Origin of the sequence: Arthrobacter sp. SAFR-023, assembly GCF_051965295.1 — a bacterium.
In the GTDB taxonomy this organism is placed as follows: domain Bacteria; phylum Actinomycetota; class Actinomycetes; order Actinomycetales; family Micrococcaceae; genus Arthrobacter.
Window position 1 is genome coordinate 286624 of sequence record NZ_JBQCMF010000001.1, and the last position, 183707, is coordinate 470330.

Annotated in this window: 166 protein-coding genes, 3 tRNA genes, 1 pseudogene and 1 riboswitch (1 of these 171 running past the window's edge); of the genes and pseudogenes, 67 read left to right on the forward strand and 103 right to left on the reverse strand. The window is 67.0% G+C overall.

The window, feature by feature from the left end:
- The 5 genes from ACTHQX_RS01335 to mnmA form a co-directional block, all read right to left on the reverse strand.
- A protein-coding gene (locus tag ACTHQX_RS01335; protein ID WP_440155297.1) for an ABC transporter ATP-binding protein crosses the window boundary here: on the reverse strand, positions 1 to 1612 show its 5' portion. Its footprint begins 104 nt before the window's first position; the window shows 1612 of its 1716 coding nt (coding positions 1-1612); its start codon is at positions 1610 to 1612; the stop codon falls past the left edge of the window.
- Positions 1609 to 2631 carry an ABC transporter permease gene (locus tag ACTHQX_RS01340; RefSeq protein WP_440155298.1) on the reverse strand — a complete coding sequence of 341 codons (1023 nt, stop codon included), beginning with the start codon at positions 2629 to 2631 and terminating at the stop codon, positions 1609 to 1611. The genes ACTHQX_RS01335 and ACTHQX_RS01340 overlap by 4 nt, the downstream gene beginning before the upstream one ends.
- Position 2632: 1 nt before the next feature.
- Positions 2633 to 3724: an ABC transporter permease gene (locus tag ACTHQX_RS01345; protein ID WP_440155300.1), complete on the reverse strand. Its 1092-nt coding sequence runs from the start codon at positions 3722 to 3724 to the stop codon at positions 2633 to 2635.
- Positions 3725 to 3853: 129 nt separating this feature from the next.
- Entirely contained in the window at positions 3854 to 5488 is a 1635-nt protein-coding gene (locus ACTHQX_RS01350; RefSeq protein WP_440155302.1) for an ABC transporter substrate-binding protein, read from the reverse strand.
- Positions 5489 to 5734: 246 nt separating this feature from the next.
- Positions 5735 to 6874, reverse strand: a complete 1140-nt coding sequence (gene mnmA, locus ACTHQX_RS01355; RefSeq protein ID WP_440155304.1) for a tRNA 2-thiouridine(34) synthase MnmA — start codon at positions 6872 to 6874, stop codon at positions 5735 to 5737.
- A gap of 169 nt (positions 6875 to 7043) precedes the next feature.
- Between mnmA and ACTHQX_RS01360 the strand changes: the two genes are divergently transcribed.
- Positions 7044 to 8300 (forward strand): NAD(P)/FAD-dependent oxidoreductase, encoded by a 1257-nt coding sequence (locus tag ACTHQX_RS01360; protein ID WP_440155305.1) that lies wholly within the window; start codon positions 7044 to 7046, stop codon positions 8298 to 8300.
- A 9-nt stretch (positions 8301 to 8309) separates the two neighbouring features.
- Here ACTHQX_RS01360 and ACTHQX_RS01365 read toward each other — a convergent pair whose 3' ends face one another.
- Positions 8310 to 9539 (reverse strand): cysteine desulfurase family protein, encoded by a 1230-nt coding sequence (locus ACTHQX_RS01365; protein ID WP_440155306.1) that lies wholly within the window; start codon positions 9537 to 9539, stop codon positions 8310 to 8312.
- Between the two features lie 49 nt (positions 9540 to 9588).
- Positions 9589 to 10278: a helix-turn-helix transcriptional regulator gene (locus ACTHQX_RS01370; RefSeq protein WP_440155307.1), complete on the reverse strand. Its 690-nt coding sequence runs from the start codon at positions 10276 to 10278 to the stop codon at positions 9589 to 9591.
- A 92-nt stretch (positions 10279 to 10370) separates the two neighbouring features.
- Here ACTHQX_RS01370 and ACTHQX_RS01375 point away from each other — a divergent pair, with 92 nt between their 5' ends.
- Entirely contained in the window at positions 10371 to 10817 is a 447-nt protein-coding gene (locus tag ACTHQX_RS01375; protein ID WP_440155309.1) for a hypothetical protein, read from the forward strand.
- On the opposite strand, the gene ACTHQX_RS01380 is transcribed toward ACTHQX_RS01375, so the two are convergent.
- A complete protein-coding gene (locus ACTHQX_RS01380) occupies positions 10787 to 11482 on the reverse strand; it encodes a hypothetical protein (protein WP_440174519.1) in 696 nt (231 codons plus the stop codon). The two genes, ACTHQX_RS01375 and ACTHQX_RS01380, sit on opposite strands and share 31 nt — an antisense overlap.
- Positions 11483 to 11641: 159 nt before the next feature.
- Here ACTHQX_RS01380 and ACTHQX_RS01385 point away from each other — a divergent pair, with 159 nt between their 5' ends.
- The 5 genes from ACTHQX_RS01385 (at position 11642) to ACTHQX_RS01405 (ending at position 15634) form a co-directional block, all read left to right on the forward strand.
- Positions 11642 to 12586 (forward strand): J domain-containing protein, encoded by a 945-nt coding sequence (locus tag ACTHQX_RS01385; protein ID WP_440155312.1) that lies wholly within the window; start codon positions 11642 to 11644, stop codon positions 12584 to 12586.
- Positions 12587 to 12645: 59 nt separating this feature from the next.
- Complete coding sequence (locus ACTHQX_RS01390) at positions 12646 to 13113, forward strand: tRNA (cytidine(34)-2'-O)-methyltransferase (protein WP_440155314.1); 468 nt, start codon at positions 12646 to 12648, stop codon at positions 13111 to 13113.
- Positions 13114 to 13328: 215 nt separating this feature from the next.
- The gene (locus tag ACTHQX_RS01395; protein WP_440155315.1) at positions 13329 to 13934 is read left to right on the forward strand and encodes a sigma-70 family RNA polymerase sigma factor; all 606 of its coding nucleotides are present in this window, start codon (positions 13329 to 13331) and stop codon (positions 13932 to 13934) included.
- A gap of 2 nt (positions 13935 to 13936) precedes the next feature.
- Positions 13937 to 14785, forward strand: a complete 849-nt coding sequence (locus ACTHQX_RS01400; RefSeq protein WP_440155317.1) for an anti-sigma factor — start codon at positions 13937 to 13939, stop codon at positions 14783 to 14785.
- Between the two features lie 75 nt (positions 14786 to 14860).
- Positions 14861 to 15634 carry a MerR family transcriptional regulator gene (locus tag ACTHQX_RS01405; RefSeq protein ID WP_440155319.1) on the forward strand — a complete coding sequence of 258 codons (774 nt, stop codon included), beginning with the start codon at positions 14861 to 14863 and terminating at the stop codon, positions 15632 to 15634.
- Between the two features lie 19 nt (positions 15635 to 15653).
- On the opposite strand, the gene ACTHQX_RS01410 is transcribed toward ACTHQX_RS01405, so the two are convergent.
- From ACTHQX_RS01410 to ACTHQX_RS01425, 4 genes are all read right to left on the reverse strand, one after another.
- Complete coding sequence (locus ACTHQX_RS01410) at positions 15654 to 16433, reverse strand: PIG-L deacetylase family protein (RefSeq protein ID WP_440155321.1); 780 nt, start codon at positions 16431 to 16433, stop codon at positions 15654 to 15656.
- A gap of 4 nt (positions 16434 to 16437) precedes the next feature.
- Complete coding sequence (locus tag ACTHQX_RS01415; protein ID WP_440155323.1) at positions 16438 to 17391, reverse strand: electron transfer flavoprotein subunit alpha/FixB family protein; 954 nt, start codon at positions 17389 to 17391, stop codon at positions 16438 to 16440.
- 14 nt (positions 17392 to 17405) lie between these two features.
- Complete coding sequence (locus ACTHQX_RS01420) at positions 17406 to 18206, reverse strand: electron transfer flavoprotein subunit beta/FixA family protein (RefSeq protein ID WP_440155492.1); 801 nt, start codon at positions 18204 to 18206, stop codon at positions 17406 to 17408.
- Positions 18207 to 18473: 267 nt separating this feature from the next.
- Positions 18474 to 20054 carry a trypsin-like peptidase domain-containing protein gene (locus ACTHQX_RS01425; RefSeq protein ID WP_440155324.1) on the reverse strand — a complete coding sequence of 527 codons (1581 nt, stop codon included), beginning with the start codon at positions 20052 to 20054 and terminating at the stop codon, positions 18474 to 18476.
- A gap of 309 nt (positions 20055 to 20363) precedes the next feature.
- On the opposite strand from ACTHQX_RS01425, the gene ACTHQX_RS01430 reads away from it, so the two are divergent.
- The 3 genes from ACTHQX_RS01430 to ACTHQX_RS01440 all read left to right on the forward strand — a co-directional run bounded on the left by ACTHQX_RS01430 (position 20364) and on the right by ACTHQX_RS01440 (position 24849).
- Complete coding sequence (locus ACTHQX_RS01430) at positions 20364 to 22433, forward strand: TPM domain-containing protein (protein WP_440155325.1); 2070 nt, start codon at positions 20364 to 20366, stop codon at positions 22431 to 22433.
- A gap of 108 nt (positions 22434 to 22541) precedes the next feature.
- Positions 22542 to 23336: a PspA/IM30 family protein gene (locus ACTHQX_RS01435; protein WP_236804189.1), complete on the forward strand. Its 795-nt coding sequence runs from the start codon at positions 22542 to 22544 to the stop codon at positions 23334 to 23336.
- Between the two features lie 88 nt (positions 23337 to 23424).
- Positions 23425 to 24849, forward strand: a complete 1425-nt coding sequence (locus ACTHQX_RS01440) for a cryptochrome/photolyase family protein (RefSeq protein ID WP_440155327.1) — start codon at positions 23425 to 23427, stop codon at positions 24847 to 24849.
- A 41-nt stretch (positions 24850 to 24890) separates the two neighbouring features.
- Here the strand turns inward: ACTHQX_RS01440 and ACTHQX_RS01445 are convergent, their stop codons facing one another.
- The 5 genes from ACTHQX_RS01445 to ACTHQX_RS01465 form a co-directional block, all read right to left on the reverse strand.
- Positions 24891 to 25826: a cytochrome b/b6 domain-containing protein gene (locus ACTHQX_RS01445; protein ID WP_440155328.1), complete on the reverse strand. Its 936-nt coding sequence runs from the start codon at positions 25824 to 25826 to the stop codon at positions 24891 to 24893.
- A 162-nt stretch (positions 25827 to 25988) separates the two neighbouring features.
- Positions 25989 to 26065: transfer RNA gene (locus ACTHQX_RS01450), tRNA-Met, on the reverse strand.
- 216 nt (positions 26066 to 26281) lie between these two features.
- A tRNA-Met gene (locus ACTHQX_RS01455) sits at positions 26282 to 26355 on the reverse strand.
- 208 nt (positions 26356 to 26563) lie between these two features.
- Positions 26564 to 29551 carry a UPF0182 family membrane protein gene (locus ACTHQX_RS01460; protein WP_440155329.1) on the reverse strand — a complete coding sequence of 996 codons (2988 nt, stop codon included), beginning with the start codon at positions 29549 to 29551 and terminating at the stop codon, positions 26564 to 26566.
- Between the two features lie 130 nt (positions 29552 to 29681).
- Positions 29682 to 30842, reverse strand: coding sequence for a YlbL family protein (locus ACTHQX_RS01465; protein WP_440155330.1), 1161 nt, complete (start codon positions 30840 to 30842; stop codon positions 29682 to 29684).
- 222 nt (positions 30843 to 31064) lie between these two features.
- Here ACTHQX_RS01465 and ACTHQX_RS01470 point away from each other — a divergent pair, with 222 nt between their 5' ends.
- Positions 31065 to 32495: a zinc-dependent metalloprotease gene (locus tag ACTHQX_RS01470; protein WP_440155331.1), complete on the forward strand. Its 1431-nt coding sequence runs from the start codon at positions 31065 to 31067 to the stop codon at positions 32493 to 32495.
- Positions 32496 to 32511: 16 nt separating this feature from the next.
- Here ACTHQX_RS01470 and ACTHQX_RS01475 read toward each other — a convergent pair whose 3' ends face one another.
- From ACTHQX_RS01475 to nudC, 3 genes are all read right to left on the reverse strand, one after another.
- Positions 32512 to 33159: a M48 metallopeptidase family protein gene (locus tag ACTHQX_RS01475; protein ID WP_440155333.1), complete on the reverse strand. Its 648-nt coding sequence runs from the start codon at positions 33157 to 33159 to the stop codon at positions 32512 to 32514.
- Positions 33159 to 35291: an ATP-dependent DNA helicase UvrD2 gene (locus ACTHQX_RS01480; protein WP_440155334.1), complete on the reverse strand. Its 2133-nt coding sequence runs from the start codon at positions 35289 to 35291 to the stop codon at positions 33159 to 33161. Before ACTHQX_RS01480 ends, ACTHQX_RS01475 begins: the two co-directional genes overlap by 1 nt.
- Positions 35292 to 35377: 86 nt before the next feature.
- The gene (gene nudC, locus ACTHQX_RS01485; protein WP_440155336.1) at positions 35378 to 36430 is read right to left on the reverse strand and encodes an NAD(+) diphosphatase; all 1053 of its coding nucleotides are present in this window, start codon (positions 36428 to 36430) and stop codon (positions 35378 to 35380) included.
- Positions 36431 to 36594: 164 nt separating this feature from the next.
- On the opposite strand from nudC, the gene ACTHQX_RS01490 reads away from it, so the two are divergent.
- A complete protein-coding gene (locus ACTHQX_RS01490) occupies positions 36595 to 37959 on the forward strand; it encodes a phosphotransferase (protein WP_440155338.1) in 1365 nt (454 codons plus the stop codon).
- On the opposite strand, the gene ACTHQX_RS01495 is transcribed toward ACTHQX_RS01490, so the two are convergent.
- The 3 genes from ACTHQX_RS01495 to ACTHQX_RS01505 form a co-directional block, all read right to left on the reverse strand.
- Positions 37956 to 41423, reverse strand: a complete 3468-nt coding sequence (locus ACTHQX_RS01495; RefSeq protein WP_440155340.1) for an ATP-dependent helicase — start codon at positions 41421 to 41423, stop codon at positions 37956 to 37958. The genes ACTHQX_RS01490 and ACTHQX_RS01495 overlap by 4 nt on opposite strands.
- The gene (locus ACTHQX_RS01500) at positions 41420 to 44668 is read right to left on the reverse strand and encodes an ATP-dependent helicase (protein WP_440155493.1); all 3249 of its coding nucleotides are present in this window, start codon (positions 44666 to 44668) and stop codon (positions 41420 to 41422) included. Before ACTHQX_RS01500 ends, ACTHQX_RS01495 begins: the two co-directional genes overlap by 4 nt.
- A gap of 155 nt (positions 44669 to 44823) precedes the next feature.
- A complete protein-coding gene (locus tag ACTHQX_RS01505; protein ID WP_440155341.1) occupies positions 44824 to 45240 on the reverse strand; it encodes an MGMT family protein in 417 nt (138 codons plus the stop codon).
- 144 nt (positions 45241 to 45384) lie between these two features.
- Here ACTHQX_RS01505 and ACTHQX_RS01510 point away from each other — a divergent pair, with 144 nt between their 5' ends.
- The 4 genes from ACTHQX_RS01510 (at position 45385) to ACTHQX_RS01525 (ending at position 49073) form a co-directional block, all read left to right on the forward strand.
- Complete coding sequence (locus tag ACTHQX_RS01510; RefSeq protein ID WP_440155343.1) at positions 45385 to 46095, forward strand: 3'-5' exonuclease; 711 nt, start codon at positions 45385 to 45387, stop codon at positions 46093 to 46095.
- A gap of 296 nt (positions 46096 to 46391) precedes the next feature.
- The gene (locus ACTHQX_RS01515; RefSeq protein ID WP_440155345.1) at positions 46392 to 47462 is read left to right on the forward strand and encodes a methionine ABC transporter ATP-binding protein; all 1071 of its coding nucleotides are present in this window, start codon (positions 46392 to 46394) and stop codon (positions 47460 to 47462) included.
- Positions 47459 to 48130: a methionine ABC transporter permease gene (locus ACTHQX_RS01520; protein WP_236804214.1), complete on the forward strand. Its 672-nt coding sequence runs from the start codon at positions 47459 to 47461 to the stop codon at positions 48128 to 48130. The genes ACTHQX_RS01515 and ACTHQX_RS01520 overlap by 4 nt, the downstream gene beginning before the upstream one ends.
- 97 nt (positions 48131 to 48227) lie before the next feature.
- Positions 48228 to 49073 carry a MetQ/NlpA family ABC transporter substrate-binding protein gene (locus ACTHQX_RS01525; RefSeq protein ID WP_440155346.1) on the forward strand — a complete coding sequence of 282 codons (846 nt, stop codon included), beginning with the start codon at positions 48228 to 48230 and terminating at the stop codon, positions 49071 to 49073.
- A gap of 89 nt (positions 49074 to 49162) precedes the next feature.
- On the opposite strand, the gene hemL is transcribed toward ACTHQX_RS01525, so the two are convergent.
- The 7 genes from hemL to hemQ are packed head-to-tail and all read right to left on the reverse strand — an operon-like array spanning position 49163 to position 56483.
- Entirely contained in the window at positions 49163 to 50494 is a 1332-nt protein-coding gene (gene hemL / locus ACTHQX_RS01530) for a glutamate-1-semialdehyde 2,1-aminomutase (protein ID WP_236804218.1), read from the reverse strand.
- Between the two features lie 13 nt (positions 50495 to 50507).
- The gene (locus ACTHQX_RS01535) at positions 50508 to 51620 is read right to left on the reverse strand and encodes an LLM class flavin-dependent oxidoreductase (protein WP_440155348.1); all 1113 of its coding nucleotides are present in this window, start codon (positions 51618 to 51620) and stop codon (positions 50508 to 50510) included.
- The gene (hemB, locus tag ACTHQX_RS01540) at positions 51620 to 52600 is read right to left on the reverse strand and encodes a porphobilinogen synthase (protein WP_236804222.1); all 981 of its coding nucleotides are present in this window, start codon (positions 52598 to 52600) and stop codon (positions 51620 to 51622) included. Before hemB ends, ACTHQX_RS01535 begins: the two co-directional genes overlap by 1 nt.
- Before the next feature lie 10 nt (positions 52601 to 52610).
- Entirely contained in the window at positions 52611 to 53540 is a 930-nt protein-coding gene (locus ACTHQX_RS01545; protein WP_440155349.1) for a uroporphyrinogen-III synthase, read from the reverse strand.
- Between the two features lie 17 nt (positions 53541 to 53557).
- On the reverse strand, positions 53558 to 54556 hold the full coding sequence (hemC, locus tag ACTHQX_RS01550) for a hydroxymethylbilane synthase (protein WP_440155350.1): 999 nt from the start codon (positions 54554 to 54556) through the stop codon (positions 53558 to 53560).
- Complete coding sequence (locus ACTHQX_RS01555; protein ID WP_440155351.1) at positions 54553 to 55785, reverse strand: ferrochelatase; 1233 nt, start codon at positions 55783 to 55785, stop codon at positions 54553 to 54555. The genes hemC and ACTHQX_RS01555 overlap by 4 nt, the downstream gene beginning before the upstream one ends.
- Entirely contained in the window at positions 55782 to 56483 is a 702-nt protein-coding gene (hemQ, locus tag ACTHQX_RS01560) for a hydrogen peroxide-dependent heme synthase (protein ID WP_111905764.1), read from the reverse strand. The genes ACTHQX_RS01555 and hemQ overlap by 4 nt, the downstream gene beginning before the upstream one ends.
- 186 nt (positions 56484 to 56669) lie before the next feature.
- Here hemQ and ACTHQX_RS01565 point away from each other — a divergent pair, with 186 nt between their 5' ends.
- Complete coding sequence (locus ACTHQX_RS01565) at positions 56670 to 57443, forward strand: hypothetical protein (RefSeq protein WP_440155353.1); 774 nt, start codon at positions 56670 to 56672, stop codon at positions 57441 to 57443.
- A gap of 378 nt (positions 57444 to 57821) precedes the next feature.
- Here ACTHQX_RS01565 and hemG read toward each other — a convergent pair whose 3' ends face one another.
- Complete coding sequence (gene hemG, locus ACTHQX_RS01570) at positions 57822 to 59306, reverse strand: protoporphyrinogen oxidase (RefSeq protein ID WP_440155354.1); 1485 nt, start codon at positions 59304 to 59306, stop codon at positions 57822 to 57824.
- Between the two features lie 6 nt (positions 59307 to 59312).
- On the reverse strand, positions 59313 to 60407 hold the full coding sequence (gene hemE, locus ACTHQX_RS01575) for a uroporphyrinogen decarboxylase (protein WP_440155356.1): 1095 nt from the start codon (positions 60405 to 60407) through the stop codon (positions 59313 to 59315).
- 157 nt (positions 60408 to 60564) lie between these two features.
- Between hemE and ACTHQX_RS01580 the strand changes: the two genes are divergently transcribed.
- Entirely contained in the window at positions 60565 to 61956 is a 1392-nt protein-coding gene (locus ACTHQX_RS01580) for a glutamyl-tRNA reductase (protein WP_440155358.1), read from the forward strand.
- A gap of 96 nt (positions 61957 to 62052) precedes the next feature.
- Positions 62053 to 62739: a hypothetical protein gene (locus ACTHQX_RS01585; RefSeq protein ID WP_440155359.1), complete on the forward strand. Its 687-nt coding sequence runs from the start codon at positions 62053 to 62055 to the stop codon at positions 62737 to 62739.
- A gap of 67 nt (positions 62740 to 62806) precedes the next feature.
- Here the strand turns inward: ACTHQX_RS01585 and moeB are convergent, their stop codons facing one another.
- Entirely contained in the window at positions 62807 to 64006 is a 1200-nt protein-coding gene (gene moeB, locus ACTHQX_RS01590; protein ID WP_440155361.1) for a molybdopterin-synthase adenylyltransferase MoeB, read from the reverse strand.
- Between the two features lie 84 nt (positions 64007 to 64090).
- Here moeB and ACTHQX_RS01595 point away from each other — a divergent pair, with 84 nt between their 5' ends.
- From ACTHQX_RS01595 to ACTHQX_RS01620, 6 genes are all read left to right on the forward strand, one after another.
- Entirely contained in the window at positions 64091 to 64759 is a 669-nt protein-coding gene (locus ACTHQX_RS01595; protein WP_236804241.1) for a TetR/AcrR family transcriptional regulator, read from the forward strand.
- Positions 64760 to 64815: 56 nt separating this feature from the next.
- Positions 64816 to 65040 (forward strand): DUF3107 domain-containing protein, encoded by a 225-nt coding sequence (locus tag ACTHQX_RS01600; protein WP_003805104.1) that lies wholly within the window; start codon positions 64816 to 64818, stop codon positions 65038 to 65040.
- A gap of 8 nt (positions 65041 to 65048) precedes the next feature.
- Complete coding sequence (locus tag ACTHQX_RS01605) at positions 65049 to 65351, forward strand: hypothetical protein (RefSeq protein ID WP_236804243.1); 303 nt, start codon at positions 65049 to 65051, stop codon at positions 65349 to 65351.
- Positions 65352 to 65501: 150 nt separating this feature from the next.
- Positions 65502 to 65828 carry an ArsR/SmtB family transcription factor gene (locus ACTHQX_RS01610; protein WP_440155363.1) on the forward strand — a complete coding sequence of 109 codons (327 nt, stop codon included), beginning with the start codon at positions 65502 to 65504 and terminating at the stop codon, positions 65826 to 65828.
- A complete protein-coding gene (locus tag ACTHQX_RS01615) occupies positions 65825 to 66610 on the forward strand; it encodes a cation diffusion facilitator family transporter (protein WP_440155365.1) in 786 nt (261 codons plus the stop codon). The genes ACTHQX_RS01610 and ACTHQX_RS01615 overlap by 4 nt, the downstream gene beginning before the upstream one ends.
- A complete protein-coding gene (locus tag ACTHQX_RS01620; RefSeq protein WP_440155367.1) occupies positions 66610 to 67311 on the forward strand; it encodes a DsbA family protein in 702 nt (233 codons plus the stop codon). The genes ACTHQX_RS01615 and ACTHQX_RS01620 overlap by 1 nt, the downstream gene beginning before the upstream one ends.
- Here the strand turns inward: ACTHQX_RS01620 and ACTHQX_RS01625 are convergent.
- The 4 genes from ACTHQX_RS01625 to thiO all read right to left on the reverse strand — a co-directional run bounded on the left by ACTHQX_RS01625 (position 67304) and on the right by thiO (position 70390).
- Positions 67304 to 67990, reverse strand: a complete 687-nt coding sequence (locus ACTHQX_RS01625; RefSeq protein ID WP_440155368.1) for a 4a-hydroxytetrahydrobiopterin dehydratase — start codon at positions 67988 to 67990, stop codon at positions 67304 to 67306. The genes ACTHQX_RS01620 and ACTHQX_RS01625 overlap by 8 nt on opposite strands.
- 63 nt (positions 67991 to 68053) lie before the next feature.
- Positions 68054 to 68848 carry a thiazole synthase gene (locus tag ACTHQX_RS01630; RefSeq protein WP_440155369.1) on the reverse strand — a complete coding sequence of 265 codons (795 nt, stop codon included), beginning with the start codon at positions 68846 to 68848 and terminating at the stop codon, positions 68054 to 68056.
- Between the two features lie 5 nt (positions 68849 to 68853).
- Positions 68854 to 69090, reverse strand: coding sequence for a sulfur carrier protein ThiS (gene thiS / locus ACTHQX_RS01635; RefSeq protein ID WP_236804253.1), 237 nt, complete (start codon positions 69088 to 69090; stop codon positions 68854 to 68856).
- 34 nt (positions 69091 to 69124) lie between these two features.
- The gene (gene thiO / locus ACTHQX_RS01640; protein ID WP_440155371.1) at positions 69125 to 70390 is read right to left on the reverse strand and encodes a glycine oxidase ThiO; all 1266 of its coding nucleotides are present in this window, start codon (positions 70388 to 70390) and stop codon (positions 69125 to 69127) included.
- A riboswitch (TPP riboswitch) is annotated at positions 70382 to 70502 on the reverse strand. (Overlaps the previous gene by 9 nt.)
- A gap of 27 nt (positions 70503 to 70529) precedes the next feature.
- Here thiO and thiE point away from each other — a divergent pair.
- Positions 70530 to 71231 (forward strand): thiamine phosphate synthase, encoded by a 702-nt coding sequence (gene thiE, locus ACTHQX_RS01645; RefSeq protein WP_440155373.1) that lies wholly within the window; start codon positions 70530 to 70532, stop codon positions 71229 to 71231.
- A 39-nt stretch (positions 71232 to 71270) separates the two neighbouring features.
- Here thiE and ACTHQX_RS01650 read toward each other — a convergent pair whose 3' ends face one another.
- Positions 71271 to 71957, reverse strand: a complete 687-nt coding sequence (locus ACTHQX_RS01650) for a ferritin-like fold-containing protein (protein ID WP_440155374.1) — start codon at positions 71955 to 71957, stop codon at positions 71271 to 71273.
- 41 nt (positions 71958 to 71998) lie between these two features.
- Here ACTHQX_RS01650 and ACTHQX_RS01655 point away from each other — a divergent pair, with 41 nt between their 5' ends.
- The 3 genes from ACTHQX_RS01655 (at position 71999) to ACTHQX_RS01665 (ending at position 76411) form a co-directional block, all read left to right on the forward strand.
- A complete protein-coding gene (locus ACTHQX_RS01655; RefSeq protein ID WP_440155376.1) occupies positions 71999 to 73510 on the forward strand; it encodes an RNB domain-containing ribonuclease in 1512 nt (503 codons plus the stop codon).
- Positions 73511 to 73811: 301 nt separating this feature from the next.
- Positions 73812 to 75533: a DEAD/DEAH box helicase gene (locus ACTHQX_RS01660; protein ID WP_440174521.1), complete on the forward strand. Its 1722-nt coding sequence runs from the start codon at positions 73812 to 73814 to the stop codon at positions 75531 to 75533.
- A gap of 5 nt (positions 75534 to 75538) precedes the next feature.
- The gene (locus ACTHQX_RS01665) at positions 75539 to 76411 is read left to right on the forward strand and encodes a DNA-methyltransferase (protein WP_236804264.1); all 873 of its coding nucleotides are present in this window, start codon (positions 75539 to 75541) and stop codon (positions 76409 to 76411) included.
- Between the two features lie 58 nt (positions 76412 to 76469).
- Here the strand turns inward: ACTHQX_RS01665 and ACTHQX_RS01670 are convergent, their stop codons facing one another.
- The gene (locus ACTHQX_RS01670; RefSeq protein WP_440155379.1) at positions 76470 to 77315 is read right to left on the reverse strand and encodes a PHP domain-containing protein; all 846 of its coding nucleotides are present in this window, start codon (positions 77313 to 77315) and stop codon (positions 76470 to 76472) included.
- Between the two features lie 105 nt (positions 77316 to 77420).
- On the opposite strand from ACTHQX_RS01670, the gene ACTHQX_RS01675 reads away from it, so the two are divergent.
- Positions 77421 to 79010, forward strand: a complete 1590-nt coding sequence (locus tag ACTHQX_RS01675) for an aminopeptidase P family protein (RefSeq protein ID WP_440155380.1) — start codon at positions 77421 to 77423, stop codon at positions 79008 to 79010.
- Positions 79011 to 79094: 84 nt separating this feature from the next.
- Here the strand turns inward: ACTHQX_RS01675 and ACTHQX_RS01680 are convergent, their stop codons facing one another.
- The gene (locus tag ACTHQX_RS01680; protein WP_440155382.1) at positions 79095 to 80117 is read right to left on the reverse strand and encodes a general stress protein; all 1023 of its coding nucleotides are present in this window, start codon (positions 80115 to 80117) and stop codon (positions 79095 to 79097) included.
- 77 nt (positions 80118 to 80194) lie between these two features.
- Here ACTHQX_RS01680 and ACTHQX_RS01685 point away from each other — a divergent pair, with 77 nt between their 5' ends.
- The 3 genes from ACTHQX_RS01685 to ACTHQX_RS01695 are packed head-to-tail and all read left to right on the forward strand — an operon-like array spanning position 80195 to position 83316.
- Positions 80195 to 81478 carry a magnesium transporter MgtE N-terminal domain-containing protein gene (locus ACTHQX_RS01685; RefSeq protein ID WP_003805129.1) on the forward strand — a complete coding sequence of 428 codons (1284 nt, stop codon included), beginning with the start codon at positions 80195 to 80197 and terminating at the stop codon, positions 81476 to 81478.
- Positions 81462 to 82178, forward strand: a complete 717-nt coding sequence (locus ACTHQX_RS01690) for a DUF1003 domain-containing protein (protein ID WP_440155383.1) — start codon at positions 81462 to 81464, stop codon at positions 82176 to 82178. The genes ACTHQX_RS01685 and ACTHQX_RS01690 overlap by 17 nt, the downstream gene beginning before the upstream one ends.
- 10 nt (positions 82179 to 82188) lie before the next feature.
- Entirely contained in the window at positions 82189 to 83316 is a 1128-nt protein-coding gene (locus tag ACTHQX_RS01695; protein ID WP_440155385.1) for an Mrp/NBP35 family ATP-binding protein, read from the forward strand.
- A gap of 65 nt (positions 83317 to 83381) precedes the next feature.
- Here the strand turns inward: ACTHQX_RS01695 and ACTHQX_RS01700 are convergent, their stop codons facing one another.
- From ACTHQX_RS01700 to sigE, 3 genes are all read right to left on the reverse strand, one after another.
- Positions 83382 to 83780 (reverse strand): Sec-independent protein translocase TatB, encoded by a 399-nt coding sequence (locus ACTHQX_RS01700; protein WP_236804274.1) that lies wholly within the window; start codon positions 83778 to 83780, stop codon positions 83382 to 83384.
- Between the two features lie 90 nt (positions 83781 to 83870).
- The gene (locus ACTHQX_RS01705) at positions 83871 to 84803 is read right to left on the reverse strand and encodes an anti-sigma factor (RefSeq protein ID WP_440155387.1); all 933 of its coding nucleotides are present in this window, start codon (positions 84801 to 84803) and stop codon (positions 83871 to 83873) included.
- 8 nt (positions 84804 to 84811) lie between these two features.
- Complete coding sequence (gene sigE, locus ACTHQX_RS01710) at positions 84812 to 85429, reverse strand: RNA polymerase sigma factor SigE (RefSeq protein WP_236804278.1); 618 nt, start codon at positions 85427 to 85429, stop codon at positions 84812 to 84814.
- A 318-nt stretch (positions 85430 to 85747) separates the two neighbouring features.
- On the opposite strand from sigE, the gene ACTHQX_RS01715 reads away from it, so the two are divergent.
- Positions 85748 to 86380 carry an O-methyltransferase gene (locus ACTHQX_RS01715; RefSeq protein WP_102973821.1) on the forward strand — a complete coding sequence of 211 codons (633 nt, stop codon included), beginning with the start codon at positions 85748 to 85750 and terminating at the stop codon, positions 86378 to 86380.
- A 96-nt stretch (positions 86381 to 86476) separates the two neighbouring features.
- On the opposite strand, the gene ACTHQX_RS01720 is transcribed toward ACTHQX_RS01715, so the two are convergent.
- From ACTHQX_RS01720 to ACTHQX_RS01735, 4 genes are all read right to left on the reverse strand, one after another.
- Positions 86477 to 86644 (reverse strand): DUF3117 domain-containing protein, encoded by a 168-nt coding sequence (locus tag ACTHQX_RS01720; protein ID WP_102973820.1) that lies wholly within the window; start codon positions 86642 to 86644, stop codon positions 86477 to 86479.
- Between the two features lie 272 nt (positions 86645 to 86916).
- Complete coding sequence (locus ACTHQX_RS01725; RefSeq protein WP_440155495.1) at positions 86917 to 88128, reverse strand: hypothetical protein; 1212 nt, start codon at positions 88126 to 88128, stop codon at positions 86917 to 86919.
- A gap of 152 nt (positions 88129 to 88280) precedes the next feature.
- On the reverse strand, positions 88281 to 88733 hold the full coding sequence (locus ACTHQX_RS01730; protein WP_236804280.1) for a DivIVA domain-containing protein: 453 nt from the start codon (positions 88731 to 88733) through the stop codon (positions 88281 to 88283).
- A 91-nt stretch (positions 88734 to 88824) separates the two neighbouring features.
- Positions 88825 to 89610: a TIGR00730 family Rossman fold protein gene (locus ACTHQX_RS01735; RefSeq protein WP_236804282.1), complete on the reverse strand. Its 786-nt coding sequence runs from the start codon at positions 89608 to 89610 to the stop codon at positions 88825 to 88827.
- A 106-nt stretch (positions 89611 to 89716) separates the two neighbouring features.
- Between ACTHQX_RS01735 and ACTHQX_RS01740 the strand changes: the two genes are divergently transcribed.
- The 4 genes from ACTHQX_RS01740 to ACTHQX_RS01755 all read left to right on the forward strand — a co-directional run bounded on the left by ACTHQX_RS01740 (position 89717) and on the right by ACTHQX_RS01755 (position 93035).
- Complete coding sequence (locus ACTHQX_RS01740; RefSeq protein ID WP_190604848.1) at positions 89717 to 90472, forward strand: amino acid ABC transporter ATP-binding protein; 756 nt, start codon at positions 89717 to 89719, stop codon at positions 90470 to 90472.
- Between the two features lie 88 nt (positions 90473 to 90560).
- Positions 90561 to 91448 (forward strand): glutamate ABC transporter substrate-binding protein, encoded by an 888-nt coding sequence (locus tag ACTHQX_RS01745; RefSeq protein WP_440155390.1) that lies wholly within the window; start codon positions 90561 to 90563, stop codon positions 91446 to 91448.
- 100 nt (positions 91449 to 91548) lie between these two features.
- Positions 91549 to 92199 carry an amino acid ABC transporter permease gene (locus ACTHQX_RS01750; protein WP_236804286.1) on the forward strand — a complete coding sequence of 217 codons (651 nt, stop codon included), beginning with the start codon at positions 91549 to 91551 and terminating at the stop codon, positions 92197 to 92199.
- The gene (locus tag ACTHQX_RS01755; RefSeq protein ID WP_236804287.1) at positions 92196 to 93035 is read left to right on the forward strand and encodes an amino acid ABC transporter permease; all 840 of its coding nucleotides are present in this window, start codon (positions 92196 to 92198) and stop codon (positions 93033 to 93035) included. Before ACTHQX_RS01750 ends, ACTHQX_RS01755 begins: the two co-directional genes overlap by 4 nt.
- 71 nt (positions 93036 to 93106) lie before the next feature.
- Here ACTHQX_RS01755 and dapE read toward each other — a convergent pair whose 3' ends face one another.
- On the reverse strand, positions 93107 to 94228 hold the full coding sequence (gene dapE / locus ACTHQX_RS01760) for a succinyl-diaminopimelate desuccinylase (protein ID WP_440155391.1): 1122 nt from the start codon (positions 94226 to 94228) through the stop codon (positions 93107 to 93109).
- A 141-nt stretch (positions 94229 to 94369) separates the two neighbouring features.
- On the opposite strand from dapE, the gene dapD reads away from it, so the two are divergent.
- Both dapD and ACTHQX_RS01770 read left to right on the forward strand, forming a co-directional pair.
- Entirely contained in the window at positions 94370 to 95398 is a 1029-nt protein-coding gene (dapD, locus tag ACTHQX_RS01765) for a 2,3,4,5-tetrahydropyridine-2,6-dicarboxylate N-succinyltransferase (protein ID WP_440155392.1), read from the forward strand.
- Between the two features lie 78 nt (positions 95399 to 95476).
- Entirely contained in the window at positions 95477 to 96328 is an 852-nt protein-coding gene (locus tag ACTHQX_RS01770) for a hypothetical protein (protein WP_440155394.1), read from the forward strand.
- A 44-nt stretch (positions 96329 to 96372) separates the two neighbouring features.
- Here the strand turns inward: ACTHQX_RS01770 and ACTHQX_RS01775 are convergent, their stop codons facing one another.
- Together ACTHQX_RS01775 and ACTHQX_RS01780 are read right to left on the reverse strand one after the other, a co-directional pair.
- Entirely contained in the window at positions 96373 to 96984 is a 612-nt protein-coding gene (locus ACTHQX_RS01775; protein WP_102973809.1) for a hypothetical protein, read from the reverse strand.
- Between the two features lie 89 nt (positions 96985 to 97073).
- Positions 97074 to 97712 carry a TetR/AcrR family transcriptional regulator gene (locus ACTHQX_RS01780; RefSeq protein WP_440155395.1) on the reverse strand — a complete coding sequence of 213 codons (639 nt, stop codon included), beginning with the start codon at positions 97710 to 97712 and terminating at the stop codon, positions 97074 to 97076.
- Positions 97713 to 97782: 70 nt separating this feature from the next.
- On the opposite strand from ACTHQX_RS01780, the gene galE reads away from it, so the two are divergent.
- Positions 97783 to 98799 (forward strand): UDP-glucose 4-epimerase GalE, encoded by a 1017-nt coding sequence (gene galE, locus ACTHQX_RS01785; protein ID WP_440155397.1) that lies wholly within the window; start codon positions 97783 to 97785, stop codon positions 98797 to 98799.
- A 146-nt stretch (positions 98800 to 98945) separates the two neighbouring features.
- Here galE and ACTHQX_RS01790 read toward each other — a convergent pair whose 3' ends face one another.
- From ACTHQX_RS01790 to fdxA, 3 genes are all read right to left on the reverse strand, one after another.
- Positions 98946 to 100247, reverse strand: a complete 1302-nt coding sequence (locus ACTHQX_RS01790; protein WP_111905727.1) for a citrate synthase — start codon at positions 100245 to 100247, stop codon at positions 98946 to 98948.
- A gap of 241 nt (positions 100248 to 100488) precedes the next feature.
- Positions 100489 to 101628, reverse strand: a complete 1140-nt coding sequence (gene dapC / locus ACTHQX_RS01795) for a succinyldiaminopimelate transaminase (protein WP_440155399.1) — start codon at positions 101626 to 101628, stop codon at positions 100489 to 100491.
- A 13-nt stretch (positions 101629 to 101641) separates the two neighbouring features.
- Entirely contained in the window at positions 101642 to 101968 is a 327-nt protein-coding gene (fdxA, locus tag ACTHQX_RS01800) for a ferredoxin (RefSeq protein ID WP_102973806.1), read from the reverse strand.
- Between the two features lie 154 nt (positions 101969 to 102122).
- On the opposite strand from fdxA, the gene ACTHQX_RS01805 reads away from it, so the two are divergent.
- On the forward strand, positions 102123 to 102380 hold the full coding sequence (locus ACTHQX_RS01805; RefSeq protein ID WP_236804298.1) for a putative acetyltransferase: 258 nt from the start codon (positions 102123 to 102125) through the stop codon (positions 102378 to 102380).
- 82 nt (positions 102381 to 102462) lie between these two features.
- Positions 102463 to 102972: a helix-turn-helix domain-containing protein gene (locus tag ACTHQX_RS01810; RefSeq protein ID WP_440155402.1), complete on the forward strand. Its 510-nt coding sequence runs from the start codon at positions 102463 to 102465 to the stop codon at positions 102970 to 102972.
- Here ACTHQX_RS01810 and ACTHQX_RS01815 read toward each other — a convergent pair.
- Together ACTHQX_RS01815 and typA are read right to left on the reverse strand one after the other, a co-directional pair.
- The gene (locus ACTHQX_RS01815) at positions 102969 to 103364 is read right to left on the reverse strand and encodes a hypothetical protein (RefSeq protein WP_236804302.1); all 396 of its coding nucleotides are present in this window, start codon (positions 103362 to 103364) and stop codon (positions 102969 to 102971) included. The two genes, ACTHQX_RS01810 and ACTHQX_RS01815, sit on opposite strands and share 4 nt — an antisense overlap.
- A 27-nt stretch (positions 103365 to 103391) precedes the next feature.
- On the reverse strand, positions 103392 to 105320 hold the full coding sequence (gene typA / locus ACTHQX_RS01820) for a translational GTPase TypA (RefSeq protein ID WP_111905723.1): 1929 nt from the start codon (positions 105318 to 105320) through the stop codon (positions 103392 to 103394).
- 271 nt (positions 105321 to 105591) lie between these two features.
- On the opposite strand from typA, the gene ACTHQX_RS01825 reads away from it, so the two are divergent.
- Positions 105592 to 106443, forward strand: a complete 852-nt coding sequence (locus tag ACTHQX_RS01825) for an SGNH/GDSL hydrolase family protein (RefSeq protein ID WP_440155403.1) — start codon at positions 105592 to 105594, stop codon at positions 106441 to 106443.
- Between the two features lie 87 nt (positions 106444 to 106530).
- Here the strand turns inward: ACTHQX_RS01825 and ACTHQX_RS01830 are convergent, their stop codons facing one another.
- On the reverse strand, positions 106531 to 108405 hold the full coding sequence (locus ACTHQX_RS01830; protein ID WP_236804305.1) for an ABC transporter ATP-binding protein: 1875 nt from the start codon (positions 108403 to 108405) through the stop codon (positions 106531 to 106533).
- Positions 108406 to 108484: 79 nt separating this feature from the next.
- Between ACTHQX_RS01830 and ACTHQX_RS01835 the strand changes: the two genes are divergently transcribed.
- Positions 108485 to 109114, forward strand: a complete 630-nt coding sequence (locus ACTHQX_RS01835) for a PH domain-containing protein (RefSeq protein WP_236804307.1) — start codon at positions 108485 to 108487, stop codon at positions 109112 to 109114.
- Between the two features lie 43 nt (positions 109115 to 109157).
- Here the strand turns inward: ACTHQX_RS01835 and ACTHQX_RS01840 are convergent, their stop codons facing one another.
- The 4 genes from ACTHQX_RS01840 to ychF all read right to left on the reverse strand — a co-directional run bounded on the left by ACTHQX_RS01840 (position 109158) and on the right by ychF (position 115198).
- Positions 109158 to 110291 carry an ABC transporter permease gene (locus ACTHQX_RS01840; protein WP_440155406.1) on the reverse strand — a complete coding sequence of 378 codons (1134 nt, stop codon included), beginning with the start codon at positions 110289 to 110291 and terminating at the stop codon, positions 109158 to 109160.
- Entirely contained in the window at positions 110288 to 111829 is a 1542-nt protein-coding gene (locus ACTHQX_RS01845; RefSeq protein ID WP_440155407.1) for an ABC transporter permease, read from the reverse strand. The genes ACTHQX_RS01840 and ACTHQX_RS01845 overlap by 4 nt, the downstream gene beginning before the upstream one ends.
- Before the next feature lie 178 nt (positions 111830 to 112007).
- Entirely contained in the window at positions 112008 to 113786 is a 1779-nt protein-coding gene (locus ACTHQX_RS01850) for an ABC transporter family substrate-binding protein (RefSeq protein ID WP_236804311.1), read from the reverse strand.
- A gap of 326 nt (positions 113787 to 114112) precedes the next feature.
- Positions 114113 to 115198: a redox-regulated ATPase YchF gene (gene ychF / locus ACTHQX_RS01855; RefSeq protein WP_111905334.1), complete on the reverse strand. Its 1086-nt coding sequence runs from the start codon at positions 115196 to 115198 to the stop codon at positions 114113 to 114115.
- A gap of 90 nt (positions 115199 to 115288) precedes the next feature.
- Between ychF and ACTHQX_RS01860 the strand changes: the two genes are divergently transcribed.
- Positions 115289 to 116524 carry a DNA recombination protein RmuC gene (locus ACTHQX_RS01860; RefSeq protein WP_440155410.1) on the forward strand — a complete coding sequence of 412 codons (1236 nt, stop codon included), beginning with the start codon at positions 115289 to 115291 and terminating at the stop codon, positions 116522 to 116524.
- A 64-nt stretch (positions 116525 to 116588) separates the two neighbouring features.
- On the opposite strand, the gene ACTHQX_RS01865 is transcribed toward ACTHQX_RS01860, so the two are convergent.
- Both ACTHQX_RS01865 and ACTHQX_RS01870 read right to left on the reverse strand, forming a co-directional pair.
- The gene (locus ACTHQX_RS01865; protein ID WP_102973795.1) at positions 116589 to 117665 is read right to left on the reverse strand and encodes a 4-hydroxy-3-methylbut-2-enyl diphosphate reductase; all 1077 of its coding nucleotides are present in this window, start codon (positions 117663 to 117665) and stop codon (positions 116589 to 116591) included.
- 40 nt (positions 117666 to 117705) lie between these two features.
- On the reverse strand, positions 117706 to 118554 hold the full coding sequence (locus tag ACTHQX_RS01870) for a hypothetical protein (protein WP_440155411.1): 849 nt from the start codon (positions 118552 to 118554) through the stop codon (positions 117706 to 117708).
- Between the two features lie 301 nt (positions 118555 to 118855).
- On the opposite strand from ACTHQX_RS01870, the gene xseA reads away from it, so the two are divergent.
- Together xseA and ACTHQX_RS01880 are read left to right on the forward strand one after the other, a co-directional pair.
- A complete protein-coding gene (gene xseA / locus ACTHQX_RS01875; protein ID WP_440155412.1) occupies positions 118856 to 120157 on the forward strand; it encodes an exodeoxyribonuclease VII large subunit in 1302 nt (433 codons plus the stop codon).
- Positions 120158 to 120235: 78 nt separating this feature from the next.
- Positions 120236 to 120511, forward strand: a complete 276-nt coding sequence (locus ACTHQX_RS01880) for an exodeoxyribonuclease VII small subunit (RefSeq protein WP_236804319.1) — start codon at positions 120236 to 120238, stop codon at positions 120509 to 120511.
- A 54-nt stretch (positions 120512 to 120565) separates the two neighbouring features.
- On the opposite strand, the gene ACTHQX_RS01885 is transcribed toward ACTHQX_RS01880, so the two are convergent.
- The 8 genes from ACTHQX_RS01885 to ACTHQX_RS01920 form a co-directional block, all read right to left on the reverse strand.
- Positions 120566 to 121420 (reverse strand): PPK2 family polyphosphate kinase, encoded by an 855-nt coding sequence (locus tag ACTHQX_RS01885; protein WP_440155413.1) that lies wholly within the window; start codon positions 121418 to 121420, stop codon positions 120566 to 120568.
- A gap of 35 nt (positions 121421 to 121455) precedes the next feature.
- Entirely contained in the window at positions 121456 to 122676 is a 1221-nt protein-coding gene (locus tag ACTHQX_RS01890; protein ID WP_111905289.1) for a pyridoxal phosphate-dependent aminotransferase, read from the reverse strand.
- A 161-nt stretch (positions 122677 to 122837) separates the two neighbouring features.
- Positions 122838 to 123797, reverse strand: coding sequence for an ABC transporter substrate-binding protein (locus ACTHQX_RS01895; RefSeq protein WP_236804323.1), 960 nt, complete (start codon positions 123795 to 123797; stop codon positions 122838 to 122840).
- Positions 123794 to 124537 (reverse strand): ABC transporter permease, encoded by a 744-nt coding sequence (locus ACTHQX_RS01900; RefSeq protein WP_440155415.1) that lies wholly within the window; start codon positions 124535 to 124537, stop codon positions 123794 to 123796. The genes ACTHQX_RS01895 and ACTHQX_RS01900 overlap by 4 nt, the downstream gene beginning before the upstream one ends.
- On the reverse strand, positions 124534 to 125247 hold the full coding sequence (locus ACTHQX_RS01905; RefSeq protein ID WP_236804326.1) for an ABC transporter permease: 714 nt from the start codon (positions 125245 to 125247) through the stop codon (positions 124534 to 124536). The genes ACTHQX_RS01900 and ACTHQX_RS01905 overlap by 4 nt, the downstream gene beginning before the upstream one ends.
- Positions 125247 to 126335, reverse strand: coding sequence for an ABC transporter ATP-binding protein (locus ACTHQX_RS01910; protein WP_440155418.1), 1089 nt, complete (start codon positions 126333 to 126335; stop codon positions 125247 to 125249). Before ACTHQX_RS01910 ends, ACTHQX_RS01905 begins: the two co-directional genes overlap by 1 nt.
- Positions 126336 to 126600: 265 nt before the next feature.
- Positions 126601 to 127662, reverse strand: coding sequence for a ribosome small subunit-dependent GTPase A (gene rsgA, locus ACTHQX_RS01915; protein WP_440155496.1), 1062 nt, complete (start codon positions 127660 to 127662; stop codon positions 126601 to 126603).
- A gap of 398 nt (positions 127663 to 128060) precedes the next feature.
- Positions 128061 to 128522, reverse strand: coding sequence for an NUDIX hydrolase (locus ACTHQX_RS01920; RefSeq protein ID WP_440155420.1), 462 nt, complete (start codon positions 128520 to 128522; stop codon positions 128061 to 128063).
- Positions 128523 to 128578: 56 nt separating this feature from the next.
- Between ACTHQX_RS01920 and ACTHQX_RS01925 the strand changes: the two genes are divergently transcribed.
- On the forward strand, positions 128579 to 129607 hold the full coding sequence (locus ACTHQX_RS01925) for a pirin family protein (protein ID WP_440155422.1): 1029 nt from the start codon (positions 128579 to 128581) through the stop codon (positions 129605 to 129607).
- 38 nt (positions 129608 to 129645) lie between these two features.
- On the opposite strand, the gene ACTHQX_RS01930 is transcribed toward ACTHQX_RS01925, so the two are convergent.
- Positions 129646 to 130674 (reverse strand): N-acetylglucosamine kinase, encoded by a 1029-nt coding sequence (locus tag ACTHQX_RS01930; protein WP_440155424.1) that lies wholly within the window; start codon positions 130672 to 130674, stop codon positions 129646 to 129648.
- 36 nt (positions 130675 to 130710) lie between these two features.
- Here ACTHQX_RS01930 and ACTHQX_RS01935 point away from each other — a divergent pair, with 36 nt between their 5' ends.
- Positions 130711 to 131742, forward strand: a complete 1032-nt coding sequence (locus ACTHQX_RS01935) for a nitronate monooxygenase (protein ID WP_440155425.1) — start codon at positions 130711 to 130713, stop codon at positions 131740 to 131742.
- A 79-nt stretch (positions 131743 to 131821) separates the two neighbouring features.
- Here the strand turns inward: ACTHQX_RS01935 and ACTHQX_RS01940 are convergent, their stop codons facing one another.
- On the reverse strand, positions 131822 to 132808 hold the full coding sequence (locus ACTHQX_RS01940) for a LysR substrate-binding domain-containing protein (RefSeq protein ID WP_440155427.1): 987 nt from the start codon (positions 132806 to 132808) through the stop codon (positions 131822 to 131824).
- Positions 132809 to 132898: 90 nt separating this feature from the next.
- Between ACTHQX_RS01940 and ACTHQX_RS01945 the strand changes: the two genes are divergently transcribed.
- Both ACTHQX_RS01945 and ACTHQX_RS01950 read left to right on the forward strand, forming a co-directional pair.
- Complete coding sequence (locus tag ACTHQX_RS01945) at positions 132899 to 134170, forward strand: MFS transporter (protein ID WP_440155429.1); 1272 nt, start codon at positions 132899 to 132901, stop codon at positions 134168 to 134170.
- A gap of 118 nt (positions 134171 to 134288) precedes the next feature.
- Positions 134289 to 134798 carry an Lrp/AsnC family transcriptional regulator gene (locus ACTHQX_RS01950; protein ID WP_236804340.1) on the forward strand — a complete coding sequence of 170 codons (510 nt, stop codon included), beginning with the start codon at positions 134289 to 134291 and terminating at the stop codon, positions 134796 to 134798.
- Between the two features lie 65 nt (positions 134799 to 134863).
- Here the strand turns inward: ACTHQX_RS01950 and ACTHQX_RS01955 are convergent, their stop codons facing one another.
- The 3 genes from ACTHQX_RS01955 to ACTHQX_RS01965 form a co-directional block, all read right to left on the reverse strand.
- Positions 134864 to 135100 (reverse strand): 2-nitropropane dioxygenase, encoded by a 237-nt coding sequence (locus ACTHQX_RS01955; RefSeq protein WP_440155430.1) that lies wholly within the window; start codon positions 135098 to 135100, stop codon positions 134864 to 134866.
- Positions 135097 to 135828: an ArsR/SmtB family transcription factor gene (locus ACTHQX_RS01960; protein WP_440155431.1), complete on the reverse strand. Its 732-nt coding sequence runs from the start codon at positions 135826 to 135828 to the stop codon at positions 135097 to 135099. The genes ACTHQX_RS01955 and ACTHQX_RS01960 overlap by 4 nt, the downstream gene beginning before the upstream one ends.
- Positions 135829 to 135937: 109 nt before the next feature.
- Complete coding sequence (locus ACTHQX_RS01965; RefSeq protein WP_440155432.1) at positions 135938 to 137173, reverse strand: MFS transporter; 1236 nt, start codon at positions 137171 to 137173, stop codon at positions 135938 to 135940.
- A 156-nt stretch (positions 137174 to 137329) separates the two neighbouring features.
- Between ACTHQX_RS01965 and ACTHQX_RS01970 the strand changes: the two genes are divergently transcribed.
- The 6 genes from ACTHQX_RS01970 (at position 137330) to ACTHQX_RS01995 (ending at position 140891) form a co-directional block, all read left to right on the forward strand.
- Positions 137330 to 137836: an Lrp/AsnC family transcriptional regulator gene (locus ACTHQX_RS01970; protein WP_236804347.1), complete on the forward strand. Its 507-nt coding sequence runs from the start codon at positions 137330 to 137332 to the stop codon at positions 137834 to 137836.
- A 9-nt stretch (positions 137837 to 137845) separates the two neighbouring features.
- Positions 137846 to 138271 carry a DUF1761 domain-containing protein gene (locus ACTHQX_RS01975; protein WP_440155433.1) on the forward strand — a complete coding sequence of 142 codons (426 nt, stop codon included), beginning with the start codon at positions 137846 to 137848 and terminating at the stop codon, positions 138269 to 138271.
- Between the two features lie 25 nt (positions 138272 to 138296).
- Positions 138297 to 139292, forward strand: a complete 996-nt coding sequence (gene corA / locus ACTHQX_RS01980) for a magnesium/cobalt transporter CorA (RefSeq protein WP_440155435.1) — start codon at positions 138297 to 138299, stop codon at positions 139290 to 139292.
- Positions 139292 to 139798, forward strand: a complete 507-nt coding sequence (zapE, locus tag ACTHQX_RS01985; RefSeq protein WP_236804352.1) for an AFG1/ZapE family ATPase — start codon at positions 139292 to 139294, stop codon at positions 139796 to 139798. Before corA ends, zapE begins: the two co-directional genes overlap by 1 nt.
- Before the next feature lie 75 nt (positions 139799 to 139873).
- A complete protein-coding gene (locus ACTHQX_RS01990; protein ID WP_236804354.1) occupies positions 139874 to 140215 on the forward strand; it encodes a hypothetical protein in 342 nt (113 codons plus the stop codon).
- Positions 140216 to 140489: 274 nt separating this feature from the next.
- Positions 140490 to 140891 carry a hypothetical protein gene (locus ACTHQX_RS01995; RefSeq protein ID WP_440155436.1) on the forward strand — a complete coding sequence of 134 codons (402 nt, stop codon included), beginning with the start codon at positions 140490 to 140492 and terminating at the stop codon, positions 140889 to 140891.
- Between the two features lie 73 nt (positions 140892 to 140964).
- Here ACTHQX_RS01995 and ACTHQX_RS02000 read toward each other — a convergent pair.
- The 5 genes from ACTHQX_RS02000 to galU all read right to left on the reverse strand — a co-directional run bounded on the left by ACTHQX_RS02000 (position 140965) and on the right by galU (position 144564).
- A tRNA-Ala gene (locus ACTHQX_RS02000) sits at positions 140965 to 141037 on the reverse strand.
- A 43-nt stretch (positions 141038 to 141080) separates the two neighbouring features.
- Positions 141081 to 141881 carry an SDR family oxidoreductase gene (locus ACTHQX_RS02005; RefSeq protein WP_440155437.1) on the reverse strand — a complete coding sequence of 267 codons (801 nt, stop codon included), beginning with the start codon at positions 141879 to 141881 and terminating at the stop codon, positions 141081 to 141083.
- Between the two features lie 33 nt (positions 141882 to 141914).
- Positions 141915 to 142904, reverse strand: coding sequence for a hypothetical protein (locus tag ACTHQX_RS02010; protein ID WP_440155438.1), 990 nt, complete (start codon positions 142902 to 142904; stop codon positions 141915 to 141917).
- Between the two features lie 127 nt (positions 142905 to 143031).
- The gene (locus ACTHQX_RS02015; RefSeq protein WP_236804363.1) at positions 143032 to 143652 is read right to left on the reverse strand and encodes a GNAT family N-acetyltransferase; all 621 of its coding nucleotides are present in this window, start codon (positions 143650 to 143652) and stop codon (positions 143032 to 143034) included.
- Between the two features lie 6 nt (positions 143653 to 143658).
- Positions 143659 to 144564 (reverse strand): UTP--glucose-1-phosphate uridylyltransferase GalU, encoded by a 906-nt coding sequence (gene galU, locus ACTHQX_RS02020; protein WP_440155439.1) that lies wholly within the window; start codon positions 144562 to 144564, stop codon positions 143659 to 143661.
- Between the two features lie 88 nt (positions 144565 to 144652).
- Here galU and ACTHQX_RS02025 point away from each other — a divergent pair, with 88 nt between their 5' ends.
- The 3 genes from ACTHQX_RS02025 (at position 144653) to cpaB (ending at position 146651) form a co-directional block, all read left to right on the forward strand.
- Complete coding sequence (locus tag ACTHQX_RS02025; RefSeq protein ID WP_440155440.1) at positions 144653 to 145264, forward strand: 5-formyltetrahydrofolate cyclo-ligase; 612 nt, start codon at positions 144653 to 144655, stop codon at positions 145262 to 145264.
- A gap of 147 nt (positions 145265 to 145411) precedes the next feature.
- Entirely contained in the window at positions 145412 to 145699 is a 288-nt protein-coding gene (locus tag ACTHQX_RS02030; RefSeq protein WP_440155441.1) for an FmdB family zinc ribbon protein, read from the forward strand.
- A gap of 352 nt (positions 145700 to 146051) precedes the next feature.
- Positions 146052 to 146651 carry a Flp pilus assembly protein CpaB gene (cpaB, locus tag ACTHQX_RS02035; RefSeq protein ID WP_440155443.1) on the forward strand — a complete coding sequence of 200 codons (600 nt, stop codon included), beginning with the start codon at positions 146052 to 146054 and terminating at the stop codon, positions 146649 to 146651.
- Between the two features lie 72 nt (positions 146652 to 146723).
- On the opposite strand, the gene ACTHQX_RS02040 is transcribed toward cpaB, so the two are convergent.
- From ACTHQX_RS02040 to ACTHQX_RS02075, 8 genes are all read right to left on the reverse strand, one after another.
- On the reverse strand, positions 146724 to 146987 hold the full coding sequence (locus ACTHQX_RS02040) for a hypothetical protein (RefSeq protein ID WP_440155444.1): 264 nt from the start codon (positions 146985 to 146987) through the stop codon (positions 146724 to 146726).
- A complete protein-coding gene (locus ACTHQX_RS02045; protein ID WP_440155446.1) occupies positions 146984 to 151159 on the reverse strand; it encodes an AAA family ATPase in 4176 nt (1391 codons plus the stop codon). Before ACTHQX_RS02045 ends, ACTHQX_RS02040 begins: the two co-directional genes overlap by 4 nt.
- A gap of 158 nt (positions 151160 to 151317) precedes the next feature.
- Positions 151318 to 152907, reverse strand: a complete 1590-nt coding sequence (guaA, locus tag ACTHQX_RS02050; protein WP_440155448.1) for a glutamine-hydrolyzing GMP synthase — start codon at positions 152905 to 152907, stop codon at positions 151318 to 151320.
- 88 nt (positions 152908 to 152995) lie between these two features.
- Positions 152996 to 153496 carry a DUF3817 domain-containing protein gene (locus tag ACTHQX_RS02055; protein WP_440155449.1) on the reverse strand — a complete coding sequence of 167 codons (501 nt, stop codon included), beginning with the start codon at positions 153494 to 153496 and terminating at the stop codon, positions 152996 to 152998.
- Positions 153493 to 154353 carry an SURF1 family protein gene (locus ACTHQX_RS02060; RefSeq protein WP_440155451.1) on the reverse strand — a complete coding sequence of 287 codons (861 nt, stop codon included), beginning with the start codon at positions 154351 to 154353 and terminating at the stop codon, positions 153493 to 153495. Before ACTHQX_RS02060 ends, ACTHQX_RS02055 begins: the two co-directional genes overlap by 4 nt.
- Before the next feature lie 131 nt (positions 154354 to 154484).
- Complete coding sequence (locus tag ACTHQX_RS02065; protein WP_111905253.1) at positions 154485 to 154973, reverse strand: PTS sugar transporter subunit IIA; 489 nt, start codon at positions 154971 to 154973, stop codon at positions 154485 to 154487.
- Between the two features lie 50 nt (positions 154974 to 155023).
- Complete coding sequence (locus tag ACTHQX_RS02070) at positions 155024 to 156775, reverse strand: glycerol-3-phosphate dehydrogenase/oxidase (RefSeq protein ID WP_440155453.1); 1752 nt, start codon at positions 156773 to 156775, stop codon at positions 155024 to 155026.
- 97 nt (positions 156776 to 156872) lie between these two features.
- On the reverse strand, positions 156873 to 158009 hold the full coding sequence (locus tag ACTHQX_RS02075) for a GuaB3 family IMP dehydrogenase-related protein (protein WP_236804390.1): 1137 nt from the start codon (positions 158007 to 158009) through the stop codon (positions 156873 to 156875).
- 104 nt (positions 158010 to 158113) lie between these two features.
- Here ACTHQX_RS02075 and ACTHQX_RS02080 point away from each other — a divergent pair, with 104 nt between their 5' ends.
- Positions 158114 to 158797, forward strand: a complete 684-nt coding sequence (locus tag ACTHQX_RS02080) for a hypothetical protein (protein ID WP_440155454.1) — start codon at positions 158114 to 158116, stop codon at positions 158795 to 158797.
- Here the strand turns inward: ACTHQX_RS02080 and ACTHQX_RS02085 are convergent.
- The 7 genes from ACTHQX_RS02085 to ACTHQX_RS02115 all read right to left on the reverse strand — a co-directional run bounded on the left by ACTHQX_RS02085 (position 158715) and on the right by ACTHQX_RS02115 (position 167787).
- A complete protein-coding gene (locus ACTHQX_RS02085) occupies positions 158715 to 160628 on the reverse strand; it encodes an ABC transporter ATP-binding protein (protein ID WP_440155455.1) in 1914 nt (637 codons plus the stop codon). The genes ACTHQX_RS02080 and ACTHQX_RS02085 overlap by 83 nt on opposite strands.
- A 37-nt stretch (positions 160629 to 160665) precedes the next feature.
- Positions 160666 to 161040, reverse strand: a complete 375-nt coding sequence (locus ACTHQX_RS02090; protein ID WP_440155456.1) for a hypothetical protein — start codon at positions 161038 to 161040, stop codon at positions 160666 to 160668.
- 296 nt (positions 161041 to 161336) lie between these two features.
- Positions 161337 to 162848, reverse strand: coding sequence for an IMP dehydrogenase (guaB, locus tag ACTHQX_RS02095; protein ID WP_190604970.1), 1512 nt, complete (start codon positions 162846 to 162848; stop codon positions 161337 to 161339).
- Between the two features lie 168 nt (positions 162849 to 163016).
- Positions 163017 to 165077, reverse strand: coding sequence for an acyltransferase family protein (locus ACTHQX_RS02100; RefSeq protein ID WP_440155458.1), 2061 nt, complete (start codon positions 165075 to 165077; stop codon positions 163017 to 163019).
- A 183-nt stretch (positions 165078 to 165260) separates the two neighbouring features.
- Entirely contained in the window at positions 165261 to 166871 is a 1611-nt protein-coding gene (groL, locus tag ACTHQX_RS02105) for a chaperonin GroEL (protein WP_236804401.1), read from the reverse strand.
- Between the two features lie 84 nt (positions 166872 to 166955).
- On the reverse strand, positions 166956 to 167249 hold the full coding sequence (gene groES, locus ACTHQX_RS02110; protein ID WP_003805290.1) for a co-chaperone GroES: 294 nt from the start codon (positions 167247 to 167249) through the stop codon (positions 166956 to 166958).
- 229 nt (positions 167250 to 167478) lie between these two features.
- The gene (locus ACTHQX_RS02115) at positions 167479 to 167787 is read right to left on the reverse strand and encodes a hypothetical protein (RefSeq protein ID WP_440155460.1); all 309 of its coding nucleotides are present in this window, start codon (positions 167785 to 167787) and stop codon (positions 167479 to 167481) included.
- 180 nt (positions 167788 to 167967) lie between these two features.
- On the opposite strand from ACTHQX_RS02115, the gene ACTHQX_RS02120 reads away from it, so the two are divergent.
- On the forward strand, positions 167968 to 169209 hold the full coding sequence (locus ACTHQX_RS02120) for a THUMP-like domain-containing protein (RefSeq protein ID WP_440155461.1): 1242 nt from the start codon (positions 167968 to 167970) through the stop codon (positions 169207 to 169209).
- Positions 169210 to 169228: 19 nt separating this feature from the next.
- On the opposite strand, the gene ACTHQX_RS02125 is transcribed toward ACTHQX_RS02120, so the two are convergent.
- Together ACTHQX_RS02125 and ACTHQX_RS02130 are read right to left on the reverse strand one after the other, a co-directional pair.
- The gene (locus ACTHQX_RS02125; protein WP_440155463.1) at positions 169229 to 170056 is read right to left on the reverse strand and encodes a shikimate 5-dehydrogenase; all 828 of its coding nucleotides are present in this window, start codon (positions 170054 to 170056) and stop codon (positions 169229 to 169231) included.
- A gap of 46 nt (positions 170057 to 170102) precedes the next feature.
- Positions 170103 to 171914, reverse strand: a complete 1812-nt coding sequence (locus ACTHQX_RS02130; RefSeq protein WP_440155465.1) for a glycoside hydrolase family 3 N-terminal domain-containing protein — start codon at positions 171912 to 171914, stop codon at positions 170103 to 170105.
- 115 nt (positions 171915 to 172029) lie between these two features.
- Between ACTHQX_RS02130 and ACTHQX_RS02135 the strand changes: the two genes are divergently transcribed.
- Entirely contained in the window at positions 172030 to 173181 is a 1152-nt protein-coding gene (locus ACTHQX_RS02135) for a glutamate--cysteine ligase (protein ID WP_440155467.1), read from the forward strand.
- A gap of 83 nt (positions 173182 to 173264) precedes the next feature.
- On the opposite strand, the gene tsaD is transcribed toward ACTHQX_RS02135, so the two are convergent.
- The 6 genes and pseudogenes from tsaD to ACTHQX_RS02165 all read right to left on the reverse strand — a co-directional run bounded on the left by tsaD (position 173265) and on the right by ACTHQX_RS02165 (position 178742).
- On the reverse strand, positions 173265 to 174425 hold the full coding sequence (gene tsaD, locus ACTHQX_RS02140) for a tRNA (adenosine(37)-N6)-threonylcarbamoyltransferase complex transferase subunit TsaD (RefSeq protein ID WP_440155468.1): 1161 nt from the start codon (positions 174423 to 174425) through the stop codon (positions 173265 to 173267).
- A gap of 143 nt (positions 174426 to 174568) precedes the next feature.
- A pseudogene (rimI, locus tag ACTHQX_RS02145) lies at positions 174569 to 174988 on the reverse strand (ribosomal protein S18-alanine N-acetyltransferase); the annotation flags it as partial.
- A gap of 44 nt (positions 174989 to 175032) precedes the next feature.
- Positions 175033 to 175704, reverse strand: a complete 672-nt coding sequence (gene tsaB, locus ACTHQX_RS02150) for a tRNA (adenosine(37)-N6)-threonylcarbamoyltransferase complex dimerization subunit type 1 TsaB (protein WP_440155469.1) — start codon at positions 175702 to 175704, stop codon at positions 175033 to 175035.
- Positions 175704 to 176306 (reverse strand): tRNA (adenosine(37)-N6)-threonylcarbamoyltransferase complex ATPase subunit type 1 TsaE, encoded by a 603-nt coding sequence (tsaE, locus tag ACTHQX_RS02155; protein ID WP_440155470.1) that lies wholly within the window; start codon positions 176304 to 176306, stop codon positions 175704 to 175706. The genes tsaB and tsaE overlap by 1 nt, the downstream gene beginning before the upstream one ends.
- Complete coding sequence (gene alr, locus ACTHQX_RS02160; protein ID WP_440155471.1) at positions 176303 to 177586, reverse strand: alanine racemase; 1284 nt, start codon at positions 177584 to 177586, stop codon at positions 176303 to 176305. The genes tsaE and alr overlap by 4 nt, the downstream gene beginning before the upstream one ends.
- 64 nt (positions 177587 to 177650) lie before the next feature.
- A complete protein-coding gene (locus ACTHQX_RS02165) occupies positions 177651 to 178742 on the reverse strand; it encodes a carbohydrate kinase family protein (protein ID WP_440155472.1) in 1092 nt (363 codons plus the stop codon).
- Positions 178743 to 178867: 125 nt separating this feature from the next.
- Here ACTHQX_RS02165 and ACTHQX_RS02170 point away from each other — a divergent pair, with 125 nt between their 5' ends.
- From ACTHQX_RS02170 to ACTHQX_RS02180, 3 genes are all read left to right on the forward strand, one after another.
- Positions 178868 to 180319: a family 4 glycosyl hydrolase gene (locus tag ACTHQX_RS02170; protein WP_440155474.1), complete on the forward strand. Its 1452-nt coding sequence runs from the start codon at positions 178868 to 178870 to the stop codon at positions 180317 to 180319.
- Positions 180320 to 180517: 198 nt separating this feature from the next.
- A complete protein-coding gene (mshA, locus tag ACTHQX_RS02175) occupies positions 180518 to 181795 on the forward strand; it encodes a D-inositol-3-phosphate glycosyltransferase (protein ID WP_440155475.1) in 1278 nt (425 codons plus the stop codon).
- Positions 181796 to 181816: 21 nt separating this feature from the next.
- Positions 181817 to 183529, forward strand: coding sequence for a formate--tetrahydrofolate ligase (locus ACTHQX_RS02180; RefSeq protein ID WP_440155476.1), 1713 nt, complete (start codon positions 181817 to 181819; stop codon positions 183527 to 183529).
- Positions 183530 to 183707: the final 178 nt, after the last annotated feature.

Here is a 183707-nt window from a genome sequence, read left to right on the forward strand (position 1 = left end):
GAGAGCCCATGACGTGGTGGCCGATTCCCTGCTCGACGAGCTTGCCCTTGTACAGCACCCCGACCCAGTGCGACAGCATGTCCACCACCGCGAGGTCGTGGCTGATGAACAGCGCCGCGAACCCGAACTCCTGCTGGATCTCACGGAAGAGCTCCAGGACTTTCGCCTGCACCGAAACGTCCAGTGCGGACGTCGGCTCATCAGCGATGAGCAGTTTCGGGTTCAGGATCAGCGCGCGCGCCAGCGATGCGCGCTGGCGCTGCCCGCCGGAGAGCTCATGCGGGAAACGGTCGGCGTACGACGCCGGCAGCTGGACTGACTCCAGCAGCTCACCCACGCGCTTGCGCGCCTGCGCCGGTGAAGGGTTGGTGTGGATGACCAGCGGTTCGGCGACGCAGTCGCCGATGGTCAGCTGCGGGTTGAAGGACGCTGCCGGGTCCTGGAAGACGAACCCTATTTCCTTGCGGAGCGGCTTGAAGGTCCGTTCCTTGAAGTTCAGCATCTCGTAGCCCAGGACGTTCAGGCTTCCGCCAGTGGTCCGGTTAAGGCCTGCGATGGCCCGGCCGATGGTGGTCTTCCCGGAACCGGATTCGCCAACGAGTCCGAACACTTCGCCTTCGGATACCGTGAAGCTGACGCCGTCGACGGCCTTGAAGGCGGGGCTGCCCAGCCTGCCCGGGTACTCGATGGTGAGGCCTTTGGCTTCCACCAGCACCTGCCCGCCCTGGTGCGCCCGCTCCGTCATTCCTTCGGAGGCCGAGTGCCGGCCAAGGTGCGGGACGGCGGCCAGTAGCTTCCGGGTGTACTCCTGCCGCGGCTCGGCGAAGAGTGATTTCGCGCTGGCTTCCTCGACGACGTCCCCCCGGTACATCACCACGACGCGGTCCGCGAGGTCGGCTACAACGCCCATGTTGTGCGTGATCAGCACAATGGACGTCCCGTATTTGTCCCGCAGGTCCCGCAGGAGCTCCAGGATCTCCGCCTGCACGGTGACGTCCAGGGCGGTGGTGGGTTCGTCGGCAACGATCAGCCCCGGGTTCAGGGCGAGCGCAGCGGCGATGACCACGCGCTGCTTCTGGCCACCGGAGAACTGGTGGGGGTAGTAGTTGACGCGAGTTTCGGGGTCCGGGATGCCCACCTTGCGCAGCGCTTCGATGGCCCGGGCCTTCGCCTCTTTCGCGGTGACCCGTTTGCCGCCGTCCCGGCCCGCGTGGGCAAGGATCCCTTCGGCGATCTGCCAGCCGACGGTGAACACGGGATTCAGTGCCGTGGACGGCTCCTGAAAGACCATGGCCACGTCACGGCCCCGGATCTGGCGGAGCCTGCCCGGGGAGACGCTGATGACGTTGCTGCCGTTGATCACCACCGCGCCGGAGCTGATGGCGGTTTCCGGCAGCAGGCCCAGGATGGTCTTGGCAGTCACGGTCTTGCCAGAGCCGGACTCGCCGACGATGGCGAGCACTTCCCCCGCCTTCACTTCGAGGCTCACGTCCTTGACGGCGTGGACGTCCCCGGCGTCAGTGGCGAACGTGACCTTGAGATGGTCGATGTTCAGCACCGGTTCGGCGCCGGCGGCGTGCCGGTCAGAAACAGATCCGATATTGATGGTCATGAGCTTCTCACATCTGCAGAAATGGCTGCCTGGGCCGCCGCGGTCGAGTCCGGTCCGCCCTTGTTTCCGGCGCGCTTGCGCCCGCGGAGGCGCGGATCGTTGAGGTCGTTGATGCTCTCCCCCACAAGCGTGAGGCCAAGCACCGTCCAGACGATGGCGAGGCCCGGGAACACACCGGTCCACCAGATGCCCGAGGTGGTGTCCGCCAGCGCCTTGTTGAGGTCGAAGCCCCATTCGGCGGCGGACGAGGGTTCGATGCCGAATCCCAGGAAGCCCAGGCCTGCGAGCGTCAGGATCGCCTCGGAAGCATTCAGGGTGAAAATCAGCGGAAGCGTGCGGGTGGCATTCCGGTAGATGTGCCGGCCCATGATGCGGATGCTGGAGGCGCCCACCACTTTTGCCGATTCGACGAATGGTTCCGCCTTGAGCCTGATGGTCTCCGCCCTGATGACCCGGAAGTACTGCGGAATGAACACCACCGTGATGGAGATCGCCGCGGCGAGCACGCCGCCGAAGAGACTGGACTCGCCGCCGCTGATGACAATGGCCATGACGATGGCCACCAGCAGTGACGGAAATGCGTAGATGGCGTCTGCCACCACCACGAGGACCCGGTCGAGCCAGCCGCCGAGGTATCCGCTCACCAGGCCGAGGATGACGCCGGCGAAGATGGACAGCACCACGGCCACCACGATCACGAGGATGGCGGTCTGGGAGCCCCAGATGACCCGGGACAGGACATCATAGCCGCCCACAGTGGTGCCCAGCAGATGCTTTCCGCCGGGAGGCTGCTGCGTGGGAAAGCTACCGTCGGCGTCGGAAAGTTGCGCAAAACCGTAGGGGGCGAGGAGCGGGGCGAAAATGGCGGTCAGGAGGAACGTGCCGGTCAGGACGAGGCCGACGACGAGCATGCCCCGCTGGAGTCCGACGCTTTTTTTAAAGTGGGAGATCACAGGCAGCCGTTGGAGAAGCGGTGCCTTGTGGTGCATGGTGGCTTCCACTGGAGTGGGAGTGCTCATGTCAGTACCTCACACGGGGATCGATCAGCGCGGCCACAATGTCCACGATGAAGTTGGTGACGGCGACGATCACGGCCAAGAGCACCACGATGCCCTGGACCGCCACGAAGTCGCGGGCGGTCAGGTAGTTGGCCAGCTGGAAGCCCAGCCCCTTCCACTCGAAGGTGGTCTCGGTGAGGACGGCGCCGCCCAGCATCACGGCGATCTGCAGGCCCATCACGGTAATGATGGGGATCAGGGCAGGCTTGTAGGCGTGCTTGGTGACCAGCCGGAATTCGCTGACACCGCGCGAGCGTCCCGCCTCGATGTAGTCCCGGCCCAGGGTGCCGATGACGTTGGTGCGGACCAGCCGGAGGAAGATGCCGGCCGTCAGCAGGCCCAGGGCAAGGGCGGGCAGGACGGCATGCGCCATCACGTCACCCAAAGCGGCCATGTTGCCGCTTCGGAGCGCGTCGAGCCAATAGATCCCCGTCCGTGCCTGGAGTCCCGTGAGGGCTAGTTCGGTGGAGGTCTTCGCCCGGCCCGCCACGGGGAGCCAGCCCAGCCAGACGGAGAAGGTCAGCTTCAGCAGGAGCCCCGCAAAGAAGACGGGAGTGGCGTAGCAGAGGATGGCAAAGACGCGCAGCACGGCGTCCGGCAGTTGGTCACGCCGGTGCGCAGCGATCATCCCGAACGGAATGCCCACCAGCAGTGCAACGATCAGCGCATTGATGGTCAGTTCAAGGGTCGCCGAGCCGTAGGTGGTCAGCATCTCCGTGACCTGGCGGTTGTCGGACAGCGTGGTTCCGAAGTTGCCCGTGACAAGCTGCCCCAGGTATTCGAAGTACTGCACGGGAAGCGGGCGGTCATATCCGGCCGCGTGGATCCGTTCCTGCAGCTGCTCCGGGGGCAGCCGGCCGCCCAGCGCGGCCGTGATGGGATCGCCGGTGATCCTCATGAGGAAGAACACCATAGTGACCAGGATGAAGATCGTCGGAAAGATCAGGAGGAACCTGATCAGGAGGTATTGGCCCAGTCCCCCGCCGGACTTCTTTTTCTTTGTCGGCAAAAGGCCGTCGGCGTCGCTTGGCGGCGCCTCGATGAGAGTTGTCATTACTGCCTGATTCTGTGTTTCCGGATCCGTCGCCGGACCTGGAATCGGCTGTTCACTGGCCAGCAGGAAGGCGGGACGCCGGGAAGGCGTCCCGCCTCCTTGGCTGGTCAGGACCTGATGGGTGAAGCCCTACTTCGAGATCACTCCGAGGCGGGTCTTGAACGACGCGTCGAGGGTCTGGTCCACGCCCTTGATGTCGGCCCCCGCCACCATGAGCTGCGCGCCCTGCAGTAGCGGCAAGGTGGAGAGGTCCTTGGCGACGGCGGTCTGGGCATCACCCAGCACCTTCTCGCGTTCGGCCTTGTCCACCGTGGTGAGCTGCTTGGTCACCAGGTCGGTCACGGCCGAGTTCTCGTAGTGGTTCTTCAGGAAGTTGCCGGGGATGAAGAACGGCGTGAGGTAGTTGTCGGCGTCGGAGTAGTCCGGGAACCAGCCGAGCTGGTAGACCGGGTAGGCGTCGGCCGTACGGGCCTTCGAGTAGGTGACCCATTCGGTGGACTGGAGGTCCACCTTGAACAGGCCCGACTTTTCGAGCTGTTCCTTGATCATGGCGTACTCGTCGCCCGAGGACTTGCCGTAGTGGTCGGGATTGTACTGCAGCTTGATGTTGACGGTGCCGGTGATGCCGGCGTCGGCGAAGGCCTTCTTTGCCTTGTCCAGGCTGGGCTTGCCGTTGCCGTCGCCGTACATTTCCTTGAGCGGCTGGATGGCGCCGTTGAAGCCGTCGGGAACAACGGAGTAAGCGGGCAGGTAGGTGCCCTTGTAAACCTGGGTGGCGATAGCCTCGCGGTCCACAACGTTCGCCATCGCCTGGCGCACGGCGAGCGCCTTCTTGGCATCGGCGTCGGCCGTCTTTGCGCCGAACGGCATGGTGTCGAAGTTGAAGACGATGTAGCGGAGTTCGCCGCCGGGGCCCTTGTGCACCTTGACCTTCGAGTCCTTCTCAAGGTCTGCGGCGTCGGTGGCCGTCAGGCTGCGGCCGGCGACGTCGATGTTGCCCTGCTGGACGTCCAACTTCAGGTTGTTGGAATCTGCGTAGTACTTGATGTTGGCGCCGTCGTTGGCGGGCTTGCCCAGGAGCCCCTGATAGTCCGGGTTGGCCTTGAGGCTGACAAGCTCATTCTTCTTGTAGCTCTCGATGGTGTACGGCCCCGCGAACGGCTTGCCCTTGACGATCTCGTCGTCGCTCAGTACCTTGTCCGCCGGGAAGACCTCTTCGTCGACAATCGGTCCAGAGTTGGCGGCCAGAACGCCGGGGAAGACCTGGTCGTTGCCGGCCTTGAGGGTGAAGACCACGGTTGAGTCGTCCTTGGCCTGCACGGACTTCAGGTTCGACAGCAGCGCCGCCGGGCCGTTGGGGTCGGCAATCTTGACCACGCGGTCGATCGAGAACTTCACGTCGGAGGAGGTCAGGGCGTGGCCGTTGGCGAACTTGAGCCCCGGCTTGAGCTTGACCGTGTACTCGGTGGGCGTGGTGAAGGATGCCGATTCCGCGATGTCCGGGACAGAGTCAGCGCTGCCCGGCTTGGAGTTCATGAGGAACGGATAGACCTGGTTCATCACCATGAACGAGCCTGCGTCGTAGGAGCCAGCGGGGTCCAGGGTGACAACTTTGTCCGTGGTGCCGTAGGTGATGGTCCCTCCGCCGGCGTCGCCGGTGGACGTTCCCCCGCCTCCGGACGGGCCGGTGCAGGCTGTGAGTGCGAAAGCGGAAACGCCTGCCAGCGCGATAGCGCTCTTCAAGGCCCTCTGATTCATTGCCATCTGTGAACTTTCTGTTCGATGAGTACGCGCGGGGTGCCCGAACTGACTCGTGCGCGGGCAGCCCGCTGATGCCTCTGATTCAACCAGAAGGTTGCCCGGTGAAACATTGCATCGTGTGAGTTGAGACACAAAATTTACCAGAACGGTCGGCGGTCCGCTGACCGAACGGTCGGAAACCGGAAAAGGGCACAAAAAACGGCCGGCGGAAATCCGCCGGCCGTTGTCACTCCGGAGACCGGAGCACGGTCAAAGTTGTGCCCGCTGCAGGGACCGCGCAGCGTCGATGGTCGCCTGGCCGAGGACCCTGCTGCCCTGGTAGAGCACCACGGTCTGGCCCGGCGAAACACCGCGCAGCGGATCGGTCAGGGTCACCACGAGGCTGTCCCGCGCGATCCCGGCGTCGTCGGCAACCCGCTCAATGCGCGCAACGGCAGGAACGGGCTCGCCGTGTGCACGCACCTGCGCATGGCAGTCAAAGTCGGCTCCGGAGTCAACCTCGCCGATGGGCAGGCCGGCCCAGGAGACCTTGATGCCGCGGATCTCGTCGATGGCCAGCATGGCCTCGGGCCCCACCACCACCTTGTTTTCCTTCGGCCGGATCTCCAGCACGAACCGCGGCTTGCCGTCCGCGGCGGGCCGGCCAAGCTTCAGCCCCCGCCGCTGCCCGACGGTGAACGCGTTCGCTCCGGGGTGTTCGCCCACCTTGGCGCCGGTCTCGTCAACGATGTCGCCAGTGGTCATGTCGATCTTTTCCGCGAGCCACCCTGCGGTGTCACCGTCCGGGATGAAGCAGATGTCGTGGCTGTCCGGCTTGTTGGCCACTGACAGTCCGCGCCGCTCGGCCTCCGCGCGCACCTCAGCCTTCGACGGGGTGTCCGCGAGCGGGAACATGGAGTGCTTCAGCTGCTCATGGGTGAGCACGCCCAGGACGTAGCTCTGGTCCTTCGCCCAGTCGGCGGCACGGTGCAGCTCGCGGTTTCCGTCGGCGTCCTCGATGACCTTGGCGTAGTGGCCCGTGCACACGGCGTCGAACCCGAGGGCGATCGCCTTTTCGAGCAGGGCGGCAAACTTGATGCGCTCGTTGCAGCGCATGCAGGGGTTGGGGGTGCGGCCGGCGGCGTACTCGTCGATGAAGTCCTGGACCACATCCTCCTTGAACCGCTCCGAGAAGTCCCACACGTAGTAGGGAATCCCCAGGACGTCGCAGGCCCGCCAGGCATCGCGGGAATCCTCAATGGTGCAGCAGCCCCTGCTGCCGGTGCGCAGGGTGCCCGGCATCCTGGACAGGGCGAGGTGAACGCCAACGACGTCGTGCCCCGCCTCGACGGCGCGGGCGGCGGCAACGGCGGAGTCAACTCCGCCGCTCATGGCTGCTAGAACTCGCATTATGGCTTTCTGTTGGATTTGGACCCATGACGCACGGGTTGCCGGACTATTCTACTTGCTGCCGGAATCAGGGCCTAAATTTCCTTGACGGTTCCGGTCCGCCCTTCTAAAGTCACGAGTACCATTTTTAGAACGTGGGCCACTGGCCTGCCGGGCGAATCGAGTAGCCATGAATCCTGAAAGCATCATCATCGCCGGCGCAGGACTGGCCGGAGCGACGGCGGCCCGCACCCTGCGCGCCGAAGGGCACGCCGGGAACATCACCATCGCAGGAACCGAGCCGCACCCGCCCTATCTCCGGCCGCCGCTGTCCAAGGAATACCTGCTCGGCAAAGCCGGGGAGGACGCCGTCGAGGTCGCGCCGAAGGGCTGGTACGCGGACAACAACGTCAGCCTCAGGCTGGGCAACCCTGTGGCATCGGTCGATCCGGCGGCCCACACCGTCCGCTTCGCCGACGGGACGGTCCAGGAGTATGGGTCACTGCTGCTGGCACCCGGAGCCACGCCCCGGACGCTGCCCCTGAATGGTGCGGAACTGGACGGCGTCACCACCTTCCGTACGCTCGATGACAGCCGCCGCCTGCGGGAACAGCTGTCGTCAGGTGGACGGAGCCTTGTGCTCATTGGTTCCGGCTGGATCGGGATGGAACTGGCCGCGGCGGCCAGCACTTACGGCAACCAGGTCACACTGCTCGGGCTTGAGGACATCCCGCTTGCAGCGGCGATCGGCCCGGAGCTGGGCAGCTTTTTCCGTACCCTGCACGAGGACAACGGAGTCCGCTTCCGGCTACCCGCCTCCGCCAGGGAAATCACCGGACACGACGGACGGGTGACGGGCGTGCTGACCGACACCGGCGAACTCCTGCCCGCGGACATCGTGGTCATCGCCATTGGAGTGGTTCCGGAAACGGCACTGGCCGCCGAGGCCGGGCTGGCAGTCCGCAACGGTATTCTCACGGACGCTTCGCTGCGCACCAGCGCCCCGGATATTTTTGCCGCCGGCGACGCCGCCAATGCACTGCACCCATTCACCGGCGAGCACCACCGCAGCGAACACTGGTCCAACGCGCTCAACGGCGGCAAGGTGGCGGCCAAAGCCATGCTTGGCCAGGACGTTGCGCTGGACACGGTTCCCTACTTCTACACGGACCAGTTCGACGTCAGCATGGAGTACTCAGGTTTCCCGCTGCTGGCCGCGAAGGCGGCTCCGGTCATCCGAGGCTCGCTGGACAGCAAGGAATTCGTGGCGTTCTGGCAGCAGGACGGACGGGTCGTGGCCGGCATGAGCGTTAATTGGCCGAGGTCCGTCAAGCCAAGTGCCCAGAAGACCATCAAGACGCTCATCAGCGGCCGGATCGAGGTGCCTGCCGAGCGGCTGGCCGATGAGACTGTTCCGCTCGACAAACTGCTGCCGGAAGCCAGCTGACACCGGAAATCAGTTGATGCCCGACCCCTGCCGGGCTACCGTGGCGGCCGTCTGAATGGAGGATTCGTGTCCGGCCATTCCGGCCTGCCGCGCCCGGGCGTGGGCACCGGGCAGGGCCGCGAGGAGTGCGTCGACGTCCGCTTCCGTCGAAGGATGCCCCAGGGTGAAGCGCTGTGCACCGCGCGCCGCCTCCTCGTCCAGGCCCATGGCAAGAAGGACATGCGAGGGACGGGGAACACCTGCCGTGCACGCGGAGCCGGTGGATGATTCGACGCCGGCGAGGTCCAGGAGGAACAGCAGGGAGTCGCCCTCGCATCCGGGAAAGGTGAAGTGGGCGTTGCCGGGCAGGCGCCCCTCCCCCTCTGGCCCGCGCAGCACGGCCGCCGGAACTGCGTCACGGACTCCCGCGATCAGACGGTCGCGCAGCCGGGAAATCCTCCCTGCCTCGGCGTCGAGGTTCCTCGCCGCGGAGTCGGCTGCGGCGGCGAAGGCCGCTATGGACGCGGTGTCCAGTGTTCCCGAGCGGACATCGCGCTCCTGGCCGCCGCCGTGCTGCACCGGTGTGAGTTTCACCGACCTCCCCAGGATGAGCGCACCGACGCCAACCGGCCCGCCAATCTTGTGGCCTGAGATGGACATGGCATCCAGCCCGGAGGCCCGGTAATCCACGGGGACGGAGCCAAACGCCTGCACCGCGTCCGAATGCACCGGGACGCCGGCGGCGTGCGCAAGCTCCACCACCCGCTGGACGGGCTGGACGCTGCCCACTTCGTTGTTGGCCCACATGACCGTCACCAGGGCGATGGACGCGGGGTCACGCTCAAGTTCTGCCTGCAGCGCTTCGAGGTCCAGCACGCCGTCCTGGCTGACAGGAAGCCAGGACACTTCCGCACCTTCGTGGCGCTCCAGCCACTCCACGGTGTCCAGCACGGCGTGGTGCTCGACGGCGGAACACAGGATCCGGCGCCGGCGCGGGTCTTCCGCGAGCCGGGACCAGTACAGGCCCTTGACGGCCAGGTTGTCCGATTCGGTGCCGCCCGAGGTGAAGATGACCTCCGAGGGATGGGCGCCTGCCGCGGCGGCAAGGGTTTCCCGTGCGTCCTCCACGGAGCGTCTCGCCCGGCGTCCGGAACCGTGGAGGGACGAGGGGTTCCCGGTCCGGGACAGCTCACGCGTCAGTGCGGCCAGGGCTTCGGGGGCGATGGGCGTGGTGGCGGCATGGTCCAGGTAAACAGGCACGCTTAAATTCTAGACGCCGCTAGATTCCGACGCCGCGTTTCAGCCGCCCTTAGGGCCTGATCCGTGCGCAGCAGCGCCCGATCGTCCTGTCCTCCACCACTTTCTCCTCGGGCACCCCGCAGGCAGCAGCGGCACCACTCAAAAGCGCGCCGTTCATGGCACACACCACGTCAGTGTGTCCGTCAGCGAGCCGGTGGAAAGGACAGTTCATCAGGATGGTTCCGCCCTCGCTGTCCTGCTCCGGCATGTAGCCAATGCTGCCGAGCACTTCATCGAGGGATGCTCCGTTCCCACCCAGGGCGCGGCCCCGGGAATAGGAGGCGTCGGTCAATGCCTCGCGGACCCCTCCCCCGCCGGTCATGGAGGATTCAATCGCGGTGGCCATCAGCTCTCCGGCCAGGTCGTAGCTCCGGTCCGGTACCGACGCACCCACTTCTTCCAGCGCCGGACGGTAGAGCTTCGCCGGACGGCCCGACCCCGGGCCCGCCTTTTCGCCGAGCTTGCGGAACTCGACGGCGAGCACCCCGTCGCGGACCAGCCTGTCCAGGTGGAAGGACGCCGTAGACCTGGGCATGCCCAGCGCAGCAGCAGCGTCGTCCCGCCCCACCGCCGAGGGCTCCCCGGCGACGTACTCAAAAAGGCGCCGCCTGCTCATGTCACCCAGCGAGGCCAGGGCTGCCAGGCGGCCGGTCCACGAAAGAGCGGTCCTGGATTCGCGGTTCTCGGCTGTACTGCTCATAAATCCAGCGTAACTCTAAAATCAAGATCCGTTGCTAAAGAAGAGGTGATCGTTCTAAAATCAACTTATCAACTTTTAGAAAGGAGCTCGCCATGAAAACCACAGCCCTCAGAGAGTCCGGAGGCCAGCACACGCTCGCGTCGGATCCGGCACGCCAGGCGTTCCTGCTTCTGCGCACCGTGTTCACCGTCGCGCCCATCCTGTTCGGCCTGGACAAGTTCACCAACCTCCTGACCGACTGGACCGGCTACCTGGCACCGATGGTCCCGGATACCTTGCACCTGCCGGCGCAGACGGTGATGTACGCCGTCGGCGTCGTGGAGATAATCGCGGGAATCCTGGTAGCCGTGCGGCCGCGCATCGGGTCGGGCGTGGTGGCTGCCTGGCTCCTGGGGATCATCGTGAACCTGCTCGTCCTCGGGGCCTATTACGACGTCGCCCTGCGCGACTTCGGCCTGTTCGTGGGTGCGCTGGCCCTCAACCGGCTGGCCACCGCCGCAACGGCTCATCAGCCCGGCGGAACCACAGTCAGCCACTGAGCAATGTCTTCCCGGGCGGCGGCGAGCGCCGCCGCCGTCGGGCACGCTGCCGACACATACACTGACGAGCCGGCCGTACCGAAAACCCGGGCCAGCACCGCGGTGGCCCGGCCGGCTTTCTGATCTGCCGGCTTGGCGGCGCGTTCCAGAACCAGTACATCAACGGCCGGGCCCGGTTTGCCCCGCTCACCGCCCCACCGCAGCGATGCCGACGTCAAATAGGCGGGCAGGACAGTGGGGTCCAGATAGGCAAACAGCGCCGCCGTCGATGCCCTGTCATCAGCCGCCACGAGGGGCCACTGGTTCTGGCGCACCTCGGCCGCCACCTGGCAGCCGTCGGATTTTTGATAGCGGCTGGCACCACCCGCGTTACTGACCACCTGTTTCCATTGCGGCGCTTTGGCCAGGTCCTCCGACAGCCCGACGGGAACCCCATGGGCCAGCGTGGCCCCTGCCGCGAACGGCATGTCGCGGGCGGCCACGGCACCGGCGTCGTGTCCGGGGGTAATGGTCGGCGTGCCCGGTCCGCTGCTGACAGGCCGGTTACTCGTGGCAGCCGGATCCGGCACACCAACGCTGCAACCGCCGAGAAGGGCAGCGGCCGCGACGGCTGCCATCACCACGTGTATACGGCGGGCATCACCGCGACCTGTCCGAACTCCCATTCCGAAAAGTCTAGACGCCTCCGTTCCTCCAGCATTTCCACCGGCGGGAACCCGCAACCCTGCTGTGGCCGTTGTTCCAGAAGACCGTCAAGACCGGCTTATATGCTTGGCACACCGGACAGCGCATGAACGCCGGCAACAACGACTTAAGGACCATGCTTGACCAAGGGCAGCAGTTCCCACTACGAAGTGCTCCACGTGGCGGTGACCGCGACGGAGAGGGAGATCAAGGTGGCCTACCGCAAGGCTGCCCGCGCTTCGCATCCCGATCACGGAGGTGACGCCGCGACGTTCCGCCAGGTCACTCTTGCGTATGAAACGCTCATCGATCCCCAGCGGCGGGCCGCCTATGACCGCTCCTACGCGACCGGCCCGCGCAGGAGCCGCGCAGACGGCGACGAAGCGCACTTCGACGCCCCGGCCGCCGGCAGCCACGCCTCGGCGACCATTCACAAGCCGGGAACGCCCCGGAACACCTCCGGCGATGCCCCTGTCTACGTCCCGCCCTTCGACACGCCGGGCGCTGTTCCGCTCCTCCCGCCGGAGCTGGCCAGCCAGCAGGTTCACGGCATGCCCAGGAAGCGCGGCATCTTCGGCGCGGAAGCCCGGATCCAGCGCGAGCTGCGCACGGTACAGCTGATCAGCAGGCAGGTCCTGCCGGCGATCCCGGCGGCGCGCCTGATCAACGGTCTGCAGTCCCCGGCGGACAACAGCCACATTGATCACGCGCTGCTCTCGGGCTACCGGCTTGCGCTGATCGGCTCCATGCTGCTGCCCAAGGGGGCCTACGCCTGGGACGGAAACACGCTCAATCACGGCGGCAGGTCGGTCGCCCCGCCACAGCTGGCCCACGTGGTCTGGCAGATGCAGGACATTTTTCCCGAGCTGAACGTGACCGGGTGGACCGTGGTCCACAGCCCGGACGGCAACCTCCACGAACCCGTCATCGACCGCCACCGCCGTTCCCGCGGCGGCTCCGACGTCGTCCAGGTGGTCAACGCCGCCGGCCTGTCCCGCGGGCTCAAGGATTTCCTGGCCTCCGGTCCGGCGCCGAACACCGTCAATGTCCAGGTGCTCGCCCGGCTGCTCAGGGGCATGCACTAAAACCATGCACTCAGGTCCTGGCCGAGGAGTGCCGGATTTGCCGACGCTAGGATGGAACCGTGTTCCGCATCCTCTTCCACACGCCCGAAATTCCCGGCAATACGGGCAACGCAATCCGCCTCGCCGCCATCACCGGCGCCCAACTCCACCTCGTGGAGCCTTTGGGCTTCGACTTCTCCGATGCCAAGCTCCGCCGCGCCGGCCTGGACTACCACGACCTTGCCGTGGTTACCGTCCATCCCAGCATCGAGGCAGCCTGGGAGGCGCTGCGGCCGGAGCGCGTCTTTGCCTTCACCTCCGACGGCGAGGTGTCCTACACGGACATCGCCTACAGACCGGGCGATGTCCTGCTGTTCGGCCCGGAGTCGGTGGGCCTGCCGGATGCCGTCAAGCGCGATCCCCACGTCACGTCCCGGGTCCGCTTGCCCATGCTTCCGTCGCTGCGGTCGCTGAACCTGGCGAACGCGGCATCAATCGCCGTCTACGAGGCCTGGCGCCAGCAGGGTTTCACCGGCGCACAGCTCTGAGGGCAGCCCGCGGGCACGGGCACCCATCCAAAGCCGGTGCCGCGCCGAATCCCTCCTGAGCACGTCCAAGGGCGCGCACATCCACAGGGCGTAAGGAGCGGCAGGTGAAAACACTCCAACCGGGCAACGCGGCGTTCCGTTTTGCCCGGCACGATGCTGCCATAGCCCAAACCGGTGTGCAGCCCCCACCGGCAGGCAACCTATGCTTGAGAGTGATGGAAACTCCCAACGCGCCGAACTTCGACGCCCCCGCGCCGCCCGGCACCGCCGTCGACCTTAACCAGCAGCTGGCACAGCTGCTGGAGCGGATTGCGGATGGCGACAAGGCGTCCTTCGCCGAGTTCTACCGGCTGACGTCGCGGCGGGTGTTCGGCATGGCGCGCCGGGTGCTGATCGACCCGGAGCTCAGCGAGGACACCACGCAGGAGGTCTTCCTGCAGGTCTGGCAGAACGCCGGCAAGTTCGATCCGGCGAGCGGAAGTGCCCTGGCCTGGCTCATGACCATCTCGCACCGCAGGGCCGTGGACAGGGTCCGGTCCTCGCAGTCCGCGAGCGACCGTGAGGCCAGGTACGGCGCCAGCAGCCAGGACATCGACCACGACTCGGTGTCGGACGAGGTGGACAGCCGGCTGGAAGCCGAAGCCGTGGTGCGCTGCCTGGAGACCCTGACCGAGACGCAGCAGGAATCCGTTCGGCTCGCCTATTACGGCGGCCTCACCTACCGCGAAGTGGCTGAAAAGCTGAACGCGGCCATTCCGACCATAAAGTCCCGCATCCGCGATGGACTGATCCGACTCAAGACCTGCCTGGGGGTGAGCTGACAATGACCGAAATGAATGATTCCCGCGGACGCCAGCTGCCCAGGGCATTTGCCGCCGATATTTCCACCGACCTTGCGGCCGGCAGGGCAGTGGAACTCGCCGAAATATACGCTCTGGACGCCGTCAGCGACGCTGAGCGGGAGGCCATCGACGCCTACATCAGCGGCGCTCCCGAGGCTGAACGCGAGTCCTTCAACGACCGTGTCCGCCAAGCCAGGGAGACACTGGCATTGTCCTTTGCGGCCGAGGAGGAGCCTCCTGCGGACCTTTTCGCCCGGATTGTCGCGCAGCTTCCCGCTGCTGCACCGGCGGCGGAGCCGACCGCGGCACATGCCGCTGCCGCCGAGCCGGCCCCCGCTGCCGACGAACTTTCCGCTGCACGCCAGCGCCGTGAAGTTCGACGCCGGACGTCCGGGCTCCGTAACTGGCTGATCGGTGTTGCGGCTGCTGCCGTGATCGCGCTCGGCGGTGTTGGAGTCGGGGCCTACCTGGCCAACCAGAACGATCCCTTCAACCAGGTCATCGAGGCACAGGACGCGCGGCAGGCGACTGTCGACGTCAACGGCGGAGGCACGGCGACGGTTTCGATCTCGCAGTCGCATGATGCGCTGGTGGTGCGGATGAAGGATGTGCCGCCGCCGCCCGCGGGCAAGGTCTACCAGATGTGGCTGATTCCCAAGGACGGGTCCACCCCTGTCTCGCAGGGCCTGATGGACGCGGAGGCACTGTCGAAGCCGGCCCTGGTCAAGGGCATCGGCTCCGCGGCTGCGCTGGGCATCACGGTCGAGCCCGTGGGCGGGTCCGCTAGGCCGACGCTCCCCACCGTGGCTGCCGCCCCGCTGAACACCTGAGCCTGACCCACCTGGACCCAGAGCCACTTCGTGCAGGCTTGACGTTGACGTTGCGTCAACTTCTACGCTGGAGGCATGAAGCAGGAAGAACTCAGGAGCTGGTCGATCGCCGAACTGGCGAAGCTGGGCAGGGTCTCATCCAGGACCCTCCGGCATTACGACCAGGTGGGGTTGCTGCCGCCTGCCTACACCGGGCACAACGGCTACCGCTACTACACGCAGCCTGAACTGCTGCGTCTTCAGCGGATCCTGCTTCTCCGCGAACTTGGCCTTGGCCTGGAAACCATTGGCCAGGTTCTGGACGGCCAGGCAGACCAGTTGGATGCGCTGAATATGCACCGGAAGTGGCTGCTCGCCGAGCGCGACCGTCTGGACCGCATGGCCAGGACCGTCGGCGCCACCATATCGACACTGCAGCGAGGAGACGCCATGTCAGGCGAGGATATTTTCAAGGACTTTGACGCCAACCCCTACGAGGAAGAGGCCCGCCAGCGGTGGGGCGATAAGGCAGTCGAGGACAGCAAGGCGCGGCACGCCGCGCTCAGCGCTGCCGACAAGGAGGCCTTTCTGGCTGAGGCGGGTGCCATCAACGAGGAGCTGGCCGGGTGCCTGGACGCTGGCCTGCCGGCGGACGACGCCCGGGTGCAGGCCGCCGTCGAACGCCACTACCGGTGGGTCTGCGTCAGCTGGACCCCGGACGCGGACAGCTACGTTGGCCTGGGCCGGATGTACGTCGAAGATCCCCGGTTCAGCGCCTTCTACGACAAGAGCCGCGCAGGCCTCGCCCCGTACCTTCTGGAGGGGATCAAGGTCTACGCGGCGTCGCAGCTCAGTTCAGCCGGAGGCTGACAGCACCCCGGAAGTCAGCTTAGAAGCCGGCGATGGTCCCCGGCCCGTTGACCATGACCACGTGGAACGCCTCGGCGCTCCGGCCAGGGAAGAGCCCGGAGCGTTCGGCGTTCACCTGCATGCCGCGCCTGACAGTGGCCTCCATGGCTTCGGCGTCGGGATGCTGGCTGACGTGCACGTGGATCGCCTCGAGCTTGCTCTCCACATGGTCCGTGACGTCCACAAAGTGGTTCTCCCGCTCCTCCGGACCGGCGTAGAGCCACAGCCACGGAAGTTTGAAGGCCTCGAGGCCGGCCTCGGCGAGGTCCGGGTAAGCGAAGGGGTTTTCCACTGCCGGGTAGACGGCACGGGTCACCGCTTCCCCCACCGCCAGATGGTCCGGATGGCTCTTCTGGATGCGCTTCCAGTTGCGCTCCGGATGCATGGAAAGCACGACGTCGGGCCGGATTTCGCGGATCAGCTTCACGACTCCGCGCATCACCTCGTGGTTCGGTTCAAGGTACCCGTCCCGCTGGTGCAGGTAGTGGATGTCCGTGACGCCGACCAGGGCCGCGGCACGCTCCTGCTCGGCCGCTCTGAGGGCGATGATTTCCGCGCGCTGGGCAGGGTCGAAGCCGCCGGCGTCGCCGTCGGTCATGATGCAGTAGCTGACCTCGACGCCAGCCGCCGTCCACGCGGCGATGGTGCCGGCGGCGCCGAAATCGATGTCATCGGGATGGGCTGAGAAACAGAGCACCCGCTCAACCCGGTGCTGTTCCGGATCGAACGGGCTCTGCGCTGGTGCAGCGTTTGGGGTCAAGGATTCACGCCTTGCGCTTCTTGATTTCTTCAGTTGCCTGGGGCAGCACCTGGAAGAGATCGCCCACGATGCCGAAGTCCGCGATTTCAAATACCGGAGACTCGGCGTCCTTGTTCACGGCGACGATCACCTTCGCGGTCTGCATGCCCGCCTTCTGCTGGATGGCGCCGGAGATGCCGGCGGAAATGTACAGCTGCGGCGAAACGGTCTTGCCGGTCTGTCCGACCTGCGCGTCGTGGCTGATCCAACCGGCGTCAGTTGCCGCGCGGGAGGCGCCCACGGCCGCACCCAGTGCGTCGGCCAGTTCCTCGACGGGGCCGAAGTCGCCGTCGAGGCCGCGTCCGCCGGCCACCACGATGCGCGCATCGGTAAGATCCGGGCGGCCGCTGGCGACCTTCTGTTCCCGGGAGGTGATGCGGGCTGCCGCGGCAGTTGCCTCGGCGGGGACATCAACAGTGAGCGTCTCCGGTGCGCCGGGAGCCGCCGCGGGTTCTGGCTCGACGGTGTTGGCCTTCACGGACAGCACGGTGACCGGGGTGGTGGCCTTCGCCGTCGTGGTGTAGGAACCGGCCAGCACCGACTTGTGGGCGGTGCCGTCGGCGTCCACCGCGACGACGTCGGTGATGACGCCGGCGCTCAGCCGGATGCCAAGCCGGGCGGCGATTTCCTTGCCCTCAGGCGAGTTCTCGAGCAGCACGGTGGTGGCACCGGCCTTATCCGCTACGGCAGCGAGGAAGGCGGCCTTCGGCGCGACCAGGTAGTCGTCGAGGTCCGCTGCGGACGGCCGGAAGACGGCGGCCGCACCGTAGGCGCCCAGGGTGCCGGCGACGTCGTCGGACAGTTCACCGTTGACTGCCACGGCAGTTTCCCCGAGGGAGCGGGCGATGGTGAGGAGTTCCAGGCTGCTCTTCTTGAGAGCCTGCCCGGGGTTGTCAATGAATACCAGTACGTTTGCCATGTTGTGGGGTCCCCTTAGAGCAGCTTCTGGGCGGCCAGGAAGTCAACCAGCTGGATGCCGGCGTCGCCTTCGTCCGTGATGATGGTGCCGGCAGTGCGCGGCGGGCGTTCCTCAGCCGCCGTCACGCGGGTCCAGGATCCGGTGTGGCCCACCTGGGAAGAATCCACTCCGATGTCGGCCAGGGACAGGGTGGTGATGCTCTTGCGCTTGGCCGCGATGATGCCCTTGAAGTTCGGGTAGCGCGGCTCGTTGATCTGGTCGGTCACGGAAACCACTGCGGGCAGCGACGCCTCAACCGTTTCCGAGTGGGTATCCGCATCGCGGCGTGCCGTGACCCGTCCGCCGTCGACCTCCAGGGAGGAGGCGAACGTAACCTGCGGAAGCCCCAGACGCTCGGCGAGCTGTGCCGGCACCAGGGAGGTCTCGCCGTCGGTGGAGGCCATGCCGGTCAGTACGAGGTCCACGGGGGTGTCCGCGCCGAGATGGCGGACGGCGGCCGCGAGCGCCAGGGACGTGGCGGCCGCATCAGAGCCGGCGAGGGCCCCGTCGGTGAGGTGCACGCCTTCGGTGGCACCGATCTGCAGGGACTTCTTGATGGCGTTCACGGCGCCGGCCGGTCCCATGCTCAAAGCGATCACCTTGTTGCCGGCCTTGGCTCCGCCGCGGGCTTCGGCCAACTGCAGCGCGGCCTCCAGGGCGTACTCATCCAGTTCAGACAGGATGCTTTCGTCGCGGTCCGTGGTGTGGCCCTCGCCGCTGAGGTGCCGGTCGAACTGGGCGTCCGGCACATGCTTGACCAGGACGACGATCTTCAATGTCTCTTCCACTGTGTTTACAGCAGCCTTCCGTGCTTGTGGATAGCCAGCCGGGTGAGGTCGTGGCCGTGGAACGCCCGGGATACGGGTAGCTCCTAGCTAACCATATTGGGCCCGTCATATGACGTCCCGTTAACGCCTGTGTCAAAGGCCCGGGCCAAAGGCAGGGACGACGACGGCGGGCCGCACCCTTGGAACTCAAGGAGTGCGGCCCGCCGTCGTGCTGGGCGCAGTTACTGCTCTATGCCTACTGCTTTGTGCCTACTGCTACTGCTCTGCGGCTGCGCCGAGCGTCACGTCGATCTGCTGTTCGCGGCCGTTGCGCAGAACCGTGATCTTCACTGACGAGCCGGATGGCTGCTCGCGGACGGCTGCCGTCAGCTGGTTCGGGTCACTGATGGCCAGATCGTTGAAGCGCGTGACCACATCGCCCACCTTGATCCCGGCCTTGGCCGCCGCCGAGCCCTGCTCCACCGAAGCAACATCAGCACCTGTCGAGAACCCGGCGTCCGACGCCGACTTCGGCTGGACGCTCACGCCCAGCTGGCCGTGGGTGGCCTTGCCGTTGTTGATGATTTCCTGCGCCACCCGCCTTGCATTGTTGATCGGGATGCTGAAGCCCACGCCGATGTTGCCTGTTCCGCCCGCGGCGGAGCTGCCGCCGGCCGATGCGATCGCGACGTTGACGCCAATCACTTCACCCTTGCTGTTCACCAACGCACCACCGGAGTTGCCCGGGTTGATGGCCGCATCCGTCTGAATGACGTTGATGGAGATCGAGCCCTTGCTGGCCGAACTCTGGCCCTGCCCCTGGCCCGGAGGAGCGAACTCGAAGCCCTGGTCGCCGCCCTGCGAGTTGTCCGTCCCCTCTTTCGGGGCTGCCGAGGACGCAACGCTGATGGTCCTGTTCAGCGTGGAAACGATGCCGTCCGTCACCGTGCCGGTGAGGCCCAGCGGCGAACCGATGGCAACAGCCGTGTCCCCGACGTTCAGCTTGCTGGAATCACCCAGCGCCGCCGGCGTGAGCCCTGAAGGGTTGTCCACCTTGATGACCGCCAGGTCGGAGAGCGGGTCGGTTCCAACCACCTTGGCACTAAGGACGCGGCCGTCGTTCGTGCGGACCTGAATTTCCGCGTTGGCGGTGGCGCCGTCCAGCGTCACCACGTGGGTGTTGGTGAGGATGTGGCCCTGGTCGTCGAGGATGATCCCTGAGCCCGTGCCGCCGTCGCTGCCACTGGTGGCTTTGATGGTCACAACGCTCGGTGACGCCTTGACGGCCGCGGCCGTGATCTCGTTGACCGAGTCCTGGTTGTTCACGATCACGGTGCCGGGCTGGCTGCCGGAGCTGACGGCCGGGGCGGTGCCGCCGGCGTCGAACAGGTTGCCGGAGCCAACGGTGGCAACACCGCCGCCCACGAGGCCTGCGGCGAGGATACTGGCCACGAGGGTCCCCACACCGAACGTCGCCTTGCGCTTTGGCTGGCTGCCACGGGTGCCCTGGAACGCGGAATGCGCGTTGTGCTGGGAGTACTGGGTACCGATCGGCTGGGTAGCCGGTGCCGACTGCTGCCCGTAGAAGGGCGCGTGCTGCGGGTAGACGGGGTGCGGGCCGCCGGGACGCTGCTGCTGGTTCGGCTCGGGCGCGGGCCGGTACAGCGGCATGGTGGGGTTTCTATCGGAATCCAGGCGCACCGTCGGGTTCTCGGAGGCGTTGGTGCGATGCTCGCCGTCCTGCTGCGCGGGAGGCTGGAGACCCTCGGCGGGCTCAGGCCGAGGGTTCGGATCAACAGGCCGCCCTGCAGGATCTCGGTTCTCAGGTGCTGCGCCCGGTACTGGGTGCTCAGTCATTGGACTTCCTTTCATCCTCGTCTCTATTAACTATGGACGATCCGACTGAAACTAAAGCGGACGTTTGCTGGGAGGTTCCTGAATGGCTTCCGGGATGGTGTTCCTGACCAGTGTTCTGGGCGGCCACCAAGGTCTCCAGCGCTTTTCGCTGGTGGCATATTCCCCGCCGTGGACGCTCCCGCTGGTGCACCATAGAATCAAGAAGAATTGCCACAGCGACCTGCGGCTTTACACCCGGCGTGGGGGCGCTGCTGCATTCTATGACGGCTGTTTCGTCCCGAACCAGCCGCGGCGTGCTGAAGGGTTGCCATGCGGTCAATGTTGAAACGTGTTCTCGCCGTGATCGGCCTCACGGCAATGCTGGCGGCTCCGGCCGCGGCGGCCTGGGCCGAAGATCCGGTTACCATCCCCTCCGGCCAAAACATTGTCGATGACGCGAATGTGCTCGGCAGCCGCAAGGGCGAAGTTGAGGACTCCATCCAGAAGCTCCTCAAGGACCACAAGTACAACCTGTACGTGGTCACCGTGAAGTCATTCGAAAATCCGGCTGACGGCAAATCATGGGGACAGGCCGTGGCCACCAAAAAGGGAATGGGCAGGGCAGACGTCCTGCTGGCTATCGCCACCGATGGGCACTATTACTTCGCCCCCAACTCGGCGAGTTCCATAGCGTCGAAGACGGGGAACATCACGCAGAACGCCATCGCGGCCAACCTGGGCGGCGGCAAGAGGGACTTTGCCCAGGCTGCCATTGATACTGCGGGCGCCATCGGCGACGCGGCAGGCGGCGGAAGCGGAACAGTACCCTCGGGCGCCGGCGCAGGCACGGCGGTCCTCGTGGGTGCCGGCGTCGTCGCCGCCGGTGGCGCGGGCACGTACCTTTACCTGCGCAACAGGCGCAAGAAGGCCGGACAGGCATCCAGTGCAAGCTACGGCCCGCAGGGCGCGGAGCTCGATCCCCTGGCCGGCATGAGCATCGACGATCTGCGCCGGAAGAGCGGCTCCCTGCTGATTGAAGCCGACGACGCGATCAAGTCGAGCGAGCAGGAACTGGGCTTCGCCGAAGCGCAGTACGGGGAAGCGGCCGTCGGCAACTTCACCAAGGCGCTCCAGGAGGCCAAGGCGCACATGTCCGAGTCGTTCAAGCTGCAGCAGCAGCTGGACGACCACATCCCCGACACCGAAGAACAGCAGCGCAGCTGGCTCGGTGAAATCATCAGGAGGTCAGAAGCGGCTCTGGCGTCGCTGCAGGAGCAGAAGGCCGACTTCGACTCGCTGCGCGAACTCGAGAAGAACGCGCCGCAGGCCCTCGCGGCAGTGGACGCCGGCGCCGCAGACGCTGACGACAAGATCGCCCGGGCTGACCAGACCCTGGCCGAACTGCGCGGCAAGTACGCGGACAGCGCGCTGGCCCAGGTGTCGGATAACATCAGCCAGGCCAAGGAACGGCTGGCCTTCGTGCAGAATGCCAGCGCCGCCGCGCGTGAAAAGCTCGCGGGCGGAGAAGGAAGCCTCGCAGCCGTGGCTGTCCGGGCATCCGAGGAGAGCCTGCACCAGACGCACGTTCTGCTCGATGCAATCTCCAAGGTGGCCGGCAACCTGGACTCGGCCCGTCAGGGACTGGAATCCGCTGTAGTGGACACCTCCCAGGACCTCGCCCAGGCACGGGCCATGATCCAGTCCGGCGCCCATCCGGAGCTCGAGGGGCCCGTGGCCGGCGTCGAAGCGGCGCTAGCGCGCGTGAAGAGTGAAATCCAAAGCGGCAAGATCGATCCAATCGTCACCCTGGAGCGGGTGGAGTCGGCACATCAGGCCCTCGACCAGGCCCTGGGCGGTATCCGGGACCAGCAGGAACAGGCCCGCAGGGCTCAGGCGTCGCTGCAGCAGACCATCATGTCGGCCCAGGCACAGATCAGCGCGACATCGGATTACATCACCGCCCGCCGCGGCGGCGTCGGCACCGAGGCCCGGACCCGACTGGCGGAGGCCCAGCGCAACCTCGATTACGCACTCTCCATCTCGCGCAACGACCCCGTGACCGCGCTGACCTACGCGCAGCAGGCGCATGCCCTGGCTGCCCAGGCGGCCCAGCTGGCACAGACTGACGTCGACAGCTTCGGCTACGCCAACCAAGGATACGGCCAGGGGTACGGCCGCGGCGGCATGTTCGGCGGCGGCGGAGGCGGCGGCCTGGGCGGCGCCATCCTTGGGGGCATCCTCATCAACTCCATCCTCAACGGCGGCAGCGGCGGCGGCTGGGGCGGCGGACACAACGACGGCGGTGGCTGGGGCGGCGACTCCGGCGGCTTCGGCGGGGACTTTGGCGGAGGCGACTTCGGCGGCGGAGACTTCGGCGGCGGGGACTCGGGGAGTTTCTAGCCGGCAAAACTGGGCGCCGGCCTGGCCACCGGGCCGGCGGATAGAAGCGGTATAACAACAGTTCACTGTATTCAGTGGCACACACGGAGCAGGACGAAAGGTAACACCATGGTTAAGCAGTCCATTTTCGGCCGCATGGCGCAGCTGGCGAAGGCAAACATCAACGCCTTGCTGGACCAAGCCGAGGACCCGCAGAAGATGCTGGACCAGATGGTCCGGGACTACTCCAACAACATTGCCGAAGCCGAGTCCGCGGTGGCCCAGACCATCGGAAACCTGCGCATGCTCCAGGACGACTACAACGAGGACATCAAGAACGCGCAGGACTGGGGCAACAAGGCCCTGGCGGCTTCCCGCAAGGCGGATGAGTTCCGCAGTGCCGGCAACGCAGCCGATGCACAGAAGTTCGACAACCTGGCCAAGGTGGCACTGCAGCGCCAGATGTCATCGGAAAATGAGGCCCGCGCCGCCGAGCCCAACATCGCCTCCCAGTCCGACGTGGTGGACCGCCTCAAGACCGGCCTGGACCAGATGAAGGGCAAGCTGAACCAGCTCACCAGCAAGCGCAACGAACTGGTGGCCCGCTCCAAGACCGCGGCCGCGCAGTCCCAGGTCCACGACGCGCTGCGCAGCATCGACATTCTGGACCCCACCAGCGAGGTGGGCCGCTTCGAGGAAAAGATCCGGCGCGAAGAGGCCAAGGTCCGTGGGCAGCAGGAGCTTGCCGCCTCGAGCCTCGATGCCCAGTTCAACCAGCTCGAGGATCTCGGCGAGCAGACCGAGATCGAGGCCCGGCTGGCGGCTCTGAAGTCAGGCACCGCCAAGCCGGCCATCGGGGCCGGTGGCAATGCGACGTCCTCTTCGTCGTCCACCGTTGACGAGGCGGACTTCGACAAGCTGTAACGGGCGCTCAAACCGGGCACACCGCTGCGGGGCCGGGATCCACAGGGATCCCGGCCTCTGCCGTTTCCGGGACGTGTAGCGTGAATCCATGGCTTCCACCATTGTCTGGCTCCGCGACGACCTGCGACTCGACGACAATCCCGCCCTCGCGGCCGCGGCTGCACTGCCGGATCCGGTGACGGTGGTGTACATCCTGGATGAAGACTCCCCCGGCATCCGCCCGCTGGGCTCCGCAGCGAGGTGGTGGCTCCACCACTCCCTGTCCGCCCTCGCCGGCAGCCTCGAAGCGCACGGGTCCCGGCTGTTGCTGCGCCGGGGCACCGCCGCTTCGGTCATCGAGGATTTGGCGGCTGAGACCGGCGCCGGCCAGTTGTTCTGGAACCGGCGTTACAGCCAGCCGGAGCGCAGCATCGACGCCGGCATCAAGGAGTGGGCCGCCGGACAGGGCATCGAGACCACCAGCTTCCAGGCAAACCTGCTGTTCGAGCCGTGGACGGTGCGCACCGGTTCAGGCGAGCCATACAAGGTCTTCACACCGTTCTGGCGTTCCTGCCTGGCTGGTGCGGAACCCCGCCTTCCCGCCGATGCCCCTGGCCACTTGCCGCAGCCCGCAGCCGGAACGTCCGGCCGCCCGCCGGCCGGTGACCGGCTCGACAGTTGGCGGCTCCTCCCCCGCAAGCCGGACTGGAGCGGCGGTCTCGCCGCGACGTGGACCCCGGGCGAGGACGGCGCCCACAACCGGCTGGACAATTTTCTCGACGGGCCCGTGGAGGACTATGGCAGGGGCCGGGACCTCCCGGGCGTCGAGGGCACCAGCCGCCTCTCGCCGCACCTGCGCTTCGGCGAGATCAGTCCCTTCCGTGTCTGGCATTCCCTGCGGGAACGCTTTCCCCGCAACGCGCCGGCCGACGTCGGGATCTTCCGCAGCGAGCTCGGCTGGCGGGAGTTCTGCTGGCAGCTTCTGTACGAGAATCCGGACCTGGCCACCCAAAACTACCGCCGGGAGTTCGACCACTTTGCCTGGCAAACGCCGTCGGACGCCGAACTGGAGGCCTGGCAGCAGGGGCACACCGGTTATCCCCTGGTGGACGCCGGCATGCGGCAGCTGTGGCAGACCGGCTGGATGCATAACAGGGTCCGGATGGCTGCGGCGTCGTTCCTGGTGAAGAACATGCTGGCGGACTGGCGCGTGGGCGAAGCGTGGTTCTGGGACACCCTGGTCGACGCCGACGCAGCGAACAACCCGGCTAACTGGCAATGGGTGGCGGGTTCTGGCGCGGACGCGTCGCCTTACTTCCGCATTTTCAACCCGGTGACGCAGAGCAAGAAGTTCGACGCCGGTGGCAGTTACCTCCGCGGCTACATACCGGAACTCGCGGACCTGGATGACAGGACGGTGCACGAGCCGTGGAAGAACCCGGCGGCGGCTTCGGGCTACCCCGAACCGCTGGTGGGCCTGCAGGAATCGCGGGAAAGGGCGCTGGACACTTACCAGCGGCTCAAGGACCGGTGAACGAGCATGTGAACAAGAGGGCGCGCAGCGACGCCGCTGAGCTAGCGGCTGGTGACCTTACCCATGAGGGACGCGATCGGACGCAGGAACAGGGGCCGGGCCAGGAACCACGCCGCAACCATCACCGCAACTGATGCGACGAAGAACCAGAAACCGACCCAGCTCACGTCGTCGCTGCCGCCGTACATGTGGTTGAGGTTGCGGAGCGCGCCCGTGGCCAGGACCAGGAAGACGTGGACCACAATGAAGGCCACAAAGTAGATCATCACCGGGAAGTGCACTGCACGGGCGGCTTCGATGGGGAAGGCCCTGTTCAGCCCGGAGGCCTTTTTGGGCCACGCGGCGGACATGCGCAGGCCCGTGATGAAGGCCAGCGGAGCGGCGATGAACACGGTGGCGAAGTAGGTCAGCAGCTGCAGGGCGTTGTAGTTGACCCAGCCGTTCTCCGTGGGCCAGTTCAGTGAAGCGTACTGCAGGGCGGCCGAGACGGCGTTCGGGAAAACGTCCCAGGATGTGGGAACGATCCGCGTCCACTGTCCGGTCGCGAACAGCAGGATCACAAAGACGAGCCCGTTCAGGATCCACAGCGCATCAAGCGTGAGGTGGAACCAGAGCTCCAGGCTGATCTTGGTGGGAGCCGTCCGGGTTTTAATAAGGCCCTTGTTGTTCCGGGTCCAGTAGCCGCCGGGGCGGGTGGTGGTACGGACCTGCCAGCCCGAACGGATGATGAGCAGCAGGAAGAAGGCGTTCAGGAAGTGCTGCCAGGCCAGCCAGGCCGGGAAGCCGACGGGGGCGGCGGCGGGAAGCTCGGATTGTCCGGGGTAGTCCTCCATGAAGGAGGCAACGGCGGTCAGTCCGGTGATCCACTTTGCGAGGAGCACCACCAGCACCAGTGCCACGAGCGCTGCAGGCACCGCCCAGTACAGCCTGGCGCGCTTGCCCCTGGCAGTGCCGGACTTGTTCTTCGTTGTGGACATCGAGCTATCCATTCCTCTCGAGAATGACTGACCAGTGGAGGCGCCCTGCGCCGGCCAGGAATTCCGGGCCCTGCGAAAGAGAATACTAGGAACCCCGAGCACATGAACAAATGCTCCGGTAATGCAGAAAGCCCCGGCCACATTGTGGCCAGGGCTTCCCTCTGGTTGCGGGGACAGGATTTGAACCTGTGACCTCTGGGTTATGAGCCCAGCGAGCTACCGAACTGCTCCACCCCGCGTCGCTTGATCAACAATACCCTACTTTTGCGGAGGCTTTGACCACTGCTGTTTTTGCGGGGCCCCGCGCCTGTTTTATGGGCACCCCGCCGGACCGGGAGGCGCCCTCCCAGGCAAAAACCCCCGCGCCACCAAGATGGTGCTATGAAAATCGGGCACGGAAAAGCAGACAACAAAAGACCCGGACCACCATGCGGTGATCCGGGTCTTTTCTTCAGTTGCGGGGACAGGATTTGAACCTGTGACCTCTGGGTTATGAGCCCAGCGAGCTACCGAACTGCTCCACCCCGCGTCGCAAGAACTACTCTACCGGCCGGTGAACAGGGGACCAAATCCAAACGACGTGATCTGCGTCTCGGGACCCCTGGGCCCCTCCCATACGCGAAAGGCCGGTCCTCCCCGCGGACCAGTTCAGTCGCGGGGAGGGCCGGCCTTTCACTCCATCAGTTGCCGCTCGGTTAGCGGCTCTCAGTCAGTGGCTGTCAGTTAGTGGCTGCCAGTCAGCTGCTGGGTGTCGGCGTCGGCGTCGCGGACGGCGAGGTCTGGCTGCTGGCCGTGCCTGTACTGCCAATCCTGGCCTCGGCGTCGAGCGCCTTCTTTAGTGCCGCTGACAGCTTCTTCTGCTGCTCGCCGTACGCCGCAAAGTCACCCTTGGCCAGCGCCTCCTGGCCGGCCTTGATGGCCGCGTTTGCTTCATCCAGCGCCGCCTTCAGCGCCGCCTTGGCGTCCGCCGCGGGAGCCGGAGTGGCGCCACCGCCCCCGGGTGGTGCGGGCGTCTGCCCGTTGTTGTCGGAGTCACCGGCCGTCGCCCCGGACCGGCCCCCAAACAGCTGGTTGAGAGCCTCGTCCAAGGTGGGCGCGAACCCGATCTTGTCGCCAAAGGCCACCAGCACCCTCTGCAGCGTCGGATAGGACGTTTCACCCGTGGACTTCAGGTACACCGGCTGGATGTAGAGCATGCCCCGGCCGGCAGGAAGCGTCAACAGGTTGCCGTTGAGCACATCCGATGCGCCCTGCCGCAGCAGGTTCAGCGCCTGCGAGACGGTGGGATCCGAGTTGAATTTGTTCTGTGCCTGGCCGGGGCCCGGCACCTGGGCTTCGGGCGGAACCTGCAGCAGCCGGAGCTGCCCGTAGCTGTCCGCCTTGACGCCCTTCTTCGAGCCCGCGTCCGAATCCGCCGCGAGGAAGCCGTAGAGGACGTTGCGGGCGTTGTTGTTCACCACCTGCGGAATGTAGGACGACGTCAGCTGGAACGCCGGTGCCTTCTGGTCCGGCATCTGCAGCGACATGTAGAACGGCGGCTGCTTGACCTCCTCGGACACGGTGGGATCGTTCGGAACGCTCCACGCGTCGTCGTTCTTGTAGAAGCTCACAGGGTCCGTCACGTGGTAGCGGCCCAGCAGCTCACGCTGCACCTTGAACAGGTCCTCCGGGTAGCGGACATGGCTCATGACAGCGGCGGACATCTCCGAATAGGGCTTCAGGGTAGAAGGGAACACCTTCTGCCAGGCCTTCAGGAGCGGGTCCTGATCGTCCCAGGCGTAGAGAGTGACCGAACCGTCATAGGCGTCAACCGTGGCCTTGACCGAGTTGCGGATGTAGTTGACCGAGCTGTTGGGCAGTGCCACGTTGCGGCCGGCAGTGGTCTGCGAATCCGTGGTGGCGTCGGAGAGCTGTTCCTGCTGCGAGTACGGGTAGTACTGGCTGGTGGTGTAGCCGTCCACGATCCACTTGACCCGGCCGTCAACGACGGCGGGGTACGCATTGCCGTCCACGGTCAGGTAGGGCGCCACCTTCTGCACGCGTTCACGCGGATTGCGTTCGTACAGGATCTGGGAGGCATCGTTCACGCCGTCTGACAGCAGCAGGTCCGAGGACTGGAACTTGATTGAGTACAGGACCTTGTTGAAGAAGCTGCCGACGTTCGGCCCGCCGTTGCCGGTGAAGGTGTATTGGGTCTCGCCGCCCTCCTTGGACGCCGGCCGGTCCTGCTCACGGTGCGCCGCGCCTTCCGGGGCACCCACAATCGAGTACTCCGGGGAGTCCTCGCCGAAGTAGATGCGGGGTTCGTAGGTCTGGTCATTGCCGAGGACACCGGTGGACGGGATGCCGGACTGCAGGAACTCCGGCTTTCCGTCGGCCGTGAACTTGTTGCCCTTCGCGGCGACCACGCCGTAGCCGTGGGTGTAGACGATGTGGCGGTTCAGCCAGGACTGCTGGTCGGCGGCGAGGCCGTCCGGGTTCAGCTCGCGCACGGCGATGACGGTGTCCTGCATCTTGCCGTCCACCATGTACCTGTCGACGTTGAGCGCCTTGGGGAACTGGTAGTACGGGCGGAACTGCTCGAGCTGCGAGAAGGCGTCCGAAATCAGGTTGGGGTCAAGGAGCCGGATGTTGGCCGTGGTCTGGGCGTCCGGGGCCAGGGCGCCGGCGGTCGTGGTGGTGGTGGCGTTGTACCGCTCCACCTTCACCTGGTCCAGGCCGTACGCTGCCCGGGTCATGCCGATGTTGCGCTCGATGAACTTCCGTTCAAGGGTCTGCTCGGACGGCCGGACCTGGAACTGCTGGATGACCCACGGGTAGACGCCGCCGGCAAGGATGGAGGTGATGACCAGCATCGCCGTGCCGATGACCGGAAGCCGCCACTTGCCGATGACGGCTGCGACGATGAAGAGGATGGCGACCAGTGCTGCCGCCACGGCCAGAATCGCCTTCGTGGGGATGACGGCGTTGACGTCGGTGTACAGCGCGCCGGCCCAGCGGCCCCCGCTGTTCTGCAGTGCAGAGTAGCGGTCCAGCCAGAAGTTGATGCCCAGCAGAACCAGGAACGAAGCGCCGGTGACAGCGAGGTGGATCTGCGCGGCGCGGCTGGTGAAGATGCCGCGTTCCATGATCCTGATGCTGCCGTAGAGGTAATGCGTGAGGATGCCTGCGATGCCGGCCACGATGGCCACGCTGATCAGGAACCCCGTGACAAAGCCCAGGAACGGCAGCGTCATCAGGTAGAAACCGATGTCCAGTCCGAACTCCGGATCGTTCTGGCCGAAGGACTCCTGGTTGAAGAACAGCATGACCTTTTGCCATTGGCTGGAGGCGGCGCTGCCGGCGAAGAGCCCGAACAGCACAGGCAGCCCGATCATGACCACACGCCGCACGGGTTCGAGCTGCGCCTGGTAGCGGTTGAGGTTATCCCGGATTTCCGAGTCCGGCGCGTAGACGGGCCGGGCGTGGTAGGCGATGCGGATCGCGTAAAATACGGCCGCGAACATAATAAGGAAGCCGGCGGCAAAAATGCCGATCCGCGCCAGGTTCTCCGTCAGGAACACTTCGAAGTAGCCAAGCTGCTGGTACCACAGGACGTCCGTCCACACATTGGCGAAGAAGATGAACCCAACAACAACCAGCGCAACGACGATGAGCGTGGGCGTCAAGGCACCTCGCCTTGTCTGGAGTTTTCCGGGCGGGGTGGGGCTGGCAGGACGGGACAAACTCGTACCTCATAGCTTTTGTCAGTTGCTGGTATTAATTTTAAGTTTTCAGTGGAACGCCTGCATAGCGCCGGCACCGGCTGTCAATAAGTGCCACGAGCGGGCCGGAGCCTTAGTTCCTCGATTTAGTCTAGTTGTTGGTGCAGCCCGGAAGGCCCGACGTGTCGGCGCCCTTGGCGGCCAGCTCGACGGCAGATTTTGCCTCGTCCAGGTTTTCCACCTTGACCACCTGCAGCCCGTCCGGAATATGCCCCACAACTTCTGCGCAGTTCGCCGCCGGGGCCAGGAACAGGGTGGCGCCGTCGGCCCGGGCACCGTGCATCTTCACCGCGATACCGCCGATCGGGCCCACCACGCCGTCGGGGCTGATGGTGCCGGTCCCCGCGATGTGTTTTCCGCCGGTGAGGTCCCCGGGTGTCAGGGTGTCCATGATTCCCAGGGCGAACATCATCCCGGCGCTCGGGCCGCCCACTTTGTCCAGGGATATCTTCACGTCGAACGGGAAGGTGAAGCGGTACTGGAGCAGCACGCCCAGGATGTACCGTCCGGACGGGTTCTTCGCCGGCGTCACGGTTTCCGTGACCTGCTTGCCGTCCCGGCTTACGACGACGACGGCGGGCTTTCCCTTTCCGGCGGCCAGTTCATCCTGGATCACCTCCAGTGAGGTGACAGGTTTGGCGTTGATGGAGGTGAAGGTGTCCCCCGCCTGCAGCTTGCCCTGCGCGGCCGAGCCCTCGGACAGATCCGCCACTTCGAGCTTCTGCCCGTAAGGAATGTCGAGCCCCTTCAGCGCCGCCGCCACCGCGTTCTCCTGCGACGTGGCCATGGCCACGGCACTCTCCTGCTGGGATTTTTCCTTGGTCACACCCGTCGGGAAGATCAGTTCCTCGGGATACACCGCTTTGGAGCCGTCCAGCCAGGCCGAGAACGCCTCAAAGACGCTGACGGGACCGTTGGGGCCCCCGTCGACGTAGACAGTGGTGAGATCGAGGTTCCCCTTCGCCGGGAACGTCTCGCGGCCGGAAACGCTGATCACTGGCGTCGTATTCTCCGTGCCCAGGGTGTTGAAGGTCGGCCCGGGCGATTCCACCACATACGGGACCGGCAGGACGGCGGCCGTCACACCCAGCCCGAGGGCCAGGAGCCCGGACAACGTCATGGCGGAGATGCGGGGATCCCTGCCCCGGGCACGCCGGGACCGGCGGGCGTCCCCGGTTCCGTCGGGATTCCCGCCACCGGCGGCGGGCGCCGGGGACTCCTCTGCGGGCTGGCCGCCCTTGGTAATCGTCACTGAAGGACCTCTCCGCACCGCGTCGTTCAGCGCTGCACCTCGGCCGCGGCCCGGCGGACGGCCGGGGCGCAGCCTACATACGTTCCGGCTTCTAACAGTACGCGTCCGGGCCTGCCGTTAGCTCTTTGCCTACAGCGAACGTCCCCGCTTTCGGCAGACAGCCGCTCCTGCACAGGGGTAGCGTGAAGTTGATTAATAGTCACACCGACGATCGGCGGGATCATGACCTCCAATCCACTCAATCCGTCCAATGGCGACGAAAATCCAAAGGATCCGCTCGCGGAGATGCTGCAGAACCTTATGGGCGGCAAGGGCCTGGGTGACATTGACCCCGCAGAACTGGCCAAAGCCGCCGGACTGCCGAATGATCCCAACCTGCTGGCCCAGATGTTCTCCCAGGTGCAGGCCATGATGAGCGCGCCCTCCGAGGGCCCGGTCAACTGGAAGCTCGCCCACGACAACGCCCGCCGCGTCGCCGCAGGCAGCTCCGACCCCTCGGTCACGTCCGCGCAGTCACGTGAAGTGGATGAGGCGCTGCGGCTAGCCGAACTGTGGCTCGACCAGGTCACGGACCTGCCAGCTACGGGCCTCATCGGCAAGGCGTGGTCCCGCGCCGAATGGGTGGAGGAGACACTCGGCACCTGGAAGCGTCTGACGGAGCCCGTGGCCAACAGTGTGGCCAACGCCCTCTCCACCGCCATGACGGAGCAGATGCCGGAGGAGATGAAGTCCATGATGGGCGGCGCCTCGTCCATGCTGCAGAACGTGGGCGGTGCCATCTTCGGCATGCAGTTGGGCCAGGCCATCGGTGCCCTGTCCACCGATGTGGTCAGCTCCACGGACATTGGAGTTCCGTTGGCCGATCTGGAGATGGCGCTGCTTCCCGGCAACGTGGCCAAGTTCGGCGAGGGCCTCAGCCTTCCCGAAAACGACATCCGGCTCTTCCTCGCCGTCCGCGAGGCCGCCCATGCCCGCCTGTTCGTCCAGGTTCCGTGGCTGCGCGGGCACCTGCTGGGTGCCATTGAGGCCTACGCCCGCGGCATCCACATCGACACGTCCCGGATCGAGGAGCTGGCGCGGGACCTTGATCCCAGCAACCCGGAGGGGATCCAGGAGGCCCTTTCGCAGGGCGTCTTCATGCCGCAGCGCACGCCGGAACAGGACCAGGCCCTGCAGAAGCTGGAGACGGCCCTTGCCCTCGTCGAGGGGTGGGTGGACGAGCTCACCGCTGCCGCCACCGAGAAGGTCCTCCCCTCTGCTGCAGCGCTCCGCGAAACGGTCCGCCGCCGCCGGGCCACCGGTGGTCCCGCGGAACATGCGTTCGCTTCGCTCGTCGGGCTGGAGCTGCGGCCCCGCCGGCTCCGCGAAGCCGCCACGCTGTGGGCGTCGCTCAAGGCCGAGCGCGGCATCGACGGCCGCGACGCCATCTGGAAGCATCCGGACCTGCTCCCCACCGCCGAGGATCTTGACGATCCCCAGGGATTCAGCGAACGCCGCAAGCTCGCCGAGGCCAGTGACAGCGAAGTGGACGATGCCCTCCAGAAGCTGCTAAACGGCGGCTTTGACAGCCCCGCTGAGGGCGCTGGAGACAAGACCGATGAGGACGAAGGCGAAAAGCCTTCCGACGACGGGGACGACGCGCAGAAGAGCTAGGCCTGCATCAGCCGAACTAGAGGCCGACGTCGAAGGGCAACCGCCCGGCGTCGGCCTCTTCTGTCTGTCCTGTTTCGCCGGCCGGCAGGCCGCGCGACGTGGCGAACGCCACGCCCTCCAGGAAAGCCTTGGCGCGCTCCGTTTCGGGGTAGGCCTCCAGCAGCTTCCAGAACGCCGCGTTATGGCCTGCCACCAGCAGGTGCGCCAGTTCGTGCAGCAGCACGTAGTCGATGACCCACTGCGGCATGGGCCGGAGCTTGTCTGAAAGCCGGATGGACCCGTCCGAGGGCGTGGCTGAACCCCAGCGGGAGTTTTGGTTGCTGACCCATCGGACCGATGTCGGGGCTGACCTGCCGCCCAGGTACCTGGCCGAGAGCTGAGCAGCGTGCGCGGCCAGCGCCGCGTCCGAGGAAGGCCGCCGCCCCGCACCGCTGGAACGCTTCTCCCCCTGGGTCCGGAGCTTCTCCAGCATCCGGTGCACCCAGTCCGCCTCCTGCGCCCGGGTGAAGTGGGCCGGGATGGCGACGACGGCGGTGCCGTTTTCCCAGAAGGCCGCGACCGTGCGGCGCCGGCGGGCAGAGCGACGGATCTCAACCGGAGCCCCGTCATGGGTGGTTAGTGGCCTGCCGGTCCCTTGCTTTCCGGGCATCTGTTTTCCGGGCATCAGAGGGTGCTGCTTTCCGTCAGCACCGCGAGGACTGCCTCGCCGTACCGCTCCAGTTTGGACGGGCCTACGCCCGCGAGCCCGGCCAGTTCCTCGAGCGAGGACGGCCGGGCTTCGGCGATGGCAGTCAGGGTTGCGTCGGTAAAAACAACGAAGGCCGGGACGTCGGCGGAGTGTGCGACTTCTTTACGCCATTCACGGAGCGCGTTGAACGTCTGCTCTTCATAGCTGGGGGGGCACTGGCTGCAGCGGCCAACCTTCCGCTCGGCTCCGCTGGCCAGCATGCTGCCGCAGACCCGGCAGGATGCGGGGGCGGCCGCCTTGCGGCGCGGCGCGGGTCCCCGTCCCCGTGCGGTCGAGCTGGCCACGGAGTCCGGACGGAGCCCGTCGAGAAAGCGGGACGGTTTCCGGTTGGCACGACCGCCGGGGGTCCGGGCGGTGGACCACGAGAGGGACAGGTGCTCGCGGGCCCGCGTGATGCCGACATAGAGCAGCCGGCGTTCCTCGTCCACCGCGGCGGGATCGTCCGCGAAGGAGATGGGCATGAGCCCTTCGCTCAGCCCCACGAGGAAAACCGCGTCCCATTCGAGGCCTTTCGCCGCGTGCAGGGACGCCAGCGTGACCCCTTGGACGGTGGGGGCGTGCTGGGCAACGGAGCGTTCCTGGAGTTCGTTGACGAAGTCAGCCAGGCCGAACTGCGGCCCGCGGTTCTGCGCCAGCTCGTCTGCCAGAGCCACCAGCGCGGCCAGGGATTCCCAGCGTTCCCGCAGGGCACCGCCGCTGTGCGGGGCGGTGTCGGTGTAACCCAGAGATGCGACGATGTCGCGTACCAGCTGGCCCAGCGGCTGCGGATCGGACTCGGATACGGCACGGGTGGCCGCACGGAGCTGGAGGATCGCGTCGCGGACCTCCTTCCGCGCAAAGAACCGCTCGCCGCCGCGCAGCTGGTAGCCGATCCCAGCGGACGCCAGAGCCTGCTCGTAGGCCTCTGACTGGCCGTTGGTCCGGAACAGGACAGCGATCTCACTCGCCGGCACGCCGTCGTCAAGGAGTGTGCGGATCTTGCCGGCGACCGTCGCAGCCTCGGCTTCGTCATCCGTGCATTCCGTGAATTGCGGCAGGGGTCCGGGGTTCCGCTGGGCCACGAGCTGCAGCGGCGTGGCCCAGGCAGCATCGGCCGCCGGCCCGCCGCTGCGGCGCGAGGCGAGGAGATCGTTGGCCAGCTTGACCACCTGCGGAGTGGAGCGGTAGTCCCGGACCAGCTTGACCACGTTCGCGTCCGGGTACTGTGCCTTGAACCCGAGGAGGTGCTTCGGGGATGCGCCGGTGAACGAATAAATGGTCTGGCTGGCGTCACCGACGACGCAGAGCTCGTTGCGGCCGCCGAGCCAGAGCTCCAGGAGCCGCTGCTGCAACGGGGAAACGTCTTGGTATTCATCCACCACGAAGTGCCTGTACTGTTCCCGAACGGTCGCCGCTACCTTGGGGTCTTCCTGCAGGATGCCCACAGTAATCAGGAGGACGTCCTCGAAGTCGATAACGTTGCGGTCGGTCTTCACGTCCTCGTAGGCCTGGAACACGCGGGCCACGGCCGTAAGGTCAAAGCCGCCCGGCGCGCCTCTGTCCAGTGCGTTTTCCAGATAGTTGGCAGGCGTGAGCATGGATACCTTGGCCCATTCAATCTCCGACGCAAGATCGCGGATGGAGGCACGGTCGGTGCTCAGCCGGAGCCGCCGGGCGGCCTCGGCGATCATCTGTGCCTTGTGGTCCAGAAGGTTGGGCAGCGCCCCGCCCACCGCCTGGGGCCAGAAAAACTGGAGCTGCCGCAGCGCGGCCGCGTGGAACGTCCTGGCCTGGACGTTTCCGACACCCAGGTCGCGGAGCCGGCTGCGCATTTCCGCTGCCGCCCGTGCCGTGAATGTGACCGCCAGCAGCCGTTGCGGACTGTAGACCCCTGAGTGCACGCCGTAGGCGATCCTGTGGGTGATGGCGCGGGTCTTGCCGGTGCCGGCACCGGCGAGCACGCAGAGCGGGCCGGTCAGGGTGGTGGCCACTTCCCGCTGCTCCGCGTCGAGGCCGCCTAGGATCCGGTCCTCCAGGGAGGCGTTGCCATCAGGATTTTCTGTCGTCACTTCTTGCTGCTTGCTTCGTGTGGGTGGATGGGCTGCTCCGCCATGGTGGCGTCAACGGTGTGCATGTTGCCGGCCGGGGGTGCCGGTCAGTCGTCAGCCGGACGGTCCTGGATCACGCCGCCGTACCAGTGTTCGATGAGGGACCTGGCGATGGAGAGCCGGGTGGAGATGGTAATTTCGCCGCTGAGCACTGCCTCCTGGAGTTCCTCCCGGCTGTACCAGCGCGCCCGGGTGACCTCGACGCCGTCGGGCTTTGCTTCTGTGTCATCGGTGACGGCTGTAAAGCCCAGCATGAGGGACGCCGGGAACGGCCACGACTGGGAGCCAAGGTACTGGCACGCCCGCACCCGCACGCCCACCTCTTCCTGGATTTCCCGGACGACGGCCTGTTCGAGGGATTCCCCGGGCTCGACGAATCCGGCCAGCGTGGAGTAGTTCTTCGCATCCAGCGGACCGCCGCCGCCCAGCAGGACGCGGCCGTCCGGGCCAACCACCGTGACGATGATGGCCGGGTCCGTGCGCGGGTAGTGTTCGGAGTTGTCGGCCGGGCACCGCCGGACCCATCCGCCGGCCTCCACCTTGGTGACGGCGCCGCACCGGGGGCAGTGGGTGTGGGTGGCGTGCCAGTTGGCAATGGCACTGGCCTCAACGAAAAGGGCGGTGTGCGTCGCGTCCAGCTGCGCGGCGACGTCCCGGAAGCCTTCCCAGGTGGCGTCGGCGGGCAGGCCGGCAGTACCGGGCTCCACCGGTTCCGGCAGAATGAAGAGCAGGACTCCCGTTCCGGCAGGCAGGTCTTCGGAGCCGAGGGCCGCGCCGAGATAGATGATGTGCGCAGGGCCGGACGCCGCCCCCTCGAGCTGGTCCAGCAGCGGCCGGGCCTCTGCCAGGACGAGGGCGTCCCCGTGGACCAGCGCCTGCCGGCCGGACAGGAGCATGGCCTTGGCGGTTCCCGCCGCCAGCAGGTCCGGAATCAGGCTTGGCCTCATCCGTTCAACCGACCCCCTGTTGACCATTGCGGGCCGAACCGGCAGCACTGTATCGAAGAGATGGTTAGCCGGCAGTTGGCCTGCCGGCAGCTGGTTTTCCGTGATGGCGCCCGCCGCTTGACCGACCGGCGCAGCGGCCTCCGCATGACTCATGTATCCACCGTACTGACTCGCAGTGACAATTTACATTTCGGGAGGGTAGCGGAAGGCCCGGACAGTGCGTTTCCACTCGCCTCGCGGTACCCATATTTGGGCGGATCTCAAGACTCGCCGCGACACATCATGGTCTTGGACGCCGCTCAATCTACCGTGGAACCGTGAGAAGAGAACCAATCGAACTGGCAGCTGTGGCCACCGCGGCAGTCCCCGGACTGAGCCCGACTGCAGTGAGCTCTGCCCCGGATGACCCGGCAGACTTTGATTCGGCCCTCCTTCTTGATGCCGAAGGCAAGCGCTGGCGCGTCCGCTCACCCCGGCACGCGGAAGCAAGCACCAGGCTGGAGACGGAGTTCCTGGTACTGCGTGCTTTCGCGCCCGCCATCCGGGCCGAACTGCCGTTTCTCATGCCGACCGTGGCCGGCACCGTCCGGCAGCAGGACCTGACCACCTTCGTGTACTCCCACCTCCAAGGCACCACTCGCACGGTCGAAGAGCTGACGGCGGGCCCGCAGGAGCTGGCGAAGGAGATCGGCACCGCACTGGCGGCCATACATGACCTGCCCCGCGCGCTGGTGAGCAACGCCGATCTTCCCAGTTACACCCCGAACGAGTTCCGGCAGCGCAGGCTCAACGAACTCGACATGGCCGCGACCACGGGCAAGATTCCAGCCCTCCTGCTCCGCCGCTGGGAGCACGCCATGGAAGACGTCTCGCTGTGGCGCTTCAACCCCTGCGTGGTGCACGGCGACCTGCACGAGGACAACCTGCTGGTCGAGGACCACCGCGTCACCGCAGTCACCGGCTGGACCGACCTGCGCATCGGCGATCCCGCGGACGACCTTGCCTGGCTCGTGGCCTCCAATGAGCACGAATTCGTCGACGCCGTGGTCAAGCACTACACCGCCAAGCGCCGCGACGCGCCGGACAACCACCTGCTGCGCCGCGCCGCGCTCTCGGCCGAGTTTGCGCTGGCCCAGTACCTCGTCAAGGGCATCGCGGCGGCCGACGCCGACATGATCGCCGAGGCCGAAGGCATGCTTTCCACACTGGCAGACGACATCGCCGAATACGGCGGCCAGCCCATCAGCGTGGAACCGCTGCCCCCGGCGAAGCCCGACTCCCCGCCAAGCGGCCAGGCGCCGGCCGCTCCCGGTCTCGTGGATGCCCCGGCGGCCACCGACATCTCGGAGGCCATGCCCGCCGTCCACGTCACGCCCATCCCCGTTGACGTGACACCGGTCCCGGTCGAGGTGACGCCCATCCCGGCCGAGGTGACGCCCATCCCGGCCGACGGGGAGAACGCCGGGGGCACCACCGACCAGCCGTCAGGGCAGGACGCCTCGGATAACGCACGGGAGGATGATGCGGCATTGGATGACGCGGCGGAGGATGCCGGCGCATCTGACAGTGCCCAATCCACCGGTGCGGAAGACGGGCCGCACGACGAGGCCCAGGCTCCGAAGCCCTCTGGCGCCGACACCTCCACCGTTGCCCTCACGGTGGTGGACGCGAAGACGACCTAGCCTTCGACGGCGGCGGTCACGATCCCTTCCAGCTCGGTGCCTGACGCGAGGTCGTGCGGGCGCACCACATGGTTGTCCGCCACGTAGAAGAAGGCAGCCCGGACCTCTTCCAGCGGCACGCCCTTAAGCCTGGCCCAGGCCAGCCGATAAACAGCCAACTGGATGCTCTTGGTCTTCAGTTGCCCTGCCGACGGCCGGCGGCCGGTCTTCCAGTCCACGAGGTCCCAGCCGCCGTCGGCGTCCCGGAACACTGCGTCAATTCGGCCGCGGACAACGACGTCGCCGATCCGGGTCTCCACGGGGACCTCCACATACGCGGGCGATCTGTGTGCCCACCGGGAGTTCCTGAAGGTAGCCACCATGTCGTCCAGGCCGTAGGCCTCGTCAATGTGGTTGTCAGAGCCGGGCGCTTCACCGAGATCCAGCATGCCCGCTGTTCCAAAGTACTCTTCCACCCAGGCATGGAAGGCAGTGCCCTTCCGGGCGGACATGCCCGGTTCTCGAGGGACAGGCCTCCTGAGCCGCTGCACCACGGCCTCGGCGTCCTCCCCCAGGTCCACCAGGGTGGACGCTGAAATGTGCCCGGGCAGGTGTACGTCGCGGCTCCTGGCCCGCCTGGCACGGCGTTCCAGAAGGAGGGCGGCTTCGCGTTCCCAGCCTGCCGTCTGGGGGCGGAGCCCCTGGCCCGCGGGGAGCCCCGGCGTACCGGCTTCCACCGCGGCGATCTCGGCGAGCAGCCGCTCCGCGGTTCGGTCCATCGCTTCCCGCCGTCCCGGCACAAGCCGCAACCGGTTCCCGCTGCGGGGGTCCACAGGTCCTTCCAGCGGATCATACGGCCAGGCCGCCACCTCCAGCTCCCGGGTCAGGGGACTTTCCTGTGGCAGGGATTCCTCGTCGACAGAGCCAGGGTGGATTTCCGCAGTTTCTTGTTCTGCCAGGGGCGCCAGCTCGGCGAGGAACGGCGACATCTCCGCTATCCCGCCACGTCCACCCACCCAGGCCCCACTGGATACCCAGAGCACGTGCTTGGCCCGGGTGTAGGCAACGTAGGCCAGCCTCCGTTCCTCAGCCTCCCCGTGGGCCTGGACGTCGGCCTTGAACATCTTCTCGGCGTCCAGCCACCCCTTCTGGTCCGGCTGGTCGAGATCCCACTGCGGAAGGTCGGCACGGTCCCCGCGCAGAGGCCAGGGCAGGGCCGCGGAGCCACTGCTCCACCTCGAGTCACGGCTGCTGGGGAACGCGCCCGAGTTCAGGCCGGGCACGAACACGACGTCCCATTCGAGACCCTTCGAGGCGTGCACGGTCAGAAGCTGCACGGCCTCGTGGTTGACGTCCCCGGGCGGCACGTCCAGGCCGCCCTCCTCCGATGCCGCCGCTTCCAGCCACGAAAGGAAGGCCAGGACGTCCACCCGCTGGGATGTCTGCAGGAACCCGGCGGCCGCGTCCTGGAACGCATCCAGGTTCCGCCGCGCCTGGTGGATGCTGAAGCCGGGCCTCGCGGCGACCTCGATGTCCAGCAGCATGGCCCGTTCGACCTCGCCCAGCAGGGTTGTCAGGTCTTCCCCCATCAAGGCCCGGAGCTGCCGCAGCTCCGTCCCCAGGCGCTGCAGCCGCTCCAGTGCAGGAGGGGTCAGGCTGCGGCCGTGCGCGGACGTCCACCCTTCCTTGGGCAGCCAGTCCAAGGCTTCGACGAGGCTTGCGGCATCGGTGATGTCGCCCTCGATAACGACGTCGGCGGCCTCCGGATCCTCGTCACCGGACGGATCGCTTCCGGCCAGGCCGCGGCCAGAATCAATCATGCCGCGGCCGTTTTCAATCATGCCGCGGCGCCGGGCCAGGAATGCGGACCAGTCCCGGAACGCCATGAGGTCGGCCGGACCGATCCGCCACCGCGCTCCGGCCAGGAGCCGCATCAAGGAATCCGACCGGCCTGGGTCGGCCAGGACCCTCAGCGTGGACACCAGGTCCACAATTTCGGGAGTGTCCAGCAGGCCTCCCAGTCCCACGATTTCGTACGGGATGCCTGTGGCCTCGAACTCCTTGCGGAGGCATTCCATCTGTGCGCGCCTGCGGCACAGGACGGCCATGGCCGGCTGAATGGGCGGTTCCGAGGAGGAACCGTCGAAATCCGTGGCCCTGAATCTGAGGAGGTCCTTGGCGATCGCCGCTGCTTCGTCTTCGTCGGTGGCAAAACGGCCGATGACCACCCGGCCCTGCACCGCCGCGGGGCTGGGCTGCAGCGCAGGCACCTCCACCGCCGCGCTGGAGGACCTTTGCCCGGCGGGCCCGGCCTGGGCCGCGGCGGCGCTGAGCGGCGCCGAGATCAGGTTGGCCGCGGCCAGGATGTTGCGGCCGTTCCGCCAGGCAGTAGTCAAGTATGAAACGGGGGCGGGACGCCGGGACGCCGTCCCTGACTGCCCGTCGTCGCAGACCGGAAACTCGTTGACGAAGTGGAACAGCTGCCCGGCAGAGGCCCCGCGGAAGCCGTAGATGGACTGGTTCGGATCACCCACGGCCGTGACGGCGTGGCCGTCCCCGAAGAGCCTGGAGAACAGCACCAGCTGGGCGTGCGACGTGTCCTGGAATTCGTCCAGCAGCACCACCTTGTAGCGCTGGCGCTCCATCTCGGCGGCCAGGGGCACCTCGCGGGCCACGCGTGCCGCGAGCGCCACGAGGTCGCCGAAGTCAAGGGCTCCGCGCGCTCTTTTGGCTTCGGCGTACCGCCCCACGAGCTCCGCCACGCTTGCCCGTGTCCGGAGCATGGCTCCGAGTTCGCCGGCGGCCTGGCTGGGGTTCTTCTTTGCCCCTGCCGCATATGGCAGGGCCTCGAACTCGGCGAGCCGCTGCATCAGCCAGTCCTGGACACCGTCCGGCTCCTGGAGGTGTTCCGCGCACTCCCCCGCGAGCTGAATGACGGCTTTGACGAGGGTGGACTTGGCCACCCTGAAGTGCGAGTACTCGCCGTCGAACGCTTCAACCACCTCACTGGCCAGCTGCCAGGCCTGTGCGCCGCCGAGCAGCACGACATCCCGCTCGATTCCGAGGCGCAGGCCGTAGTCGGAGACGATGCCGCTGGCAAACGAGTGGTAGGTGGAAACCTTCGGTTCCAGGGCATCGGCGCTGAGCAGTGCCCCTGCAGCGGCGCCCCCGGGGTCACCGGGGGTCCGCTGCAGGGCACTGAGCTTGGCGCGGATGCGGCTCGCCAGCTCGCCGGCAGCTTTCCGCGTGAAGGTCACACCGAGGACTTCCTCCGGCCTGACCCAGCCGTTCGCGACCAGCCAGACGACGCGGTCGGCCATGGTGGCAGTCTTGCCCGAGCCCGCGCCGGCGATGACGAGCCGGGGCGCAAGCGGCGAGGAGATGATGGCCGACTGTTCCGCGGTGGGCAGGTTTTTCTCCCCCAGCAGGACGGTCAACTCTTCGGGACTGAATCTGGGCTCGGGCAGCTCCGCCGTCCGGCTCATTCGGTAACCTGCTTTCCCCGCGCACACAGCGGACATACTTCCGGCAACCGGCAGCCGTGGCCGCCGAAACCGGCCTTGGCCGCATCGTGCCGGGCTTCAAATTCGTAGCCGGACATCACCGCGGCTGCGTCGTTCACCATTTCCATCGCCCAGTTGTCCGCCGGATCCAGGGGATCCTGGTGCTGGATACCCGGGCTCTTGGTGGTTGTGCCCAGCTGGGCCAGCACGGCGCCGCCGGGCTGCGGATCGGCCCCGGATGCGGCGGCGGCACCAAAACCGCCGGCCAGAACGGCCGCCTGGTAGGCGCCCAGCTGCGGGTGCCTGCCCAGTTCGGCCTTGCCCGGCTGCCGTTTGCCCGTCTTGAGGTCGACGATCACCAGCCGCCCTTCGCCATCGATCTCCAGCCGGTCCACCTGTCCGCGCAGGACGGCTGACCGGGGTCCTGCATCGGTGGGAACATCACCGCGTGGCACAGCGCCGGGCTCGGGCAGACTCACCTCGAAGTCCTGCTCGACGCCGGCCAGGCGCCGGCCCTCGCTGCGCATGACCAGGATGTACTGCGCGAGTTTCCGGACCATGGCTTCCGCCCTGCGGAAGTCGAGTTTGCCTTCCCAGTTGTCCTTCATGCCCAGGGTGGGCCAGCGCTGGACGAGTTCGGCAAGGTATTCAGCTCCGCTGGCGTCGGGGAGGTCCTGGGCGATGGCGTGCACCAGGGTGCCGAGGCTGCGGGCGAAGTCCGTTGCTGCCTCGCCCCCGGCGGCCTGGACGAACCAGTCCAGCGGCGATTTCTGCACCGATTCCACCTTGGACGGCGACACATAGACGGTGCCGCCCGGAGGCACAACCCGGTCCACGGACGTCAGTGGGGCCAGCCCCCACCAGGTATCCGGATGGGCTCCGGGAACTTGCGGCTCCGCCGAGGCAAGCCGGGCCAGGACGCGCACGGCCTCGTCCGCTTCTGTGGCCAGCCTGCCGTCCAGCTGGGCGTACTGGCGGAGTTCGGCCACGAGCGCTCGCAGCGTCAGGGGCCGTTCCACCGGGGTGAAGCCGCGCCCCTCCTGGTCCGGCAGCAGCGGCGCGACGTAGTCCAGGAAGGAGGACGGCTGCTCATCTTCCGACGACACGGCGGTGCACAGCAGCACGTCCTTGGCCCGGGACACCGCCGTGGAAAAGCTGCGGAGTTCGTCGTAGCGGATCTCCCGCAGCCGGCTCAGCGGGCCGAGCTGGAGCGCATACTCCACGCCATGTTCTACGGCGTCCGCGAACAGTGTGCTGCCAAGGAGCTCGCCGCGGAGGCGGGTATTGGGCCAGACGCCCTCCTGCAGGCCGGCGACGATGACGAACGGCCATTCCCGGCCTGCGGCGCTGGCAGGCGTCATGAGCTCAACGGCGTCGTCAACCTGGGCACGCGCCGCGAGGGTGTCCATAGGCAGTTCCTGGTTGAGCAGGTATTCGAGGAACTGTTCGGGGCCGGATCCGGGCATCTGGTCCACGTAGCGCTCGGCCGTGTGGAACAGCGCCATCATGGCGTCCAGGTCCCGGTCCGCGCGCGCTCCAACCAACCCGCCGGCAAGGGCTGCGGCCGTCCATGCTGACGCCAGGCCGGTGGAGTGCCAGAGGGCCCACAGCACTGTCTCTGCGTTGGCTCCGGGGGCAGTGACGGCCTTCCGGCCGGCCTGGATCATCCGTGCGACCCTGCGGGCCGAGCGGCCCTCGATGCCGAGTGAGCCTAGCGCGCCGGGTTCAAGGAGCGCCTCCACCAGCAGGGAATCGCTGGAGCGGCCGCCGCCGCCCAGCAGTTCCTCCCGCCGGAGCGACTGCCGGAGCCGGCGCAGCTCGAGGGACGTTGCCCCGCCGATCCGGGAGGTGAGCAACGACACCGCGGATTCCGGCGTAAGGACTTCCGGATCCAGAGCCACCGCGTAGGCGTCGAGCAGCGGACGGACGGCCACTTCATCGCGAACAGCAGATTCAGCCACCGGGATCCGGACCGGAATCCCCTGGCCGGAGAGGTAACGCTGCAGCTGGCTGAGCTGGCCGCCGTTCCGGACAATGACGGCAATGTCCTCGAACGACCGCCCGTCCCTGAGATGCGTGTCGAGAATCCTTTGGGCCACATAGCGCAGTTCGTGCACCGCGGAGGGCAGAAGGTGCGCTTCCACGGTGCCGCCTGCCGGCGGGGTGGCGTCAGCGGGCTCCCCGGCAATATCAGCAGGGTCGGACCCAACCGGGTCCAGACGGCGTGCGAGCTGGCCGCCTGCGCGGAGAGAAATCCGGTCCGCCACACCGAGCCAGGCCCGGGCTACCGCCGGCTGATGGCGGTGGGCACGGGACAGCGGCTTCTCAAGGGCTGTCCGTTCCTCGCCGGCGAGCAGGCCCGGGAGCTCAGCCACGAGGTCCGGCCGCGCTCCGCGGAACCCCTGTACCACCGTGTCCGGTGCGGACGTCACGTAGACATCCTTGCCGGCGGCCACATCGGCCAGGAGTTCGAAGACGGCCGGATTGGCTTCCTGGATGTCGTCCACAAGAATCAGCTGGAGACGGTCGCGTTCAGCCGCCAGGAAGTCCGGGAAATCCTGAAAGAGCTGGCGGGCTGCCGTGATGATGCCCGCGGGATCGAACGCCTCCGGCATGCGGAGGTCGAGGACATCGCGGTACTCGGCGTAGAGCGCCGCAGCGGCGATCCAGTCCGGCCGTCCGCACGCGTGGCCCAGGCCAGCGAGGTCCTCGGCGGTGCGGCCCGACTCTGTGATCCGGTCGAAGAGCTGGCGGACCTCGTGCCGGAACCCGCGCGTAGGCAGGGCGGCCGTGAGGTCATCGGGCCAGGGCAGGCCGAGGCCCGGCAGGGCGTGGCCCTCGAGCAGCTCCTTGATAATGAGGTCCTGCTCGGGGCCTGACAGGAGCCGCGGCGCCTTCGACAGCGGCAGGAGCCCTTCCGCCTTGGCACGGCGGATGAGGTCAAAGGCATACGCTGCCCAGGTGCGGGCCGGGGTGGTGCTCAGGCTCCGGTTCAGCCTGGCAGTAAACCGGTCCCGCAGAGTGTCGGCCGCGAGCCGTCCGGGGGCGAGAATGAGGATTCGCTCGGGGTCCACCCCTTCCGCCTCCACCCTGCGGATTGCCGCTTCGATGAGCACGGTGGATTTGCCGGTGCCGGGCGCTCCGGGGACCAGTACGGGGCCAGCTCCCCGGGGCACTTCGACGGCGGCCCGCTGGTCCGCTGTGAGGACCGGAACCCGGGAGTGCACTTGGCGGGGGGGCAGCAAACGAAGACCCGCAGGGCGAAACGGGGCGGCGGAGAAAGTGTCCGCGTGGTCCCGCTCCGAAGTGAGTGCGGAAGCCTGAGCGGCGGCGGTTTGATCGGCGGTGGTTTGATCGTCGGCGGTCTGATCGAGTGTTGCGGTCACACCGACATTCCATCACCCGGGACTGACAATTTTCGCAGCGACGCTTCCAGCCGCTCTGCAATACCATCCAGGGCGTCAAAGTCGGCGTCCGACGGCGACCACCGCGCGGCGGTCAGATCCACGCGCCACCGTCCTTCGCCCATCCTCGCAAACTCGCGATGGTCCCCGCGCAGGGGCGTGCCCTCCTGCAAGTAGTAGCGGAGGGCCTCGGACTCATGGCCCTCCGGGGCCAGCCCGCTGGCCCGGAGCACCCGCCACCATGGCACGCCGCTGCCGTAATGGCTCAGCACCGACCCCACCTGCCGCGGCCCTCCGGCCCCAAGAAGCTCAGCGATGTCGCCATAAGCCACCGCCGAACCGGCCGGAATGAGGTCAACCACCGCCAAAACCGCCTCCACATACTCCGCCCGCATGCCCTCAGACTATCGGCCGGCGCGCATCAGCAGCCGCCAGGACGGGCGCCGTGTGCCTCTCCCCACAGCGTGTCTTCCCACACCCTGCCGGACACGCGCGGGGCAAGGACCTTGACTGTCGGTGCCTCCGGGTAATTTGGAGCCATGAGCACTTGGAACACTCTCCCCCGGGCCGCGTTCGACCTCGAAACCACGGGACGCAACTCCCGTGCCGCCAGGATCGTGACGGCATCTGTCACCGTGGTGGACAGTTCCGGGAACGTGATTCGCGAGCATGAGTGGCTAGCTGATCCGGGCGTCGAGATTCCGGCCGAGGCCAGCGAAGTCCACGGGATCACCACCGAACACGCCCGCAGCCAGGGCCGGCCTGCGGCCGAGGTCACCAAGGAAGTCGCTGCCGTGCTCCAAGGGCTTTTCGACGACGGCGTCCCGGTGATCGCGTTCAATGCCAGCTACGACTTCACAGTCCTGGCCGCCGAGTCGGCCCGCTACGGCGTACCGCAACTGAGCCGGTTCCCCGTTCTGGACCCGTACATCATGAACAAGCAGGTGGACCGGTACCGGAAGGGCAAACGGACGCTGACCGCCCTGTGCGAGGAGTATGGCGTGGACCTGGAGAACGCCCACACATCGGCCGCGGACGCCTTGGCGACGCTGCGCATGCTCGATGCCATGGCCGGCAAGTTCCCCAAGCTGAACATGCCGGCCAGCCAACTGCACCAGCTTCAGGTGGACTGGGCCGTGAGCCAGGCCGCCGACTTCCAGCAGTACCTCCGCAAGACCAAACCGGCCGCAGTCATCGAGGGCGACTGGCCGGTCCTGCCGCCGGAGGACGCCAGCCGCGGCGGCTTCTAGATCGAGGCAGCAATAAGCCAGAGAACATGGCAGGAACAGAACGGAAGCCACTGGGACGAAGATCACAGCTCCCGGCTAAAGCCCGGGCGGCCACTCCGCCGCCATCCTGATTCGGGAAGTGCCTTGAGGGCCGCCATTCACGTGGTCCATAACCGGGATCAGCACTCAATAGTGCAGCCCAAGCGCCCGACAGCGAACAATGTTCGGAAGTGGCTGGCGTTTCCCTGCGCTGACATAATTTAGTTCAGAACCGTGCTTGTGCTATGCCCTGCCCAAGTCCTACCTCCTGAGGATAAATGATCACAGTCACTGACCTGCGCAAGGTCTACCGTCAGGGGAAAAAGGAAGTGGTGGCCCTCGACGGGGTATCGCTTTCTGTCCCCAAAGGCTCCATCCACGGCATCATCGGCCATTCCGGAGCGGGCAAATCCACCCTGGTGCGCTGCCTGACACTGTTGGACCGCCCGACGTCGGGGTCGGTCAACATTGACGGTACCGAACTGAGCTCTGTCCGGGACTCGGAAATCCGCGCCGCCCGCCGCCGCATCGGTATGGTCTTCCAGCACGCGAACCTCATGGATTCGCGCACGGCCGCCGGAAACGTGGCCCATCCCATGGAACTGGTCAAGGCGCCGAAGGACAAGATCCGGGCCAAGGTCGCTGAGCTGCTGAAGCTTGTGGGCCTCGAAGGCTTCGAGAATGCCTACCCCTCCCAGCTTTCCGGCGGACAGCGCCAGCGCGTTGGCATCGCCCGCGCTCTGGCATCGGACCCGGACGTCCTGCTGTGCGACGAGCCCACGTCCGCGCTGGATCCCGCCACCACCGATGAAATCCTGGACCTGATCCAGGACCTGACCCGACGCCTGCAGCTCACGGTGCTCATCATCACCCACGAGATGCATGTGGTGAAGCGCGTCTGCGGGTCCGTGTCCCTGCTGTCCAAGGGCCGGGTCATCGAGTCAGGTCCGCTCGCCGAGGTCGCCTCGGACCTGGACAGCAAGCTGGCACGGGCACTTTTGCCCCTGCCGGCCTCGGAACCCATCAAGGGTGCGCTCCAGGCCGGGCCGGTCCTGGAAATCCTCTTCTCCGGCGACGGCGCCAAGGAGCCCGTGCTCACGGGAGTGGCACGGCATTTTGACATTGACCTGAACGTTCTTGCCGGCAGCGTTGAAACCCTCGGCGGCCAGCAGTTCGGCCACTTGCGGGTCCAGCTGGGCGACGACGCAGACCGCGACGCCGTCCTGGGCTACCTCCGCAGCCGCGGCATCAGCGCCAAGCTCGCTGGTTCAGTCGCCGACGATGCGGAACTGGCTGAATTCGCCCCGGCGGACACTGACTTCGCCGCCGAGACGGGAGACTCCAAGTGAACGAGATCTTCAGCAACCCTGTCCTGGCCAAGGCACTGCCGGAGGCCATCGGCGAGACCCTCCAGATGGTGGGAATCTCTGCCTTCTTCACCGTGCTGATCGGACTGCCGCTCGGCGTCTTCCTGCACGTCACCGTCCCCGGCGGGCTGCGGCCCATGCCGGTGGTCAACCGGATCGTCAGCGACATCGTCGTGAACATCACCCGATCCATCCCCTTCGCGATCCTGATGGTGGCACTGATCCCGCTCGCCCGGCTCCTCGTGGGGACCAGCCTCGGGCCGGTGGCTGCCTCCGTTTCGCTGTCCATCGGAACCATTCCGTTCTTCGCCCGCCTGGTGGAGGCATGTCTTCGCGACGTCCACCACGGCAAGATCGACGCTGCCCAGGTGATGGGCTCCACCCGGATGCAGGTCATCAGCAAGGTGATGCTGCCCGAATCCCTGCCCGCGCTCGTTGCAGCCGCGACCACCACTGTTGTGACCCTGGTGGGCTACAGCGCCATGGCCGGCCTCGTCGGCGGCGGCGGACTGGGCAAGCTCGCCTACAACTACGGCTTCCAGCGCTTCGACGTCACGGTCATGATCGTCACCATCGTGCTGATCATTGTCCTCGTCCAGCTCATCCAGCTCACGGGCGAATGGATCTCCCGCAGCCTGGACCACCGCTAAAAGTCTTCACGGCAGCGAGTAGCCGCTCGCTGCGCCTGAATCGGATCTCCCCGGCGCCGCCGTCGGGATCCAGGTTATTTCGAAAGGAACGCATCCCATGCGTAAATCACTCACCCTCCTCGCCACCGGCATCGCCGCGGCCCTGGCACTGACCGGGTGCGGCGGTTCCTCCGCCCCCAGCGCCGAGTCCAGCCAGGCTCTTGACCCGGCCAAGCCCGTCACCCTCACCGTCGGCGCCAGCCCCGTTCCGCAGGCGAAGATCCTTGAGTTCCTGAACCAGGACCTCGCCCCGAAGGCCGGCCTCAAGCTGGACATCAAGGAGATCGAGGACTACCAAACGCCCAACACGGCGCTGAGCGACGGCTCGCTGGATGCCAACTACTACCAGCACCTGCCGTGGTTCGAGGACCAGGTCAAGACCAAGGGCTACGACTTCGGCCACGGCGCCGGCGTCCACATCGAGCCGTACGCCGCCTTCTCCGAGAAGGTCAAGAACATCAGCGAGATCAAGGACGGCGCCAAGATCGCCATCACCAACGATCCGTCCAACCAGGTCCGGGCGCTCCGCGTGCTGGAAAAGGCCGGCCTGGTCAAGGACATCAAGGATGACACCTCCGTCATCGCCCTGACCGATGCCCAGAACCCGAAGAAGCTGAAGTTCTCCGAGAACCAGCCGGAACTGCTGATCAACGACCTGAAGGATCCCTCCGTGGACCTGGCACTGATCAACGGCAACTTCATCCTCAAGGCCGGGCTCAGCACCACCGATGCCCTGGCCGTGGAATCCACCGAGAACAACCCGTACGCCAACTTCCTGGCATGGCGCTCGGAGTCCAAGGACGACGCCCGCATCAAGAAGCTGGACGAGCTCCTCCACTCCGCCGAGGTCAAGGCCTTCATCCAGAAGGAATGGCCCAACGGTGACGTGGCCGTAGCCTTCTAGGCCAGCAGGACACTGAAAACCAAAAAACTCTGGCACCCGCCGCGGCGGGTGCCAGAGTTTTTTTGATTAGGGGAAAGTCCGACGGCGGTTCAGGCCTTCGCTGCGGCCGCCGCCTCCGCGGCGGCGGGCAATGCCTCGAAGATCCGGTTCATGGCGGCGTCGTCGTGCGCCGCGGACAGGAACCAGGCCTCGAACACGGACGGCGGCAGGTAGACGCCCGACTCCAGCATGGAGTGGAAGAAGGGCGCGTAGCGGAACGACTCCTGCTTCAGAGCGTCGCTGTAGTTGTGGACGCCCTGCTCCGAAGTGCCAAAGGCCACCGAGAACAGGTTGCCCGCGCGCTGGATGGAGTGGTCCACGCCGGCCGCAGCGAGCGCGGAGGACAAAGCGCCGGACAGTTCCAGCGACCGCGCGTCCACAAACGAGTACACCTCACGGGTGGCGTGCGTCAGGGTGGCGACACCGGCAGCCATGGCTACCGGGTTGCCCGACAGCGTGCCGGCCTGATAGACGGGTCCGAGCGGCGCGAGGTAATCCATGACATCGGCACGTCCGCCGAGGGCCGCCGTCGGCATGCCCCCGCCGATCACCTTGCCGAACGTCAGAAGGTCGGGGGTCCACTTTTCGGTGGCGTCTGCGGCGCCGCCGGTGAGGCCCCAGTAGCCCGAGTATCCGGTGCGGAAGCCGGTCAGGACCTCGTCGACGATCAGCAGGGCGCCGTGGGCGGCGGTGATCCGTGAGAGGCCGGCGTTGAAGCCCTCGCCCGGTGTGACCACGCCCATGTTGGCCGGCGCGGCCTCGGTGATAACGGCAGCAATGTTGGGCCCGTGCTCGGCGAAGGCGGCCTCGACGGCGCCGAGGTCGTTGTAGGGCAGCACCAGGGTCTCGGCGGCGGTGGCGGCCGTGACGCCGGCGGACCCGGGCAGGGCGAGAGTGGCCACACCCGAGCCGGCGGACGCGAGCAGCCCGTCGAGGTGCCCGTGGTAGCAGCCGGCAAACTTGATCACGAGGTTGCGGCCGGTGAAGCCCCTGGCGAGCCGGATCGCCGTCATGGTGGCCTCGGTGCCGGTGGACACCATGCGCAGCCGTTCGACGGCGGAGACGCGTTCCTTGACGATGGCCGCCAGGTTGGCCTCATCGGGAGTCGAGGCACCGAAGGAGAGTCCGCGGTCCACGGCGGCGTGCACGGCGTCGAGGACGGCCGGGTGAGCGTGCCCCAGCAGGGCCGGCCCCCAGGAGCAGACCAGGTCCACGTAGTCCTTGCCGTCGGCGTCGGTCAGGTACGGGCCCTTGGCCGCCACCATGAAGCGGGGGGTGCCGCCGACGGAACCAAAGGCGCGGACCGGGGAGTTCACGCCGCCGGGCATCAGCTGGCGGGCGCGGTCGAAAAGTTCCTCGTTGCGAGGGGTACTGGAAGTCATGGTTCCCATTCTTTCAGTCTGCGGGAGTGTCACCGGACAGGAGCTCGGCCACCCGGGGTGCCACCACGGTGCCGAAGAGTTCGATGCAGCGCATCATGGATTCATGCGGCAGCGTGCCGTTGCCGTATTTCAGGTCGAAGCGGTCCACTCCGAGGTTCCGCTTGAGCAGCGCGATCTTCTGCGCCACCGTCTCAGGCGACCCGACGTACAGGGCGCCTTCGGGCCCGCACATGGCGTCGAATTCCCGCCGGTTTCCCGGGCCCCAGCCCCGCTCGGCGCCGATCCTGTTCCGCTGGGCAAGCCAGTGCGGAAAGAGCTCCTCTTGCGCCGCCTCATCGATCTCGGCGATATGGCCGGGCGAGTGGGTGGCGATCTGCTGCATGGGCTGGCCGTACTTGGCCATGGCCTCGCGGTACAGGTCCACCAGCGGGGCGAAGGCGCGGGGCTGGCCACCGATGATGGCAAAGATGATCGGGTAGCCGTACTCCGCGCAGCGCAGGACGGACTCCGGGGTGCCGCCCACGCCTATCCATGCCGGCAGCAGGTGGTGCTCCAGCGGCGGATACACGCTCAGCCCGGCCAGCGCTGGCCGGGTGCGCCCTTCCCAGTGGACGGGCTTTTGCGCCCGCACCCTGTCGAAGAGCTCGAGCTTCTCCTCGAACAGCACCTCGTAGTCCGCGAGATCCAGGCCGAAAAGCGGAAAGGATTCGACGAACGAGCCGCGACCCAGCATGACCTCGGCCCGGCCGGCGGACAGGGCGTCCACGGTGGAGAAGCGCTGGAACACGCGGATGGGATCGTCCGAACTCAGGACGGTCACGGCCGAGCCTAGCCTGATGCTGGTGGTCCTGGCCGCGGCGGCCGCCAGGAACACCTCCGGGGCTGAGACGGCAAAGTCCCGGCGGTGGTGCTCGCCCACGCCGAAGGCGTGAAGTCCGACGCCGTCAGCCAGCACCGCCTGGTCCAGCAGTTCCCGCAGCACCTGGGCGTGCGGCTTCGGCTCGCCGGCACCGTCCACTCCGACGTCGCCGAAGGTGTTCAGGCCCAGCAGGATCTGCCCGGGACCCACCGGGTCGGTGGGTCCCTTGGCCGGTGTTGTGGTCTGGCCCGTGCCCGGCTCCGGCATCAGGATTCCTTGAGCCAGCCGGCGATTTCGCTGGCCCAGTACGTAAGGACCATGTTGGCCCCGGCGCGGCGGATGCCGAGGACTGATTCGGTGATGGCGGCACGCCGGTCGATCCAGCCGTTGGCGGCGGCGGCCTCGATCATGGCGTACTCACCCGAGATCTGGTAGGCGGCGACCGGCACCGGGCTCATCGCGGCGACGTCGGCCAGGATGTCAAGGTAGCTCATGGCCGGCTTGACCATCACCATGTCCGCCCCCTCGGCAAGATCCAGTTCCACCTCCTGGATGGCCTCGCGGCGGTTGGCGGCGTCCATCTGGTAGGTCCTGCGGTCGCCCTTGAGCTGGGAGTCCACCGCTTCCCGGAACGGGCCGTAGAACGCCGACGCGTACTTCGCGGCGTAGGCCACTACGGCGGTGTTCACATGGCCGGCGTCTTCCAGTGCCTGGCGGATGACGCCGATCTGTCCGTCCATCATTCCGGACGGGCCAAGCACGTGGGCGCCGGCGTCGGCCTGGGCCACCGCCATCTTCGCGTAGATCTCCAGCGTGGCGTCGTTGTCCACGTAGCCGTCGCTGTCGAGGACGCCGCAGTGGCCGTGGTCGGTGAATTCGTCCAGGCAGACGTCGCTCATGACCACGAGGCTGTCCCCCACCTCGGCCCGGACGTCTCGGATGGCCTTGTTGAGGACCCCGTCCGGGTCCAGCGACGCCGTGCCCTCGGCGTCGCGGGTCTCGGGTATGCCGAACAGCATGATGCCGCCGACGCCCAGCTCCACGGCCTCGGCTGCCGCACGCTTGAGGGTGTCGGTGGTGTGCTGCACGACGCCCGGCATGGAGGCGATCGGGTTGGGCTCCGAGAGCCCCTCGCGGATGAACGCCGGAAGGATCAGGTCTGCCGGGGCAAGCCGGTGCTCCGCCGTGAGCCTGCGCATGGCGGGGGTGGTGCGGAGCCGCCGGGGGCGGTGGTGCGGAAAGCTCATGTCTTGTCCTTCACTGTGGGCCTGCTGTTGATGAGTGGATGTTGGGGGCAACGGCCCGGATGACGGCGGCCACGAGCCCTTCCGGTGTGGCCTCCCGCGCCGTGGCAGCCACGGCGAGTCCCAGGGCTTCCGCCTCAGCCGCTGTCGCCGGGCCGATGGCCACGAGGCGGCAGGAGCCGAGCGGCGCCAGGGTGGCGCCGATGCGCCGCACCGCGCTGGGTGAGGCGGCGACGACGGCGGCCAGGGCTCCGTCGTCGATCTCGGCTTTCGCTTCGGCGGGCGTCAGCAGCGGCAGCGGGGCGGTGCCGCTGCTGCCGGTTCCGTCCAGTCCTGCGCCGAGGCGCCGCGCCGGCTCGGCCGGGAAGTCCACGGTGGAGTAGGCCACCACAGTGCGCACCCTGGCGCCCTTCGCGGCCAGCCCCCGGGCCAGGGCAGGGGCCGCGATATCGGCCTGCGGCAGCAGCACGGCGGCAGGGCCGCCGGGCCACCCGTTGACGATCCCGGCGGCTGAATGTTCCTGCTCCGGCTCGAAGTGCACGGCAATCCCCGCAGCCTCAAGCGCCTTCCGGCTCGCGGGGCCCACAGCGGCAACCCGGGTTCCGGCCGGAAGCCAGTCGCCCAGTTCCACAGCGCGCTCTGCCGCCTTTTCCTGCAATGCCAGGACGGTGGTGGCACTGCTGACCACGAGCCACTCAAAGGTGCCCGCGCCCAGCGCCTCGAAGGCGTCGTCAAGCGCCGCCTGGTCCGGGGCGCGTTCGGCGGCCGTCAGCGGCAGCAGGAGGGGAACGCCGCCGGCCAGCCGCAGTGCCTCCGCGAGGGGCCCGGACCGCTCGGGGCTCCGCGTCACCAGGACCCGGCGCCCGTCCAGCAACCGTTCTTCCGGCGGACGTTCTTTCAGCGGGTGTTCGCCCGCCCGGTGCTCCCCGCTCGTCGTTCCCATACGGTGGCCGGCTGCGGTCAGGAAGCCGTCAGGTCCGCGATGTCCGCAGCCCCCGCTGCCAGCAGAACCTCGGCCAGTTCGATTCCGAGCAGGGTGGCTCCCACCTCGGTGAGTCCGTCGGTCGCCCGCTTGTCCCGCACCGACGCGGTGCCATCCACGGCGCAGACCACGGCTTCGAGGTGGAGCATGCTGCCCTTCCGGTAGGCGTACGCACCCACAGGGGCGGCGCAGCCTGCCTCGAGCCGGGCAAGCAGCGCGCGTTCGGCCGTGACCGCAAGCCTGGTGTCGGCGTCGTCAAGGGCGGCCAGCGCCTGGGCGAGCACGCCCTGCGACCCCTCGGTGGAGCCAGCACGGCGCGGCGCCTCGCCGGTGCGGCATTCGATGGCCAGCGATCCCTGGCCGGCTGCCGGGAGCATGATGTCCGTCTCCAGGTATTCGGTGACGGTGTCCAGGCGGCCAATCCGTTCCAGTCCCGCGGCGGCCAGGACGACGGCGTCGAGGTCGCACGACTTCCCGGCAACCACCGCGTCCGTGGCGTTGCCGGGCAGCCCGGGCACCCGGCCCAGCCGCGTATCCACGTTGCCGCGGATGTCCACGATGTCCAGGTCGGGGCGTACTGCGCGGAGCTGCGCTGCGCGGCGGGGTGAGCCGGTGCCGACGCGGGCGCCCTTGGGAAGGTCGGCCAGCTTGAGCCCGTCGCGGGCGCAGAGGACGTCCCGGACGTCCACGCGGGGCGGGGTGGCGGCCAGCGCCAGCCCCGGGGCGGAGCCAGTGGGCAGGTCCTTCAGGGAGTGGACAGCCACGTCGCACTCGTTCCGCAGCAGCGCGTCGCGCAGCGCGGCAACGAAGACGCCGGTGCCGCCCATCTGGGACAGCGAGCCGGTGAGCACGTCGCCGTCGGTCCGGACATGGACGAGTTCGACGTCGAAGCCCCCGACGGCGGCCAGCCGGTCGGCCGTCTGCTGGGTCTGGGTCAGGGCGAGCTTGCTCGCCCTGGTGCCGATCCGTACCGTCACTTCGCGTCCTGCCCGGCGGCCGGGTAGGGATCGTGCCCCTGGCCGACGGTGGTGTCTGCACCGGCTATGGTGGGCTTTTCGCCGCGGAAGTTTTCGCAGCAGCCGGGACGGCATACGTCGTACCAGGGCCCGAGGCCGGTGACGGCCTGGCGGTCCGGGATGTTGTTGGCCACCGTGCGTTCGCAGATCAGCTCCACGAGCCCCTCGACAAAGCGGCGGTGGGTGCCCGGCGTGGGCACGCGCGTGGCCGCGAGGCCGAGATCGCGGCAGGTCTGCAGGGCTTCGGTGTCGAGGTCCCAGACCACCTCCATGTGGTCGCTGACAAAGCCCAGTGGCACGATCACGATGCCCGCGACGCCCTGCTTGGCGAGTTCCTCGATGGCATCGTTGATGTCCGGCTCCAGCCACGGGATATGCGGGGCACCGGACCGCGACTGGTAGACGAGGGACCACGGGGCGGACAGGCCGGAATCGGCTTCCACGCGGCGCATGATCTCCGTGCCGTTGGCGAGGTGCTGGGCCACGTAGGCGGAATCCTCCGCGAACTCGCGGGGCTCGTCCTCGGAACGGCCGGCCGCCACAGCATCCCGGGTGGGGATGGAGTGGGTGGCGAAGAGAACGTGGATGGGGGCGTCAGGCTTGCCGGCGGCGGCAAGCTGCGCGCGCACCTCGGCAACTCCCTCGGCGGTACCCGCAATGAAGGGTTCCACGAAGCCGGGGTGGTCGAAGTACTGGCGGACCTTATCCACTTCCAGCCTGCCGTCGAGCCCGGTTTCAGTCAGGGCCATGCCGATGTCCTCGCGGTACTGGCGGCAGCTGGAGTAGCAGGAGTACGCGCTCGTGGTGAGCATGAGCAGCCGGCGGTGGCCGGCGTCGTACGCGTCCTGGAGGGTCTGCGGGATGTAGGGGTCCCAGTTGCGGTTGCCCCACAGCACGGGCAGGTCGATCCCGCGCGCGGCCAGCTCAGCCTCGAGGGCGGCCTTCAGCTCGCGGTTCTGCTGGTTGATCGGGCTGATGCCGCCGTTGGCGCGGTAGTGGTGGGATACCTCTTCGAGGCGCTCATCGGGGATTCCCCGGCCGCGGGTGACGTTGCGGAGGAACGGGATGACGTCGTCCTGGCCTTCAGGGCCACCGAAGGAGGCGAGGAGGACGCCGTCGTATTCCTTGGGGGCCAACCTGCCGGTCTCGGTGAGGTTCGCGGGGTCTTCCTGCGGGGCCAGCGGACTCATGCGAGGACCTCGGCGATCTCGCCCGCGGTGATCCGCCGCCCGGTGTAGAAGGGGATCTCCTCGCGCACGTGGTTGCGCGCTTCGGTGGAACGCAGGTGGCGCATCAGATCCACGAGGTCCACAAGCTCGGGTGCCTCCAGGCCGAGGATCCATTCCCAGTCGCCGAGCGCGAAGGATGACACGGTGTTCGAAATGACCTGCGGGAAGTCGCGGCCCAGCAGGCCGTGGTCGCGCAGCATCTGGCCGCGCTCGTTCTCGGGCAGCAGGTACCACTCGTAGGAGCGGACGAACGGGTACACGCACAGCCACTCGGCCGGCGCCACTCCGCGTGAGTACGCCGGGGTGTGGTTCTTGGCAAACTCCGCTTCACGGTGCACGCCCATGGCGGACCAGACGATTTCAGTTCCAGCGAACAGCTTGCTGCGGCGGATGTCACGGATGGCCTGCTGCAGCGCCTCGGGCTTGGGGCCGTGCAGCCAGACCATGACGTCGGCGTCGGCGCGCATGGCGGACACGTCGTAGCTGCCGCGGTGGGTGACCCCGCCCTCGGCCAGGCGCGCCACCAGGGCGTCGAAATCCTCGGCGGCATCGGCGCTGCGGAGGGCCTCGGCGGAGCGCTTGAAAACGGTCCAGAGGGTGAAGAACTGCTCGGCTGATTCTTCGGTTTTGGTGACAGATTCGGCAGGAGTGTGGCTCATGGTTACTATCCTGCCCCTTCCATGCGGCCTAAGTCGAAAAACTCAACTTCTACGCTGTGTAGAAGTGGCTAATTTCACAGCGACCGCCGGATCCGTACTGCCGCCACACCGGCTGCCCCGGCAAGCGCGAGGAGCCCTGCACCCCACCACACCTGCGGCTCAATGGTTCCGCTCCGTGACACGCCCATGACGGCACTCTCCGCCGGCCCGCGCGTGTATGGCGAGCTGATCATGGCCATGTTGGTGGGTCCCGCGAACTGCGCGGAGCCCCAGACTCCGCCGGCAACCCCCCCGGCCGAGCGTCCCCGCTGGCCGGCGCCGGCTGACAGGCCCGCGATCTCCCCGAACGGGCTGGCGGCCGCGGACGGGGCTTCGGCGGTCGCAGCGCTTTGGGAACTGCCGACGGCCGGCGCCGGGGATCCCGCGGTTCCGGTTGCCGGGGATCCGGGGGCGGATCCGGCGGGGGAAGAGCCGTCGGTTCCGCCCGACGATCCTGGCCCATTGCCCGACGGCGACGGTGTTCCCGACGGCGCTGGGCTTCCCGAGGACTTCGTGCCCGAGGGCTGTGTTTCCGATGGCTCAGGCGCTTCCGGAGTCCCTGATGGGCGGGAGGGCCGGGAGGGCGTCGCCGTCCCGGAAGAAGTCGGGGCTCCAGAAGAGGTCGGCGCGGGCGACGGCGCCGGCTCTGTGTCACCTGGATCCGACGGCGTCGGAGCGGCCTGCGTGGGCGTGGCCGAGGCAGTAATCGACGGGTCAGGCGTCGGTCTGGCTGTGAAGGTCACAGATGGAACAGGCATCGGAACCAGCGGCGCAAGCGACGGTGGCAGCGATTTTGACGGCAACGGCGCTTCCGAGGGCGATGGCTCGTCCGCGGTGGGCCCGGTGGGGCCGCCTGCACGGCCCTCCGATTTACCGCCGTGCGACTTACCGCCGTGCGGAGTGCCCTCTCTCTTGCCGTGATTCGACAGGGCCGCCGCCGCCCAGGCCTCGAGGCCCGCGGCGTCGGCAGTGGCGCCGAGCCCCGTTCCGGCAGCAGCACCGCCCTGGTCGGGCTCCGCCAGCAGGTCGGATACAGGCAGGTCGGACGCAGCAGCGTTGGATGCAGGAACCCCTGCGGACAAGACCAGTACCGCTCCGAACGCTGCCGCTGCTGTGCCGCGCCGAAGTCCCCCATGGAAACCAGTCAGCGAACGAAAACCATCGGACTTCTGATTGACCATAGTCATCGACCCTAGACACAATTTTGCGCCGGGGAAAACTTGCGGAAGGTCCCCCAGGAAGGTATCGCGGGCGGCAGGAAAGCTGCCTTCCCGCAGCCGACCGCGAGAGCCGGGACGGCTACGCCAGGAAGGCCGTGACTTGTGTTTTCGTGTCGGCCACCACAGCCGCCAGCCCGTTACCGGCAAGCCAGCCGCCGACCATCAGCAGCCCGTCCGTGCCGGCGCAGATCTGCCGGACTTTGGCGACCCGCTGCCGGTGCCCCACAGCGGCAAAAGGCAGCGCCCCGGCCCAGCTGACGACGTCCCAGTCCACCAGCGCCTCCCGTGTGACGGGCACCGTCAGCAGCGCTGACGCATCCTGCAAAGCCGTGTCAAGCAATGCCTCATCCGACTCCGATTCCGGCCCCGGCGCAGCGGGGGCCGCAGCGGCTGACGCACCTTCGCTGCGCCCGTAGGAGAGCCGCAGCACATGCCTGCCGGGTCCGGCCGCGTCCGCCACCCAGTCCCATTTGCCGGTGGCATGGGTGAGGGCCTTCGCCCGGATTCCCTCCGTTTGCGGCGCCACCAGGATTCCCGTTCCGCGCGGACGACCGTCCAGCGAGGGGAGGTCAACAACGAGTGTCACAAGCTTGACCACAGGCCCGGGCGCGGGCTGATGCCCGGCCAGCGCCGGGACCGCTTTCCCGAGGAGCCGCACGGCCGATGGTCCGTCCAAGGCAACCACCAGGACGTCAGCCTTGTAGCTACTCTCCCCCGCCGCCACCGTCCAGCCCTGCTGCGTCCGTGCAGCGTCAGTGGCCGCTGTCCCCGGCATCAGCTGCACGCCGCGCGCCCTGAGGTCCGCCACGAGCTCAGTGACGAGGGTGTGCATGCCGCCCTTCAGGCCGGCGACGGCGGAGCCTGCCTTGGCAGGTTTGGCGTCCGTTGGTGCGCCCTGCGTTGGCGTGGCTTGCGTTCCTGTCCCCTTGCGCTGGGCAGCCACGGCGGCGGCCAGCGAGCCGTGCCGGGCGATGCCCGCGCGCAGCCCCGGCGCCACCATGTCGACGTCGAGCAGACCAGGGTCAGCCGAATGCACGCCGCCCACCACGGGTTCAACCAGCCGTTCCAGGACGCGGCGTCCCATCCGGGCCCGCACCAGCGCGGAGACGCTGGAAACCTCGGCGGTGGTCCCCACGGAGGCGGGCAGCAGTTTGTCCAGCGAGGCGCGCAGGGAACCGCCGAGGCCCAGCGAGCGCCGGACCTCCGGGTCCCACGGATTGGCCGGGATACCCAGCACGCCGGTCTTGGGAAGCTCGCGGGGTCCGCCCGGCAGCTGCACCCAGGCGCCGCCGGGCCGTGGGGCAACGATATGTCCGCCCAGTCCGAGTTCCGCGGCGAGGTCGGCCACCGCAGTGGAGCGCGTGGCAAAGGACTCGGCCCCGCTGTCCAGGGTCAGCCCCGCAACGTCATGCCTGCCGACGCAGCCTCCCCAGGCTTCGGCAGCTTCCAGCACCGTGGTGTGCAGGCCCGCCCGGGCCAGTTCCCGGGCGGCCAGGAGCCCGGAGACGCCGCCTCCGACCACCAGTGCAGTGCGGCCGGCGGCCGGAGGACTGCCCGCAGCCACAGCCCTTTACTCCGGGGAGATGGAGTGGATGAGTTCGACGACGCGCGTCAGGACGCCGGGGTCCGTTTCCGGCGGCACGCCGTGGCCGAGGTTCAGCACGTGGCCGGGAGCGGCCGCCCCCGAGGCGATGACCGCGCGGACGTGCGCCTCGAGGACCTCCCACGGGGCGGACAGCAGCGCCGGATCGATGTTGCCCTGCAGCGGGACGATGCCGCCCAGCCTGCGGTTGGCCTCCTCCAGCGGCAGCCGGTAGTCCACGCCGACGACGTCAACGCCGACGTCGCGCATGGCCACCAGAAGCTCGGAAGTGCCGGTGCCGAAGTGGATCAGCGGCGCGCCCAGGTCACGGACGTGGTCCAGGGCGCGTGACGAGGCTGCGGCAACGAAACGGGTGTAGTCGGCGAGGCCAAGGGAGCCTGCCCACGAGTCAAACAGCTGGCCCGCGGAGGCGCCCGCCTCCAGCTGGGCGCGCAGGAACAGGCCGGAAGCATCCGCGGCCCAGTTGGCCAGCGCCGTCCATGTCTCAGGGTCGGCGTGCATCATGGTGCGCGGTCCAAGGTGGTCCCGGGAGGGCCGGCCCTCCACCATGTACGCGGCCAGAGTGAAAGGCGCGCCCGCGAAGCCGATGAGCGGGGTCTTGCCGAGCTGGTCCACGGTCAGCCGGACGGCTTCCCGGATGGGTTCCAGCGACTCCTCAGTGAGGCGCGGCAGGGCGGCGACGTCGGCGGCAGTCCGCACGGGCTTATCCAGGACCGGCCCCACGCCGGGCACGATGTCGACGCCGACGCCGGCCAGCTTCAGGGGAATGACAATGTCGGAGAAGAAGATGCCCGCATCAACGTCGTGCCGGCGCACCGGCTGCAGGGTGATTTCCGAGGCAAGTTCGGGGCGCAGGCAGGAATCCAGCATGGCGACGCCCTCGCGGAGCTTCAGGTATTCCGGCAGCGAACGGCCCGCCTGGCGCATGAACCACACCGGGCGGCGGCTTGGCTTGCCGCCGCGGTACGCCGTAATAAGCGGAGAGTCGGCAGTGCGTCCGTCGCGCAGCGGATGGCCTGCGTCGAGTCCGGTACCGGCGGGGGTTACAGCGCTAGAAGTCATGCCTTTGATTGTGCCCAAAATCGCCCCTAAAAGATAACGACAGCCTGTCACCCGCGGCAGTCCCATCAACGGGTGGCAGGAATCACACGCCCGGAAACCGGGGATCCGGACCAAGGGTTGTTCTACGCGCCTGCGAAAAAGCTATGATTGTCGTGCTGTGGTTCTTTTCTCATTGGTGGCTACACACGCCGACATCGACCTCGAAACCGTTGCTCAGCTAAGCAACGGTTCTTCTGGCATTGCCACGTCCGCCCTCGCCGGTTCGCCGGCGGTCAAGGGTGCGGTTGTCCTTGCCACCTGCAACCGCTACGAAATTTACGGCGAAGCGTCGCACGCCGACGACGTCGAGGCCGCACGCGCCGCCCTTGTCGGCCAGATCAGCGATTCGAGCGGCCTCAGCGAGCAGCTGGTGTCCCGGTCGTTCAGCACCCGCACGGGCCCCGAGGTGACCGAGCACCTCTTTGCTGTGAGCTCCGGACTCGACTCCGCCGTCGTCGGTGAGCGTGAAATTGCCGGGCAGGTGCGCCGGGCCCTGATCACGGCCCAGCATGAGGGGACCGCCAGCGCCGGGCTGGTCCGCCTGTTCCAGGCCGCCTCCAAAACCGCCAAGGATGTCGGCGCGCAGACAGCCCTCGGCTCCCGCGGCTTGTCCATCGTTTCGGTCGCTCTCGACCTCGCCGCCGACCTTTCCGAAGAGACCGACTGGTCGAAGAAGAAGGTCGTGGTGTTCGGCACCGGCGCCTACGCCGGAGCCACCATGGCCCTGCTCCGCGAACGCGGCTGCCGCGATATCGCGGTGTTCTCATCGTCAGGACGCGCGGCCACCTTCGTGGCAACACGCGGCGGGACCGCCCTCGACGGCGACACCCTGCACGCCGCCGTCGCAGCCGCCGACGTCATGATCGGCTGCAGCGGCTCGGACACAAGGGTGGAAGCCACCGAGCTCGCCCAGGTCCGCGCCGGATCCACCCAGCCGCTGATCGCCATCGATCTCGCGCTCACCCACGATTTTGATCCCGCGGTCGGAGAACTCGACGGCGTGGAGCTGCTGACCCTCGAGTCCGTGCGGCTCGCAGCGCCCCAGGAACAGGCAGAGTCACTCGCGCAGGCCAGCAGCATGGTTTCCGGCGCCGCTCAGGCGTTTGAACAGGAACGTGAGGCGCGCTCCGTGGACTCGGCCATTGTGGCCCTCCGCCGTCACACCATGAACGTGCTCGATGCGGAAATGGAAAAGGTGCGCGCCCGCCACGGCTGCACCGCCGCGGCCGAAGAAGTGGAGTTTGCGCTGCGCCGCATGGTGAAGCAGCTGCTGCATGTCCCCACCGTGCGCGCCCGCGAACTGGCGTCCAACGGACAGCAGGACGACTACGTCGCGGCGTTGGAAACCCTGTATGGCATCACCGTCGAGCAGCCAGCTGCCGCGTCCAAGGCCGAGTGCCCTGTGGACCACAGCGCACTCGCTGCGGGCACCCTGAACACTACTACTACCGGGCACCTGCAGGACTCCGCAGTACCGCACAAAAATGAGGCCCGCAGGAACTCCGCCTAACCTGCATATGTTCTGACAAACAGAACCCCACAAGCTTTCCATAGGTTCCCCGCGCAGCATTGACGTTGCCCGTGAAAACCATATTGGGGAGCCATCATGAATTTTGCTTCACCGGCCTCGGCCGTGCCGCCCCTGAGCCGCCGGCAATTCGGACTTATCGTGGGCGGTGGAGCGCTCCTGCTGGTAGGCGGTGGAACTTACGGCGTCGTGTCCCGCAGCAGACCCGGCGGCGGAGCCGGGCTCTCCACAACTTTCGGCACAGTGTCGCTCGTCGACGCCGGACGCCTGGCCCGGCTCGATGCGCAGGGGCGGCCTGCTGCCACGCCGCTCGCCTCGGCCGTATCCCAAGTCACGGACGGAACGCGAAGGGCCGTTGCAGCAGGCCAGCCGGGAATCCAGCGCGTTTCCAGCCGCCAGGATGCCGCGGTGGACGACCACCACGGCGACCCCCTCCTGGACTCAGACTGGCCGCAGCCTGGAAACTTCACGTGGGGAGACGTCGTCGTGCTCGAAGTGGCACTCACCAATGTCCGGTCCGAACCGGTCCTGTTCAGCCCGGGACAGCTGCGCCTCAAGCTGCTGCCCTCCGGCATCACGGTCGCCCCGCAGGACGCCGACCGCGGTCCGGGCACGATTGCCGCCGGTGCCAGCGAGAAGGTCTGGATCAGTTACCTGGCCCCGCACGATTCGGTGGCCATGGAAATCGAGTACACGGGGCTGGAGGACGATGCCCCGCAGGCGCTTGCGCTTCCGTTGCTGACGGTCGCCAAGGTACTCTCATGAGCCCGCTGGTGCCTTCACATCGACGACGGATGCCGATCCCGGTTACGGCACGGTGAGGCAGGCTGGATCAGTAGACCGGCTTCTGCGGCTCCACGTCACGCACCCAGGCGAGGATGCCGCCGTCGAGGTGGCTGACGCGCTCGTAGCCGGCCTTCCGGGCGGCTGCCAGCACGGCGGCAGACCGTGTCCCGGCCTTGCAGTGGAACACGATGTCCCTGTCCTGCGGCAGCTCGCCCCAGGCCTCACCGGAGAGGATCCGCCCCTGCGGGATCAGGACGGACCCGTCGATCCGGACAATGTCGTACTCCCCCGACTCGCGCACGTCCACCAGGTCGAAGTCCTTCAGCCCGGCCTGCCGCGAGGCCAGCATCGTGGCCAGCTGCGTTGCCGTCACGGTGTGCCCGGTGTCGGCTGTCTCCGCCGGGGCGACGCCGCAGAAGGCCTCGTAGTCGGTGAGTTCCGTGATCCGCGGGACGTCCGGGTCCTTGGACACCCTGATCTCGCGCCAGCTGCCGCCCAGGGCGTCGTACAGCGCCACCCGGCCCAGCAGGGAGCGTCCGACGCCGGTAATCAGCTTGACGGCCTCCGTCACCATCAGCGATCCGACGGCCGCGCACAGCATGCCGAACACGCCGCCCTCTCCGCACGACGGCACGGAACCGGCCGGCGGCGCCTCCGGGTAGAGGTCGCGGTACGTGGGGCCGTGCTGTTCCCAAAAGACGCTGACCTGCCCGTCGAAGCGGAAGATGGACCCCCACACGTATGGCTTGCCGAGGATCGCGGCGGCGTCGTTCACCAGGTAGCGCGTGGCGAAGTTGTCCGCCCCGTCCAGGATGAGGTCGTATTCGGCGAAAAGCTCCAGGGCGTTGGAGGCATCGAGCCTGACGTTGTGCAGGCGGACGTCCACCAGCGGGTTCAGCTCCGCGATGGCGTCGCGGGCGGACTCGATCTTGGGCCGGCCCACGTCCCGCACACCGTGGATGATCTGCCGCTGCAGGTTGCTCAGGTCCACCGCGTCGTCGTCGATGATCCCGATGGTCCCCACGCCGGCTGCGGCAAGGTAGAGCAGCGCCGGCGAACCCAGTCCGCCCGCCCCGATGACCAGCACTCGCGCGTTCTTCAGCCGGCGTTGGCCGAGTGCGCCGATTTCGGGAATGATGAGGTGCCGGGAATACCGCTCCACCTCTTCGGTGGAGAGGCCGGGAGCGGGATCGACGAGGGGGCCCGGGAGCGTGCGGACTGTATTTGCCGTGGACGGAGAAGCCATACTTCAATGTATGCCTGAAGATACCGCGCGGTCATATTACCCCCGGGTAAAGTGAAGTTAACTGCAAAGGAAAGAAGGCCAACAGTGGTTCATCATGCACCGGTTGATCGAACTCAGGCCGCGCAATCCAATGCCGGCCCCGTCCGCGCCTCCGGCCAGCGTTCCGCCAGGCTGCCGCGCGACGAGCGCCGGGCTCAGCTGCTGGCCGCAGCCCAGGAGGTTTTTGTCGCCAACGGGTACCACGGTGCCGCGATGGACGAGATCGCGGAAACGGCCCGCGTCAGCAAGCCTGTGCTCTACCAGCACTTCCCGTCGAAGCGTGAGCTGTACCTTGCCCTGCTGGACAGCCATCTCGAGGCACTGACCGAGCTCATGCTCGGGGCAATGAACTCCACCACGGACAACAAGGAACGCGTGCAGGCCGTCATGCGCGCCTATTTCCGTTTCATTGACAGCGATGACCAGGCACACCGGCTGGTGTTCGAGTCCGACCTCATCAACGACGCCGATGTCAGCTCGCGCCTGGAGACGTTCAACAAGACCTTCGCCGAGGCCATAGCGCGGATCATCGCCGAGGACACCAAGCTCCCGCTGCTGGAGGCCCAGCTGCTGGGACGCGGGCTGGCGGGCATGGCCCAGGTCAGCGCGCGCTACTGGCTCGAAACAGACGGAGATCTCGATCTCGATGTGGCCAGCGACCTGATTTACCGTTTAGCTTGGCGCGGAATCTCTCGCTTCCCCAAAGAGACCTAGACTACAAATGAAACTACCTTTGAAATTTCAACCTTGACTGGCTGGGAGGCCTTGCTGTGGAAGTAAAGATCGGCATTCAGAACGTCGGCCGTGAAATTGTGCTGGAATCGGCACAGGATGCTGACGCTGTGGCCAAAGTAGTGGCCGAGGCCATCGCCAAGGGCAGCGAGCTGCGCCTGAACGACGAGAAGGGCCGCCAGATCATCATCCCGGCAAACGTCCTCGGCTACGTCGAAATCGGCGCAGAGGAAGTGCGCCGGGTCGGCTTCGGCGCCCTGTAGGCCGAGCAGTGCTGTCCCTCGTGATCGTGGTCCTGGTGACCGCTGCCGCCGGGTTCGTCGTCTGGGCCAACGACCGGCGCCACACCAAGTACGGCATCCTCGTGCCGGCGGGCACCGCTGCCGCGGTGGGCATGCTCGCCTGGATCATCTGCATCTGGGCGGGGCTAGGCTACCAGCCCGGCCTGACCTGGCTGTCCTGGGTCCTGCCCATGGCGGCCGGGACGGCTGCTGCCCTGGCGGTGGCGGTCTACCTCGGCCGGGCACGCGCCAGGCAGGACACCCAGCGGCTGACGGCAGCGCTGAAAATTTAGCTACCGCAGGATCTGGGCGGCGCCAGCTCCCCTGGGCATCAGTGACCACCACCCAAGCGGGTGCGTGGTCACTGTCCTTTAAGTGGTCGGCCAACTGGGGCAGTGGCACGACCGGTTACTCAATACATCGGCTGATGTACCGTTGAACGTATGCAGACTCTGACACACGCTCCGGTGCTGGCCCGGTTCGGGTACGCGGTCTCCGACCCGACGCGTGCACGGATCCTTCTGGCACTGGCCGATGCGCCAGCCTACCCCTCTGACCTTGCTGATGCCCTGACGGTGTCGCGCCAGAGCATGTCCAACCATTTGACCTGTTTGCGCGGCTGCGGCCTGGTGGTGGCTGTCCCGCACGGCAGGCGGACGCGGTATGAGCTCGCCGACTCCCGGCTGGGTCACGCCATCCGGGATCTGATCGGAGTGGTGCTTGCCGTGGATCCAGCGTGCTGCGCACCTGACGGGACGTGCCTGGCATGAGCGCTGTGCAGGCGTCACCGGCGCCGGCTCGGCGCTCGGTCCTGAACCGCCGTATCCGCCTCTTCGCGGCGGCCACGATCACCTACAACGTGGTTGAAGCCGCGGCGGCCCTGTGGGCCGGCGGCGTCGCGGACTCCTCCGCGCTTATCGGATTCGGGCTGGACTCGGTAATCGAGGTTACCTCCGCCCTTGCTTTGTCATGGCAGTTCTCCTCTAAGGACCCTGAGCGACGGGAACACCTCACCCTGCGGATAATCGCCCTGTCCTTCTTCGCGCTGGCGGCGTTCGTCTCCGTTGACGCCATCCGGTCCCTGGCCGGCGGCGGGGAGGCCCAGCATTCGACCCCCGGGATCGTGATCGCCGCGCTGAGTTTGGCCATCATGCCTGTTCTGTCCTGGCTGCAGCGCCGGGCCGGCCGTGAGCTGGGCTCCAAGACTGCTGTTGCCGACTCCAAGCAGACGCTGCTTTGCACATACCTCTCCGCGGTCCTGTTGATCGGCCTCGTCCTGAACAGCACGCTGGGCTGGTGGTGGGCCGACGCCGGCGCCGCCCTGGTGATCGCGGCGATCGCCGTCCGTGAGGGTGTCAATGCGTGGCGCGGGGACGTGTGCTGCACGGTCCCGCAGGCGGTGCCCGGTGAAGACCAGGAAGCATCGTCTGCGCCGTCCGCGGACGGCTGCTGCGACGGCTGCACAGCATCAGAACCGGCGCCTGCACTACAGGTACTGGGCCTGCCGCTGGTCCGCCGGGACAACCCCGACCAGGAAAGCATCCACCACTGATGCCGCAAACGACACAAGCCACCCCCACACCTTCCAAGCCTGGAGACCCGGCGCGGAAGGCGCGTCTGGTTATCTGGATCCTGCTCGGGGTCATCGTCGCCGCCGGCGTCATCTGGTACACCGTGTTCAACGCGACCAAGGCCGCCCAGCCCGCCGCGCAGCCGGTCGCCGACGCCCAACTGGTCCGCGAAGACAGCCACCGCGTCACTTCACCTCCCACCGAGAAGGCCCAGCTCGTGGAGTTCCTGGATTTCGAATGCGAGTCCTGCCGGGCGGCGGTGCCGCTGGTGGAGGAACTGAAGAAGGAATACGGGGACCGCATCACCTTCGTGAACCGCTACTTCCCGCTGCCGGGCCACCGGAACTCGGGCACAGCTGCTCTGGCAGTGGAAGCAGCCGCGCAGCAAGGCAAATACCAGCAGATGTACACCAAGATGTTCGAGACCCAGCCGCAGTGGGGAGAGAAGCAGGCGTCTCAGGGACCCCAGTTCCGCACCTTCGCCCAGGAACTCGGCCTGGACATGCCTACATATGATGCCGCGGTCGCGGATGAGAAAACCAAGGACCGGATCCGCAAGGACATCGCCGACGGCACCGCCCTCGGCGTGACCGGCACTCCGACGTTTTTCCTGAACGGGGAAAAGCTGACCCTCAACTCCGAAGAGCAGTTCCGGCAACTGCTGGACAACGCCGCTAAATAGACCCCGGAGGCGCGGCAACGTCCGGACCGCGGCCTTCCTCGGTATGCAAGCAGAGCCGGTTCCCCTGGGCATCAGTGACCACTACCCAGTTGGGTGCGTGGTCACTGTTCATTTGTGCCCCGGTTGCCGCGGTCTTCTCCAGTACGGGTGCCGACTCGGCCTTGGAGCGGTGGACATCGAGATGCAGGCGGTTGTCGTTCGGCGTCAGCGTCTCCTGAAACCACACGCTTGGTCCGCGCCCGTAGGGGTCAACCAGGTCCCCGGACCGGCCCTTCCGGTAGCCGAGGGCTACCCGCCAGACCTCGGAAATTTCCGCCGCGTCATCCGTGTCGATGCCGATGTCCACCGTCCGGTACAGGCCGGGCTGGGCTTCGGCGCCCGCCGCCGAGGCGGCATCGCTGACGGAGGCGGCAGCACGGGTGTCCCGCGCGGACACCTCACCGCCGACGTCGTGGGAACTGAACCGGATGAACACCCGGTTATAGCGCCAGTCCAGGTCCGGATGGTGGTCCATGTCCTCTGCCAGACGCCCGACGGCGGCAATCAGCTCCAGTGCGACCGCCGCCGTCGGCGTCTTATAAACAGTGACAAGCCCGCCGAGACGGTAGCGCCAGTCGGGCAGCCCGGCGAGCGCTTCGTCGATCTGGGGTCGGGTGAGGATGTCGTCGCTGGCTGCCACAACTGGCTCCTGGGAAGTACCTGTTGAGCCGGCCGCACGCCAGCGGGCACGGGTTGGCCGGGCTTAGAGGAACTCCGCCCGGCCCTCCATGGCCGACGACGCCAAGGCATGCTCACGGCGCGGGATCCGCCCGGCCGCACGCGCCAGCCTACCGGCGATCACGGAGTGTTTGAAGGCCTCGGCCATGAGAACGGGGTTCTGGGCCCGGGTCACGGCGGTGGCCAGCAGCACGGCGTCGCACCCCACTTCCATGGCCAGGGCCGCGTCCGAGGCCGTGCCGATCCCTGCATCCAGGACCACGGGAACGGAGGCCCGTGACACGATCAGCTCGATGTTATGCGGGTTGAGGATGCCCAGGCCCGTGCCGATCGGCGCTCCCAGCGGCATGACCGCCGACGCACCGAGGTTCTCCAGCCGCAGCGCCAGGACGGGATCGTCATTGGTGTAGGCGAACACCTTGAAGCCCCGGTTGACCAGCTGCTCGGTGGCGTCCACCAGTTCCACGGCATCAGGCAGGAGCGTGTGCTCGTCGGCGATGACTTCGAGCTTGACCCAGTCGGTCTCCAGCGCTTCCCGGGCCAGCTCCGCCGTCATCACAGCGTCACGGGCCGTGAAGCAGCCGGCGGTGTTGGGGAGCACGCGGATGTTGTGGTCCACCAGCAGCTGGAACAACGAGCCGGTTTCGGCAGGCGAGTAGCGCCGCATTGCGACGGTGGTCAGCTGGGTCCCGGACGCGAGCAGCGCTGCGCCGAGACCGTCCAGGCTGGGAGCGCCTCCGGTGCCCATGATGAGCCGCGAGGTCAGCTCCACCCCGTCAATGACCAGGCTGTCTGCTGTTTCAATCACTGTTTCTGCCATCGTCCTTATCCTCCCTGGACTGCCGTGACAAGTTCGATCTCGTCGCCGTCTGCGAGTGCCGTGGCATGCCACTGGCTGCGCGGCACGACGGCCGAGTTGCGGGCCACCGCCACACCCAGCCGCTGGCCGTCGGCCGCCTGACCGCTGGCGGCCAGTTGGCGCCCCGTGACCTGGCTGACGAGTGAGGTGACGGAGGCGCCCTCGCTGATTTCCTGTTCGATGCCGTTCAGTGTGATGTTCATGCTGGTTCCTTGGTTTGGTCAAAGGTGACGCGGGTCAAATGCTGAGTGCAGCGGCAGATCCCAGAGGGTCTGGGAGCCCGGGTGAAAACCTGCCCGGCCGGAACTTGGCCCAGCGCGGATCGGTGATGCCGTCCATGAGCTGGCGACAGATGACCGCGGCGGCCGGGGTCATCAGGACGCCGTGGCGGAAGAAGCCGGTGGCGATGATGAGGCCCGCCACGTCCGTGCCGGCACCTTGCCCGCCGGCCGGTACTCGGCCCAGCAGCGGGGCGTTGTCCGGCGTGCCGGGCCGGGCCCGGGCGGTGGCTTCGAGCAGCTCGAGCTCTGCGACTGCCGGCACCAGCGCCTGGGCGTCGCGCAGCAGCTGGTAGACACCCCCGGCGCTGGTGCCCGGCACGCCGTCCTCACGCTGGGTGGCGCCGATCACCACCGTGCCGTCCCGGCGGGGCACCACGTACACCGGCACGCCCCGCACCATGCCGCGGACCGTTGCGGTGAGCAGGGGCTGCAGGTGTTCGGGGACCCTGAGCCTGAGGATGTCTCCGTAGACCGGGCGCAGCGGCAGCTGCAGGCCTTCCGGAAGGTTCTGCAGGCCCGCCGCGGCCAGGCCGTTGGCCACCACCGTCTCGGCCGCCGTGACGGACCCGCCGCCCGCCAGCCGTACCCCGCAGACCCGTGCGTCGTCCCAGAGCAGGCCGGCGGCGTACTCCCGCACCGCGTATCCCTCTGCTGCCGCATTTTCCTGACGTTGCGCGGCCAGCTCGGCAGCAAGGGCCCTGACGAGTCTGCGCGGATCCACCTGGTGGTCCGCCGGGATGTCGAGGGCGCAGGAGATCCCGGGGCTGACCAGCGGCTCCCGGGAACGTGCCTCGCGGATGGTCAGCGGTTCAACGTTCAGGCCGTGGGCCCGCTGCACGTCCCGCAGGTCCATCAGGGCCCGGCGGTCGGCCGGATCGGCACCCACTGCCAGGGTGGGCGTCGTCAGGTAACCGGCATCCACGCCGGAAGTGAGGGTGGCCGCAAACTCAGGCCATCTGGCGGAGGATTCCAGCATCAGTTCCAGGAGCCCTTCCTCCTGGTAATGCAGTTCGCTGACCGGGGCGAGCATGCCCGCCGCAGCCCAGCTTGCACCGCTGCCCGGGGCTTCATCTATGAGCACCACCGAACGGCCGGAGCGCCGTGCTTCCCAGGCGATGCCGTGGCCAACCACTCCGCCGCCAATGACGGCTACATCGGCCTCAAGTACGCCGGGCTCCAGGGGTCCCAGGGAGCGTTCATCGCCACTGGTTTTAGGGGGCATGGAATTCCTTCCCTACGCCGGTACTAACCGGATCAGGTCAAGCGGTCGGCTCTGACGCCCTCTCAGCCCTGCGTCTTTATGACAGCAGCAACGGGCTCCCGCGGTACCTGCCCAGTTTAGAGGAACTAAGGTGGTTGCCATGACCGTGCACTCTGCCCACACCGCTGCCCGCCTGTACCTCTGCACCGACGCCCGCAAGGACCGCGGAGACTTCGCGGACTTCGTGGACGCGGCGTTCGCCGGCGGTGTGGACATCATCCAGTTGCGGGACAAGAGCATCGAGGCAGCCGAGGAACTCGAGCTGCTGGAAGTAGTCCATGCTGCCGCCCGCAGGCACGGCCGGCTTTGGGCCGTCAATGACCGCGCCGACATCGCGTCCATAGCCGGCGCACCGGTGTTCCACATCGGCCAGAAGGACCTGCCGCTCCGGGCCGCCCGGAAGCTGCTGCACGATTCCACCGTGATCGGGCTGTCCACCCACAGCACAGACCAGGTGGATGCCGCCGTCGGCGCCGCCCACGGGCGCAGCGGCCTGGACTATTTCTGCGTGGGCCCGCTGTGGGCTACCCCCACCAAGCCCGGGCGCGCCGCCGTCGGGCTTGACCTGGTGCGCTACGCAGCGGAGGCCGTCCGCACCGCAAACGAGGAACGGGTCGGCGGCCTGCTGCTGCCCTGGTTCGCGATTGGCGGGATCGACCGCACCAACGTGGAGCAGGTCCTGGCGGCGGGAGCCAGCCGCATCGTCGTCGTGCGGGCCATCACCGAGGCGCCAGACCCGGCGGCAGCCGCGGCGGAACTGCTCGACGCCCTCGAAGCGACGTCCCCGGCCGCCGTCTCCTAAGCGGAGCGGCCTGCACGCGGGCGCAGAGAGGGCGCTGGGCTACCCGCTCAGGCCCAGCTGGACCATGCGCCGGGAGTGGTTCTCCACGACTTCGGCGGTGATGTCCCGGACCAGCTCGCGTGCTGTGGCGTCCGTGGCACCGGGCTCCGCCTCGACGAACAGCTCGCCAAGAAAGGCGTGTTCGTGGCCCACGCGCTGGGCCTGCGTGATCGCTTCGCCGAGGAGGCGCCGGCCCCACAGCGCCAGCCTGGACGCGAGCCGGGGATCGTCCGCCAGCGCCCCGCTGAGCCGATCCCGAAGCACGGCTGTGGCCTCTTCCGACGACTGGATCTGCTCAATGACGTCACGGGTTCCGGCATCCACAAACCGGGCCACGGCCCGGTAGAAATCGGCGGAGACCGTGTCCACCACGTAGGCCTTCATCAGGGACTCGTACCAGTCCGCCGGGCGGGTCCGTTCATGGAAGTGGTCCACGGCCAGCTGGAACGGCAGCATCGCATCTTCGACGTCGACGCCCATCCCGGCCAGCTTGGCGCTCACGAGCTCGTAGTGCTGGAATTCGAGGACGGCGATCCTGCCGAGCACGGCACGGTCGTGCAGCGTGGGTGAGTAACGGGCGTCCGACGAGAGCCGTTCGAATGCGGACAGTTCGCCGTAGGCCATCACGCCGAACAGGTCCGCGACGAAGCGGTCGTAGCGAGCGGTGTCAGCCGAGGATGTGCCCATAATCCAAGACTAACGGCGCAATTCGGGCTAACCTGATTTTCGTGTCACATCATCGGTTGTCGCCCAACGTCCACGAGCAGACCAACGCGCTCGAGGAGGCATTGAGCGCGCTGCGGACGGAGCTGGAGCTACCGGGGGAATTCCCCGAGGACGTGCTCAAGGAAGCCGAAGCGGCCGTCGCGGACCGGGGATTCCCGGCCCTGGACCTGACCGGAGTGGACTTCCTGACCATCGATCCGCCGTCGTCCACCGACCTTGACCAGGCACTGTTCATCGAACGGCTCGGTGAGGGCTACCGGATCCTCTATGCCATTGCCGATGTTCCGTCGTTCGTGCAGCCGGGCGGCGCTCTCGACGCCGAGACCCGCCGCCGAGGACAGACCTTCTATGCCCCGGACGGCCGGATCCCGCTGCATCCGGAGGTCATCAGCGAGAACGCCGGCAGCCTGCTGGCAGGGCAGCTGTGCTCCGCCTTCGTCTGGGAGTTCGAACTCGACGCCGCCGCCGAGGTGGTGTCGGTGCTGGTGCGCCGGGCCGCCGTGCGCAGCCGGGCCAAACTCAACTACAAGGGCGTCCAGGCAGAACTGGATGCCGGCACGGCCTCTCCCATCATGCAACTCCTGCGTGAGGTGGGGCGCAAGCGCGTCGACCTGGAACGGGCCCGCGGTGGGGCCAGCCTGAACATGCCGGAACAGGAGATCGTCCAGCTTCCCGACGGCGGCTACCGGATCGTGGCGGTCCCCCAACTGCCGGTTGAGGACTGGAACGCCCAGATTTCGCTCATGACCGGCATGGCAGCCGCTTCCCTGATGCTCAACGGCAAGGTGGGGATCCTCCGGACCATGCCTGCCCCGGATGAGCGCTCACTGAGCCACTTCAGGCGGCAGACAGCCGCGCTGGGCAAGCCGTGGGACGGGCAGGAAACCTACGGCGAGTACCTGCGCACCCTGGACCCCACCGACCACCGGCAATTGGCCATCCTCCACGCCGCAGGCATGCTCTTCCGCGGCGCCGCGTACACGCATTTCGACGGAACCGTTCCGGAGGACGCGGTCCAGTCAGCCATCGGCACGGCGTACGCCCACACCACCGCTCCGCTCCGCCGCCTCGTGGACCGCTTTGTGCTGGTCATCTGCGAGGCCCTGAGCAATGACCTGCCGGTGCCGGCCTGGGCCCGGGAGGCGCTCCCCTCGCTGCCCGAGATCATGGCCTACTCGGACCAGCTGGCGGCAAGGATGGAACGGCTTGCCCTGGACACTGTGGAAGCCGCGCTGCTGAGCAACCACATCGGGCAGGAGTTCGATGCAGTGGTGATCTCCGGGTCAAAGCCGGCCAAAAACGGCAACGGGAACGGCAGCGGCAACGGTAATGGCGGCAAGGGCGTGAACGGCAAGGGGAGCAACGGATCCGGCCCCTCCGGCGTGGTCCAGATCGCCGAACCGGCCGTGACGGCCAAATGTGAGGGAGAGATGGAACCCGGCACCAGGGTCCGGGTCCGGCTGGTCTCCTCGGACATCGCGACCCGCGAGATCCGCCTCGAACTCGTCGACTGAACCGCTCCTGCGGGCCGCAACTGTCCCCGCGGCGGCCCAAGTCAAGGAAAACACGGGTTTGCCAGTAGACTGGCTAGGTAGTAATGGATGCCCGGTCGTTGATTTCCGTAAATTGAATTCAACAAGCCCGCCCCTACGCGATCTTGAGTCACACCCGCCGGTCCCCAGTGCCGGCATTAGATAGCCCGCGATCGGCTTCCACTGGAATTGCTTGCGCGCCTGAGCGTGCTCCGGAACGGCCCCCGCGGCCGGCCCGTTGAGCAGGCGGCGCCAATGCCCAAATGAATAAGGAAACTCCCCTGTGAGTGAATTGCATACCCACCAGCTTCTTTCCGACGATACCGGCACCGAGACCATCGAGCCGGAAGAGACCATCATCTCGGACGAGAAGCCGCACGAAATAGCCGAAAAGTCGTTCGCCGACTTCGACGTCCGCGCCGACATCGTCGAGTCCCTGGCTGACGCCGGCATCACGCACCCCTTCCCGATCCAGGCCATGACGCTGCCCGTCGCGCTGTCCGGCCACGACATCATCGGCCAGGCCAAAACCGGCACGGGCAAGACCCTCGGCTTCGGCATTCCTGCGCTGCAGCGCGTGGTGGGCCGCGACGACGCCGGCTTCGACAAACTGCCCGCTCCCGGTGCGCCGCAGGCCATGGTGATCGTACCCACGCGTGAGCTCGCAGTGCAGGTTGCCAACGACCTGCAGGCGGCATCCCGCAAGCGCAATGCCCGGATTGCCACGATTTACGGCGGACGCGCCTATGAGCCGCAGATTGACGCACTGCAGAAGGGTGTCGAGGTGGTGGTCGGCACGCCGGGCCGCCTGATCGACCTCTACAAGCAGAAGCACCTGGTGCTCAAGAACGTCAAGATCGTGGTGCTGGACGAAGCTGACGAGATGCTGGACCTCGGCTTCCTTCCGGACGTCGAGACCCTGATCGCCGGCACCCCGCCGGTCCGCCAGACCCTCCTGTTCTCGGCCACGATGCCCGGCCCGGTCATTGCCATGGCCCGGCGGTACATGACGCAGCCCACCCACATCCGCGCCGCCGATCCGGACGACGAGGGCCTGACCAAGCGCGACATCCGCCAGCTCATCTACCGTGCACACAGCATGGACAAGACCGAGGTAGTCGCCCGGATCCTGCAGGCCCGCGGCCGCGGCCGCACCATCATCTTCACCAAAACCAAGCGCACCGCCGCAAAGGTTGCCGAGGAACTCGTGGACCGCGGGTTCGCTGCCGCCGCCATCCACGGTGACCTCGGCCAGGGCGCCCGCGAGCAGGCGCTCCGCGCCTTCCGCAACAACAAGGTGGACGTCCTGGTGGCCACCGACGTAGCAGCCCGCGGTATCGACGTCGACGACGTCACGCACGTTATCAACTACCAGTGCGTCGAGGACGAGAAGATCTACCTGCACCGCGTGGGCCGCACCGGCCGCGCCGGCAACAAGGGCACCGCCGTCACGTTCGTGGACTGGGACGACATGCCGCGCTGGGGACTCATCAACAAGGCACTCGGCCTGAGCGTCCCGGAGCCCGTCGAAACGTACTCCTCCTCGCCGCACCTGTACGAGGAACTGGACATCCCCGAGGGCACCAAAGGCCGGCTCCCGCGCAGCAAGCGCACCCTCGCCGGCGTCGATGCCGAGGTCCTGGAGGACCTGGGCGAGACCGGCAAGAAGAACAGCCGCTCCGGCGGCCGCGATTCCGGCCGCTCCGGCAGCAGGGAAGGCGGCAGCAGGGAAGGCGGCAGCAGGGAAGGCAGCCGCCGCAGCGGTGACGCGGGCAAGCGTTCGGGCGAGCGCCGCCGTCGTTCTTCAGACGGCCGTTCTTCAGATACCGGTGCGGACGCCGGAACCGGCCCCGCCGCCGCTGCCACTGCCACTGCAACTGTTGACGGCGAGCAGCCGGCGCGCCCGCGCCGCAACCGCACCCGCACGCGCCGCCGCAACGGAGAAGTGGTCTCCGGCGGCGAATCCGCCGCAACAGGCTCACAGCCCGGCACCGAGGCCCCATAGCCTCAATGACTGAAACTGTCTGGGCGCCGGACGGCAGCAACCTGGTGGTGCACGCGGATAACGCGGACTTCCTCCCCACGCTGCCGGACGGCGCCTTCACACTCATTTACGTGGACCCGCCGTTCAACACCGGCCGGGCCCAGCAGCGCCAGGAAACAAAGATGGTGCTCAACGCCGACGGCGACGGCGACCGGGTGGGCTTCAAGGGCCGCTCCTACGACACGATCAAAGGCGCCCTGCACCGCTACGACGACGCCTTCAGTGACTACTGGTCCTTCCTCGAGCCCCGTCTTGTGGAGGCCTGGCGGCTCCTGGCCGACGACGGAACCCTGTACCTGCACCTTGACTACCGCGAGGTGCATTATGCCAAGGTGATGCTGGATGCCATCTTTGGCCGCGAGTGCTTCCTGAACGAGATCATCTGGGCCTACGACTACGGTGCACGAGCCAAAAACCGCTGGCCCACCAAGCACGACAACATCCTCGTCTACGTCAAAAACCCGTCTAAGTACCACTTCAACAGCGCCGAGGTGGACCGGGAGCCCTACATGGCCCCGGGGCTCGTGACTCCGGCCAAGCGTGAGCTGGGCAAGCTGCCCACGGACGTCTGGTGGCACACCATCGTCTCCCCCACGGGCAAGGAAAAGACCGGATACCCCACACAGAAACCCGAGGGCCTGGTGCGGCGCGTGGTGGCCGCGTCCAGCCGCCCGGGTGACTGGTGCCTCGACTTCTTCGCCGGTTCAGGCACGCTTGGCGCCGTTGCGGCCAAGTTGGGACGCAGGTTCGTCTGCGTGGACCAGAACCAGCCGGCCATCGACGTCATGGCCAAGCGGCTCGGGGCGCACGCCGAGCTCGCGTCCTACCCGCCCAAGTAGCTCGCAGTTGTTGTCGTTTTGAGGCCCCAAAACGACAACTAATGCCAGTCAGTTGGGTTTAACGCACGACGGCGGTGCCCGAGCCCAGCTCCTCGATCCGGTCGAGGACGTCCGGGGCGGTCAGGTTCTCGCCCAGCCTGTTCGGCTTGCCCAGGCCGTGATAGTCCGAGGACCCGGTCACCACTAGCCCGTGCTGGGCGGCCAGCTTCCGCAGGAACTCCCGGCCCTCCTCGGGGTTGTCCCGGTGGTTGACCTCCAAACCGGCCAGGCCGGCGTCGATCATGTCGTGGTACGTGCTTTCACCCACCACCCGCCCGCGTGCGGAGGCGACGGGGTGGGCAAAGACGGGAACGCCGCCCGCGTCGCGGACCAGTTCGACGGCCAGCGCGGGCTCCGGCGCGTAGTGCTGCACGAAATAGCGCGAATGGGAGGTAAGGATCGAGGTGAAGGCCTCGGAACGGTCTGCTACCACTCCCGCCGCCACCAGCGCGTCGGCGATGTGTGGGCGTCCCAGCGTGGCCCCTGGCGCCACATGGTGGATCACGTCGTCCCACGTCAGGGGGTAGTCCTCGGCGAGGAGCGTGACCATGCGTTCGGCGCGGGTCAGGCGGGCGTCCCTGGCCTTCGTGATTTCCTCGAGCAGGCCCGGGTGCTGGGGGTCGTGCAGGTAGCTCAGGAGGTGGACGCTGATCCCGTGCTCCGTCCGGCAGGAAATCTCCATGCCGGGCACCAGCGCCACGCCGTTGTCAATGGCTGCCCGGGACGCTTCCGCCCAGCCGTCCGTGGAGTCGTGGTCCGTCAGCGCGATGACGTTCAGCCCCGCGGCCGCCGCGGCCGCCATGACCTCCGCCGGTGTCTCCGTACCATCGGAAATATTCGAGTGGGCGTGTAGATCTATCCTCACCAGCCCAGCCTAGTAGATGGGGCGCCCCTGTGGCCGGGAAGGGCGTGATTCACCCTCCCGCGCCGGTGTTGGCCTAAGCCGCTCGGCTGGTGAGACTATTGGACGGTGAACGATGCAGACAACACCCACAACGGTGAAAACACAGCTTCCCAGCCCCTGGAAGAGCGCGTCAACAACCGCTCCCAGCGGCCGAGTTCCGCCGCTTTCAAGGCCTTCATGGCCAGCAACTGGGCGCCCGCGCCGCAGGTGACCCCTGAACGGGAGGCCGTCGCCAGCCACGCCGCGAGAAGGCGCCGGGCCATTTCCGACCAGTTCAAGGGTGAACGCCTCGTGCTTCCGGCCGGGCCCCTGAAGGTCCGGTCCAACGACTGCGACTACCGGTTCCGGCCGCACTCCGGCTTCGCCCACCTCACCGGCCTCGGGCTGGACCATGAGCCCGACGCCGTGCTCATCTTCGAACCTGTAGGGGAAGGAAAGGGCGACGACGGCGGCAACCACCGTGCCACGCTCTACTTCCGGCCGCTGGCCGGACGGGACACCGAACAGTTCTACGCCGACGCGCGGTCGGGCGAGTTCTGGATCGGGGCGCGGCCCACGCTGGCCGAATTTGAGGCCCGGCTGGGAATCCCCACCGCCCACATCGACGAACTTGAGATGGCCGTCACCAAGAACGTCGGCGCCCCTGAAATCGGCGGCATCTCGGTCCGCCTGGTGCGCAAGGTGGACGAAAACATCGACGCGCTCGTGGACACTGCCCGCTACAACACCGCCAAGGACCCGGACAACTTGGACCTTGGCGTGCTCGACGCCCTCGACGAGAAGCTGTCCGAGGCACTCTCCGAGCTGCGGCTGACCAAGGACGAGTGGGAAATCGAGCAGATGAGGACCGCCGTGGCCGCCACCGTGGAAGGCTTTACCGAGGTGGTCAAGGCCCTGCCCCGCGCCCTGACGCACTTCCGCGGCGAACGCGTGGTGGAAGGCGCCTTCTTCGCCCGTGCCCGGGAGGAAGGCAACGAACTCGGTTACGACACCATCGCTGCCTCCGGCAACAACGCCACCGTCCTCCACTGGACCCGCAACACCGGCAAGGTCAACGCCGGGGAGCTCCTCCTGCTGGACGCCGGCGTCGAGGCCGATTCGCTCTACACCGCTGACATCACCCGTACGCTCCCGGCCAACGGCACGTTCTCGGACGTGCAGCGCAGAATCTACGAAGCGGTCCTGGACGCGGCCGACGCCGGCTTCGCGGCCGCCCGGATCGGCGTGAAGTTCCGCGACATCCACACCGCCGCCACCACTGTCCTCGCGGAACGGCTTGCGGAATGGGGCCTGCTCCCGGTCTCCGTCGAGGAGGCCCTCGGCGAGGACGGCCAGCAGCACCGGCGCTGGATGCCGCACGGCACCAGCCACCACCTCGGCCTCGACGTCCACGACTGCGCCCAGGCCAAGCGGGAACTCTACCTGGACGGCGTTCTGCGGGAGGGAATGGTTTTCACCATCGAACCGGGCCTCTACTTCAAGCAGGAAGACCTCGCCATTCCCGAGGAGTACCGCGGCATTGGCGTGCGCATCGAGGACGACATCCTGATGACGGCCGAGGGCCCCGTGAACCTTAGTGCGGCGCTCCCCCGCACAGCGAACGACGTCGAGGCCTGGATGGCAGGCATTTACCAGGAGGTCGACGCCAAGGGGTAGGGGGACAAACAAAGAAGGGACGGCCACCGGATGATCCGGTGGCCGTCCCCTTTTCTGCTGTCCTGGCCTTGCTGCTTGCTTTGGCTACTGCTGCTGCCCGTCCCGGCCCTGGTCGGCCTGGTTCGGATCCACGCGCACACCGTACTGCGGCCGGCCGTCCGGCAGATCCGGGTAGCGCACTGCCGACGCCGGGCGCTGGTCCGCTGCCGGCGCACCCTCCCCGGCCTGGCCCTGCTGGTGAGCCCCGTACTGCTGGCCGTCCCTGTAGGGCTGCTCCCCGTCATGCTGCTGGCCCTGCTGGCCTGTGCCATATTGCTGGCCTGTGCCATATTGCTGGCCTGTGCCATATTGCTGGTTGGGGTCCTGCGGCTGCCCGCCCTGTGCGTGCTGGCCTGTGCCGTACTGCTCGCGGGGCTCCTGGCTGCGCTGGCCGTAGGGGTCGTTCCAGCCCGCCGGCCGCTGCGGCGCCTGCCCCTGGGGCGGGCCCTGCGGCGGTCCCTGGTGCCGGCCCGGCTGCTGGTACGGCTGGTTCTGGTAGTCCTGCTGGTTCTGGTAGTCGTGCTGGCTGTGCGACGCCGGGCGCGCACCCGGGGTGGCGTCGGACGGCGTCATCGGGAGCTGCTGGAGCAGCCGGCGCGCCTCATGGGCGGCCTCGAAGGCCACGACGACGTCGTAATTGGTGGCAACCACCTGGCTGGTGGACGTGAAGTCGCGCTTGCCGCGCTGCATGGCGTAGGTGACGATCCCGAACAGCATGAAGAACGCCGCGCCCATCAGCACCGAGCTGATGATGGAAAACGTTCCCCCTGCAGGCGTGAAGAAGGACAGCATGACGCCAACGAAGAGGCCGAACCACATACCGCTCAGGGCACCGGAGAGCGCCACGCGCGGGTAGCTGAGCCGGCCCGTCACGCGCTCCACCATCTTGAGGTCGTTCCCCACGATGGACACCAGGTGCACCGGGAACTGCTGGTCGGCGAGGTAGTCCACGGCCTTCTGGGCGTCCAGGTAAGAGGTATACGAGCCCACAGTGTCCCCCGTGGGGACGGTCTTCGACTCGTCCGAGCCGTTGGGCGCAGCCTTCGGAGCACCAAAAATGTTAGCCATAACCCCATTCTTGCCCATAAGGATGGGTGAAAGCTGAAAATTCAGCTAAAAGAGAGCAGACTCGGTAGCCTGTAGAGGTGAGCACGAATCCTACCCGCGTCTTTGTCGCGCGCCTCTTGGGACTGGACGTCTTCGACCCATTGGGCGACCGTCTGGGGCGGCTGCGTGACGTCGTCGTGCTCTCCCGCGGAACCCGGGGCGCCCCGCACGTGGTGGGCATCGTCGTCGAAGTTCCCGGCAAAAAGCGCGTCTTCGTTCCCATGACCCGCATCACCTCCATCGACCAGACGCAGGTCATCTGCACCGGCCTGGTCAACCTCCGGCGCTTCGAACAGCGCGGCGCCGAGACCCTCGTGGTGGCGGAGATGTTTGACCGCCGCGTGACCCTGACGGACGGCAGCGGTGACGCCACCATCGAGGACATCGCCATGGACCAGCACCGCTCGGGCGACTGGTTCGTGAGCAAGCTGTTCGTCCGGCGCGGGCACTCGCTGGCGCCCCTGAGCAGGCTGCGCCGCAACGAAACCATGATCATCGACTGGGCCGACGCGCACCAGGGGGCCAAGACAGAACCGCAGGCAGCCACCCAGTTCGTGGCCAACCACGAGGACCTCAAGCCCGCGGACTTCGCCGAGGCACTGCAGGAGATGAGCGACAAGCGGCGCTTCGAAGTCGCCAGCGAACTGCAGGACGAGCGGCTCGCTGACGTCCTGCAGGAGCTGCCAGAGGACGACCAGGTGGAAATCCTCTCCGCCCTCGACGTCCAGCGCGCCGCGGACGTCCTGGAGGAGATGGACCCCGACGACGCCGCTGACCTCCTCGGCGAGTTGCCGTCCGCCCAGGCGGAGGAACTCCTTCAGCTGATGGAGCCCGAAGGCGCCGAGGACGTCCGGCGCCTCCTCGAATACGACGAGGACACCGCCGGCGGCCTCATGACCCCCGTCCCGGTCATTCTGCCGCCTGAAGCCACGGTAGCGGAGGCGCTCGCCCACGTCCGGCGCGAGGAACTCTCCCCTGCCCTCGCCTCGTCCATTTTCATCGCCCGTCCTCCGCTGGAAACCCCCACCGGCCGGTTCCTCGGCGTGGTGCACATTCAGCAGCTGCTGCGCTTCCCGCCGTTCGAGTCGCTGGGCAACCTCGTGGACAAGAACCTGGAGCCGCTCTCGGACCTGGCCCACATCAGCGAGGTCGCGCGCACCCTCGCCACGTACAACCTGAACTCCCTTCCGGTGGTTAACCAGGCCGGCCGGCTGGTGGGCGCAGTGACAGTTGACGACGTCCTGGACCATCTGCTGCCCGACGACTGGCGGGCCAACGACGGCGAGGCCCCGGTCAGGAAGCTTGGTGGCCGCATTGGCTGAAAACACGGCAAAGGCAGCGCGGCCCGGCGGAAAGCCGGCCCAAGGAAGCCTGGACACGCCGCTGAGCGGCCGCCAGCGCATCCTCCCCAAGTTCTCGCCGAACCCTGACGCCTTTGGCCATGCGACAGAGGGCTTCGCCCGCTTCATGGGCACGCCGCAGTTCCTGCTCTACATGACCGTGTTCTGTGTCTTCTGGCTGGCATGGAATACCTTCGCGCCCACGGCCTGGCAGTTCGACAAGGTCGAACTCGGGTTCACGCTCCTGACGCTGATGCTGTCCCTGCAGGCCTCCTACGCGGCGCCGCTGCTGCTCCTCGCGCAGAACCGCCAGGACGACCGCGACCGCGTTTCCCTCCAGCAGGACCGCCAGCGGGCGGAGCGCAACCTCTCGGACACCGAATACCTCACGCGGGAACTGGCCTCACTGCGGATCGCGCTGCGCGAAGTGGCCACCCGCGACTACGTCCGGGCGGAACTTCGCAGTCTCCTGGAGGACCTGTTGGAGGCCCAGGAGGAGCTCCGCACGCACGAACCCTCCGGGCCCGGAAGCCATGAATCGCCACGCGAACTGGTCCGGGAAAAGCTGAAGGAGAAGCGGGAAAAGCAACGCAATCCCCGCACCCAGCAGATCCCCAAGGTCAAGTCTGAAAAAACGCGCCAGGGCCGGGCAGCCCACCGACCCACCTCTCCCGAAAGCTGAGCACCACGGCATGAGCACCACCCTCCTCCAGGCAGTCAACGCTGCCCTGGCCACCGTCATTGATCCGGAACTCCGGCGCCCCATCACCGAGCTGGGCATGGTTGATTCGGTGGAAATCTCCGGCGACGGGACCGTCCGCCTGGCGGTGCTGCTCACCATTGCCGGCTGCCCCCTGCGCGACACCATCACCAGGGACTCCGAGGCGGCGCTGCTGGACGTGCCAGGCGTCACCGCCGTCGAGGTGGACCTGAAAGTCATGACCCAGGCGCAGCGAGACGCACTGAAGGAGCAGCTCCGCGGCCCCGGCGGCGAGCGGGGCATCCCGTTCAACCAGCCGGGGTCCCTCACCAAGGTCTTTGCGGTGGCCAGCGGCAAGGGCGGTGTGGGCAAGTCCTCGGTAACGGTGAACCTCGCCTGTTCGCTCGCGGCGCAGGGGCTGCGCGTGGGCATCGTGGACGCCGACGTGTACGGCTTCTCGGTGCCGGCCCTGATGGGGATCACCCAGGCCCCCACCCGCGTGGACGACATGATCCTCCCGCCGGTGGCCTACGGAGTAAAGGTCATTTCCATCGGCATGTTTGTCACCGGCAACCAGCCTGTGGCCTGGCGCGGACCCATGCTGCACCGGGCCCTCGAACAGTTCCTCACCGATGTCTATTTCGGCGATCTTGATGCGCTGTTCCTGGACCTCCCGCCGGGCACCGGTGACATCGCCATCTCAGTGGCGCAGCTGCTGCCCAAAGCCGAGATCCTGGTGGTCACCACTCCGCAGGCCGCTGCGGCCGACGTCGCAGAGCGCGCCGGCGCCATCGCCACGCAGACCGGGCAGACGGTGGCCGGAGTCATCGAGAACATGTCGTTCCTGGAAATGCCCGACGGCGGCCGGATGGACCTGTTCGGCACCGGCGGCGGGGAGGTGCTCGCCGAGAGGCTCACCGCCTCGACCGGCACGGACGTGCCGCTGCTGGGCCAGATTCCGCTGGACATTCTCCTGCGGGAAGGCGGCGACTCGGGCCTGCCCATCGTCCTGGGCGGCCCGGACACGCCGGCAGCAGTGGCGCTGTCCCGCATCGCCGGGAAGCTTGCGGCCAGGCCGCGGGGACTGGCCGGCATGAAGCTGGACGTCCAGCCCCGCTGATTGAGCCTGCCGACTCCGCTGCTTGAGCCTGCCGGAACCCGCCGGTTGAGCTTGTCGAAACCCGGCTAGGTCGCCTCGGAATCGAAGGGGGCCCGCTCGCCCACGCCGAGGCTTTCGATAATGCGCGCCGGCCGCTCCTCCGTGTGGGAGGCGGCGGCTGATGCCGCAGCGGCTACCGCCGCCGGACCGCCAGCGCTGACCGGCTTGGTGTCATCCTCGAGGAGTGCTTCCTTGATAATGCGCCGCGGATCGTACTGGCGGGGGTCGTACTTCTTCCAGTCGACGTCATCGATGTCGATGCCGACTTCTTCCTTGATCTGCTCCCGCGCACCGGAGGCCATCCGGCGCACTTCGCGGACCAGGTTTGCCAGTTTCTGGGTGTATTCGGGCAGCCGCTGGGGGCCGATCACCAGAACGCCGATGAGCAGCAGAAGGATAAACTCCGGGCCGTTGATTCCAAACACTTTAGGAAGATTACCCTTTCCGGGGAGGCAGTGACGATTTCGACCCGGCCCGTGCCCCCTGGGGGCATGCCGCTGGGACACGGAAGCGTCTCAAAGCCCCAACTGGCGGGCTATTTTACGGAGGCCGCGTTCGACCCGGTCCACGACAGTTTCCTGCGCTGCGCTGCCGTCCCCCGCCGTATCGGTTCCGGCCGCCAAACCCGGACCGGCCATGCTTCCGGGCGCTGCGAGCACCGCCAAAGCATCGTCGGCCGAGGCGGCGGGCAAGTCGGACACGTAGGTGAACGTGCTCCGTGGTGTCTGGTAAATCGCGCTCCACGGTGACCCCGCCTTGACCCAGACCCGGCCGTCCGCCGTCGCTCCCGGCAGGTCAGCGGCAACGTAACCGTCGCTTCCCGCCGGGTGGCCCGTCAGCGGGTTGACCGGAGACAGCGCAGACGGCGACCCCTGGTGCTGTTCCAGAATCCTCGCCGTATGCTGCCCGTCGGTGAGGCGCAGCTCCACCGTGGGCCGGCCTGCCAGCACCGTCGTGCTGGCAGATACCAGGCGGAAACCCATGGCACGCAGTTCGGGGCAGGTCCAGCCGGAGGACCGCAGCGCGGCGAGGCGGCTGTCTGTTCCCGGGGAATGCCCGGACTGGCCATAGAGCGAGGCCGTGCCCGCGGTGTACTGCCCGGGTTCACCGGCAACGGTGTAGGCACCGGCGGCGACGGCCCCAGCCGCCACCACGGCTACCCCGCCGGCCAGCCCCGCCAGCCTCATCCGGCTGGGCCGGGCTACGGGGGGCGGCGCCATGGCCAGTTGCTGGGTGCGGAGCAGGAGCCGCGCGGTCAGTTCGTCACTGGCGGCCGGGACTGCGGCAGTACGGAGCCGTTCAATGTACTGGCGCTGCCGGTGCAGCGCGCTGGCGCATTCGGCGCACGCACGGATGTGGTCCGGTGACTGCGGGTGCCGTCCGCCGGCAAGCGGCGGGAACCCTGTGTTCTGTCTGAGCCCCTCCAGCAAGCGATGTAGCCGACGCATGTCGCCGATCAGAGAACGCCGGCGATGCGGGGCAGCTTCAGCCGCGGCTTGCGCGCCTGCTGCGGGCGCGGATCCCGGTGGGCAAGCTTTTCGCGGAGCATGGTCCGGCCGCGGTGAATGCGTGAACGCACTGTGCCCAGCTTCACGCCCAGGGCCTCGGCGACCTCGTCATACGACAGTCCCTCGAGGTCGCACAGGACGACGGCGGCACGGAAGTCCGGCGGGAGTTCCTCGAGGGCGGCCTGGACGTCGAGATCCAGGTTGTTGAGTTCGAAGCTTTGCTCGGGGCCGGGTTCACGGCCGGGCAGCCGTGACTCGGCATCCTCGGCCAGCGCGTCAAAGCGGATCCGGCTCTTGCGCCGCGCCTGGTCCAGGAAGAGGTTGGTGGTGATCCGGTGCAGCCAGCCGTCCAGGGTTCCCGGCTTGAAGTTCTCCAGGGAGCGGAAGACGCGGACGAACACCTCCTGGGTGAGGTCCTCGGCGTCGTACTTGTTACCGGTCAGCCGGTAGGCGAGCCTGTACACCTTGGCGGAGTGGTTGGTGACCACTTCTTCCCACGTGGGCATGGCCCACTCGGCAGCGTGCTCTTCAGTTGCAGGGACAGGTGCCGCAACGGATGCTGACATCGTCCACTCCCCTCGTGGATGTAATAACGCCTGACGTGCTTTACATCATTGGTTCGGCGCCGATCACCACTTGGATGAGCGGATTATTATCATGTCAAAGTTGGCTGGGAATTTCCTGACTGCGGGGCCCCTCTCTGCTAAAGGCGCAACATTTGGCCCGCATTTTCGGCCGGCAATCCGTAAAACTTCGTCACCCTCCGCCGGGCAGCAGGACAGTATCCGCCATCACAGGCGTGCCCGCTGTCACTTGCCCCTAGGGCGCCGTCCAACCAAGTACGCTGTAATAACATGCCCCCTGCCGCCCAGAAAGCGAAATCCATGAGCGCCGATAAGTCCACGAGCTGGTCCTATGCAGAAGATCTGCCTGCCGAGGATGAGGTCCTGCTGCGCGCCCGGGAGCGTTCGTTCGAGCTTGGCGTGACACCCATCGGCCGTGGCGTTGGCGCCGTCTTGACTGTACTGGCGGCGGCATCCAAGGCGCAGACCGCCGTCGAGATCGGCACCGGCGCCGGCGTCTCTGGCGTCTGCCTGCTCCGCGGCCTCGGTCCGCAGGCCGTGCTCACCACCATCGACGTGGACGTCGAGCACCTGAAGGCCGCCCGGGAGGCGTTCCAGGAGTCAGGCAGCCCGGCCAACCGCACCCGCACCATTTCCGGCCGCGCCGGTGATGTCCTGCCGAGGCTCACCGACGCCGCCTATGACCTCGTCTTCATCGACGGCGACAAGCCCAACTTCCCACGTTACGTTGAGCAGGCCGTGCGCCTGCTCAAGACCGGCGGCCTGCTGATCGTCAATGACGCCCTGGACAAGGACCGGGTATCCAACCCGGCAGCCCGCGACGCAACCACCGTTGTGCTGCGCCAGGTGGGCAGGGCCGTGCGCGACGACGACCGGCTGGCCTCCGCCATGCTCCCCACCGGTGACGGGCTGCTGGTAGCCGTCAAGAAATAGGCCGGCGGGCAGGCGGCCGAACGGCTGCCCCAGGCAGGCCACGCAGACCAAAAAGCCAGGGCCGGCAGCTTTCAGCTGCGGGCCCTGGCTTTACTCTTATTCGGTGACGCCGACGAGGCAGTCCTTGAGATTGGCCGCCTCTGCGGCGTTAAGTTCAACCACGAGCCGGCCCCCGCCTTCGAGCGGCACACGCATGATCAGGCTGCGGCCCTCCTTGGTTACTTCCATAGGGCCGTCGCCGGTGCGTGGTTTCATAGCCGCCATGAGGAATATCCCCTCCATTAGTCCCAGGACCGAGCAGCCCGGCCGGGCTGAGTCCGCGTAGTCAAAACAATGCCGCTGTGGCGGTCCTTTCGGCAGCCGCCATGGCTGAACAATGCGTGCTGAACAATCCGAGTGCTTTTTGTCCTTGCCTATTACCTATTATCCTGTAATTACCCGCCTGTAGCTAATCGATGGACAATCGGTTCACCTGCGGATTACTGCGCCCTTCTGCGGGCTGATCTGGGCAAACCTGTTTGGCAACCTCCGGCCCGTCACGGCGGATAGTCCCCTCCGCCCGGCAGTTGGGCCCACGCCCAGAGCCACACCACCCACACGATCTGCAGCAGGACAAACATCGTGATCACCGCGCCACGGTAGGCCCGCGACCGGGAAACGAGTGCGGCCGCCAGCGCCAGCGGAAACAGTGGCAGCAGCATCCGGAAGGTGCTGGTCTGTGGATGCAGGAACACCACGAGGTACCCCACGTAGCACACACACCACAGCCGGAGTTCTGTTCCCAGCTGGCGCACCGGCGGCGAGGCCATCAAGAGCCCGAACACCGCTACGAAGACGAACGGTGCCACGAGCCCCAGCACCGGCCCGAACAGCAGGACGCCGGTGTCGAACCAGGGCTTGAAGGGCACCAGGTCGTGTCCGCGCCAGACGGTCTCGGTCTTCGTGTACGCAGCGATGTCGCCGGTGGCAGCCCACGCGATGGCGGGCCAGGCGAGAGCACCTGCACCGGTGACGGCGGTCAGCCCGGCGAGGGACCACAGTTCGTTCCCGCCGTGGGCACTGCGCGCCTTGGCGGCCAGCCCGTTCGTTCCAGGACCCCGGTTCCGAGCCTCGAGCCAGGCCTCACCGGCGCGGAACAGGAACAGGAGGCCGAGGGTCGCAGCGAACGGAACGCCCGTGGGCCGGGAAAGGCACATGGCCAGAACCACGGGAATGGCCCACAGGTAGTGCCGCCGGACCACCAGCAGCAGCGCAGCGGCCAGCAGCAGGAGGTTCAGGGATTCCGCGTAAGGCACCTGGAGCACCGGCGAGACAGGGAAGGTGGAGAAGAACGCGGCGCCCCACAGGGCGGGCCAGTGGGCTGCCTTGGTGCGGAACAGCAGGTAGACCACCAGCGAGGCCGCCAGCCCGGCGAGCATCGCGATCAGGATGAGGGCGGCGGCGGGGCTCATGCCCGTGGCAGCGGACAGCATCCGCCCCAGCGTTGGAAACAGCGGATAGAACGCCCAGGTGTTCTCCTGCACGTTGCCGGCCGCATCCACCGGCAGTTCGTTCGGGTACCCCCCGGTCATCACGGACTCGTACCACCGCGCGTCCCAGATGTTGATGAAGTTCCAGTAGTCGGGCTTGGCCGGGAACCAGGGGTTGAATCCCTGGTGCAGGGCGGCCGACATGAAGATGCAGGCACTGACCAGCCGCGCGGCGACGTACACCGCGGCCACCTGGGCCCACCACGGCCAGCGGACCAGGCGGCCGCCGAGCCTTGCCGTGGCGGCCCGGAACGCCTTATCTAGCCGTGTCTCGGCCAGCCGTGTCCCGGCCAGCCGCTTCCCGCGATGCGGCGACGGGGGTTCGGCTGTTGCTGGCGGCACGGGGCCCGGAGGCGGCGGCATTGGGGAGCTCACGTCCGGTCCTCGGCGGCCGACCGTTCGGCAGGGGCCAATTGATCGGCGGGGGGCAATTGTTCTGCGGGGGCCAATTGGGCGGCCGGCTGTTGGCGAGCGGCCAGTGGTCCAGCAGAGGCACGCAGCTGCTCCCGCAGGCTTTCTATCTCGGCGTTCCTGGCTGCCAGCTGGTCGCGCAGGTCGTCCAGCACCTGGTCCACCTGGTCCATCCGGTACCCCCGCAATCCCAGCGCAAACCGGACCTGGTCGACGTCGGCCGGTTTTGCGTCGTCGGGGAGCAGCACCGGCGGCAGGGACGCCACGGGTTCATCGAAGCCGTCCTTGAAGCCCTCTCGTTCGAGAGGCGCGCGGGCGCGCTTCCTCCGCAGCATGCCCGCCCCGAGGTTGGTCCCGATGAGGGCGGTGGCTCCAATCAGGACGATGGCGAGGAAAACGAGGAAGAAACTCACACACCAATCGTGCCAGACGCAGCCCCGCCGGCTGCCTTACCCAGGCAGCTGCAGCCCGGGCCGCGTGTCCGAGCTGCTGCCCGGGCTGCTGCTACTCGGGGCGCTGGTCCTCGTCGGAGGACGGCGCCCGGACATGGCCGTGGAGGACGAAATTCACGGCTTCCTCCGGGGTGTCCACCACCTGGATGAGGTCCAGGTCCTTTTCCGAGACCATTCCCTCAGCCACCAGGGTCCCCCTGATCCATTCGATCATCGGACCCCAGAATGACGCGCCCAGCAGGACGATCGGGAACGAGGTCACCTTCTGCGTCTGGACGAGGACCATGGCTTCGAAGAGCTCGTCAAGGGTGCCGAGGCCGCCTGGAAGAACGATGAAGCCCTGGGCGTACTTCACGAACATGGTCTTCCGCGCGAAGAAATAGCGGAAGTTGATGCCGAGGTCCACCCACTGGTTCAGGCCCTGCTCGAACGGCAGCTCAATACCGAGGCCAACGGAGACGCCGTTGCCTTCCACCGCTCCCCTGTTGGCTGCTTCCATCGAGCCCGGTCCGCCGCCGGTGATGACGGCCACGCCGGCTTCGGCCAGTTTGCGCCCCACCTCGACGCCCATGTCGTAGAACGCGCTTCCCGGCTTGGTGCGCGCGGAGCCGAAGACGCTGACCGCCTGGCCCAGGTCGGAGAGGGCACCGAAGCCTTCCACGAACTCGCTCTGGATCCGCATGACCCGCCAGGGGTCGGTGTGGATGAAGTGGCCGGGGCCCTTGGTGTCGAGCAGCCGCTGATCCGACATCTCCACGGCCGCCTGCTTGCGGCGCAGTTCTAGGGGCCCTTTCCGGCGGGGCTGTACGGATTTTGATGGATCTGCGTTGATGCTCATCCCCCAAGGCTAACCTGCTGACCTGCAGGTATCTCTTGAATTACGATCAGCGGGAAGTTGGGGTGATTCCGGTCATAAGCGGGCAATGTTCGCTAGATTCTTACTTATGACTACTCAACTGCCCGGCGATGCACTCGTCTCTCTGAATGCCGTCAACAAGCATTACGGTCAGCTGCACGTTCTGAAGGACATCAACCTCCAGGTCCGCAAGGGCGAAGTGGTTGTGGTCATCGGCCCGTCAGGTTCGGGGAAGTCCACACTGTGCCGGGCGATCAACCGGCTGGAAACGATCGACGACGGCGACATCGCCATTGACGGCAAGCAGCTGCCCGAGGAAGGCAAGGAGCTCGCCCGGCTGCGCGCCGACGTCGGCATGGTGTTCCAGTCGTTCAACCTGTTCGCGCACAAGACCATCCTGGAGAACGTGACGCTCGGCCCCATCAAGGTCAAGGGCGTCTCCAAGGCGGAGGCGGACAAGGAGGCCATGGCCCTGCTCGAGCGCGTGGGCGTGGGCCACCAGGCGCCCAAGCTCCCGGCTCAGCTCTCCGGCGGCCAGCAGCAGCGTGTGGCCATCGCACGCGCCCTCGCCATGAAGCCCAAGGTCATGCTGTTCGACGAGCCCACTTCTGCGCTCGACCCCGAGATGATCAACGAGGTCCTGGATGTCATGATCCAGCTGGCCAAGGAGGGCATGACCATGATCGTGGTGACCCACGAAATGGGTTTCGCCCGCAAGGCCGCCGACCGTGTGGTGTTCATGGCTGACGGACAAATCGTGGAGGACGCCACTCCCGAGGAGTTCTTCACCAATCCCCAGAGCAGCCGCGCCAAGGACTTCCTGTCCAAGCTGCTCACGCACTGACAACCAATCCAGCAGTCCCCACCAACTTCAAGACCACCCGAATTCGCACCCAGGCCGTCACCGGCGGCCGCCCAATGAAAGGAATGTCATGAAGGCATTTTTGACCCGAAGGAAATCCCTTCTGGCAGCAGCATCCGCGGCCATCGCTCTTACCCTGAGCGCTTGCGGCGGCGGCGGCACCGGGACCGGGTCCAACCCCACGCCGGTCGACAAGCCCAGCTTCGCTGCAGGCACCACCATGGAAAAGATCGCCTCGGCCGGCAAGGTGACCATCGGCACCAAGTTTGACCAGCCGCTGTTCGGCCAGAAGGGCCTCGACGGCAAGCCTGTCGGTTTCGACGTCGAAATCGGCAAGCTGCTCGCCGCCAAGCTGGGCGTTCCCGCGGACAAGATTGAATGGGTCGAGACCGTCTCCGCCAACCGTGAGCAGTTCATCAAGCAAGGCAAGGTGGATCTGATCGTGGCCACCTACACCATCAACGACAAGCGCAAGACCGAAGTCGACTTCGCTGGCCCGTACTACGAAGCCGGCCAGGCGCTGATGGTGAACAAGGACAACACGTCCATCGCCAAGCCCGAGGACGTCAAGGGCAAGAATGTCTGCTCCGTGACGGGCTCCACCCCGGCCTCCACCATCGTGGAGAAGTACGGCGCAGTCCTGGTTCCGGCCGCCACTTACTCGGCCTGCCTCGAGCCGCTCCGTAACAAGCAGGTTGAAGCCGTCACCACGGACAACGTCATCCTGGCCGGCTTCGTCAACAAGGAGCCGGACGCGTTCAAGCTGGCTTCCGACGAGACCTTCACCAAGGAGCCTTACGGCATCGGCCTGAAGAAGGGCGACACGGCGTTCCGCAACTGGGTCAACGACCAGCTGGAAAGCTTCTCCAAGGACGGCTCCTACAAGAAGGCCTGGGAAGACACGGCCGGAGCGGTCATCAAGACGGCACCGGAACTTCCGGCCATCGACCGCTACTAAGACGATCGTGGCGGTTACCGGCGGCTGTGCATGCCACAGCCTGCCGGTAACCGCCGCTTCCGTTTTCCGCACATTCCCCTGAACGCAGCTAAAGGATCCTATGGACGTCATCATTGAAAGCCTCCCCCAATACTGGGACGGCTTTCTCAGAACCCTGTTCCTGGCCGCCGTTTCCGGCATCATCGCCCTGGTGGCAGGCACGCTGCTGGCCGCCGCCCGCGTCTCCCCCGTTGCAGCACTCCGCGGCTTCAGCATGGCCTACGTGGAGGTTGTACGTAACACTCCGCTGACCATTGCCTTCTTTTTCGCGGCGGTGGTCCTTCCCCGCCTGGGCGTGACCTTCCAGCAGTTCGAAATTGCGGCCATCATCGCCCTGAGCGCCTACACCGCCGCCTTCATTGCCGAGGCTGTCCGCTCGGGCGTGAACAGCGTTCCGGTCGGCCAGGCCGAGGCAGCCCGCAGCATCGGCATGAAGTTTGGCCAGGTGCTCTCGCTCATCATCCTTCCGCAGGCGCTCCGCACCGTCATCCCGCCGATGATCAACATCCTCATCGCGCTCGTCAAGAACTCCTCGGTTGCCGGCGCCTTCTACGTGCTGGAGCTGTTCGGCTACGGCAAGCAGCTGGCCAACGACCATGGTGACGCCGTCATGTGGGTGCTGGTGGGCGTTGCCTTCTTCTATCTCCTGATCACTGTGCCGCTGGGTTACCTCGCCCACCAGGTCGAACGAAAGGTGGCGATCGCACGATGAGTTCGGTTCTCTACGACGTCCCCGGCCCCAAGGCCCGCCGCGTCTCGCTGATCGGGTCCGTGATCGGCGTCGTGCTGATCGCCGCCCTGCTGGCCTGGGCCATCATGACCCTGGCCCAACAGGGGATCTTCCAGGCGCAGCGCTGGGCGATCTTCGGCCAGGCTGATGTCTGGTCGCTAATCGCCAACGGCATCGGCGCGACGCTGGCCGCGGCGGCCATCGCAGCGGTCATTGCCTTTCCGCTGGGGCTTCTGCTGTGCCTGATGCGCATCTCCGACGTCGCCTGGATCAGGATTCCCACCAGGATCGTGCTCGAGTTCCTGCGCGGCATGCCCGTGGTCCTGATGATGCTGTTCGTGCTGCTGGTCTTCGCCACAAGCTCGTTCATCGCCGTAGTGGCCGGTCTGGTCCTGTACAACGCCGCGATCTTCGCGGAGATCATCCGCGCAGGCATCCAGTCTCTCCCCCGCGGCCAGCGTGAAGCGGGTCTGGCGATCGGCCTGACCAGCTTCCAGTCCCGGCTGACCATCGAACTGCCGCAGGCGGTCCGCCGCATGCTGCCGTCCCTCGTGGCGCAGCTGGTGGTCCTGCTAAAGGACACGTCGCTGGGGTACATCGTTGCGTACGGCGAACTGCTGCGCGCAGTGCAGGTGATGGCTGACTTCCTGGGCCCGCAGTTCCTGTTCCCGGTCTTCTTCGTGGCCGCGGCCATCTACATCGCCATCAACCTGGCCGTGTCCCGGCTGGCCATCTGGATCGAGCGGCGCGGTTCCAAGAAGGCCGCCGGTGGAGTGGCGAAGGCCCCCACCGCCGGCGTGTCCACCGTTGTGAAATAAAACGCCAGGCACTAACAGCGAAGGGTCCGCAGCCAACCGGCTGCGGACCCTTCGTGTTTGTCGGCCGAACCTCAGGACAGCCACGTCTGCAGTGCGCGCAGGCAGGTGCGGATGGCTTCGGCCTCCACGTGTTCGTTGTCCTTGTGGGCCAGCAGCGCGTCGCCGGGCCCGAAGTTCACTGCCGGGATGCCCAGTTCACTGAAGCGGGCGACGTCGGTCCAGCCGTATTTGGGTTTCGGCTCGCCGCCCACGGCGGCAACGAAGGACGCGGCGGCAGGGTGGTTCAGTCCGGGGCGCGCGCCGGCGGCGCTGTCAGTGCGGACGACGTCGAACCCGTCCAGCAGCGCGCGCACGTGCCCTTCAGCCTGGTCGGGGGTCTTGTCCGGGGCGAAGCGGTAGTTGATCTCCACGACGCAGCGGTCCGGGATGACGTTGCCCGCGGTGCCGCCGTGGATCTTCACCGCGTTCAGGCTTTCGCGGTAGTCCAGCCCGTCCACGGTCACGGTCTGCGGGCTGTACGCGGCGAGGCGTTCCAGGATGGGCGCGGCGGCGTGGATCGCGTTGCGGCCCATCCACGCCCGGGCGGAGTGGGCAGCCTCCCCGGAGGTGGTGGCGTGGAACCGCATGGTGCCGTTGCAGCCGCCCTCCACAATGCCGTCGGTCGGTTCGAGGAGGATGGCAAAATCGCCGCCGAGGAGCCCGCCGTGGTTCCGCACCAGCCTGCCCAGCCCGCTCTTGACGGCCTCCACCTCCTCATGGTCATAGAACACAAAGGTGACGTCCTTGCCCGGTTCCGCCCCGCCGTCGAACATTGAAGCTGCCAGTGCAAGCTGGACCGCAACGCCGCCCTTCATGTCCGTCGCACCGCGGCCGTACAGGACGCCGTCGCCCGGGACCCCGGACGGCCAGGTGGACGGCACCGTTCCCAGCGAGCCTTCCGTGACCGGCAGGGGCACCGTGTCCAGGTGGCCCGCCAGGATGACCCGTTCGCTGCGGCCGAGGTTGGTCCGGGCGATGATGGAGTCGCCGTCACGTACCAGCTCCAAGCCTGGGAGCTGGCGGAGTGCCGACTCGACGGCGTCCGCAAGCTGGCGCTCGTTGCCGGAGACGCTGTCAATGTCGATGAGCGCGGCGGTCAGCAGTGCCACGTCCTGGCGCAGGTCAAGGGTTGCGGGGCTTGTTTCGGCAATCACCGTCCCACTGTATCCCGCGCCTGCCCGTCCCGACCGGGTAGCAGCCCGGGGCGTTCCCAGCGCCGGGAACGCCCTCAAATGCGACTCGGATATGTGCGGACCGGTTTCGGTGCGTGCACGTCGTCTCGATAGACTTGGCGCATGACTGAAACCGCTTCTTCCGCCGTGCCCGCTGCCCAGACACTGTCCGACGAGTCCCGTTCGGCCTATGGATTCGGCGTAGCCACCATCGCCACGCGGAACGGCGAAGCCACCGTGCTGGATGCCTGGTTCCCCGCCCCCGCCCTCGGTGTTGCCGCCGAAAGCCTCCGCGCCGTGGAAAACGCCGACGAAACCCTGGCTGACATCGCGGCCGCCGGCACCGATGCCGACCGCGGCACCGAGCAGAAGGTGGTGTTCGTCCAGATCAACCTGGACGAGGCCCCGGCGGACACCGCCGATGCCTACCTGCGCCTGCACCTGCTCTCGCACCGCCTGGTCCGGCCCAACAGCATCAACCTGGACGGCATCTTCGGCAAGCTCCCGAACGTCGTCTGGACCAACTTCGGCCCGTGCGCCGTGGACGGGTTCGAACTGACCCGCGCCAAGCTGCGCAAGCGCGGCGCGGTCACCGTCTACGGCGTGGACAAGTTCCCGCGCATGGTGGACTACGTCGTTCCGGCGGGCGTCCGCATTGCCGACGCCGATCGCGTGCGCCTGGGCGCCCACCTGGCCGATGGCACCACCGTCATGCACGAGGGCTTCGTGAACTTCAACGCCGGCACGCTGGGGACCTCGATGGTTGAGGGCCGCATTTCCGCCGGTGTGGTGGCCGGTGACGGCACCGACGTCGGCGGCGGTGCCTCGATCATGGGCACCCTCTCCGGCGGCGGCAAGGAGAAGGTGTCCCTGGGCCAGCGGGTCCTGCTGGGTGCCAACTCCGGCGTCGGCATCAGCATCGGGGACGACTCCGTGGTGGAGGCCGGACTGTACGTCACGGCAGGCACCCGTGTCCGGATTGCCGGGCCCAAGGACGCTGACGGCGAGGACACCAGCAAGATCGTCAAGGCCGTGGAGCTGTCCGGCGTGCCGAACCTGCTCTTCCGCCGCAACTCCACCACGGGTGAAGTCGAAGCCCTGCCCCGCCAGGGCCAGACCGTGGAACTGAACGACGTCCTGCACGCCAACTGACGGCACGCCAACCGACCGTGAGGACATAGCCGGCACGCCCCCCAGAAGGGCGTGCCGGCGGATTGCTGGAGTAACAACGTGACACGCAGACGCAGGCTGCGCGGGGCTGTCATCGGCGGCCTCTCCCTCGTCCTGGTCGCTGGCGGCATCTACACCGCGGCCACTTTGCTGCAGCGCTCCGAGCAACTGATCACCGAGGAATGCACCGCCGCCGTCGGCTCACAGCGCGCGGACCTGGCCACCGACCAGGCGGCGAACGCGGCGCTGATCACGGCTGTGGCGGTGCGCCGCGGTCTCCCTCCACGCGCAGCCAGCATTGCCCTGGCCACCGCCATGCAGGAATCCAAGCTTCGGAACATCGGCCACGGCGACCTGGCCGGCCCGGACTCCAGGGGCCTGTTCCAGCAGCGCCCCTCCCAGGGCTGGGGCACCCAGGACCAGGTCATGGACCCGATCTACGCCACGAACGCCTTCTACGACGCCCTCGTGAAGGTGCCCGGCTACGCCACCTTGGAAATCACCGACGCCGCGCAGCGCGTCCAGCGCTCCGCCTACCCGAGGGCCTACGCCGAGCACGAGGCGATGGCGCGGTCCTTCGCCTCGGCATTGACGGGTGAGACGCCCGCTGCACTGAACTGCACGCTCCGCTCACCGGACACCGCCGGCAACACCGCCAGCATGCTCATGGGGCTGGAAGCCGCCTACGGAACCATCCAGACGGCGGCCTCCGGCCAAACGCTGGAGGTGGACGTCGCCGACAGCTATGCCTGGTCCGTGGCCCACTGGGCGGTGGCAAACGCCGAAGAGTATGCGGTGGAACGGGTTGATGTGAACGGAAAGCGGTGGGACAGAAAAGCCCGCGACGGGTGGCAGGATGCGCCGGACGCGGGCGGCCGGGTGGCCATCACGCTTGCTGCCGCCGGATCGTGACTCTGCGGACGTCCTGAATCTACGGACTGCCTGAATCCGAGGACTTAGACAAGGATCTCCACGACCGGCTGCACGTAGCTGCGGAACACCTCGGGCTGCGAGAGCAGCTCGTGGCTCATGATGATCTTGTCCGGCTCCAGGTACCACGCCCGCTGCTCATCGAGCGGCAGCTCTATGATTGTCAGCGCAAAGTCCCGCGAATCCCGGCCCACCTCCAGCAGCCGGTCCTCCACGATGTCCTCAATGAGGTGCGCGGAGCCTCCGGCCACGCGTTCGGCCTCCAGTTCGGCATACTCCGCGCGCCGCTCCCTGGCCCACGTCAGGGCTGCGCCGAAATGCGCCTGCAGGACCTTGCGCAATGCCGGCGAGTTGGCAAAGGAGCGAAATCCCGGCGGCGACAGTTCAGGGGACATCTGCGGGTGCGCCTTGAGCAGCTGCTCCCACCAGGCTTCCCACTCGGTTTTGAGGGCGCTGATGCCGCCCACTTCGGCGGTGAGATGGGAATGGTCCACGTGGCGGACCTTGGGTGCAGCATGCGAAAGCGGCGGAAACCCCGCACCGTCGAGTCCGGCAACATCACGTATATAAAGGGCAATAAGCATGGGACCCGACGTGTCCATAGTGATTCGCCAGCCTGGACCGCCTGTGTGCTGCATGCGTATGCCTCCTTGGCATCTCGTTTTCCACCCCGTTGTGCCGGCAACCCGCTCTCCGGCTTTCAGTCTATTCCCCCAGCCCGGGGAGGTTAATGGTTGGCACTGACCCTCCTGCGGAGGCCCTCGATGTGCAATTCGAGCACGTCACGGCACATTTCCGGGGACATCCAGCCCGGCTGCAGCAGGGCATGCATGGCCAGCCCGTCCAGTGTGGCCAGCAAGTGTTCGGCCGCAGTCACCAGCTGCGGCCCGGCATCGTCCGCCGTGACATCCTGCTCACGCAGGAGCCGGGTGATCACCTGACCGACGACGGCAGCCACCGCCCGATGGCTTCTGTCCGCCTCTGCGGCGAGGAAAGGCCGGATCCTCGCGGCATTCCGGAACGCCAGCCAGGCGCATACATCCAAGGCGCGTTCTTCGTCCAGGGGCAGGAATTCGCCCAGCAGTGTTAATACCGCCAGATGTTCGTCGGCCCCATCGGCTGCCGGCCCGAGCCCTGTAAGCGCTTCGTTGAGGCGCGTCAGGATGCGGCCGGAAACAGCTGCAAAGGAGTAGGCCAGCAGGTCATCGCTGCTTTCGAAGTAGTGCCGCACCGAGCCCACCGCGAGGCCCGCCTCCTCCGCCACTTCCCGCAGGGACGCTCCTTCCAGCCCGTCTGTGGCGATGATCCTGCACACGGCGCCAACGATCTCCTGCCGGCGCTGGGCGGCGTCCACAATTTTGGGCATCTCTCTTTCTAGCACACATGCGCTAGAAACACTCCGTGGGGGCAAGTGTGGTTGCGGTATCGTGGACAGCATGAAAATTCTGGTTACTGGCGGCACCGGGTACATCGGTTCGCACACCGTTTTGTCCCTTCAGGAAGCCGGGCATGACGTGGTTGTCATTGATAACCTCATCAACTCCAGTGACGAAGCGCTGCGCCGGGTCGCCGAGCTAACAGGGAAGCCGGCTGCGTTCCACCGCACGGACCTTCTGGACGAGCGGGCCGTGGACGCTGTCTTCGCCGAGCACGCCGTTGACGCCGTCATTCATTTTGCCGGGCTCAAGGCCGTGGGTGAATCCGTCAGCGAACCTCTGAAGTATTACCATAACAACCTCGTTGGTACCCTCAACCTGCTCCGGTCGATGGACCGGCACAATGTCCGCTCGATCGTATTTAGCTCCTCGGCCACCGTCTACGGCGAACACAACGCCATCCCGTACGTGGAAAAGATGGAGATCGGTGCGAACAACCCCTATGGCCGCACCAAGGAACAGATCGAAGATATTCTGTCCGACCTCGGCGCCGCGGACGGCCGCTGGCATATAGCCCTCCTGCGCTACTTCAACCCGGTGGGGGCCCACCCGTCGGGACGAATCGGCGAGGACCCCCAGGGCATCCCCAACAACCTCGTACCCTTCATCGCCCAGGTCGCCGTCGGCCGGCGTGAAAAGCTCATGGTGTTCGGCGGTGACTACGACACCCCCGATGGAACCTGCCTGCGTGACTACATCCACGTCGTTGACCTTGCCGAAGGCCACGTGGCGGCCCTGAACCACATCGCGGAACGCGCTGGTGTGTTCCGCTGGAACCTCGGCTCAGGGACGGGTTCCTCGGTGCTCGAAGTGCTGCGATCCTTCGAAAAGGCCGTGGGCAGGCCGATCCCCCACGAGATCACCGGCCGGCGTGCCGGCGACCTTCCCGCATTCTGGGCAGACGCCACGTCCGCACTGGCCGACCTCTCCTGGTCCACCTCGAAGTCCCTTGACCAGATGTGCGAGGACCACTGGCGTTGGCAAAAAAACAATCCGCAGGGCTACTCAGCCGACTAAGAGCTCATCGTTGACAACGCGAACGGCGGCCGCCCATCGGAAGGTGGGCGGCCGCCGTCGTAATTCGGCCGGTGGGAGCCGGTGGTGGGCCAACGCCGGCGAGGGCCCCGAACCGAGCGTGCGAGGTTTGGGACCCGTCGCGGGGATTAGCGGGCGGGGTACTGCCGCTCGGGCTCGCCCGTGTAGAGCTGCCGCGGACGGCCGATCTTGGTGTTGGGATCGTTGATCATTTCGCGCCACTGGGCAATCCAGCCCGGCAGGCGGCCGATGGCGAACAGGACGGTGAACATCTTCTCCGGGAAGCCCATGGCCTTGTAGATCAGGCCCGTGTAGAAGTCCACGTTCGGGTACAGCTTGCGCTGGATGAAGTAGTCATCATTCAGCGCCTTCTCTTCGAGGCGCAAGGCGATCTCCAGGAGTTCGTCGTGGCCGCCGAGCTTGCTGAGGATCTCGTGTGCGGTTGCCTTGACGATCTTGGCGCGCGGGTCGTAGTTCTTGTAGACCCGGTGGCCGAAGCCCATCAGGCGGACGCCGTCTTCCTTGTTCTTGACCTTCTCCATGTAGTCCTCGGGCTTGGTGCCGTCGGCCTGGATCTGGCGGAGCATCTTCAGGACGGCCTCGTTGGCGCCGCCGTGGGCGGGGCCGAAGAGGGCGTTGATGCCGGCGGACACGGACGCGAAGAGGTTGGCATTGGAGGAACCGACCAGCCGCACCGTGGAGGTCGAGCAGTTCTGCTCGTGGTCCGCGTGCAGGATGAGGAGCAGGTCCAGCGCCTTGGCGACCACCGGGTCCACCTCGTACTGCTCAGCCGGCAGGCCGAAGCTCAGGCGCAGGAAGTTCTCCACCAGGTTGTGGGAGTTGTCCGGGTACAGCATCGGCTGCCCGATCGACTTCTTGTGGGCGTAGGCCGCAATGACCGGCAGCTTCGCCATCAGGCGGATGGTGGAAACCTCCACCTGCTCGTCATTGAACGGGTCCAGCGAGTCCTGGTAGAACGTGGACAGCGCGGAGACGGCGGAGGACAGCACGGGCATCGGGTGTGCGTCCCGGGGGAAGCCGCCGAAGAAGCCCTTGAGCTCCTCGTGCAGCAGGGTGTGGCGGCGGATCTTCTGGTCGAAGTCCTCCAGCTCGGCCGGCGTCGGGAGGTTGCCGTAGATCAGCAGGTAGGAGACTTCCAGGAAGCTGGAGTGCTGGGCAAGCTGCTCGATCGGGTAACCGCGGTACCGCAGGATGCCCGCGTCGCCGTCGATGTAGGTGATGGCCGACGTCGTGGCGGCCGTGTTCATGAAGCCAGGGTCAAAGGCAACGGCGCCGGTCTGCTTCAGTAGCTTGGAAACGTCGTAGCCTTCGTTTCCCTCAACAACCTTGATGCGCGGAAGTTCGAGTTCGCCGCCCGCGTGGCGCAAGATCGCGCTGGTTGTCTCAGTTGCGCTGGTGGTCTCAGTCATGGAGTCCCCTTCATGAGGCCTCTTGGCCTCGCTAGAAAGCTTGATCCAACATCAGGTGAGCCGCGCGGGATCCCGCACGGCGGGACATCCAACGGCCGTGCTGCCTTCTTGTAGAAAGCCACCATTGATAGTCAGTTAAAAACTACCGCCACTTGCGGGCTGCCACTAATCCGGAAGCGCCAAATTATCCCCAAAACGGGCAAGTTGTGGCGCGAGTCACATCATTGTTACGGCGGCACCGCTATGCCAAGCGGGACACCGCGGCGTCGATTCGCTCGTCGGTTCCGGTGAGGGCCACGCGAACATAGCCGTGCCCCGCGTCGCCATAGAACACCCCCGGAGCCACCACGATCCCCCGCTCGGCGAGGCGAGCCACGGTGTCCCAGGTTCCTTCGCCCGCCGTGCACCACAGGTACAGGCCGGCGGCGGACTGGTGCAGCGTTAGCCCGAAGGACTCAAGCGCCGGCAGGAGCCGCTCCCGCCGCCCGCGGTACAGATCCTTCTGCTCCACAACGTGCGAGTCGTCGCCGAGGGCCACGCGCATGGCTTCCTGCACCGGGTATGGCACGATCATGCCGGCGTGCTTGCGGCTGTTGACGAGGTTGGCCATGAGGGCCGCATCTCCGGCAACGAAGGCCGCCCGATAGCCGGCCACGTTGGACTGCTTGCTCAGCGAGTACACGGCCAGGAGACCGTCGTGGGACGCACCGGCGACGCGTGGATCCAGGATGCTGGGAACAGCCTGTCCCCCGCGTTGCAGGTCCCACTCGCCCCAGCCAAGCTCGGCGTAGCACTCATCGGATGCCACCAGGGCACCGATTTCGCGGGCCTGGTCCACGATCTTCTTCAGTGACGCGGCGTCCCGGACGCTGCCGGTGGGGTTGCCCGGCGAGTTGACCCAGATCAGCCGGACCTTTGCCCGGGTGGCCGCGTCCAGTTCGTCGAGGTCATCAGCCGCTACCGCCGTGGCCCCGGCGAACGTGGCCCCGATGTCGTAGGTGGGGTAGGCGACCGTGGGCCGGACGACGACGTCTCCCGGCTTGAGGCCCAGCAGGAACGGCAGCCACGCCACGAGTTCCTTGGAGCCCACCGTCGGCATGACGGCGCGGGGGTCCAGCCCCTCGACTCCCCGGCGGCGGGCGAACCACGCGGCGATGGCCTCCCGGAGCGCCACCGTGCCGTGCACGGTGGGATAACCGGGCGCATCCGCGGCCGCCTTCAGGGCGTCCTGGATGACCGGGGGCGTCGGGTCCACGGGCGTGCCGATGGACAGGTTGACCGCGCCGCCCGGGTGTTCAGCCGCTTTGGCGAGGTACGGCGCCATGGCCTCCCACGGGTAGTCGGGCAGGCTAAGGCCGAAACTGCGCACAGCTGTAGTCACGAAGGGGTCCGCCTCAGTGGTCCTGGTTCTGCGGCGGGAGCGCTGCAATCATCGGGTGGTCCTTGCCGGTATTGCCCACCTTGGCGGCGCCGCCTGGGGAGCCGAGGTCGTCAAAGAACTCGACGTTCGCCTTGTAGTAGTCTGCCCATTCCTCGGGGGTGTCATCCTCGTAGTAAATGGCTTCCACCGGGCAGACGGGCTCGCATGCACCGCAGTCGACGCACTCATCGGGATGGATATAGAGGGAGCGATCGCCTTCGTAGATGCAATCGACGGGGCACTCCTCAATGCATGCCTTGTCCTTAACATCTACACACGGCTGCGCGATTACGTACGTCACGTCCCTTGCCTCTCCACGTTGATTCCCGGCGACTGGCCGGTTGCTGCATCCGGCCTGCGTGCCGGGCTGTCCACTTCAGAGCCTATTATCTCCCAGGCCCTTCCCGCGAACGAAGCGGGCGCGTCACACTCCGGGCGCGTCATACGATGGACCGGTGAGTCTGACAACACCAACGCCCCGGCAGTTCCTGGCCTCGGCCCCCGCCGGAACGCGCGTGGTGGTGCGGTACAGGATCGACGGCGGCTTTACGGATGCGCTGGGAGTCCTCCTGGCGTGCGGCGAAAGTGAGTGCACCGTGCGGACCCGCAGGTCCGACGTCGGCATTCCCCTGGACAGCGTGGTGGCCGCCAAACAGGTGCCGCCGGCCCCGCCGCGGCGGGGTTCACGGCTGGCCCCGCCCGCCGCGGACTGACAACCGGCCTCGGGCCCCTGGCTTCAGTTCCGGGCAGTGAGTGGCATATGTCTATCGTTCGTTGCTCGTTACACTGGCGTCTATGACACCCCCGCCGGAAAGCGATGACGCGGACCTGGTGGCAAAGGGCCGCGCCCTAAGTTCTCCGCTACGGCTGAGGATTCTCCGTCTATGCCTGCACCAGTCACGTACCAACAAGGAGATCGCCGAGCTGCTCGGCCTCAATCCCGCGTCCAGCCTCCACCACGTCCGCACCCTGGTGCGGACCGGGTTCCTGCTGGCGGAGGAGCGCCGGAAGGGGCGGCGGGGAGCCACCGAGGTGCCCTACATCGCCAGCCGAAAGTCGTGGAGCACTCCTGTGGACAACGTTGCGCCCATCCTCATTGAAACGTTCCTGCTGGAAACCCGTGACCTTCCGCCCGAGGACATCGAGGTGTGGCGCCTCGGGGTGAAGTTCAACGCCGCGAGGCGGGAGGAAATGCTGGCCAAGCTCCGCGCTGTCATGGAGGAGTACATGGCACTTCCCGCAGACGACGACGGCGAGGCCACCTCGCTCATGATTGCGCACCACCGGGACCCGGCGGCAGATTAGCCGCGCTGCAGCCGGCCGGCTGACGGGCGGCTGTACCGCCGGCACCAGGCCAGCATCGCGACGGTAACCACCACGATCCCGTAGACCCAAATACCTCCGGCCAGGTCTCCGGCAATCAGCCGCTTGCCCGGCTCCATCCCGGACCACCAGCCGGCCAGGGCATAGCAGACCGCGCCGCACACCGCCGTCGGAATCAGCGTCCGGAAGGCCGCCCCGAGGAACAGCTGAAGCGATGCCAGGAGCAGCAGCGCCGCCACGGCACCCACCGGCAGAGCGGAACCGGCGGCGGCCAACTCCTGTCCGTGCAGCGCGGTTCCGGCGAGGGCAGCAAAAAGAGCTGCCGGCACGGCGGCGGCCAGGCCGCCTGCCATGCCGGCAGCTCTTCTGTTCACGGTTTCAGTTCCCTGCGAAGGGTGCCGTTAAGCCTTCGCGCGGGCGCGGTTGGCCTTGGCGCGCTCGTTGGTGTCAAGGATGACCTTGCGAATGCGGATGGCGTCCGGGGTAACCTCAACGCACTCGTCCTCGCGGGCGAATTCGAGGGACTCTTCGAGGGTCAGGTCACGCGGCGGCGTCAGGTTTTCGAAGGTGTCCGAGGAGGCCGCACGCATGTTGGTGAGCTTCTTTTCCTTCGTGATGTTCACGTCCATGTCGTCGGCGCGGGAGTTCTCGCCCACGATCATGCCTTCGTACACCTCCGAGGTGGGCTTGACGAAGAAGGAGCCGCGTTCCTGCAGGTTGATCATGGCGAACGGGGTCACGACGCCTGCACGGTCAGCCACCATGGAACCGTTGGTACGGTATTCAATCGGGCCGGCCCAGGGCTCGTAGCCCTCGGAGATGGAGGCTGCGATGCCGGCGCCGCGGGTGTCCGTCAGGAACTTGGTGCGGAAGCCGATCAGGCCACGGGCGGGAACGATGAACTCCATGCGGCACCAGCCGGTGCCGTGGTTCGCCATGTTGGTCATGCGGCCCTTGCGGGCGGCCATCAGCTGGGTGACCGCGCCGAGGTACTCTTCCGGTACGTCGATGGTCATGTGTTCCATCGGCTCGTGGATCTTGCCGTCCACGGTCCGGGTGACAACCTGCGGCTTGCCCACGGTCAGCTCGAAGCCTTCACGGCGCATCTGCTCCACGAGGATGGCCAGGGCTAGCTCGCCGCGGCCCTGGACTTCCCAGGCATCGGGGCGCTCGGTGGGGAGAACCTTGATGGAGACGTTACCGATCAGTTCCTTGTCCAGGCGGTCCTTCACCTGGCGGGCCGTGACCTTGGCGCCCTTGACCTTGCCGGCCAGCGGGGAGGTGTTGATACCGATGGTCATAGAGATGGCGGGATCGTCAACGGTGATCAGCGGCAGCGGCTGCGGGTTCTCGACATCGGTCAGGGTCTCACCGATGGTGATTTCCTCGATGCCGGCGACGGCGACGATCTCGCCGGGGCCGGCGGACTCAGCGGGAACGCGCTCGAGCGCCTTGGTGGCGAGGAGTTCGGTGATCTTGACGGTCTTCAGCTCACCGTTGGCGCGGGCCCAGGCAACCTGCTGGCCCTTGCGGAGGGTGCCGTTGTAGATGCGCAGCAGGGCGAGACGGCCCAGGAACGGGGAGGCGTCCAGGTTGGTGACGTGCGCCTGCAGGACACCTTCCGGGTTGTAGGTGGGGGCGGGGATGTGCTCGATGATCGCGCTGAAGAGCGGCTCGAGGTCCTCGTTCTCCGGGGCAGTGCCGTCGGCCGGCTGCTCCAGGGATGCGCGGCCTACCTTCGCGGCGGCGTAAACCACGGGGACGTTGAGGATCTTGTCCAGGTCGAGGTCCGGAACCTCATCGGCAAGGTCGGAGGCCAGGCCCAGGAGCAGGTCCATGGACTCGTGGACGACCTCTTCGATGCGGGCGTCGGGGCGGTCGGTCTTGTTGACCAGGAGGATCACCGGCAGGTGGGCGGCGAGGGCCTTGCGGAGAACGAAGCGGGTCTGGGGCAGCGGGCCCTCAGAGGCATCCACGAGAAGAACAACGCCGTCCACCATGGACAGTCCGCGCTCCACTTCGCCGCCGAAGTCGGCGTGGCCGGGGGTGTCGATGACGTTGATGGTGATGGTTTCGCCGTTGGAGGACGGTCCGTTGTAGGCCACCGTGGTGTTCTTGGCCAGGATGGTGATGCCCTTTTCGCGCTCCAGGTCACCGGAGTCCATGACGCGGTCTTCGAGGTGGTTGTGCTCGGCAAAGGAGTTGGTCTGCTTGAGCATGGCGTCCACAAGGGTGGTCTTGCCGTGGTCAACGTGGGCCACAATCGCGACGTTGCGCAGGTCACTGCGAACTGCAGTTGCTACCGCGGTGTTGGTGGTGGTTTCAGACATGCGTTATTGCTCGATTCAGTGGTGAAGTCAGCTGTTGTATCGCGACATTTCCAACCGGAACGCACGACGGATCAGACCCTTAACACAGGGCACCTGCCTCCAGTCTAAACGCTGAGCCATTTATTGGCCTAAAACGGGCACCTTCTCCCACAGCGGCCCCGCTACCAAATCGTGAATGGGATCGGGCGTCTTGTGGGCAAAATCACTAGCTTTTCCGAAAGTGATCCCCCACTATTGCTAGACCACGTACGAACACGCCAGGAGTCCACGGATGTTACAAGCCTCGACGCGGGCCCTCCTGATTGGCCCGGTCATCGCCGCCACTGTGTTTTTGGCTGGCTGCGGCGCGGCGACCGTACCGGCGTCCGGTGCGGGATCGGCGGCGCCCGCGGCGCCGCGTGCCGCCGCCCCGGAGGCCGCCCCCGGTGAGGCCATGGCCGCCGGCCCGGCCGTCGTGAGCGACCTGGGGGCCGCCGTCAACCCCGCCAGCCTTCCCGCCGGAGCGCTGTACCGCAATCCGGCAAACGGGCGGGACGAAGTAATCGTTGGCAACATCGCCCGCACCGCACTGCTGATCGGTGACTCGCAGTCCGAGCCGCAGGCAAGCTGGCCGCGCCGGGCGCTGGCGGGGCTGGGCTACGAAGTCTTCTTCTGCGGCAAGGGCGGCACAGGCTACGTCGCCTCCAACGGCACCACCGGCAATTACGTGGATGCCCTGCAGCGCGGCGACTGGCATCTCCCCTACGGTTTTCCGCCGTTGGTGGTCATCGAGGGCGGCGGAAACGACGCGAAGAAAGGGGCGAGCGACGAGCAGATCTCGGCCAACGCGGACCGGCTGATTAGGACGATCAAGCAGCGGTACCCGGGCGCGAAGCTGGCCATGGTGGGAACCTTGGGCAAGGGAGCGCACCACGGCGGCGGCCGGCGCGCCGAGGTGGACGCGCTGCTGGGGACCGTCGCCGCGGACCACGGGATTCCGTTCGTCGGTGTCGGGGACTGGCTCTCCCGCTACGGGCTGGAGGCGCAGCTTAAGGACAGTGTCCACGTGAACGGCGACGGTCACCGCGCCTTGGGTGCGCTGCTGGGTGCCAGGCTCGCGAAGCTGGGGCTGGCCCTGTCCTAGCTACATTGGTGCATACACGCATTAAGGCAGAAAAGGAGCCGGTATCCACGTTTGTGTGGATACCGGCTCCTGTTTTTTGTTGCCGCGCTACTTCGTTCCGGTGGCCAGCAGCTGTGCCCGCAGTTCCCGGCGCTCGCGCTGCTGTTCCGGATCCGGCAGCGGCACGGCGGCAAGCAGCCGCTGCGTGTAGGCCTCCTGCGGGTTCCGCAGGATCTGGTCGCGGGAGCCCTGCTCCACGATGCGGCCGCGCTGCATGACACAGATGCGGTCAGCCAGCACATCCACGACAGCGAGGTCGTGGGTGACGAACAGGCAGGCGAACCCGAGTTCACGCTGGAGGTTCTGGAACAGCTCCAGGACCTTGGCCTGCACGGACACGTCGAGCGCAGACGTCGGCTCGTCGGCCACCATGAGCTTCGGCTTGAGCGAGAGCGCCCGGGCGATGCCGACGCGCTGTTTCTGCCCGCCGGACAGCTCGTGCGGGTACCTGTTCCGGTAGTTCCGCGGCAGCTCCACCTGGTCCAGCAGCGCCTCGATGCGCTTCTGCAGGTCGGCGCCCTTCGCCACGCCGGCAAGGTACATCGGCTCGCCGATGCTTTCGCCGATGGGCAGGCGTGGGTTCAGGGATGAGGACGGGTCCTGGAACACCATGCCGATGTGGCGGCGCACCTGATGCAGCTGTTTGCCGTTCTTTTTAGCAGCAGAGATGTCCTCCCCCACAACACGCATCGTTCCGGCAGCCACCGGCAGCAGTCCGACGGCGGCGCGCCCGATGGTGGTTTTGCCCGATCCCGACTCCCCCACGAGCCCCACTACCTGCCCCGGATGGATGGTCAGATTGGCCCCCTCGACGGCGCGGAAGGCCGGCACGCGGCCCTGCTTCGGGTACTCGATGGCGACGTCGGTCAGCTCCAGGACCGGTTCCCCCACGGGCCCCCTGGATTCGGCCGCTGCCAGGGCCGCCGCGTTCTCCCGCTCGCGCCGGACCAGTTCGTCGTGGTCAACGGAGTCAAGCTCCGCGTGGGTGGCCGCTGCCAGCGCCGCTGTCACGTCAACGTCCGGCGCAGCGTCCGTTCCGCCCTGTCCGAGGTGCGGCACCGCCGCAAGCAGCGCCTGCGTGTAGGGATGCTGGGGGTTGTGGAAGATCTGCTCGGCGGTGCCGGTCTCCACGATCAGGCCCCTGCGCATGACGGCGATCCGGTCCGCCAGGTCCGCCACGACGCCCATGTCGTGGGTGATCAGGACGATGGCACTGTCCAGCTTGTTGCGCAGGTTCCGCATGAGGTCCAGGATCTCCGCCTGCACCGTGACGTCCAGGGCCGTGGTGGGCTCGTCAGCGATCAGCAGCTTGGGATCGCAGGACAGCGACTGCGCGATCATGGCACGCTGCCGCTGGCCGCCGGAGAGCTGGTGAGGATAGGACTTGAACGCCTTCACCGGGTCCGGCAGCTCCACCAGCTCCAGCATCCGCAGCGCGCGCTCCTTGGCCTGGTCCGGAGAGACTTCGTTGTGCAGCCGCACCGTCTCGACGATCTGCGCACCTACCGTGTAGACCGGGTTCAGCGCCGTCATGGGCTCCTGGAAGATGACTGCCACGTCCTTGCCGCGGACACTGCGGAGGTTGGCCGCATCCGCGCCCAGCAACTCCCTGCCGGAGAGCCTGACGCTCCCGGACACCCTGCTGTTGCTGGGCAGCAGGCCGAGCAGCGCCATGGAGCTGGCACTCTTGCCCGAGCCGGACTCCCCCACGATGGCCAGGACCTCGCCGGCGCGGACCTCATAGTTAAGCCCGACGGCGGCCGGCACCCATTTCTTTTCCACGCCGAAGTCGACGCTGAGGTCGCGCACTTCGAGGACGACGGACCCCTTCCCGTCTGCCCTCCGCCGTCCGGTGCCGGGCTCAATGGAGTCCGGCTCCAGCGGGTCCGGCGACGGGCGGTCAGGGCTGATGTAGTCAGACATGTTGGGGTTTTCCTTCCACCCGGGCCAGCGGAGCAGCTGAGATTAGTGCTGCGGCCGGGAATACTGAATTATTGGGGGCATGAGCACAGTGCCGCATGCCGGAAACGCCGCAATCTTCAAGGCGCGCACCAACAAATGGTTTGCCGGTTTCTCGTGGTTCGTGGCGGCCGCCGGGCTGGCCGGCCTGGTGGTGGCGGGCGGACTCCCTTCCCTGGCCGGTGCCGCGCCGCTGCTGCTCATCGCCTACCTGGGCTGGCTGCTGTTCTGGCGGCCGGCGGTGGTTGTCCACGACGCCGGCGTCACCATAGAAAATCCGTTCCGCGCCATCACCGTGCCGTGGGCGGCGCTGGTGCAGGTGGACACCCGGTACGCGCTGACTCTTGTCACGCCCGGCCGAAGCTACGGGGCCTGGGCGGCTCCCGCCCCGGGCATCTGGGGCGGACGCAACGCCCGCCCGGAGGACCTCCGAGGACTGCCGGACAGCACGTACGGGCCCGGGAACTCCGTCCGCCCCGGCGACCTCAAGAGCACCGACTCGGGGCAGGCCGCACAGCTGGTCCGGGGACGCTGGCAGCAGCTGGTCGAATCGGGGCTGCTGGATGCCGGCGCAGCCGAGGCCACTCCGGTCAGCGTGAAGTTCCGCTGGCGTGAAGCTGCCGCAACCCTGATCCTTCTCGGGCTCAGCTACTGGAGCGTGGCCGCCCTGTAGGCAGGCAGCGCGCTGCAGCCCCCAGCGGCGTCGCAGCAGCACGTCAGGCTCCCCTGTCCCCGCCGGCGGTCCGGCCGTCATCAGCGCTGCTGTCCAGGGCCGCCACAGGCGTCTTCTCGGGAACGGCAGCGTCAGCGTCCTTGGCCTTCTTGGCGTTGAACTTCTTTTGCCTCGGGTCGAAGGCGTCCCGCAGGCCGTCGCCAATGAAGTTGATGCTGAGGCAGATGAGGACGATGAACAGTCCGGGGAACCAGAAAAGCCAGGGTCGGGTGGCGAAGGCTTCCTGGTTCTGCGAGATGAGCAGGCCGAGCGAGGTGTCCGGAGACTTGACGCCGACGCCGAGATAGCTGAGGGCCGTTTCGGTAAGGATCGCCGCTGACATGGTGAGGGTGACGTTGACGATCAGCACGCCCACTGCGTTGGGCAGGATGTGCTTGAAGATGATCCGGGCGTTGCTGGCCCCGGAAATCCGCGCCGCGTCCACGAACTCGCGCTCACGCAGGGTGAGGAACTCGCCACGCATGAGCCTCGCCAGGCCCACCCAGCTGATCAGCCCCAGGAAGATGCCGAGTGCCAGGACACCGTTGCTGCTGGCAAAGGACGCAAACCAGCTGCCTTCATCCCGGCGTCCTGCCAGCTGCGCCATGACGGCGGCGAGGAGCAGTGCGGGGACAATGATGATGACGTCGGTGAGCCTCATAAGGACGGCTTCCATCCAGCCCCGGAAGTATCCGGACAGCGCCCCGACGACCACACCGACCAGGCCGGCGATGACGCCGATGACCACCATGATGGTGATGGACTGCTGGGCGCCGCGCATGGTCATGGCGAAGAGGTCGCGCCCGATCCGGTCCTGGCCGAAGGGATGCTCCCCCCAGGCCAGGGGCCACAGCGACGCCGTGGGCGTGCCGTCGTTGACCAGCGCCGAGACGGCCTCATGGGTGTACTTCCACCAGCCCGGGATCCCGGCATACCCCACTGACGTGAAGGCCATGACGAAGATGATGGCGAAGACCACAAGGCCGACGATGGCGCCGGAATGGCCAAGAAACCTTTTGCGGACGATCTGGCCCTGGCTCAGGCCCCGGGCTTCGGAGACAGGCTCGACGCCGGCAGCTTCCTGCCGCAGGCCGGCCTCCTCCGCCATGATTTCGTCCTGCTGACTGGGCTGGCTCATGCTTTCACCCTTACTCGTGGATCCAGTGCGGAGTAGGCGAGGTCCGCGATGAGGTTGAACGCCATGGCCGTGATGGCGACGCAAATGAAGACGCCCATGACGGGGTTGGGGTCAACGTGCAGGATGCCGTCCAGGAACAGGAAACCCATGCCCCGGACGGAGAAGACCGTCTCGGTGATCACCGCGCCGCCGATCAGGCCGCCGATGTCGAATGCGACGATGGTGGCCACCGGGATCAGGGCGTTGCGGAAGGCGTGGCGCATGACGACGGTCCGTTCCGACAGGCCTTTGGCACGCGCTGTCCGGATGTAGTCCATGTTCATGATTTCCAGCATGGAGGCCCGGGTGAACCTGGTGTAGCCGGCGAGGGAGATGAGGATGAGCGCGGTGGTGGGCAGGATCAGGTGCGTGAAGGAGTCCAGGCCGAGAATCCAGAAGTCGCCTTCGATGTTCGGCGTGCCGGCGCCGATGGTGGCAATCGGCCGTCCGCGGACCCTGCTGTTGTTGAAGTAGGCGGGCCAGGCCTGCATGAAACGGTCGAGCACGATGAGGAAGCCCACCAGGAAGGACGTGATGGCCGCCGCCCGCATGGACTGGCCTCGGTCATAGCCGCCCATGAAGTAGCCAATGGCCATGCCGATGAGGACCGCGGCAACCGCGAGCAGTACGACCATCAGGAATGTGGCCTGGTTCAGCAGGGGCTGGACCACGAAATAGAGGACCAGCCCTACGCCCACGGCAATCAGGGCGGACTGCAGCGCCTTGCGGTTCCGCAGGCCGGCGGTCAGCAGAGTCACGGCAAAGGCGATGCCCACCCCGGCGATGGCGATGACCACCGGGCCCAGGCCGGGTGTCTTGAACCACTGGGTAACCGAGAAGTAGATGAGGACCGCGGCGACAGCGGCGAAGACGATGCCGCCGGTCATTGCCTTGCGTCTGGCGTCGCCGCCAGCCACGATCACGGCCACGGAACCCAGGACGGCGCCGATGCCGAGAGAGACCGGCAGCGGAATCTCCGGGTTGCGGAGGAAGTTATTGAAGCCGATGGCGCCGAATTCCTTGAGCAGGACGGCGACCCAGAAGATCGGCAGGGAGAAGAACAAGAAGGCCATGAAGGTCACGCCGTAATCCAGTGTGCTGTACTGCCGCAGGGCGGTGATGATGCCCAGCGTGATGCCCACAAGGATGGCCAGGACGGCGGCCCCGGTGACCAGTGTCAGGGTCTGAATGAGTGCATGGCCGAGGGCGTCCGTGATGGGCTGGCCGGCGATGTTCTTGCCGAGATTGCAGGATCCGGTGAAGGGCACCAGGCACTGGGCCGCGCCGCCAAGCCATTTGAAATACCGCACGGGCGCCGGCGTATCGAGGTCCAGCAGCGCGGACCTCGAGTCCATGAGCTGCTGCTTGTTCGGTGCGCTGCTGGCACGGAACTCTGCGAGCGGGTCGCCTGATGCGGCGGTCAGCAGATACACCAGGAAGGACGCGCCCAAAAGGATGAGTGCGGCGGTGACAAGCCGCCGGACTATGTAGGTCACCATTGTGATAGAACCTCAGGATTCGGGCCCGGGGATTGCCCGGGCCGGTCGCAGGTTTGGCGGCGCCTTACTGCTTGTGCTGCCAACACAGGCACTGCCGGGAGATGGCGCTGCAAGGCGCCGGGACCGTGGTGCATGGTCCCGGCGCCTCACCTAGCTGGTTGAACTTCGTGGCACGGGCTTACTTCTCGGCCCACTCCCAGAAGTTCCACCAGACGCCGGTCTGGTTGGGCATGAACTTCACGCCGGTGATGCGGTCGCTGTAGGCGTCAACACCAACGGACTGGAACAGCGGGAGGCCGTAGGCCGAGTCCCAGATCTTCTTGTCGATCTGCTTGGACAGATCATCCTGCTTGCTGCGGTCAGTCGTCACAATGAGTTCGTCCATGAGCTTGTCGGCTTCAGGATCGCTGAACTTGTTGAAGTTGGAACCGTTGCCGGAGCGGAAGATCTGCGGCACGCCCGAAACTCCGACGCCCGGGTTGATCCACCCGAAAATCGTGGCGTCGTAGCCGCCCTTGCCGAGGGCCTTGCCCCAGTCAGAGGCGCCAAGTCCGCCGTCGACAATCTTGAAGCCGGCCTTGGTTGCGGACTCACGGATGAGCGAGAACGCGTCCACGCGGTTCGGGTTGTCCTTGTTGTACATGATGCGGACCTCAGGGGTCGCACCGTTCAGGAGCTTCTTGGCGCCGTCAACATCTGCATCCGCGTAGGCCGAGGATCCGTTGGCCTGGACGGAGGCGTCATAGGCCGGCTGCGCGGGAACGAACAGCTGCGAATCCAGGGGCTTTGCCTCGGGGTCGAGCTTCTTGATGATCTTGTCGACGATGTCCTTGCGTGGAACCGTCTTCATGAATGCCTCACGGACAGTCTTCTCGGCGAAGGGTCCCGAGTAGTTCAGGTCGATGTGGTCGTAGGAGAGCTGGTTCCCCTGCTCGACCGTGACGCCCTGGCTCTCGAGTGCTTTGAGCTGATCGAGGGTGTCGGCCGAAGCCTGCGGGGCGATGATATCGGCTTCGCCGTTCTTCAGAGCCTGGACCTGGGCCGGGGAGGAACCGATGTAGCGGACGGTGATCTCGTCCAGCTTGGCCTCGGGGCCCCAGTTGTAATCCTTGTTGCGCACCATGGTCAGGGACTGGTCCTGGTTGATGCTCTGGACCACGAACGGGCCGTTGGAGAGGAACAGGCTCGGGTCACTCGGCAGGGTCTTGGAGTCGAAGCCGGTGTTCCACATGTCGGACATGGCCTTGAGCTTGGCATCAGCGGCCTTGGGCGCCTTGGCGTCGCCGCGGGGCATGCTCTTGAGATGGTCAATGAAGGCCTGCGTGTCGGCCAGCCCGGCCTTCTTGGCCAGGACGTGGGCCGGGATGTCGATGCCCGGTCCACCCAGTGCGATCTCCCAGTCAGCGAACGGCTTGGAGTACTTGATGGTCATGGAGCGGTTGTTGTCGCCGATTTCGGGGAAATCGGTGAGCGCCAGACCGGTGGGGTCGCCGGCGTAGGAGAAGTAGGACGTTCCCGCCTTGCCGTCGGCGTCGGCGTCGTTGTAGTAACCGGAGAAGGCTGCCCACTGCAGGAGCAGGTCAGCTGCGGTGACGGGCGTGCCGTCCGACCACTTCACACCTTCGTTGATGGTGTACTTGACGGTCAGCGGATCGTCGGACGTCTTCTCCATCTTGCCGAATTTGTCGTTGTGGACAATGTTCAGCTGGTTGTCGATGTAGTAGAACCCGGAGTGTGTGGCGTAGCTGACCTTCGAGTTGATGTCAGTGTTGCCGTCGGCCGTGTTGGGGTTGAAGGTGTTGAACGCGTTGACCTCAACTACAGTGGCTGTTCCCCCCTGCTTGCCGGCCGCATTACTGGACGGGGTTGTCCCGCCATTGGTGCTCGCGCAGGCGCTGAGCGCCAGTGCAGCCGCGGCTGCAACGCCTACTGCTTTGGAAATACGACTGAATCGCATTCCGCCTCCTATGTTTCTGTGAGTGTGGAAAGGACCTTCGCTGTGGGCGCCGGCCAGACCCGCTACATCCCCCCAGTGAGATGTGGCGAGTCTCACATGACAAGTAGCCTAGACCCGAACCCGCCACGTGCGGTCCGAAAGTTGTCCCTCAGTAAAGGTTGTTACCGAGATGCAACCAAGCTGTTGCCGTGCGAAAAGTTCGCGCCCTTTTTCCTTGACGCCGTGTTGCACGGAGGGTAGGGGAGCCAATCACAGAAAAAGCCCCGGTCAAAAGGACCGGGGCTTTTTGCCGTTAATACTCAATCACTGAGTTGCTCAGCGCATACTCACACGTTGAAGCGGAACTCCACCACATCGCCGTCGGACATGACGTATTCCTTGCCTTCGATGCGGACCTTGCCGCGCGATTTGGCCTCCGCCATGGAACCGGCGTCGATGAGGTCCTCGAAGGAGACAACCTCAGCCTTGATGAAGCCGCGCTGGAAGTCCGAGTGGATGACGCCGGCTGCCTGCGGGGCGGTGTCGCCCTGGTGGATGGTCCACGCGCGCGCCTCCTTGGGCCCCGCCGTGAGGTAGGTCTGCAGCCCCAGCGTGTGGAACCCGACGCGGGCCAACTGGTCCAGCCCGGATTCGTCCTGCCCGTTCATTTCGAGCATTTCACGCGCCTCGGCCTCGTCCAGTTCCACGAGGTCGGACTCGAGCTTGGCGTCCAGGAAGATGCAGTCGGCCGGCGCAACCATCGCGCGCAGCTCGGCCTGCTTCTCCTCGCTGCCGAGAATTCCTTCGTCCGCGTTGAAGACATAGATGAAGGGCTTGGCCGTCAGAAGGCTGAGCTCCTTGAGGTGCTCCATCTCGAGCTTGTCGCTCGTGACCGAGGAGTAGATGGTGTCACCGCGCTCCAGAACTGCCTGCGCGGCCTTGATGGCAGCGAGTTCCGCGGCCTCGCGCTTCTTGATCTTGACCTCTTTTTCGATCCGGGGAATGGCCTTCTCGATGGTCTGCAGATCGGCGAGGATCAGCTCGGTGTTGATGGTTTCCATGTCGGAGCGGGGGTCCACCTTGCCGTCGACGTGGATGACGTCGGGGTCGTCGAAGACGCGCACTACCTCGGCGATGGCTTCCGCTTCACGGATGTTGGCGAGGAACTGGTTGCCCAGGCCTTCCCCTTCGGAGGCGCCCTTGACGATGCCGGCGATGTCGACGAAGGAGACGGCCGCGGGCAGTACGCGCTGCGAGCCGAAGATCCCGGCGAGCTGCTGGAGCCTGGGGTCGGGCAGGTTCACGACGCCGACATTGGGTTCGATGGTGGCGAACGGGTAGTTCGCGGCCAGGACCTGGTTGCGGGTCAGTGCGTTGAAAAGAGTTGATTTGCCGACGTTGGGCAGTCCGACGATGCCAATAGTAAGAGCCACGGACATTGATTCTACCTGTTCGGCCCCCGCATCCCGTGCCGGGCTGTTGCCTTTCCAATAAATGTCACAGCCCCGTGCCACAGTGAAGGCATGGAACCTTTTGCAGTCATTCTGGCCCTTTTGATGCTGTTGCTGGGCGCCGTGTCCGGCGCTGGCGCGGTATACGTGGTGTTGCGTCGGCGCAGCGCCGCCGTGGAAGCGGATTTCGACGGCGTTTCGCAGCGGCTTTCGGAAGTCAGCGCCCAGTTTGCAGCCGCGGATGCCGAGCGGAGGCTCCTGTCGGCCCAGAACCGGGAGCTGGGCATGTCGCGTGAGCAGGATGGGAGCGTACTGCGGGCCTTGGCGCCGGTGGCTGAGAAGCTGACGGCGGTGCAACAGCAGGTAGCCCTGCTGGAACGGGACCGGCTCGAACAGTACGGGCAGCTGGCCCAGCAGCTGCAGGAAGCCCGCTTCACGGACGAGCAGCTGATGCGCTCCACGCATGCTCTTGAGTCGGCGCTCCGGTCGAACAGCGCGCGCGGCCAGTGGGGGGAAGTGCAGCTGCGCCGTGTTGTGGAGGCGGCCGGCATGATGCGGCATGTTGATTTCCATGAGCAGCAGCACGGCACGTCAGGCGCCGAGGCCGCCGTCCGTCCGGACCTTGTGGTCCAGCTGCCGGGCGACAAGCAGCTCGTTGTCGACGCTAAGGTCCCCCTGTCCGCCTACCTTGAGGCCCAGGAGCTGGGGCAGTCGGCCGGCGACAAGCCCGGGCTTAGCCAGGCGGCATTGCAAAACCTCATGGCGGCACACGCCAAGGCGCTGAAGTCCCACGTGGACGCCCTCAGCACCAAGAAGTACTGGGACATTTCGGGGAATTCGCCAGAGCTGGTGATCTGTTTCGTCCCGGCCGAATCCATCCTCGCGGCCGCTCTCTCCGCCGATCCCGCGCTCCTGGATCACGCCCTCTCCAGGAATGTGGTGCTTGCGTCCCCCGGCACGCTGCTCGCGGTGCTCAAATCCGTAGCGTTCACGTGGCGCCAGGACGTTCTAACGGACAGTGCACGGGAGCTCTTCGAACTTGCCCGGCAGCTGTACGAGCGGATGGGCACGCTCGGGGACAACGTCGGCAAGCTCGGGTCCTCGCTGAAAAGCTCGGTGGACCGCTACAACGCGTTGGTCGGCACGCTGGAGGCACGCGTACTTCCCACCGCGCGGAAACTGAACGCCCTGGACACCAGCGGACTGGTCACGCCACCGGCTGTGCAGGTCACGCCGCGGTCCCTCGCAGCCCCTGAGCTGCAGACTGGCGAGCTGCGGGCGGCCGTGGACGAAGAGGACGCCGCTTAAAGCGACGAAACGCACGACGCCGGAACTCAACGTGAGTTCCGGCGTCGTGCGTTATCCGGGGCTGCTAGCGCGAGCGGCGTCCGCCGAGGGCGCGGGATACGTCCCCCGCTTCCTTGAGCGTGGCGCGGAGCTCCTTCGGCAGGGAGAAGAGCAGGTCCTCCTCCGCAGTCACAATTTCCTCGACAGCGTCGTAGCCGTAGTCGGCCAGGAGGCGGAGCACGTCCTTGACCAGGACCTCCGGAACGGACGCGCCCGAGGTGACGCCCACCGTGGCCACACCCTCGAACCAGGACTCGTCCACCTCGTTGGCGAAGTCAACCCGGTACGACGCCTTGGCGCCGTACTCGAGCGCCACCTCGACGAGGCGGACGGAGTTGGAGGAGTTGGCCGAACCGACCACGATCACCAGATCGGCCTGGGGCGCGATCTTCTTGATGGCCACCTGACGGTTGGTTGTGGCGTAGCAGATGTCGTCGCTGGGCGGATCCTGGAGCGTGGGGAACCGGTCCTTGAGCAGCCGGACGGTCTCCATGGTCTCGTCCACGCTGAGCGTGGTCTGCGAAAGCCAGATGACCTTTTCGGGATCCCGTACCGTCACCTTGTCCACCTCATGGGGGCCGTTGATGATCTGGATGTGTTCGGGAGCTTCGCCGGCCGTTCCTTCAACCTCTTCGTGGCCGTCGTGGCCGATCAGGAGGATGTCGAAGTCGTCCTTGGCGAAACGGACGGCTTCCTTGTGGACCTTGGTCACGAGGGGGCAGGTGGCATCGATGGTGCGCAGTCCGCGGTCCTCGGCGGACTGGACCACAGCCGGGGACACGCCGTGGGCCGAGAAGATGACCAGGGCGCCCTCGGGCACTTCATCAGTTTCGTCCACGAAGATGGCGCCCTGCTCCTCGAGGGAGCTGACCACGTGCACGTTATGGACAATCTGTTTCCGGACATAAACCGGCGGTCCATAGTGCTGCAGAGCCTTCTCGACGGCGATGACCGCGCGGTCAACGCCAGCGCAGTATCCGCGGGGAGCCGCCAGCAGAACCCTCTTCGGGCCCGGGACCGGTGCCGCCGCGAGCACTTCCTCCGGCGAACGCCGCCGGCGCGGGACGGTTGGCATCGAAAGGGAAACTGCAGAGGAAGTCATTGTTCCATGCTACCGGCTGGGCCGCAGGCATCCTGGCAGCTCATCGTCCGCGGGCAGGACCGCCGACCAGCCTGAGCAGCAAGCCTGCCGCCACCAGGACCACACCGACGATCGCCGCCGCCAGCGTCCAGGACGCAAACCCGGCAGCGGAAGCGGAAACAAACTCCCGCTTGAACAGGTCTGCCATCTCGTTTCCGCTCGCGGTGCCCATCACGGCGTCGGCGGCCCAGCGGGACGCCAGCGTCCACAGTCCGGAAAGAGCCAGTGCGCCCAATCCTATGCCGGCCAGGACTTTCCACCGCCGGCGGGCAGTCACGAGCGCCAGGAGGAACGCCACCCCGGCACCGACGGCAAGGCTGTATCCGAGCGGAGAGTAGGCCGAAACCCGTTCAACGAGCTGGCGCTGGTTCGTCTGGCCGATGCTCACCAGGGTCTGGCCCGGGGCTTCCAGCGGAACACCAACCTGGCTGGAAATCTGCTTGGCCGCGAGCGCGACGAGCGGGGCCACGTCCAGGGTCAGCGAGGTGCTCGAATCAGCTTCGGGGGGAAGGGACGCCGGATCGGCGAAGTTGAGCCGGTGGCTCTTTCGCAGCGTCTCTTCCCAGGCAGCCGGATACTCGGGCAAGCCGGTGAGGGAGGTGGCCGCCTTCTCCAGCACCGGCCGGATCAGTTCCGCCGCCTGCGCCGGGATGCTTCCGCCGGTATCGATGCTGTTGACGGCGGCGGTCGCCAGGCGCTTCTGGAAATCCGGATCCTTGCCCAGCGGTGCCGCCAGGGCTACGAAGCCATCTTCTTGCACGATGTTGCGGTCCACCCAGATGGCCGGAACGGCGGCGGCGGAGAGGAGAAGACCAAGGATGACGGCCAAGGCCGCAAGAAATGAGCGCAAGGGGTTCCTAGCTGGTCGGGTTTCTCGGCTGGTCGGGTGCCTGGCTGGTCAGCAGGCCACTGCAATCCTAGGCGCGGCGTCCCGTTATCGGAAAAGTAGGGCGGTCAAAGGTGCCAGCGACCAGAATGCCGGCCACCCAGTCTGCCGGGTCCTCAGCGGTCCCGGCAAATGCCCCGAAACCAACAATGTCCGAGGCCGGTGATACAGCTATGGATAGAGTTGATTAACCCACCGCGCACGCACCACCACAGGCAAAGGACCGCGACCATGCAACTGGCATTCGCCGCCACCGGGGCTGCACATGGCTGAAAACGCCACCGTCCCTGTACCCGGCACGGCCCCTGCAGCCGGCACCCCCGCTGCGTCCGGCCCCAGCACGGTGCCGGCCACCGCCGCCGACACGAGCCCGGACAACCCCTGGCCGCTGCAGTTGCTCTCCCAGAAGCTCAAGGTCCATATCGAGCGGGCGCCGGCAGCGTGGGTTGAAGGTCAGGTCATCGAACTCAACCGGCGCGGCGGCAATGCGTTCCTCACCCTCCGGGCTGTGGACGCGGAGATCTCCCTGCCTGCTTCCATCTGGTCCAAACTGCTCGACCGGCAGGAGACGCCGCTTGAGCGCGGAAGCCGGGTGGTGGCCCTGCTCAAGCCCGAGTTCTGGCTGAAGACCGGGCGCCTGAACATGTCCGTGAAGGATATCCGCCCCGTTGGACTGGGCGATCTCCTCGCACGGATTGAACGTCTCCGCCATGCCCTGGCCGCTGAAGGCCTGTTCGCCGAGTCGCGGAAAAAGCGCCTGCCCCTGCTCCCCCACCGGATCGGACTCATCACCGGCCGCGATTCCGATGCGAAGAAGGACGTTCTGCGCAACGCTGCCCTGCGCTGGCCGGCCGTCGAATTCGAGATCCGCGAGGTCGCGGTGCAGGGCAACACCGCCGTGTCCCAGATGATCAAGGCGCTTCGCGAACTTGATGCCCGTCCCGAGGTGGACGTGATCGTCATCGCCCGCGGCGGCGGCGCGCTGGAGGACCTGCTGCCGTTCAGCAGCGAGGAACTCATCCGCGCCGTGGCGGCCGCGGTGACTCCGGTGGTCAGCGCAATCGGGCACGAAGCGGACCGGCCCATCCTGGACGACGTCGCCGACCTCCGGGCCTCCACGCCCACGGATGCAGCAAAGCGCATCGTGCCGGAAGTTTCGGAGGAACTTGCCCGGGTCCGGCAGGCTGAAGCCCAGCTGCGCCGCTCCGTGACGCTTCTGGTTGCCAGGGAAACGGACCGCCTGGCGGCCATCCGTTCCCGTCCGGTCCTCGCAGCCCCGGAGAGCATGATCACGGCGCGCGCGGACGACGTGGAACGGCTGGCCCGCAGGTCCACGGCGGCCATCAGTGCAGCCGTGACGAGGGCTTCCGACCAGCTGGTCCACCTCCAGGCGCAGGTCCGGGCATTGTCACCGCAGCAGACCCTGGACCGCGGCTACGCCGTAGTGCAGCTTTCCGGGCCCGCCGGGGCAGTTGTCCGCCAGCCGTCCCAGGCCCCAGCGGGAACACCACTCGCGGTCAGGGTGGCCGGCGGGCGGTTCGGTGCGGAATCCACGGGCGCCCCATAAGCCGGACGCATACGGACCAGCACCTCGAATGACGCCAGCACCGAATGACAGCACCACCTACACGACAGGCCAGTAACCATGACAGATCCGACCATCAACACAGACCAGCCCCACAGCACGGAACAAAATACCGCCGCCCAGCCCGGCCCCGCACTCCCTCCGGAGATCGATGCCCTCAGCTATGAGGAAGCACGGGAACAGCTGGTTGCCGTGGTTTCCAAGCTTGAGGCCGGCGGGACCAGCCTTGAGGATTCCCTGGCGCTGTGGGAGCGGGGCGAGGCCTTGGCACGGCGCTGCGAGGACTGGCTGGAGGGCGCCAGGAAGAGGCTCGCCGCTGCCCGCAAGGACAGCTGACCGCCAGCGGAGATCGAGCCGGAGGTTAAGCGGCCTGACGACCGCCCGGCCCGGTCAGGACCGCTCGACGAGGAGGCGCTCGGCTTCAACGTCGAACTCGGCCTTGGGCCACTCCAGTTCGAGCTCGCCGAGCCCCTCCAGTAACAGTTGCTGCACTGCAATGCGCGCGTACCATTTCTTGCTGGCAGGCACCACATACCAGGGCGCCTGTTCGGTGTTGGTGGCGTCGAAGGCAGCCTGGTAAGCGGCCATGTAGTCGTCCCAGAAAGCGCGCTGCTTCAGGTCCTCGGTGTTGTACTTCCAGTGCTTGGCGGGGTTGTCCAGCCGGGCCAGCAGCCGTTCCTTCTGCTCCTCATTGCTGATGTGCAGCATGACTTTGATGACTTTCGTGCCCACGGCCGCCTGCCTGGCCTCGAACTCGTTGATCGCCCGGTAACGGCGTTCCAGCTCCTTGGGGTCGGCCCAGCGGTGTACCCGGTGGATCAGGACGTCCTCGTAGTGGGACCTGTCGAAAACCCCCAGCATGCCGGCGGCCGGGACCTCGCGTTCGATGCGCCACAGAAAGTCGTAGGCCTTTTCCTCGGGCGTGGGGGCCTTGAAGGACTTGAACTGGACACCCTGCGGATCCATGGCGCCCAGCACGTGCTTCACGATTCCGCCTTTGCCGGCAGTATCCATTCCCTGCAGGATCAGCAGGACGCGCTTGGTGCCGCCGAACTTGGACTCGGCAAACAGCCTCTCTTGAAGGTCTGTGAGTTTGTCATCGAGTTCCTCAAGGAGCAGCTCGCCGTCGGCCTTGTTCCCCGGATAGCCCAAGGTGGCATCAGGGTCGACGTCGGCCAGCTGGAATCCCTTACCGACTTTCAGGGTCTCGGAGGGGAGCTTCGTGAATTCCACAATGCCGGCCATCGGGTCCTCTTTCCACGGTTGACTGTGGGTAAAGGCTAGTTCCCCTGATACCTGCTGAGGAAGTCTCCCATCCGGCCAATTGCTTCCTCGATGTCCTTCACGTTCGGCAGGGTCACCATCCGGAAGTGGTCGGGCCGGACCCAGTTGAACGCCCGGCCGTGGGAGACCAGGATCTTCTGTTCCTTGAGCAGGTCCAGCACAAACTTTTCGTCGTCCCGGATGCTGTAGACCTCCGGGTCCAGCTTGGGGAACAGGTACAGGGCGCCCCGTGCCTGCTGGGTGCTGACGCCGGGGATCGCGTTGAGCATGTCGTACGCCTTGTTGCGCTGTTCCAGCAGCCGGCCGCCGGGCAGGATGAGGTCGTTGATGCTCTGGTACCCGCCCAGGGCAGTCTGGATGGCATGCTGGGCCGGAACGTTGGCGCAGAGCCGCATGTTGGCCAGCAGGTTGATGCCTTCGAGGTAGTCCGCGGCCTCCTTCTTGGGCCCGGAGATGGCCATCCATCCTGCCCGGTAGCCGCAGACGCGGTAGGCCTTGGACAGTCCGCTGAAGGTCAGGCACAGCACGTCGTCGCCCGTGAGCCCGGCCATGTTTACGTGCACGGCGTCCTCGTAGAGGATCTTTTCGTATATCTCATCGGCAAAGATGACCAGCCCGTGCTTTTCAGCCAGGGCAACAATCTTGCGCAGCGTGCTTTCCGGGTACACGGCGCCGGTGGGGTTGTTCGGGTTGATGACCACGATGCCCTTTGTCCGGGGCGTAATTTTGGCCTCGAGGTCCTCCAGGTCAGGCTGCCAGCCGGACTCCTCGTCGCAGAGGTAGTGCACCGGACGGCCGCCGGCCAGCGCCACCGAGGCGGTCCACAGCGGGTAGTCCGGGGTGGGGATCAGGATCTCGTCGCCCTCTTCGAGCAGGGCCATCAGTGACATGGTGATGAGTTCGCTGACGCCGTTGCCGAGGTAGATGTCGTCCACGTGGATGCTCTGGATGCCGCGTGTCTGGTAGTACTGCGAGACGGCGGTGCGGGCGGAGAAGATGCCGCGTGAATCGCTGTATCCCTGGGCGTGGGGCAGGTGGCGGATCATATCCACCAGGATCGCGTCCGGCGCTTCAAACCCGAAGGGTGCGGGGTTGCCGATGTTCAGTTTGAGGATGCGGTGACCCTCTGCCTCCATCTGCTGGGCGGCCTGAAGAATCGGTCCACGGATGTCGTAAAGGACATTATGAAGCTTGGTGGACTGCTTGAATTCTGCCATTCATCAAATATGCCACAAGCGGGATGTACTTCCGGGGAGACGTGCCTCACACGGCTGACCATACGTCCTCCGCCACCCGTCCCCCATTTAACGACGACGGCGGCCGCCGGTCGCAGCGGAACCGGCAGCCGCCGTCGTACTCCCCTAATCAGCCACCGGGCCTACTTGACGATGCCCTTGTCCTTGAGCCACGCAGCGGCCGCGTCCTTGGCGTTCTGCTTCTGACTTCCGCTCACCGCACGGTTGAGGTTGATCAGGTCCTCAGTGGTGAGGGTTTTGGAGACATTGTTGAGCGCCTCCTTGGCTTTGTCCGTCACCTTGGCGTCGTTGTAGAGCGGCAGCACCTGCTGGGCCTTGAAGTTGTTCTTCGGGTCCTCCAGCACGACGAGGTCGTTGTCGGCGATGGACGGCGTGGTGGTGAAGATGTCGGCCACCTGGACCTCATCGCTCAGGAGCGCCTGCAGGGTCAGGTTGCCGCCGCCGTCGCTAAAGGGCTTCAGCGCCTTGAGCTCGCAGCCGTAATTCTTCTTGAGCCCCGGGAAGCCGTAGGACCGGGTTTCAAACGTGGCCGGCGCGGCCATGGTCAGGTCCTTGCAGACCTTGGCCAGGTCTTCGATCGACTTCAGCTGATACTTTTCGGCGGTGGCCTTGGTGACCACCATGGCGTCCTTGTCCTCCGCCTTGGACGGCTCCAGCACGGCGAGTCCCTTCGGCAGCTTGCCGGGCAAAGCCTTGACGATGTCCTCCGGGGTGACCTCGGCGGCCTGCGCGTCGACGTGGGACAGGAGGTTGCCGGAGTAATCGGGAACCACATCCACCGATCCGTCCTGGACGGCCTTGAAGTAGATCTCCCGCGAGCCGATGTTGGGCTTGGTGGTGGCGGTGACTCCGGCCGCGGTCAGGGCACCGGCGTAAATCTCGGCGATGATCTGGCTCTCCGGGAAGTCCGCGGAGCCGACGACGAGGGAACCGCCGGAGGTGGCGCCCCCGGTAGCACTCGTGGAGGGGGACGACAGCGGATTGCCGCTGCTGCAGGCGGACAGGGCGAGGGCGACGCCGACACCGGCGGCGAGGCCACCCAGGCCACGGCGGGTAAGAGTCGTGCGGACGGGGTGCTTCATGCGGTGCCTCCTTGAACAGCAGCGGCCGCGGGCGCGGCAGCCGAGAGATCGGTGGCGGCCTTGCGGCCACCTTTGGAACGTGCGGAAAGTCCCGGTGAAACGACCAGCCGCTGCACGGCGGCCAGGACAAGGTCGACGACGATCGCCAGTGCCGCTATGAGGAGCGAACCTGCCAGCATCCGCGGGAAGTCCTGGAGCACCAGCCCGTCGAACAGGTAGCGTCCCAGGCCGCCGAGCGGAAGGTAGGCCACCACCGACACAGTGGCGATCACCTGCAGCACGGCGGTGCGGATGCCGCCGAACATCACCAGTAGCCCGTTGGGAACCTCCACGCCGAACAGGACCTGCAGCTCTTTCATGCCCATGGCTCGGGCGGCGTCCACCACGTTTGAGTCCACGCTGGAAATGCCGGCGTAGGTGCCGGCCAGCACCGGCGGCACCGTAAGGATGACCAGGGCCCACACCGGCGGCATGAGGCCGCTTCCGGCGACGAGGGCGAACAGCACCAAGAGCCCGAGGGTGGGCAGCGCGCGGAGGGCGCCGGCCACGGCCACGGCCACCACGCGGCCCCTGCCGGTGTGGCCGATGTAGAGGCCCACCGGGACGGCGATGGCGGCGGCGATGATCAGGACCAGGAAGCTGTACTGCAGGTGTTCGAGCAGGCGGACGGGTATCCCGCCCGGACCGGACCAATGCAAGGGATCGGCGAGCCAGGCGAACGTTTCGGTGAAGATGTTCATGAGCCCGCCCCCGCGTGGACTTTGGCATCGGCGATGAATTCAGCGCCGGACCGGGCGTGCGCGTCCGTCTTTACGGAGCCGGCCCTGGTCCACGGCGTGAGGACCCGTTCCAGGATTACCAGCAGCGCGTCCATCACCACTGCCAGCAGCAGGATGGCGATGATGCCCACCACCACTTCGGTGACGAAGTTCCGCTGCAGTCCGTCCGTGAACAGCATCCCGAGGTTACCCACGCCCAGCAGGGCGGCGACGCTCACCAGCGAAATGTTGCTCACCGACACCACGCGCAGGCCGGCGAACATCACGGGCAGCGACAGCGGCAGGTCGATCTGCAGGAACCGGGCGGCCGGCTTGTAGCCCATGGCCACAGCCGCCTGCCGGAGGTCGTCATCGACGGAATCGAAGGCGTCCATGGCAGCCCGCACCAGCAGCGCCACGGCGTAGATGGTCAGGGCGACGATGACGTTCAGCGGGTCGAGGATCCGCGTCCCCAACAGCGGCGGGAGAATGATGAACAGCGCCAGGGACGGGATGGTGTAGAGCAGGGAGCTCACGGTGGCCACGAGCTGCCGCAGCGCGCTGTGCCGCCTCGAGAACTGTGCCAGCGGGATGGAAATCAGCAGGCCCAGGACCATCGGAACCAGGGCCAGGACCAGGTGCTGGCCGGCCCGTTCAAAGACCATGGGGCTGTTCGCCAGGAACCACTCCATCAGAGGGCGCCCTGCCGGACCTGGCGTGCGGACTCGATGACGGCCAGAACCTCCGCGCCCTTAACGACGCCGGCAACCTTGCCGTCGCCGTCGACCGCCACGCCGAGCCCCGAGGGCGAGGACAGCGCCGCGTCCAGGGCCCGCCGGAGGGTGTCACCCGGCCGGAACAGGGAGCCTCCGGGGATGAGCTGGGAGTCGAGGCCGGGGCCTTCCCAGCCCAGCGGGCGCTGCTGGTCATCCACCACCAGGCGCCAGTCGTCTGCGCTGGCCTTGGCATCCCCGCCCCGGGTGACCGTCTCAACGGGGTGGACCGCGACGCCGTCGGCCGCGGTGAAGGCGAGGTGGCGGAACCCTCGGTCCCTGCCCACAAAGGAAGCCACGAACTCGTTGGCCGGTGCCCGCAGGATCTCCTCGGGCGTGGCGTACTGCGCCAGCTTGCCGCCGACGGCGAAGACTGCCACCTTGTCCCCCAGCACGGTGCCCTCATCGATATCGTGGGTGACAAAGACGATGGTCTTGGCCAGGTCCCGCTGCAGGCGCAGGAGTTCCTGCTGGAGTTCGTCACGGACCACGGGATCCACGGCGCTGAAGGGCTCGTCCATCAGCAGGACCGGCGGGTCGGCAGCGAGCGCCCGGGCCACGCCAACGCGCTGCTGCTGGCCGCCCGAAAGCTGCGACGGGTACCGCTTGCCCAGCGAGGGGGCCAGCCCTACGACGTCGAGCAGTTCTTCCGCTCGTTTGCGGGCGTCGGCTTTTGGCACGCCGTTAAGCCGGGGCACGGTGGCGATGTTGTCCACGACGGAGCGGTGCGGCATCAGGCCGGAGGACTGCATGACGTAACCCATGGATCGCCGGAGCTCGGCCGCCGGCACGGAGGTAACGTCGCGCCCGCCGACCGTGATGGTCCCGGACGTGGGCTCCACCATCCTGTTGATCATGCGCAGGGAGGTGGTCTTGCCGCAGCCTGATGGTCCGACGAACACCGTGATGGAGCCACGGTCAATGGACATGCTCAGCTGGTCCACGGCCGGTTGCCCGCTCTGGTACTGCTTGGTGACGCTCTGGAACTCGATCATGGCTTCGGCCATACCCGGCTTACCTAACTGTTGGGCGGCAACATCGGACGGTAAAGCGAATTGATCATAAGCACGCTGTTTTTGGCTGTAAAGCGCACCTTTACCCAGCGTAACCAGCGCCCGAAGCAAAACCGCCGTAGGCACGGATACCGTAATCATTCGGAGACAAACACGATTGATTCGGTGCCCTCCCCCGCCCGGATGGGTGGAGGAGTTTTTGTCCAGGTAATGGGCGCTCCGTGCGCTTTTCGAGCCATTATCTGGACAAAAACTCCGCCTAGGAATGGCGGTAGCGTTCGGCGGCCCGCTGGCTCCGCCCGGCCACCACCACCTTCTGGTGCCACTCCCGCTGGTACGCCCTTCTCGCCGCTGCGTCGTGACGCCGTTCCAGGGCGGCGAGCTCGCGCTGGAGCTTGAGGTAGCTGGCCCACCGCCTCTCCTCGAGGGATCCGTCGTCGAGTGCCGCGCGGACGGCGCACCCGGGTTCCCGGTCGTGGGCGCAGTCGGAGAAGCGGCACTGCTCGAAGAGCACCTGCAGGTCGCCGAACATTTCCTCCATGCCGTCCTCGGCGTCGAACAGGCCGAAGCCGCGGACTCCGGGAGTGTCCATCAGCACGGCGCCATTGGGCAGCGGCACCAGCTCCCGCGACGTCGTGGTGTGCCGCCCCCTGCCGTCGGTGGCCCGCACATCCCCGGTTGACTGGACGTGGTGCCCCACGAGTGCGTTGATGAGGGTGGACTTCCCGGCGCCGGAGGGGCCAAGCACGGCGAGCGTCCACCCCGGCTGCACCCTGGCGAGCAGTTCGTCGATGCCGTCTCCCTGCTCTGCGGAGGTGGTCACCACGTCCACACCCGCGGCTTGCAGGACCACCTTCCCGACGACGTCGTCCGCGATGTCCGCCAGGTCCGCCTTCGTGATGATCACCAGCGGGGTGGCGCCGGAATCCCAGACGGCCACCAGGGTCCGTTCGAGCCTGTTGTGGCTCAGCGGACGGTCGACGGGAACCACCACGCCCACTATGTCGATGTTCGCGGCGAGGACCTGCGCCTCCGTGGACGGGTCGAAGGAACGTTTGCGGCTGAGCTCGGACGTGCGCGGAAGCACCCCGACGACGGCCAGTTCGGCAGCCCGGTTGCGGCCGAGCCAGACCCAGTCGCCGGTGGCCGGCACGGTACCGGGCGGATACGGCAGGTGCACCAGTCCGTCAGCCGTGGCTGCGACGATCCGGTTCCGGTCCACCCGGACGACGCGGGCCGCAGCCTCGGCCCCGCTGGCCGGATGGGCCGCGAAGTGCTGCGCCTTGGCCTCCGTGAAACCATACTGGCTGGGGCCGGACAGGGGCTCAGGATTGACGAGCTCAGTGTTGAGAAAAGGGTTTGGGTTATGCGTTTGGGTTTGAAGCTGGTTGGCACGAGTGCCGGAAGAATTTTTCACTGGAAACCTCGGGTTGGCCCCGAAATGCCGCCGGCCGGCAAGCAGTGCGCTGTGTGCAGTGTGCTGGGCGCGCTGGGCTGGCTACGAGAGGGCAGCAGCGGGTGCAGGAGTGATGAAGGTGTTGTCGAGAAGGCGCGGGGCGCGCACGAATTCTGCAATCATCAGGTCCACCTCCCCCGTACGAAGTTCATGCCGGAGTGGCTGCCGCCGGACAGAAGGTCCGGGGACTCCCCCAGAATAGCCAGCGCGGCGCCGGCTGGCTAGGGCAAACGGGCGGCGGCAGGCAAATCAGTCCAACAAGCTCAGTCCAGTGAATCCAGCTTGCCGTTGACCGGCCGCTCCGAGAACAGCCGAAGGGCGGCGTCAACCAGGGACACCCTGTTCAGCGAACCGACGTCTTGCAGCGGAATCCACGCGGCATGTGTGGTGGTGCCGTTCGTCTCGTGGGTGAGCTCCCCGCCCGTCACCCTCGCCTCATAGACCAGGCGGAGCGCCTGGAAGTCCCGGTCCGCTCCGTCCAGCCGCGAATCAGCCGGCCAGTGCCCGACGTCGATCCCGAGCATCTCACCGATTTCGGCGTGATAGCCCGTCTCCTCGAAGACCTCACGGATGCAGCCGTCCACGGGGTGCTCGGCCAGATCCAACCCGCCACCGGGCAGCGTCCAGCCTTCCTTGCCGTCCTGCTTCCAGTACGCCAGGAGGATGGCGCCGTCGCGGATGATGACCGCGTAGGCGGCAGGGCGGGTGTCGAAAAGAACGCTCATGGCTCCAGCGTAGCCCCGCGCTGTCCGCGTGCAGGCAGCCGTCCTAGAGTGGGACTGTGACGAATTTGGAGCTTCTCCCGCAGGAGGAAACCTGCCCGCCCGCCGGCCCGGACACAGGAACGGGAAGCGGGCCGTGCCTGCAGCTGTGGCCGGCACGCGAGGTGCCGCTGGGCGGGGTCCGCGCGATGTCGGTGCTCCGAACCCTGCCCCAGCGCGGCCTGCCGACGGTGGGTGCCTGGTGCTTCCTGGACAGTTTCGGCCCCGACCGGACGGCAATGTCCGTGCTGCCGCACCCGCATACCGGGCTGCAGACCGTGACGTGGCCGCTGGCCGGGCAGATCAGGCACCGGGACAGCGTGGGCAGCGACGTCATTGTCCGCCCCGGCGAGCTGAACATCATGACGGCGGGCCACGGCGTCTCGCACTCCGAGTTTGCCGTGCTGCCGGCAACGGCCGACGGCGGCACAGGGCTTCCGCTGCAGCGCGGGCTGCAGCTGTGGGTCGCATTGCCGGACGCGGAGCGGGACAGGCCCCCGGCCTTCGAGCAGCACCGCGAACTGCCCACGGTTCAGGGCCCGGGCTTCACCGCAACGGTGATGGTGGGAACCTTCGGCGGCGCTTCCTCGCCGGCCACGATGTACACGCCGATCGTCGGCGCCGACATCGGCTGCGGCGGTGCCGCCTCCGTCCCGCTGGACCCGGCGTTCGAGCACGCCGTCCTGGTGCTCGACGGCGGCCTGACGGTGGACGGGCAGGAGATCGGCCCGGGGCCGCTGGGCTACCTGGGAGCCGGGCGCGCAGTCCTGTCCGTGGACGCCCTGCCGGAGACCCGGTTCGTACTGATCGGCGGTGAGCCGCTCCAGGAGGAGCTGCTGATGTGGTGGAACTTCGTGGGCCGGTCCCATGAGGAGGTGGCCCGCGCGCGGGCTGACTGGGAGGCCCAGGCAGAGCTTTCCGACACGGCCGCGAAAGGTGCCCGCTTCGGGCTGGTCCGCGGCCACGGGCCGGATGCGGGCCGCGAGGCAGGCAGGATCCCCGCGCCGCCCTTGCCCGGAGTGAAGCTCAGGCCGCGGACCCGTTCCTAGGGCCCGGTGTCAGCGCCCGGTATCAGGGCTGGTCGCGGTCAGGGCTGGTTGCGGACCAGCAGCGGGACACCGAAAACGGGGTCCTGCTCGAGGATCCGCACGTCGCTGACTCCTGCTGCGGCCAGGTGCTTCCGGAACGACTCCTGCAGCCGGACTACGTTCATGCCCAGGCCGCTGCCCAGGATGACAGGCCCGTCCAGCCCGAGCTGCTGCAAAACCTGGGCGGCCATCTCCGCCAGGTCCTTGCCCGCCTGGTCGATCAGGTCGCGGCTGACGCTGTGGCCGGCGTCGGCCGCCTCCACCACCAGCCGGGCCTGCTGCGCCCAGAACCGGCGACCGGTCTCCGGGGAGTGGAACAGCGCGATCAGCTTGTTCGGGTCATCGGTGCGGCAGGAGTCCAGGAGCGCACGTGTCAGCTCGTCCGGTTCCTGCCCCTGGTTCATGCGCCGCAGGCTGTGCCGGACCGCCTCGCGGCCCAGCCAGTAACCGCTGCCTTCGTCGCCCAAGAGGTAGCCCCAGCCGCCGGCCCGCGCCTCGGCCCCGTCCCCGTTCGTGCCCCAGGCCGCCGAGCCGGTGCCCGCGATGACTGCGACGCCGGTGCTGGCGCCGCCGGCCGCGAGAAGGAGCCGGGAGTCGTGGACCACGGTAATCCGGGCCCCCGGGGCGTGCGGCTCGATGAGGGCGGCCAGGGCGGCGGCATCCTCATCGGTGTCGATCCCGCCGGCGCCGGCGTAGACCTGGGCCACCGGCCCCTGGCCGATTTTGGCGAAAAGCTCCGCAAGGTGTGCCGCGGCTTCCACACGGCTGACGTTCTGGACGTTGGCGCTTCCCACGCTCTCGTCAGCCACCGGTTCCCCGTGCTCGAAGCGGACTCCCCGCGTCTTGGTGCCGCCGATGTCGAGGCCGATCACGACGTTGGCGCCACCCATGCGGGAACCGGCGGCGCCGGCCGGGACTTCGCCGGCCGGGACTGTGCTGGGCGGAACAGCATTGGACGGGACTGCATTGGACGCGCCTGCGCTGGACGAAGCCGGGGCCGCACCGGATAGGTTGTCAGAGTTAGTCACCTGAACAGATTACTGATTAGCCCGAAGGAGCCGGCCATGCCCCACGCCGAGATTGATTCCCGCATCATTGCAGCGCCCATGGCAGGCGGGACGTCCACGCCGGGCTTCGTCCAGGCCGTCCACCACGCCGGAGGACTGGGCTTTCTCGCCGCGGGGTATAAGAGTGCGGATGCGGTCAGTGCGGAGATCCGCGCCTGCCGGGACGCCGGTGTCCGGTTCGGGGTCAACGTTTTTGTGCCGGACCATGCACAGCTGAACCCCTCGCCCGACGCCGTGGCAAGACTGGAGGATTACCGCAGCAGCCTTAGCCAGGACGCCAGCCGCTACGGCGTGGCCGTGCCGCCCCTGGTGCTTGACGACGACGACGCCTGGCAGGCGAAGATCGACCTCCTGCTGCGGGACCCGGTTGAACTGGTCAGCTTCGCCTTCGGTTTGCCCGGTTCCGACGTTGTCGAGGCGCTTCGGAAGGCGGGGTCGACGGTCATCGCCACGGTCACCAGCCATGCCGAGGCCGGGCTGGCAGCGGACCGCGGGGTCGACGCCCTCGTCGTCCAGCACAGCAGCGCGGGCGCCCACTCCGGCGCGTTCCTGGCTGCGACGCAAACTGGCGGCATGCCGCCGTCCACCGCTGACCTGATCCGGGAGGTGGCGGCCGCCGTCGACCTGCCGCTGATCGCCGCCGGCGCCGTGTCCGACGCCGCCGCTGTCAGATCGGTCATTGCCGCCGGGGCGGTGGCCGCGCAGGTGGGAACGGCGCTGCTGCGGACGGACGAAAGCGGTGCGCGGCAGTTGCACAAGGACGCCCTTGGCGATCTCCGTTTCACCGAGACAACACCCACCCGCGCGTTCACCGGCCGTTATGCCAGGGCGCTGGTCAATGACTTTGTCCGCGACCACGGGGACGCCCCCGAGGGCTACCCTGCCATCCACCATCTGACCGCTCCAATCCGCGCGGCGGCAGCCGCGGCAGGTGACCAGGATCGGCTGAACCTTTGGGCAGGCAAGGGCTGGCGCTCGGCCAGGACGGGACCGGTGGCCGAGGCCGTGGGCGCGCTCCTGGACGGTTAACGCCCGGCGCCCGGTTAGGCCTATGCACCCGGCTAGGCCCCGGCGCGGGTGCAGGCCCCCCGCACGAGGGAAAGGCCGGTCAGGCGCCTGAGCGGGCCCGGACCAGCCCCGCCAGAAGCCGCGGCCCCTCCTCCAGCACCAGTTCCCGGAAGAGCCGGACGGCGTCGGGTTCGCTCTCCCGTACGCTGCGGCGCTGCCTCCAGGCCAGGCCGATCTCGCGGTACGCCAGTTCCGATTCCAACGCAATTTCGACCCAGCCAAGGTCGCCGGTGTCCGCCGTGACGCCGAGGCCCGGCCCGCTGCCTCCTTCCGGAGGGAGGATGCTGACACCCAGCCCGGCGGACACCAGACCACGCGCGGTGTGTGAATCCTGGCTTTCGAAGGCGATCCGGGGCCTGAAGCCGGCCTCCCTGAACAGGGCCTCCGCCAGGGAGCGCAGCCCGTAGCCGGATCCGAGCGCAACGAACGGATCTTTCCGGATCTCGGCCATGGCCACGGACTTCCGGTCCGCCAGCGGGTGGCGGTGGTGCACCACGAGCCGCAGCGGTTCCCGGTACAGCGCGGCGGAGCCGATGGCCCTGCTGGCCGGCGCCACTGGCGCCGTCAGCGCGAGATCGGCGGCGCCGGAGGAGAGTTCCGCCAGGCAGCTGTCGCGGGAGCCCTGGCGGAGATCGAACTCCGTCTGCGGATAGCGGCTCCGGAATGCGCTGATGAGCAGGGGCAGCGTCGCCTCGCCGAACGTGTGTTGGAAGGTCACGGCCACGCGGCCACGGACCACCTCCGATTCGTGCCGGACGAGGTCCAGGCCGGCACGGAACTCGGCGAGCGCCGATTCCACATAGGGCAGCAGCGCCGTGGCGGCAGGTGTCAGCCGGACTCCCCTGCCGTCCCTGACCAGCAGTTCGGTCCCCACCACGGCGCTGGCGCGCGCCAGCGCACGGCTGACCGTCGACTGCGGAACGCCGAGCAGCTCGGCAGTTTCGGTGATGTGCTGCGTCCGCCCAAGCTCCGCCAGCAGCGGCAGAATCGGAAGCAGCTGCACCAGCTGCCTGTGCTCGATATCCACTGTTTCCCTCCGTCATTCAATCCGTTCCAGCATGAATTACTGACGAATCATGCATTGGATACTAGGTCAGCATAGATCTACGCTGAAGGCATGCCAACGCCCCACAAGCACGCCCCCGGAAACCTGGAGTGGAACGGGCACCGGAAGGGTTCACAGGCCTACGGCAGGATCCTGGCCGGCCTCGCGTTCGCCGGCGTGGCCACCTTCGCGCAGCTCTATTCCACCCAGGCCGTGCTCCCCGTGATGGCCGCCGAGCTTCGGGTTACAGCGGCCGAAGCCGCGCTCACCATTTCGCTGGCCACCGTCGGCCTCGCCGTCACCGTCATTCCCTGGTCGTTCCTCGCAGACCGGATCGGGAGGGTGAAGGCCATGACCTGGGGAATCTGCCTGGCCACGGCACTGGGCCTGTTGGTGCCCCTGGCCACGTCCTTCCCCGTCCTGCTCGGCCTCCGGATGCTGGAGGGCATGGCCCTGGGCGGCATTCCTGCCATCGCCATCGCCTACCTCAACGAGGAAATCGACCGGGCGCACGCCGCCGTGGCCGCGGGCAGCTACGTCGCGGGCACCACACTGGGCGGCCTGGCGGGACGGCTCGTCGCCGGACCGGCCGGGGAATTATGGGGATGGCGCGCCGCCGCGCTCTCGGTCTCCATCCTGGCTACCGTGGCCGCCGTGCTCTTCCTGGTCCTGATCCCCAAGGCCCGCGGCTTCAGCCCGGCCCGGGGCACAGGCCTCCGCGGTGCGGCCAGGACCCTGTCCGGCCATCTGGCCAACCCGAGGCTCCTGGCACTTTACGTGCAGGCCTTCCTGCTGATGGGCGGCTTCGTGGCCGTCTACAACTATCTCGGGTTCCGGCTCTCCGGCGAGCCGTTCAGCCTTCCCGCCACGCTCATCAGCCTCATCTTCCTGGCCTATCTGTCGGGCACTGCGACCTCGCGCTGGGCCGGCGCCCTGACGCAGCGCTTCGGCCGGCGCACGGTGCTGCTGGCCGGCATTGCGGTCATGGCGGCGGGACTGGCCCTCACCCTCACCCAGGTACTGGCGCTAATACTGGCCGGGCTCGTCATCTTCACCGGCGGGTTCTTTGCTGCGCACAGCATCGGCGCGGGCTGGACCGGAGCCATTGCCCAGACAGGCCGGGCACAGGCGGCATCACTGTACAACCTCGCGTACTACCTCGGCTCCAGCATCCTGGGCTGGGCAGGAGGACTGGTGTTCCAGTCCCTCGGCTGGCAGGCGCTGGCTACTGCCGTCATCATCCTGGGGTGCACGACGGCGGTGGTCACCGCCGTCGTGCACCCCGCCTCCGGGCGGCAGCGTCGGCAGCGGCGGCAGGACGAGGCGAGCCTGCAGCATCCGTGAATAATCCGCCGCCCGATAAGGCAGGACACCTGCAGATGTTCGGGAGCGCCGCCCGAAGTTGAATGTCTTGGCAACATTCGCGCCGCTAAGATGAACGGAGACCACTTCAGGAGGATCCGTGAGCAGCAACGCGAAGAATATTCGCCCGGCGGCGGGGCACGAACCCCTTGACGCCATCGACGAGCGGCTGCTGGCAGCCCTCGTGGACGACGCCCGGATATCCAACAAGCAACTGGCTGAACTGGTGGGCATTGCCCCCTCCACCGCCCTCATGCGCACCCGCGCTCTCTCGGACCGGGGCATCATCCAGGGGTTTGAGGCGAAACTGAGCCTTTCCGCGATTGGCCGATCGGTGCAGGCCCTCATCGCCGTCCGGCTCCGCGCCCACGACCGGGAGCAGATCGACCGGTTCACCTCCCGCGTCCCCAAGCTACCTGCCGTGCTGTCGACCTTCCACACGTCGGGCTCTGTCGACTACCTGCTGCACATCGCCGTCGCCACCACCGAGGACCTGCGGGACTGGGTTCTGGACAACCTCGCCACGGACCCTGTGGTGGGCCACACCGAAACCACGCTGGTGTTCGAGCACATGCCAGGCAACCAGGGGCCACTGCCGGATCAGGACTGAGCCCGCACCGGGACTGAACAGGCACCGGGACTGAACAGGCACCGGGACAGCGCGTCCGAGGCTACCTAGCGGCGCGAAAGCAGCAGGCCTGAGTGGGCTGCGCCGAGTATGTCGCCGCGGAGAAGGTTCAGTTCATCCCGGCGCCGCACGGCATCCCGCTGCAACCGGACGGTTTCCTCCGGAACTACCCTGCGCCGCTCCGCCCATTCCACCAGGCCGGCGCCGATACGCACGGCCACGGCTTCCAGCACGGAGGCACGGCGGTAACCGGGGACGGACTGGTTGACCGATAGAGCACTCATTGCTCTTTCCTTTCGGGGCTCACTGACTGATCTGTGCTAATGGATTGCGCCTGGGCTGTATTGTGCTCCGGGGGCTGCGCTTTACGCTGGCCGCGGCTGCCGGCGGACGCCGGGACACCCAGGATGGGGAAAGCGTTAAAGTGGATCTGGACCGGCCGGGCGCCTTCCTGCTCGCCTTCACCCCGGACCTCCTCCAGGAGGCGGTAGGAGTAGGCGTCCATGGCCCGTGTATAGGCGGCCAGCTGCTCTTCGTTCATTCGCACGTTGGCGGTGCTGACGATGGCCGCTTCCAGCCACCCGCGGTCCAGGGTGTCCGCCCCGTGCGCCATGAAATCGGCCAGCACGGCCTGCCGGCGGTGTTCGAACTCCCGGTTGACCAGCCGCGACGCTTCTTGGGTGGCGGGGGAACCTGCAAGCTCAGGTGATGAGACCTCAATGGCGCCGCGGGGCCGCTCCCACCACCGCTCACGTGCCGTGCCTTTTCCTTCCACTTCCCGAACGAAGTCGTGCTTGGCTAGCTGGCGCAGGTGATAGCTCGTCGAACCGCTGGACTCCCCGAGCAGCTCGCCGAGGCTGCACGCCGTCTGTGCGCCGTACCGGGACAGCATTTCCAGGATCTGGACGCGCAACGGATGCGCAAGGGCCTTGAGGGAGGACGGGTCCATTTTGCGGACGGGGTACGGCAACGCCTGCTCGTCGGCGGTTTCGGTGTTCGGCTTACTGGCCATACGGCAAGGCTACTCTTGCAAAGATTTCTTTGCAACGGTTATTTTGCAATCAATACTTTGCAAGTGTTTCTTTACAGTCGCGTGTCCAACGGCGGCGCCTCCCCCGCTGCTACCCGCGGACGCTGCGACGCCAGGTGATGGCGGCCAGCAGCCCCGCCCCACAGGCGCAGGCAGTCACGAATGCGGCGACGGCCGCGTCGAGGCCGTACGCTGCCGCCGCGAGCCCCAGCGCCACCACCGGCACGGCACTTCCGAGGTAAGTAATCACATAAACGGTGCTGACGATCTGTGCATGCCGGGACGCCTCCACCTTGCCCGCCACGTCGTTGAAGACGGTCCGGAAGGCGACGCCCTGCCCGGCGCCTGCGGCCAGGCTCGCCGCAACCAGCAGCCACGGGTTGCCGGCGGCAGCCGCCGCAGCGAGGAGCGCCACGGCGCCGCCCAGCACCGCCAGCCCCGCCGGCACTGCGAACCTGCTGCGGACGGCGACCAGTTGGCTCAGGGCGGAAGCGCCCAGGGTGAGCCCGGCCAGCAGGCCGATCAGTGGCCGCGAGTCGGTGCCGAGAATTTTCGCGAAGTAACTCGGCGCGAGAGACAGGCAGAAGCCGAAAACGGCAAAGCTGAGGAAGCCGACGGCGGCCGCCAGCCAGAATGCACCACGGGCCTCCCGGGACACCGTCGGCCGACGCGGCGCCAAGGCCTTCAGCGGGCGGGGGCCGGCAGCAGGTTTGATGGCGGGACGGGCACGCAGCAGGTACAGCGGGATCAGTAGGGCGGCCAGGACGAGCGAATGGATAAGGTACGGCGTGGTGGTGGCGCCGGGCAGGAGGGAAAGGATCCCGCCGATCGCGGGGCCGGCCGCCACTCCCCCCGCCGAGGCCAGCAGCGTGAAACGAGAAGCCCACTCCGGGCGCTCCGGCAGCAGCTCGCGCAGGGCTGCCGAGCTCGCCCCCGTGGCCAGTGCGACGGCTACGCCCTGCAGCGCCCGGCCGCCGCACAGCCCGGCGAGACTGTCCGCGTTCGCAAAGAGCAGGCCACCCGCGAGACCCGTAAGCACGGCAAGCAGGAGTGCCGCCCGGCGCCCGATGTGGTCGGACCAGTGTCCCGCGAGCATTAGCGTTGCCACCAGCGCCAGGACATAAGCGGAGAACGCGACGGTGATGCCAAGGGAACTGATGCCGAGCCGCACCTGCAGCAGCGGGTACAGCGGGGTCGCCAGGTTTGCTCCCACCAGGAGCGTGAAAATGACGACGCCGGCCATGGCCAGCCGTGAGGTGGTGGACGCATCCCAGCCCAAGCGGGTAGCTGTGGCCGGACGCATTCGAAGTTCACTAAAGACGGTCATGCCCGTGCCCTTGCCTGTGTGCCCGGCGAACCTGCCCGTTGTGGGGGCTGCTCGCACGGATGGAATCCTGGTACCTCAAGAATGCGGCAGGAGTGCGTACCCGGTACGTGATTCTGTGCGAATATTGAGCAAAACCATCAATCTTTGGCCGGATTCATGAACCGGAGTGACGTTTTGAACACCTTGGACCCTACGGATCTGAAGATCCTGCTCGAGCTGATCCGCGACCCACGCGTCCAGATCGGCGAGCTGAGCGAAAAACTCGGCATTGCGAGGAACACCGCCCAGTCACGCGTGCGCCGGATGCTGCGCTCCGGCATCCTGCACGACGGCGGCCGTGAGATCGACCTTGAGGCGGTGGGATACGACGTCGTCGCCTTCGTGACGATTGAAGTGACCCACCGGGAGCTCGACGGCGTGATCGCCGCGTTGCGGCTGATACCCCAGGTCCTGGAAGTGCACGAGATTTCCGGCCGGGGCGACGTCTGGTGCCGGGTGGTGGCCACGGACACGCAGAATCTCCAGGCCGCGCTCCGCTCGATCCTGCGCATTAAGGGTGTGATCCGCACCGAAACCGTGCTGGCCCTCCACACGCACATCCCGTACCGGACCGAGCCGCTGATCAGCCGCCTCGTGCAGTCTGCCGGGGCTCAGTCGGAATAGGATTCGAGGATGGATTGGCTCTCTTACTTCTTTCAGGTCAACTGGCTTGCGGTGCTTCTTGCCTTCACCGCGAGCATGGCCATCGGCTTCATCTGGTATCTGCCCGCCGTGCTAGGCAACCGGTGGATGGAGGCCGTGCGCAAGACGGAAGAGGACCTTAGGAACTCGGAGGGCGGCGCCGCGGTCTGGGTTCCCATGATGGCGGCCGCAGCCCTGACAGCAATCCTCCTCGCAGTGCTGATCAGCAAGCTTGGCCTCGACACCGCACTGGCCGGCGGATGGTTCGCTTTTGTGCTGGCCGTGGTATTCCGGGTGGGAGGCCACGTAATCCACAACGGTTTCGCCGGACGCCCTGTTGCAGTAACGCTCATCGACTCCGGCCATGATGTCCTCGCTGTGACCGCAGCGGGAGTGATCATCGGCGCGATGTCCTGACCCAACAGACGGAGACCTGCAGACTGTGACCATCATTGACAACGCCGTCTACGTCGACGGTGTCCGCACAGCGGAGCCCGAAAACCTGGAGCAGACTTTTGAGACGCTGGACAGCCATGGCGGGATGGCCTGGATAGGCCTGTACCGTCCCTCCAAAGCCGAGATGGCCGCCGTCGCCGAGGAGTTTGGGCTGCACGACCTGGCCGTCGAGGACGCCATCTCGGCCCACCAGCGGCCGAAGCTGGAGCGCTACGGTGACAACCTCTTCACTGTTCTGCGGCCGGCCCGGTACCGCGACGACACCGAAACCGTGGAATTCGGCGAGCTCCATATTTTCGTTGGCAGGAACTTCGTGGTGACCGTCCGGCATGCGGAGATGTCCGGCGTCGGACAGGTACGCCGCCGCCTGGAGTCCAGGCCGGATCTCCTCCGCCACGGACCGCCGGCAGTACTGTACGGGCTGCTGGACCAGGTGGTGGACGATTACGCTCCCGTGGTGGCCGGGCTGGAGAACGACATCGACGAAATCGAGGACCAGCTCTTCTCCGGTGACTCCGCGGTGTCCCGCCGCATCTATGAACTCGCCCGCGAGGTCATCCAGTTCCAGCGGGCCATCCATCCGCTGCCGGCAATCATGCAGCAGCTCAACGAGGGTTTCGATGACTTCGCTGCCGACGCGGAGCTGCAGCACAACCTTCGGGACGTCGAGGACCACGTGGAGCGGGTGATTTCGCGGGCCGACTCCTTCCGTGACCTCCTGCAGAACGCGCTGACCCTGGACGGCACGCTCACCGCCAACCGGCAGAACGAGGCCAGCGCGCAGCAGAACGAGCAGGTAAAGAAGATCTCGTCCTGGGCGGCCATCTTCTTCGCCCCGTCCTTTGTGGCCGGCGTGTACGGCATGAACTTTGACCATATGCCGGAGCTGCACTGGGCCTACGGCTATCCCATGGCCATGCTGCTGATGGCCGCCACCGCCGCGCTGATGTATGTCATCTTCAAGCGGAAGGGCTGGCTCTAGTGGCAGGTTTCGACCAGGGCCTGGTCATCACGCCCGGCACGGAACGGCAGCTGGGCACCTACGGGCTGTTCAGGCCCTCAGCTTCCCAGCGGGACGTCCTGGCACTGCCCACCGGTCCTCTGCCCGTCAAGGGCGCCGACCCGGACATCCTGTGGGCCAGCTTCGCCGAGCTGTGCAGCGGGGGTCGGGCGGCGGCGGACTATGTCTTGCTGGCGGGAACGTTCCCCGCGTGGGTGGTGGACGGCATCCCTTCACCTTCAGCGGAATCAGCGGCCGGCCCGGCCGACTGGCAGCGGTTCCTTGTTTTGCTGGACGTCCTCCACGAGCGGGACATCACGCCGTTCCTCATCGCCCCTGCCCCGCTTGGCGATCCCTTTGGCGCGCCGGAGGACAGCGTTCCCGTGGACCTGGCCGCCGTCCTGTCACGGATAGACGAGCGGCTCTCCGCGCTTCGCCGGATCGAGTCGGACGAACAGTTGGCGGATGAGCAGTCCCGCGGCTGCTAGCAACAGCCGTAACCCGTCCGTCCTGACCCGGTTGCGTCTGCTTACAATCGATTGACATCAACTACTGAGGGAAACATGAAGAAACTCACCACCGCCCTGCTTGCTGCCGGGTTCGTCCTCTCCGCTTCCGCCTGCGCCGCACCGCAGCTCACCACCGCACAGACGTGCGACCGGATCCGGACGGTTGTCTCGAACCCCGCGAACTCCGTCGGCAAGACCGGCATGACCCGCCTGGCCAACCAGATCCGTCCCATCGAGGCAGTGTCCTCGGACGAGCTGCGGCCCGCCCTGCAGGCCATCCTGGAATACACGGACGAGTCCGCTAAGGAAACCCCGGACGAAGCAAAGCTCACCGAGCTGAAGACCGGCTACGAGCAGGCCGGCAGCACCTACAGCAGGTTCTGCGGCGGCCAGTAGCCCGCATCTCATACTCATCTGGCGGCCACGGACAGGACACTCCTCCTGCACGTGGCCGCTTTTCGCGTCGCCAAGACAACCCCGGCCCCTGCGCTGCTTGAGGCGGCCAAGGGCCCTGGAGCTTGCTGCCTGCGAAACCGGATGCCGCTCCTGAATTGGTACTGGCCAACTCTTGATCCGAACCTGCGACGACGGTGGCAGGTTCTTGAGCTGCGTCCGGGACCATTTCATTGAGAATCACAGGACGGCGTGGACAAATGGATGAGGTGGCTGCATGGCGGAGGACCCGGACGCGGGCCAGGACCTTCCGGTCCTGGATGACGCGGCGTTGCAGGACCTCAGCGACGAAGCCGGCGAGGATGCGGCGCAGAAGTTTATGGAGGAGTATCTGGTGATGCTTCCCGTGCGGGCAGCCAGGATTTTCAAGGGCCTTACCCGCGGTGATACCGAGACGAGTTTGGAGGCGATCATCAGCCTCAGGGTCAGCTCCGGGATGGCCGGCGCGCGGCGCCTTGAATCCTATTGCGGCAGTCTCGAGAGCGCACTGAAGCACGGCCATAGCCCTGACATGACAGCAGTGAAGGCCGTGCTGTTCGCGAACATCCGGCAGGTGGTCCGTGAAGCGTCGCGGCGCGGACACCTCCCGCCCAGAGCACATGGTCCTTCCGGCCCATGAGCTGCCGCCTCGGATTCCTTCGGTGGCCTCAGGGAAAACAAAACACCCCGGTCCGAAGACCGGGGTGTAACTGTGGAGCTAAGGGGATTCGAACCCCTGACCTCTTCGATGCGAACGAAGCGCTCTACCAACTGAGCTATAACCCCGTGGCGCCGTTTTCCTGAGAAATTCAACGCCGGTTTCCCTAGGCTACAAATTTTCCTGCCGGTTTGCCAACCAGGCTTCAAATGTCGCGTGTCCGTAACGCTGTTCGGGCGCCAGGTTCTTTCCTTCCCGCAGAAACTTGCCTGTCGATCCGGGCAGCGGCAGTTCGGTCACGAGGCCCCTGGCTCCGGTTATCCGCTTCCAGGCACCGGCCAGCCAGTCCATGCCCAGCACCTCCGGGCCTCCGACCGTCTGCACCGAGTGGGAAGCACCTGACGGCTGGCCCAGTGCCGCTTCCAGCAGCGCCGACGCCACATCGGTCGGCGAGATCGTCTGGAACCGGGCACCTTTGATCACCGGCACCAGGCCAACGCGGGAACCCGCACCGAAAATCCCCGCCACCAGGCTGTGGAACTGCGTTGCCCGCACAGTGTGGGTTTCGAGCGGCGACCTCGCGTACACACGTTCCTTGTCCGCCTTGGACCGGTAATACGCGAGAGTGCTCTGATCGCAGTTGACGATGGAAAGCTGCACGGCCCGAGCCACGCCAGCCGCCGCGGCTTCGCCCAGCAGCAGGGCGCCGCCGGCAGCATGGTGCCTGAGTGCCTTGCCGGTCCGGGCTTCGAGGCAATCGACGACGACGTCGGCACCCGCCAGCGCTTTCGGCAACCCTTCTCCAGTGGTGACGTCCGCACGGAAGTAGGCGGCGCCGTCGTAATACTCCCGGGCACCCGAGAGCGGCGGGTTCCGGGTCAAAACGGCGACGGCGTGACCCTGGCTAAGTGCCTGGCGCACCACTTCACGGCCGGCCTCGCCCGTGCCGCCGGCAACGCAGATGCGGACCATTACTGTGACGCCTGGTGCTGCACGGACGCCGGGCTATGCGCGCCGGCGCTGCAGGACGTCATCAAGGTTGCTCAGCGCGCTCTGGGCCTTGGTCAGCGGCTTGGCTGGCACGGCATTCGGGGAGGCCACAGGAGGTGCGGCGGCCGGACCCTGCTTGAGTGAAGGCTTGCCCATGGACTTCGGAGCCTCGGGCAGCGCCAGCGGCTCGGGTGCCGGACGCTCCGCTTTGGGCGCTTCGACGTAGGTCGGCTTGGGAACTTCCACCGGCTCCCAGCTGGATTCAAGCGGAGCTGTTGGGCCCTGCACCGGGGCTGCGGCGCTTTCATCGCCGGCCGCAAGGGCAACTGCCAGTGCAGCCTCGCGAAGCTCGATTGCCGTCAGGGGCTTGGGCTTCGGCGCTTCCGCCTCGGCATCGAAGAGTGCGCTTTCGCGGGGCTTCTCGGGCTCCGAAGCGGGTGCCGCTTCCGAAAGGCGCTCGGCGGCCGGCGCCTGGTCCTGCGTCCGGTCGGAGGGCGAGCCCATGGCTGCCCTGAAGGCGGCGCTGACTTTCCTGCGCCGGTCGCGCACGGCAAGCCGCCGCAAGACCACGACGGCGGCAATACCGGTCAGGAACGCCGCAACCGGACCCCAGGGATTGCCGATCCCGAAGAGACGCAAGAGACCGGCAATGATCGCCGTCAGGAAGGACAGCAGCCCAACGAACGCGATTGCCGTCCGCCCGTACCGGATCCGGAAAGCGCCGGCCCCCAAGGCGGCAGGCCTGCTGCCGGATGGAGCCGGGGTAAGGCCTGTTGCGGGTTCGCTGCTCTTCCTGGTGTCCATGCGTTTCTCCTGCTGGGCGGCCATATACACAACCGTCCCGGCTTGCGGGTTTGCAGTTTCGGCGTCGACGCTCTCCAGCGTCAGGTCACCGGCAGTCTGGAACTGATGCCGGCCGTTGCGGAGCACGTAAGGGGCGACCCAAACGATCCAGAGCGCAACAGCAGCCACAAGGATGACTGAGCTGCTAAGGGGGAAGTCCACACACAAAACCGTATGAGGAATGATGGGGCTCTTGTGGCATTCGTCTCGGTGTGTCGCGGCCGAGCTTCAAATCAATGGACTTATGCGCGGAATCCGGTTTTGACCAGCGGCTCTGCCGGTCTGCGGGTCAGGCGGGCCTGACCCGTAGCCAGCGGCTGAGGAGTCCTTCGGGAACTTCCTCTGACGTCAGTGCGAACGAGCGGTGGTCGGCCCATTCCCCGTTGATGTGCAGGTAACGCGGGCGGTAGCCCTCGTCCCTGAAGCCGAGCTTTTCCACGACGCGCAGGCTTGGGCCGTTTTCCGGACGGATGTTGATTTCCATCCGGTGCAGGCCAAGGGTCCGGAAACAATGGTCGGTTGCCATCGCCACCGCTGTCGGGGCGATCCCGTGTCCGGCCCGGCCCTGGTCCACCCAGTAGCCGAGGGTCGCCATCAGGGCGGATCCCCACACAATGGAGGAGACAGTCAGCTGCCCGACGATGACCGGGTCACGGAACCCGGGTGTCCACTCCGCGATCACAAACGGCAGCGCCGTGGCCTGGGCCGCCTGGGTGTTCAGGGACCTGACCATCTGCCGGTAATCGGGTAGAGCCCCGCCCGCGATCGGATTGGAGGCCTCCCATGGCGCCAGCCAGTCGCTGTTGCGCGAACGGACCTCCGTCCATTCCTTCCGGTCACGGTACCTGATGGGCCGCAGGACAATATCCCCGCACTCCAGCGTGACCGGCCAGATGTGGCTGACCCTCATGAAAGGTTACTCGGACAAACGGGCGGCAACCTGCGGAAGCCACTCACGCAGACCAGGTCCGAGGTCTTCGCTGTCGATGGCGAGCTCCACGCAGGCCTTGAGGTAGCTGAGCTTGTCCCCGGTGTCGTAACGTCGGCCACGGAAGACTACGCCGTACACGCCGCCGCCTTCACCGTCCCTGCTGGCCAGTTCCTGCAGGGCGTCCGTCAGCTGGATTTCGCCGCCGCGGCCGGGTTCGGTCTTTTCCAGCACATCGAAGACGTCGGGGTGGAGCACGTAGCGGCCGATGACGGCCAGGTTGGAGGGCGCGTCGGCGACGTCCGGCTTCTCCACCAGCTTGTTGATCTTGACGAAGCCTTCGCCTTCAATATCGGAGATGTCCGCACACCCATAGGCGCTGATCTGGGACGGCTCCACCTCGATGAGGGCCACGACCGAACCGCCGGTCTTCGCCTGCACGTCGATCATGATGCTGAGGAGATCATCGCGGGCATCGATGAGGTCGTCACCGAGGAGAACGGCAAACGGCTCATGGCCCACATGCTGGCGTGCACGCAACACCGCGTGGCCAAGGCCCTTGGGGTCACCCTGGCGGACGTAGTGGATGTCGCCCAGGTTGCTCGCGGCCTGGATCGACTCCAGCTTGGCGGTGTCGCCCTTGGCCTCCAGCGTCGCTTCCAGGGTCGGAACGCGGTCGAAGTGGTCCTCGAGCGCGCGCTTGTTGCGGCCGGTGATCATCAGGACGTCGCTCAGGCCGACCTTGACGGCCTCCTCGACGACGTACTGAATGGCCGGCTTGTCAACCACCGGCAGCATCTCCTTGGGCATGGCCTTGGTGGCCGGCAGGAACCTGGTGCCGAGCCCAGCAGCGGGGATTACGGCCTTGCGGACTGAACAATTAGTGGAAGTCACTGGTCTAATCTATCCGAGGGAACATTCATACGGTAAATGCTTCCGGCAGCGGCCCGGCCGCCTGCCGCTGCGACAAAGGAAGACACCCATGCCAACAGGGACCATGCCTTCGAAGGACGTTATCCGCTCACGGCACCGGCAACTCCGGGCCACGATGACGGCGGCGGATTTATCCAGCGCCGGCGACGGCATCGCATCCCATGGCCTGCCATGGGCCGAGGCTATCGCCGCGGGCAACCCGGCCACGTTCACCGCCTACCTCGGCGTCGACTTCGAACCGCCAACCCTGCCGCTGCTGCACGCCCTGCATGAGGCCGGGCACAGTATCCTGCTCCCGGTCTGCGAGCCTGACCGCGAGCTCAGCTGGGTCTTCTGGACCCCGGACAGCGAGTTCGTGCGCAGCCGGTATGCGCCTATCCAGGAGCCGGCCGGTGAGCGCCACGGCCTGGACACGGTGCGGAGCGCGGCCGGGATGTTCATGCCCGCGACGGCCGTGGACCGCAGCGGCAACAGGATCGGGCAGGGCGGCGGCTACTATGACAAGTTCCTGGCTGCAGCGAACGCCGGCGGCCTGCACCTTCCCAAGGCCGCTATCATCTACGACTCCGAGCTCCTGCCCGCACAGACCATCCCCGCTGAAGACTTTGACCGCCCCGTCGAGGCAGTGCTCACGCCATCGGGGCTGATAGCCTTCGCGTGACCTCGCGGGGACGGGGTGATAGAATTGGCACTCAGGCCCTGCGACTGCTAATGGAGCCATTTCCACCGCGGTGATCCGTCAAGGAGAATCCGGCAAATGAAACCAGGCAGCACGGGACCTGTCGTTTGTCCAAGAGGAGGATCTACAGTGCCCACGTATGCCTATGCCTGCAAAGATTGCAGCCATGCCTTCGACATCGTGCAGTCTTTCACCGACAGCACTCTGACGTCCTGCCCCGAATGCCAGGGCACGCTTCGCAAGAAGTTCAACAGCGTCGGCGTGGTCTTCAAGGGCTCCGGCTTCTACCGGACTGATTCGCGCGATTCCAAGGGAAGCACCGTCTCACCCTCCCCCGCTGCGTCAGCACCGGCCGCTCCGGCCGCCACCTCCCCGTCGGCATCGTCCGCTGCCCCGGCAGCTGCAGCCGCAAGCTAGGCGAGTTCCCGCGGCACGTGCCGCCTTCAAGCTACAGGAGTCCGGCCGGGTGTACCCGGCCGGACTCCTTTGCTTTTGCGCGGGTTCCGGGCCCCAAGTGGCTGTTCGCGATTGCAGGGCAATCCGTTGAGCGTTACGGGGCGGCTTATCCACATACCGCTCCTGGTGCCTGTCGACGGCCAACCGGGGCCCGTAGCGTGGCGGCATGCCAGCTACCGGAATTTTCCCCGCAAGGGCATCCCGCCCGGCCGTACGTCCTGGGCGCCGCAACGCACTGCCCGGTTCCGCCGCCCGCCCGCGTCCGCGCGGCCGGCGCCTTGCGGGATGGCTGAACAGAAACCGGCGCCTTGCCGTGGCATTGCTCCTCTGTGCGGCTGCGGGCATCGCAGTTCACCAGTTGACTCCTGCCCCTGCCCGGACCGTAAGCGTCCTGGCAGCCGCCCGCGACCTTCCGGCCGGGGCAACCCTGAACGGCAGTGATGTCACGATTGTCAGCGTTCCGCCGGCCATGATACCGGACGGGACTTTCGCTGACGGCTCCACCGTGGACGGCAAGCAGCTGGCAGCCCCGCTCCGCGAGGGACAGCTCCTCACCGATGGGCAGTTGGTGGGTCCAGGCCTGCTGACAGGAGCGCCGCCCGGGTCCGCGGCGGTGCCGCTGCGGATGGCAGACCCGTCATCCATCCAGCTGGTTTCCCCCGGACAACTCGTGAACGTGGTCCTGACAAGCGGCAACGGCTATGAGCAGGCCTCAGCCTCGAAGGTACTCGCCAAGTCCGTGCCGGTCCTGTGGACCTCCGGTCAGGAAGGCCAAAGCGGCCAGTGGCTTGCTGCCGGGGATTCGGACGGGCTGCTGGTCGTGGCCGCCACCCCCGCCCAGGCCGGCGCCCTGGCGGGCGCGTCAACCCAGGGAAAGCTGTTTTTCGTTCTCGTGGGATCCGGCGCCCGGTGAATCAGCCCGTGCTCGTCCTCGGCCCCCGGCGCTTGGGCTCCGCACAAATCCGCGGCGTGTTTGCCCGGTTGCTCAGCCCCAGTGCGGGGGCTTCTGCTCTTTCAGCCACGCGTCGTGGTCGTTGCCGGATTCTGCATCGCCCCAGGTGCGCGGATCGTCCTCGGCAGCCCTCTTGGGCACGACGCCTGTCCCCTGCTGCGCGCCGGTTTTGGCACGGCGCGCCTTTGGGGGCTTCTCCCCCGCGGCGGCCTGCTCGTCTTTGGGCTCGTCTCTGGGCTCGGTTCCGTCCTTGCGCTCAGCCCCGTCTTTGCGTTCGGCCCCGCCGTCAGATGTCACAGCGGGCCCTCCTTCCGTTCCGTGGCTGCTCCGTCCCGGCCAGCCTCAGAACCGAAGCCTACTCCGGCGCCCGCGGCCTCGGAACCGGAAGTGTCGTGATCCGCCTGGTCAACGTCCGTCTGATCGGTGCCGGCCTGATCCACCTCAATCCGATCAATGTATGTCAGCTCCCGGTCGGCCCGATCGGTGCGGGCCTGATCGGCGCCCGACGACACCGCATCGTGCTGATCGGCGTCCAGTTGATCCACATCCGACGCGTCCGCCTCGTCCCGGCTCAGCTCTTCGCCGAAACGGTCATCCAGGTTCTCGTACGCGGTCTCCTGTCCCGGCTCAGGCTCAAGGTCGCCCACAGCGAGGGTACTGACGTCCTCATCCAGGAAGAATCCCGGTGCGCCAACCGAGCGCACCGAAGGCGACGGCTTCTCCAACCCGAGGTACCCGCCGATCCTGTCGGCGCACGCCGAGGGATCGGTGAAAACCTCGATGGTCCACAGCGGCATGTACCGCCAGCCGAGCCGCTCCAGCAACTGGGGCCGCAGCCGGCTGCGTTCCCGGACTGTCATCTGCCGGTACTGCTCGGTGCCGTCCGATTCGATGGCTACCGGCCGCGGAATGTCGGCGTCGTCCTGGCCCATGGTGCTGAGCGGATCCGCCGCGGCCACCACATCGATGGCGCCGTCGTACTGGTGCCATACGCGGGCACCGCGGGCCCGCAGCCGGTCGCCGAGATCAGCAACCAGCGGATCGGCGCCCAGCGCCTGTTCACTTGCCGCTGCCCGGGACGCAGGAGTCCCCAGATCGGTGTTGCCGGAGATCTCACGGTCCAGAAGTTCGAAGAGGTCGACGGCGCCGTGGGCCAGCCGCGTCCGGTCAAGGTCCTCCGGCTTGAAGCACGTCAGGACGTGCAGCGACTGCCGGGCCCGGGTCATGGCCAGGGCAAACTTGGCCCGGCCGCCCTCGGCGGACAGCGGACCGAAGCTGTGCAGAGCACGGCCGTGGGGCGTCCGCCCGTAGCCCGGCGAGAAGATCACACGGTCGCGGACCAGCCCCTGGGCGCGTTCCAGGTCCACCACCCTGAAGGATTCTTCACCTGCCGTGAAGAACCCGGACAGGGATGGATGGTTGGGCAGCTGCAGCCGGATGGACTCGCCGATGCGTGCCGCGTGCCGGAGGCTGGCGGTCACAACGGCCAGCGAGGTCCGGGGCCGGAGCCGCGCGTGTTCGAACACGAGTTCAACTACCCGGTTGACTTCGGCCACCACCGACTCGACGCCCTCATGGTCCGCGCTGGGCAAGCCGGTGCCGTCGGGCAGGTACTCCACCGTCAGCGCCCGGTCCAGCCCGGTGGCCGACTGGCCCTCCGGCAGCCGGCGGAGGCCGCCGTCGTAGAAGTTCTTGCTCAGCTGCAGCACCAGGTCCTCGTCCACCGCGCGGTAGACGGAGCGGAGCGGCGCCGTCGGCAGCACCGCCGACAGTGCGGTGAACGCGCTTTCGACACTCTGGTGCGACTGTTCGCCGGCGGCAAGACGCTCCACCGCGACCGTGAAGGTGCGCGGGCTGGCGATCCTGTCGTCGCCGAAGGCGATCACCTGCCGGGCGCGGGCGACGGCCGGAAGCACCGCCTGCAGCGACGTCGCCTCGGCGTCCAGGATCACCACGGCATCAAACTTCTGCTCGGCCGGGAGGAGTCCTGTCATGAGGTAAGGGCTGACCGACCAGACGGGCACCAGCATGGGAACCAGCCCGGGGGCTTGCGCCGTCAACGCAGCCAGCGTGACGCGCCCGTCTTTGAGCAGGCTCCGGAGCAGGTCGGCCTGCCGGGCATGCTCCTCGATCCCCGCGCGCCACCGCTCGGCCAGCTTCCACCGGAGCCGCCCGGCGCCGCTGGCGATGTGTGCGTTATCCGCGAGCCGGTACTCGGCCTCAAGCTGGCGCAGCGCATCGCCGTCGGACATGGCGAGGTAGTCGTCTCCGCTGATCATCGCTTCGAGCGCAGACTGCCACCAGGCCAGGTCAAGTTCGGCCGCGACCGAGCCGGCCCCGACCTCGCGCTCGGAGAGGTCCGCCAGCAGCTCCCCCAGCCCGTGTTCGCGCATGTTCTCGATGAGCAGTGTGCGCTCGGGCAAGGTCTGCAGCGTCTGTGTGTCCGCGACCAGCCGTTCCAGCCGCTCCATGAGCTCCGGGTACGGAATGTTTTCCAGCGAACCGCCGGCGGCCGTGTGGCGCAGGGCGTCGCCCAGCATCTTCATCTCGCGGGTCAGTCCGCGGTGCATGATGCTGATCTCGGCCAGGCCGGACGGCACCGCCGGATGCCGCTGCGTGGTGGCATACCCGGCCCACTGGGAACGCTGTTCCTGGACCAGCACCAACGAACTGTGCAGGTCGGCGATGTGCACTCCCGGCCGGACGTACTCCTTGGCCACCCGTCGCAGGCGCGACCGCTGCATCGAGGCCATGTCGATGCCACGCTCCCTGCGCCAGGACGAGGAGGCCGTGGCGGAAATCAGGTCGGTCACGGGCCGGTCAAAGATGTCGGGGGTGAACTTGTCCAGGCTTTCCCGGACGGCCACCAGGAGTTTGAGCTGGGAGCCCCATTCTGCGAAGGTGGTGCCCAGGCGGATTTCGGCGTGGCTGGCCACATCCTTCATCCGTTCCTGGAGCAGCGGCAGCTTTTTCGCCACCGCACGCGTCAGCTCCTGCGCTTCCTCGGTTTCCTTGCGCGTCACCAGCCTCGCACCGTGCCAGGGGCTGGTGGTCGACGCCCTGCTGAACGCACCGAGTTCGGCGGCGCGCTTCAGCCGTCCGGCGAGCTCCTCGCGGTCCCGGATGCTGTCCAGGACGCTGCGCTTCAGGCGGACGGTGGTGGCCGGGGCGGGCTGGATGGAGGTGAGTTCCGCGAGCGACTGCATCGCCTGGTAGGGCGAGCAGCCCCACCGCTGCCGGACGTTGTGCAGCGACGCGACGTGGTCCAGCAGGGCATGGCGGTGCTCGGTGAGAGTCTTGTGCAGGCCGCCGAGCTGCGGCTCCTGGGCCTTCTCGTTGCGCACGATGGCGCGCACCAACTGGCCCTTGAGCTGCTGCGGTGTTGCGTTTCCGGACAACTGGAAAAGGATGGAGTCCAGTCCCAGGCCCTCGAGGCGCCCGGCCACCTCATTGAGGCTGGCTCGTCTGTCCCCCACCACCAGGACGGTCTTGCCTTCGTCCACGAGCGCACCGATCGTGTTGATGGCCGTCTGGGTCTGGCCGGTGCCGGGCGGGCTGCTTACCACCAGTGAGTCCCCTGCACGGACGGCGTCAATCACATACTGCTGGTCGGCGTCGGCGTCGAGGAGCAGCAGCTCTTCCGCCGGGTCCCGCTCGTCCACGCTGGGGAAGCGCCCGGGCTGGAGCGCGGGCACGTCGACGATCTCACCCGACGCTGTCTTGGCCAGCGAGGCCACCAGCTCGTTCTGACCGTTGATCCACGGATCGTCGAGGTTCCCGGAAAGGTCCGCGAAGGTGGAGACGAGCAGGTTGTGCTCCACGTCGGCGCCGTGGATCGGCTTGACCAGGGTACTGATCCGGTCCAGCACGGGCAGGGGGTCGAACCGCGCGGTGCTGTACGCCATCCGGGTCACCGCGTTGACGTCGAACACGATCCCGTGGATGGTTTTCAGGTGGCGGATCAGGGCCGGGTTGATCTGCGCCTGTTCCGTGAGCTGCAGTTCATAGTCGTCTTCGCCGGGGCGGATGGTGAGCGACATGGCGGTCAGCATCACCGGTGCCGAGACACGCTGCGGTTTGCCGCCGACGGCTGAGGTCCACACCACGGTGCCGGCCGAGAAGTACCCGGCCTCGATGCCGCGGTCATTGGCCAGTTCGAAGATCTTGGAGCGCAGGTTCCGGCAGGCCCGCGCAGCCACGACGTACTGCTGCTGGTCACGGATCAGGGTGGAAAGCCTTGTGCGGCGCCCGGCCATGAGCTGCGCCAGGCCCGAAGGATGCGCGTGCGTGAGGTCGATGGAACCCTCGGGCGTCTTGGTGAAGCGCAGCATGGTGTCTGCCCCCGTAACGGGCTTGAGCCCGGACAGCCACTTCCTGAGCTCCTCCGAACCCTCGGAGTCGACCTGACCTACTGACACTGCTGCCTTCTTTTCTGTGCTTGCGCGTGACGCCTTGGACCATACGGGCATAGTTTCGAGCGTAGCCGGAAACCGCCGCGGTTGAGAGACCGCAACACTGGGACGGCCCAAGTTGCGGCGCATTTCGCACCGTTGCGGCCATGCCGGACGCCACACCCGGGTAAGCAAAATGGCCGGCCTCCCTGCGGAGGCCGGCCATTCTTACAACGCTATTCCCACTCGATGGTTCCCGGCGGCTTGCTGGTGACGTCGAGCACCACCCGGTTGACGCCGTCCACCTCGTTGGTGATCCGGTTGGAGATCCGGGCCAGCAGCTCATACGGAAGCCGCGACCAGTCGGCCGTCATGGCGTCCTCGGAGGAGACGGGGCGCAGCACGATCGGGTGGCCGTACGTGCGGCCGTCGCCCTGGACGCCGACGCTGCGGACGTCCGCCAGCAGCACCACGGGCATCTGCCAGACGTCGTTGTCGAGTCCGGCAGCGGTCAGTTCGCCGCGGGCGATGGCGTCAGCCTTGCGCAGCAGGTCCAGGCGTTCCTTGGTGACTTCGCCGACGATGCGGATTCCCAGGCCGGGGCCGGGGAAGGGCTGGCGGCCGACGATTTCCTGCGGCAGGCCGAGCTGGGCGCCCACGGCACGCACCTCGTCCTTGAACAGGGCACGCAGCGGCTCGACGAGCTCGAACTGCAGGTCCTCCGGCAGGCCTCCCACGTTGTGGTGGCTCTTGATGTTGGCCGCGCCCTCGCCGCCGCCGGATTCGACGACGTCCGGGTACAGTGTGCCCTGCACGAGGAACTTGATCTTTTCGCCGTGCGCCGCGGCGTCGGCGATGATGGCACGTTCGGCCTCTTCGAAGGCCCTGATGAATTCGCGGCCGATGATCTTGCGCTTGGTTTCGGGGTCACTGACGCCTGCCAGCGCCGCCTGGAAACGCTCCTGCTCATTGGCCACGTAGAGGTTCACGCCGGTGGCGGCAACGAAGTCGCGCTCCACCTGCTCGGCCTCGCCTTCGCGCAGCAGCCCGTGGTCAACGAAGACACAGGTCAGCTGGTCGCCGACGGCACGCTGGACGAGGGCCGCGGCAACAGCCGAGTCCACGCCGCCGGAGAGGCCGCAGATGACCCGGGCGTCGCCGATCTGCTTGCGGATGCGCTCCACCTGCTCCTCAAGGATGTTGCCCGTGGTCCAGTTCGGTTCCAGCTTGGCGCCCTTGAAGAGGAAGTTTTCCAGCACCTGCTGGCCGTAGGCGGAGTGCTTCACCTCGGGGTGCCATTGCACGCCGTACAGGCACTTCTCCTCGTTGGCGAAAGCGGCAACTTCCGCGCCCGCCGTGGTGGCCAGCACCTCGAAGCCCTCGGGAGCCTCGTGGACGGAGTCGCCGTGGCTCATCCAGGTGTTCTGGTGCTGGGGCATTCCCTCGAGGACGGAACGGCCTTCGCCGAGGATGGTGGTCTGGGTGGAGCCGTACTCCCGCAGGCCGGTCCTGTCCACCTTGCCGCCGAGGGCGTTGGCCATGGCCTGGAAGCCGTAGCAGATGCCGAAGACCGGGACGCCGGCCTCAAAAAGGTCAGCGCCGACGCTCGGGGCGCCGTCCGCGTACACGCTGGCGGGGCCGCCGGAGAGGATGATGGCGGCAGGGTTCTTGGCCAGGAGCTGCTCAGTGCTGTGGGTATGCGGAACCACTTCCGAATACACATTTGCTTCCCGGACGCGGCGGGCAATCAGCTGCGCGTACTGGGCACCGTAGTCAACAACCAGCACCGGCTTCTGGGAAGTCTGGGATGCAGTGGGAGTAGTCACCGTACTAGCCTACTTTGCGCGCTTGCCCCGACGCATCTTGAGCGGCCCCGCTGTGACGCACGGAACGCGGTGAAGCACGGTACGCGGATCAGTAGCGGCTGGCGGCCTGCGGGTTGGCGGCCAGTTCAGCCTCAACCTCGGCGTGGAACTTCTTCTCCACGATGAAGGACAGCAACGGGACCACGCCGCCGAGTGCCAGCAGGATCATCTTGCTGAACGGCCACCGCATCAGTGTCCACAGTCGGAAGTTTGACATCAGGTACACGACGTACATCCAGCCGTGGACGATGAGCACGGTCACGGACACGTTGAATCCGCCGAGGACGCCCTTCGGTTCCGCCTGGGCGAAGCCGAAGCCGAACGGCTGGCCGGTCAGGGCGTCCGTTCCGCCGGCGAAGAGGTACTGGCCGAAGCCGTAGCGGGCCACCAGCTCCGCGCACAGCAGCAGCAGCATGGCACCCGTGAGGTAGGCCATGACCTTGTAGAACTTCAGGGCGGAGCGGATCTGCGCCTCCGTGCCGCCGAAGCGTCGCTTCTTCGCCGCCCCGGTCGGATTCGAGGGCTGGATGGCCGGCTTGGGTTCGATCATGGCTGTACCTTTTGTTGGATCTCGTTGGGTTGGGTAGGTTCTGGTCCGCCGCCAGCGGCGTCGTTGTCCCCGCTGGCGTAATCCTCAGCGTCCTCGAGGCTTCTGCGGTAGTCGTCCTTGACCAGCCGCCACCAGATGAACAGGGCGAAGCCGGCGAAAACAATCCACTCCACGGAGTAGAACAGGTTCAGCCAGTTGACCTTCGCGGCCGGGGGCTGGGCCGCGATGCTGAGCGGCTCCAGGCCGCTGCCGGCGGCAGCACCGACGTCGGCCGTTCCCGCCTTTTCCGCCGTGGCGGAAACGAAGGCCGGGTAGCTGCTGACGTTCCAGGCATTGATGAGTTCGGCCACGGACACGGCCGTCGCCCGGCCGGGCTCAGGGGCCGTGTTGGGCACCGGGGCCTCGGACGGCAGCAGCCGTCCGGTCAGCCGGATAACGCCCGACGGCGGGGCGCTGGCGTCGGCGGGATCGACGACCCAGCCGCGGGCCACCGGTATGTAGGTTTTCGGCGAGGCAGCCGCGCCCTTGAGGACCGGGGCGTCTGCCACCGCGAAGGCCGTGACCACCCAGTATCCGGTCTTGCCGTCCTTGAGGCGGCCCGGAACCAGGACCTGCTTGGCAGGATCGTAGGTGCCGGATGCCGTGACCATCTGGTCCGCCACCGAGCCGCGGAAGAAGTCGCCGGGCTGGAGGGTTTTCGTCAGGGCCTGGACCTGCTCCGTGGTGGGGCTTACAGGCACTTCCGGCTGCGTGGAACGGCCGAACTGCCATTGGCTCAGTAGCACAAAGACACCCGAAACGGCGATCGCAAAGACCAGGCCTGCGATCCACCGGGGCTGGAGGGCTGTTTTCCACACCCCTTAACGTTACTTCGTCCGTGTGTAGAACAACGAACCGCCGGGAGCGCGAACGTACAGTTGAGGCCCCGGCGAAGGGCCTCAAGTGTACGTTCGCGCGGTTTGGAGGGGCCTCAACTGTACGTTCGCGCCTAGTGGTCGAAGAAGACGAGGCTTGAGTTGATGAGCTCTGCGATGATGTCGGCATCGTAGGCCCGCCGCAGCGACTCGCGGAAGGATTCCTTGGACAGGGACCGCGCCAGGGTGGCGAGCACTTCCAGGTGGTCGGAGAACGAGCTCGCCGGCGTGGCAATGAGCAGGACCACGGTGGCGGGGCCGTCCGCGGCCCCGAAGTCGAGAGCCTTGCCGTACTTGGTGATCCCGACGGCGATCGAGGTCTCGGAGACAAACTCGCTGCGGGCGTGCGGCAGGCCCACGCCCCCGGGCAGGCCGGTGGCCAGCTGGTGCTCACGGGCGTTGACGTGCGCCAGGAAACCCTCGAGGTCCGAGACGCGGCCGGCGTCGAACAGCTTCCGGGCCAGCTGGCCGGCTGCGTCCACCTTGTCCTCGGCGTCCATTTCGAGGATCACCATGTCCGGTGTGGTGAGCTCGGCATCGTAACGGTCCAGTGGTTCCGCCAAGTGGTGTCCCTTCAGTGAGGCCGGGGCCCGTCCGGCGGCGGTCTGCGATCTCAGCGCAGCGGGACGATGTCCTCCGCCCCCAGCCGGGCAGCATCGGCCGATTCGTCATCGGGCTGCTGCTGGCTGAGCCGTTCGGCTTCCACCCGCGCAAGGTAATGCTTGATTTCGCTTTCCCGCTGCGCATCGCTCCAGCCAAGAATTTCTCCCATAAGCTTAGCGACTACCGGGACGGCAGACACACCGCGGTCCCACGCCTCGATGGAAATCCGGGTGCGCCGGGTCAGGACGTCATGCACATGCCGGGCGCCCTCATGGGTTGCCGCGTAGACCGCCTCGGCCTGCAGGTAGTCGTCGGCGCCGGGCAGCGGTTCGGCCAGTTCGGGCCGGTCCTGGATGATGGCCAGCACCTCAGAGGTCATGGATCCGTAGCGGTTCAGCAGGTGCTCCACGCGGGCGACGTGCACCCCTGATTCCTCGGCGGTCCGGTTCCGGCGGTTCCAGGCGGCCCTGAACCCGCTGGCTCCGAGCAGCGGAATGGTCTCGGTGCAGCTCGGGGGCACGCGCTCGTCCATGCTGCGGACGGCTTCGTCCACGGCGTCCTTGGCCATGACGCGGTAGGTGGTCCATTTGCCGCCCGCCACCACCACCAGGCCCGGCACGGGGTGGGCCACGATGTGCTCGCGGGAGAGCTTGGCCGTGGAGTCGCTCTCTCCGGCCAGCAGCGGCCTCAGCCCGGCGTAGACGCCCTCCACGTCCTCCCGGGTGAGGGGCCGTTTGAGGACCTTGTTGACGTGCTCCAGGAGGTAGTCGATGTCCTTGCTGGACGCGGCCGGGTGGGCCTTGTCCAGGTGCCAGTCGGTATCCGTGGTGCCGATGATCCAGTGCCGTCCCCACGGAATGACGAACAGCACGGACTTCTCCGTCCGCAGGATCAGCCCGACCGTTGACTGGAAGCGGTCGCGCGGCACCACCAGGTGGATGCCCTTGGACGCGCGCACCTTCAGCTGGCCGCGGTCGGTGACCATGGCCTGGGTTTCGTCGGTCCAGACCCCGGTGGCGTTGATGACCTGCTTTGCGCGGATGTTGAAGGTGGAGCCGTCCTCGCGGTTCACCACCTTGGCGCCCACCACACGTTCGCCTTCGCGCAGGAAATCGACGACGGCGGTCTGGTTGACCGCGTGCGCACCGTAGTAGGCGGCGGTCCGCACCAGGTTGGCCACGTACTTGGCGTCGTCCACCTGGCCGTCGTAGTACCGGATGGAACCGACGAAGGCGTCGTCCTTCAGGCTCGGGGCGGCGCGCAGGGTGCCCCGGCGCGACAGGTGCTTGTGGAACGGCACCCCCCGCTTGTGCCCGCCCGAGATGGACATGGCGTCGTACAGCGCGATGCCGGCGCCGATGTACGGCCGCTCGACGAAGTGTTTGGTCAGCGGGTACAGGAAAGGCACCGGCCGGGCCAGGTGCGGCGCCAGCTCGGAAAGCAGCAGCCCCCGTTCCTGCAGCGCCTCCTTCACCAGGGCGAAGTCGAGCATTTCCAGGTAACGGAGGCCGCCGTGGATGAGCTTGGAGGACCGTGATGAGGTCCCGGCGGCCCAGTCGCTGGCTTCCACGATGCCGACGCTCAGGCCGCGGGTGACGGCGTCGAGGGCCACCCCGGCGCCGACGATGCCGCCGCCGACGATGAGAATGTCCAGTTCCTTGCCCGGCTCCGTTGAAGCCTTGAGCGCGGCCAGCGCGGACTCCCGCGCTTCGGGGCCCAAGGCTCCCCTGGTCGCCGGCGGACGTTCACCGAAACCGGTCATGACAGGCCTCCATCCTCATGGAACGTTGTAGTTCACCAGAGTACTTCGTACGCCTGCCGATGGGCAGGGCGCGGACTGTGTTGCCGGGGGCGGCGGGTCAGTTTCCGGCGTAGGGAGAAACCACGACGTCGACCCGCTGGAACTCCTTGAGGTCCGAATAGCCGGTGGTGGCCATGGAGCGGCGAAGCGCGCCGATCAGGTTGGAGGTTCCGTCGGTGTGGTGGCCCGGCCCGAAGAGCACCTCTTCCAGCGGACCGACAGTTCCGATGTTGACCCTGTCGCCGCGGGGCAGTTCCAGGTGGTGCGCCTCCTGGCCCCAGTGCCAGCCCTTTCCGGGGGCCTCTTCCGCCCGGGCGAGGGCGGTGCCGAGCATGACGGCGTCTGCGCCCATGGCGATGGCCTTGACGATGTCTCCCGAGGTGCCCATGCCGCCGTCGGCAATTACGTGGACGTAGCGTCCCCCGGACTCATCCATGTAGTCGCGGCGGGCGGCGGTCACGTCGGAGATGGCGGAGGCCATGGGCGAGTGGATGCCCAGGGCGCGGCGCGTGGTGGTGGTGGCACCGCCGCCGAACCCGACCAGGACACCGGCCGCGCCGGTGCGCATAAGGTGCAGTGCGGGCGTGTAGCCGGCAGCGCCGCCCACGATGACGGGGACGTCGAGTTCGTAGATGAACTGCTTCAGGTTCAGCGGTTCGTGGTCCTTGGAGACGTGCTCGGCGGACACCGTGGTTCCGCGGATCACAAAAATGTCGACGCCGGCGGCCACCACGGTCTTGTAGTGTTCCTGGGTGCGCTGCGGGGTCAGGGACCCGGCCACGGTGATGCCCGCGGCGCGGATTTCGGCCAGGCGCGAGGTGATCAGCTCAGGCTGGATGGGTGCCTTGTAGAGCTCCTGCATCCTGCGCGTGACGGCGGGGCTGTTGGTTTCGTCCGCAAGAGCGCCGATCTCGTCCAGCACGGGCTGCGGGTCCTCGTACCGGGTCCAGAGGCCCTCGAGGTCCAGGACGCCCAGGCCGCCGAGCTTGCCGAGCGCGATGGCCGTCGCCGGGGACATGGCGGAATCCATCGGGGCCGCGATAACCGGCATGTCGAACTTGTAGGCATCGATCTGCCACGAGACGGAGACGTCCTTGGGGTCACGGGTGCGACGGTTGGGGACGATCGCAATGTCATCCAGGGAGTAGGCACGACGCCCACGCTTGCCACGGCCAATCTCAATCTCGTAAGTCACTGCTCTAGGTTATCCCAGTCGAACGCCTGTCCGAGGATAGAGTGGGCCCACGCCAGCGGGGTTCCCTGGCCGAGCTTGCGAGGTTAGGGAGCTGGTGGGGACGAATGGGCGGACGCTGGGTCTTCGACGGCCACATCGCAGGGATCGGGACCGGCTCCGGCCTGCGCGCGGTGGTCGGGATCTGGCAGGAATCGCCCTTCGGCCCGTTCGCGGACGTGATGGTCCAGCTGCCGTCGGGGCGGCGGATACTGCTGGCTCCCGCTGAGGAGGTGGCTGAGTTCATCGCCGCCACCTACAGCTTCGAGGAGGTCCGCGTCCTGGACGTCGCCGCCGTGCTGGCCGGGGAGTGCTTGACGGTCGACGCCGGTCCCTTGGCTCTCCGGGCCAGTGTCGGCGGCAGGGCCCTCCTTGGTTCGCTGCTGCGTACGGTCCCCCGGCCCGTCGCCGTCCACACCGGCTGGCTGGCCGCGGTCAACCCGCTCGTGGCTGCAGCCAGCCCCGGAACCCGGACCTTCGGCACGGCGGGGAACGGCAGGCTGGAGTATTACGGGGTGAGCGACCTCCACCACATCAGCTCCGCCGTCGTCAGCTGGGAAGGCGAGGACGCCGGACCGCTGTCCCCCGTCAGCCCAGCGGTGACCTTCGGGTTCAGCAGTGTTCCGCCGCGGCCCAGCCTTGCCCGGGTCCGAACCACCGTGGCGGAAGCTAGATCCCGCCGGCTTCTGGGCCCACGCCAGCAGGGTTACCTGGCCGAGCGTGCGAGGTTAGGGGGCTGGTGGGGACGCTGAGCTGGGACTCGAACATCCGGAAGTAGCGGCCGCGGAGCGCCACCAGTTCCCGGTGTGTGCCCTGCTCCACGATCCGGCCGTCCTCCAGCATGTACACGATGTCAGCCTTCTCGATCGTGGCGAGCCGGTGGCTGATGGCGATGATGGTGCTGCTGTGTTCGGCGAACAGCCGGGTGAAGATGCGGTGCTCCGCCAGCGCGTCGATGGCGGACGTGGGCTCGTCCATGACCATGAAGGAGGCGTTCCGGTAGAAGTTCCGTGCCATGGCCAGCCGCTGCCACTGCCCGCCGCTCAGCCCGCTCCCCTTCCGGCCGCGCGGATCCTCCATCCAGTTGCTGACGTGGTTGTCCAGGCCGTTGGGCAGTTTGTTGAGAAATTCCAGCGCCTCGGCATCGGCGGCCGCCCGGCTGATCCGCTCGTCGTCGCGGGGTGAGTCGACGTCGCCGAAGAGGATGTTTTCGGCTGCGGTGGCGAACTCGTACTTGAGGAACTCCTGGCTCAGCACCGCCAGGTGGCGGTGCCAGGAGGTGACGTCGACGGCGGCGAGGTCCACGCCGTCGAGCATCACCTGGCCGGAATCCGGGCGGTAAAGCCCGGCCAGGATGCGGATCAGGGTGGACTTTCCGGCGCCGTTCTCCCCCACGATCGCGATGTGCTGGCCCTCGCGGATGGTCATGCTGATCCCGCGGATCACTTCGATGTCGCTGCCGGTGTACGTGAAGCAGATGTCCCGCAGCTCGACCGTCTTTGGCGCCGCCAGCAGCGGCGGCGCGTGGCTGGAGTGCACGGGCAGCGCCATGAACAGCTCGTAATCCTTGAGGTTGGCGAGATCCTCATCGATCGAGCTGAGCGAGGACACCAGGCTGTTCGCCGTGGACAGGGCCCGGCTGACGATCTGCTGGACGTAGAGGAACTGCCCCACGGGCTGGGCGCGGGCGATGATCTGGCCGACCACCCAGATGAGCGAGACAACCTCCGCGGCGTACTGCAGGGCATCGGCGGCCAGCTGCTTGGGGATGTACCGCTTCTGGAAGTCCAGCCGGCGCTTCTCGTCGGCGTCGCGTAACCGGGAGCGCAGCCCCATGAGGTACCCGACGATCCCGTAGAGGCGCATCTCGGCGATGTGCTGCGGCCGGAGCAGGTTGGTCTCGATCATCCGCCGCTGCCGCCGCGAATCCACCTGCGTGTTCCAGTGCGCGATCTGCTCGCGGGACAGCTTGAACTGCAGGTAGACGCTGGGGACGATCGCAACAAGGACGATCACGGCGATCCACCAGCTCACCAGCAGGAGCGCGCCGATGGCCAGGATCACCGACACCAGCTGCGTGAAGATGGCCGCGATCCTGTCCAGGACCCTGGCATAGGAATCGGAGAACCGCTTGGCGCGGTCGTAGAGGTCCACCGTTTCCTTGTCGTCGTAACGCCAGAAGTCCAGCGCGAGGAACCGCTCGTACATCAGGTCCCCCACGATGGCGCCCACCCGGAAACTCATGAGCTGCTGGATGTAGCGGTCCACGCTGCCGAACGCGCCCCAGAACAGGCCAAGGGCGGCGGTGATGACGACGTACACGATGGCCTGCTGCCCGGCGGCGGCGTCCCCGCTGTAGGCGGCCGCCAAGGCGGTGGTGGTCAGGCCGGCGAAGTACGTGGTGACCAGGGGCAGCACGGCCGAGATCAGCGATCCGGCCACCTTCATGAGGACGGCACCGGGCGACGCACGGAAGCTGACGCGGAGCACCTGGGCGACGGCGCGGGCGTAGGGCTTCAGTGCCAGCCGCCGCTGGGGTTCCTTTTTCGGGTTCAGTTCGGCGGGATGGCGTGGTTGGGACATGGCTCCAGCCTAGTCCCGCGCCCGTGGACGGCGTCTGTCAATACTTCTCGCCGTATTCGTACTCCGGGAAGTCGAAGCAGGCACTGTAGCCCTCGACCCGCAGCGATTCAGGACCGTCCACGAAGAACACGAACAGGTGGGTGCCGTCGCTGTGCAGGAGGTCGATGCGCCGGGCTCCATCCGGGGCCGCCCCGTCTTTCACCGTCCAGCCGTCCCTGGCCTGCATCAGCTCTACCACCTCATCGAGGGTGGCATCGCGGTCCACGCCTGCCCCGACTTCGGCAACAGCGTCCCCGGTCCACTTCCACCTTTCCCCGTCAGTGCAGGACATCAGGCTGGACGTATCGTGGGCGAACGTGGACAAAACCGCATGATCAGGCAGCAGCCCCAGGATTTCCTGTTCTGAGGACATGACTTTGGATTTGGCCGATTCGAGGCTGACATCCGTATTCTGCCCGTTTCCAGGCCGGCCGCAGGAGACCACCATTGCCAGGAGTGCAGCTGCTCCGGCCAGACGCCATGCCAGCGCAGGCCTGGACCTACCGTTCACGGACACTCGCTCCCCCAGTTTTCAGCCCGGTGTTCCTTGACCGAATATACAAGGCGGGAACGCAAAAGGAGGTGGGGAGAACTCCCCACCCCCTTTCTGCGCTGGATGGGCCCAGGGCGCCCGCGTTCCCTGGCCGAGCCGGCGAGGCCAGGGAGGCGCTAGCGCGAACCGTAGTTCGGTGCCTCGACCGTCATCTGGATGTCGTGCGGGTGCGATTCCTTCAGGCCGGCCGGGGTGATGCGGACGAACTTGCCGCGGGCCTTCAGCTCGGGAACGGTGGGAGCGCCGGTGTAGAACATGGTCTGCCGGAGGCCGCCCACCAGCTGGTACGCCACCGAGGCCAGCGGGCCGCGGTAGGCCACCCGGCCCTCAATGCCCTCGGGGATGAGCTTGTCATCACCGGAGACGTCGGCCTGGAAGTAGCGGTCCTTGGAGTAGGACGTGTTCTTGCCGCGGGACTGCATGGCACCGAGGGAGCCCATGCCGCGGTAGCTCTTGAACTGCTTGCCGTTGACGAAGATGAGTTCGCCCGGGGACTCGTCACAGCCGGCCAGCAGCGAGCCCAGCATCACGGTGTCGGCACCGGCGACCAGCGCCTTGCCGATGTCGCCCGAGTACTGCAGGCCGCCGTCGGCGATCAGCGGAACGCCGGCCGGGATGGCCGCCTTGGCGGATTCGTAGATGGCGGTGATCTGCGGAACGCCCACACCTGCCACCACGCGGGTGGTGCAGATGGAGCCAGGGCCGACGCCCACCTTGATGCCGTCGGCACCGGCGTCGATCAGTGCCTGGGCACCTTCGCGGGTGGCGGCCTGGCCGCCGATGATGTCCACGTGCGCGGCAACCGGATCGGACTTCAGGCGGCGGATCATGTCCAGCACACCCTGCGAGTGGCCGTTCGCGGTGTCCACGAAGAGGGCGTCAACGCCGGCGTCCACCAGCTTCATGGCGCGCTCCCAGCCATCGCCGAAGAAGCCGATGGCAGCACCGACACGCAGCCGGCCCTCGTCGTCCTTGGTGGCCAGCGGGTACTGCTCGGCCTTGGTGAAGTCCTTGGTGGTGATGAGGCCCTTGAGGCGCCCCTGCTCGTCCACCAGCGGGAGCTTCTCGATCTTGTTCGTGGCCAGCTTGTGCGAGGCTTCCTCGCGGCTGATGCCGACGTGGCCGGTGACGAGCGGCATCTTGGTCATGACGTCGCTGACCAAACGGATCGGGAAGTCGGATTCCGGCACGAAGCGCGTGTCACGGTTGGTGACGATGCCGAGGAGCCGGTTCCCGTCGTCCACCACGGGAAGTCCGGAGACGCGGTAACGGGCGCACAGCTCGTCGAGTTCCAGCAGCGTGGCCTCGGGGCCGATGGTGAGCGGGTTGGTGATCATGCCCGACTCGCTACGCTTGACGCGGTCCACCTGGTCGGCCTGGTCGTCGATCGCGAGGTTGCGGTGGACGACGCCGAGGCCGCCCTGGCGTGCCATGGCGATGGCCATCCGGGACTCGGTGACGGTGTCCATGGCCGCCGAAAGCAGCGGCGTCTGGACGGTGATGCGCTTGGAGATCCGGGACGACGTGTCCGCCTCGGAGGGGATCACGTCGGTGTGGCCGGGAAGCAGCAGGACGTCGTCGTACGTCAGGCCGATGAAGCCGAAGGGGTCGTGCTCGGGCTGGGTCATGAGTGCGCCTCTTACCTTGGTTTACAGGTTCACGGGTAGGGGTTGCAGCCGATGACCAGCCCGTCATTACGGGACTGGCCTGTGCAGAAGTATTGAATAAATTCTAGAACCTCCGCGGCGATCCCCATATTCCGGAACGGCTTTGTGAGCAAAGGCACGACCGTGGCGCTATTTCCAGCCGGTCGCCTTCAGCAGCCGCTTCTCGAACATCGGAATCATCGACTGGACGTAGGTCTTTGTGAGGTGGTTGTCGTCCTTGTAGACGTAGACGTTGCCCACCACGGCCGGGCAGATGCCACCGGCGCAGATGAAGTCGCTCATGTCCATCAGGTGCAGCCCGTCCACCTTGCCCCGGTACGCGTCCAGCGGCGATTTGGCCGCAAGGGATTCGCCGAGCGGCGGGTTGCACTCGGGAGCTTCAGTGCCGTACTTCTGGACGCATTCGGGCATGTTGATGGCGAACCGTGGGTTGTCCCGGACCCCCACCACGTCAATCCCGGCGTCGGTGAACGGCTTGATGCCGTCCAGGTAGCCGGGAACCTCCGTTTCAAACGGGGCTTCCTTGTGCGTGAGGGATGCCACGGTAAACACCGCGTCCGGCTTGTGTTCCATGACGTAGGCGGCGCTGGCCTTGTTGAAGGCGTTGCAGTCGGCGTCCCGTTCCGGGGATTCGGCGCCGAACCGGCAGTTCCCCTTCAGGAGAGTGACCACCTCCCAGCCGTGGTCCCTGGCGATGGGGCCGAGCGCAGCCATGTACTGCTGCGCGTGGGAATCACCAAGCACCACGATCCTCTTGGTGACCTTGTCCGGCTTGCTGTTCTGCAGGCAGCCGTTGAGCAGCGGGTCGCTGGGGACGTTTTCGCCGGTGCACAGCCCGTCGATGTCCGCCCACTCGTTTTTCATGGCGGCAGGGGCGGGAATCACCGTGGCTTCCGGCGTCGCCTTTCCGGCGTTCTCCGGCGCCAGCGCGGCCGCACCAGGCGTCAGCTCGCGCGGTTGCGCGGCTGCTGCCGCTTCCTCAGCGGTCAGCTTGGTCTGCCACACCGCGACCGGCCCGGCCAGCAAGGCGCCGCAGGCAACAATCACGACGGCGGTGCGCCAGGCCCGCAGTTGCGGCCAGTGCCATTCGCGCAGGGGCTTTTCCACGAAGCGGGTGGTGAGCACGGCCAGCACCACGGAACCGGCCACAATGGCGAGGCCCTGGACCAGGTTGGGCTTTTCGATGCCGGTGGCCGCGAGGGACAGGACCAGGACCGGCCAGTGCCAGAGGTACAGGGCGTAGGAGTTGTCCCCCAGCCCCACCAGAGGCCTTGCGGTCAGGAGCCTATCCACGCCGAACCGGCTGCCGCTTTGACCAGCCACGATGATGGCAGCCGCGGCCAGAGTGGGCCACAGCGCAATGAAGCCCGGGAAGGACCGGTCAACGGTGAGCAGCAGCCCGCAGGAGATCATGGCGGCGAGCCCGGCCCAGCCCAGCACGACGCGCAGCGCCTTCCCCGGCTTCAGGTAGGGCAGCACCAGTGCCAGCAGCGATCCCAGCGCGAACTCCCACAACCGGGTGCGCGTATCGAAATAGGCGTAGGCCTGGTTGCCGGCCGTCTGATCGATGGAGTACAGCAGGGAAGCGATGAAGATGCCGCCGAAGGCAACCATCAGGACGGTCCGGTAGCTGACATCCCGGCGGGCCCGCAGCAGCCGCCACACCAGGGCGGAGCCAGCGAAGATGAGCGGCCAGAGAATGAAGACCTGGCCCTGGATGGACAGCGACCAGAAATGCTGGAGGGGGCTGGCTCCGGAGTGGTCCTGCGCGTAGTAGTCCACTGCTGTGTTGGCCAGCAGCCAGTTCTGCCCGTAGAGGAGCGATGCCCAGGCCTCGTCGAGGACGTCGGGCCAGCGGCTCTGGGGCAGGACCAGCCCGGTTCCGGCCAGCACACCCAGGATCACCACGACGGCGGCCGGGATCAGCCGCTTGAAGAGGTGCAGCCAGTGGCTCACGAGGCGCAGCGGCGTGCCCTTCTCCACCTTGCGGACGAAGGACATGGTCAGCAGGAATGCCGAGATGAGGAGGAAGATATCCACGCCGCCGGAAACCCGGCCAAGCCACACGTGGTACGTGACCACCATGAGCACCGCGAGGGCGCGAAGCCCCTGGACCTCGGGACGGTAGCCCGGTTTGGCCTTCAGCCGGGCAGCCCGTGGCTCTTGGGTGTGTTCCTTGGTTTTTGGCACAAATAACCCCTCAAACGGCAGCACAAAGTAACCACGTTACCGTTTCGTGATTTTTCAGACCAATCTAACGCGCTGGATGTGATCCCCGTCTCAACTGGGGAAACGCCACAGAAAACGCCAAGAAGGCCCGCCCAGCGGCTGCTGGACGGGCCTTCTTGTGAAGCCGCGAGGGCGGGCTGCAGCCTAGTGGCTGTGGCCTGCGTGCTCGTCTTCCTCGGCCGGCTTGTCAGCCACGAGGGTTTCGGTGGTGAGCACCAGCGCAGCGATGGAGGCTGCGTTGCGAAGAGCGGCACGGGTGACCTTGACGGGGTCAATGACGCCCGCCGCGATCAGGTCCTCGTACTCGCCGGACTTGGCGTTGAAGCCGTGGTTGTTGTCCTGCTCGGCAACCCGTGCGGTCACAACGTAGCCGTCGTGGCCGGCGTTCTGGGCGATCCAGCGCAGCGGCTGGACCAGGGCACGGCGGACGATGCCGACGGCGGCAGCCGCGTCACCTTCGAGTGCCGTGACGGCCGGGTCCTCGTCGAGCGCCTTCAGCGCGTGGATCAGGGCGGAACCGCCACCGGCCACGATGCCTTCTTCGAGGGCGGCGCGGGTGGAGGACACTGCATCTTCGATGCGGTGCTTCTTTTCCTTCAGCTCAACCTCGGTGGCTGCGCCGACCTTGATCACGCCGATGCCGCCGGCCAGCTTGGCCAGGCGTTCCTGCAGCTTTTCCCGGTCCCAGTCGGAATCGGTGCGGGTCAGCTCGGCGCGCAGCTGCGCAACGCGTGCTGCAACGTCCTCGGCCGAACCTGCGCCGTCGACGATGGTGGTGTTGTCCTTGGTCACCGTGATGCGGCGGGCGGTACCCAGCACCTCGAGGCCAACGGAGTCCAGGCTCAGGCCCAGTTCCGGGGACACAACCTGGGCGCCTGTCAGCGTCGCGATGTCCTGCAGCATGGCCTTGCGGCGGTCACCGAAGCCCGGAGCCTTGACGGCAACCACGTTCAGGGTGCCGCGGATGCGGTTGACGATCAGCGTGGACAGGGCCTCGCCGTCGACGTCCTCGGCGATGATGAACAGCGGCTTGGAGCTCTGCAGCGCCTTCTCCAGCAGCGGCAGGAATTCCTGCACCGAGGAGATCTTGCCCTGGTTGATCAGGATAAGGGCGTCCTCGAGGACGGCTTCCTGGCGCTCGGTGTCGGTGATGAAGTACGGGGACAGGTAGCCCTTGTCGAACTGCATGCCCTCGGTCAGCGCCAGCTCGGTCTGCGTGGTGGAGGATTCCTCGATGGTGATCACACCATCCTTGCCGACCTTGCCGAATGCCTCGGCGAGCAGCTCTCCAACCTCGTCGCTCTGCGCGGAAATGGCGGCAACGTTGGCCACCTGGGTGCCCTCGACGGGACGAGCGTTCTCCAGCAGGCGCGCTGCGATGGCCTCGACAGAGACCTCGATGCCGCGCTTGATCTGGCCAGGAGCGGCGCCGGCGGCAACATTGCGCAGGCCTTCCTTGACCAGTGCCTGGGCGAGCACGGTTGCGGTGGTGGTGCCGTCACCGGCGACGTCATTCGTCTTGGTGGCGACTTCCTTGGCCAGCTGGGCGCCAAGGTTCTCGTACGGGTCGTCCAGTTCGACTTCCCGGGCGATGGTCACGCCATCGTTGGTGATGGTGGGGGCGCCCCACTTCTTGTCCAGCACGACGTTGCGGCCGCGGGGACCAAGCGTCACCTTAACCGTGTTGGCGAGCTTGTCGATGCCGGCTTCAAGCGACCGGCGGGCAGCGTCGTTAAACGCAAGCTGCTTTGCCATGGTTTGTCCTTTCAAGACAGAACCCCGCGCAGCCGCCCGGTCAGACAGAATCAGACTCGGGCAGCGGCACGGGGATCCAAAGAGTTACTTAACGACGATCGCCAGAACGTCGCGGGCGGAGAGCACGAGGTACTCGGTGCCGCCGGTCTTGACTTCGGTTCCGCCGTACTTGGAGTAGATGACGACGTCGCCAACGGCTACGTCGACCGGTACGCGGTTGCCGTCTTCGAAGCGGCCGGGGCCTACTGCAACAACTTCGCCTTCCTGCGGCTTCTCCTGGGCGGAGTCCGGAATGACCAGGCCGGAAGCCGTGGTCTGCTCGGCTTCGAGCGGGCGGACAACAATACGATCCTCAAGAGGCTTAATAGAGACCGACACTCGGACCTCTCCTTTTCGTCAAAATTCATGGACAGTAAAAACTGTTGCGCCGTGGCGGCAGACCGTCGTCGCGGTGCCGGCAGCAGCCAGGCTGGCAGCTCTTCGTGTGTTAGCACCCTCCTAGGGAGAGTGCTAATGATGACTCTATGTAAGGGGTTAGCACTCGGTCAAGGTGAGTGCCAGAATTTCATCCGCCGTAACCCGCACGGACCCGATTTCGGCGGGCGGTTCAGCGCCCGGCGAGGTCGTCGAACCCCAGGTCCGGGCCGCCGTCGGCCTCTTCGTCCCCCGCTTTCCGCTGTTCGCGGACAAGCACGACGGCGGCCGCCGCCGCGGTCACGACCGACACGATGAGCGCCACGATGCCGCCAACGCGCGCCCCCAGGTACAGGTCCCGGATCTGCCGGGCTTCCTCGGTGGCGTCGCTGATGTTCTTGCCGCCCACCGAGTAGACGGTGGCATTGAAGGAATCCAGCAGGAAGATGATCACCAGCAGGACAAGACAGACGACGGCGGCAACGGCTCCAGCGATCAGCACCGGACGTGCGTACCGGACCAGGCGGCTATGCTGTGCCGGACCGGGGCCGGTGCTTTCGGGCTGACCTGAATCGGACTGACCTGGGGTTGGCGTTGCGCTGGATTCCATTCAGACCACCCTATCGGGAAGAGCAGGCCGATCGGGAAGAGCACGGGCGGCCGCTCCACTAGGCTTGATCCCATGTCTGAAGCACCGCAGGACCAGATCGCCCCACTCCTAACCGAAGAAGGATGGGAGCTGCTGGCCTCGCTCGGACCCTACCGGGAAGACGACTCCTTCAGCCTCAACTCAAGCCTCCGCAAGGCCGGCCACTCCCCCGAACTCGTGTCCGCCGTCCTGACACAGTCACGGCTCCGGACCAGGGCCGAGGCCAAGTTCGGTGAGTTTGCCCAGCAGATGCTCTTCACCCAGGCCGGCCTGGAGCAGGCGACCCGGCTCAACGTCGCTGCCAGGCACGCCCAGCGCTTTGCCCAGGCTGGCGTCAGCCATGTCGCGGACCTCGGCTGCGGCCTCGGCGCGGACGCCATGGCCCTGGCATCTCTGGACATCGCCGTGACCGCCGTGGAGGTCGACGAGACCACCGCCGCCTGCGCCACGATCAACCTCATTCCCTTTCCCCACGCCACGGTGGTCCATTCGGACGCAACGTCCGTGGAGCTGGAGGACGGGGCCGGCGTCTGGCTGGACCCCGCCCGGCGCACCACCACCACGTCCGGCACCAAGCGGATCTGGGACCCCGAGGCGTTCTCTCCGCCGCTGTCCTTCGTGGAGTCGCTGGCCGCCGCGGGGCGCGCCGTCGGCGTCAAGATGGGCCCCGGCATGCCGCACGAGTCGGTGCCGGCGGACTGCGAGGCACAGTGGGTCTCGGTGAACGGCGACGTCACGGAAGTCACGCTGTGGTTCAACGTCGTGGCCCGCCCGGGCATCCGCCGGGCCGCCCTGGTCATCGGTGCAGAGGGCGCCGCCGAACTCACCAGCGGGGAGGAGTTCGACGCCGGACCCGTGGCCCCTGTTGGCCCGGTGGAGGGTTTCCTGTACGAGCCGGACGGCGCCGTCATCCGCGCCGGGCTTGTGGCAGACCTCGCCCTCGGACTGGGCGGCCACCTCGTTGATGAGCACATCGCCTACATCTGCGCCCCGGAGCTGGTGGACACGCCGTACGCCCGGGCTTACCGGGTTCTGGAAGTCATGCCGTACAACGTCAAGGCGCTCAAAGCCTGGGTCCGGGTGAACGGCGTCGGCGTGCTGGACATCAAGAAGCGCGGCACGTCCGTCACCCCTGAGGAGCTGCGCAGGCAGCTACTGCCGGCAGGCAAGGGGGCGGGTAAAGCCGGCAGCAAGGGCGCAGGCAAAAAGACAGCCACCCTGGTCCTCACCCGGATCGGGGAAGAAAGAGTGGCTGTCTCCGTGGAGCCCGTGTAACCGCTGGCTGCTACAGGGCTTACTGGGCGCGGACGAACGCCTCGGCGTCGCGGACCTGCTCCTCGGTGGGGCGGATACCCGTGTACAGCACAAACTGCTCCAGCGCCTGAATCGTGGCCACCTCCGCTCCGGTGATGACCTGCTTGCCGGCCGCCCGCGCCGCCTTGATGAGCGGTGTTTCCGCCGGCAGTGCCACGACGTCGAAGACGATCTTGGCGGCTTCAATGGTTTCGGCGGGGAAGGACAGCGCGTCCGCCTCCGGTCCCCCGGCCATCCCCACCGGCGTGACGTTGATGACCATGTCCGCAGTGGCCTCCGGGCCGCTGCCGAGCTCTGCGCGCCAGGCAAAGCCGTATAGATCGGCGAGCGCCCGGCCGGCTGCTTCGTTGCGGGCGATGATGGTCACGTCCTTGAACCCCGCGTCGCGCAGGGCGGCGGCCGTGGCCTTGGCCATGCCCCCGGCGCCCTTGAGCAGCACCGATGAACCGGCCGGAACGGCGTTGCCCTCCAGCAGCTGCTCGATCGCCGTGTAGTCCGTGTTGTACGCCGTCAGGCGGCCGCCGTCGTTGACGATGGTGTTGACGGAATCGATGGCCTTGGCGGACGGGTCCATGGCGTCCACCAGGGCGATCACGTCCTCCTTGTAGGGCATGGAGACGGCGCAGCCGCGGATCCCCAGGCCGCGGACGCCCGCGATCGCCTGGGCCAGGTCCGTGGGCGCGAAGGCCTTGTAGATCCAGTTGAGGCCCAGCTGGTCGTACAGGTGGTTGTGGAAGCGGGTCCCGTTGTTGCTCGGCCGGGCCGAGAGGGAAATGCACAGGGTCATGTCTTTATTCAGAATCGGCACCCCTCCATTAAACGGCGGGGCCGGGTTTATTACCTGAAGCCGGTTGTTATTTGCAGCCCGTGCCGGCCCGGTAGGGTCCGACGGCGGCCGGCAGCTTACCGGGGGCGGTGGCCTTCCCCATCAGAACGGCCAGCAGCGCCTTGTACGCTCCGGGCGTGCGGCCGTAGAGGGCGATCTTCGTGGGCGCGACGGACTGCGCCAAGGGCCACGGGGCATCCAGTGCCACCGCAATGTCGCCCTTCGCGGGCCCGCCACCATAGCCGATCAGCGTGACCAGCGGCCCCGTTCCCAGCGTAATCCCCGCGTCCTTGGCCGCGGCGGCGAAGCGGGCCCGGTCCACTGCCGTGCCGCCCGCCACCCGGACGTAGCCGGCCACGGAGGCGCCCTTGCATCTCCCCGTGACCACCGTGATGGCCCGCGCCGAGACCTTTGCGGAAAGCGCCTCGCCGCTTCCCGGCGCTGCCGTCGGCTGCGGCTGGGCCGTCCGGCCGCGCCAGATCATCATGGTGACCACGCGGCGGGCCGCCTCCTCGAGTCGTGACAGCGGGAGCTTCCCCCCGGTGACCGCCCTGACGACGGCGGCATGAGCGGCGGCTGCATCCGCCGGCATCAGCAGCAGGTCTGCCCCGGCTGCCAGCGCGGCCGGCGCTGCGGAACCGTGGGGATGGCGGCCTGTCACCGCGCCCATGTTCAGCCCGTCCGTGACCGCCACGCCCTTGAATCCCAGGCCGCGCAACGCAGAGTACGTCGCCTTTGAGAGGGACGCGGGCACGCCCGGATCAAGGGCGCGTGTGGCAATGTGGCCGGTCATGACCATCGGTGCTCCCGCCTTGACCGCGGCCTGGAACGGCTTCCAGTCCCGCGCCTTCAACTGCGCGAGGGTGGCGTTCTGGACGGGGAGGTCCTTGTGGGAATCGGTGGTCACCGAACCGTGCCCGGGAAAATGCTTGACGGCGGGCAGCACGCCGCCGGCCAGCATGCCTTTGGCGAAGCCGGCACTCAACGATGCGGCGGCACGGGCGTCGGCGGACATGGACCGCGCCCCGATGGTGGGATCAGCGGGGCCCATGGTGACGTCGGCCGCGGGGGCGAAGTCCACGGTGAAACCCAGGGGCGCGAGTTCCGCCGCCAGCCCGGTGCCGGCCTCGGCCGCGAGGGGCACGCTGCCGGCGGCGCCGTAGCTCATGGGCGTGGGCCAGCGGGTCAGCGGAGCGCCGACGCGGCTCACCGCTCCGCCTTCCTGGTCAACGCCGATCAGGCCGGGCCAGGTGCGGCCGCCGGAGCGGGACGCGTTGTCCAGCCGGCGCGTCACCCCCGCCAGCGCCCGGACATCCACCAGGCCGGTGGCTGTTCCGGGCACGTTGTCGGCCATGATCATGGACCCGGCCAGGTGAAGCCGTTCCACCGTGGCGGCCTGGGTTTCGTGGTCAAGGCCGGTGTAGAAGGGCAGGAGCACCTGCCCGGCCTTCTCCTCCAGGGTCATTTTGGCCACCGCCGCGGCGGCCGCGTCGGCGTCCCGCTGCTGCGGGCCCCAGCCCAGCGCCGCCCTGTCCTTCGGTGCGGGCGCCGCCGTGGACGGGGCCTGACTCGATGCACGTGTCTGGGGTGAACCGGAGTGCGGTGCAGAACTCTGTGCCGTCTGCGGCGAGCCGGAAGCGGAAGCCGCGGGCGCCGTCGTCGTTCCCTCTCCTGGTTCGGGTGCTGCCGGCGTGCACGACGCAACCGCGAACAGCGCCGCGAGCGCTGCCGCAGACGCCGCCGGTGCGTTGCGCGCACGTGCACTGCCGGGACGTTTCCTGGGGGATGTGGGGCGGCTGGTGGTGTGAACACTCTCACGCGCCCTGTGTAGCCAAGCCATCACTTCGATGCTACCCCTGCACTAGACTTGGATGACCGTTCCCCTGCCAGCCGTTCGCCAGGAACGGACGGCGACCGGACCCGACGTCATTAGGCCAGCACACAGCGAGGAACACATGAAGATTGATTTCGCTTCATCCAGGCAATCAACTCTTGGTGTGGAATGGGAACTCGCGCTGGTGGATTCGCAGACCGGTGAACTGTCGTCCGTGGCCAACGAGGTCCTGCGCGGAGTAGTGGCACGGCACCCCGAGCTGAACGAGGATGACGAGCATCCCCACATCAAGCAGGAGCTGCTGCTTAACACCGTGGAGTTGGTTACCGGCATCTGCGAGACCGCCGCGGAAGCGAAGGAAGACCTCGCCCGTTCCCTGGCCGCCGTCCGCGAAGTGACGGACCCGATGGGCGTGGAAGTGTTCTGCGCCGGAAGCCACCCGTTCAGCCCGCCGCAGCTGCAGCCGGTCACGGACAAGGAACGCTACGCCAAGCTGATCGACCGCACGCAGTGGTGGGGCCGGCAGATGGTCATCTACGGAGTACACGTCCATGTTGGCCTGGACCGGCGCAGCAAGGTCCTCCCCGTGCTCGACGGCCTGGTCAACTACTTCCCGCATTTCCAGGCCCTGTCCGCGTCCAGCCCGTTCTGGGGCGGCGAGGACACCGGCTACGCCTCGCACCGCGCCCTCATGTTCCAGCAGCTGCCGACGGCGGGGCTGCCCTTCCAGTTCGCCAGCTGGGAAGAGTACGAGTCCTACGTCCAGGACATGTTTACCACCGGCGTAATTGACACCATCTCGGAGATCCGCTGGGACATCCGTCCCGTGCCGGCCCTCGGAACCATTGAGATGCGCATCTGCGACGGCCTGGCCACACTGGAGGAAGTGGGCGCCGTGGCGGCCCTGACGCAGTGCCTGGTCCACGAGTTCTCCACCATCCTCGACGCCGGCGGCAGCATTCCCACCATGCCGCCCTGGCACGTCCAGGAAAACAAGTGGCGGGCCGCCCGCTACGGCATGGATGCGATCATCATCCTCGACGCCGAGGGCAACGAGCAGCTCGTCACCGACCACCTGTTGGAGACACTCAACCGGCTCGAACCGATTGCCGCAAAGCTGGGCTGCTCCGATGAGCTGGCCGACGTCGAAAAGATCATCAGCCGCGGTGCGGGGTACCAGCGCCAGCGGCGCGTGGCCGCCGAAAGCGGCGGCAACCTCCAGGCAGTGGTCCTCGACCTCGTGAAGCAGATGCGGAACGGCCCCACCGCGTAACCCGGCCTCCGCTCTCGCCTCCGCGTCACCCAACCTCCGCGGGGCGGGCCCAACTAGGTAGCAGTTGAGGGCGTTCCCAGCTCTCAGAACGCCCTGATCTGCGACCTACTTGGCGCCGACACCGTCGTGACCGGCATGGAGGAGTCCGGCGCGAAGTTGATTCCGCTGGGTTCGATGCCCGCCATCACCAGCTGCGCTCCGAGCGCGGCCACCATCGCGCCGTTGTCCGTGCACAGATCCAGCGGCGGAACGTGCAGCGTGATGCCGGCGGCCGAGCAGCGCTGTTCTGTCAGCTGCCGCAGCCGCGAATTGGCTGCCACTCCCCCGCCCAGCAGCACGTCCGTGATGCCACGCTCCCGGCAGGCCAGGACCGCCTTGGAGGTAATGACGTCCACCACGGCTTCCTGGAATGCTGCTGCGATGTCCGCAACCGGCACGGGATCACCCGCGGCTTCGAACTGCTCCATGCAGCGGGCCACCGCGGTCTTCAGGCCGCTGAAGGACCAGTCGTAGCGGTGCTTGCCGGGCTCTTCCGCGGTGCCCATGTATTTGGGCTGCGTCAGTCCGCGCGGGAACCTGATGGCCTTGGCGTTGCCTTCGCGCGCCAGCCGGTCAATGGCCGGGCCGCCGGGATAGCCGAGGCCGAGGATCCTGGCGACCTTGTCGTACGCCTCGCCGGCGGCGTCGTCGATGGTGGAACCGAGCAGCTCGACGTCGTCCGTGATGCTGCGGATCCGCAAAATCTCGGTGTGCCCGCCGGAAACCAGCAGGGCGCCAAGGTTGTCGGGAAGTATGGGCTTGCCGGGCAGAATGCGCTTGTCCGCGCCGCCGCCGGTGTTGCCGTCCGTTCCGACGCCGGGCCGCGGGTTGAGCAGGCCGACCCCCACATGGGCCACCAGGTGGTTAATGGCGTAGAGCGGCTTGCCGGTGGCGACGGCGAGCGCCTTGGCGGCGCACACGCCAACCATGAGGGCACCCGCCAGCCCCGGTCCGGACGTCACGGCGATGGCGTCGATCTCGTCCAGCGTCACGTCTGCCTCAGCCAGGGCGGCCTGCAGGGCTGGAACGAAGGCGTCCAGGTGGGCGCGCGAGGCAATTTCGGGGATGACCCCGCCAAACCGGACGTGCTCCTCCATGGACGAGGACACCGTGTTGGTCAGGAGTTCTGTGCCGCGGACGATGCCTATGCCCGTTTCGTCGCACGATGACTCAATGCCGAGTACTAGCGGCTGCGTGCGGTTCATTTCTGGTCTGCCTCCGTCGGAGCGGTATCGCCGGCGCGGCCGGCTTCGTCGGTCTGCACAGGCTGGGGTTCGGCGTCATGCACGACGTCCTGGTGGACGATGTCCTGGTGCACGATGTCACGGTGCACAGCGAGCACGTCCTCCAGCTGAAGACGCATGATCAGGGCGTCCACGCCGTCGCGGTAGTACCTTTTCCGCACGTGGATCTGCTCGAACCCGAAGCGGATGTACAGCTGCTGGGCGCGCGGGTTGTCGGCCCGGACCTCCAGCAGGATGTCGGCTGCGCCGCGGCGCCGCGCCTCGGCGATCAGGTCGGTGAGGAGCGCCGTGCCGATGCCCCTGCCCTCATACTCGGGAACCACAGCGATGGTCTGGACGTCGGCGATCGGCTCCACGCACATCAGTCCCGCATAGCCGACGATGCCGTCCGCAGCCTCCGCCACGAAGTACCGGCGGGTTTCCGGCTGCACCAGTTCGTCCCAGAACATCTGCAGCGGCCAAGCATCCACCGGGAAAAGCCGGACTTCCAGCTCGTGGACGGCAGGGATGTCTGCGGGAAGCATGTCCCGGATAGTCACGCCCGAGTCCAGCCGGCGGGGCAGGACGTTCACAGGGCACGCTTCCGAGGGCCGGGGACCTGCGCGTCGGATTCGCGGAGGTAGAGGGGCGTGGAGTCCAGGAGCTCCTCGTCGGCCTCCAGCCTCGCCAGCGCAAACTGGCCCAGATACAGCGCGTCAGGCTGTTCAGTGCTGAAGTCCGGATCCGCGCGGAGGGCCTCGGGGTAGAGCCCGGCGCCCGCGCCGTAGGCCGGGAGGTCGGGGAGGTCCACGGCGAAGCCGACGTGCGGGCCGTCCGTGAGCTTTGGCAACTGGCCTGCGGCCAGGGTGTAGCGCGCCCAGTAGACCTCTTTGCGCCGGGCGTCCGTGGCCACGAGGAACTCGGCCGGCGCATCGGTGGACTCGGCCACTTCGAGGGCGACGGCGTCGAGGCTCATAATGCCGTGCAGCGGGATGTTCCAGACAAAGGCGAGGGTACGCGCCGTCGCAATGCCGGACCGGAGCCCGGTGAATGGACCGGGGCCAACGCCCACAACGATCGCGTCGATGTCGGCCCCGGTCACCCCGGCGTCGGCCAGCAAGCGCTCGATTCCGGGTGCAAGGACCTCAGCGTGGCTCCTCGTGTCCTCAGTGGAGAAGCTGCCCACCACGCCTTCCAGGGCGTCGTCCGACACCAGCGCGGCGCTGGCCACGGCTGAGGTGTCAATGGCAAGAATAAGCATCAGGACATTCCTTCCGCGGCGAGAACGGGCTGTTCCGCCCAGCGCGGCCCGAAGCCGCGGATGATGATGGCGCGTGGTTCGTCGTCGTCCTCGGACTCGAAGTCCAGGGCGCCGTTCCCGGTATGGTGGGCCGCGGCGGCGCCGCCCAGCTGGCGGTGCAGCTCCACCTCGAGCCGGCTCTCGGTCAGGTGCTCCACGCGGTCCCGGCCCCACTCCACCACAGTCACGGCAGAGTCCAGCGTGTTCTCCAGGTCAATGTCGTCGATTTCCGACGCCGATCCCAGCCGGTAGGCGTCCACGTGCACCAGGTCCGGCCCGCCCGGGCGCGGTCCGTCGGGGAGGTTGGGGTGAATGCGCACCAGCACGAACGTCGGGGAGATGATGCCCTCGCGGACGCCCAGCCCCTCACCGAGGCCCTGCGTGAAGGTGGTCTTGCCGGCGCCCAGTTCGCCCGTGAGCACCAGGAGGTCCCCGGCCCGGAGCACCTCTGCCAGGGCCGCGCCGAGCGCGTGGGTCTGGTCCGCCGTCGTGACCGTCAGGTTCTGGACCCACAGCGGAGCGCCGCCGGTTTCCGGGATGCCGCCCGTTTCCGGAACACTCATGGCGCCGGCGTTCCGGTAGCGGTCGGTTCACCTGCGGGCGGTTCGCCGGCCGGCGCTTCGCCGCTGGGTGATTCGTTGATGTAGGTGCGGGGCACGCGGGGGCTGATGCGGGTGACGATCTCGTAGTTGTTGGTGCCGGCAGCGCGGGCCCAGTCGTCAGCTATGGGGCCGCCGTCGGCACCGTCGCCGAAGAGGACGGCCTCTGCTCCGAGGACGCTGTGGCCGCCCCGGGACACGTCCAGCGGGCCGAGGTCAATCACCATCTGGTCCATCGCGATCCGTCCCACCACGGGATAGGTGACGCCCTCCACGCGGACGGGGCCGCCGGTGGCGACGCGGGGAACGCCGTCGGCATAACCGAGCGGAATGAGCCCCAGCGTGCTCTCGCCCGAGGTGCGGTAGTTGAAGCCGTAGGAGACGCCCTGGCCCGAGTGCACGTCCTTGCAGTGGGACACGACGGTGCGCAGGGTCATCGCGGGCCGGAGGCCCAGTTCCGCGGAGTTCTGCCCTTCGAAGGGCGAGAGGCCGTAGATTCCCAGCCCCACGCGGACCAGGTCAAAGTGCGTATCCGGCCTGGACAGCGTGGCCGGGGTGTTGGCCAGGTGGCGGACTTCGGGGTCCACACCGGCGTCCTCGGCGATGGCCAGCACCTCGCGGAACGCGGCGAGCTGGTCATCCGTTTCCGGGCGCTCGGGCTCGTCGGCCACGGCAAGATGGGAGAAGATGCCCACCACGCGCAGCAGCCCCTGGTCCTGGTACTCCACGGCTTCACCCACCAGCCGGTCCCACGCCTCGACGGTGGCACCGTTGCGCCCCAGTCCGGTGTCCACCTTCAGGTGGACGCGCGCCGGCCGTTCCTGTTCCCGGGCGGCAGCCACGATCTGTTCCAGCTCCCAGCCGGAACACCCGATGTCGATACCGGCGGCCACCGCCGCGCCGAAGTTGCTTTCCGGGGTGTGCAGCCAGGCGAGGAGCGGGGCCTCGACGCCCGCCGCGCGCAGCGCCAGCGCTTCGGAGATGTGCGCGACGCCGAGCCAGCTGGCGCCCGCCTCGAGGGCCGCACGCGCCACCGGCACCGCCCCGTGGCCGTAGGCGTCGGCCTTGACGACTGCCATGACCTTGGCCGGCTCGGCGGCCGCGGCGAGCCGGCGCACGTTGTGCCGGATGGCCCCGAGGTCGATCACTGCGGAGCGTTCATGGGCCGTCCGGTTGTAACCGTGGGACGTCCCGGCCGGGCCCGTTACTGCCGGGCGGTCTCCTGTTGCTGCTGGATAAATCACGCTATTGATTCTAGTGCTGGCGCTTCGGGCCGAATAATTGCCGGGCCGGCGGCGTGCCGGGCGCTCAGGCGTCCGAGAGGTGCGCGATGGTGGCGGCCGCGCGCCGCTGTGCCTCAAGAGGAACATCCCTGACGATGTCGGCGAGGAAGGCGTAGCGGCGCAGCCACTGGCTGCCGCGTCGTTCCGGCCGGGCGTTGGCGCGCTTCCACCAGTCGGCGATGTCGCCCCAGCCCGGCGCCGCGAGGGAGCCGCCCACCTCCTGGACCGCCAGCGCGGCACAGAGGTTGGCGAACCGCAGCCGGTCGCCGAGGGGCCACCCTGCCAAACTGCCGACGATGAACGCGGCTCCGAAGCAGTCCCCGGCACCGGTCGGATCATAGGCGGCCACGGGCAGGGAAGGCACCCACTCCTCCTCGCCGGTTTCCGAATCCACGGCCACGGCCCCCTGCGCCCCCAGGGTCACCACCGCCACCGGCACCCGGTCCGCCAGGGAGTACAGCGCCGCCCAGGGATCGTCCTTGCCGGTGAAGGCCATGGCCTCGCGCTGGTTGGGCATGAAGGCGTGGAAGTGCTTCAGGTTCGCCAGCCGCGCGTGGGCCCACTCGCCGGTGGGGTCCCAGCCGACGTCGCCGAACAGCTTCACGCCCTCCTTGTGCGCCGCGAGCGCCCATGGCTCCAGTTCATGCCCGAGGTCCGCCACTGCTGCCAGCGCGCGGGGCGGATTCCCGATCAGTTCGGAGGAGGTCACCGGCGCCGGGTGCCCGTGCGTGACCATCGAGCGGTCGTGGTTCACGCTGAGGGATACGGTCACCGGCGAGTGCCAGCCCGGGACCCGGCGGGACAGGGACAGGTCCACATGCTCCTGCCGGTCCAGGATTTTCCAGTTGTAGTCGCCGTAGCCGTCGTCGCCGAAGGCCGCCGCCAGTCCGGTCCGCAAGCCAAGGCGCGCAGCTGCGATGGCCTGGTTGGCCACGCCACCGGGGCAGCTGCCCATCCCTTCGCTCCAGATTTCTGTTCCGGGCTCGGGCGCATGCGGCAGGCCGGTGAAGATGATGTCCTGAAAAACGGTCCCGGCCAGCAGCAGGTCGAACTCGCCGGCCGCCTGGGTACGGACGGCCGAGAGCGGGTCGAAACGGCGTGCGGGATTCGCCTCCATGTTCGGCACATTACGCCGTGTACCTTGGCGTTGAAACCCCGCGATGTGGGGGTTGGGACGGGACGGCGGGACTGCGCCGCCGCAGTTCAGGCCATGTTGTCGGCTGCTGCGCATAGACTCCTGCCATGCGGCTCATGATCGCCGGCGGCGGCGGATTCCGGGTTCCCCTCGTTTACGGTGCCTTGTGTTCCGGGCCCTATTCGGGCCTGGTCAGCGAGGTGGTGCTGTTCGACGTCGACGGCGGCCGGCTGGCTGCCATCGAGGCTGTGCTTCGGTCCATGTCTTCGGACGTGAGGGGCGCTCGGGACGGAAGTTCCGCCGTCGGACGTTCATGGCTTCCGCCCGCGGTGACGTCCACGACCTCCCTCCCCCACGCCCTCAACGGGACGGACATGGTGTTCGCCGCCGTCCGCCCGGGCGGCACGGCCGGGCGTGTTGCCGACGAACGTGTGGCCCAGGACCTCGGGCTGCTGGGCCAGGAAACCACCGGCGCGGGCGGTATCTCCTACGCGCTGCGGTCCATCCCTGCCATGCTGGAGCTGGCCGCCGGCATGCGCTCGCACTGCCCGGACGCCTGGCTGATCAACTTCACCAACCCCGCCGGGATGGTCACCGAGGCGCTGGTTCCCGTGCTGGGCCGGAAGGTGATCGGCATCTGCGATTCCGCCAGCGCCCTGGTACACCGCGCCGCCCGGGCGGCCGGGGTGCCGCTGCCAGCGGGAAGGCTCGACGGCGTGGGCTACTACGGGCTGAACCATCTTGGCTGGCTGTACCGGCTGGAGAGCGGCGGGCGGGATGTCCTCCCCGGCCTGCTGGCCGACGCGGAGGCCCTCGCCGGCTTCGAGGAGGGCAGTCTGTTTCCGCAGCCGTTCCTGCGCGATCTGGGACTCCTGCCGAACGAGTACCTGTTTTACTACTACGAGACTGCGCGCGCGGCCGCGGGCATGCGTGCCATGGCCAGGACCCGCGGCGAATCAATCCACGGTCAGCAGGCGGAGCTGTATCCGCGGCTGGCCACGGCAGGCGACGAAGCGTACGGCTTGTGGGAGGCCGCGAGGCGGTCCCGCGAGGAAGGGTATCTGGCCGAGGCCAGGTCCGGCGGCGAGGCGCGGCACCCCGAGGACCTTGCCGGCGGCGGCTACGAGCAGGTGGCGCTGGCGGTGATGCGGGCGCTGGCTGGGGGTCCCGGCGTCGACGGGGCGGGGGTGGCCAGCGCCGCGGAGCTGATCCTCAACACACCGAACTCCGCTGGACAGTCCCCCGCCTTGGCGGGCGGCTCCCAAGCCGCGATTCCCGGTTTGCCGGCGGACGCCGTCGTCGAAATTCCCTGCACGGTCACGCCGGAGGGGGCACTGCCCATTCCGCAGGCTCGGCCCGCCCCACCGCAACTCAGCCTGCTGCAGCAGGTCAAGAAAGTGGAGCTGCTCGCTGTCCGTGCGGCTTCTACTGGCGACCGCGAAGCAGCGCTGGAAGCCTTCGCCGAACACCCGCTGGTCGGTTCGGCGGCGCTGGCCAACGCGCTGCTCACCGGCTACGAAGGCGCGTTTCCGGAGTTGCCGCAGTTGTGGCGGCGCTGAGGCGCATGGGTGGCCCCCTGTGGGCCGCGGCAGAGCCCCTGAGCGGTTTTAGCAGGAGCGTGCCACATCCGCTGCCCGCCCTGGTTGGCGTGGGAAACGCCACGTCTGGAGCAACTGAACCCCCACCGTTGCCGGGACGGTTCAGGAGTAGTGTTTTATCCGATGCAGTTCCAGCAGTACGGAGAGGAGGGGAGGCTCGTGTCTGTGATCAAACGTGTGGCCCTCCTGTCGCTGCACACCTCCCCCATGGAACAGCCCGGTTCAGGGGATGCGGGCGGCATGAACGTCTACATCCGCGGCCTCGCCTCCGCCCTGGCCGAAACCGGCATCGAAGTGGAAATCTTCACCCGCTCCACCGCCACCGGCCAGCCCGCCGTCGAGCACCCCGACCCCGGCGTCTGCGTCCACAACGTCCTCGCCGGGCCGCCCCGCAAACTTCCCAAGGAAGAACTCCCCGAACTGCTGCACAGCATGGTGGCCGAAATCGAACGCATCCGCGCCCGGCAGCCCCACGGCCGCTACGACCTCATCCACTCCCACTACTGGGTCTCCGGCGTCGCCGGCCTCGAACTCTCGGGCCTCTGGAACGTCCCCCTCGTGCACACCATGCACACCATGGCCAAAGTCAAGAACCTCCTCCTGACCTCCGGCGAACAACCCGAACCCCGCCGCCGCGAAGACGGCGAACACCGCATCGTGGACGGCTCCACCCGCCTGATCGCCAACACCACCGCCGAAGCCGCCGAACTCGTCTCCCACTACGGCGCCGACTTCGACCACATCGACGTAGCACCGCCCGGCGTCGACCTGGCCGTCTACACCCCCGCGTTCCGCACCCGAGCGCGGACTGAACACGGCATCAGCCCCGGCACCTTCCACCTGCTCTTCGCCGGCCGGATCCAACGCCTCAAAGGCCCGCAGATCCTGCTCAAGGCCGCTGCTCTCCTCCGCCAACGCCGCCCCGACATCGACCTCAAACTGACCATCCTTGGTGCGCTCAGCGGCGCCAAGGATTTCAACCTCAAAACCCTCATCAGCTCCGCCGGGCTGGACGACGCCGTCACCCACCACCCGCCGGTCGGCGCACCGGAACTGGCCACCTGGTACCGCTCGGCCGACGTCGTCGTCATGCCCTCCTACAGTGAGTCCTTCGGCCTCGTGGCACTGGAAGCCCAGGCCTGCGGCACCCCCGTGGTCGCCACCCGCGTCGGCGGACTCGCCCGCGCGGTCAGCCACGGCCGCACCGGACTTCTGGTGGACGGCCACCGGGCATCAGACTGGGCTGACGCCCTTGAAGCCCTCCACGACGACCCCGCCACCCGCCACCACATGGGCGCCGCCGCTGCCATCCACGCGGCAAACTCCGGCTGGCAACGCACCGCCGCCATCACCCTCGACAGCTACCACGCCGCCGTCGACGAATATGCCTCCAGCCATCCCATGGCCGCCATCTACGGGTCACGGCTCACCGGGTAAACACCTTCGGAAAGGACGACGATGTCTAACAGCACTCCCCTGAGCGATACCGGCCAGAGCAGCACTCCCCTGAGCGACCTGGACATTGCCCGCAGGGCAGTGCTCCGGCCGATCGAGGAAATCGCCGCGGCCGCCGGCATCGACGCAGGGGCTGTGGAGCTGTATGGCCGCTTTAAAGCCAAAATCGACCCCGCGAAGCTGTCAGCGCCGGCGCCCGCCGGAAAAGTGGTCCTGGTTTCGGCGATGTCGCCAACGCCCGCCGGGGAAGGAAAATCGACAACGACGGTGGGACTTGCGGATTCATTGGCGCGGGCGGGCCACAAGGTGATGGTCGCACTGCGGGAGCCCTCGCTCGGGCCGATCCTCGGCATGAAGGGCGGGGCCACGGGCGGCGGGCTGTCCCAGGTGCTGCCCATGGACGAGATCAACTTGCACTTCACCGGCGACTTCCATGCCGTCACGTCCGCCAACAATGCCCTCATGGCCCTCGTGGACAACCACATCTACCAGGGCAACGAACTAAACATCGATCCGCGCCGGATGACGTTCAAGCGGGTCCTGGACATGAACGACCGTTCCCTTCGCGAGGTGGTCATTGGTCTCGGCGGGCCTTCACAGGGTGTACCCCGCCAGGACGGCTTCGACATCACGGTCGCATCCGAAATCATGGCGGTCTTTTGCCTGGCCACCGACGTGGCCGATCTCCGGGACCGGCTGGGCCGCATCACCTTCGGCTACACCTATGACCGGACGCCGGTCACCGTGGCGGACCTGGGCGTGCAGGGCGCGCTGACGCTGCTGCTGAAGGACGCGATCAAGCCGAACCTCGTCCAGACCATCGCGGGCACTCCCGCACTGGTCCATGGCGGGCCGTTCGCGAACATTGCCCACGGCTGCAACTCGCTGATCGCCACGCAGACCGCCCGCCGGCTTGCCGACATCGTAGTGACGGAGGCGGGGTTCGGGGCCGACCTCGGCGCGGAAAAATTCATGGACATCAAGGCGCGCATCGCTGATGTGGCGCCGGCCGCCGTCGTGGTGGTGGCGACCGTTCGCGCACTCAAGATGCAAGGCGGGGTTCACAAGGACCGGCTGAAGGAGCCGAATGTCGAGGCCTTGGCCGCGGGCGTGGTGAACTTGCGCCGGCATGTCCGGAATGTGGAGCGGTTCGGCGTGACGCCGGTGGTGGCGATCAACAAATTCCCCGCGGATACCTTGGAGGAGCTTAACTGGATGCTCGGCTGGTGCGCCGGCGAGGGCATTCAGGCCGCGGTGGCTGACATCTGGGGAAAGGGCGGGGGCGGCGACGGCGGCGATGAGTTGGCTGCCAAGGTTGCCGCTGCGGTGAGCGGACCGTCGTCGTTCCGGCATCTCTACCCGCTGGACATGTCTGTGGAGGACAAGATCCGCACCATCGTCCAGGAAATCTACGGCGCCGACGGCGTGGACTTTTCCGTGCCCGCACTGCGCCGGCTGGCAGACATCGAGAAAAATGGCTGGTCCGGGCTGCCAGTCTGCATGGCAAAGACGCAATACTCATTCACGGACGACGCCTCCCGGCTAGGGGCTCCCAAGGGCTTCACAATCCATGTCCGCGACCTCATCCCCAAGACCGGCGCCGGCTTCATCGTGGCCCTGACCGGAGCGGTGATGACCATGCCCGGCCTTCCGGCCGTTCCCGCAGCAATGCGCATGGACGTGGACGATGACGGCAACCCCATCGGCCTCTTCTAGCCCCCCAACCCTTCCTCACCTTTCGCCGCTTCAAACCCATCCCTTCCTCACCTTTCGTCGCTTCAGACCGATCCCTTCCTCACCTTTCGCCGCCCCAAACCCGGCAGGTTCTAGGGGTCGTTGCAACACCTGAGTGATTGGTGGTGTTGTGGGACGTTTTGGTCGGCCTGAGGTGTTG

Excerpts from the sequence above, each read along its gene's own strand:
- ACTHQX_RS01340 (WP_440155298.1), bottom strand. The coding sequence starts at position 2,631 with ATGAGCACTCCCACTCCAGTGGAAGCCACCATGCACCACAAGGCACCG.
- ACTHQX_RS01345 (WP_440155300.1), bottom strand. The coding sequence starts at position 3,724 with ATGACAACTCTCATCGAGGCGCCGCCAAGCGACGCCGACGGCCTTTTG.
- ACTHQX_RS01350 (WP_440155302.1), bottom strand. The coding sequence starts at position 5,488 with ATGGCAATGAATCAGAGGGCCTTGAAGAGCGCTATCGCGCTGGCAGGC.
- mnmA (WP_440155304.1), bottom strand. The coding sequence starts at position 6,874 with ATGCGAGTTCTAGCAGCCATGAGCGGCGGAGTTGACTCCGCCGTTGCC.
- ACTHQX_RS01360 (WP_440155305.1), top strand. The coding sequence starts at position 7,044 with ATGAATCCTGAAAGCATCATCATCGCCGGCGCAGGACTGGCCGGAGCG.
- ACTHQX_RS01370 (WP_440155307.1), bottom strand. The coding sequence starts at position 10,278 with ATGAGCAGTACAGCCGAGAACCGCGAATCCAGGACCGCTCTTTCGTGG.
- ACTHQX_RS01375 (WP_440155309.1), top strand. The coding sequence starts at position 10,371 with ATGAAAACCACAGCCCTCAGAGAGTCCGGAGGCCAGCACACGCTCGCG.
- ACTHQX_RS01380 (WP_440174519.1), bottom strand. The coding sequence starts at position 11,482 with ATGGGAGTTCGGACAGGTCGCGGTGATGCCCGCCGTATACACGTGGTG.
- ACTHQX_RS01395 (WP_440155315.1), top strand. The coding sequence starts at position 13,329 with ATGGAAACTCCCAACGCGCCGAACTTCGACGCCCCCGCGCCGCCCGGC.
- ACTHQX_RS01400 (WP_440155317.1), top strand. The coding sequence starts at position 13,937 with ATGACCGAAATGAATGATTCCCGCGGACGCCAGCTGCCCAGGGCATTT.
- ACTHQX_RS01405 (WP_440155319.1), top strand. The coding sequence starts at position 14,861 with ATGAAGCAGGAAGAACTCAGGAGCTGGTCGATCGCCGAACTGGCGAAG.
- ACTHQX_RS01415 (WP_440155323.1), bottom strand. The coding sequence starts at position 17,391 with ATGGCAAACGTACTGGTATTCATTGACAACCCCGGGCAGGCTCTCAAG.
- ACTHQX_RS01425 (WP_440155324.1), bottom strand. The coding sequence starts at position 20,054 with ATGACTGAGCACCCAGTACCGGGCGCAGCACCTGAGAACCGAGATCCT.
- ACTHQX_RS01430 (WP_440155325.1), top strand. The coding sequence starts at position 20,364 with ATGCGGTCAATGTTGAAACGTGTTCTCGCCGTGATCGGCCTCACGGCA.
- ACTHQX_RS01435 (WP_236804189.1), top strand. The coding sequence starts at position 22,542 with ATGGTTAAGCAGTCCATTTTCGGCCGCATGGCGCAGCTGGCGAAGGCA.
- ACTHQX_RS01440 (WP_440155327.1), top strand. The coding sequence starts at position 23,425 with ATGGCTTCCACCATTGTCTGGCTCCGCGACGACCTGCGACTCGACGAC.
- ACTHQX_RS01445 (WP_440155328.1), bottom strand. The coding sequence starts at position 25,826 with ATGTCCACAACGAAGAACAAGTCCGGCACTGCCAGGGGCAAGCGCGCC.
- ACTHQX_RS01470 (WP_440155331.1), top strand. The coding sequence starts at position 31,065 with ATGACCTCCAATCCACTCAATCCGTCCAATGGCGACGAAAATCCAAAG.
- ACTHQX_RS01475 (WP_440155333.1), bottom strand. The coding sequence starts at position 33,159 with ATGCCCGGAAAACAGATGCCCGGAAAGCAAGGGACCGGCAGGCCACTA.
- nudC (WP_440155336.1), bottom strand. The coding sequence starts at position 36,430 with ATGAGTCATGCGGAGGCCGCTGCGCCGGTCGGTCAAGCGGCGGGCGCC.
- ACTHQX_RS01495 (WP_440155340.1), bottom strand. The coding sequence starts at position 41,423 with ATGAGCCGGACGGCGGAGCTGCCCGAGCCCAGATTCAGTCCCGAAGAG.
- ACTHQX_RS01505 (WP_440155341.1), bottom strand. The coding sequence starts at position 45,240 with ATGCGGGCGGAGTATGTGGAGGCGGTTTTGGCGGTGGTTGACCTCATT.
- ACTHQX_RS01510 (WP_440155343.1), top strand. The coding sequence starts at position 45,385 with ATGAGCACTTGGAACACTCTCCCCCGGGCCGCGTTCGACCTCGAAACC.
- ACTHQX_RS01515 (WP_440155345.1), top strand. The coding sequence starts at position 46,392 with ATGATCACAGTCACTGACCTGCGCAAGGTCTACCGTCAGGGGAAAAAG.
- ACTHQX_RS01525 (WP_440155346.1), top strand. The coding sequence starts at position 48,228 with ATGCGTAAATCACTCACCCTCCTCGCCACCGGCATCGCCGCGGCCCTG.
- hemL (WP_236804218.1), bottom strand. The coding sequence starts at position 50,494 with ATGACTTCCAGTACCCCTCGCAACGAGGAACTTTTCGACCGCGCCCGC.
- ACTHQX_RS01535 (WP_440155348.1), bottom strand. The coding sequence starts at position 51,620 with ATGCCGGAGCCGGGCACGGGCCAGACCACAACACCGGCCAAGGGACCC.
- hemB (WP_236804222.1), bottom strand. The coding sequence starts at position 52,600 with ATGAGCTTTCCGCACCACCGCCCCCGGCGGCTCCGCACCACCCCCGCC.
- ACTHQX_RS01545 (WP_440155349.1), bottom strand. The coding sequence starts at position 53,540 with ATGGGAACGACGAGCGGGGAGCACCGGGCGGGCGAACACCCGCTGAAA.
- ACTHQX_RS01555 (WP_440155351.1), bottom strand. The coding sequence starts at position 55,785 with ATGAGTCCGCTGGCCCCGCAGGAAGACCCCGCGAACCTCACCGAGACC.
- hemQ (WP_111905764.1), bottom strand. The coding sequence starts at position 56,483 with ATGAGCCACACTCCTGCCGAATCTGTCACCAAAACCGAAGAATCAGCC.
- ACTHQX_RS01565 (WP_440155353.1), top strand. The coding sequence starts at position 56,670 with ATGACGGCACTCTCCGCCGGCCCGCGCGTGTATGGCGAGCTGATCATG.
- hemE (WP_440155356.1), bottom strand. The coding sequence starts at position 60,407 with ATGACTTCTAGCGCTGTAACCCCCGCCGGTACCGGACTCGACGCAGGC.
- ACTHQX_RS01585 (WP_440155359.1), top strand. The coding sequence starts at position 62,053 with ATGAATTTTGCTTCACCGGCCTCGGCCGTGCCGCCCCTGAGCCGCCGG.
- moeB (WP_440155361.1), bottom strand. The coding sequence starts at position 64,006 with ATGGCTTCTCCGTCCACGGCAAATACAGTCCGCACGCTCCCGGGCCCC.
- ACTHQX_RS01610 (WP_440155363.1), top strand. The coding sequence starts at position 65,502 with ATGCAGACTCTGACACACGCTCCGGTGCTGGCCCGGTTCGGGTACGCG.
- ACTHQX_RS01615 (WP_440155365.1), top strand. The coding sequence starts at position 65,825 with ATGAGCGCTGTGCAGGCGTCACCGGCGCCGGCTCGGCGCTCGGTCCTG.
- ACTHQX_RS01620 (WP_440155367.1), top strand. The coding sequence starts at position 66,610 with ATGCCGCAAACGACACAAGCCACCCCCACACCTTCCAAGCCTGGAGAC.
- ACTHQX_RS01630 (WP_440155369.1), bottom strand. The coding sequence starts at position 68,848 with ATGGCAGAAACAGTGATTGAAACAGCAGACAGCCTGGTCATTGACGGG.
- thiS (WP_236804253.1), bottom strand. The coding sequence starts at position 69,090 with ATGAACATCACACTGAACGGCATCGAACAGGAAATCAGCGAGGGCGCC.
- thiO (WP_440155371.1), bottom strand. The coding sequence starts at position 70,390 with ATGCCCCCTAAAACCAGTGGCGATGAACGCTCCCTGGGACCCCTGGAG.
- thiE (WP_440155373.1), top strand. The coding sequence starts at position 70,530 with ATGACCGTGCACTCTGCCCACACCGCTGCCCGCCTGTACCTCTGCACC.
- ACTHQX_RS01650 (WP_440155374.1), bottom strand. The coding sequence starts at position 71,957 with ATGGGCACATCCTCGGCTGACACCGCTCGCTACGACCGCTTCGTCGCG.
- ACTHQX_RS01665 (WP_236804264.1), top strand. The coding sequence starts at position 75,539 with ATGACTGAAACTGTCTGGGCGCCGGACGGCAGCAACCTGGTGGTGCAC.
- ACTHQX_RS01680 (WP_440155382.1), bottom strand. The coding sequence starts at position 80,117 with ATGGCTAACATTTTTGGTGCTCCGAAGGCTGCGCCCAACGGCTCGGAC.
- ACTHQX_RS01695 (WP_440155385.1), top strand. The coding sequence starts at position 82,189 with ATGAGCACCACCCTCCTCCAGGCAGTCAACGCTGCCCTGGCCACCGTC.
- ACTHQX_RS01705 (WP_440155387.1), bottom strand. The coding sequence starts at position 84,803 with ATGCGTCGGCTACATCGCTTGCTGGAGGGGCTCAGACAGAACACAGGG.
- sigE (WP_236804278.1), bottom strand. The coding sequence starts at position 85,429 with ATGTCAGCATCCGTTGCGGCACCTGTCCCTGCAACTGAAGAGCACGCT.
- ACTHQX_RS01715 (WP_102973821.1), top strand. The coding sequence starts at position 85,748 with ATGAGCGCCGATAAGTCCACGAGCTGGTCCTATGCAGAAGATCTGCCT.
- ACTHQX_RS01720 (WP_102973820.1), bottom strand. The coding sequence starts at position 86,644 with ATGGCGGCTATGAAACCACGCACCGGCGACGGCCCTATGGAAGTAACC.
- ACTHQX_RS01735 (WP_236804282.1), bottom strand. The coding sequence starts at position 89,610 with ATGAGCATCAACGCAGATCCATCAAAATCCGTACAGCCCCGCCGGAAA.
- ACTHQX_RS01740 (WP_190604848.1), top strand. The coding sequence starts at position 89,717 with ATGACTACTCAACTGCCCGGCGATGCACTCGTCTCTCTGAATGCCGTC.
- ACTHQX_RS01745 (WP_440155390.1), top strand. The coding sequence starts at position 90,561 with ATGAAGGCATTTTTGACCCGAAGGAAATCCCTTCTGGCAGCAGCATCC.
- ACTHQX_RS01750 (WP_236804286.1), top strand. The coding sequence starts at position 91,549 with ATGGACGTCATCATTGAAAGCCTCCCCCAATACTGGGACGGCTTTCTC.
- ACTHQX_RS01755 (WP_236804287.1), top strand. The coding sequence starts at position 92,196 with ATGAGTTCGGTTCTCTACGACGTCCCCGGCCCCAAGGCCCGCCGCGTC.
- dapD (WP_440155392.1), top strand. The coding sequence starts at position 94,370 with ATGACTGAAACCGCTTCTTCCGCCGTGCCCGCTGCCCAGACACTGTCC.
- ACTHQX_RS01775 (WP_102973809.1), bottom strand. The coding sequence starts at position 96,984 with ATGCAGCACACAGGCGGTCCAGGCTGGCGAATCACTATGGACACGTCG.
- ACTHQX_RS01780 (WP_440155395.1), bottom strand. The coding sequence starts at position 97,712 with ATGCCCAAAATTGTGGACGCCGCCCAGCGCCGGCAGGAGATCGTTGGC.
- galE (WP_440155397.1), top strand. The coding sequence starts at position 97,783 with ATGAAAATTCTGGTTACTGGCGGCACCGGGTACATCGGTTCGCACACC.
- ACTHQX_RS01790 (WP_111905727.1), bottom strand. The coding sequence starts at position 100,247 with ATGACTGAGACCACCAGCGCAACTGAGACAACCAGCGCGATCTTGCGC.
- ACTHQX_RS01810 (WP_440155402.1), top strand. The coding sequence starts at position 102,463 with ATGACACCCCCGCCGGAAAGCGATGACGCGGACCTGGTGGCAAAGGGC.
- typA (WP_111905723.1), bottom strand. The coding sequence starts at position 105,320 with ATGTCTGAAACCACCACCAACACCGCGGTAGCAACTGCAGTTCGCAGT.
- ACTHQX_RS01825 (WP_440155403.1), top strand. The coding sequence starts at position 105,592 with ATGTTACAAGCCTCGACGCGGGCCCTCCTGATTGGCCCGGTCATCGCC.
- ACTHQX_RS01830 (WP_236804305.1), bottom strand. The coding sequence starts at position 108,405 with ATGTCTGACTACATCAGCCCTGACCGCCCGTCGCCGGACCCGCTGGAG.
- ACTHQX_RS01835 (WP_236804307.1), top strand. The coding sequence starts at position 108,485 with ATGAGCACAGTGCCGCATGCCGGAAACGCCGCAATCTTCAAGGCGCGC.
- ACTHQX_RS01840 (WP_440155406.1), bottom strand. The coding sequence starts at position 110,291 with ATGAGCCAGCCCAGTCAGCAGGACGAAATCATGGCGGAGGAGGCCGGC.
- ACTHQX_RS01845 (WP_440155407.1), bottom strand. The coding sequence starts at position 111,829 with ATGGTGACCTACATAGTCCGGCGGCTTGTCACCGCCGCACTCATCCTT.
- ACTHQX_RS01850 (WP_236804311.1), bottom strand. The coding sequence starts at position 113,786 with ATGCGATTCAGTCGTATTTCCAAAGCAGTAGGCGTTGCAGCCGCGGCT.
- ACTHQX_RS01860 (WP_440155410.1), top strand. The coding sequence starts at position 115,289 with ATGGAACCTTTTGCAGTCATTCTGGCCCTTTTGATGCTGTTGCTGGGC.
- ACTHQX_RS01865 (WP_102973795.1), bottom strand. The coding sequence starts at position 117,665 with ATGACTTCCTCTGCAGTTTCCCTTTCGATGCCAACCGTCCCGCGCCGG.
- xseA (WP_440155412.1), top strand. The coding sequence starts at position 118,856 with ATGGCTGAAAACGCCACCGTCCCTGTACCCGGCACGGCCCCTGCAGCC.
- ACTHQX_RS01880 (WP_236804319.1), top strand. The coding sequence starts at position 120,236 with ATGACAGATCCGACCATCAACACAGACCAGCCCCACAGCACGGAACAA.
- ACTHQX_RS01885 (WP_440155413.1), bottom strand. The coding sequence starts at position 121,420 with ATGGCCGGCATTGTGGAATTCACGAAGCTCCCCTCCGAGACCCTGAAA.
- ACTHQX_RS01890 (WP_111905289.1), bottom strand. The coding sequence starts at position 122,676 with ATGGCAGAATTCAAGCAGTCCACCAAGCTTCATAATGTCCTTTACGAC.
- ACTHQX_RS01895 (WP_236804323.1), bottom strand. The coding sequence starts at position 123,797 with ATGAAGCACCCCGTCCGCACGACTCTTACCCGCCGTGGCCTGGGTGGC.
- ACTHQX_RS01900 (WP_440155415.1), bottom strand. The coding sequence starts at position 124,537 with ATGAACATCTTCACCGAAACGTTCGCCTGGCTCGCCGATCCCTTGCAT.
- ACTHQX_RS01905 (WP_236804326.1), bottom strand. The coding sequence starts at position 125,247 with ATGGAGTGGTTCCTGGCGAACAGCCCCATGGTCTTTGAACGGGCCGGC.
- ACTHQX_RS01910 (WP_440155418.1), bottom strand. The coding sequence starts at position 126,335 with ATGGCCGAAGCCATGATCGAGTTCCAGAGCGTCACCAAGCAGTACCAG.
- ACTHQX_RS01920 (WP_440155420.1), bottom strand. The coding sequence starts at position 128,522 with ATGAGCGTTCTTTTCGACACCCGCCCTGCCGCCTACGCGGTCATCATC.
- ACTHQX_RS01935 (WP_440155425.1), top strand. The coding sequence starts at position 130,711 with ATGCCCCACGCCGAGATTGATTCCCGCATCATTGCAGCGCCCATGGCA.
- ACTHQX_RS01945 (WP_440155429.1), top strand. The coding sequence starts at position 132,899 with ATGCCAACGCCCCACAAGCACGCCCCCGGAAACCTGGAGTGGAACGGG.
- ACTHQX_RS01955 (WP_440155430.1), bottom strand. The coding sequence starts at position 135,100 with ATGAGTGCTCTATCGGTCAACCAGTCCGTCCCCGGTTACCGCCGTGCC.
- ACTHQX_RS01960 (WP_440155431.1), bottom strand. The coding sequence starts at position 135,828 with ATGGCCAGTAAGCCGAACACCGAAACCGCCGACGAGCAGGCGTTGCCG.
- ACTHQX_RS01965 (WP_440155432.1), bottom strand. The coding sequence starts at position 137,173 with ATGACCGTCTTTAGTGAACTTCGAATGCGTCCGGCCACAGCTACCCGC.
- ACTHQX_RS01970 (WP_236804347.1), top strand. The coding sequence starts at position 137,330 with ATGAACCGGAGTGACGTTTTGAACACCTTGGACCCTACGGATCTGAAG.
- ACTHQX_RS01975 (WP_440155433.1), top strand. The coding sequence starts at position 137,846 with ATGGATTGGCTCTCTTACTTCTTTCAGGTCAACTGGCTTGCGGTGCTT.
- ACTHQX_RS01990 (WP_236804354.1), top strand. The coding sequence starts at position 139,874 with ATGAAGAAACTCACCACCGCCCTGCTTGCTGCCGGGTTCGTCCTCTCC.
- ACTHQX_RS01995 (WP_440155436.1), top strand. The coding sequence starts at position 140,490 with ATGGCGGAGGACCCGGACGCGGGCCAGGACCTTCCGGTCCTGGATGAC.
- ACTHQX_RS02005 (WP_440155437.1), bottom strand. The coding sequence starts at position 141,881 with ATGGTCCGCATCTGCGTTGCCGGCGGCACGGGCGAGGCCGGCCGTGAA.
- ACTHQX_RS02015 (WP_236804363.1), bottom strand. The coding sequence starts at position 143,652 with ATGAGGGTCAGCCACATCTGGCCGGTCACGCTGGAGTGCGGGGATATT.
- ACTHQX_RS02025 (WP_440155440.1), top strand. The coding sequence starts at position 144,653 with ATGCCAACAGGGACCATGCCTTCGAAGGACGTTATCCGCTCACGGCAC.
- ACTHQX_RS02045 (WP_440155446.1), bottom strand. The coding sequence starts at position 151,159 with ATGCCCGTATGGTCCAAGGCGTCACGCGCAAGCACAGAAAAGAAGGCA.
- ACTHQX_RS02055 (WP_440155449.1), bottom strand. The coding sequence starts at position 153,496 with ATGATCGAACCCAAGCCGGCCATCCAGCCCTCGAATCCGACCGGGGCG.
- ACTHQX_RS02070 (WP_440155453.1), bottom strand. The coding sequence starts at position 156,775 with ATGACCGGTTTCGGTGAACGTCCGCCGGCGACCAGGGGAGCCTTGGGC.
- ACTHQX_RS02080 (WP_440155454.1), top strand. The coding sequence starts at position 158,114 with ATGGGCGGACGCTGGGTCTTCGACGGCCACATCGCAGGGATCGGGACC.
- ACTHQX_RS02085 (WP_440155455.1), bottom strand. The coding sequence starts at position 160,628 with ATGTCCCAACCACGCCATCCCGCCGAACTGAACCCGAAAAAGGAACCC.
- ACTHQX_RS02090 (WP_440155456.1), bottom strand. The coding sequence starts at position 161,040 with ATGTCCTCAGAACAGGAAATCCTGGGGCTGCTGCCTGATCATGCGGTT.
- guaB (WP_190604970.1), bottom strand. The coding sequence starts at position 162,848 with ATGACCCAGCCCGAGCACGACCCCTTCGGCTTCATCGGCCTGACGTAC.
- groL (WP_236804401.1), bottom strand. The coding sequence starts at position 166,871 with ATGGCAAAGCAGCTTGCGTTTAACGACGCTGCCCGCCGGTCGCTTGAA.
- ACTHQX_RS02120 (WP_440155461.1), top strand. The coding sequence starts at position 167,968 with ATGTCTGAAGCACCGCAGGACCAGATCGCCCCACTCCTAACCGAAGAA.
- ACTHQX_RS02130 (WP_440155465.1), bottom strand. The coding sequence starts at position 171,914 with ATGGCTTGGCTACACAGGGCGCGTGAGAGTGTTCACACCACCAGCCGC.
- ACTHQX_RS02135 (WP_440155467.1), top strand. The coding sequence starts at position 172,030 with ATGAAGATTGATTTCGCTTCATCCAGGCAATCAACTCTTGGTGTGGAA.
- tsaD (WP_440155468.1), bottom strand. The coding sequence starts at position 174,425 with ATGAACCGCACGCAGCCGCTAGTACTCGGCATTGAGTCATCGTGCGAC.
- tsaB (WP_440155469.1), bottom strand. The coding sequence starts at position 175,704 with ATGCTTATTCTTGCCATTGACACCTCAGCCGTGGCCAGCGCCGCGCTG.
- tsaE (WP_440155470.1), bottom strand. The coding sequence starts at position 176,306 with ATGAGTGTTCCGGAAACGGGCGGCATCCCGGAAACCGGCGGCGCTCCG.
- ACTHQX_RS02165 (WP_440155472.1), bottom strand. The coding sequence starts at position 178,742 with ATGGAGGCGAATCCCGCACGCCGTTTCGACCCGCTCTCGGCCGTCCGT.
- ACTHQX_RS02170 (WP_440155474.1), top strand. The coding sequence starts at position 178,868 with ATGCGGCTCATGATCGCCGGCGGCGGCGGATTCCGGGTTCCCCTCGTT.
- ACTHQX_RS02180 (WP_440155476.1), top strand. The coding sequence starts at position 181,817 with ATGTCTAACAGCACTCCCCTGAGCGATACCGGCCAGAGCAGCACTCCC.